The sequence below is a fragment of the Enterobacter roggenkampii genome, assembly GCF_001729805.1.
Taxonomy (GTDB): domain Bacteria; phylum Pseudomonadota; class Gammaproteobacteria; order Enterobacterales; family Enterobacteriaceae; genus Enterobacter; species Enterobacter roggenkampii.
This window is the reverse complement of sequence record NZ_CP017184.1, coordinates 2,859,142-3,089,827: the sequence shown is the minus strand read 5'-3', so window position 1 is coordinate 3,089,827 and position 230,686 is coordinate 2,859,142. Positions and strand designations below refer to the sequence as shown.

Here is a 230,686-nt window from a genome sequence, read left to right as displayed (position 1 = left end):
CGGGAGTTTCGCCCGCTGGTGGAGACGATTGCGGCCATCGGACAGACGTTTCCCCCGGTGGCGGTGCTGGCGATAGCGGTGCCGGTGATGGGCTTTGGCCAACAGCCTGCCATCATTGCGCTGATTCTGTACGGCGTATTGCCGGTGCTGCAGGGCACGCTGGCGGGCCTCGCGGCGGTACCTGCGTCCGTGCTGAGCGTGGCGGAAGGGATGGGGATGAGTCGCGGCCAGCGGCTGCGCAAGGTTGAACTGCCGCTAGCGGCACCGGTTATCATTGCCGGGATCCGCACGTCGGTCATCATTAACATCGGGACGGCGACCATTGCGTCGACGGTCGGCGCTAATACGCTGGGCACGCCGATCATTATCGGCTTAAGCGGGTTTAATACGGCGTATATTGTGCAGGGAGCGCTGCTGGTTGCGCTGGCGGCAATCGTCGTCGATCGCGCTTTTGAGCGGCTGGCGCTGTACCTCAGCCGACACCGCCGCGAACAATAAACGAGTACCCTGCCAGCATCACGCCGCCGATACCGCTTACGGCCATCAGGACAAAAAGGGTAATAATGGCCAGTTTGGTTGCCTTCATCATGTGCTCCTGTTGTTAACGGAACAATTATACGGTGAAGCGCAGCTGTTAATGAACCATTAAATGCCGTTATGGCTCATCCGGACCAAGGGAATAGACCGGGTAACCATTCTCACGCCATTCCGTCAGCAGCTGTTGCTGCGAGGCGGACGGCACTTCGCCACACCAGACCAGCAGGGTCTGGCCGTCGAAAAACTCAGGTCTGAGCTGCGCCAGCGAGTGCGCCAGAACATCCACGCGCCAGCCCTTCTGGGTGGCAATCCACGCTTCCAGCCACAGGCGGGTGGTATCGTGTACGTTCCAGCCGACAACCAGCGCATCTTTTCCGGCTTTGTTCTTCGCTGAGGCAAGGCAGACGGCAATGTAGTTGATCAGCACGCCGTCGAGCATGCTGAGCAGCGCCTGCAGGGTGGACTGCTGGCACTGCAGGCGTCGCCGGAGCGGAATGAAAAGATGGGAGATCAGCGTCTGCGCCGGGTAATCGCGACCCTGCTCTTTTATCCATCCACGCAGGCGCTGCAGGTTGCCCGCCTGCAGGAGCCGCAGCAGGGTTTCCTGTTGTTCGCGCCAGAGATGTTGCGTATCCGGGTCGTCGTGGCTCAGCAGGGACTTCACTTTCCCAACCTGCACGCCGTTGTCGATCCAGCTTTTGATTTCGCGAATGCGGTCGATATCGTCATCATTAAAAAGGCGATGCCCACCGTCGGTCCTCTGCGGTTTGAGTAATCCATACCGTCGCTGCCACGCCCGTAGGGTAACGGGATTGATATCACAAAGGAGTGCCACTTCACCGATCGTGTAAAGCGCCATATTCGCCCCCTGGCTTACGCGTCCCCAGCTTAACTGTAGACCCACTTTGCCGAACCAGGAAGAATTGATTGTTTTTTACGCAAAGAATGCGAAGCGTATGCGATATTCTGAAAAAGGTGTGATAACGGGCACGATTTTGCGCTTTTTTGGGATGCTTCAAAGAAAGTTGAGCCGCATCCGTGTATGTTACGCGTTTTTTAGCGTGTGCGGTTTTGAGTATGTACGAGTTTAACCTGGTGCTGCTGTTGCTTCAGCAGATGTGTGTGTTTCTGGTCATTGCCTGGCTGATGAGCAAAACGCGCCTGTTTATCCCGCTGATGCAGGTCACCGTCCGTCTGCCGCACAAATTCCTCTGCTACGTCGTATTTTCCATATTCTGCATTATGGGGACCTGGTTTGGTCTTCATATCGAAGACTCTATTGCCAATACGCGCGCTATCGGCGCGGTGATGGGCGGGCTGCTCGGCGGTCCCGTCGTCGGGGGGCTTGTCGGTTTAACCGGGGGGCTGCATCGCTATTCCATGGGCGGGATGACGGCGCTGAGCTGTATGATCTCCACGATCGTTGAAGGGCTTCTCGGCGGCCTGGTGCACAGCTATATGATTAAGCGCGGTCGCCCGGATAAAGTCTTCAGCCCGCTCACCGCCGGAGCCATTACCTTTGTGGCCGAAATGGCGCAGATGGCGATCATCCTGCTGATTGCCCGTCCGTTTGAGGATGCGCTGCACCTGGTCAGCAGCATTGCCGCTCCGATGATGGTGACCAATACCGTGGGCGCGGCGCTGTTTATGCGCATCCTGCTCGACAAGCGCGCCATGTTTGAGAAGTACACCTCGGCCTTTTCCGCCACGGCGCTGAAGGTTGCCGCCTCGACCGAAGGGATCCTGCGCCAGGGGTTTAACGAAGAGAACAGCATGAAGGTGGCTCAGGTGCTCTACAAGGAGCTGGATATCGGCGCGGTCGCGATAACCGATCGGGAAAAGCTGCTGGCCTTTACCGGTACGGGCGACGATCACCATCTGCCGGGCAAACCGATCTCCTCAGCCTATACGCTGCGCGCCATCGAAACCGGCGAGGTGGTGTATGCCGACGGTAACGAAGTGCCTTACCGCTGTTCGCTGCATCCCCAGTGCAAGCTGGGCTCCACGCTGGTGATTCCGCTTCGCGGCGAGAATCAGCGGGTGATGGGCACCATCAAGCTGTATGAGGCGAAAAACCGTCTGTTCAGCTCCATCAACCGCACGCTGGGGGAGGGGATCGCCCAGCTGCTGTCCGCGCAAATCCTCGCCGGGCAGTATGAGCGGCAGAAAGCCCTGCTGACGCAGTCGGAGATTAAGCTGCTGCATGCGCAGGTCAATCCGCATTTCCTGTTCAACGCCCTCAATACGCTCAAAGCGGTGATCCGCCGCGACAGCGATCAGGCCGCCCAACTGGTGCAGTTTCTGTCGACCTTTTTCCGCAAGAACCTGAAGCGGCCGTCGGAGATCGTGACCCTCGCCGATGAGATTGAGCACGTGAATGCCTATCTGCAGATTGAGCAGGCGCGTTTCCAGTCGCGTCTGCAGGTGTCGCTCTCCGTGCCGGACGAGCTGGCGTATCAGCATCTTCCGGCCTTTACCCTGCAGCCGATTGTGGAAAACGCCATTAAGCACGGTACATCACAGCTGCTGGGAAGGGGGGAGATAACCATTGCCGCCAGCCGATTCAACCATCACCTGGTGCTGGATATTGAAGATAATGCCGGGCTTTATCAGCCTTCCGCCTCCGGCGGTTTAGGGATGAGCCTGGTGGATAAACGCCTGCGCGCCCATTTTGGCGATGACTGTGGCATTACCGTCGCCTGCGAGCCCGACCGATTTACCCGTATTACCCTACGACTGCCGCTGGAGGAAAACGCATGTTAAAAGTGCTGATTGTGGATGACGAGCCGCTGGCACGGGAAAACCTGCGCGTTCTGCTGCAGGAGCAGCCGGATATTGAGATTGTGGGGGAGTGCGCGAACGCCATTGAGGCTATCGGCGCGGTGCACAAGCTGCGCCCGGACGTGCTGTTCCTCGATATTCAGATGCCCCGCATCAGCGGGCTGGAGATGGTCGGCATGCTTGACCCGGAACATCGCCCCTACATCGTGTTTCTGACGGCGTTCGACGAATATGCCGTTAAGGCCTTTGAGGAGCATGCGTTTGATTATTTACTCAAGCCGATTGAAGAGAAGCGTCTGGATAAAACGCTCACCCGTTTACGCCAGGAGCGCACCGTGCAGGACGTCACGCTGCTGGCGGAGAACCAGCAGCCGCTGAAGTTTATCCCCTGCACCGGGCACAGCCGGATCTATCTTCTGCAGATGGATGATGTGGCCTTTGTCAGCAGCCGCCTGAGCGGGGTATTTGTTACCAGCGCGGAAGGGAACGAAGGGTTTACCGAGCTGACCCTGCGCACGCTGGAGAGCCGCACGCCGCTGATTCGCTGTCACCGCCAGTACCTGGTGAATATGGCGCATCTGAAGGAGATCCGCCTGGAAGATAACGGCCAGGCCGAGCTGGTGCTGCGCGCCGGGCAAACCGTCCCGGTCAGCCGCCGCTACCTGAAGAGTTTGAAAGAGGCGATTGGGCTGTAAAGCTGGTACACTGCGCGCCATTGCATCATCGACATTCGAAGGCTCTATGCTAAGTAACGATATTCTTCGTAGCCTGCGCTACACCCTGAAAGCGAACAATAACGACATGGTGCGCATTCTTGCGCTGTCCGACATGGAATCCACGTCTGCGAGTTTTGACACGTGGATGACCAAAGAAGACGAAGAGGGGTTTGTCCGCTGTCCTGATATCATTCTGTCGGGCTTCCTGAACGGCCTGATTTACGATAAGCGTGGCAAGGATCCGGCCGCGCCAGAGCTGGCGCTGGAGCGTCGGGTGAACAACAACACGGTGCTGAAAAAGCTGCGTATCGCGTTCTCGCTGAAAACGGACGATATCGTGGCGATCATGACCGAGCAAAAATTCCGCGTATCCGTGCCGGAAGTGACCGCCATGATGCGCGCACCGGATCATAAAAACTACCGCGAGTGTGGCGACCAGTTCCTGCGTAATTTCCTGCGCGGGCTGACCCACCGGGTGCATCACCCGAAGGCGTGATGTTTAGCCGGGTGGCGGCTTCGCCTTACCCGGCCTACAAAACCCGTAGGCCCGTGCAGGCGTAGCGCCGCCGGGCAAAAAAAGCCGGAGATAATCTCCGGCTTTTTTGTTATTTCACCTGCTGACCCGGCTTCGCGCCTTCGTCAGGGCTTAACAGGAAGATATCTTTCCCGCCAGGGCCTGCGGCCATCACCATCCCCTCAGAGATGCCGAAGCGCATTTTACGCGGCGCCAGGTTCGCCACCATCACGGTCTGACGGCCGATCAGCACCTGCGGATCCGGATACGCAGAGCGGATCCCGGAGAAGACGTTGCGCTTCTCGCCGCCCAGATCCAGCGTCAGGCGCAGCAGCTTGTCAGAGCCGTCCACGAACTCCGCGTTCTCGATCAGCGCCACGCGCAGGTCGACTTTGGCGAAATCATCGAAGGTAATGGTTTCCTGAATCGGATCGTCCGCCAGCGGGCCGGTGACCGGTGCCGCAGCCGCCTTCACTTCTTCTTTGGATGCTTCTACCAGGGCTTCAACCTGCTTCATCTCGATGCGGTTGTACAGCGCCTTGAAGGTGTTCACCTTATGGCCGAGCAGCGGCTGCTGGATTGCATCCCAGGTCAGTTCGGTGTTCAGGAACGCTTCAGCGCGGGCTGCCAGCTGTGGCAGAACCGGCTTCAGCCAGGTCATCAGCACGCGGAACATGTTCAGACCCATGGTGCAGATCGCCTGCAGGTCGGCGTCACGGCCTTCCTGTTTCGCGACCACCCACGGGGCCTGCTCGTCCACATAGCGGTTGGCAACGTCGGCCAGCGCCATGATTTCACGAATCGCTTTACCGAATTCACGGCTTTCCCAGGCTTCGCCAACCGCAGCGGCGGCATCGGTGAAGGTTTTATACAGCACCGGATCGGCCAGTTCGGCAGAAAGCACGCCGTCAAAGCGCTTGGCAATAAAGCCCGCGTTACGGGACGCCAGGTTCACCACCTTGTTGACGATGTCCGCGTTCACGCGCTGCACGAAATCTTCCAGGTTCAGGTCGATATCGTCGATGCGGGAAGAGAGCTTCGCGGTGTAGTAGTAGCGCAGGCTGTCCGCGTCGAAGTGGTTCAGCCAGGTGCTGGCCTTGATGAACGTCCCGCGGGACTTGGACATCTTGGCGCCGTTCACCGTCACGTAGCCGTGAACAAACAGGTTGGTTGGCTTGCGGAAGTTGCTGCCTTCCAGCATGGCCGGCCAGAACAGGCTGTGGAAGTAAACGATGTCTTTGCCGATGAAGTGGTACAGCTCGGCGGTAGAGTCTTTCTTCCAGTATTCGTCGAAGCTGACGGTGTCGCCACGCTTGTCGCACAGGTTCTTGAAGGAGCCCATGTAGCCGATTGGCGCGTCCAGCCAGACGTAGAAGTATTTGCCCGGTGCGTTCGGGATTTCGAAGCCGAAATACGGCGCATCGCGGGAGATATCCCACTGCTGCAGGCCGGATTCGAACCACTCCTGCATCTTGTTCGCTACCTGCTCCTGCAGCGCGCCGCTGCGGGTCCACGCCTGCAGCATTTCGCTGAAGGACGGCAGGTCGAAGAAGAAGTGCTCGGAGTCACGCATCACAGGCGTGGCGCCGGAAACCACGGATTTCGGCTCGATAAGCTCGGTTGGGCTGTAGGTCGCGCCGCACACTTCGCAGTTATCGCCGTACTGGTCCGGGGATTTACATTTCGGACAGGTGCCTTTGACGAAGCGGTCCGGCAGGAACATGCCTTTTTCCGGATCGTACAGCTGAGAGATGGTGCGGTTTTTGATAAAACCGTTCTCTTTCAGACGGGTGTAGATCAGCTCCGACAGCTCGCGGTTTTCGTCGCTGTGCGTGGAGTGATAGTTGTCATAGCTGATGTCAAAGCCAGCAAAATCGGTCTGATGCTCCTGACTCATTTCGGCAATCATCTGCTCCGGGGAGATCCCCAGCTGCTGTGCTTTCAGCATGATCGGCGTGCCGTGGGCATCGTCCGCACAGATGAAGTTAACCTCGTGGCCGCGCATTCGCTGGTAACGGACCCAGACATCAGCCTGGATATGCTCCAGCATGTGGCCGAGGTGGATTGAGCCGTTGGCGTACGGCAGTGCGCACGTTACCAGAATTTTCTTCGCGACTTGAGTCATAGTAGGCATTACTTCTTTTAACTGTGAAAAGGGTTTTTGATATTACCAAAAGGGGCATTATTAAGTAAGCACAAACCACGGCCTTTCAGGTAAACTTGTTCATCTAAGGTCTTATTCACAAGAACAAAGGAGTCGGGATGAGTTCTCAATCCCAGGCCAAATCACCGGAAGCCTTACGAGCAATGGTCGCCGGGACGCTGGCTAACTTTCAGCATCCAACCCTGAAGCACAATCTCACTACGCTGAAAGCGTTACACCACGTTGCCTGGCTGGACGACACGCTGCACGTTGAGCTGCAGATGCCGTTCGTCTGGACCAGCGCCTTTGACGCGCTGAAAGAGCAGACCAGCGCCGAGCTGCTGCGCATTACTGGCGCGAAGGCGATCGACTGGAAGCTGAGCCACAGCATCGCCACGCTGAAGCGCGTGAAAAACCAGCCTGGCGTCAACGGCGTGAAAAACATCATTGCCGTCAGCTCGGGCAAGGGCGGGGTGGGGAAATCCTCTACCGCCGTAAACCTGGCGCTGGCGCTGGCAGCGGAAGGGGCAAAGGTCGGTATTCTGGATGCCGACATCTACGGCCCGTCTATTCCAAACATGCTGGGCGCGGAAAACCAGCGTCCAACCTCACCGGACGGCACCCACATGGCGCCGATCATGGCGCACGGTCTGGCGACCAATTCCATCGGTTACCTGGTGACTGACGATAACGCCATGGTCTGGCGCGGCCCGATGGCCAGCAAAGCGCTGCTGCAGATGCTGCAGGAGACGATGTGGCCGGATCTGGATTACCTGGTGCTGGACATGCCGCCGGGGACCGGTGACATCCAGCTCACGCTGGCGCAGAACATTCCGGTGACGGGTGCCGTTGTGGTGACGACTCCGCAGGATATCGCGCTGATCGACGCCAAAAAAGGCATCGTGATGTTCGAGAAGGTGGAAGTGCCGGTGCTCGGTATCGTTGAGAACATGAGCATGCACATCTGCAGCAACTGCGGTCACCATGAACCTATCTTCGGTACGGGCGGGGCAGAAAAACTGGCTGCGAAGTATCACACCCAACTGCTGGGACAGATGCCGCTGCACATTACCCTGCGTGAAGATCTGGACAGCGGCAAGCCGACGGTGGTCAGCCGTCCGGACAGCGAATTTGCAGAGATGTATCGTCAGCTGGCGGGACGCGTTGCGGCGCAGCTTTACTGGCAGGGCGAAGTCATCCCGGGCGAAATCGCGTTCCGCGCGGTGTAATACCTCTTCTTCGCTTAGTGCCGGGTGGCGGCTTCGCCTTACCCGGCCTACGAAATACGGTTTTGTAGGTCAGGTAAGCGAAGCGCCACCTGACTTTACCCAAGCCGATAGTGCATCAAATAATACTCTCCCTCCGGAGAATCCCCCGTCGCCTCAATGTGCCAGCCGTGCCGCTGGTAAAACGCGACAGCCCGCGCATTCTTCACCAGACACTTAAGCGAACCCGTACTGGTAAACGTCTTCTGCACCTGTTCCAGAAGCATTTTCCCGACGCCGTGGCTTTGATACTGCGGGTCAACAAAGAGGTTGTGCAGAAAATTATCGTTCGCCCAGACGGAGGCAAAGCCCAGGCGATGGCCGTTCTGTGTGGCAACCCAAATCACTTCGTCACGGGTGGCCGCGTCAAAGTCTTCAAGCTGCCAGTCTGAGCTGTCCAGCCATGGCCAGGCCTCACGCCGGGCGTGGAGAAAGAGCGTGCGCAGGAAAGGACGATCGCTTTCCTGCCAGGGGCGGATCAGAATGGTCTTAGCGGTGATAGAAAATATCTCCGTTATAGGCTTTGTAGATTTTGCCGTCCGCATCGCCGATCAGCACGTAGTTCTCGCCCATGTAGGTCCAGTGGGTTCCAGCATCCGGAGCCGGCAGGTTACGCAGCTGGTACTGTTTGATGGTGTACTCCGGCGTTTGATACTGCGCCGGCGCCGTGTCGCCAATCTTGAATTTCGTGAAGTCAGCGATGAACTCTTGTTCTTCATAGGCCTTGATGCCGGAGGGTGCAGCGGCCGTTTGCGGGGCAGAGAATGCGGATCCCGCCAGAGACAGTAATACACCCAGAAGCAGCAGTTTACGCTTAGCCATTTTTTCTCCAGTGATATCGTTACAGATACTTTTCGTCTGCGGGACGTCGAAAGCGAAGCAGACAATCCATTTTAAGTATCAACGCAGGGTATGTTTGAAAAAAAATGTAACAAAAGTGGACGGTTTTGTGTAGCCCAATTGCGTGATGTTTATCAGTATCGGGAATATTGTCGATGCATTATATTTTTAATATTTATCATTTCATTAATTAATTCTGAAAATAACTTTCCATATCAAAGTTAGAACGCGAGGCGAATGCTTTCTCTCTGAAGAGCATTTAATATTGCCTCCGGATGAAGCGTGCTGACATCCGTTTTTTTAACCAGGTCGAGTATAGGATCTGTTTTTTAAAACGCGGGTGAGGTGTGTTTTATAAGGACAGGAAGTTCATCTCTCATAAGCATAATTGATTACATTTCATGGGGTTGGATTGGGTCTTTTTACAGGCTTAACGATAAACGCAACGTTAAAAAGAAATATTTATATTAATGAAAAGTACAACTGCATTTTCGCTGTTATTTCTCAGTATTAGTCAGTTAACAGGGTGTGTTTTTTCACCTGGTCAGAACTTAAGTGTGTCAGGTAAGAAAGTTATTTCGGCGAAAGAGGCAAATTATCAGCTTGATAAGCGCGTGGAAATTTTTCCGCTGACGCCGGAGTGGATTGAAAAACTGCGCCCGCCCGTGTCGAAATCTCAGGCAAATCCTAATCTGGACAAGCAGATCAAAAACTGGGAATACCGTATTGGCGCAGGCGACATCCTGACGGTCACCGTCTGGGATCATCCTGAGTTAACAACGCCCGCAGGACAATATCGTAGCGCGAGCGATACAGGCAACTGGGTCAACGCTGACGGTACGCTCTTTTATCCCTATGTCGGTAAACTGCGGGTGGCAGGAAAAACGGTTTCACAGGTACGTGAAGAGATTACGGCTCGACTGGATAGCGTCATTGAGAGTCCGCAGGTGGACGTCAGCGTAGCCTCCTTCCGTTCACAAAAAGCCTACGTCACCGGAGAGGTGGAAAAATCGGGTCAACAGCCTATAACCAATATTCCGCTGACGGTGATGGATGCGATTAACGCCGCGGGTGGGCTCTCGGCGGATGCCGACTGGCGTAACGTCGTGCTCACACACAATGGACAGGACGCCCACCTCTCACTCTATGCCCTGATGCAGCATGGCGATTTGACCCAAAATAAGCTGCTTTATCCTGGCGATATCCTGTTTGTTCCCCGGAACGACGCGCTCAAAGTGTTCGTAATGGGCGAGGTGGTGAAACAGAGCACCCTTAAGATGGATCGTAGCGGCATGACGTTGGCCGAGGCCCTGGGCAATGCCGGGGGGCTTAACCAAAATATGGCCGATGCAACCGGCATTTTTGTTATTCGCCAGGTATCGAAAAAAGGTGACACCGACAAAATCGCCAATATCTATCAGCTGAATGCGGAAGATGCTTCAGCCATGGTGTTGGGTACGGAATTCCAGCTTGAGCCGTATGACATTGTCTACGTCACCACGGCACCGATATCGCGCTGGAATCGCGTGATCTCCCAACTGGTGCCCACCATCAGCGGCGTACATGACCTGACCGAAACCGTTCGTAACATCCGATCGTGGCCGTAGTCATGTTCCATTCAATCTTAGTGGTCTGCACCGGCAATATTTGCCGCTCACCCATTGGTGAGCGGCTATTGCGTCAGCAATTACCCGGCAGGCAGGTCACCTCTGCAGGTATTTTCGGACTAGAAGGACGCCCGGCGGATGCGAGTGCGCAGGCTGTGGCCTTGCGTCACGGCCTTTCGCTGGAGGGGCACGTTGCCCGCAGGGTGACGTGCAGTCTGTTGCAACAGTCCGACTTGATTCTGGTGATGGAGCCGGAACACCTTCGTTTTATTGCCACAATGGCCCCGGAGAACCGGGGAAAATCGCTGCTATTTGGACAATGGCTGGAAACCCAGGACATTCCCGACCCGTATCGCAAAAGCCGTGAAGCCTTTGAATATGTTTTCGGGCAATTGGGGAAAGCCAGTCAGGAATGGGCTCGTCGTTTGAGTTAACAAGGAATGAAGCCGTAATGTCGTCTTCTAAATCAGACAAATATAGTGCTGCGACACCGCAGAATAACGAAATGGATCTCATTCAGTTGCTTGCTGAGATGTTCGATCACCGGGTAATGATCGCGTGCGTTACGCTTCTGTTCACGGTATGTGCGGGGATCTACGCCTTCAGCGTCACGCCGGTTTATCAGGCTGATGCCCTGGTGCAGGTCGAAGCGAAGCAGGGCAACGCGCTGCTCAAGAACCTGACCTCGCTCAGATCCGATCTCTCACCCGATGTCGCTCCAGAACTTTTACTCCTTAAATCACGGATGGTCCTCGGACAGACCGTTGATCGGTTAGGGCTGACCTACGAGGTTAATAGGCGCTTGTTCCCCGTCATTGGGGCTTTCTGGGAGCACGTTCACGGGCGCAACCCCGCTGAAATCACGATTGGCTCGCTGAATATTCCGTCTGTGGAGGGGGATCCACAAACGCTTTTACTCACTGTTCTCGAGCAAGGGCGATATCGTCTTGAGGGACAAACGCTTGAGGCAGAGGGCGTTGTTGGAAAAGCGCTACTTAAAGAGGGCGTCTCTCTTCTGGTGACCTCCCTCAATGCGGCTCCGGGAACCCAGTTTACCCTCAACATCGTTACCAGGCTTGAGGCGATCAACGCCATTCAGAGCAGACTGACGGTTGTGGAGTCGTCGAAACAGAGTGGAATGATCGCCTTAACGTTAACGGGTGACGATCCCGGCAAGACCGCTACGGTACTTAATACGATTGCCGAAAATTTTCTCAGCCAGAACATTGCGCGCCAGGAAGCTAAAGATTCCCGTAGCCTCACGTTCTTACAGGATCAGTTACCTAAAATCAGTCGCGAACTGGATGAAGCCGAGGCACGACTGAATGCTTATCGAGAGCAAAGCGATTCGGTCGATTTATCTCTTGAGGCAAAGTCGGTTCTTGATCAGGTAGTTAACGTGGAAAATCAGCTTAACGAGCTGACGTTTCGCGAGGCAGAGGTATCCCAGCTGTTCAAAAAGGACCATCCCACCTACCGTGCTTTACTGGAGAAAAAACAAACGCTTGAGCGGGAACGCGCGCGCCTGTATAGCCGCGTCTCCTCCATGCCATCCACGCAGCAGGAAATATTACGCCTGAGTCGTGATGTTGAATCCGGGCGCGCCGTATACATGCAGTTGCTGACGCGTCAGCAAGAGCTGAGCATCTCGCGCTCCAGCGCTATCGGGAATGTGCGGATCATAGACCCGGCGGTGACGCAGCCTGCCCCAGTCAAACCGCGCAAAGCCCTCATCATTCTGTTTGGTATGATGATAGGGCTGCTCCTCTCTGCCGGAACGGTTTTAGTGCGTTCCGCCTTCAAGCGGGGCATTACCTCGTCAGAACAACTGGAAGAGTTCGGGATGCCGCTGCTGGTAACGCTTCCGCGCTCGGTATGGTTATGGAAAAAAACGCACCTGCGCAGGAGAAACCTGTTTACTTCCCACTGGAAGCACAGGATATCCAACGTGCCTTTCCTGCCCATTGACCGTCCGGCTGATACGTTTGTCGAGGCGATGCGTGGGCTGCGCACCAGTTTGCATTTTACCATGATGGATACCGCAAACCGGGTTGTCGTGGTGTCTGGCCCCACGCAGGACTGCGGAAAGACGCTGGTCAGTACTTCACTGGCGTCGATTGTGGCACAGGCCGGACAGCGGGTGCTGTTTATTGATGCGGATATGCGTAAAGGGTATGTCCACAATGTGTTCAGGCTGAACAATCATCGGGGGTTGTCCTGCGTGCTCGACGGAACCGTTGAGTGGCAGGAGGCGGTTCAACGCTTTGAGAAAGGCGGTTTTGATGTACTGACCTGCGGACCTCAACCTACGCATCCCGTTGACCTGCTCATGAGTGAACGCTTCCAGGTTGTGATGGCGCAGATTGAAAAGCGGTATGACATCGTGATTATCGACACTCCACCTGTGCTTGCCGTGACGGATGCTTTGCTGATCGCCAGAGCAGCAGCCACAACGCTGCTGGTCGCCCGCTTTGGTAAAACCAGCGTGAAAGAGATCGAGACCAGCCTTAAGCGTATGGAACGGATGAACGTAAAGGTAAATGGCGTGATCCTCAATGACATTGTGAAATCGGCGGCGCTCTATTACAACTCGGGGTATAGCGCTTACGACTATGGCTATACCCGGGAGTAACCCTGGCGCGACATTTCTTTACAGCGTGATGGTGTATTGCCCGTTAAGATGACCTTCGTTAAAACACGAGGTCACAATGGATAACCGCAAAATCAATCGACTGCGCCGCTGGGCGCGGGAAGGAGTCATACTCGTTCTGCTGACGCTGGCCGTGGCGTGGGGAGTTGATCAATACCGAAAACCGACACTCCCCGCCAGTTTTAGTGCAACGCCGATGACGAGCATCGACGGAAAAATGCATGATATTGCGGCGCTCAGCCAGGAGCGTCCGCTGCTGATCTACGTCTGGGCGACCTGGTGCAGCATTTGCCGTTACACCACGCCTGCGGTTAATCAGCTGGCAGAAGAGGGCGGGAACGTGGTGAGTATCGCCATGCGCTCTGGTGATAACGCAAAGCTTGCACGCTGGGTTGACAAGAAACAGCTTAAAATGCCGGTGATAAACGATGAAAACGGTGCGCTGTCGCAGGCGTGGCAGGTGAGCGTGACGCCGACGTTAGTCATTGTATCGAAGGGGAACGTGGTCAGTACCACAACGGGCTGGACGAGCTACTGGGGATTAAAAATCAGGATGTGGTGGGCGGGCTTATAAGAATAACCCCTCTCCCGGCGGGAGAGGGGTTTTATATTACTTAGCCAGAACTTCCTGCGCGGTGCGCTCAACCAGAGACAGCAGGATTTTGATATCTTCCAGCGTCACGGTTGGGTTCAGCAGCGTCAGCTTCAGGCAGGTCACGCCGTTATGCTCGGTCACACCGACGTTTGCACGGCCGGATTCCAGCAGTGCGTCACCAATTTTCTGGTTCAGCAGGGCGATGCCCGCGTCATCCGTCTGCACCTGTCCGCGGAAGCGGAACAGCACGCTTGCCAGCTGCGGCTGCATAACCAGTTCCAGCGCAGGCTGCGCTTTCACGTACGCCGCAACCTGCTGTGCCAGGGTCACGCCGTGATCGATGATCGCCGCGTATTGCTCCTGACCCAGCGCTTCCAGGCTCATCCACAGCTTCAGCGCGTCGAAACGACGGGTGGTCTGCAGAGATTTGGAGACCAGGTTCGGCACGCCGGCTTCTTCGTCGAACTCAGAGTTCAGGTAAGCCGCCTGATAGCGCATCAGCTCATAGTGGCGCGCTTCTTTCAGCAGGAAGGCGCCGCAGCTGATGGTCTGGAAGAACTGCTTGTGGAAGTCCAGGGTGACGGAATCCACCAGCTCAATGCCGTCCAGGTAGTGACGATACTGCTCAGACATCAGCAGCGCGCCGCCCCAGGCCGCATCAACGTGTACCCAGATGTTCTGCTTCGCCGCCAGTTCAGCAATGGCGCGCAGCGGATCGATAGCACCGGCATCGGTGGTACCTGCCGTTGCGACGATCGCCAGAATCTGCTCGCCGTTCGCATTGCACTGTTCGATTTTCGCCGCCAGATCGGTCAGATCCATGCGGGAGAATTCGTCCGTTTTCACCTGCACCACGGACTGGTAGCCCAGACCCATCAGCGCCATGTTTTTCTGCACGGAGAAGTGCGCGTTTTCAGAGCACAGTACGCGGATCTTACGCAGATCGCCCACCAGACCGTCCTGCTGAACGGAGTGACCCTGACGCGCAAAGAACGCATCGCGCGCCAGCATCAGGCCCATCAGGTTGCTCTGGGTTCCGCCGCTGGTGAAGACACCGGCGTCACCAGCCTGATAACCCACGCGGGTACGCAGCCACTCGATCAGTTTGATCTCGATGATGGTTGCGGACGGGCTTTGATCCCAGGAGTCCATACTCTGGTTAGTGGCGTTGATCAGCACTTCCGCCGCCTGGCTTACGACCAGGCTTGGGCAGTGCAGGTGCGCCACACACTGCGGGTGATGAACGGACAGGCTGTCTTTCAGGAAGAACTCCACGGCGCGTTCAATCGCCGCTTCGTTGCCCAGCCCTTTCGGGTTGAAATCCAGCTTAATACGGTCGCGCAGTTCCGCGACCGTTTTGCCCTGGTACATCTCAGGCTGTTTTAGCCACTGCATCACAGCCTGAGTGCTTTGTTCAATCGCCTGCTGGTAAGCTTCAATGCTCTGCGCAGAGGAGAACAAAATTGGGTTTGAATCAGACATCGTAATCAATAACTCCGGTTACGCCGGGCGAACGCCCGCAGCAAGCAGTGCCTGCTCAAATTTATCCAGGAAGATCTTCAGCTCTTCATCGCTGATCAGCAGAGAAGGCAGCAGACGCAGAACGATACCGTTACGACCACCGCGCTCCAGAATCAGACCGGCTTCGAAGCACTTCTTCTGAATCAGTGCAGACAGCTCGCCGTCGCCCGGGAAGCAGCCCATGTGGTCAGCGGCTTCGTGCGGCTTAACGATCTCAATACCGATCATCATGCCCAGACCGCGCACGTGGCCGATAACCGGATAACGTTTCGCCATCTCTTTCAGCTGGCCTTTCAGCCATTCGCCCTGTGCCGCCACTTTGCCTGCGATGTTCTGGTCTTTCAGGATTTTCAGCGTCGTCAGACCGGTTGCCATCGCCAGCTGGTTGCCGCGGAAGGTACCGGTGTGGTGACCTGGCGCCCATGCGTCGAACTGCTTTTTGATGCCGAGCACGGCCAGCGGCAGACCGCCACCGACTGCTTTAGACATCACGATGATGTCTGGCTCGATGCCCGCGTGTTCGAAGGCGAAGAATTTACCGGTACGGGCAAAGCCAGCCTGAACTTCGTCGAGGATCAGCAGAATGCCGTGTTCCTGAGTCACTTTACGGATGCGCTGCAGCCACTCAGCCGGAGCCGGGTTCACGCCGCCTTCGCCCTGAACCGCTTCCAGGATCACCGCAGCAGGTTTACGCACGCCGCTTTCAACGTCGTTGATCAGGTTATCGAAGTAGTAAGTCAGCGCTTTCACGCCCGCTTCACCACCGATACCCAGCGGGCAACGGTATTCGTGCGGGTAAGGCATGAACTGCACTTCTGGCATCATACCGTCTACCGCTTCTTTCGGTGACAGGTTGCCGGTCACGGACAGTGCGCCGTGGGTCATGCCGTGGTAACCACCAGAGAAGCTGATGATACCGCTACGGCCGGTCACTTTTTTCGCCAGCTTCAGCGCTGCTTCAACGGCGTCAGCACCGGATGGACCGGTGAACTGCAGGCAGTACTCTTTGCCCTGACCAGGCAGCAGAGAGAGCAGGTATTCGGAAAACGCGTCTTTCAGAGGCGTAGTCAGATCCAGAGTATGTAACGGCAAGCCGCTGGTAATGACATTTTGGATGCTTTTCAGCACATCAGGATGGTTATGGCCAAGCGCAAGGGTCCCTGCACCTGCTAAACAGTCAAGGTATTCTTTATTATCTGCATCGGTGATCCACACGCCTTCTGCTTTAGTGATGGCTAAAGGCAGTTTGCGCGGATAACTCCTGACGTTAGATTCAAACTCGGCCTGACGGGCCAGATAGGTTTCGTTGCTTTTGTGGGCATCTACGGTGTCAATACGGACTTTATCCGTCATCATATCACTCCTACAACCGCCGCTTCGTTATGAGCCACGATTGAATAAAAAGTTAAAAAACAGAAGGGGCCTGAAAAAAACGCCGCCAATATAGAGCCTTTTGCCACAGGGCTCAATGGTTAATTTGTTTACTGTTTTGTGACACGTGTGTATAGCGAGGAAATATCCCCTTTTTTAAAATGAAAATTGTATTTTATGCCAAATAAAAACAGGTAGTTACAGGCTATTTGCCCGGTGTGTAAAGCCGCAGAAAAGAGTGTGACAAATCGTGCCATTGAACGGCATAAAAGGAGGGAAGCTTTGCCTGTTTATCCCGCAGGTGCAGAAAACGGTGCTCACGTTGCCTGTGCAACGGAATCACGCAGTAAAAATGGACTTTCTACGCGCGTGGTTTCCTGATGTTCTTCACCGTTAATAATATGCAGGGCGCTCAGGCGACCAATTTCATAGTGCGGCAGTTGTACCGTCGTGAGAGGAGGAAGGAACAACTCCCCAATGCCAACCATATTGTCATAGCCGATCACCGCGACGTCGTCCGGTATACGAAGCCCTTGTCCCAGTAGCGTCTGGTACACCATAAACGCGATACGATCGTTACCGCAGATAACGGCGTCGAACCTGGGAATGCCATTCTGCATGTGCGCCAGCAACACGGCCGGAATGTCGCGATAGTGCTCATCGCCGAGTGCCATATAGCAGTGCTCCAGGCTGTCCGGATCGAGCCCCGCTTCACGGCATGCACGCTCCAGCCCCTGACGACGGCGGGTTGTGGCCAGATGCCCCTCAGGTAAATGCAGGCAGAGAGGGCGTCGATAACCCTCCGCGAGTAACGCCCGCACGGCGGTATATTGCCCTTGCTCATCATCGGGAATATAGCTGGCGACCTTTTCGCCGTCGCTTTCGCAGTTGGCCAGCACGCAGGGAAGGGTGAGGAGTTTGGCCGGGAGAGGAACCTGACGTAACCCCATGGTGGTGTAGATAATTCCGTCGGGCCGATGAGAGAGGAGAAGGTCGACAATGGCGTCCGGATTGTCATCGGTAAACATATTCATCACGAAGCTGTTCCAGCCGTGCATTCTGGCCGTCTCTTCAATAGACAGCGTGATCTCCACCGAGAACGGCGTCGTCACCGTATCGAGCGCCAGTACCCCTATGGTTTTAGGCGAGGCATGCGCGCCGCGTATTTTCTTGGCGGACAGATCGGGCACGTAGCTGGTCTGCTCAATAGCCAGCTGAACGCGCGCCAGCGTTTCCGGCTTAAGGCGCTCGGGGCTGTTCAGCGCGCGGGAGACCGTCATCAGCGATACGTTAGCCAGCTTTGCGACGTCCTTCAGGGAAGCCATTGTCTTACTCCGTTAATGCTCTGCGTGAAAGGGTATACAACTAAGTCGCTGATGTAAAAGAAAGGCTGATGCCCAGGCCGGGTCATGTTTACCTCAGTGATGAATATTTGATCGCGATCTCATTCTCTTGATGTTAACGTTAACTTTCGTGATTAACATCTTAAATTTCAACCAAACAGCATGAGAAAGCGTAAATGTTAACGTTACCATTGCGTCATTACTCCAACATGAGAATGTCATGATGAAAACGCATCACTCTCACAGCTACCCTTTATTAAGCGCATTACTGTTTTTCTTTTTTGTCACGTGGTCATCTTCCGGCTCGTTGCTCTCTATATGGCTTCACCAGGAGGTGGGGTTAAAGGCAGGGGATACGGGGGTCATCTATGCCGTGCTGTCTGTCTCCGCGCTGTGCGCGCAAATCTGCTACGGCTTCATTCAGGACAAACTCGGCCTGCGAAAAAACCTGCTCTGGTTTCTGACCAGCCTGCTCATTCTTTCCGGTCCGGCCTTCCTGCTGTTTGGTTATCTGCTGCAGATTAACGTGTTACTCGGCAGTATTTTCGGCGGGATTTATATCGGGCTGACGTTTAACGGCGGGATTGGTGTACTGGAATCCTATACCGAGCGCGTGGCCCGCCAGAGTCAGTTTGAGTTTGGCAAGGCGAGGATGTGGGGATCCCTTGGCTGGGCGGTGGCAACCTTTTTTGCCGGTCTGCTGTTCAACATCAATCCGAAGCTGAACTTCGCGGTGGCGAGCTGCGCCGGGCTGGTGTTTTTTGTGTTGCTGGCGCGCCTAAGAGTCTCTTCCGCGCCGCACGCCATGCAGGAGGCGGTATCCGGCGGTAAGGTCACGCTGGAGGATGCCTTACGTCTGTTGACGCTGCCGCGCTTCTGGGCGCTGGTGTTTTTCGTTATTGGCACCTGTATTTATGGCGTCTACGACCAGCAGTTCCCGGTCTATTTCTCCTCACAGTTCCCGACGCTGCAGGAAGGAAACGCCATGTACGGCTATCTCAACTCCTTCCAGGTTTTCCTGGAAGCGGCGGGCATGTTCTGCGCCCCGTGGCTGGTGAATCGCCTCGGTGCGAAAAACGGCCTGATTTTCGCCGGAATGGTGATGGCGATGCGTATGGTGGCATCGGGTCTGGTTGAGGGACCGGTATTGATCTCCATTACCAAGCTATTGCACGCGGTTGAACTACCCGTTTTGCTGGTCTCCATCTTTAAATACAACAGCCTGCATTTTGATAAGCGGCTCTCTTCCACCCTCTATCTGGTGGGCTTTGCCTGTACAAGCTCGGTGATTGCCTCGGTGCTGTCGCCGCTGGCAGGTTACAGCTATGAGAAATACGGCTTTGCCCAGTCCTATCTCATCATGGGGCTACTGGTCTTCAGCACCACGTTTATCTCCATCTTCCTGTTGCGCTCGGGTAAGTCCTCTTCTGACCCGCTCATGCCGCAACCTTCCACCATCTGATCGAAAGAGTAGAGAAATGATGTATTCCATTACGAAAGCAGAACAGGAACTGCAGTCCAGGCGCGAAGGGCTTAACCTGCGCTGGTACCCCCGTTACCACCTCGCCGCGCGTGCTGGCTGGATGAACGACCCGAACGGCCTGATCTGGTTTGACGGCTGGTATCACGCCTTTTATCAGCACCATCCGTATTCGACCCAGTGGGGGCCAATGCACTGGGGCCATGCGCGCAGCAAAGATTTAGTTCGCTGGGAGCACCTACCGGTTGCGCTGGCTCCGGAAGGGCCAGACGACAAGGACGGCTGTTTTTCCGGCTCAGCGGTGGTGGATGGCGACACGCTGGCGCTGATCTACACCGGCCACAAATTCCACGGCGATCCAGACGATGAGGCTAATCTCTACCAGGTGCAGTGCCTGGCAACCAGCCGTGACGGCATCCATTTTGTGCGGCACGGGACCGTCATTGATACACCGCCCGGGCTGCATCACTTCCGCGATCCGAAGGTATGGCGTGAAGGGGCGTGGTGGTACATGGTCGTTGGCGCGCGCGAGGGGGATACGGGCCAGGTGCGTGTGTACCGGTCTGCCGATCTGCGCGAGTGGCAGGACAGGGGCGTGCTCGCGGTGGCTGAAAAAGAGCTGGGTTATATGTGGGAATGCCCGGACTTTTTCACTCTCAATGGTAAACGCGTGCTAATGTTTTCGCCTCAGGGACTGGCGGCAGACGGATTTAAACATCGCAATCTCTTCCAGAGCGGCTATCTGGTAGGCGAATGGCAGCCTGGTCAGCCCTTTATGCGTGAAGGTGAATTTGTGGAGATGGACGACGGGCATGATTTCTATGCGCCGCAAAGCTTCCTGACGCCTGACGGCCGCCGCATCGTTATCGGCTGGCTGGACATGTGGGAATCCCCGCAGCCGGAACAGGAGGATGGCTGGGCAGGTATGCTCTCCTTACCTCGCGAGCTGACGCTGAGTGCCGATAACCATCTGCAAATGCAGCCAGCCAGAGAAGTTGAAAGCCTGCGCGGGGCGTGGTTCCCCTGGCCGATAAGTACGCTTAATAACCAGCAGATGACGCTGGTGGAACACTGCGATGCGATGGAGGTCATTCTGCAGTGGGATTGCGCCAACAGCAGTGCGGAGCAGTACGGCATTCGTCTTGGCGACGGGTTACGCCTTTATGTTGATGCGCAGATGCAGCGCCTGGTGCTGGAGCGAGACTATCCGCAGTATGGCCTGTGCGGGACCCGAAGCGTCGCGCTTAACCTTAGCAACGCGCTTAATCTTCGTTTGTTCTTTGATAGCTCTTCCGTGGAAGTGTTTGTAAACGAGGGTGAGGCGTGCCTCAGCAGCCGTATATATCCTGATGCCGACTGCCGCGAGCTGGCGTTATTTGCCTGGACGGGAGGGGCATCGCTTATTCATGGCGGGGCGTGGCTGCTGGAGTAAATCTATTAACGAGCTAAAACAAAGCCCCATAAACATGGGGCTACGTAAATCTTATCAGGTGGTAGCGTCCTGTAAAGATCACATTTTTGATAATTGTGCGTTTACAACTCTCTCTTTTTCGACAACCAGCTGCATAATATAGCTACCCTTGTGCCATGAACCTTTATTTGGCTTCCAGCCTTTCGAAAGCAGATATTCAGCAGCATCAGAGACAGGCTTATTCATAACGTGATCCGCATCACCTGATAACTTTTTTAAATCACCGCTTACTTTGGCTGGCTTGCTATCACAATGACCCGCAGCATCCATCACCTGAGTGCAGCCTTCAGGAAGGCGCCTGTGCGCTGACTGTGCAAGTTGAGCAGCATTCTCTAAAGCCTGTTTTTCAGCCGCAGCGTTAATGGCTGTGGTGCGGTTTTGCTCTGCAATATAACAAGCATCTTTACTCACTCCTTTGCTTTGACAATCAGCCATCCGTTGAGCTGGTGAGGAACACGCAGCAAGAGATAATATAGCCGCTACCATCATTAACTTTTTCATTATTGCCTCAGTAATTACAATTATAAATATAGGTGCCTAACATCAAGCCGATCCATATCCCTAATAAAATAAAAGTGAGATACAAAACAGCGGAAATAAAAATGTACTTTGTCATTTTTGTGCTAGCAGCAATGTATTGAGTTATAGCCAGCTAATTAAACTCAATGGTGAGTTTTTTGCTGGTTGGCGGTTTGCTGGCATTTTAATATAATATTGTTAAATCACCATCCGTAAGATGCGGACGCCGCAACAATTTCATCACCGTTGGATGTACCTGATGTAGAGAGGGTAGCGGCTATATTCTCAGCGAACTTATGACGGTAACCGACTGCGTAACCTTGCGCATCTTTGAAGTTGGCAGCACCGACGGCAACCGCGTTATCTGTATCAACGTAATGCAAACCAGCAAGAGAAGCAGCGCCAGCGATACCAGCACGATATTCCTTGCGATCCTCATTCTGCTGATTCTCCAGAGAAGAGAACTTAGCGTTATTTTGACTCTCTAACGCAGTAATACGTGATTCATGATTCGCTAATTGTGCGCTGTGATTCTGAATCGTCGTTTCTTGTGCTTGCTGGCGTGACTGAACGTTAGCAACAGCAGCTTTGTTAGCAGCGGCTACCGTTTGTGCATCAACCGCTAAAGATTGCGCATAAGCGCCCGTATTAAATGCCTGAGTCGCTTTGTCAGAGGCATCCTGAAGGGCGTGATCTTGTCTATCCTGATCGGCGTCGAAAATGCTTTTATCTACCTTACCTGCCAGCGCTTGAGTGTTAGCATCTGCTTTGTTGTTCGCATTGGTAGCGGTGAGTTCAGCTTTATCTACTCTTGTGTTTGTATCAATGATTGCTTGACCGTTAGTAATAACGCCTTGTAAAGCCGCATCTGCTTTATTATTAGTGTTATCAATCAATATATTCTGTTTGTTATCAGTGATTGTCTGACCTGCTTTGTTATCATCGACTTTCTGATTAAGGATAGCGTTAGCTTGAGTGTTAGCGTTTACGCCATCTTGAGCGGTATTAGCTGTATCTTGTGCTTTATTAATAGCTGTATTTGCTCTTTCAATATCGCCCTGAAGGTTATAGATTTGCCCGTCTTGCTTAATGTTACTCCCCTCGATGTTATCAAGGTTGTAGGCGGTTTTATCGGTACCCTGAATTTGAATGTGAGCACCTGGATTATTGACGTTATCGTCAAGGTTTACGTTTACTTCCGCTGCATTTGCAGTATTCATTGAACCAGCGAACACAAAACCAAAAACAGCGATAGCTGTTGTATTTAAATAGTTCATTTTAAAGCTCTCATCATCACTACAAGAAAAAATAAAGTAAGGGCGCTATCCTGGCGGGAAGATACAACGTCTTGTTATATCTGAATTAATTCACGATTAACGGTGGAAATTTTGGTTTGATAACTTATTTCGTAACGTGCAGTAACTATCTATGAATGTGTAATTTTGATTATTGATCTAAATCATAAATAGCAGGAATAGCTAAACGAGTCGATCCAGAAAGGCCTGGCCTAATAATCTTATAATACAATAAGATAGCCTTTCATAATGGATGAGAGTGAAATTAGATATAAAACACCAATACATTAATTGTATTTAAGTGTTTTGATTAAAATGGGTTAATAATACACATGACAGTTTATGTAAATTTATGGGTTTTTGCCGATTATTTATTATCGAACCTTTAGTAAGCTTCGAATGAAAATGAACTCAGCTCATTTTTGTTCCGGGATATACCAGGAAAAAATATTTATGTTGAAGATGCTAGCGAAAAGTGTCTAGGAAGATTCATAACGCGAACGCTGCCGTGATAAATCAAAACTCCTTGCGCCTGGCCTGTGGCCACGGTTACACTGATTGAGAACATTGATTTTAATAAATCATTGTTTTAAAAGTATTTTGACTCGGGGTGCCCTTCTTTGTGAAGGCTGAGAAATACCCGTATTACCTGATCTGGATAATGCCAGCGTAGGGAAGTCAGATGCCTTCCCGGTCATCGCTTCTTCACGCAAGGCAGGAGCGAACCCATGCAGCCTGACCTGCTCGATTTACACGTTTTACACCACTTCCGAACCCGTTCTCCGCTGACCCATTGTATGACCAATGACGTCGTACAGACCTTTACGGCCAACGTTTTGCTGGCGCTTGGCGCATCTCCGGCGATGGTGATCGAGGCCGAAGAGGCCGAGCAGTTTGCCGCGATAGCCGATGCGCTGCTGGTTAACGTTGGCACGCTGACCGCGCTGCGCGCCCAGTCGATGCGTCGTGCAATTGAAAGTGCGGTAGCGGCAGGCAAACCCTGGACGCTGGACCCGGTTGCCGTGGGCGCCCTGGCGTTCCGCACTCGGTTTTGCCATCAAATCCTTGCCCTGAAACCGGCCGCCATTCGCGGCAATGCTTCCGAAATCCTTGCCCTCGCGGGGATGAGCGCGGGCGGGCGCGGCGTCGATACGACCGATACCGCCGCCAGCGCGGTGCCTGCTGCCCAGGCGCTGGCCCGGCAGATCAATACGATTGTGGTGGTCACCGGCGAGGTGGACTACATCACGGACGGGCAACGTACCCGAACGGTAACCGGCGGTGACCCGCTGATGACGCGCGTGGTGGGCACCGGGTGCGCGCTCTCTGCCGTTGTGGCGGCGAGCTGCTCGCTGCCGGGTGACCGGCTGGATAACATCGCCGCCGCCTGCGGATGGATGAAGCGGGCCGGAACGGTGGCCGTTGCGCACTCGCGCGGCCCGGGCAGTTTTGCCAGCGCGTTCCTCGACGCGCTCTACACGCTGGAGGAGCAGGCATGAAACGGATTAACGCCCTGACCATTGCCGGCACCGATCCCAGCGGCGGCGCGGGTATCCAGGCAGACCTGAAAACCTTCTCGGCGCTGGGCGCGTACGGCTGCTCGGTCATCACCGCGCTGGTGGCGCAAAACACGTGCGGCGTGCAGTCGGTCTACCGCATCGAGCCAGATTTTGTTGCCGCGCAGCTGGATTCGGTGTTCAGCGATGTGCGTATTGATACCACCAAGATCGGCATGCTGGCCGAAACGGACATTGTGGAAGCGGTGGCCGAACGGCTTAAGCGCTATCAGGTGCAAAACGTGGTGCTGGATACCGTCATGCTGGCAAAAAGCGGCGATCCGCTGCTCTCCGCCTCCGCCGTCGAGACGCTGCGCAATAAGCTGCTGCCGCAGGCAGCGCTCATCACGCCCAATCTTCCGGAAGCCGCCGCGCTGCTGGGCGCGCCGCACGCGCAAACTGAACGGGAAATGAAAGAGCAGGGCAATGCGCTGCTGGCGATGGGCTGCGGGGCGGTGCTGATGAAGGGCGGGCATCTTGATGATCCGGAAAGTCCGGACTGGCTCTTCACCCGCGACGGCGAACTACGCTTTACCGCGCCGCGCGTGCAGACCAAAAATACCCACGGCACGGGTTGTACGCTCTCGGCCGCACTGGCGGCGCTGCGCCCACGTCATGAAAGCTGGGCCGATACGGTTAGCGAAGCAAAAGCCTGGCTCTCGGCGGCGCTGGCAAAAGCTGATACTCTGGAAGTCGGTCACGGTATTGGGCCGGTACACCATTTTCATGCATGGTGGTAAGCCAGTATACTGGCAGAATACATCACGCCTGAGAAAACAGAGATGGAACAAGCGCATACCCGGTTAATCGCTCAACTGAATGAACGGATCGCCGCGCCCGACAACACGCCGCTGTACCTGAAGTTTGCCGAAACGGTAAAAAATGCTGTGCGCAGCGGGGTGCTGGAGCACGGGAATATTTTGCCCGGCGAGCGCGATCTGAGCCAGTTGACCGGGGTGTCGCGCATTACCGTGCGTAAAGCGATGCAGGCGCTGGAAGAAGAGGGCGTGGTGACGCGCGCCCGTGGCTATGGCACGCAAATCAACAATATCTTCGAATATTCGCTGAAAGAGGCGCGCGGTTTTTCCCAGCAGGTGGTGCTGCGCGGCAAGAAGCCGAATACGCTCTGGGTCAACAAGCGGGTGGTGAAGTGTCCGGAAGAGGTGGCCAACCACCTGTCGATCTCCCCGGAGAGCGAGGTCTTTTTGCTCAAGCGCATTCGCTATGTCGATGACGATGCGGTGTCGATTGAAGAGTCCTGGGTCCCCGTCGGGTTAATTCCCGACCCGGATGCGATTGGCATTTCGCTCTATGACTACTTCCGCAGTCAGAATATCTTCCCGCAGCGCACCCGCTCAAGGGTGAGCGCCCGCATGCCCGACAGCGAGTTTCAGACGCACATTAAGATGGACGAAAAAATACCGGTGCTGGTGATCAAGCAGGTCGCGCTTGACCAGCAGCACCGACCGATTGAGTACAGCATCAGCTACTGTCGCAGCGATCTATACGTCTTTGTGTGCGAGGAGTAGTGCCTCGCGCGTCGGGGCGCAATCCCCGCCGCGGTGGCTGACCACCCATGACGCCACGGCATTCCCCAGCAGAACGGCATCTGCCAGTGACCATCCCGCAGCCAGCCCGGCCAGCGTGCCGCCCGCGTGGCTGTCGCCTGCACCAATGGTATCCACAACCGTCGCCGGAAACGCCGGAACAACGCCCGAGGCGTCACCGTCATACCACGTAGCACCGTCTTTATCATGGCGCACGATCAGCGCGGCGCCGAAGCGCTGCTGCCACTCCGCACCGAGGTTTTCAGCCTCCACACCCAGTCTTTCAGCCGCGAGCCCCGCTTCCTGACGATTGAGCGACACGATTGGCCTGCAGGCCATGATTCTCTCCATCAGCGCATCAGGAACATCCGCGATGCGTGGGCCGAAATCGATAAAGGCCGTCACGTCCTGTAATCCCTCCAGCCAGCCTGTCAGCAGCTCGCCGCACGGCGAGGCCAGCTGGTAGCCGGAGAGATAAACCAGGCTGTTTTGCGGAACGTGAAGCGCATCCAGCCAGCGCTGCTGCCACTGGTTTTCCACGCCGCTAAAGGACATAAAGGTGCGCTCGCCGTCTGGCTCCACCAGCGCCAGACACCAGCCGTTGTCGCCGGTTTCAGCCTCTACGGCGCTGTGCAGATCCTGCTTCGCCATGGCGTTGCGGATAATATCCGCCCAAACGCCATGGCCGACGGGAAGGGCATTTTGCGCGGCGATCCCGAGGCGTTTCAGGGCGATGGCAATGTTCAGCGCGCAGCCGCCAATATTCACGCCCTGCTGCTTAAGTTCGATATCGCACCCGCGCCAGGGCAGGGCGTAGGCGTCGGCGATGACGTCAATCACCGCGGCGCCCAGCACCGTCACCGGGCGCGTGGCGTGCAGATTTTCGAGACGTTGGGCAAATGCCTTCATACGCCCTCCCTTTGCTCCCTGAAGTGCAGCAGTTTCTCGCAATAATGGCCGAAGTTGAGCTGGTTGACGGCGTCGAGTTCGGCTTTGAGCGCCGGATCAATCGCCTGCACGCCGTGGAGCGCGCCGCAGATGGCCGTCGCCATGGCGCCAATAGTGTCCGTATCACCGCCAAGATTGGCGCATAAGATGGCGCAGCGGTTCGGGTCGGTTCCCGCCAGTTCCACCATCGCAATGGCCGCCGGAACGGACTCAATGGTGCTGGTTCCCGCGCCAATCAGCTGATAAACCTGCTCGCTGGCGGACTCAATACCGTTGGCTTCCCGTACGGTCTTTAGCGCCAGTTCAATACGCGCCGCCAGCGACGCGCTGAAGGTGGTGGTTTTCATCTCCTGCGCATAGCGGGCGATCCCCGGCAGGGCATCAACGATGTTCTGCCAGCTTTCGCCGTCGATGGCGCGGGAAACCGCCCAGGCCATCACCACCGCGCCGGCAATCGCGAGGTCCGATTTATGGGTCGGGCTGGAGGCCTGCGCCACCTGTTCAACAAAGTGTTCCAGCCGCGTCGCCGGAAGGAGACAGCCCAGCGGGGAGGCGCGCATCGCCGCCCCGTTGGTCACGCCGTTGTTTTCCAGCGCGCTGACCGGCTTCCCGTCACGAATCGCATTAAGCGCGATTTTGGAGGTCGGGCCGAGCACGTTCTTGTTGAACGCGTCGAAATCAAGCGCCCAGTTCAGGATATGCTTGCCGATAACGTCCGCATTAATTTCCCCGTCGCACTCGATAATCGCATCGGCCAGGCACAGCGCCATTGAGGTATCGTCGGTGAACTCTGCCTGCCTGAAATAGCAGGCCGCGTTATTTTCTGCCGGGCCGGGTAAAAAGCGGTCGATCCAGCCGAAGTGCGCCTTGACGCGCTTTCTCGGCCACAGCTCCGACGGCATGCCCATCGCATCCCCTAACGCCTGCCCGTAAAGGGCACCGAGAATACGTTCTTGTTTCATTTAACTTCCCCTTGTGTCAGCGCGGCATCGCCATCAACCACCGCAATTGCAGCGATCTCTTTGTCCGATTCGCGGAAAAACAGCATAAACAGCACGGCAATCACGGCAATCATGATTGCGCCAAATGTCCACATTCCGGCCCAGTTGAAGGTCAGCCCCTTCACCGGCTCTTTGTAGGCGAACATTTTTTCCATCATCACGCCGCCCAGGCGGTAACCCAGCAGGCTACCAAAGCCCTGACAGCAGAGCGTAATCAGGCCCTGCGCGGCGGTGCGCATATGCACCGGCGCTTTTTTATCCACGTAGATATACGCGGTGACGTAGTAGAAGTCGTAGCTCACGCCGTGCAGCAGAATGCCGAGGAACAGCAGGGCGTAGGTGAAGTATTGTTCCGCACCGCCGTAAACGAAGAACCCGTAGCGGATGGCGGCGGTAATCAGACCCAGCAGTAAGACCTTCTTAATACCAAAGCGTTTGGTAAAGAACGGCAGCGCCAGCATAAAGAAGATTTCCGAGAACTGGCCGAGCGTCATCCAGCCGGTGGCGTTTTTCATCCCCACTTCAGTGAGATAGCCGTTGGCGAAAATGTAGTAGAAGGCCAGCGGCATGGCGAACAGGAACGAGCAGAAGAAGAACACGAGGAAGTTTCTGTCGCGCAGCAGGATCAGCGCGTCCAGCCCCAGCATCACTTTAAAGTCCAGCTTGCCGGTACTTTTTGGCGGTGTGTTCGGCAGGAAGAGGGCAAACACGCCGAGCAGGGCGGAGCTGGCGGCGGTCATCAGCAGGGGAATATTGGTATCGGAAATATCGCTATAGCCCAGCATCTGCGGCAGGAAGCCGCACGCCAGACCGGAGGCTATCCAGCCGAGGGTGCCCATCACGCGGATACGCGGGAAGTCGGCCTCGACGTCGTCCACGTTCGCGAAGGCAATGCTGTTGGTCAGCGCGATGGTGGGCATGTAGGTCAGGGAGTAAACCAGCAGCAGCGGGAAGAAGGTGCTGAACTGGGTTTGCTGTGCCGCGAAGTACATCAGAATCGCGCCGGCAAACATCAGCACCGCCAGCACTTTCTGCGCGGCGAAGAAGCGGTCCGTCAGCGAGCCGACCAGAATTGGGGAGAGGATAGCGGCAATGGCGGTACAGGCATAAGACCAGCCGATTTCCCCGGCGGTAAAACCGCTTTTGCTCAGCCACAGCCACAGCGGCACAAACCACGCGCCCCAGATAAACCATTCAACAAACATCATGAATGACAGTTGGACTTTCGTTTTCATTTTTTAATCCTGCATGTCAGAGAGGGTACGCCTTTAACATACCATTCAATAATACCTTTTAAATACCTTTGTGGCGATTGTTTGATCAATGTAACAGTTTTGTTGTACACGAATCGAGCCAGCAGATTGTGCTGAAAAAAATTGCAAAGGGTGGAAAATCTGTTAAGTCGGTACCAGGCTTAGTCTGCCCATAAAAGATGGGACTGGATAAACGCACACCGACATGACGTCGAACTTACGGGAGTATCACATGACTGATATTGCGCAGTTGCTTGGCAAAGACGCCGACAGCCTTTTACAGCATCGTTGTATGACCATTCCAGCCGACCAGCTTTACCTGCCTGGTCATGACTACGTTGACCGCGTGATGGTCGATAACAACCGTCCGCCTGCCGTGCTAAGAAATATGCAGACGCTCTATAACACCGGGCGGCTCGGCGGCACCGGATATCTCTCTATTCTGCCGGTAGACCAGGGCGTTGAGCACTCGGCGGGCGCCTCCTTCGCGGCGAATCCGCTCTATTTCGATCCGAAGAACATTGTTGAGCTGGCGATTGAAGCGGGCTGTAACTGCGTGGCGTCCACCTACGGCGTGCTGGCCTCCGTCTCGCGTCGCTATGCCCACCGCATTCCGTTCCTCGTGAAGCTGAACCACAATGAAACCCTGAGCTACCCCACCGAATATGACCAGACGCTCTATGCCAGCGTCGAGCAGGCGTTCAATATGGGGGCGGTTGCCGTTGGGGCGACCATCTATTTCGGCTCAGAACAGTCTCGTCGTCAGATTGAAGAGATCTCTGCGGCGTTTGAGCGCGCGCACGAGCTGGGTATGGTGACCGTGCTGTGGGCGTACCTGCGCAACTCGGCCTTCAAAAAAGACGGCGTGGATTACCACGTGTCGGCTGACCTGACCGGCCAGGCGAACCATCTGGCGGCGACCATTGGCGCGGATATCGTGAAGCAGAAAATGGCCGAGAATAATGGCGGATATAAAGCAGTGAACTTTGGTTACACCGATGACCGCGTTTACAGCAAACTGACCAGCGATAACCCGATCGACCTGGTGCGCTACCAGCTGGCGAACTGCTACATGGGCCGCGCAGGGCTGATTAACTCCGGCGGCGCGGCGGGCGGCGATACTGACCTGTCAGACGCGGTACGTACGGCGGTTATCAACAAACGCGCGGGCGGCATGGGGCTGATCCTTGGCCGTAAGGCGTTTAAGAAATCGATGGCTGACGGCGTGAAGCTGATCAATGCAGTACAGGACGTTTATCTGGACAGCAAAGTCACGATTGCCTGACCTGAGGGCTAAGCGTAGGCCGGGTAAGGCGTAGCCGCCACCCGGCAATACCATCAGCGCAAAAGCACACAGTCCGGCGGCAACCGACACTGCAGCGCGCCGGGCAACACTTCAATGCGGAACTGCGTCCCGCTGAGCGGTTCCCCGTCGAGGTTAAAGGTCATCCCGTGCGGGGCATTTACCTCAAACCATGCGGATTTCCCGTCAATGATATTCGGACTCTCTTCCGGCTGCGTCAGCGTGGTAAACAGCGCGGGCAGCAGGCCGTCGCCCGTGAAAATCCGCAGCTGTAGCTGACCGTCATTGATCAGCGCCTCCGGGCACAGCTGCTGCCCGCCGCCGGCCTGACGACCATTACCGATGCCAATCACCAGCGCGTCGCCCTGCCACTGAAAATCCTCGCCGCGAATTTCGCAGCGGTCAGGCTTGAGGGTATCCATGCGCATCAGACCGTGGATCAGATACGACACGCCGCCCAGCGCCGCCTTCAGTTTTTCCGGCGTTTCGCTGGTGATGCGCGTGCCGAACCCGCCGGTGGCCATATTGATAAAGCAGGTTTTGTCATTCACCTGCGCAATATCTACCGCGGTCGCTTTACCGAGGATCGCCAGCTGAAGCGCTTTCTCTAACGCCTCGGGGATCCCGGCGCTGGTGGCAAAATCATTGGCGGTGCCGAGCGGTAAAACACCCATCACCGGGCGGTCTGCCGGGGGCAGGCCGATCAGCGCTGACGCGATCTCATTGATGGTGCCATCGCCGCCGCCGGAAATGATGGTCTCAACGCCAAGCCCGAGGGCTTCATTGATATAGCGTGCCGCGTCGCCTTTTTCCCATGTTACTCTGACGTGGATGCGCGCGCCGTCGTCACGCAAACCCTGAATGGCCTGACGCAGCAGATCGTTGCCTGCACTTTTGCCGTTGAGAATCAATAAACTGTCTGGATAGGTTGCCATCCGCGCTGCTCCCTTTTTTAGCGTTAGTAAGAGTGTATAGCAGAGAGGGAAAAAGCGGGTAAGAACAGGATGAAAGGAACAAAACAGGCACAAAAGCGCGTTACACTTCAGCGATGAGATTAATGTAATCACAGGAAAGTGATGATGAATAAAATTTTGGTAAGCGCTTGCCTGATGGGATTCAGGGTCCGTTATAACGGAAGTGAAAAAGCGCGAATGAATGAGCAACTCGCTCGCTGGCAACAGGAACAACGTCTGGTTATCCACTGCCCAGAGCTTGCAGCCGGGTTGCCTGTGCCTCGTCCACCGGCAGAGATTATGTCTGCTGATGGGAAAAACGTGATGCTCGGGCAAGCCAGAATTATGGAAAATACCGGGCAGGATGTGACCGCACATTATCAGCTTGCAGCCTGGCTCGCGCTACGCGCTGCTCAGGCGTCGGGGTGTAGCGCTGCATTGTTAACCGATGGCAGCCCAACGTGCGGCAGTGAGTTTATTTATGACGGATCGTTTCGCGGTATACAGAAAGCGGGGAGGGGGGTTGCTGCGTCGTTGCTCGCTGAGAATGGGATCGCCGTGTTCTCAGAGAAGCAAATCGACGAACTCATTGCCTGGATTGAGGAGAGAGAAGGCAAAAAATAAGCCCGCGTAAGGGAGATTACGCAGGCTAAGGAGGTGGTTCCTGGTACAGCTAGCATTTATGGGTTATGTTTTTCAGCGGGGGGATAATACCCGTATTGAACGAAGCGGTATGTGATCCGATTCTAAGAATTATCCCAGCGCGAAAAAATTTCCCTGATTGACTATTTGCCGTGTGGGTTTCGGGTGCTTTCACCGTTGAAGTTACGCATCAGCAGTGCGAACTTCAGCTCCACCTCTTCCGGAACCGGCAGCCAGACGGTGTGCCCGTCGCCCGGCGCGACCTCAATCGCTTCGCCTTTGCCGTTTTCCAGATGCTCCAGCGTGAAGTTCATGTTGCCCTGCGGGGTCATCAGCTCCAGGCTGTCGCCTTTGGTAAACTTGTTTTTTACCGCGACGGCCGCCAGCGCGCCTTTGCGCTCGCCGGTGAAGTCACCGACAAACTGCTGGCGCTCGGAAACGGAGTAGCCGTGCTCGTAGTTCTGGTAGTCGTCGTGGGTGTGACGGCGCAGGAAGCCTTCGGTATAGCCGCGATGCGCCAGACCTTCCAGCGTTTCCAGCAGGCTGGTATCGAACGGTTTACCGGCGGCCGCATCGTCGATGGCTTTACGATACACCTGCGCGGTACGCGCGCAGTAGTAATAGGATTTGGTGCGGCCTTCAATCTTCAGGGAGTGCACGCCCATCTGGGTCAGGCGCTCGACGTGGGCGATGGCGCGCAGATCTTTCGAGTTCATGATGTAGGTGCCGTGCTCGTCTTCAAAGGCGGTCATGTACTCGCCCGGACGCTTGGCTTCTTCAATCATAAACACGCTGTCGGTTGGCGCGCCGATGCCCAGCGTAGGCTCGACGTTAGTCACCGGGATCGGCTCATGCTTGTGGACGATGTTGCCGATGTCGTCCTCTTTGCCTTCCTGGACGTTATATTCCCAGCGGCAGGCGTTGGTGCAGGTGCCCTGGTTCGGGTCGCGCTTGTTGATATAGCCGGAGAGCAGGCAGCGGCCGGAGTAGGCCATGCACAGCGCGCCGTGGACAAAGATTTCGATTTCCATATCCGGCACCTGGGTGCGGATCTCTTCGATCTCTTCCAGCGAAAGCTCGCGGGACAGGATGACGCGGGTCAGCCCCATCTGCTTCCAGAATTTAACCGTTGCCCAGTTGACGGCGTTAGCCTGTACGGAGAGGTGAATATCCATCTCCGGGAAGTTCTCCCGAACCAGCATGATTAAACCCGGGTCCGACATGATCAGCGCGTCCGGCCCCATATCCACCACCGGCTTCAGGTCACGGATGAACGTTTTCAGCTTGGCGTTGTGCGGCGCGATGTTGACCACCACGTAGAATTTTTTACCCAGAGCGTGCGCCTCGTTGATGCCGAGCTGCAGGTTCTCGTGGTTGAATTCGTTGTTACGCACGCGCAGCGAGTAGCGCGGCTGGCCCGCATACACGGCGTCGGCGCCATAGGCGAAAGCGTAACGCATATTTTGCAGCGTTCCCGCCGGGGAAAGGAGTTCCGGTTTAAACATGTTTGTTCTCGTTCTGATGACAGGTCAGATCCGCGTGCACCTGGTGCAGCGGTAAGGGGAGATCCCCCACATTAAGGGCGGGCATTGTAGCGCTGCGGGGCAGGGAGGTAAAGTTATTGTGCCGGGTGGCGGTTTCGCCTTACCCGGCCTGGATTGACCAGCGGCTAACTAGGCAATCCTGCACGCATCCGCTTCCCAGCGATACCCCACGCCATACACCGCGCGGATAAACGACTGCTCGGCGTCCAGCGCCTCCAGCTTGCGGCGCAGGTTTTTGATGTGGCTGTCGATGGTGCGGTCGGTCACCACGCGGTAATCGTCATACAGATGGTTCAGCAGCTGTTCGCGGGAGAAGACTTTTCCCGGCTCGTGGGAGAGGGTTTTCAGCAGGCGGAACTCAGCAGGCGTCAGGTCCAGCAGCTTGCCGCGCCAGCTCGCCTGGAAGCGGCTTTCATCCACAATCAGCGGACTTTCGGCGTCCAGCACCTGAAGCTCGCGCTGCGGCCTGCAGCGGCGCAGAATGGTTTTCACGCGGGCGACCACCTCACGCGGGCTGTAGGGTTTGCAGATATAATCGTCAGCGCCGATTTCGAGCCCCAGCAGGCGGTCAATCTCTTCAATTTTGGCGGTCACCATGACGATCGGCACGTCGGAGAAGCGACGAATTTCCCGGCACAGGGTCAATCCATCAACCCCTGGCAGCATTAAATCCAGCAGGATCAGGTCCGGCGGGGTCTGGCGCACGTAGGGCAGCACCTGGTCGCCGTGGCCGATCAGTGACGGGGCATAGCTTGCCGCGCGTAAATAGTCGATCAGCAGCTGTCCCAGCTTGGGTTCGTCTTCGACGATCAAAATGCGCGGCGTGTTTTCGTCAATCGGTAACTCGGTCATACTTCTCTCGATAAATCCCGTTCCAGAGGTAACTCTACTGTAATGCTAACCCCGCCAAAAGGCGAATGGGCGGCGCGGATCGTGCCATTATGCGCCTCGACGATGTTAACGCAAATCGCCAGCCCCAGGCCGGAGCCGCCGCTGGCGCGGTTGCGGGAGCCTTCGGTACGGTAAAAGCGCTCGAACAGTTTTTCCAGCTGCGCGTCCTGCACGCCCGGTGCGGAATCCGCGAAGGTGAGGGCGAAGCGCCCGTATTCCTGTCTGCCGGAGATATGCAGCCCGCCGCCGCTGTCGGTGTAGCGCAGGCTGTTTTCCAGCAGGTTGTTGAACAGCTGCATCAGCCGATCTTTGTCGCCAAACACCACCGCGCTGTCCGGCAGGGAGAGGTCGATTTTCAGGTTGCGGCTGGCAAAGCGCTCGCGGAAGGCACCGCTCGCCACTTCCAGCACGTTAATGACGTCTACGGGCGCCTTCTGGTAGGCCAGCGCGCCTTCGTCGGACATGGAGAGCTGGTGGAGATCGTCCACCAGCTTGGTGAGCGTGCCCACCTCCGCCTGCAGGGAAGCCACCGATTCGGGCGTAAACTGGCGCACGCCGTCCTGAATGGCTTCGAGCTCGCCGCGCAGCACCGCCAGCGGCGTACGCAGCTCGTGTGAAATGTCGGCCATAAAGTCGCGGCGCATCTGCTGGTTCTTCTCCAGGGTGCTGGCGAGCTGGTTAAAGTCCTGCGCCAGCTTGCCCAGTTCGTCCTGGCTGCGGGTATCGACGCGGGTGGTGAAATCCCCGGCGGCCAGCTTGTGCGTGCCCTCCACCAGCCGTTTCACCGGGGCGAGCAGACCGCGCGCCAGCGGGAAGGTGGCGAGCGCGGCGAGCAGCGTGGAGAGGGCGACAATCAGCCAGCTGGTCCGGCGCTGCTGGCGGTCAAAGTTGATGTCGGTGTTGCGCGTCAGGCGCTCCACCGGCGAGGCGATCACCCAGCCTACGGTCGCGTTATTCACTTTAATCGCCCGACGGGTGCCGTCCGGCGGTATCGGCGCGCGCGGGCCAACCAGGGGGCGCATGTCCTGGTCGATCACCCAGAACTGGGTGCGCCAGCCGTGCGGCGGCATGCCCGGGCCCGGACGGTCGTCACCGGTATCGTGCTCCAGCGAGCGCAGAATCTGGAAAATAAAGCGGTCATTATTGCGCAGAAAACGCCAGTTGCCGTGCTGGGCGTACTGTTCACTCAGCGCATCGCTTAAGCCCTGCAAACGCTGCTCATTGCCATGCTTGATGTAATCAATAAAGCCGCGCTCAAAGCTGACCCGCACCGCCCAGTGCATGGTGATCAGCAAAACGATACAGGTGGCAAAAATCGCCAGAAAGAGCTTGCCGGTAATACCCGGACGCCAGAATTTCATGAGCCACTCCTTTTGCCGCGCCTAATCACGACGTTCTTGCTGGTATCATCCGGCACGCGGGCGAAGATGAACGCGGGCAGGGCGATGATGACCGCCATGCTGAGGTAGGTATACATAAAGACCTGATGCGCCACCGGCGTGTCGACGCTGAGATGGTGCTGGCCGTACATGCCGAGCAGCAACCCCGCGATCGTCACGCCCACGCTCATGGAGAGCTGCATAATCATCGACAGCAGGCTGTTGCCGCTGCTCGCCAGATCGTCCGGCAGGTCCTTCAGCGTCAGGGTATTCATCGACGAGAAGCGCATGGAGTTGATGACCCCCTGGCAGAACAGCACCAGCGGCAGGACGTAGTACCAGCCCATCAGCGCCACGGCCATAAACAGCAGGCTGACCAGCGCCAGCCCCAGCGTGGCGGCCACCAGCACGTGACGGTAGCCAAAGCGGTTCACCACCTGCACCACCATCCGCTTCATCCCCATGCTGCCGAGCACCATTGGGATCATCATCAGGCCCGCGTGGAATGGCGAAAAGCCCATGCCAATTTGCAGAAAAACGGGCGTCATAAACGGCAGCATGCCGCTGCCGACGCGTCCGGCAAAGCTGCCGAACAGCCCGAGACGGTAGGTAGGGTTTTTAAACAAGTTCAGGCTGAACAGCGCCTGGTCATTGCCGCGAGCATGCCACAAATACCCTGCAATGGTGGAAATGCCGATAACCACCAGCAACCCGAGCATCAGGGTCGAAATCCCCAGCCCCTTTTGCCCGTCGAGTGCCAGGGTAAGCGTGGCCATGCCCGCCGCCAGCAGAATAAAGCCGAAGAAATCAAAGCGCCGGGTCTGCATTTTGTAGTTCGGCATCAGCGTCAGGGTGGCGATGGCGCCGATGATGCCAACAGGAAGATTGATTAAGAAGATCCAGTGCCAGGAGGCGTACTCCACCAGCATACCGCCCAGCGCAGGCCCAAGCAGCGGCCCCACCTGACCGGGCAGGGTGACAAAGGTCATCGCCGCCATGTACTGCTCACGCGGCACAATCTTCATCACCGTTAGTCGCCCGACGGGCACCATCATCGCCCCGCCGATGCCCTGCAGCACGCGCGCCATGACCAGCTGGTCGAGGGTGTTGGCCTGCGCGCAAAATAGCGAGCCGGAGGTAAACAGCACGATGGCGGTAAAGAAGATATTCCGCACGCCGACCTTATCGGCCAGCCAGCCGCTGGCGGGCAGCATCACGGCAACCGTCAGCACGTAGGAGACAATCACCATGTGCATATGCAGCGGGCTCTCCCCGAGGCTTTTCGCCATGGAGGGGAGGGCGGTGTTGACGATGGTCGTATCCAGCGACTGCATAAAGAAGCCGAAGGCGACTATCCATAATTGCCAGCGAACGTTGCTGGGAAGCTCTGTCATTTACCCGTTTACCGTTTCTCTGTTTTTACGTGAAAAGCGCAGCCGCAGGCGGTCGAAGAACAGATAGACCACCGGCGTGGTGTACAGCGTCAGCAGCTGGCTCATCACCAGGCCGCCGACAATGGTGATCCCCAGCGGCTGGCGCAGTTCGGAACCGTCGCCGCCCGAGATCACCAGCGGCAGCGCGCCAAACAGCGCCGCCAGGGTGGTCATCATGATCGGACGGAAGCGCAGCAGGCAGGCCTGGAAGATGGCCTCTTCCGGCGAGAGGTTGCCGTTGCGCTGGGCGTCCAGCGCGAAGTCCACCATCATGATGGCGTTTTTCTTCACGATGCCGATCAGCAGCATGATCCCGATGAGTGCGATAAGGCTGAACGGCGCGCCGAACAGCTCCAGGGCCAGCAGTGCCCCCACGCCCGCCGACGGCAGCGTCGAGAGGATGGTCAGCGGGTGCACGTAGCTTTCATACAGCACGCCCAGCACAATATAGACCGTAGCGATGGCGGCCAGTATTAAAATCACCTGCGAGTTCATCGTCTCCTGGAATACTTGCGCGGTCCCGGCAAAGCTGCCGCGCACGGTGGACGGTACGCCAAGCTGCGTCATCGCGCGGTTGATTGCGTCGCTGGCCTCGGAAAGTGACGAACCGGCGGGCAGGTTAAAGGAGATGGTCGACGCCGCCGACAGCCCCTGGTGGTTCACCGACAGCGGCGCGTTGGCGGGCTGCCAGCTGGCAAAGTACGAGAGCGGAATCGCCTTGCCGTCGTTGTTAATCACAAACATTTTGTCCAGGGCGCTGATGTCCTGGGTGTAGCGCGGGTCAACCTCCATCACCACCTTGTACTGGTTCATCGGCTGGTAGATGGTGGAGATCTCGCGCTGGCCGAAGGCGTTGTTCAGCAGGCTGTTGGCGGCTTCAACGTTAATGCCCAGCCGCGACATGGTTTCACGGTCGTAGGTCAGGGCCATCTCGGCGCCGTTGTCCTGCTGATCGGAGTTTACGTCCGCCAGTTGGGGCAGGGCGGCCAGCGCCTTGCGGATCTTCGGCTCCCACTCGCGCAGGGCGGCTAAGTCGTCCGAGAGTAACGTGTACTGATAGCTGGCGTTCGCCTGTCGCCCGCCGACGCGGATATCCTGAACGGCCATCAAAAACAGGTTGGCTCCGGGCTCTTTGGCGAGCTTCACCCGCAGGCGGTCAATCACCTGCTGGGCGGTTTCGTTGCGCTCGCCGCGCGGTTTCAGGGTAATAAACATCATCCCGCTGTTGACGCGCGACCCGCCGGTAAAGCCGGTAACGTTATCCACGGCTTTGTCTTCACGAATGATCTTCATAAAGTCCTGCAGCTTGCCGCGCATCGCCTGGAAGGAAATGCTCTGGTCCGCCTGAATGCCGCCCATCAGCACGCCGGTATCCTGCTCCGGGAAGAAAGTTTTCGGGATGGTAATATACAGCCACACGTTGAGCACGATGGTGCCGATCAGCACCAGGCCGACCAGCCTTGTGTGGTTCAGCACCCACTTCAGCGATTTGCCGTAGCCCTCCTGCATCGCCATCAGCACGCGGCCAAAGCCTTTGCGGCGCGGCTGCGAGTGCGGCTTGCTGCGCTTGAGCATCCAGCCGCACATCATCGGCGTGAGCGTCAGCGAGATAATCAGCGAAATGCCGATGGCCACCGACAGGGTGACGGCAAACTCGCGCAGCAGCCTGCCCGGCAGCCCGCCCATCAGCAGCAGCGGCAGAAAGACCGCCACCAGCGACAGGCTCATGGAGAGCACCGTAAAGCCCACCTCGCGCGTGCCCTGCAGCGCGGCCTGCAGCGGCTTCACGCCCGCTTCCAGATGGCGGGAAATGTTTTCCAGCACCACGATGGCGTCATCCACCACGAAGCCGGTGGCAATCGTCAGGGCCATCAGCGACAGGTTGTTGAGGCTAAACCCGCACAGGTACATGGCGGCAAAGGTGCCGATCAGCGAGACCGGCACGGCCACCGCCGGGATCAGCGTCGCGCGGCCGGATCGCAGGAACAGGAACACCACCAGGATCACCAGCGCGACGGAAATCACCAGCGTTTGCTCCACCTCTTCCAGCGAGGCGCGAATGGTCGGGGAGCGATCCTGGGCAATTTGCAGATCGATTGCTGCCGGGATGGTCTCCTGCAGCTCCGGGAGACGGGCGCGAATGCTGTTCACCGTCTCGATAATGTTCGCTTCCGGCAGCTTGCGGATCATCAGCAGAATCGCCGGCTTGGCGTTGGTCATCCCGGCGTTGCGTACGTCCTGCACCGAGTCGGTGACGCTGGCCACGTCGCTTAAGCGCACCGCCGCGCCGTTGTTGTAGTGAATAATGAGCGGCTGATATTCCGCCGCGGTTTTCAGCTCGTCGTTGGTGTGGATCTGCCAGCGGTGGCTGTTGTCCTCAATCGCCCCCTGCGGTTTGCGTACGTTGGCGTTGCTGATGGCGGAGCGCACGTCGTCCAGCGACACGCCCTGGTTGAACAGCGCCTGCGGGTTTAACCCCACGCGCACCGCGGGCAGGGAACTCCCGCCGACGCTCACGTCCCCGACGCCGTTAATTTGTGAGATGGTCTGCGCCAGCTGGGTGGACGCAAAGTCGTACAGCTGCCCCTGCGAGTACGTATCCGAGGTCAGCGTCAGGATCATGATCGGCGCATCGGACGGGTTGGCCTTGCGGTAGGTCGGGCGGCTCGGCATCCCGCTCGGCAGCAGGCTCTGTGCAGCGTTAATGGCCGCCTGCACGTCGCGCGCCGCGCCGTTGATATCCCGGTCGAAGCTGAATTCCAGAATAATGCGCGTGCTGCCCAGCGAGCTGCTGGAGGTCATCTCGTTGACCCCCGCAATCCGCCCGAGCGAACGCTCCAGCGGCGTGGCAACGGACGAGGCCATGGTTTCCGGCGAGGCGCCCGGCAGCGAGGCGCTGACCATGATCACCGGGAAGTCCACCTGCGGCAGGGGGGCCACCGGCAGCAGCCGGAAGCCCAGCACGCCGCAGAGGGTAATGGCGAGCGAGATGAGAATCGTCGCCACCGGGCGATAAATGAAGAGGGCGAAAAACTTCACTTATGCCTCCTCTTCACGTTTCGGGAAGCGGCTTTTGGTCCACAGCGCCAGGCGGTCAAACAGCAGGTAGATCACCGGCGTGGTGAACAGCGTCAGCACCTGGCTCACCAGCAGACCGCCGACCATGCCGATACCCAGCGGACGGCGCAGCTCCGCGCCGACGCCCGTGCTGAGCATCAGCGGCAGCGCGCCCAGCAGGGCGGCCAGCGTGGTCATCAGGATGGGGCGAAAACGCAGCAGGCAGGCCTGGAAAATCGCATCGCGCGGCGACATGCCCTGCTCGCGCTCGGCGGCCAGGGCGAAGTCGATCATCATGATGGCGTTTTTCTTCACGATCCCGATGAGCAGGATGATGCCGATGATGGCAATCACGTCCAGCTCGCTGCCCGCCAGCATTAATGCCAGCAGTGCCCCCACGCCCGCCGTCGGCAGGGTAGAGAGGATGGTGATCGGGTGGATAAAGCTCTCGTACAGCACGCCGAGCACGATGTACATCGCCACGACCGCCGCCACGATCAGCCAGATGGTGTTACCCAGCGCGGCCTGGAACGCCAGGGTGCTGCCCTGGAACTGGGTCTGAATATCAGCCGGGAAGCTTACCGCTTTTTCCGCCGCCTGAATGGCCTCCACCGCTTCACCCAGAGAGTAATTGTCCGGCACGTTAAAGGAGATGGTGGTGGACGGGAACTGATCCAGATGGTTAATCGACAGCGGGGTATAGCGCTCCTCCACCGTGGCGATAGCGCTCAGCGGCACAATGCCACCGTCTTTGCTGGTCAGGCGCACCGAGTCCAGCCCCGCCAGGCCGGGCGTGTTGTCGGTGTTGTGCTCCAGCACCACGCGATACTGGTTCGCCTGAGTGTAGATGGTGGAGATCAGACGCTGACCGAAGGCGTTGTACAGGGCGTTATCCACGTCCGCCATGGTGATGCCCAGACGGCTGGCGGCGTCGCGGTTGACGTTCACATACGCGGCCAGCCCTTTGTCCTGCCAGTCGCTGCTGACGTCGGCGAGCTGCGGCAGGGTTTTGAGTTTATCCACCAGCTGCGGCACCCAGGTGCTGAGCGCGTCCAGCGAGGTGGCCTGCAGCGTGAACTGGTACTGCGTGCGGCTGACCTGGGTATCGATGGTCAAATCCTGAATCGGCTGCAGGTAAAGCTCAACGCCCGGCACGCGGGCCACGGCGCTTTGCAGCCGCTCAATGACGGCGTTGACGCGATCGTCGCGCTCATCCAGCGGCTTAAGGTTGATCTGCAGACGCGCGCTGTTCAGCGACGGGTTGGTGCCGTCCACGCCGACGTAAGCGGTCAGGCTCTCTACCGCCGGATCCTTCATGATGATGTCAGATACCTGCTGCTGGCGCTGCGCCATATTGGCAAAAGAGACCGACTGTGGGGCCTGAAGCGTGCCCTGAATAATGCCGTTGTCCTGGATCGGGAAGAAGCCTTTCGGAATGAAAATCCACAGCATCACGCTGAGCGCCAGGGTTCCCAGCGCCACGCCGAGCGTGGCCCACGGGTGGTTGAGGACTTTCGCCAGCACGCGACCGTAGGCGGCAATAATGCGCTCGAACATGCGCTCGGAGGCGCGCGAGAAGCGGTTTTGCTTGCGCAGGGACTCATGGCTCAGCATGCGGGCGCACATCATCGGCGTCAGGGTCAGCGACACCACGGCAGAGATCAGAATGGCAACCGCCAGCGTCACGGCAAACTCGCGGAACAGCCGCCCGACGATATCGCCCATAAACAGCAGCGGGATCAGCACCGCAATCAGCGAGAAGGTCAGCGAGATAATGGTAAAGCCGATTTCTCCTGCGCCCTTCAGCGCGGCCGCCAGCGGTTTCTCACCTTTCTCGATATAGCGCGAGATGTTCTCGATGACGACGATAGCGTCATCCACCACGAACCCGGTGGCGATGGTGAGCGCCATCAGCGTCAGGTTGTTGATCGAAAAATCGAGGAACACCATCACCGCAAAGGTGCCGACCAGCGAGAGCGGTACGGCGACGGCGGGAATAATGGTCGCCGGAACGTTGCGCAGGAACAGGTAAATGATCATCACCACCAGCGCAATCGCCAGCATCAGCTCGAACTGGGTGTCGGTGACCGACGCGCGAATGTTGGTGGTACGGTCGGAAAGCACCTTCACGCTGACCGACTTCGGCAGGCTTTCGATCAGCTGCGGCAGCATGGTGCGGATGCTGTCGGCGGTTTCGATGATGTTTGCGCCCGGCTGGCGCTGCACGTTCATCACGATCGCCTGCTGCCTGTTGGCCCAGGCCCCCAGCCAGCTGTTTTCCGCGCCTTGTTCTACGGTCGCCACGTCGCCCAGACGCACCGGCGCGCCGTTCTGGTAGGCGATAATCAGCTGACGATATTCGTCGGCGGACTGCATCTGGTCGTTCGCCGAGAGCGTGACGGCGCGGGTTGGGCCGTCCAGCGAGCCCTTCGCCGAGTTGACGTTGGCATTGCTGATGGCGCTGCGGATGGTTTCGCTGGTGAGCCCCAGCGCAGCGATGGCCTGCGCGTTAAGCTTGACGCGCACCGCCGGACGCTGTCCGCCCGCCAGGGTGACGAGGCCGACGCCGGAGACCTGAGAAATTTTCTGCGCCACGCGCGTTTCGACCATGTCTTCGACCTGGGTCATTGGCATGGCGGAGGAGGTGACGGCCAGCGTCATGATCGGCGGATCCGCCGGGTTCACCTTGCTGTAGACCGGCGGGTTAGGCAGGTCTGACGGCAGCAGGTTGGTGGCGGCGTTGATGGCGGCCTGCACCTCCTGCTCGGCGACGTCCAGCGACAGCGTCAGCTGGAACTGCAGCGTCACGACGGACGCCCCACCGGAACTCTGGGAGGACATCTGTTTTAGCCCCGACATCTGGCCGAACTGGCGCTCCAGCGGGGCGGTGATGGCGGACGTCACGACATCCGGGCTGGCGCCGGGATAGAGCGTCACCACCTGAATGGTGGGATAGTCCACCTCGGGCAGCGCCGAGACGGGCAGAAAGCGATAGCCGATAATCCCGGCGAGCAGGATCGCCACCATAAGCAGCGTGGTGGCGACAGGACGGAGGATAAACAGGCGTGACGGCCCACCTGTGGAGCCCGGCGGCAGCACCTGCATCAGGAGGTCGCTCCCTGTTTCGCCGGCTCAACCACTTCCACTTTGGCGCCTTCGGTCAGACGGTCAATGCCGTCGGTGACCACGCGGTCGCCTGCGGAAAGCCCGGCGCTGATGACCACCGTCTGGCTGTCCTGGATACCGGTTTTTACGAGGTGCTTGCTGACCTTATTGTCGCTGTTAAGCACCCAGACAAAGTTGCCTTCATTACCCATCTGCAGCGCTGCGGTGGGGATCACCACCGCGTTCTCTTCGGTAGCGACCAGCATGCGCGCATTGACGAACTGGTTCGGGAAGAGGGCATCGTCCTGGTTATTAAAGCGCGCCTTCAGCTTGATGGTGCCGGTGGTGGTGTCGATCTGGTTATCCAGACTGAGCAGAGACCCTTCACTCAGCTTCTGCGTGTTGGTGCGGTCCCAGGCTTCCACCACCAGGCCTTTACCGGCTTTTTGCGCCTGCATGACGGTCGCGATATCGCTTTCCGGCAGGGTAAAGACTAAATCAATCGGGTGGGTCTGGGTGATCACCACGATGCCCGTGGTGTCGCCGCTGGAGATTTGGTTGCCGATATCGACCTGCTTCAGGCCGACGCGTCCGTCAATCGGCGCGGTGATGCGGCTCCAGTCCAGCTGCAGCTGGGCGCTGGCCACCGCGGCTTCGTCCGCTTTGATCGTGCCCTGCGTTTCACTGACCAGCGACTGCTGGGTATCCAGCTCCTGACGGGACACCAGGTTTGTTTTCACCAGCTGCTGGTAGCGGGCTAAATCGCGCCGGGCGTTGGCGAGGGTCGCGTTGTCTTTCGCGAGCTGTCCCTGCGCCTGGGCAAGGGTGACCTTAAACTGGCTCGGGTCGATTTCCGCCAGCAGATCGCCCGCTTTGACCTGCTGACCTTCCTGGAAGTGGATCGCGATGAGCTGGCCGTCGACGCGGCTGCGCACCGTGGCGGTGTTGGCAGCGGTAATGGTCCCGAGACCGGTGAGATAGCGAGGAACGGCTCTATTCACCGCCGTCGCCGCCTGAACCGGCGCCAGCGCGCCACCGCGCATGCCGTGACGACCTCCACCCGTTGGGCGCTGGGTCTGGCTGGTGGCGCCGGCCGGTGCGGCGGTGTTCGCGGATTGACTGTGCCAGTACCAGGCGGCGGCAAGGGCCACCACAATGATGCCAGCGGCGATTGCCCAGCGGGATTTGTTACTGCCTTTCATCGTTATACGTTCTCATCCTGAATACTTCGGGGAATGATACTAGTTTAGTCAGGCAACACAGCGGAAAAATGGAGGAAATATGGAAGACTGTCGGGAATTGTCTGAGTATTGCCGGGTGACGCTTCGGTATGAACCGGAAACATGGGTAACACTTTAGACCGGATACATGGGTAACAGTTATAACTGGCATAGAAGAGGAGACTCGCTATGCCCTGGACTGAGACCCGACCTATGCAACGCCTTGATTTTATCCGTGCCTGCCATGCAGGTACGGACTCCTTCTCCGCTCTTTGCCGTCTTTTTGGTATCAGCCGCAAAACCGGCTACAAATGGCTTCAGCGTTTTGACCCTTCTGACCTGTCCTCTCTCTCTGACCGGTCGCGCGCACCATGCTCTCACTCCCGGACGGTTCCTGATGAGGTCGTCGGACACCTGACTGCCCTGCGTCAGAAACACCCTGACTGGGGCCCGAAAAAACTGCGGATGTGGCTCCTCAATCATCACGTCGATTTTACCGTTCCTGCTGCCAGCACTGTCGGCGATATCCTCAAGCGTGAAGGCCTGGTACCTGACAGAAAGAGAAAGCGCAGAACGCCGGGGAATCGCCGGCCCCTGACCAGCCTCAGTGAAAACAATCAGGTCTGGAGCGCTGATTTTAAAGGCAAGTTCAGGCTGCTGAGCAGAGAGTACTGTCATCCCTTTACCCTGACCGACAACCACAGCCGGTATCTGCTGAGCTGCCGTGGAACGGACCGTGAGAGCGAGCCCTTCGTCAGGCACTGTCTGACGGAGGCGTTCCTGGAGTACGGTCTGCCGGACGTTCTGAGAACCGATAATGGTCAGCCCTTCGCAGGGACGGGTATCGCCGGGTTAAGTCGCCTTGCCGTCTGGCTGATAAAGCTGGGCGTCAGACCGGAGCGTATCCGGCGGGGCCATCCCGAAGAGAACGGGCGGCACGAACGCATGCACCGTTCCCTGAAAAGTGCGCTGGCGCAGGGGAACACCTTCATGACGATGGAAGAACAACAGCGGTGGTTCAGTGACTACCGGGAAGAATTTAACTACGAAAGACCGCATGAAGCCCTGGCGGGTGCAACGCCCGGAACGGTGTGGCACCCCTCGAAGCGACAGTGGGATGGCCGTGTTCCTGACTATGCCTATCCGTCAGGAGGAACGGTCTACAGGGTGAAATCGAGGGGGACACTCTATATGGGGAAAAAGGGGACGGTGTTCCTGAGTGAAGCGCTGACTGATGAGTACATCATGCTGGAAGAACAGGATGATGGCCTGGAGGCCATCATCTTCAACGGAATAACGCTTGCGTACTACGACCGAAAAACCCAGAGTGTGGTGCGGATAGACTAAAAGTGTTACCTATGTTCCCGGTCTGATCTGTCACCTATGTATCCGGTCATACACTTCGCTTACCCGGCCTACAAGGTAAATGCGAACGGCAACGGATGTTGCCGTTTTTGGTGTTTTGTGGGAGAGGGCACCAGACCGCACTACAACAACACACGTTTTGTAGGCCGGGTAAGGCGAAGCCGCCACCCGGCACAACCGCACTAGCTAAACATCACCTGCGCCCAGCGCGCCAGCCCTGCGGTAACGGAGCCAAAGTCATCGCCACCCGCGATTGGTATTCCCGGCAGCTGTTCGGCCAGCGCTTTCTTGATCAGCGGTGAACGAGCGCTACCGCCGGTCAGGTAAATCACGTCCGGCTTCTCTTTGCCGTTCTCCAGCGCGAGCTGCACCTGTTCCAGAATGCGCTGCAGCGGCTGGGCAAGCGCCGTCTCCAGCCCGTCCTGCAAAATGGCAGTGGCCAGTTCGTCACTGATAAACGGCAGGGAGACCGCATGTTCAGCGCGGTCGGACAGGGCGATTTTGCTCTCTTCCGCCGTACGCACCACGCGGTAGCTCAGACGCTGACGCCACACTTTATAGAGCAGGGCGACCTTTTCGCCGTCCTGGGCATCGCGCACCAGATCGTTAAGGAAGCGGCCGTTGGCGGTGCTGTAAAAATCACTCTGCGCAGGCACGTCGTTGATGGCAATCGCGTTCCACCACGGCAGGATCGGCAGCGCGATGCCTTTTTCGGTTTGCCCCCCCATGCCGAGCAGCGGCATCAGGCTCTTGAAGGCCAGGGCGATATCCAGATCGTTACCGCCCACGCGGCAGCCGCTGTGCCCGAGCAGGCTGTTTTCACGATCGCGACGGCGATGCCACTGCGGCCCCATCAGCAGCAGCGAGCAGTCCGTCGTGCCCCCGCCGATATCCACGACCAGTACGCGCTTCTCTTCCGTCAGCGTGGCTTCGAAGTCCAGCCCTGCGGCAACCGGCTCATACTGGAATACCACGTCGCGGAAGCCTGCACGGTGCGCCGCGCGCTCCAGGATCCCCTGCGCCTGCTGGTTGGCCTCGTCGCCGCCCAGCCCCTGGAAGTTGATCGGGCGGCCAATCACCGCCTGGGTAATCGCATCGGAGACCTGCGTCTGCGCCTGCTGGCGAATATGCAGCATCATCGCGCACACCAGGTCTTCGAACAGCGCGACCTGCTGCGGCTTCAGGCCGCTGGCGCCGAGGAAGGATTTTGGCGACTTAACGAAATAGACCTCTTCGGGGTCTTCAATGTAGTGCCCGAGCGAGGCGAGGCCGAACTGCACGCTGGAGGGCGTAACGTCGATGTCCTCCTCGCGGTTAAAGCTGACCGCCCGGCGCAGCAGCGCCTGGGTCTCCGCCGCCGTGGCCGGAACCTGATGGTGGCGGAACAGCCACTCGCTCACCGCTTCACGCGTCGGTGCGCAGAGCATTGACGGCAGCAGCGTGCTCTCTTTTTCCATCTTCAGGAGCCGTGGCTGCCCGTCTTGCATAATCGCAACCGAGCAGTTTGCCGTACCGTAGTCAAATCCAATAAACACGATGAATCCCCATGCCGGTGAGAAGGGGCGAGACTTTAACGAAATGTCTGCATGGCGACAACAGGAATATGAAAGCAAGGCAAAACAGGGTCTTTACGTTTATGCTGATAACACTAAAAAAGGAGCAACGATGTATACCCTCACCTGGCTTCCCCCTTATGACTGGCAGTGGATGTTTGGTTTTCTTGGCGCGCGCGCGGTAACGGGCATTGAAACCGTCACCAACGATTACTATGAGCGCAGTTTTGCCTGCGAGGGGCATCAGGGGATTTTCCGCGTGACGCCGGATATTGCCAGCCATACGCTGAGCGTGACGCTCAGCCAGGGGTTAATTCCGGTTGCGCAGGCGTGTCTTGAACGCATCGAACGCCTGTTCGATCTCCGCTGTAACCCGCAGCAAATAGCAGAAACGCTGGGCGAACTCGGTGCTGCAAGGCCAGGCTTGCGTTTACCGGGGGCGATGGATGCGTACGAGCAGGGCGTCCGGGCGATCCTCGGGCAGCTGGTGAGCGTGGCGATGGCGGCGAAGCTGGCGTCACGCGTGGTGGCGCTCTGTGGCGAACCGGTGGCGGACTGTCCGGGCTATCTCTGCTTCCCCACGCCCCAGGCGCTGGCGGCAGCGGACCCGCTGGCGCTGAAGGCGTTGGGCATGCCGCTAAAGCGCGCGGAGTCGCTGATTCATCTGGCGCAGTCGGTTATCGACGGAACGTTTCCGCTTTCCCTGCCCGCGAATACAGAAGAGGGGATGAAGGCGTTACAGCAGCGGCCGGGGATAGGGCGCTGGACGGCAAATTATCTGGCCCTGCGCGGCTGGCAGGCGAAAGATGTGTTTCTGCCGGATGATTACCTGATTAAACAGCGCTTCGCCGGAATGACGCCCGCGCAAATTCGTCGTTATGCCGAACGCTGGAAGCCGTGGCGCTCCTACGCGCTGCTGCACATCTGGTATACCGACGGCTGGGCACCGTCAGTTGATGGCGAAATAGCTGGTGTTGAGCAGAAGATCTAATGGCTGCGGCTCGGCGATGGTGTCACCAAAGATAAAATCGATGCCGATGCCGGAGAGCGTATCCATCATGATGGGCTGGTTACAGGGGCCCGCGATAGTTTTCATTCCCACACGCTGGGCGTGGCCCTGAACAATGGTCACCATCATCTCATCCATCAGATTGCCATACACGTTGGTTACCACCTCTGCATCCAGCATCAGATAGTCGGCCATATTCGCGGTCAGGTGGGTAAAGACGTTCATGTCGCGTCCCACCTGGCTGAAGATCACGCGGCAGCCCGCCTGGCGAAGCTTTTGCAGACCCCTGTGCAGGTTTTTATCCGGGTTGCACACCACATCGGCAGAGATAACCAGATGCAGCAGACGGCCCGGCATCGGGCTTTTATCCAGCAGGTCGAGCAGTTCATCGACCAGCGTCACGCTGGCTAAACCGGCCTCCGAGAGCGGCAGCGCCACGCCCATGCCTTTACTGGCGATCTGGGTGGCATAGGTGCGGAAAAATTCGCTAAAGATCCGTCTGTCGAGGGCGTGCAGAAGCTCAGGCTCGGCCAGACCCGAGCGGAAGGCATGCTCTTCCTGAACTTCGCCCTGGCTGGTCCACAGGCGTAACGACAGCAGCCAGAAATTACTGCTCTCCGGGATGCGCGGGGAGGCGACGCTGCGGGCAATCATCATCAGATGATTGTCTTTAATCATGTGCCACTGTTCATCAAGCGACATCATGCTGCGCGTGTGGTGATCCCGCTCCTGCTGGGGTTCGTACACCGTCACCATGCCACGCCCGCTGTTTTTTGAGGCGTAACAGGCAATGTCCGCCTGCGACATGATCTCCGACGCCTGATGGTTATTTTCATCAATCAGCGTGATGCCGGCGCTGGCGCCGATCCGGTGCAGGCGGCCTTCCCACATAAAGTGATAGTCGTTGATGGCATGAATCAGGCGACCGGCGATATAGCGCGCGCTTTCCAGGTTGCAGTCCGGTAACAGTAACCCGAACTCGTCCCCGCCCAGACGCGCCAGCACGTCGCTGGAGCGGAGCATGGTCAACATCAGGGAAGCCAGTTCCCGCAGCAGGGCATCACCCGCGGCGTGGCCAGCCGTGTCGTTGACGGCTTTGAAGCGATCGAGGTCGATAAACACCAGGGCATGGCGCTGGCGAGTTTCGCGAACGGTCTGCAAGAGCCGTTTGAGATGGTTTTCGAAGCTGACCCGGTTTGCCAGATGGGTCAGGGCATCGTGGGAGGCGCTGTAGCTTAGCTGGCGCAGCATTTTGCGCGACTCGGTCACGTCCTGAATCACGATCACCGAGCCAATATTCTGTCCATCCAGCGTGCTGAGCGGCGTAATGCTGTAGTGGATATCATAATTGCCGCCGGTACGGCAGTTCAGCACCACATCCTGATCGATATCGGAACGGGACATATCGCCGCTGTGAATATTCTCCATCAGCGGCCCTTTTTCGCCGAAGGTAATGTGTAACACCTTCAGGATCGGCTGGCCGATAGCCTCGGTCTGGAGCCAGCCGCTCATTTTCTCCGCGACCGGGTTCATAAAGGTGACGTTCATGTTGATATCGGTGCACAGCACCGCTTCACCGATGGAGTCGAGGGTAATGTGCAGACGCTCTTTTTCCTGGAAGAGGGCCTCGTTAAGCTGCTTAACCTCGGTCATGTCCATGTTGATGCCGAGCAGCCGTTCAACTTCCCCCTGCTTATTGAGCACCCGGTTTGCCAGGGAGCGAATATGACGCACGCCTTCCTTCACGCGGATGCGGAATTCCAGCTTAAACGGCAGGCGGGAAATTAGGGAGTCCCGCAGCACCTGCTCAGCGTGGACGCGATCCTCCGGCAGCATCGTGTCGTGCCAGAGCTGCCAGGTGGGCTTGATGTGCGGCGGTATTTCATAGAGCTCAAACATCCGCTTATCCCAGCTGATAATGTCGGGTTCCAGATCCCACTCCCAGATGCCGATGCCCCCGGCTTCGTTAGCCAGCGTAATGCGCTCCATCAGGCGCTTATTGACCCATTCGGTCTGCTTCAGATCGTTAATGTCTTCAATCTGGGCGATAAAATAGAGCGGCGAGCCGTCGGCATGGCGCACCACGGAGACGGCAAGAAGCGCCCAGACCACTTCCCCGTCGCGGGTGTAATAGCGCTTTTCGAGGGAGTAGGTATTGATCTCGCCGTTGACCAGCTGTTCGAGCTGCTCAAGGTCGGTATTCAGATCTTCTGGCCAGGTGAGCTGCTGGAAGGTCAGCGACTGAAGCTCCGTCTGGCTGTAGCCGAGGAAATTGCACAGCGCCTTGTTAGCCTGAAGCCATTTGCCTTCAATGCTGACCAGCGCCATGCCGATGGCGGAATATTCCATCGCGTTACGAAAGCGCTCTTCGCTTTCGGTGATATGTTTGCGTTCGGCGCGGAAGGCGTACATCACCATGGTCATCACGTTAGCGGGCAGGAGCAGCATCAGGAACGGCAGCCAGGGGGCGTTCAGCATCGGCCCGGCGTGCTGGGTGGTCAGCGCCAGAGGATTGCGGGCAATCATCAGCGACACCACCATCACGGTGACCAGAAACACCATGAACGCTTCCATCCGCGGCAGGCGCACGGCGCTCCACATCAGCAGAACGATCACGCAGGTGAAGGGCCACGGCAGCCAGGTGATGGCTGCCCAACTGAGCGCTAACGTCACGGCCAGCGTGGTCAGCGTTTCCAGCAGCAATCGCGGGTCACGGTGGCGCAGCAGATAATGCGGCTTAAATAACAGCCCCAGTGGCACCAGTGCCAGGGCGCCAATGGCTTCTGACAACACCCAGACGAAGAAATTACGCAGGGGCTCAGAGCCGGGTGCCAGCAGAGACACCAGAATGCCGCCCATCAGTGGCGGCACCAGCGCGCTGCCGATGGCCACGCGGATCCAGTCATTCAGATTCTGCAGCGGGTTGTACCACGGGAGCCATTTACGCAGGAACAGCGCGCCGATAACGGCCTCAATGAAGTTGACCGCAGGGTAGATGAGGCTGACCGAACCCCAGGAGAACAGCATCCATGAGGCCAGAATATTGCCGAACGAACAGGCCAGGGCAATGCCCGGCCACATTTTTCCGGCATGGCGGTAAAACGCCACCATCATAATGGCGGTGGGAAACCAGAGCGGGGCCAGCAGGGTGCCGAAGCGGGTGAGCTCCAGCGAAAATAAGGTAAAGATAAAGGTGACCAGGCCCAGACAGACAAGTCGTAATAAAGGATGTGGGGTGGTCACCAAAACCCGCTGGTATTGTTTATTCATTACCGCTTTATCCAGAGACGCCATGCCGTCAGGGAAGAAGATGTCCGAACGCGTGAATTTGATAATTTGGTTTATGCTAGTACAAACAATTTACAATTCATATGGTGACCGCTCAGAATTTGACAACACAGACTTATTAAATACTTACTCCGTGAAAAAAATCGGGTAAGCGGCGAAAAAATGCGCATTTAAATTTCATTCAGGGAATAACTCGTCACTTTTCGGTCAGTCTCGCAGAACCTGAGTATTCGACTGGTATCACGCCCGCGAAATCCCTATAATTGCCGCGTTTGACGCTCCGGCGTCGTCCTTCCTTTACATCCAGGTTAATCAGGTCGCTAAATTTATGACTGATAAGTCTCATCAGTGCGTCATTATAGGCATCGCCGGCGCATCGGCTTCAGGTAAAAGTCTAATTGCCAGTACGCTTTATCGCGAACTGCGTGAACAAGTAGGTGATGAGCATATCGGCGTCATTCCCGAAGACAGCTATTACAAAGATCAATCCCATCTGTCGATGGAAGAGCGCGTTAAAACGAACTATGACCACCCAAATGCGATGGATCACAGCCTGCTGTTCCAGCATTTAGAAGCGCTTAAGAGCGGCCAGGCGATCGAACTGCCCGTTTACAGTTACGTAGAACATACCCGCACCCAGGAAACGATCCGCATCGAGCCGAAAAAGGTCATTATCCTTGAAGGCATCCTGCTGCTGACCGACGCCCGCCTGCGTGAATCCATGAACTTCTCGATTTTCGTCGATACCCCGCTGGATATTTGCCTGATGCGCCGCATCAAGCGTGACGTTAATGAACGTGGCCGCTCAATGGACTCCGTGATGGCGCAATATCAGAAAACGGTCCGCCCGATGTTCCTGCAGTTTATTGAGCCCTCCAAACAATACGCCGATATCATCGTGCCGCGCGGGGGTAAAAACCGCATCGCGATCGATATCTTAAAAGCGAAAATCAGCCAGTTTTTTGAATAAGCCGCGTGAATTGTGTACCGTTCAGAGATAACCTGGTTTTACCCTGAGCGCTTACCGGCTCAGGGTACGATGCATGAAAGGAGAAAAAGGCATGCGTCTTTGTGATCGCGATATTGAAGCCTGGCTGGATGAAGGCCGTTTGTCTATTACCCCACGTCCACCTGTTGAGCGTATCAATGGGGTGACCGTCGATGTCCGGTTGGGGAATAAATTCCGCACCTTTAGCGGCCATACCGCACCGTTCATTGACCTCAGCGGACCGAAGGACGAAGTCAGCGCCGCGCTCGATCGCGTGATGAGTGACGAAATCGTAATCGAAGATGGCGAAGCCTTTTATCTGCATCCGGGTGAACTGGCGCTGGCGGTAACGTTTGAATCCGTCACCCTGCCTGCGGACCTCGTCGGCTGGCTTGACGGCCGTTCTTCGCTGGCGCGACTGGGACTGATGGTACACGTGACCGCGCACCGTATCGATCCAGGCTGGTCGGGCCGTATTGTGCTGGAATTCTTCAATGCCGGTAAATTGCCGCTGGCGCTTCGTCCGGGGATGATGATCGGCGCGTTAAGTTTTGAACCGCTGTCAGGCCCGGCAGACAGGCCGTATAACCGCCGTCAGGACGCAAAATATCGCGACCAGCAGGGTGCGGTTGCCAGCCGTATTGATAAAGACTGATCGTTAGTCCATTGAGGATGCCATGAGAAGAGTTCTGACAACGCTGATGATTTTGCTGGTGGTGCTGGTGGCTGGCCTTTCGGCGTTGGTTCTGCTGGTTAACCCTAACGACTTCCGCGCGTACATGGTGCGGCAGGTTGAGGCACGCAGTGGTTATCAACTGAAGCTGGACGGGCCGCTGCGCTGGCACGTCTGGCCGCAGCTCAGCATTCTCTCTGGCCGCATGTCGCTCACGGCGCCGGGGGCGTCCCAGCCGCTGGTGTCCGCAGACAACATGCGCCTTGATGTGGCGCTGATCCCGCTCATTTCCCATCAGCTGCAGGTGAATCAGGTGATGCTGAAAGGCGCGGTGATTCAGCTCACCCCGCAAACTGAAGCTGTCCGTGATGCCAACGCGCCGGTGGCACCGCGTGAAAATACCCTGCCTGATGAACCGTCTGATACTGGCTGGTCCTTTGATATTGGCAAACTGAAAGTGGCCGATAGCGTGCTGGTTTTCCAGCATGAGCACGAAGAGCTGGTCACCGTTCGCAACATTAATCTGCAGATGGAACAGGATGAGCACCATCTTGCATCGGTGGAATTCAGCGGGCGCGTGAACCGCGATCAGCGGGATCTGACGCTGTCGTTGAATGCTAATGTAAATGCGTCAGACTATCCGCATCAGCTCACGGCGAACATCCAGCAGCTTAACTGGCAGCTGACGGGGGCCAATCTGCCCACCCAGGGGATCGCCGGTCAGGGGACGCTGCAGGCCGTGTGGCGTGAGGAACAAAAACAGCTGGAGCTGGATAATCTCAACCTGCAGGCAAATGACAGTAGCCTGAAGGGGCAGGCGAGCGTCACCTTTGAAGAGAAGCCGAAGTGGGTGCTGAATCTGCAATTTGACAAGCTCAACCTGGAAAACCTGATGCCACCTCTGCCAGCCAGCGCCACGGACAGCGAGGCGACGCAGACGGGGCAAAGCCAGGCACCGGTATCACGTCCGGTTATTTCGTCGAATCTCGATCAACCTGACTATAACGCTCTGCGCGGATTCACGGCGGATATTCTGCTGAAAGCCACCAGCCTGCGCTGGCGCGGCATGGACTTTACCGACGTGAGCAGCCAGATGTTTAACCATAACGGTTTGCTGGTGATCTCCGAACTGAGCGGCAAGATGGGCGCAGGACACCTCTCACTGCCCGGCACGCTGGATGTCCGTAAAGACGTTGCCAGCGCCGAATTCCAGCCGCGTCTCGATAACGTTGAGATAGGGACCATCCTGACCGCGTTTAACTACCCGATCTCTCTGACGGGGCAGTTGACGCTCGCGGGTGATTTCTCCGGCACGAAAATTGATGCCGATGCTTTCCGCCGCGAGTGGCAGGGGCAGGCGCATCTTGATCTGAAAAACTCCCGTATGGAAGGGCTTAACTTCCAGCAGCTGGTACAGCAGGCGGTTGAGCGCAGCAGCGATGTGAAGGCCCAGGAGAACTACGACAGTGCCACGCGCCTCGACAGCTTCACCACGGGCCTGACGCTGAACAACGGACAACTCTCTCTCGACGGAATGCAGGGTACCTCTTCACTCTTATCCTTAACGGGCGAGGGTAAGCTGGATCTGGTCAAAGAGACGGCGGACACGCGCTTTAACGTGCGGGTACTTTCCGGCTGGCAGGGCGAAAGCAAGCTCATTGACTTCCTGAAAGAGACGCCGGTCCCATTGAGCGTATACGGCAAATGGCAGGCCCTGAATTACAGTCTGCAGGTGGATCAGATCCTGCGTAAGCATCTGCAGGATGAAGCGAAACGTCGACTCAGCGGCTGGGCGGATCGTAATAAAGATTCACAGGACGGCAAGGATGTGAAGAAGCTGCTGGATAAGCTTTGATGCCTGTTGCGCCGGGGGGGGGCTTCGCCTTACCCGGCCTACAAAAACCGAATACCGCAGGCTGGGTGAGCGAAACGCCACCCGGCTTTTTTACACCTCAAAATCCAGTTCTTCCTCTTCCCGCAGCGGTATCAGCTGAACCTTCTGCACGCGATGGTTTTCAATCTGGAGCGTTTTAAGCCGATAGTCGCCGACCTGAACCTCTTCCCCCGGCTGTGGGATACGCTGCAAATACTCCATCAGCAGACCGGCAATGGTGTGGTATTCCCGTTTATCATCCAGCGGCAGCGGCACATACTGCACCAGGTCTTCCAGCGGCATATGGCCGTTAGCCGTCCACGAGCCGTCGGCGTTTTTCTGAATGTCGTGGCGGGCGTCAATCTCATCCACCTCGTTTGGCAGATTACCGGCAATGGTTTCCATCACGTCGCTGAGCGTGACCAGCCCTTCCACCGAACCAAACTCATCCACCACAAAGGCAAAGTGGGTGCGCGCGTTACGGAATTGCTCAAGGGCGGAAAGCAACGGCAGCCCCTCCGGGAAGACCAGCGGCTGGCGAACCAGGGCGCGGAGATTGAGCGGCTCACCGTGGAGCTGCTGCTGGAGCAGGTCAATGACGTGTACCACGCCCAATAGCTCCTCTTCCGCTTCCCCGCCGGTCACCACCACGCGGGTGTGCTGGTTTTTATCCAGCAGGGCGCGAATGTGCGCTTCCGGGGCCGTCAGGTCAATATGCTCAATGTCATGCCGCGACGTCATAATGCTGCTTACCGTACGCTGGTTCAGATTGAGCACTCGCTCAATCATCCGTCGTTCCTGCGGGTCAAAGATCTGCCCGTCGCTGTGGTCGGCCAGCATGGCGGAGGATTCGGCGTCCAGCTCCGCATCCTCTTTCTTGCCGCTTAACAGACGCATGACCGTGTCGGCTGTGCGCTGACGCAGAGTCTGATTGGCGGAAAGGAAGCGACGGCGGTTGAATATCGCCAGCTGGTTAAGCGCTTCAATCATGACGGAGAACCCGATGGCGGCATACAGGTAGCCTTTCGGAATATGGAAGCCAAAACCGTCGGCCACCAGGCTGAAGCCAATCATCAGCAGGAAGCTCAGGCAAAGGATAACGATGGTCGGGTGACTGTTCACGAAGCGGGTCAGTGCCTTGCTGGCCATGACCATCAGCGTGATGGCAATAATGACCGCGGCCATCATCACCGCAAGGTGGTCCACCATCCCGACGGCGGTGATCACCGAGTCCAGGGAGAAGACCGCATCCAGCACCACGATTTGCGCGACCACCGGCCAGAATTTTGCTCCGCGGCGCTGGGTCGGGTTCTCGCTGTCTTTGCCTTCCAGCCGCTCGTTGAGCTCCACGGTGGCTTTGAACAGCAGGAATAGCCCGCCAAAGAGCATGATCAGATCGCGGGCGCTAAAGCTCAGACCGTGAATGGAGAACAGAGGCTGAGTGAGCGTGACCAGCCAGGAAATAGAGGCCAGCAGCAGTAAGCGCATCACCATCGCCAGCAGCAGCCCCGTTACGCGCGCGCGATCGCGCTGGGAAGGGGGCAGTTTTTCAGCAAGGATGGCGATAAAAACCAGATTATCAATCCCGAGCACCAGCTCGATGACAACCAGCGTAACCAGCCCGGCCCAGATTGAGGGATCGGCAATCCATTCCATAGTAGTAGCAATACCTTCTGTAACATGACTAATGACACAATTCGATCATGGATAAAGCTGGGGGAAAATGCAATGTCAGTATGAGATTTCTCTCAATAATCATTAAATTAAAACTGGCGGGTATAATAGTTTTAATTTACCCAGGAAATCTGTATTTATCCGAAATAACAAAATTAAGAAATATCGCATTAAAAGATGTTCAATCATAACGCTGTCAACATAAAGAAATTCTTAAAAATAAAGTGCATTTCTAAATAAATTCTTAAAAGTTGACGTTCGGAACCCGTTTTCTTGCCTGTTTTGGGATTAACTGTTACAAGATTATTAGCCTAAAAAAGGATATCTCCCGTTAAGGATTGATGTTTTTTTTGGGCGATTAACGAAATAGTGCCTGCGTATTTTGAATGCTTCATTTATTTCACCAGCAAAAAATTTTTGCGGTTTTTTGCCTGTAATTCATTGTGTTATAGCGTATTGGTAGCTGGAAGCCAAGGGCGGTAGCGTGCCTGAATGTGTGTGGGTGGGCCATGATTACGTTGTCAACAGTGACTGGCCAAATAGCGTTTTTTTTAGGAATGATGCCACTTATATTTTTATTTAATTAGCTACATTCTTAATGCATTTTAGATTCACACGTATTTAAATTGCACAGGATAATTACTCTGCCAAAGTGATAAATAATCAATGATGAACTCCAAAATGAAATTGATGCCATTATTGGTGTCTGTGACCTTGATGAGCGGTTGCACGGTCTTTCCCGGAAGCAATATGTCTACAATGGGCAAGGATGTGATCAAGCAACAGGATGCCGATTTTGATCTCGACAAAATGGTGAATGTTTATCCACTTACGCCTCGTCTGGTCGAACAATTACGCCCACGTCCAAACGTTGCCCAGCCAAATATGTCACTGGACCAGGAAATTGCTTCCTACCAGTATCGCGTAGGGCCTGGAGACGTCATTAACGTGACCGTCTGGGATCACCCCGAACTGACCACGCCAGCGGGCCAGTACCGTAGCTCAAGCGACACCGGTAACTGGGTGCAGTCAGATGGCACCATGTTCTATCCCTACATTGGTAAAGTCCATGTAGCAGGGAAAACGCTTGCCGAGATCCGCAGTGTTATTACCGGCCGCTTAGCGCAGTACATCGCCGATCCGCAGGTGGACGTTAATATCGCCGCATTCCGCTCGCAAAAAGCCTATATCTCCGGCCAGGTGAACAAATCTGGTCAGCAGGCCATCACCAACGTTCCTCTGACCGTGCTGGATGCCATTAACGCCGCTGGCGGGTTAACCGACGGCGCCGACTGGCGCAACGTGGTACTGACCCACAACGGGAAAGAGCAGCGCATTTCGCTGCAGGCGCTGATGCAAAACGGCGATCTGACTCAGAACCGCCTGCTTTATCCGGGCGACATCCTCTATGTACCACGCAATGACGATCTCAAAGTCTTCGTGATGGGTGAAGTGAAGAAACAGAGCACCCTCAAGATGGACTTCAGCGGTATGACGCTGACCGAAGCGCTGGGCAATGCTGAGGGTATCGATCTGACGACCTCTAACGCGACCGGTATCTTCGTGATCCGTCCGCTGAAAGGTGAGGGCAGCGCGAAAGGCAAGATTGCCAACATCTACCAGCTGGATATGTCCGATGCGACCTCTCTGGTGATGGCGACGGAGTTCCGTCTCCAGCCATACGACGTGGTGTATGTCACTACCGCACCGGTTGCCCGCTGGAACCGTCTGATCAACCAGTTGCTGCCAACCATCAGTGGCGTTCGCTACATGACGGATACGGCGCGCGACATTCATACCTGGTAATCCGCGATGTTTAACAAAATTCTGGTGGTATGCGTGGGGAACATTTGCCGTTCCCCTACGGCTGAACGGTTGTTGAAACACTACCAGCCCGAACTGACCGTTGATTCGGCAGGGCTGGGTGCACTGGTCGGTAAAGGTGCCGATGAGCGCGCAATGAGCGTGGCGCGGGACCATCACCTCTCTCTCGACGGGCATGTTGCCCGCCAGGTCACTGGCCGCATGTGCCGTGAGTATGACCTGATTCTGGCGATGGAAAAACGCCATATTCAAGCGCTGTGCGATATCGCTCCGGAGATGCGCGGTAAGGTGATGCTGTTTGGACACTGGGACAATGAACGTGAAATCCCCGATCCATATCGCAAAAGCCATGAGGCTTTCGAGGCGGTTTACACCTTACTTGACCAGTCTGCCCAACAGTGGGCGCAGGCACTGAAAGCTCAGCAGGGATAACAATGACAGAAAAAACAAAACCTTCTGCCGCCCCGACTTCGGGCAGTGATGAAATTGATATTGGGCGCCTGGTTGGCACGGTTATCGAGGCAAAGTGGTGGGTGCTGGGCATTACCGCCGTGTTTGCCGCGGCGGCCGTCGTCTATACGCTGTTCGCCACCCCTATCTACAGCGCCGATGCGCTGGTGCAGATCGAGCAGAATACCGGTAACTCGCTGGTGCAGGACATTGGCTCCGCGCTGGCGAACAAGCCGCCGGCCTCTGACGCTGAAATCCAGCTCATCCAGTCACGTCTGGTGCTGGGTAAAACGGTTCACGACCTTGGGCTCGATATCTCCGTCACCAAAAATACCTTCCCAATCTTTGGTGCGGGCTGGGATCGGCTGATGGGCAGAAGCAACGACACGGTGAAGGTCACTGACTTCGTGCTGCCAAAAGGGGCAGCCGATCAGACCTTTACCCTCACGGTGCTTGGCCCGAAACAGTATCAGTTGACCAGCGACGCGGGCTTTAGCGCGCGCGGTGAAGTCGGACAGATGCTGAGCAAAGACGGCGTCAGCATGATGGTCAGTGCGATCAACGCCCAGGAGGGTGGGGAGTTTACCGTCACCAAATTCTCCACGCTGGGGATGATCAACAACCTGCAAAACAACCTGACCGTCACTGAAAACGGTAAGGACACCGGCGTGCTGAGCATGACCTTTACCGGGGAAGATAAGGATCAGATCCGCGACATCCTGAACAGCATTACCCGCAACTACCTTGAGCAGAACGTTGAGCGTAAGTCGGCTGAAGCGGCGAAAAGCCTGGCGTTCCTGTCGAAACAGCTCCCGGAAGTGCGCGCCCGCCTGGATGATGCCGAGAACAAGCTGAACGCCTACCGCCAGGATAAAGACTCTGTCGACCTGCCGCTGGAGGCGAAATCGGTCCTCGATTCGATGGTCAACATTGACGCTCAGCTCAACGAGCTGACCTTCAAAGAGGCGGAGATCTCCAAGCTTTACACCAAACGTCACCCGGCTTACCGCACGCTGCTGGAGAAACGCCGCACGCTGGAAGAGGAGAAGGCGAAGCTCAATGACCGCGTGACCGCGATGCCGAAAACCCAGCAGGAGATCGTGCGTCTGACCCGCGACGTGGAGTCAGGACAGCAGGTTTACATGCAGCTGCTGAACAAGCAGCAGGAGCTGAAAATCACCGAGGCAAGCACCGTGGGTGACGTGCGCATCGTCGACCCGGCGATTACCCAGCCTGGCGTGCTGAAGCCGAAGAAAGCGCTGATCATTCTCGGCAGCATTATTCTCGGCCTGATGCTCTCCATCGTTGGCGTGCTGCTGCGTTCGCTGTTCAACCGCGGTATCGAAAGCCCGCAGGTGCTGGAAGAGAACGGTATCAACGTCTATGCCAGCATTCCGCTGTCTGAGTGGCAAAAATCCCGTGACAGCGTGAAAACCATCAAAGGCGTTAAGCGTTACAAACAGAGCCAGCTGCTGGCGGTGGGTAACCCAACCGACCTGGCGATTGAAGCGATACGCAGCCTGCGCACCAGTCTGCACTTCGCCATGATGCAGGCTAAAAACAACGTCCTGATGTTAACCGGCGTCAGCCCGTCAATCGGTAAAACCTTCGTCTGCGCCAACCTGGCGGCGGTCGTTAGCCAGACCAACAAGCGCGTGCTGCTGATCGACTGCGATATGCGCAAGGGCTACACCCACGAGCTGCTGGGCACCAATAACGTCAACGGTCTGTCGGAGATCCTGCTTGGCAAAGGTGACATCAGCCAGAGCGCAAAACCGACTACCGTGCCGAAATTTGACCTGATCCCACGTGGGCAGGTGCCGCCTAACCCGTCCGAGCTGCTGATGAGCGAACGCTTTACCGAGCTGGTGGAGTGGGCGAGCAAAAACTACGACCTGGTGCTGATCGATACGCCGCCGATTCTGGCCGTGACCGACGCTGCCGTTGTGGGTCGCCATGCGGGTACGACGCTGATGGTGGCGCGTTACGCGGTGAACACCCTGAAAGAGGTGGAAACCAGCCTGAGCCGCTTCGAGCAGAACGGGATTGAGGTGAAAGGGGTGATCCTGAACTCCATCTTCCGCCGTGCGACCGGGTACCAGGATTACGGGTATTACGAGTACGAATATAAGTCTGACAGCAAATAACAATCCCCCTCACCCTAACCCTCTCCCGAGGGGGGAGGGGCGGGGTGAGGGATCAGGGGAAGATCATGACCACACAACGCCCTTTAGTTTCAATCTATATGCCGACATGGAATCGTCAGCAGCTGGCGATCCGCGCAATCAAGTCGGTGTTACGTCAGGATTACGATAACTGGGAGCTGATCATCGTTGATGACTGCTCTTCCTCGTATGAACAGCTGCAAAAATTCGTGACTGACCTCAACGACCCGCGGGTGGTCTATACCCACAACGAGATTAACTCCGGCGCCTGCGCTGTACGAAATCAGGCGATTATGCAGGCCAAAGGGCAGTATCTGACCGGCATCGACGACGATGACGAATGGACGCCGAACCGCCTGTCTATTTTCCTGTCGCATAAAGAGCAGCTGGTCACGCACGCGTTCCTGTATGCCAACGACTATGTCTGTCAGGGCGAGGTGTACTCGCAGCCTGCCAGCCTGCCGCTCTATCCGAAATCACCGTACTCTCGACGCCTGTTCTACAAGCGCAACATCATTGGTAACCAGGTCTTCACCTGGGCGTGGCGCTTCAAGGAGTGCCTGTTCGATACCGAACTGAAGGCCGCGCAGGATTACGACATCTTCCTGCGGATGGTGGTGGAGTATGGCGAGCCGTGGAAAGTGGAAGAGGCCACGCAGATCCTGCACATCAACCACGGGGAGATGCAGATCACCTCGTCGCCGAAGAAGTTCTCGGGCTACTTCCATTTTTACCGCAAGCACAAGGACAAGTTTGACCGTGCCAGCCGTAAATATCAGCTCTTTACCCTCTATCAGATCCGCAATAAGCGCATGAACTGGCGCACGCTGATGACGCTGTTGTCCATACGTAACGGCAAGCGCCTGGCTGATGGACTTCGGGGGAAATAATGTTTCTGGAAGATTGCCGCGCTAACAGCTGGAGCCTGCGTCCTTGCTGCATGGTTCTGGCGTACCGCATCGCGCATTTTTGCTCGGTGTGGCGTAAGAAAAATATCCTGAACAACATCTGGGCGGCCCCCGTGCTGGTGCTGTACCGCATCATTACCGAATGCTTTTTTGGCTATGAAATTCAGGCCGCTGCCACCATTGGCCGTCGCTTTACCATCCATCACGGCTATGCGGTGGTGATCAACAAGTTCGTGGTCGCCGGGGATGATTTCACCATCCGCCATGGGGTGACCATTGGCAACCGTGGGCCAGACAGCCTGGCCTGCCCGGTCATTGGCAATAACGTCGAGCTGGGCGCGAACGTGGTGATCATTGGCGACATTACGATTGGTAACAACGTCACGATTGGTGCGGGCAGCGTGGTGCTGGACACCATTCCGGATAACGCGCTGGTGGTGGGAGAAAAAGCCCGCGTGAAGGTGATTAAATGAATATTCTGCAATTTAACGTACGCCTCGCAGAAGGCGGAGCGGCAGGGGTGGCGCTGGATCTGCACCAGCGCGCGCTGCAAAAAGGACTTCAGTCTCGTTTTATTTATGGCTATGGCAAGGGCGGCAAGAAAAGCGTCAGTCACGATAACTTCCCGCAGGTGCATAAGCACACGCCGCGTCTGACCTCGATTGCCAATATCGCATTGTTCCGTTTGTTTAACCGCGATCTGTTTGGCAACCTGAATACGCTTTATCGCACGGTGACCCGCACTACCGGCCCGGTTGTGCTGCATTTTCACGTGCTCCACAGCTACTGGCTGAATCTGGAAGAGGTGGTGGCGTTTTGTCAGAAGGTGCAGGCCCACAAGCCCGACACCCGCTTCGTCTGGACGCTGCACGATCACTGGAGCGTAACCGGCCGTTGCGCGTTTACCGACGGCTGCGAAGGCTGGAAAAACAACTGCCAGAAATGCCCGACGCTGAGCAACTATCCGCCGGTGAAGGTGGATCGCGCGCACAAGCTGGTGGCCGGAAAGCGCCAGCTTTTCCGCGACATGCTCTCGCTCGGCTGTACGTTTATCTCCCCGAGCCAGCACGTGGCCGATGCCTTCAACAGTCTGTACGGGGCAGGGCGCTGCCAGATTATTAACAACGGTATCGACGTGGCGACGGAAGCCATTCTCGCCGACCTGACGCCGGTGGCGCAAACCACGGGCAAACCGAAAATCGCTATCGTTGCGCATGACCTGCGTTACGACGGGAAAACCAACCAGCAGCTGGTGCGCGACATGATGGCGCTGGGTGACAAAATTGAACTTCACACCTTCGGCAAATTTTCACCGTTTGAAGGGACTAACGTGGTGAACCACGGGTTTGAAACCGATAAGCGCAAGCTGATGAGCGCGCTGAATGAAATGGATGCGCTGGTGTTCAGCTCCCGCGTGGATAACTACCCGCTGATCCTCTGTGAAGCGCTCTCCATCGGCGTGCCGGTGATTGCCACCCACAGCGATGCGGCACGTGAGGTGCTGGAAAAATCCGGCGGGAAAACTTTTGCGGAGCCGGAGGTTCTGCCGCTGGTGCAATTGCCGAAGGCGCAGATCGCTCAGGCCGTTTTTGGCACCGACCTGGAATCGTTCCGCAACCGCAGCCGCAAGGCCTACAGTGGACAACAGATGCTGGAGGAGTATGTCTCGTTCTATCAGAATCTGTAGTTATCTGCTGCTGCCGCTGATTTACCTGCTGGTCAACGTTAAGATTGCCCAGCTCGGCGAAAGCTTCCCGATAACCATCGTCACCTTCTTGCCCGTTCTGCTTCTGCTGTATGTCGATAAAATCAACCTGAAGAAGCTGATGATTGCCTTAGGGTTGGGTACGGGCCTGACGCTGTTTAACTATATCTTCGGCCAGTCGCTGGATGCCAGTAAATACGTCACCTCGACCATGCTGTTTGTTTATATTGTCATTATTATCGGAATGGTCTGGAGTATTCGCTTTAAAACGATTTCTCCGCACAATTATCGGAAAATCCTCAGGTTCTTTTATATTGCCGTTGCGTTAATTGTTATGCTTGCTGCTATGGAGATGGCGCAAATTATTCTTACCGGCGGCAGCAGCCTGATGGAGATAATTTCGAAATATCTCATTTACAGCAACAGCTATGTATTGAACTTCATCAAGTTCGGCGGGAAGCGTACCACGGCCCTCTATTTTGAACCGGCGTTTTTCGCTTTGGCGTTAATCTCAATTTGGCTCAGCATCAAACAGTTTGGTATCAAAACGCCTAAGACCGATGCTATGATTCTTGCAGGAATCGTTCTGTCTGGATCGTTCTCAGGGGTAATGACATTTATCCTGTTTTACCTGCTGGAATGGGCGTTTCAGTACCTGAACAAAGATGCGATTAAGAAAAAACTGCCGCTGGCGATTATCTCCCTGACGGTATTTATGGTGGGCGTGATATTTGCTTTCCCCTACATCTCAGAACGTCTGGGTGATTTGGGAACGGAAGGGTCCTCGTCCTATTATCGCATCATTGGACCACTGGTGATGGTGGGTTATTCCTTAACCCATATTGATGGTGTAGTAAGATTCGGCTCACTTTACGAATATGTTGCATCATTCGGAATATTTAACGGTGCGGATGTCGGTAAAACCATAGACAATGGTCTGTATCTGTTAATTATTTATTTTTCGTGGTTCGCCGTACTGTTGACGCTGTGGTATCTGTTTAAAGTTTTCAAAATGATGATTAACGCGTTTGGTGATAACCAGAACTTTCGCGTGCAACTTTATCTGTTTACGCCGGTGTCGCTGTTTTTTACCGGGTCAATATTTAGCCCGGAATATGCTTTCTTGATTGTCTGTCCGTTTATTCTGCGCAAAGCGCTTAATATTACGCACGTATGACGAAATGAGGTGATTTATGTTTCTTAGCGTCATTACTGTCGCTTTTCGTAATTACGAAGGGGTGGTAAAAACCTGGCGCTCGCTGCGCAACCTGGCGCGCGATCCAAGCCTCACCTTTGAGTGGATTGTGGTCGACGGCGGCTCGAACGATGGCACGGCAGAGTTTCTGGAAAAACTCAACGGTGAGTTCAACTTACGCTACATCAGCGAGAAAGATAAAGGCATCTACGATGCAATGAACAAAGGCATTAACATGGCGCAAGGCCGTTATGCCATCTTCCTGAATTCGGGTGATATCTTCCATGACGACGTGGCGCTGTTTGCCCGCCAGCTGGCGCGCCAGAAAGAGGACGCCATGTATATTGGCGATGCGCTGCTTGATTTTGGCGACGGACATAAAGTGTGCCGCAGCGCGAAGCCGGGCTGGTATATCTACCACAGCTTACCGGCCAGCCATCAGGCCATTTTCTTCCCGGTAAAAGGTCTGAAAAAACAGCCTTACGATTTGCAGTATAAAGTGTCATCCGATTATGCACTGGCCGCCAGTCTGTATAAATCAGGTTACCCGTTCCGCCGAATTAAAGGGCTGGTATCTGAGTTTTCAATGGGTGGTGTGTCAACCTCGAATAATCTGGAGTTGTGCCAGGATGCCAAAAACGTGCAGCGTAAAATATTACGCGTGCCGGGATTCTGGGCGGAATTATCTTATTTTTTACGCGTGCGTACCACGAGTAAAACGAAAGCCTTATATAACAAAGCCTGAATATAAGGAAACGTAATGCAGGATCTGAACGGTTTCTCCGTACCGAAAGGTTTTCGGGGGGCGGGCGGTATTAAAGTGCAGCTTTGGTGGGCGGTTCAGGCCACCCTATTTGCCTGGTCACCGCAAATACTGTACCGCTGGCGAGCATTTTTATTGCGTCTGTTTGGCGCGAAAATAGGAAAAAACGTAGTCATTCGTCCTTCGGTGAAAATTACCTATCCCTGGAAATTAACGCTTGGGGATTACGCCTGGGTAGGGGATGACGCGGTGTTATATACCCTGGGCGAGATTACGATTGGCGCGAATTCGGTGGTTTCACAGAAATGTTATTTGTGCACCGGCAGCCACGACTTTATGAGTCAGCATTTTGATATTACCGCTTCGCCTATTGTGATCGGTGAAAAATGCTGGCTGGCAACGGATGTTTTTGTTGCACCGGGTGTTTCTGTTGGCGATGGCACGGTAGTCGGTGCCCGCAGCAGCGTTTTTAAATCGCTACCGGCAAATAAAATTTGTCGTGGCAACCCCGCAGTGGTGATACGCGAACGCGTTGAAACTGATTAAATTCATAAGTAGAGGAATATAAACATGTCTAAAGTCGCTCTCATCACCGGCGTTACCGGGCAGGATGGTTCTTACCTGGCAGAGTTACTGCTGGAAAAAGGTTATGAAGTACACGGTATTAAACGTCGTGCGTCTTCATTTAACACCGAACGTGTCGATCATATTTATCAGGATCCTCACGCGGCGAACCCGAAATTCCACCTGCACTACGGCGACCTGACCGATACCTCCAACCTGACCCGTATCCTGCAGGAAGTGCAGCCGGATGAAGTGTACAACCTGGGCGCGATGAGCCACGTTGCGGTCTCCTTCGAGTCTCCGGAATACACCGCTGACGTGGACGCCATGGGTACCCTGCGTCTGCTGGAAGCGATCCGCTTCCTGGGTCTTGAGAAGAAAACCCGTTTCTACCAGGCATCCACCTCTGAGCTGTACGGCCTGGTGCAGGAAATCCCACAGAAAGAGACCACGCCGTTCTACCCACGTTCTCCGTATGCGGTAGCGAAACTGTACGCCTACTGGATCACCGTGAACTACCGTGAATCCTACGGCATGTACGCCTGTAACGGCATTCTGTTCAACCACGAATCTCCACGTCGCGGCGAAACCTTCGTGACCCGTAAAATCACCCGCGCGATCGCCAACATTGCGCAGGGTCTGGAATCGTGCCTGCACCTTGGCAACATGGATTCCCTGCGTGACTGGGGCCATGCCAAAGACTACGTGAAAATGCAGTGGATGATGCTGCAGCAGGAACAGCCAGAAGACTTCGTGATTGCGACCGGCGTGCAGTACTCCGTTCGTCAGTTCGTTGAAATGGCTGCCGCTCAATTGGGCATCAAGCTGCGCTTCGAAGGCACCGGCGTGGAAGAGAAGGGCATCGTGGTTTCCGTGACCGGCCATGACGCACCGGGCGTGAAGCCAGGCGACGTGATTGTGCAGGTTGACCCACGCTACTTCCGTCCTGCTGAAGTGGAAACTCTGCTGGGTGACCCAACCAAAGCGCACGAGAAGCTGGGCTGGAAACCAGAAACCACTCTGCAGGAGATGGTTTCCGAGATGGTAGCCAAAGATCTTGAAGCAGCGAAAAAACACTCTCTGCTCAAATCTCATGGCTACGAGGTTGCCATCGCGCTGGAGTCCTGAGAATGACAAAACAACGTATTTTTGTCGCCGGTCATCGCGGAATGGTGGGTTCCGCGATTGTTCGCCAGCTCGAACAGCGCGGTGACGTCGAAGTGGTTGTCCGCACGCGCGACGAGCTGAACCTGCTCGACAGCCGTGCTGTACAGGACTTCTTTGCGAACGAACGTATTGACCAGGTGTATCTGGCGGCGGCGAAGGTGGGCGGCATTGTAGCCAACAACACCTACCCGGCGGATTTCATCTACGAAAACATGATGATTGAGAGCAACATCATTCACGCGGCGCATCTGCACAACGTGAACAAGCTGCTGTTCCTCGGCTCATCCTGTATTTACCCGAAAATGGCAAAACAGCCGATCGCTGAAAGCGAGCTGCTGCAGGGCACGCTTGAAGCCACCAACGAGCCGTACGCGATTGCCAAAATTGCCGGGATCAAGCTGTGCGAGTCCTACAACCGTCAGTACAACCGCGACTATCGCTCGGTGATGCCGACCAACCTGTACGGACCGCACGACAACTTCCACCCGAGCAATTCGCACGTGATCCCGGCGCTGCTGCGCCGCTTCCACGAGGCGACCGCGGAGAACGCGCCGGATGTGGTGGTGTGGGGCAGCGGTACGCCGATGCGCGAATTCCTGCACGTGGACGACATGGCTGCGGCCAGCATTCACGTGATGGAGCTGGATCGCGAGGTGTGGCAGGAGAACACCGAGCCGATGCTGTCGCACATCAACGTGGGCACCGGCGTGGACTGCACCATTCGCGAGCTGGCGCAGACCATCGCGCAGGTGGTGGGCTACAAAGGCCGCGTGGTGTTTGACGCCACGAAACCGGACGGCACGCCGCGCAAACTGCTGGACGTGACCCGTCTGCATCAGCTGGGCTGGTATCACGAGGTGTCACTGGAGCAGGGGCTGGCCAGCACCTATCAGTGGTTCCTGGAAAACCAGCACCGCTTCCGGGGGTAACGATGTTTTTAAGTCAGGAAGATTTTGCCACGGTAGTGCGTTCCACTCCGCTCATCTCAATTGATTTGATCGTGGAGAACGAACGCGGCGAGTTCTTGCTGGGGAAACGAACCAACCGTCCTGCACAGGGCTTCTGGTTCGTGCCCGGCGGGCGCGTGCAAAAGGATGAGACGCTGACCGATGCGTTTGAGCGTCTCACTCTGGCGGAACTGGGCCTGCAGTTGCCGATGGCAGCGGGCCGGTTTTACGGGGTCTGGCAGCACTTCTATGACGATAACTTTTCGGGTACCGGGTTCTCCACGCACTACATCGTGCTGGGGTTCCGCCTGAAGGTGAGTGAGGCAGACCTGCGTCTGCCTGATTCTCAGCATGACGACTACCGCTGGCAGACGCCAGAGGCGCTGCTGGCGAGCGACAATGTGCATGACAACAGCCGTGCCTATTTCCTCGCTGAACGTCAGTCCGGGGTGCCGGGCTTATGAAGATCCTCGTATACGGAATCAACTACTCGCCGGAATTAACCGGCATCGGAAAATACACCGGCGAGATGGTCGAGTGGATGGCGAGCCAGGGACATGACGTGCGGGTCATTACCGCGCCGCCGTACTACCCGGAGTGGAAAGTAGGGGAGCGCTACTCCAGCTGGCGCTACCGTCGCGAAGAGGGTGCAGCAACCGTCTGGCGCTGCCCGCTGTATGTGCCTAAGCAGCCCTCGACGCTGAAGCGCTTGATTCATCTCGGCAGCTTTGCCCTGAGCAGCTTCTTCCCGCTGATGGCGCAGCGTCGCTGGAAGCCGGATCGCATTATCGGCGTGGTGCCGACGCTGTTTTGCACGCCGGGCATGCGCCTGCTGGGCAAACTCTCCGGCGCGCGCACCCTGCTGCACATTCAGGATTATGAAGTGGACGCCATGCTGGGCCTGGGGATGGCAGGCAAAAGCAAAGGCGGCAAGGTGGCGAAGCTCGCCAGCGCGTTTGAGCGCAGTGGCTTACACAACGTGGACTACGTCTCAACGATCTCGCGCTCCATGATGAACAAAGCGCAGGAGAAAGGTGTCCCGGCGGAGAAGGTGATCTTCTTCCCGAACTGGTCCGAAGTGGCGCGTTTTCGCGACGTGACTGAGCAAGACGCTCAGGCGCTGCGCGGGCAGCTCGGTTTGCCTGAAGATCAAAAAATCATTCTTTACTCAGGCAATATCGGCGAAAAGCAGGGGCTGGAGAGCGTGATCGAGGCGGCTCAACTGCTGAACGAACATCCATGGATGTTTGTGATTGTCGGGCAGGGCGGTGGAAAAGCGCGGCTGGAAAAAATGGTAAGCGTTCGCGGCCTGACCAACGTGAAATTCTTCCCGCTTCAGTCTTACGAGGCATTGCCTGCGCTGCTGAAGATGGGCGACTGCCATCTGGTGGTGCAAAAGCGCGGTGCGGCGGACGCGGTGCTGCCGTCCAAGCTGACCAACATTCTGGCCGTGGGCGGTAACGCAGTGATTACGGCCGAAGCCGAAACTGAATTAGGCCAGCTGTGTGACAGCTATCCGGGGATTGCGGTGTGCGTAGAGCCGGAATCGGTTCCGGCGCTGGTCACCGGCATTGAACAGGCACTTGCCATGCCAAAAGTGAACACGGTGGCACGTGAATATGCCGAACGCACGCTCGAGAAAGAGAACGTGCTGAGCCAATTTATTGCAGATATACGGGGATAAATCATGAGTCAAACCACTTTGTATCCGGTTGTGATGGCTGGTGGCTCTGGTAGCCGGTTGTGGCCGCTGTCCCGCGTGCTCTATCCAAAACAGTTCCTCTGCCTGAAAGGGGATCTCACCATGCTGCAGACGACGGTAAACCGTCTCCACGGCGTGGAGTGTGAAAGCCCGGTGGTGATCTGTAACGAACAGCACCGCTTTATTGTTGCCGAGCAGCTGCGCCAGCTGAACAAACTCACAGAAAATATCATCCTGGAGCCTGCCGGACGCAATACCGCACCGGCTATCGCCCTGGCGGCGCTGGCGGCAAAACGCAGCAGCCCGGACTGTGACCCGCTGATGCTGGTCCTGGCGGCAGACCACGTGATCCAGCAGGAAGAGGCCTTCCGCGACGCGGTGCGTGCGGCCATTCCTTACGCTGAGAGCGGCAAGCTGGTGACCTTCGGCATCGTGCCGGATCTGCCGGAAACCGGCTACGGCTACATTCGTCGCGGCAACGTGACGCCGGGTGAAGGCGACAGCGTGGCGTTTGACGTGGCGCAGTTCGTTGAAAAACCGAATCTGGAAACCGCGCAGGCGTATGTCGCCAGCGGGGAATATTACTGGAACAGCGGGATGTTCCTGTTCCGCGCCGGACGCTATCTGGAAGAGCTGCGCAAATATCGGCCGGATATTCTGAGCGCCTGCGAGAAAGCGATGGCGGTGGTGGATCCGGATCTCGACTTCATCCGCGTGGATGAAGAGGCCTTCCTCGCCTGTCCGGAAGAGTCCATTGACTATGCGGTGATGGAACGCACGGCTGACGCCGTCGTGGTACCGATGGATGCGGGCTGGAGCGATGTTGGATCCTGGTCCTCCCTGTGGGAGATCAGCGCCCATACCCCGGAGGGTAACGTCCATCACGGCGATGTCATTAGCCACAAAACGGAAAACAGCTACGTCTACGCCGAGTCCGGCCTGGTCACCACGGTTGGGGTAAAAGATCTTGTTGTGGTCCAGACCAAAGACGCCGTGCTGATTGCCGACCGTAACGCCGTGCAGGACGTTAAAAAAGTGGTGGAGAAGATCAAGGCGGATGGCCGTCACGAGCACCATATTCATCGCGAAGTCTACCGTCCGTGGGGCAAATATGACTCCATTGACGCCGGTGACCGCTATCAGGTGAAACGCATCACCGTGAAGCCGGGCGAGGGGCTGTCGGTGCAGATGCACCATCACCGCGCCGAGCACTGGGTGGTGGTCGCGGGTACCGCCAAAGTCACCATCGACGGTGAAGTGAAACTGCTGGGCGAAAACGAGTCCATCTATATTCCGCTGGGGGCGACGCACTGTCTGGAGAACCCGGGGAAAATTCCTCTCGACTTAATTGAGGTGCGCTCCGGCTCGTATCTGGAAGAGGACGATATCGTGCGCTTCCAGGACCGCTACGGACGAGTGTAGCTCTCTGCATCATGCCCGGTGGCGCTGCGCTTACCGGGCCTACGAATGACAAAAAAATTAATTTGGCCATTTAGTGGTCAGGACCGACTGTTGCCTGAAAAAGGGGTCATCATGGATAAATTAACCTGTTTTAAAGCCTACGATATTCGCGGCAAGCTGGGCGAAGAGCTGAATGAAGACATTGCGTGGCGCATTGGCCGCGCGTACGGCGAATACTTAAAACCGCAGACCATCGTGCTGGGCGGCGACGTGCGTCTGACCAGTGAATCCCTCAAGCTGGCGCTGGCGAAAGGGCTGCAGGACGCGGGCGTAGACGTGCTGGACATCGGCCTGTCCGGAACCGAAGAGATTTACTTTGCCACCTTCCACCTGGGCGTGGACGGCGGTATTGAAGTGACGGCCAGCCACAATCCGATGGATTACAACGGCATGAAGCTGGTGCGCAAGGGCGCCCGTCCTATCAGCGGCGACACCGGCCTGCGCGACGTGCAGCGTCTGGCGGAAGCCAACGATTTCCCGCCGGTGAACGAGGCGAAGCGCGGTAGCTACAAAAAAATCAACCTGCAGAAAGAGTACATCGACCACCTGCTGGGCTACATCAACGTGGCAAACCTGAAGCCGTTGAAGCTGGTGATTAACTCCGGCAACGGCGCGGCTGGCCCGGTGGTCGATGCCCTTGAAGCGCGCTTTAAAGCACTGAACGTGCCGGTGACCTTCGTCAAAGTGCACAACACCCCGGACGGCAACTTCCCGAACGGCATTCCTAACCCGCTGCTGCCTGAGTGCCGTGACGACACCCGCAACGCGGTGATTGAACACGGCGCGGACATGGGTATCGCCTTTGACGGCGATTTTGACCGCTGCTTCCTGTTCGACGAGAAAGGGCAGTTCATCGAGGGCTACTACATTGTAGGCCTGCTGGCGGAAGCGTTCCTCGAGAAAAACCCTGGCGCGAAGATCATTCATGACCCGCGCCTCTCCTGGAACACCGTCGACGTGGTGTCTGCCGCAGGCGGCACGCCGGTGATGTCCAAAACCGGTCACGCCTTCATCAAAGAGCGCATGCGCGAAGAAGACGCCATCTACGGCGGCGAGATGAGCGCCCACCACTACTTCCGTGACTTTGCCTACTGCGACAGCGGGATGATCCCGTGGCTGCTGGTGACTGAACTGCTGTGCCTGAAGGGGAAAACCCTGGGCGAGCTGGTGCGCGACCGTATGGCGGCGTTCCCGGCGAGCGGAGAGATCAACAGCAAGCTGGCGCAGCCTGCCGAGGCGATTGCCCGCGTGGAGCAGCACTTTGCCATCCACGCGCTGGAAATTGACCGTACCGACGGCATCAGCATGGCGTTCCCGCAGTGGCGCTTTAACCTGCGCTCGTCCAATACCGAGCCGGTGGTGCGCCTGAACGTGGAGTCCCGCGCTGACACCGCGCTCATGGAAGCCCGAACGAAGGACATTCTGGCGCTGTTGAATCAGTAATAACTGCCCCTCCCGGTGGGAGGGGGAACCGAATACAGGAACAACGATGACGAATCTAAAAAAACGCGAACGAGCGAGAACGAATGCATCGTTAATCTCTATGGTGCAGCGTTTTTCTGATATCACCATCATGGTCGGTGGATTGTGGGCGGTGTGTCGGATCAGCGGGCTGCCGTTCTTATATATGCATCTGCTGATGGCCCTGATTGCGCTGGTCGTGTTTCAAATGATCGGCGGTATGACCGATTTCTACCGCTCGTGGCGCGGCGTCAAAATGACCACTGAACTGATGCTGCTGCTGCAGAACTGGACCCTGAGTCTGATCTTCAGCGCAGGCCTGGTGGCATTTAGCCATGATTTTGATAATCGCCTCGTGACCTATCTGAGCTGGTATCTGTTGACCAGCGTCGGCATGGTGGTGTGCCGTTCCCTGATCCGCTTTGGCGCGGGTTGGCTGCGCAACCGGGGCTATAACCGTCGCTTCGTGGCGGTGGCAGGCGATCTGCCGGTTGGGAAAGTGCTGCTCGACAGCTTCCGCAAAGAGCCGTGGTTAGGCTTTGAAGTGGTCGGGATTTATCACGACGCAAAGCCTGGCGGCGTGCCTGCCGACTGGGCGGGCAACTACGATCAGCTGATTGACGATGCCAAAGCCGGCAAAATTCACAACGTCTACATCGCCATGCAGATGAAAGACGAATCCCGCATTAAGCAGCTGATGCGCGAGCTGGCTGATACCACCTGTTCAGTGATCCTGATCCCGGATGTGTTTACCTTCAACATTCTTCACTCCCGTATTGAAGAGGTGAACGGGGTGCCGGTCGTACCGCTGTACGACACGCCTCTGTCCGGTATTAACCGCGTGCTGAAGCGTCTGGAAGATATCGTGCTCTCTTCGCTGATTTTGCTGCTCATCTCCCCGGTGCTGTGCTGCATTGCCCTCGCGGTGAAGCTGAGCTCGCCAGGACCGGTTATCTTCCGTCAGACCCGCTACGGCATGGACGGTAAGCCGATTATGGTGTGGAAATTCCGCTCCATGAAGGTGATGGAGAACGACAAGGTCGTGACCCAGGCCACGCAGAACGATCCGCGCGTCACCCGCGTGGGGAACTTCTTGCGCCGCACCTCGCTGGACGAGCTGCCGCAGTTTATCAACGTCTTTACCGGCGGGATGTCGATTGTTGGCCCGCGTCCGCACGCGGTGGCGCACAACGAGCAGTACCGCTCGCTGATTGAAGGCTACATGCTGCGCCATAAGGTGAAGCCGGGCATCACCGGCTGGGCGCAAATCAACGGCTGGCGCGGCGAAACCGACACGCTGGAAAAAATGGAAAAACGCATCGAGTTCGATCTGGAGTACATCCGCGAGTGGAGCCTCTGGTTCGATATCAAGATTGTTTTTCTGACCATCTTCAAAGGTTTCGTGAACAAAGCGGCGTACTAAGATGAGCTTACGTGAAAAAACCATCAGCGGCGCCAAGTGGTCAGCGATGGCGACCATCGTCATCATTGGCCTCGGCCTGGTGCAGATGACGGTGCTGGCGCGCATTATCGATAATCACCAGTTCGGCCTGCTGACCGTCTCGCTGGTGATCATTGCGCTGGCCGATACGCTGTCTGACTTTGGTATCGCCAACTCGATTATCCAGCGCAAAGAGATCAGCCATCTTGAGCTGACCACGCTCTACTGGCTGAACGTGGGGCTGGGGATTTTCGTGTTTGTGCTGGTGTTCCTGCTGAGCGATACCATCGCCAGCGTGCTGCACAACCCGGATCTCGCCCCGCTGATGCGTACGCTGTCGTTTGCGTTCGTGGTGATCCCCCACGGGCAGCAGTTCCGCGCGCTGATGCAGAAAGAGCTGGAGTTCAATAAGATCGGCATGATCGAGACCAGCGCCGTGCTGGCGGGCTTTACCTTTACCGTCGTGAGCGCCCATTTCTGGCCGCTGGCGATGACCGCCATCCTCGGTTACCTGGTGAACTCTGCCGTGCGCACGCTGCTGTTCGGCTACTTTGGGCGTAAAATTTACCGCCCGGGACTGCATTTCTCTCTTGCGTCCGTCTCGTCCAACCTGCGCTTTGGCGCGTGGCTGACGGCGGACAGCATTATCAACTACGTGAACACCAACCTTTCGACGCTGGTGCTGGCACGTATTCTCGGCGCGAGCGTGGCGGGGGGCTACAACCTGGCCTACAACGTCGCGGTGGTGCCGCCGATGAAGCTGAACCCAATAATCACCCGCGTGCTGTTCCCGGCGTTTGCCAAGATTCAGGACGACACCGAAAAGCTGCGCATTAACTTTTACAAGCTGCTTTCGGTAGTGGGGATCATCAACTTCCCGGTGCTGCTGGGGTTGATGGTGGTGTCCAGCAACTTCGTGCCGCTGGTGTTTGGCGATAAGTGGAACGGCATCATCCCGATCCTGCAGCTGCTGTGCGTGGTGGGGCTGCTGCGCTCCGTGGGAAACCCGATTGGGTCCCTGCTGATGGCAAAAGCGCGCGTGGACATTAGCTTTAAGTTCAACGTATTCAAAACCTTCCTGTTTATTCCGGCAATTATCGTCGGCGGGCACATGGCGGGCGCTATTGGCGTGACGCTGGGCTTCCTGCTGGTGCAGATCGTCAATACCGTCCTGAGCTACTTCATCATGATTAAACCGGTGCTGGGCTCCAGCTACCGTCAGTACATCCTGAGCCTGTGGCTGCCGTTCTATCTCTCATTGCCGACCCTGGCGGTGAGCTACGGCCTGGGCATTATCCTCAGCGGGCATCTGCCGCTGGCCGCGCTGCTGGCGGTGCAGGTTGCCGCGGGGGCGCTGGCATTTGGCGTGATGATTGTGCTGTCGCGCAATGCGCTGGTCGTTGAGATGAAGCGCCAGTTTTGCCGTAACGAAAAAATGAAAACGCTGCTTCGCGCAGGCTAGTTATTTAAGAGGCCATTATGAAATTATTAATTCTTGGCAACCATACCTGCGGCAACCGTGGCGACAGCGCCATCCTGCGCGGTTTACTGGATGCAATTAACACCCTTAAGCCTGAGACCGAAGTGGACGTGATGAGCCGTTATCCTGTCAGCTCATCCTGGTTACTGAACCGCCCGGTAATGGGCGATCCGCTCTACAGCCAGATGAAACAGCATAACAACGCCGCGGGCGTGATGGGCCGCGTGAAGAAAGTACTGCGTCGTCGCTACCAGCATCAGGTGCTGCTTTCCCGCGTGACCGATACCGGCAAGCTGCGCAACATCGCCATCGCGCAGGGCTTTACCGACTTTGTTCGTCTGCTGTCCGGCTATGACGCCATTATTCAGGTCGGCGGTTCGTTCTTCGTCGATCTCTACGGCGTGCCGCAGTTTGAGCATGCGCTTTGTACGTTCATGGCGAAAAAGCCGCTGTTTATGATCGGCCACAGCGTCGGGCCTTTCCAGGATCCGCAGTTTAACCAGCTGGCGAACTATGTGTTTGGCCACTGCGATGCCCTGATCCTGCGTGAGTCGGTCAGCCTTGACATGATGAAGCGCAGCGAGATTGACACGTCGAAAGTTGAGCACGGCGTGGATACCGCCTGGCTGGTGGATCACCAGGACGACAGCTTCCAGCCGAGCTACGCGGTGCAGCACTGGCTCGACGTTACGGCGAAACAGAAAACCGTCGCGATCACCCTGCGCGAGCTGGCGCCATTCGATAAACGTTTAGGCACGACGCAGGCGGCGTATGAGCAAGCGTTCGCCGACGTGGTGAACCGCGTGCTGGACAGCGGGTACCAGGTGCTGGCGCTGTCCACCTGTACCGGTATCGACAGCTACAACAAAGATGACCGCATGGTGGCGCTCAACCTGCGCAACCTGGTGAACGATCCGTCCCGCTATCACGTGGTGATGGACGAGCTGAACGACCTGGAGATGGGCAAGCTGCTCTCCGCCTGCGACCTGACGGTGGGCACGCGCCTGCACTCGGCCATTATCTCCATGAACTTTGGCACGCCGGCCATTGCCATTAACTACGAGCACAAGTCCGCGGGCATTATGCAGCAGCTCGGTATGCCGGAAATGGCGGTGGATATCCGTCATCTGCTGGACGGATCGCTCGGCGCCATGGTGGGCGACACGCTCGGCCAACTGCCTGCGATCAATGAACGTCTGGCGGTGGCGGTGAAAGCCGAGCGCGAGAAGGGCATTGGGATGGTGAAATCGGTACTTGACCGCGTGCGGGAGGGGAAATGAAGGTTGGTTTCTTCTTACTGAAATTTCCGCTGTCGTCTGAGACCTTTGTTCTGAACCAAATCACCGCGTTTATCGATATGGGATATGACGTGGAGATTATCGCCCTGCAAAAGGGCGATACCCAAAACACCCATGCGGCGTATACCCAGTATGGGCTGGAGGCAAAAACCCGCTGGCTGCAGGACGAGCCGTCCGGGAAGCTGAGTAAGCTGCGCCACCGCGCCAGCCGGACCTTACGTGGGATCCATCGCGCGTCGACGTGGCGTGCGCTGAATGTTTCCCGCTATGGGTCGGAATCACGCAATTTAATTCTCTCGGCCATCTGCGGGCAAACGGCGCAGCCGTATCGTGCTGACGTGTTTATCGCCCACTTTGGCCCGGCAGGCGTGACCGCCGCGAAGCTACGCGAACTGGGCGTGATTGACGGTAAAATTGCGACCATTTTCCACGGTATCGACATCTCCAGCCGTGAAGTGCTGAACCATTATACGCCGGAGTACCAGCAGCTTTTCCGCCGCGGCGACATGATGCTGCCCATCAGTGAACTGTGGGCCGGACGCCTGAAAAGCATGGGCTGCCCGGGAGAGAAAATTGCCGTTTCGCGCATGGGCGTGGATTTAACGCGCTTTACCCGCCGTCCGGTGAAGGTGCCGGGCAAGCGGCTGCAGATCATCTCCGTCGCGCGTCTGACCGAGAAGAAAGGTCTGCATGTGGCGATTGAAGCCTGCCGCCAGCTGAAAGCGCGCGGGGTGGATTTCCACTACCGCATTCTCGGGATTGGGCCGTGGGAGCGTCGTCTGCGCACGCTTATCGAACAGTATCAGCTGGAAGATGTTGTAGAGATGCCGGGCTTCAAGCCAAGCCACGAGGTCAAGGCCATGCTCGATGAGGCTGATGTATTTCTGCTGCCTTCCGTAACGGGTGCCGATGGCGATATGGAGGGCATTCCGGTGGCGCTGATGGAGGCGATGGCCGTCGGGATACCGGTGGTCTCGACCATTCACAGCGGGATCCCAGAGCTGATTAAGTCAGACCATTCCGGCTGGCTGGTGCCGGAGAATAACGCCATGGCGCTCGCCGATCGCTTAGCTGCCTTCAGCGATATCGACCAGCAGGCGCTGGAGCCCGTGCTCCATAATGCCCGACAAAAAGTTGAAACCGATTTTAACCAGCAGGTGATTAACCGTCAGTTAGCCAGCCTGCTGCAAACGTTGTAACGCCGAGGATGTATGCTGAAAAAGATTACCCGACGCACCTTTGTTTCGTCTCTGTCCGTTCTGGCGGCTACGCCGCTGCTGTCGTCCCGCATTGCGCGGGCGGCAAGCGGAAGAACGGTCTCTGTTAATCAGTACAATAACAACGACTGGATCGCGGCCTTTAAGCAGGCGTTTAATGACGGGGACACGGTCGTTGTCCCTGCCGGGCTGACCTGTGAAAACATCAACACGGGTATTTTCATTCCCGACGGTAAAACGCTGCTGATCCGCGGGGCGTTAACAGGCAATGGCCGCGGCCGCTTTGTTCTGCAGGAAGGCAGCAAAGTGATAGGGGAAGGCGAGGGACGGACAGAGAATATCACTCTCGATGTACGTGGCTCCGACTGCGTAATTAAAGGGCTGGCCATGAGCGGTTTTGGTCCTGTGACGCAAATCTACATCGGCGGTAAGAAACCGAGCGTGATGCGCAATCTGGTGATTGATAATATCAGCGTGAGTCAGGCCAACTACGCCATCCTGCGCCAGGGATTCCACAACCAGGTGGACGGCGCCCGCATCACCAACAGCAAATTTAGCCATCTGCAGGGCGATGCGATCGAATGGAACGTCGCCATCAACGATCGCAATATCCTGATTTCCGACCATGTCATCGACAACATCAACTGCACCAACGGCAAGATCAACTGGGGCATCGGCATTGGCCTTGCCGGGAGCACCTACGACAACGACTACCCGGAAAAGCAAACCGTTAAGAACTTCGTGGTGGCCAACATCACCGGCAGCAACTGTCGTCAGCTGGTGCACGTGGAAAACGGAAAACACTTTATTATCCGCAATATTAAGGCCAAAAATATCACCCCAGACTTCAGTAAAAAGGCGGGAATAGACAACGCCACGGTGGCGATTTATGGCTGTGATAATTTCATTATTGATAATGTCGACATGGTCAACAGTGCGGGAATGTTAATCGGCTATGGGGTCATAAAAGGCGATTATTTGTCCATCCCGCAGAACTTTAAGCTCAATAATATTCACCTCGATAACCGCCAGCTTGCGTATAAATTGCGCGGAATACAGATTTCATCCGGTAACGCGACCTCGTTTGTGGCGATTACCAACGTGGAAATGCAGCGTGCTACGCTGGAACTGCACAACAAGCCGCAGCATCTTTTTTTACGCAATATCAATGTCATGCAGGAAGCTGCCGTGGGGCCTGCCCTGAAGATAAACTTCGATCTGCGCAAGGATGTGCGAGGAAAATTCATGGCGAAAGACGAGACGCTGCTGTCGCTGGCGAACATAAAAGCCGTTAATGAGAAGGGGCAAAGCTCGGTGGATATTGACCGTGTCGACCAGCAGGTGGTGAATGTGGAAAGGCTGAACTTTGCGCTTCCGCACAGATAATCGACAATAATCTGTTTTGAGACTATTCCTGGCATAAAAGCGCGATCGAATCAGATTACAACTACAGAAATATGTGATGCTAAGGCGTAACATTGCTTAAGGGTTACGGCAAATCATGCTGGCGAAAACAGGTTTAAGAGCTATAATTCGTCAACCATTTTAAGGTGGAAGAAATAATGATTAATTTGAAAGCAGTCATTCCGGTAGCAGGCCTGGGCATGCATATGCTGCCAGCCACAAAAGCCATTCCTAAAGAGATGCTGCCGATCGTCGATAAGCCAATGATTCAGTACATTGTCGACGAGATTGTTGCTGCAGGGATCAAAGAAATCGTCCTGGTTACGCACTCGTCCAAGAATGCGGTAGAAAACCACTTCGACACCTCTTACGAACTCGAAGCGTTGCTAGAACAGCGCGTTAAGCGTCAGCTGCTGGCGGAAGTGCAGTCTATTTGTCCGCCGGGCGTGACCATCATGAACGTGCGTCAGGCGCAGCCGCTGGGTCTGGGACACTCTATTCTTTGTGCCCGTCCGGTGGTGGGTGATAACCCGTTCATCGTTGTGCTGCCGGATATCATTATTGATAACGCGTCCGCCGATCCGCTGCGATACAACCTGGCGGCAATGGTGGCACGTTTCAACGAAACGGGCCGTAGCCAGGTGCTGGCGAAGCGCATGAAAGGCGATCTCTCCGAGTACTCCGTAATTCAGACCAAAGAAGCGCTGGAGACGGAAGGGCAGGTGAGCCGCATCGTTGAGTTCATCGAAAAACCGGATCAGCCGCAGACGCTGGATTCTGACCTGATGGCGGTGGGTCGCTATGTTCTGAATGCCGATATCTGGGCGGAACTGGAAAAAACCGAGCCAGGCGCCTGGGATCGTATCCAGCTCACCGATGCGATTGCCGAGCTGGCGAAAAAACAGTCTGTTGACGCGATGCTGATGACCGGTGAGAGCTATGACTGCGGTAAGAAAATGGGCTATATGCAGGCGTTTGTGAACTATGGACTGCGCAACCTGAAGGAAGGGGCGAAGTTCCGTAAGAGAATTGAGAAATTACTGACAGAATAAGTCGCAAGATTGTTAAACATAAATGGGTAGCAATGAGCGTATTTGGGCTGTTTACAGCTTAAGCAATCGCTCTTGCTACCTTTTTTTTTGTAAGAATATCAATAGGTAAAATGAGGCTATCCGGAATGTTGCTTCCTGGTTTAGACAGAGATTTTTCCTTGTTTTCATGACTGTTTAAGGGGAGAATAGCGGATTAGCATTTTGTGCCTACATCGGTAAAATCAGGCCTCTGTTCTCACCTTGGGAACAGTTAACATTGTTATTGTTTTCAGTACACTGGTAGCTGGAGAGCCAGGGGCGGTAGCGTGTTCAGAATTCAGCATGCCTTTGCTGACTCCTCAGAAGTGAAGTTTGAAATTTAACATTGCGAAGCAATACGGAATAGTCTTGTGAAAATACTCGTCACTGGTGGTGCAGGTTTTATTGGATCTGCTGTTGTACGTCATATTATTAATAACACCAACGATTCAGTGGTTAACGTTGATAAATTAACCTACGCAGGTAATCTGGAATCGCTGGCAGAAATCGAAAATAATCCCCGTTATGCCTTTGAGCGAGCAGACATCTGTGACGGTAGCGCCATGGCGCGCATTTTCGCGCAACATCAGCCGGATGCGGTAATGCATCTTGCAGCTGAAAGCCATGTTGACCGTTCCATCACGGGGCCTGCGGCCTTTATCGAAACCAACATTATCGGCACCTATGTGCTGCTCGAAGCGGCGCGTCAGTACTGGTCGCAACTGGAAGACGCGCGCAAGTCGGCGTTTCGTTTCCATCATATTTCTACGGATGAAGTGTACGGCGATCTGCCGCATCCCGATGAACTGCCGGCCGGTAGCGATCTGCCGCTTTTCACCGAGACTACGCCATATTCCCCAAGCAGCCCCTACTCCTCTTCTAAAGCATCCAGCGATCATTTAGTGCGTGCGTGGCGTCGTACCTACGGCCTGCCGACGCTCGTGACCAACTGCTCAAATAACTATGGCCCGTATCATTTCCCGGAAAAACTAATCCCGCTCATTATCCTTAACGCTCTGGCAGGTAAACCACTTCCGGTGTATGGCAATGGCGAGCAAATTCGCGACTGGTTGTTCGTGGAAGATCATGCTCGCGCGCTTTACAAAGTGGTGACTGAAGGAACGATTGGCGAAACCTATAACATCGGTGGTCATAACGAGCGTAAAAACATCGACGTCGTGAAAACAATCTGCGCCATTCTGGACAAAATCATTGCCGATAAACCGGCAGGCATTACCCATTACGCCGATCTGATTACCTATGTAACCGACCGCCCGGGACATGACCTGCGCTACGCTATTGATGCCAGCAAAATTAAAAACGATCTGGGATGGGTGCCTCAGGAAACCTTTGAGTCAGGTATCCGTAAAACGGTTGAGTGGTATTTGAAAAACGAAAGCTGGTGGAAGCGTGTAATGGATGGCTCCTATGCGGGCGAACGTCTGGGACTGGCAGAATAAAAAGGAAATTATGATGAAAGGTATTGTGCTCGCTGGCGGTTCCGGAACCCGTCTCTATCCGATTACCCAGGGCGTGTCTAAGCAGTTATTGCCTGTTTATGATAAGCCAATGATTTTCTACCCCATTTCTGTGCTGATGCTGGCTGGCATCCGTGAGATTTTGGTGATTACCACTCCCGAGGATATGCCCGCGTTCAAACGTTTGCTGGGTGATGGCTCGCAGTTTGGCATTAGCTTATCTTACGCAGTACAGCCCTCTCCGGATGGTCTGGCACAGGCATTTATCATTGGAGAAGAGTTCATTAACAATGAGCCTTGCGCCCTGGTGCTGGGAGATAACATCTATTTCGGTCAGAGCTTCGGTAAGAAACTGGAAGCGGCATCGCAAATGACAAGCGGAGCGATGGTCTTTGGTTATCAGGTGCAGGATCCTGAACGCTTTGGCGTCGTGGAATTTGATGCGAACTATAAAGCGCTGTCTATCGAAGAGAAACCGTTAAAACCCAAATCAAACTGGGCGGTCACCGGGCTCTATTTCTATGATAAGCATGTCGTAGAGATGGCAAAACAGGTAAAACCCTCAGCACGCGGCGAGCTTGAAATTACCACGCTTAACCAGATGTATCTTGAGCAGGGGAATCTGCAGGTTGAACTATTAGGGCGCGGATTTGCCTGGCTGGATACCGGTACCCATGACAGCCTAGTGGAAGCGTCACAGTTTATTCATACCATTGAAAAGCGTCAGGGTATGAAGGTGGCATGCCTGGAAGAGATTGCGTTCCGCAAGGGATGGTTGAATGTAGAGCAGGTAACTGCCCAAGCTAAAATGTTAGCTAAAACCGATTATGGGCGCTATCTGCAAATGCTGATCGGCGAGAAAAAATAAGTTTAAGGCGCTGACGAGATAAAATGAAAATCTTATTAATTGGCAAAAATGGCCAAGTTGGTTGGGAATTGCAACGATCTCTTGTGACATTAGGGGATGTGGTTGCAGTTGATTATTTTGATAACACGCTATGCGGAGACTTATCAAATCCCCAAGGAATTGCACAAACTATTCAAACAGTAAAACCGGATGTAATCGTCAATGCAGCGGCACATACTGCTGTAGATAAAGCAGAGACAGAACAAGAACTATCTCGTTTATTGAATGCAGATAGTGTAGAAGTAATTGCTAAAGAGTCAGCAAAACTAGGGGCGTTACTGATTCACTACTCTACTGATTACGTATTCAATGGCGAAGGTACGCATTATCGTAACGAAGATGAACAGACTGGTCCGTTAAATGTTTATGGCGAAACTAAGCTTGCTGGGGAACTCGCGGTAGCTAAACATAATGCACGCCATTTTATTTTTCGAACTAGCTGGGTTTATGCAACGCGTGGTGCGAATTTCGCTAAGACCATGCTGCGTTTAGCAAAAGAGAAAGAAAAATTATCTATTATTAACGATCAATTTGGTGCTCCGACAGGAGCCGAACTTCTTGCTGACGCTACAGCAATTGCAATTCGCACGGCAGTGCACAATCAAAAACTCTTTGGAACTTATCATTTGGTCGCCAGCGGTGAAACGACCTGGTTTGATTATGCGCAATATGTTTTCTCCATAGCTAAAGAGTTGGGTGAAACACTTTCAATAAAAGAAGTAATAGGTGTTGATACATCCGCTTATCCAACGCCAGCAAAAAGACCTCACAATTCGCGTTTGTCAAATAAGAAATTCCAGACTGCATTTGAGGTACAATTACCAGACTGGAAAGTTGGTGTTAAACGTGTCGTTACTGAAATACTCGGTAAGTAATGTAGAGATGTGACAATGAATGTAATTAATACAGCAATTCCAGATGTGTTTATTTTTGAACCAAAAGTATTTGGTGATGCACGTGGATTTTTCTTTGAAAGTTTTAATCAGAAAATTTTCGAAGAGATAGTAGGTCGAAAAGTAGAATTTGTTCAGGATAACCACTCGCAATCCCAGAGAGGAGTGCTTCGTGGACTACATTACCAGTTGACTCCCCATTCTCAGGGAAAGTTGGTTCGTTGTGTTGAAGGTGCCGTATTTGATGTCGCTGTCGATATCCGTAAAAACTCAGCTACATTTGGCAAATGGGTTGGAGCAGTTTTAAGTGCTGAGAATAAGCATCAATTATGGATTCCAGAAGGTTTTGCACATGGTTTTCTGACACTTAGTGAGACTGCACAGTTTCTTTATAAAGCGACAAATTTTTATGCCCCACAATCAGAGCGTAGTATTATCTGGAACGATCCAGATATTGCAATTGAGTGGCCAACAGTCGAAGCTATAATTCTCTCTGCAAAAGATGAGCAGGGTTTGCCTTTATCTAAAGCAGAGTTGTATCTCTAACTGTATGATATCCGATAACAATATTGCCGTCTTAATATGTACGTTTAATGGCAGCAAATTCCTTCGTAAGCAACTTGATTCGATTATTTCTCAAACGTATACATCTTGGGAAATTTTTGCTTCAGATGATGGTTCTACTGATGACACTCTCGATATTCTTAAGGAATATCAGGCTCGTCTGGGAAAGAACAAATTGCATATCATTAAAGGGCCAGGCAAGGGATTTGCCTGGAATTTTCTCACGCTACTACAGAAATGTGGTGGGGCGTATGATTATTATGCTTTCAGCGATCAAGATGATGAATGGCTAAGTGATAAGCTGGAACGGAGTTTAGGAAAAATAAGCTCTTTAGAAATAGACAATACAAAGGTCCCAGCATTACATTGCGGCAGGACAATGCTTGTTAATGAAAAAGATGAATGCATCGGATACTCCCCATTATTTTGTAAAAAGCCTTCTTTCCGTAATGCGCTGATACAAAGTATAGCTGGCGGTAATACGATGTTATTTAATCAGGCTGCACGTAATATTATAAACTTAACTCCTCACGATTTTAAGATTGTTTCGCACGATTGGTGGGTTTATATTTTAATTTCGGGCTGCAATGGTATTATTCTTTATGATGAAGTACCAACAATAAAATATCGTCAACATACTAATAATATAATAGGCTCTAATCTCGGATGGCGTGCACGCTTGCGAAGAATCAATGGATTATTCGATGGCCATTTTCGTGACTGGATACAATGCAATTTAAATGCGTTAAATGCAATGCCGTTGCAATTATCAAAAGAAAGTCGTTGGATATTAGAAAATTTCATTGAAGCCAGATCATCACATCTCATTACTCGCATAATAAAATTCAGTAAAATTAAACTATATAGACAAACTTCTTTCGGTACAATTGCATTCTTAATAGCGGTTCTTTTCAAGAAGATTTGATTCTTCAGCAAAATTACTATGAGGTATAATAGTGCTGCAACATGAAAATCATAGTTCTTCACTATGGTCATTAATAAGTTGTCTTTACAGAAACAAAAATGTTATTTTTGAGATGAGTAAAAGGGATATTGTAAGTCGTTATAAAGGATCATTTATTGGTATATTCTGGTCTCTGATAAATCCTATATTTATGCTAACAGTCTATACATTTGTATTTTCTGTTGTTTTTAAGGCTCGATGGGGACATGGTGCGGCAGATGAACCTAAGACCCAATTCGCATTAATACTATTTGTTGGAATGATCATTCATGGCTTTCTGGCTGAGAATTTAATGCGTGCGCCTGGTCTAATTTTACAACATGCAAATTACGTTAAAAAAGTAATCTTTCCATTAGAAATATTGCCGGTCGTAACTTTATTGTCTGTACTTTTTCATACTTTCATTAGTTTCGCCGTATTGATTTTGGCTTTTACGATCTTTAACGGTATACCACATTGGACTGTATTACTGGCACCACTTATTTTCCTTCCTATGATTATCTTTACTGTTGCTGCTTCATGGTTCTTATCAGCACTTGGTGTTTATCTTCGCGATATAGGGCAAATTATTGGCATTATCACTACGTTATTGCTGTTCCTTGCTCCTGTGTTTTATCCGTTGTCTGCTTTACCACCGGTGTTCCAACATATTGTAATGATTAACCCACTAACTTTTATTATTGAGGAATCACGGAAGGTAATTATTTGGGGAGGGACGCCAGACTTTAAAGGTTTAGCTATTTATACTGTAGCATCAATAGTTTGCCTATGGTTAAGTTATATCTGGTTCCAGAAAACAAGAAAAGGATTCGCAGATGTCATCTGATAATTATGCGATTGAAGTCAAAAATATTAGCAAATGTTATCAGGTATACAATAAACCTGTGCAAAGATTAAAACAAATCCTCTTCGGGAAGCAAAAAGAACACACGGAACGTGTCCAACGCGTAAATTATGATGAGTTCTGGGCATTACAGGATATTAACTTTGTTTTACCAAGAGGAGAGACCCTGGGGGTAGTGGGAAAAAATGGCTCTGGCAAATCAACGCTATTACAGATAATTGCCGGGACACTTACGCCTACTTCAGGCTCTGTTACTATTAATGGTCGTGTAGCGGCACTACTAGAGCTCGGTGCAGGTTTTAATAATGAATTCACAGGACGAGAAAACGTTTATCTTAATGCCTCTCTATTAGGTTTAAGCAAGGAACAGGTTGATAATAAACTGGATGATATTTTAGCTTTCGCTGATATTGGCCATTTTATTGACTCCGCAGTTCGCTCATACTCCAGTGGGATGTTGGTTCGTCTCGCTTTTGCTATCCAGGCACAGCTAGATCCTGAAATATTAATTGTGGATGAGGCACTTGCCGTTGGGGATGCAAAATTTCAAGCAAAATGCTTTAATCGACTTAAAAAATTAAAAGAAAACGGAACTTCAATACTTTTTGTTTCACATGCGACAGAGCAGATTGTAACGCATTGCGATAGAGCTATTTTACTTAATGATGGCTTGCTGTTAGCACAGGATCGACCAAAAGTGGTAGTGAATCAGTATCTAGATCTACTATTTGGAAAAAATAGCAAAGCCAAGCAAGCAGAAAAAAATGTTGTAGAAAATAATAGCAATATTTCACTTTCAGATAACTCTCCCAATGTTAATTGGGAAGATAACCAAGGATATGAAAAACGCTTAAATTATAATCCTTCTGAATATCGTTGGGGGGATAAATGTGCCGAAATCTCAGATTTTATACTGGCGCAGGGTAAAGAAATATATCCAGTAATTCTTAATAACAAACAAAATATTAGTTTTAAATTTAGGATAAAATTTTTCCAGGAAATTGTACGTCCTATCTTTGGGTTTGCAGTAAAAACCAAAGATGGTGTAACTATTTATAATACTAACACTGAGTTGCAAAGTATTATCATTGCTGATATTACAAAGGCCGGGCAAGAACTTAATATAAATGTCTTGATGCCCCAACAACTCTATCAAGGTGATTATTTCATTTCTGTTGGAATAGCAAGCTGTGATGCCAATGGTGAGGTTATTCCGCACGATCGGCGCTACGATTCAATACATATTACTGTTGAACCGACAGAAGAATTCATCGGTCTGGTTGATTTAAGGGCTAAGATAAGCTGTGATGAAAAATAATTTAACGACGAAATTAAATGACTCTTCGTTTATCTTTAACGATGACATCAAAGTTTGGACGAAAGAGAAAGTAGCTCCCTTCATGTATAGTGATGGCGATGAAGCGGAAAATTATCTTATTTCTGTACTCGAACAGACCCAAGACCATAGTGTTTTTTCAGACGAACTAAAGCCATGGATTAAGGATTGGCCTTCATTATATCATTTATCTTCACGTCGTTCTAATCTCTTACAACCCTTTAAAAGTTGGTTCAATGGTAAACGAGTCTTGGAAATTGGTTGTGGCTGTGGAGCAATCACTCGTTTCCTTGCCGAAGCTGGTGCGACGGTAATTTCCGTAGAAGGTAGTATTCGTCGTGCACGGATTGCCAGCAAGCGATGCGCTGACTTAGAAAATGTCACTGTAATTTGTTGTCCTAGTGACCAGCTACCCGATTTAGGAGAGTTTGACGCTGTCATGCTTATTGGGGTGCTGGAATATGCATCGATGTTTCTCGGAACTGACGGTGATACAACGTTATTACAGAATTGCCGTGAACGACTAAATAACAACGGATGCTTATTTGTCGCTATCGAGAATAAAATTGGCGCAAAATATCTTGCTGGTGCAAATGAAGATCATCTCGCGGTACCAATGGTGGGGGTTAATGACGCATATAAAGATAAATCTGTCAGAACCTATGCGCGACAAGAATTGATTAACAAACTTACTGGTGCAGGATTCCCTCAGACGCAAGAGTTTGTACCTTTGCCTGATTATAAACTCCCTGTCACCGTTGTATCACCTATAGGTACGACAAAATATTCCCCACAACTTTCATCGCTCGCTGTAGAATCTGTTGCTGCAGATATGCAAGGCGTAGCAGATTATCATTTTTCTCTTGAACAATTTAATCATGTTGTTTGGCAAAATTCTTTGGCGCCAGAATTAAGCAACTCTTTTTTAATGGTTGCTGGAAACAATATTTCAGAAATTTTTAATCAGAGAATTTTAGCTTGGCACTACTCTGATGCCAGGTCGCAAGAAAATAACAAAGAAACCGTTTTTAAACTTGATGATAATGAACAAATAAATGTAATTAGCAAATCGCTATCTATTGAAAACGACGAAATATCTATTAATGAACCTTTTTATCAAGGTGAAAGTTTATGGCGTGAAGTTGTTCGTATTGTTAACCTGCGTGATTGGACAGTGTCTGAGTTGACAGATGTATTTATAAAATGGCTAAAAGTTATTGCTTCACCAAGTGATGATGTAATTCCATCCTTTGAGAATACAATCTCTAACGATTATTTTGATGCACTTCCATTTAATATTATTAACGACGGAAATGGTGGCTACACTATTTTTGATAGGGAATGGGACAACGGTAAAACTAGCAAGTTTGGTCTGATTGCCTGGCGTGGAGTATTCCACTCGCTCTTTCGAATTAAATCATACGAATCATCTTCATCAGTATTTGCCAAAACTTATTTTGATCTGGCTTCCCAGGTATTGCAGCATATTTGGCCTGACATTCCTTCTACCGCTTTTCTTGAATGGGCTGAAGAAGAAGCTCGTTTTTCTGTGGAAGTAACGGGGAGAGACAATTATCAATCACTCCTTGATGTAGCCTTAAACTCAACGATAAGCTATCGAGTTAATGTAACCACGCTGAAGCAGCAGATTACTATACAAGAAAATGAGCTTCTGGCGACAAAGGTTCATGTCGATAATTTAACAACACAACTTGAATCTCAGCATAACGAGTATGCTTCTTACCTGAACAATTATGAGTTGCTCTGTCATCAACTTGATTGGCAAGCCAATGAACTAGATAGATTGCAAAATGAATTATCACATCAGGCAAAATCTGCAACGGAATTAGCAGAGTCTTTGAAAAAAATTGAGGAAGAAAAAGCATTAATGTTTAATTCCTTAAGTTGGAAGTTAACTAAGCCGTTACGTTTTACAAAGCGGGTTGCTTTGGCGCTTTCTCGGCGTGGAACACCTAAAAATATGCATTTAAAAAGTAAACTATCACGTCTGAACCAGGTTCTTAACTTGAAAAAGAATCAGCTTGGAGGCTATACACAGTTAGCGCTTTGGTCATATCAACGTTATCGTTCGTATGGTTATACTGGTTTTATAAGCAAGCTCAAACGTGCAATGAATCCACTTCCTGTATCATCCAATGCGGTACCGATTTACGGATATGAACAATGGATCGAGAAGCATGAAAATATTGACAGCGTAAAGTTGACGGCCTTTTCCTCCCGGCTAGCTTCATTTGAGCATTTGCCAACGATAAGTATTGTTATGCCATGCTATAACGCACCTGTAAAATATTTATGCGAAGCTATAGAATCAGTTCGCAATCAAATTTATAGCCGCTGGGAACTGTGTATTGCCGACGATGCTTCAACTTCGGAAGAAACCGTATTAAAGCTGAAAGAATATGCGGCACTTGATCCTCGAATTAAAATTACTTTCCGCTCGAAAAATGGGCACATATCAAATGCAAGCAATTCTGCTATTGAATTAGTGACAGGTGAATATGTTGCTTTGATGGATCAGGATGATTTACTGCCTCGACACGCGCTTTATAAAGTGGTTGAAGCGATTAATAACCAACCTGATGTGCAGCTAATTTATTCAGATGAAGATAAAATTTCAGCCGATGGAGTACGTTGCGAACCCTATTTTAAGGCAGACTGGAATCGTGATCTTTTTCTGTCACAGAATATGTTCTCCCACTTAGGGGTATTCAGCAAATCCCTCATTGATAAAGTTGGTGGTTTCCGACCTGGTTTGGAAGGCAGCCAGGATTATGATCTTGTTTTACGTTGCCTCGATCACGTAACGGAAAATCAAATAGTTCATATTCCAGAGATTCTTTACCATTGGCGCATTATTCCTGGTAGTACAGCCTCAGGGGGCGAACAAAAACCATATGCTTTCCTGGCCGGTGTTCGTGCAGTTGAAGAATATCTTGAGCGGAATAATATTGCCGCTCAGGTAGAAGAGGCTAAACAAGGTATGTTGATGCTGCGGGTAAAATATAACTTACCTAAGCAACTGCCTTTGGTCAGTATAATTATTCCAACAAGAAATGCGAAAGCATTAGTTAAACAGTGTATAGACAGCATATTTGAAAAAACAACTTATTCGAACTTTGAGATCATTTTAGTTGATAATGGTAGTGATGACCCTTCTTCGTTAGATTATTTTGCTGAGTTAAATGAGCGGGATAATATCCGTGTTGTTCGTGATGATGGTAACTTTAACTTTTCGCGCTTGAATAATGAGGCAGTTAAAGTAGCGAAGGGTGAGTTGTTATGTCTCATGAATAATGATATAGAGGTTATTTCACCTGACTGGCTTGACGAAATGGTTAGTCAAGCAGTACGTCCTGAAATTGGTGCTGTTGGGGCTAAATTACTTTATCCCAATGACACTGTGCAACATGCAGGCGTCATATTAGGATTAGGGGGGATTGCCGGTCATGCGCATCTGGGGATACATCGTAACGACCCAGGCTACTTTGGAAGAGCTAATCTTGTCCAAAATTTTATAGCGGTTACTGCTGCATGTCTTGTAATACGTAAAGAAATTTATGAAAACGTCGGTGGGCTGAATGAAAAAGATTTTGCTGTAGCCTTCAATGATGTTGATTTCTGTATACGTGTTCATCAGGCCGGGTATCATAATCTTTGGACACCATTTGCCGAAATGTATCATCATGAATCAGCGACTCGAGGGAGCGATCTGGCACCAGAGAAAATTGAACGATTCAAGCAAGAAATTAAATCAATGGAATTGTTATATGGTAACATTCTCTTTAATGATCCTGCTTACAACCCTAATCTTTCATTAGATCTAAGTTTTGGTTCATTTGCTCTTAAACGATAATTAGAACGTAAACTGGATAACGGGTAATCTGTTATCCAGAATTTAATATTAAATTTATTGGTGTGCTGATGAAAACTTTAAATATAAATGATTCGCGATTGTATTTGCTGATTTGTTTATTATTTGGCGTTATTTACGTTACTAATGCCTGGTCACCTTCTTCTTATAGCTTGGCTTTAGACGGGATCGGCATTGATGCACACCCAGATTTTGGCAAAGCTAGAGCAATCCGTTCGGATGAATGGGTTGTACAAACCCCTCTTACTCAGGCTTTAGTAAATAATGGCTTTGAGCGTTTTAATCATACGTCAATTTATAAAGAAGATTTGCGAATTAATTATGGTTTGCCTATTTTTGACTGGGGTCTGATCTTTAAACCGGCGCAATGGGGTTATCTTATTCTGTCGCCTGCATATGCTTTTTCTCTTTATTATTTTGCATTGTTTGCTTTTTTTGTGATTGGTTTTCAGAAAATTATTAAAATCATGGGTGCAGATGAACTTTCTGCTTTCCTGCTTAGTGTTGCTTTCTATTTTACCGGAAGCGTACAGTTCTGGTGGACAGTAAATGCTTCAACATTTGCTTTTTTTCCTTGGGTGCTTTATTCCTTATATAATATAAAGTCTTCTTCGATTTACGCCATTCTTTTATTCTGGTTCTTGGCCTGCTGGCAAATCGGTAACCTTTATCCTCCTTTTACGTACGCTTTGTTATTAGTTGCTATAGTATGGATTTGGAATGTAGTTGATCTACGTACTGTGAAGTTGCGGGAGCTTATTCTGGCTATTGCCGCTGGTATTGCTGCTGTAGTAGTTGTTTATTTATACTTCCATGACTATATTGAACTCATGAAAAACACCGTTTATCCCGGTGTTAGGAGTGAGAACGGTGGTAGTATTATTTCCTGGGCGATGTTCCAATCGCTTTTCTTTCCATCGCTTTGGTTTGATAAAAACTACGAATTGCTGAAGTGGAAAGAAATAAGTAATATTTGTCAAATTTCAACTTGGGCTACACTTTTACCTGTTCTTATCTTGTTTTATACAAATTATAAAAAAGTACGATTAACACTTTCATTTAATCTGCTTGATAAATTCTTAATTCCAGCGCTGTGCGTTATGATTATGTTGTTATGGACGATGTTCCCAGTCCCAGCAGCGTTAGGGAAATACCTTTTCCTTGATAAAGTTCCTGCTGTGCGAATGATGCTAGGTCTTGGATTGGTTGTTAATATACTAGCTGTGATAGCGCTTATTCGTATTCCTTTAAATGTTACTGCGCGCCGGATTGGAATTTTTACAATCATTTATGCTGGATTGTTTATCATTTTTAAAGGTGGAATAAAACCTGCACAAGTAGAACTGATTGCTCTTTTGATAGGCGCGTTGGTTAGTTTAGTCCTCATTCGTTTCAAGAATAATGCCATGCTGGTTCTATCAAGCATAACTGTCATATATTCATTAGCTGTGTTCTTTGCTTTCAATCCATTGCAGGATTCAAGATTTATTTTCCATAAAAATTATCAAACACCAGCAATTGAAATATATAAACAGCAGGTTAATCAATATGGAGTTGCTTTGGCTGCAATGTCCGGTTCGATTATTAATGGTTTAGGATATCCTTCAGGAAATCATGTGCTCACAACTCCACAGTTAGCATTCTGGTATAAAAAATTCCCAAATCTTAATAAAGAGGAAATGAACAAAGTATTCAACCGTTATGCACATATTCATCTTGTCCCTGAAAGCAACGTAATTGAACTCAGTGCAACAGATGTCATTTCCGTTCCTCAGCGTTGTTTTATGTCCGGTATTGATACCCCATGTAAAAATGTTTCTATTAAGAAGTAATTAAATGAATAAGTTAATTTTGTTTTTTATATGTGGCGTAATTCAATTCGGACTTGATACGATAATTTTTACCTGCTTAACAAGTGTAGGTCTAAGTGTCGTTTTAGCAAATGTTTTTTCTCGAGGTTTGGCTGCATGCGTTGGTTATTACATTAACGGCAGATATACTTTTAGAAAAAAAGTGGACAGATATGTATTCCTAAAGTTTGTTGTCTATTGGTCAGGAATGACGCTGCTAAGTACACTGCTGATATATATGATTGAATATTTTTTATTAAGTACCTCATCAATAAAACTCATGGCGCTTACAAAAGTAGTCGTTGAGATTTTTTTATTCTTTATTAGTTTCTTAATCGCTAAAATTTGGGTTTATAAAAAATGACGACCATGGCGAATGATTTTAAAATTGCAGTCGTAATTCCCTGCTACAAAGTAAAGGAACATATCTTAAAAGTTATTGCTGATATTGGGGACGAAGTCTCATTTATTTACGCAGTGGATGATAAATGCCCAGAAAAATCTGGAGAATATATCCTTGAGAACTGTAAAGATAAACGTGTTCGCGTTTTATTCAATCAGGAAAACCAAGGTGTGGGCGGTGCGGTTATCCATGGTTATAAAGTTGGTCTCACTGAAGGCGCCGATGTTTTTGTTAAAGTAGATGGGGATGGGCAAATGGATCCAACCCTCATTAAGCTGTTTGTGCGTCCCATTCAGCATGGTGAAGCAGACTATACGAAAGGTAATCGGTTTCACGAAATTGAAGGGTTGAAGCCGATGCCGAAGATCCGTCTTTTCGGCAATGCTATTTTGTCGTTTATGACTAAATTTTCTTCTGGGTATTATAAAACTTTCGACCCTACCAATGGATATACTGCAATCTCAGCTATTGCTTTAAAAAAATTGCCTTTAGACAAAATTAGTAAACGATATTTTTTTGAATCTGATATTCTTTTTAGATTGAACGTCGTAAGCGCTAAAGTTTTAGATATCCCAATGGATGCTGTTTACGGTGATGAGGTATCAAACCTTAATATTAAGAAAATATTATTTCCTTTTTTGAAAGGTAATATTAAGAATCTTTGTAAGCGTATATTTTATAATTATTTCCTTCGTGGGTTTTCGATTGCCTCTATTGAATTAGTATTAGGAACATTACTCTTCATCTTCGGGATCATTTATGGTACTGGTGCCTGGTATCACTCTGTCGCAACGAATACTCCGGCAACAAGTGGTACAGTGATGCTCGCTGCGTTACCTATTATACTTGGCGTACAATTTTTATTGTCGTTTATTCAGGCAGATATAGAGAGTCAACCAACTGTTGCGCTGACACGCTTGTTAGGTCATGAGCGAGGCAATGAGCGTGGGCTATAGCGCATCAGTTGCTATATCTTTAGCTGAGTATTGAGTTAACATAATTATTACTTGCTTTTAAGCCCGCCAGGTCTTTATCTGGCTGGGTATCCACACCTGACAGGAGTATGTAATGTCTAAGCAACAAATCGGCGTTGTCGGTATGGCAGTGATGGGGCGCAACCTGGCGCTCAACATCGAAAGCCGTGGTTATACTGTCTCCGTTTTCAACCGCTCCCGTGATAAGACCGAAGAAGTGATTGCCGAGAACCCAGGCAAGAAACTGGTCCCTTTCTATACGGTGAAAGAATTCGTTGAATCTCTGGAAACCCCTCGTCGTATCCTGTTAATGGTGAAAGCGGGCGCGGGTACCGATGCTGCTATCGACTCCCTGAAGCCTTACCTCGAAAAAGGCGACATCATCATTGATGGCGGTAATACCTTCTTCCAGGACACCATTCGTCGTAATCGTGAACTGTCTGCTGAAGGCTTCAACTTCATCGGCACCGGTGTTTCCGGTGGTGAAGAGGGCGCGCTGAAAGGCCCATCCATCATGCCTGGCGGCCAGAAAGAAGCATACGAGCTGGTGGCGCCTATTCTGACAAAAATCGCAGCTGTTGCAGAAGATGGCGAGCCGTGTGTGACCTATATCGGTCCGGACGGTGCAGGGCACTATGTTAAAATGGTGCACAACGGCATTGAATACGGCGATATGCAGCTGATCGCGGAAGCATATTCCCTGCTGAAAGGCGGCCTGAACCTCTCCAATGAAGAGCTGGCGGAAACCTTCACCGAGTGGAACAAAGGCGAGCTGAACAGCTACCTGATCGACATCACCAAAGATATCTTCACGAAGAAAGATGAAGAGGGTAAATACCTGGTTGATGTGATTCTGGATGAAGCAGCGAACAAAGGCACCGGTAAATGGACCAGCCAGAGTTCTCTGGATCTGGGCGAACCGCTGTCTCTGATCACCGAATCTGTCTTCGCGCGTTACATCTCTTCCCTGAAAGAGCAGCGCGTGGCAGCATCTAAAGTGCTGTCTGGCCCGCAGGCTAAACCTGCGGGTGATAAAGCGGAGTTCGTTGAGAAAGTGCGTCGTGCACTGTACCTGGGGAAAATCGTTTCTTACGCGCAAGGCTTCTCTCAGCTGCGTGCGGCATCAGACGAGAACAACTGGGATCTGAACTATGGTGAAATCGCGAAGATCTTCCGCGCGGGCTGCATCATTCGTGCACAATTCCTGCAGAAAATCACCGATGCCTATGCTGAAAACGCCGGTATCGCCAACCTGCTGCTGGCACCGTACTTTAAGAAAATTGCGGACGAATACCAGCAGGCGCTGCGTGACGTGGTTGCCTACGCTGTGCAGAACGGTATCCCGGTTCCGACCTTCTCTGCTGCAGTAGCCTACTACGATAGCTATCGTGCTGCGGTACTGCCGGCTAACCTCATTCAGGCTCAGCGTGATTATTTCGGTGCGCATACTTATAAACGTACAGATAAAGAAGGTGTGTTCCACACGGAATGGCTGGACTAATCTGATTTAGCCTCAGGTTGTTATATAAACCCGGAGATATTCTCCGGGTTTTTTTTCACCAAAATCACAACCATATATTCGAAGTAGTCTGAATGTTGTACCTGGATGGGCTATTCTTGAGGCTTCGCCTTGACACTCCCACAAGGCAGGAGGTAAAAAGCCCTACAGTTATTGATTATCGTGATGGCCCTGCGGTCATCTCTACAGCTCACTTACAGAAGTTATTCGCGAATGAAAATAACAATTTCCGGTACAGGTTATGTAGGTCTCTCCAACGGTATTCTGATTGCTCAGAACCACGAAGTGGTTGCGCTGGATATCGTGCAGGCTAAAGTGGACATGCTTAACAAGAAGCAATCCCCGATTGTAGATAAAGAGATTGAAGAGTATCTGGCAACGAAGCCGCTAAACTTCCGCGCAACCACCGACAAGCAGGATGCTTACCGTGGGGCGGACTATGTGATTATCGCCACGCCGACCGACTATGATCCTAAAACCAACTACTTCAACACGTCGAGTGTTGAGTCGGTTATCCGCGATGTTACGGAAATCAACCCGAACGCGGTGATGATCATTAAATCCACCATCCCGGTTGGTTTTACCCAGTCCGTTAAAGAAAAATACGGCATTGATAATGTCATCTTCTCACCGGAGTTTCTCCGTGAAGGGCGTGCGCTGTACGATAACCTGAACCCATCACGTATCGTTATTGGTGAGCGTTCAGAGCGCGCCGAGCGGTTTGCCGCGCTGCTCCAGGAAGGGGCGACCAAAAAAGATATCCCGACGCTGTTTACCGATTCGACCGAAGCGGAAGCCATCAAGCTTTTTGCTAACACGTATCTTGCCATGCGTGTGGCATATTTTAACGAGCTGGACAGCTATGCAGAGAGCCTGGGGTTGAATAGCCGTCAAATTATCGAAGGCGTTTGTCTGGATCCACGTATCGGCAATCATTATAACAACCCGTCGTTTGGCTATGGCGGTTACTGCCTGCCGAAAGATACTAAGCAGCTGCTGGCTAACTATCAGTCTGTTCCTAACAACATCATCTCGGCGATTGTTGATGCCAACCGGACGCGCAAAGATTTTGTTGCTGATTCAATCCTTTCCCGTCAGCCGAAAGTGGTGGGCGTCTATCGCCTGATTATGAAAAGTGGTTCAGATAACTTCCGTGCCTCTTCCATTCAGGGCATCATGAAGCGCATTAAGGCCAAGGGTGTACAGGTCATTATTTATGAACCGGTAATGAAGGAAGATGAGTTCTTCCATTCCCGCGTGGTGCGCGATCTGGATGCATTCAAGAAAGAGGCGGACGTGATCATCTCTAACCGTATGGCGGAAGAGCTGGCGGACGTTGCGGATAAAGTGTATACCCGCGATTTGTTCGGTAGCGACTGAATAGTGTTCGTAACAAATAAAAAACCCGGCGCATTCGCCGGGTTTTGTTTTTTAGACCTTGTAGAAATTACGATACCAGTCCACAAAATTCTTCACGCCTTCCTTCACCGACGTCTGCGGCTTAAAGCCAATGACGTCATACAGCGCCGTGGTATCCGCGCTCGTTTCCAGCACGTCACCAGGTTGAACAGGCATCATATTTTTCTCTGCTTCTTTGCCTAACGCCTCTTCCAGCGCGGTGATGTAATCCATCAGCTCCACGGGCGCACTGTTGCCAATGTTGTAAACGCGATACGGGGCAGAGCTGGTCGCCGGGGACCCTGTTTCAACGGTCCAGTTCGCATCGGCTTGAGGGATAACGTCCTGCAGACGGATAATGGCTTCGGCAATATCATCGATATAGGTAAAATCGCGCTTCATCTTGCCGTAGTTGTAAACGTCGATGCTTTTACCTTCGATCATCGCCTTGGTAAATTTGAACAGTGCCATATCAGGTCGGCCCCATGGCCCATACACGGTGAAAAAGCGCAGGCCGGTTGTCGGCAGATTGTACAAATGAGAGTAGGTGTGCGACATCAGTTCGTTGGATTTTTTCGTCGCGGCATACAAGGAAACCGGGTGATCAACCGAGTCATCGGTGGAGAACGGCATCTTCCGGTTCAGGCCGTAAACAGAGCTGGAAGAAGCATACAGTAAATGCTGCACCTTATTGTGTCGGCAGCCTTCCAGTACGTTGAGATGGCCAATAAGGTTTGATTGCGCGTAAGCGTGCGGATTTTCAAGAGAGTAACGTACGCCAGCCTGCGCGGCGAGGTGGATCACGCGGTCAAATTTCTCAGTAGCAAACAGCGAGGCCATCCCTTCGCGATCCGCCAGATCCAGCTTATGGAAAGTGAAATTGTCGGACGTAAGCAGATCCAGTCGTGCTTGCTTCAGATTGACATCGTAATAGTCATTAAGGTTATCAATTCCTACAACCTGATGTCCTGCCTGCAACAGGCGCTCGCTGACGTGGAAACCGATAAAGCCGGCAGCGCCGGTGACCAGAAATTTCATCTTCAACCTCAATGTTAAATGAGTAACTCTTAACGCATAAAATCGTGCGTTACACTATCGGCTGATGATACCCGCTCGCGAAAGGAATGATAACTGCTTTATTACAGGAAAAGGGGAGGCGAGAGCTCCCCCGGTAGGGTGTTTATTTATGTCTTTTACGTAAATTCTCAATCACCGCCGTCAAATCCAGCGCCTGATCCTGCAGCAGCACCAGCAGGTGATACATCAAGTCAGACGCTTCGTTCGTCAGCTCCTCACGGTCATGCACGGTCGCGGCCAGCGCTGTCTCAACGCCTTCTTCACCCACCTTCTGTGCAATACGCTTGGTTCCGCTGGCGTACAGCTTCGCGGTATAAGAACTCTCCGGATCCGCCGTTTTACGCTCCGCCAGCAGCTGCTCCAGTTGGTACAGGAACAGCCACTGGTGACTCGCCTCTCCAAAGCAGCTGCTGGTGCCCTTATGGCAGGTCGGACCGATGGGGTTTGCCAGTACCAGCAGGGTATCGTTATCGCAGTCCGGCGTAATGCTTACTACATTCAGGAAATGGCCCGAGGTTTCGCCTTTGGTCCACAGGCGCTCTTTCGTGCGGGAGTAAAACGTCACTTTGCCGCTGTCGATCGTTTTCGCCAGCGCGTCCTGGTTCATATAGCCCAGCATCAGCACTTCGCCTGAGACGGCATGCTGGACAACCACCGGCAGTAATCCGTCCGTTTTTTTCCAGTCCAGCTGCGCCTGTTGTTGCTCTGTTAACATACCCTGATCTCCACGCCCTGGTCGGCCAGGTACGTTTTTAACTCACCAATATTAATAATCTGTTTGTGGAACACGGAAGCGGCCAGCGCGCCGTCCACGTTCGCATCGCGGAAGGCTTCGAGGAAATGTTCCATGGTGCCCGCGCCGCCGGAGGCAATCAGCGGAACGTGGCAGACCGCACGAACTTTTTTCAGCTGTTCGAGGTCATACCCGTTACGCACGCCGTCCTGGTTCATCATGTTGAGGACAATCTCGCCCGCGCCACGCTTCTGCACTTCCTGCACCCAGTCGAGCGTTTCCCACTGCGTCACGCGCGTGCGGCTTTCATCCCCCGTGTACTGGTTGACGTGATACTTGCCCGTTGCGGCGTCATACCAGGTGTCGATCCCAACCACAATACACTGCACGCCAAAACGATCGGCGAGGCGGGTAATGAGCTCCGGGTCGGCCAGGGCAGGGGAGTTGATGGAAATCTTGTCGGCACCAAACGAGAGAATTTTGGCGGCGTCGTCGGCGGATTTAATCCCGCCCGCCACGCAGAACGGAATATCGATCACTTCCGCCACGCGCGCGACCCAGCTTTTGTCGACCACGCGGCCATCGCTGGACGCGGTAATATCGTAGAACACCAGCTCGTCTGCGCCTTCATCGGCATAGCGTTTTGCCAGCGGAACGATGTCGCCAATGATCTCGTGGTTGCGGAACTGCACGCCTTTCACGACCTGGCCGTCACGCACGTCCAGGCAAGGGATTATCCGTTTTGCCAGCATTGAATCGCCTCCGTCACCGTAAATTTACCTTCCAGCAGGGCCCGGCCCACAATCACGCCCTGTACCCCCGTTCCGCGCAGCGCGGCAATATCGGCTAAGTCACCGATGCCGCCAGATGACTGGAACGCCACCTGCGGATAACGGGCGCAAACTTCTTCATATAAAGAAACGTTGGAACCCGCCAGCGTGCCGTCACGGGAGATATCCGTACACAGCACGTGCTTGAGGCCAACGGGCAGATAGGTATCAACTAGCGCCTCCAGCGTCACGCCGGAGTTTTCCTGCCAGCCGCTGACCGCCACCTGCTTATTACCCTGTTCGTCAATGCGCACGTCCAGCGCCAGCACCAGCGCGTCGGCGCCAAAGCGGCGGAACCAGCCCTTCACCGTCTCAGGATCTTTGACGGCGGTTGAACCGACCACCACGCGCGCCACGCCCGCATCCAGCAGCGCGGCAACGTCATCTTCCGTACGGACGCCGCCGCCGACCTGTACCGGCACATCAATACCGGCAACCAGATTTTTAAGCAGCGGGATCTGGCGTTTTGCCGGGTCTTTCGCGCCCGTTAAATCCACCAGATGCAGCACCTGTGCACCCTGAGCGGCATAATCCTGCAGGCGCGGCAGCGGGTCCTTTCCGTAGTCGCGCTGTTGACCGTAATCGCCCTGATGAAGACGGACAACCGTGCCGTCAATTAAATCTAACGCGGGAATAATCATCACATCTCCAGGAAGTTTTTCAGCAGCTGCGCGCCCGCGGCGCCAGAGCGCTCCGGGTGAAACTGCACGCCGAAGAAATTGTCTTTCTGTACGGCAGCCGTAAACGCCTCGCCGTAAGTGCACTGGGCGATCGTATTCACGTTCACCGGCATGGCGTAGCTGTGCACGAAGTAAAAGTACGCACCGTCTTCAATGCCGCGAAATAGCCGGTCGCCCGCTTTGGCGTACACGCGGTTCCAGCCCATATGCGGCAGAGGCAGGCCGTGATCGGTCATTTTCGGCACGTCTTCGTCGATAATGCCCAGCAGGTCAACGCCGTTGCTCTCTTCGCTGCGGCGGCCCAGGATCTGCATACCCAGGCAAATGCCCAGCACCGGTTGGGTACATGCTTTGATCAGATCGACCAGCTCGCGCTCGCGAATCTGATCCATCGCGGCCTGCGCAGTGCCCACGCCCGGCAGAAATAACTTGTCGGCACGCAGCACCACGTCAGGGTCACGGCTGACCACCGGTTCGTAGCCGTGGCGGGTGATGGCCGACTTTACGGAGTTGAGGTTGGCGCATCCGGTATCCAGAATCACCACGTTCATTACAGCACTCCTTTTGATGAGGGCAGGGCGTCACCTTCCACGCGAATTGCCTGGCGCAGCGTGCGGCCAAAGGCCTTGAAGAGACTCTCCACGCGGTGGTGGTCGTTCTTGCCTTTGGTCTTCAGGTGCAGCGTCAGGCCCATGGTGTAGGACAATGAACGGAAGAAGTGCTCCACCATTTCGGTGCTCAGATCGCCCACGCGCTGGTAATTGAAGTCTGCTTTATATTCCAGGTGCGGACGGCCGGAGATATCCATCGCGCACCGCGCCAGACACTCGTCCATTGGCAGGACAAAGCCAAAACGGTTGATACCGCGTTTATCACCGAGCGCCAGCTTCAGGGCTTCACCCAGCGCCAGGCCGGTATCTTCCACGGTGTGGTGATCGTCAATATAGAGGTCGCCTTTTACCGCGATCTCCATGCGGAAACCGCCGTGGGTGGCAATCTGGTCCAGCATGTGGTCGAAGAAACCCACGCCGGTGTGGATCTTGCTGCCGCCTTCGCGGTCCAGCCAGACCTTCACATCAATCTGCGTCTCTTTGGTGTTGCGTTCAACGTGCGAGTAGCGGTCGCGTTTTGTCAGCTGCTCGCCAATCATCGCCCAGTTAAGGTTGTTGCGGTCATAGCGCAGCCCCGCGATGCCCATGTTCTCCGCCAGCGTAATATCGGTGATGCGATCGCCGATGACATAGCTGTTGGTCTTATCCAGCACATCCTCCGCCAGATAGCGCTCGACCAGCTTCACCTTTGGCTTACGGCAGTCGCACTCGTCGGCTGGCATGTGCGGGCAAATCAGCACTTCATCAAACACCACGCCCTGAGAAGTCAGCACCTGCATCATCAGATTATGCGGGCCGTCAAAGTCTGCCTGCGGGAAGCTGTCGGTACCCAGACCGTCCTGGTTGGTGATCATCACCAGCTTGTACCCGGCTTTTTGCAGCTTGAGCAGCACCGGGATCACGTCAGGTTCAAACGCCAGCTTGTCGAATCGGTCGACCTGAAAATCAGCTGGTGGCTCCGAAATAAGGGTGCCGTCACGATCGATGAAAAGGATCTTCTGGGTCATACTTTCTCCGCTTTCAGGGCGTCAATCACGCGCTGGCTCTCTGCACGGGTGCCGACGGTAATGCGCAGGCAGCCACTCAGAGAAGGTTGTTTATTCTGGTCTCGTAAGATAATGCCCTGATCCCATAAAGATTTAAATACGGCGCTGGAAGCGGTAAAGCGCACCAGGATGTAGTTGGTTTCCGAGTCGAACACCTGCTCCACGCACGGGATATCCTTCAGGGCGGTCACCAGGTACTGACGTTCCTCCAGGATTTGCGCCACGCGCTCGCGCATCGCGTTAATCCCCTGAGGCGTCAGCGCCTGTGCCGCAATATCGGCAACCGGCGTTGAGAGCGGGTACGGGGCGATCACCTTCAGCAGCAGGTCAATGACCTCTTTATTCGCCAGGGTGAATCCGCAGCGCAGACCCGCGAGGGCGAAAGCCTTCGATAGCGTACGCAGCACCACCAGGTGCGGATACTCCTCCAGCCAGCCAGCCAGCGTCGCCTGCGGGCAGAACTCGATGTAGGCTTCGTCCGCGACCACCAGGGCTTTACCGCGCGTCATCTCCAGCAGGGTACGGATATCCTGCGGGTTAATAATCTGCCCGGTCGGGTTGTTTGGGCTACAGACAAACACCACTTTTACGCCGTCAAGATTGTCGGCAATCCCCTGCAGATCCAGCTGCCAGTTCTCCAGTGAGAGCACGTTGCGGCACGCCACCCCGAAGGTTTCCGCGCTGACGCTGTACATACCGTAGGTCGGCTGGCAGTACATTACCGCGTCTTTGCCCGGCTCGCAGAAGGCACGGATCAGCAGTTCAATGCCCTCATCCGCACCGCGACTGACCAGCACCTGCTCTGGCTTCACGCCAGCATACTGCGCGTAGTTCTCAATAACCGCCTTCGGCTGACACTCCGGATAGCGGTTAAGCGTTTGCTGCGACAGCTCAAACTGCACCGCCGTTGGATATTCGTTGGCGTTCAGCCAGACATCCCCTTTACCGCCCAGACGACGCGCAGACTGGTAAGGCGTCAGGCGACGGACATTTTCGCGGGCTAATTCTTCAATGTTCATGCTTGCTCCTTCAGGGCTGCAACGCGCAGCGTAACGGCGTTTTTGTGAGCGGTCAGGCGCTCGGCGGCGGCCAGGGTTTCAATAGTGGACGCCAGTGAGGCAAACCCTTCGCGGGAGAGTTCCTGCACGGTCATGCGTTTCTGGAAATCCGCCAGCCCCAGGCTGGAACAGGTTGAGGTATAGCCATACGTTGGCAGCACGTGGTTGGTGCCGGAGGCGTAATCGCCCGCGGATTCCGGTGACCAGTCGCCGAGGAACACCGAGCCCGCGCTGGTAATGCTGTCGACCAGATCGCGCGCATTGCGGGTCTGAATAATCAGGTGCTCCGGACCGTACTGGTTAGAAATGGCAATGCACTGCTCGAGATCGCGCGCCACAATCAGACGGCTGGCCGCTAACGCCTGGCGTGCCGTGTCGGCGCGGGGCAGGTCGGCAAGCTGACGCTCCACGGCTTCACCCACGCGTTTCGCCATATCGGCATCCGGCGTCAGCAGGATAACCTGCGAGTCCGGGCCGTGTTCCGCCTGGGAAAGCAGGTCAGACGCGACGAAATCTGGCGTTGCGCCGCTGTCGGCAATCACCAGCACTTCAGACGGGCCGGCAGGCATATCGATGGCCGCGCCGTCCAGACGCTGGCTGACCTGACGCTTAGCCTCGGTCACATACGCATTGCCCGGGCCAAAGATTTTGTCGACCTTGGGAATGGATTCCGTGCCGAATGCCAGGGCGGATATCGCCTGCGCGCCGCCCACTTTATAGACCGCCTGCACGCCGCACAGCTTCGCCGCGTAAAGGATCTCGTCGGCAATCGGGGGCGGTGAGCACAGCACCACTTTCTGACACCCGGCAATGCGTGCGGGAGTCGCCAGCATTAGCACGGTGGAGAAAAGCGGGGCAGAGCCGCCGGGAATATAGAGGCCGACGGACGCAACCGGGCGCGTCACCTGCTGGCAACGCACGCCGGGCAGGGTTTCGACATCCACGGTCTGCAGCTTTTGCGCGGTGTGGAAGGTATCAATGTTTTTCACCGCGACGGCCATCGCCTGCTTGATGTCATCACCCAGGCGATTGCTGGCATCAATGATTTCCTGCTCGGTAACCTCTAATGCGCCGACGTCCGTCTTATCAAACTTCGCGCTGTATTCACGCAACGCGTCATCGCCGCGGGCTTTGACGTTATCCAGGATCTCCGCCACGGTGCGCGAGATGCTTTCAGAGGCGGAAATCGCCGGGCGCATCAGCAGCTCGCGCTGCTGTGCGTCGCTACAGGTATTCCAGTCGATGATTGTGTTAAAGCTCATGGCTATTACTCCATCATCTTCTCAATCGGCAGCACCAGGATGGAGCTTGCGCCCAGCGCCTTCAGTTTTTCCATGGTTTCCCAGAACAGGGTTTCGCTGCTCACCATGTGCATCGCCACGCGCTGCTGATCGCCTGCCAGCGGCAGGATGGTTGGACGCTCGGCGCCCGGCAGCAGGGCAATCACTTCATCCAGACGCTCGGTTGGGGCGTGCATCATGATGTATTTGGATTCACGCGCCTGAATCACGCCCTGAATACGGGTCAGCAGTTTGTCGATCAGCTGCTGCTTAGCGTCGGCCATCTCGCCGTCACGCTGGATCAGGCACGCTTTGGAGCGGTAGATCACCTCCACTTCGCGCAGACCGTTCGCTTCCAGCGTCGCGCCGGTAGACACCAGGTCACAGATGGCGTCCGCCAGACCCGCACGCGGCGCCACTTCTACAGAACCGTTCAGCAGACAGGATTTAAACTGCACGCCTTTCTGATCCAGATAGCGCTTTAGCAGGTGAGGGTAGGAAGTGGCGATACGTTTGCCGTTCAGCGCGGCTGGGCCGTCCCACGCTTCATCAACCGGCGTCGCCAGCGACAGGCGGCAGCCGCCGAAGTCCAGACGACGCAGGGTGAAGTAACGCGGGTCTTCGCCCTGCGCGCGGCGGGTCAGCAGCTCTTCTTCCAGCACGTTTTCACCGATGATGCCAAGGTCAACGACGCCATCCATCACCAGGCCGGGAATATCGTCATCACGCACGCGCAGAATGTCGATGGGCATGTTTTCAGCCAGAGCAATCAGGCGCTGGGTGTGCAGGTTAATTTTAATCCCGCAGCGGGCCAGCAGTTCGCGTGAATCGTCACTTAAACGGCCTGATTTTTGAATAGCTATGCGTAAACGTGAGTTATCTAACATTCTTTATTCCTCGTTAACCTGTTTTAACCTGTCTGAATTCGGTCCAAAAAAAAGCCCCCGGAAGAAGATCTTCCGGGGGCTTTTTCATGCGTTCATGCACCACTGGAAGATCCAAACGTCTTCCAGCACACATCGCCTGAAAGACTAGTCAGGATGATGGTGATGATGGTGGTGTTTAAATTGAACGCGTGTCATATAAATTCTCGATGAATGCTTATTCATTTGATGTCTTTTAACCTAAACCAGTTGTGCGACATATTGCAAGGGCTTTTTTTGATCATTAATTCATTTCATATTGATGCTATGAATTGTGTGTTCTGCCGGGCTGGCGTAGCCTTATGAAAGACGAGTGAGAGTCAGGAGAATTCGCATGAAAAAGGTCGCGATTGTCGGTTTAGGATGGCTGGGAATGCCGCTGGCGATGTCATTAGCCGCGAAAGGCTGGCAGGTGACCGGGAGCAAGACCACCCGAGATGGGGTCGAAGCGGCGCGCATGTGCGGTATTGAGGGCGTTGAACTGCGTCTGGAGCCGGAACTGGTGTGTGATGCGGACGATCTGGACACGCTGATGAACGTCGATGCGCTGGTGATTACGCTACCCGCGCGGCGCAGCGGCCCGGGTGAATCATTTTATCTGCAGGCGATGCAGGAGATAGTCGACAGCGCGCTGGCGCATCACGTACCGCGCATTGTTTTTACCAGCTCGACGTCGGTCTATGGCGATGCTGAAGGCGTAGTGAAAGAGACTTCCGAGCGCCGTCCCGTTACCGCGAGCGGTCAGATCCTGAAAGAGCTCGAAGACTGGCTGCACAATCTTCCCGGCACGCAGGTCGATATCGTTCGTCTGGCGGGGCTGGTGGGCCCTGGCCGCCATCCGGGACGCTTCTTTGCCGGAAAGACTGCGCCAGACGGCCAGCATGGCGTGAATCTTGTCCATCTTGAGGATGTTATTGGCGCAATTGAGCTACTCTTACAGGCTCCGAAAGGCGGACACATCTATAATATATGTGCACCGACTCATCCGGCGCGCAGCACCTTTTACCCGCTGATGGCACGTCAGCTGGGCCTGGCTCCGCCGGTCTTTGGTGAGGCAAAAGATGGCAGTAAAGGCAAAATTGTTGATGGCAATCGCATTTGTCATGAGCTGGGGTTTGAGTATCAGTATCCCGATCCGCTGGTGATGCCCATGGAATAAGTTCCGCAGCGGAGACGATCGCACACCAGAAGGGGGCGAGCATGAAACCGCTGCTGGATGTTCTTATTATTCTGGATGCACTGGAAAAAGAGGGGAGCTTTGCCGCTGCGTCGGCAAAGCTCTACAAAACCCCTTCGGCCCTGAGCTATACCGTCCAAAAACTGGAAAGCGACCTCAATATCCAGATCCTCGATCGCTCCGGGCATCGCGCACGCTTTACCCGCACCGGACAGATGCTGCTGGAAAAAGGCCGTGAAGTCCTCCATACCGTTCGTGAACTCGAAAAACAGGCCGTCAAACTGCATCAGGGATGGGAAAACGAGCTGGTGATTGGGGTGGATGACACCTTTCCGTTTTCTCTCCTGACGCCGCTGATTGAAATGTTTTACCAACATCACAGCGTCACCCGGCTTATTTTCATCAACGGCGTGCTGGGCGGTTCCTGGGATGCCTTAACCCAGGGCAGGGCGGACATTTTTGTCGGTGCATTGCATGAGCCTCCCCAACTCAGTGAATTTGGTTTTGCCCGCCTTGGCGTGCTGGAGCAGGTATTTGCCGTGGCGCCTCATCATCCGCTGGCTCAGGAGCCCGAGCCGCTTAACCGCCGCGTGATTAAAGGCTACCGCGCGATTGTAGTGGGTGACAGCTCTCGCCCGGAATGTGCGGTCTCCTCGCAGCTGCTTGATGAGCAGGAAGCGATTACCGTTTTCGACTTTAAAACCAAGCTTGAGCTGCAAATTAGCGGTCTGGGCTGCGGCTATTTACCCCGCTATCTGGCGCAGCGCTTTATTGACAGCGGTGCGCTTGTTGAAAAACAGGTACTTGCTCAAAACAGCCATGAATCGGTGTGGGTGGGCTGGAATGAACAGACCGCCGGGCTGGCGAGTGCCTGGTGGCGGGACGAAATTTTAGCAAATAGTGCTATCGCTGCTGTATATGCTCAGGGCAGCGTCGAGAAATCAGCCAGTTAGCAAAAAGAAAATTACCCGGTGCGTTGCAAAGTATTGCCTTTTGTATCCGATGTGGGGCAAAATGCCGCCGCTGCAACCAAATGAATAATCGACGATATAAAAGGCGTCGGTTATTTTTTTTTGCATGTACGAAACGAAACTAAAAACCAAGAGGCCGGGCTTCGTACCGGATAGATATTTACTAAAATCCGACAGTTGTTGTCGCTGAGGAAGAAAGAAATGGGGCAATTTTTCGCTTACGTGGCGGTTATCACCGTAAAGGAGAATAACTATGTCGCATAACGCAACTCCAAACACCTCTCGCGTGGAATTACGTAAAACGCTTACGTTGATTCCGGTTGTTATGATGGGCCTGGCCTATATGCAACCGATGACGCTGTTTGATACATTCGGTATCGTATCAGGCCTCACAGACGGTCATGTGCCAACGGCATATGGCTTCGCGCTGATTGCGATCCTCTTTACCGCGCTGAGCTACGGTAAACTGGTGCGTCGCTATCCGTCTGCGGGTTCCGCTTACACCTATGCCCAGAAATCCATCAGCCCGACGGTTGGCTTTATGGTGGGCTGGTCTTCGCTGCTCGACTATCTGTTCGCGCCGATGATCAACATTCTGCTGGCAAAAATCTATTTTGAAGCGCTGGTGCCGTCGATTCCATCCTGGATGTTCGTTGTGGCGCTGGTGGCCTTTATGACGGCCTTTAACCTGCGCAGCATCAAGTCTGTCGCCAACTTTAACTCCGTTATCGTTGTGCTTCAGGTTGTGCTGATTGCGGTTATTCTTGGCATGGTGATTTACGGCGTATTCCACGGCGAAGGCGCGGGCACCCTGGCGAGCAGCAAGCCGTTCTGGTCTGGTGATGCGCACGTTATCCCGATGATTACCGGGGCAACCATTCTGTGCTTCTCCTTTACCGGTTTTGACGGGATCAGCAACCTGTCTGAAGAAACCAAAGATGCAGAGCGCGTAATTCCTCGTGCCATCTTCCTGACGGCGCTGATTGGCGGTCTGATCTTTATTTTCTCGACCTATTTCCTGCAGCTGTACTTCCCGGATATCTCTCGCTTCAAGGATCCGGATGCGTCTCAGCCGGAAATTATGCTGTACGTGGCGGGTAAAGCGTTCCAGGTCGGCGCGCTGATCTTCTCCACCATCACCGTACTGGCGTCCGGTATGGCCGCGCATGCAGGCGTTGCGCGTCTGATGTACGTAATGGGCCGCGATGGTGTATTCCCGAAAAGCTTCTTCGGCTACGTGCATCCAACCTGGCGTACCCCGGCGATGAACATTATCCTGGTCGGTGCGATCGCGCTTCTGGCGATTAACTTTGACCTGGTGATGGCAACGGCGCTGATTAACTTCGGTGCGCTGGTGGCGTTCACCTTTGTTAACCTGTCGGTTATCTCTCAGTTCTGGATCCGTGAAAAGCGTAACAAGACGCTGAAAGATCACTTCCAGTATCTGTTCCTGCCGATGTGCGGTGCCCTGACCGTGGGCGCGCTGTGGGTTAACCTGGAAGAGAGTTCGATGGTGCTTGGCCTGATTTGGGCGGGTATCGGTCTGGTTTACCTGGCCTGCGTCACGAAGAGCTTCCGTAACCCGGTTCCACAGTACGAAGACGTCGCGTAAGACTGTGTCGGGTGGCGGCTATGCCTTACCCGACCTCCATACCCCGTAGGCCCGCGTAAGCGCCGCCCCACCGGGCAAAAAAAAGCCGGAGACATCGCCTCCGGCTTTTTTATACCCATCGATCAAACTATCTCTTGCGCGTACTGGAACAGGGATTTCAGCAGCGCCTGTTTCTCAGCATTCCCTTCATTCTGGCCGTAAAGCATCTCCAGCTCCTGTGCATAGCTGTGCAGGTACTCTGGCGTAAATACGTTGCGACGATGCTGCAGCCAGCGTTCCTGCTCGGCTTCATCCAGCGTGCCGGGGTAATTACGCGCGCGGTAATTAAACATCAGCTTTTCGATGCGCTTATCGGCGAAGGTGATATCCAGCGCCGGTAAGTTACGCGGCTCTGTTTGCAGAACGATATTCATGGCCGCGCGATCGGCATCGCTGAAGAAACCGTTATAGAGTTGGGCGTCCACGTTTTCAGACGGCACGAACGGCTCGGCTTCGGCAAAAATGGTCACGACTTTCTCGCGCACCTGCGGATTTTCACGCAGCACTTTGAGATTATCGAGGCAGTGCTGGCGGTTAATGCCCAGCCTGTCAGCATCTTCCGGGCGCAGCGTATTCGCCTGCGCCAGGACCGGACATTTATTGATATGCACCAGTTTGACCGGCACCGCCGGCAGATCGCCGAGCTCGTTTTTCGGGGTATAAAGCCGTTCGCGCAGGGTATCGCTGTCGAGTTCGAGCAGCGGTGAAATATCGCCCGCCAGGTCCACCATGATGACCGCATTACGGTTGTCCGGATGCCAGGCCAGCGGCGCAACCCAGCTGGTATTGCCGCGCCAGGCGCCAAACATGCCGGAAATATGCACCAGGGGCTTCATCTGCGGTACGTCGATAAGGGTCATGAGCTTCTGCTTGCTTCGGTGGCTCAGCAGATATTCAAACAGCCGGGGCTGTGCGCTTTTCACCAGCTTTGCCATGGCAATGGTGGCATAGACGTCCGCCATCGCGTCGTGGGCATTGCTGTGCTCGATACCGTTGGCGCGCGTCAGGTGTTCCAGCCGGAAGCTTGTCAGACCTTCCTCATTTTCCGGCCAGTGAATGCCCTCAGGACGCAGGGCGTAGCAGGCGCGCATGATGTCGAGTAAATCCCAGCGTGAATTGCGGTTCTGCCAGCTCCAGGCGTAGGGATCGTAGAAGTTGCGATAGAAGATGTTGCGCGTCACTTCGTCATCGAAGCGGATGTTGTTGTAACCGACCACGCAGGTATTGGGAACGGTAAACAGGTCGTGGATGCGTCGGGCGAATTCTGCCTCGTTAACGCCTTTTTCCCGCGCTTCCTGCGGGGTGATCCCGGTGACCATGACCGCGCCGGGCTGCGGCAGGTAATCATCCGCCGGCTTGCAGTAAAAGACCTCAGGCTCGCCGATGATGTTGAATTCGTCGTCGGTACGGATGGCGGCAAACTGCGCCGGTCGGTCCAGCGCCGGATGCGTGCCAAAGGTTTCGTAGTCGTGGAACAAAAAAGTCGGGCGAGCGGCAGAGTCAGACACCAGTAATACCATCCTGTTAAAAAATGACGTCACTATGGTAAACGATCGTGCGGGTCAGACCGAATAAAAAGCACCGCCGCGTCGCAAATTTGCGCGCCAGCTTCAGAGAAAAATCTGCGTTCTGTCACATTTTTTTGCAATTAAGCCAGGTAACGACATCAGAACTCCCGTAAAAAGGTCATCGATTTTTAATGACCTGAGGATATACCGTTGAAACGCCGTCTGTTTATTGCTGTTTCTTTACTCGCTTCGAGTGTCTCATCTGCTTTTGCGGCCGAACCACTGGATTTTTCGCCGCAGCCTCCGGCCATTCAGGCTGGCTCCTGGGTGCTGATGGATTACACGACTGGTCAGATTTTAACGGCGGGCAACGAACATCAACAACGTAATCCGGCGAGCCTGACCAAGCTGATGACGGGTTATGTGGTGGATCGGGCCATTGATAGCCACCGCATTACCCCGGATGACATCGTCACCGTAGGGCGTGATGCCTGGGCAAAAGGGAACCCGGTGTTTGACGGTTCATCGCTGATGTTCCTGAAGGAGGGCGATCGCGTCACCGTGCGCGATCTGAGCCGCGGCCTGATTGTCGATTCCGGCAACGACGCCTGCGTGGCGCTCGCCGATCACGTGGCGGGCGGGCAGCCGCAGTTCGTGAAGATGATGAACGACTATGTGCAGAAGCTGAACCTGCGTGATACCCACTTCGAAACCGTCCACGGGCTGGACGCGCCGGGCCAGCATAGCTCGGCGTATGACCTGGCCGTTCTCTCCCGGGCCATTATCCACGGTGAGCCCGAGTTTTATCATATGTACAGCGAAAAGAGCCTGACATGGAACGGGATCACCCAGCAGAACCGTAACGGCCTGCTGTGGGATAAGACCATGAACGTAGACGGGCTGAAAACGGGGCATACCTCGGGGGCCGGCTTTAACCTGATTGCATCCGCTGTTGACGGTCAGCGTCGTTTGATTGCCGTTGTAATGGGAGCGGACAGCCCGAAAGGGCGTGAGGACCAGGCCCGAAAACTGCTGCACTGGGGGCAGCAGAATTTCGATACGGTGCAGATCCTGCATAACGGAAAAAAAGTGGGAACGGAGCGCATCTGGTACGGCGACAAGGAGCAGGTAAAACTGGGCACCGACCAGGACTTCTGGCTGGCCTTGCCGAAAGCGGAGGTGCCCAATATCAAAGCCAAATACGTGCTGGATAAAAAAGAGCTGGAAGCGCCGATTGCCGCGCATCAGCGTGTCGGGGAGATCCAGCTTTACGATCGCGACAAGGTGGTAGCCCACTGGCCGCTGGTAACGCTGGAAGCCGTTGATAAAGGCGGCCTGTTCTCTCGTCTGAGCGATTATCTGCATCACACGCTTTAACCGCCGATGAGCAGACTGGCAGGGTTGCGAGTCTGCTCACATAATAAACACTCCTTGTTTGCTGATAATGATAATCCAGTTTTATAGTGTATAAATATACAGTGATAAGCGGAGGTAGCATGGACTACAGCATTACGCAGCAACAGAAACGTAAGATTGCCGGTTTTCATTTGGTCGGTCCGTGGGAACACACGGTAAAACAGGGCTTTGAACAGCTGGTCATGTGGGTCGACGGGCGTCACATTGAGCCGCTGGAGTGGGTGGCGGTCTACTACGATAACCCCGATGAGGTCCCGGCCGAAAAACTGCGCTGCGATACGGCCGTTACCGTACCGGACGATTTTGTGATCCCGGAAAACAGCGAAGGCGTCATGATGACGGAAATCGCGGGAGGGGATTATGCCGTGGCGACGGCGCGTGTGGAAAACTATGACTTTGCCACGCCGTGGTATCAGTTCTTCAATTCCCTGCTGCAGGACAATAAGTATCAAATGGCGCTCAAACCCTGCTTCGAGCGCTACCTGAATGACGGCAACGCGGACGGCTACTGGGATATTGAAATGTATATCGCGGTTGAGCACAAACCGGTTTAGGCCTGCTGAATAAAGGGTTTTTCAGCCGGGACCGTTCCGCCCGGCTGAAAACACAGTACAATTGTGATTTGCCGTGTAGCTGGAGAGCGGGTGTGCGTCCCGACAAATCATTAACCCCTTTTGAAATTCGATTGTATAAACACTACCGCGTGGTGCACGGGTGTCGCATCGCGCTGGCGTTCGTGTTGACGTTTGTCCTGGTCCGCTTGCTGGATGTTCCGGAAGGGACGTGGCCGCTGATCACGCTGGTGGTGGTGATGGGGCCCATCTCGTTTTGGGGCAACGTTGTCCCGCGCGCCTTCGAGCGTATTGGCGGGACCGTGTTAGGTTCGGCCCTGGGGCTAATCGCCCTGAAGCTGGAACTTATCTCGTTTCCGGTCATGCTGATATGGTGCGGTGCCGCCATGTTCCTGTGCGGCTGGCTGGCGTTGGGTAAGCGTCCTTATCAGGCGCTGCTGATTGGTATCACGCTTGCGGTGGTGGTCGGCGCACCCGCCGGGGATATGACCACGGCGCTGTGGCGAAGCGGGGATGTCATTCTGGGTTCACTGCTCGCCATGCTGTTTACCGGCATCTGGCCGCAGCGGGCTTTTCTGCACTGGCGTATCCAGATGGCCAACTATGTCACCGCGTTTAACCGCGTCTATCAGGCCGGTTTTTCCCCTAATCTGGTTGAACGCCCCCGGCTGGAAAAGCATCTGCAAACCATCCTCAACGACGTGGTCAAAATGCGCGGCCTGATCACGCCCGCCAGCAAAGAGACCCATATTCAGAAAGCGATTTTCGAAGCCATCCAGACGGTAAGCCGCAACCTGGTGTGCATGCTTGAACTGCAAATCAACGCGCACTGGGCCTCTCGTCCGAGCCATCTGTTGATGCTTAACGCGCAGACCCTCAAAGAGACCCAGCAGATGACGCAGCAAACGCTGTTGACCATCGCTCATGCGCTCTACGAAGGTAACCCGCAGCCGATACTAGCAAACAGCGAGCGGCTGAATGAGATCGTTGCGGAGCTGAAGCAGTTAATCAATGAGCGGCAGGGCGATAACGTGGCGGAAACGCCCATTCATGGCTATGTCTGGCTGAGTATGGAACTGGCGCGACAGCTTGAGCTGCTATCGCATCTGATTTGTCGGGCGCTGCGCAAATAAAACGCGGATGTGACGCCTGCTGCTTCGATTCAGCAGCAATTGGGGTTATGATAGGTTTAAACGATATACTCATTGTCATTCGCAGCCGCTGTCAGTAAGGTTATTGTTACAACGGTTGCTTTAACGAATCCGAATCTCACATTATCAGGGGTGTAAAAATGGAAACTACCAAGCCTTCGTTCCAGGATGTTCTGGAATTCGTCCGCCTGTTCCGCCGCAAAAACAAGCTGCAGCGTGAAATCCAGGACGTTGAGAAGAAGATCCGTGACAACCAGAAACGTGTTCTGCTGCTCGACAACCTGAGCGACTACATCAAGCCAGGCATGAGTGTTGAAGCTATTCAGGGCATCATCGCCAGCATGAAGAGCGACTATGAAGACCGTGTTGATGATTACATCATCAAAAACGCTGAACTGTCCAAAGAGCGTCGCGACATCTCTAAGAAGCTGAAAGTGATGGGCGAAATCAAAAACGGCGAAGCAAAAAGCGAGTAATCGCAGCGAATCGTGAAAAAGGCTCTCTGGTGACAGAGGGCCTTTTTTTATGACTCAGAACGTGGCTGTAGCTGATAAATCCAGGCTTGAACCTGCTTGCCTTCAGTGGTGGTCACCGTGACCTCAACCCGGTCATAGCCGTCTTCAAACTCATCCAGCATTTGCCAGTGTGCGGAAAGGTTATCAGAGATAAACAGATAGCCTTCGACGCGCGGTCCATCGGAGTGGAGGACAATCCCGGGAAAGTCTGCCGCCGCACCCCAGCCGCGTTCGTAGAACGTACCGGAGACGAAACCGGCCAGCCATTCACCGCCGATGTTTTCAAGGATATGCGCATTAGAATGGCCCGGACGCAGCGTGCCGTAGACAAACAGAGCGTTCATTTTCCCTCATCCGCAAAGCAAAAAGCCTGCTTTAAAAGCAGGCTTTTTAAATTTGGCTCCTCTGACTGGACTCGAACCAGTGACATACGGATTAACAGTCCGCCGTTCTACCGACTGAACTACAGAGGAATCGTTGTGGAGGCTTATCTTAGCGGCGAAAAAACTTTTGTCAAACCTGATCTTAGGGAAAATCGACTGATTGCTGATTCTGTCGTCAGTTTGTTGTAATTCCACACATCTTTTTTCAGGAAAATACTTTGCAGGATTAGCATTTCTCCCCCATCATTTGAAATGGAGTTTCAACTTTTCTCGCTAAGGTCCATTTTGAACGTCACTGCCTCCTTACGCCAGGCGATCGCGCGCACGCCATGGTATGCAAAACGTAAAAGCTATCGGGTTCTCTTCTGGCGTGAAATCACCCCTCTTGCTGTGCCTATCTTCCTGGAAAATACCTGCGTTCTGCTGATGGGGGTACTGAGCACCTTCCTGGTGAGCTGGCTGGGGAAAGAGGCGATGGCGGGGGTCGGGCTGGCGGACAGCTTTAACATGGTGGTGATGTCTTTTTTTGCTGCCATCGATCTCGGGACGACGGTGGTGGTGGCTTTTAGCCTCGGCAAGCTCGATCCCAAACGTGCGCGCGAGGCAGCCCGCCAGTCGCTGATGATCATGACTGTCTTTTCGATTGTTCTGGCGGCGGTGATTCACTATTTCGGTAAAGAGATTATCGACTTTGTCGCCGGGGAAGCCACGAACGAGGTTAAAGACCTGGCGCTGACCTATCTGGAGATGACCGTCATCAGCTATCCGGCGGCGGCTATCGCGTTGATTGGCAGCGGCGCGCTGCGCGGGGCAGGTAACACCAAAATTCCGCTCCTGATCAACGGCGGAATGAATATCCTGAATATCATCATCAGCAGCGTGCTGATCTACGGCGTGTTCTCGTGGGACGGGCTGGGGTTCGTCGGCGCCGGACTGGGGCTAACCATTTCACGCTATATCGGTGCAGCAGCGATTATCGGCGTGCTGATGGCGGGGATCACCCCCTCGCTGCGCCTCACGCTGAAGAGCTATTTCCGCCCCTTTAACTTCGCCATTATCTGGGAAGTGATGGGGATCGGCATTCCCGCCAGTATTGAGTCGGTGCTGTTTAACGGCGGGAAGCTGCTGACGCAGATGTTTGTCGCCGGGATGGGCACCGACGTTATCGCCGGTAACTTCATCGCCTTTTCTATCGCCTCGCTGATTAACCTGCCGGGTAACGCGCTGGGTTCGGCCTCGACTATCATTACCGGGAAACGGCTCGGGAAAGGGCAGATCGGCCAGGCTGAGCGGCAGCTGCGCCACGTTTTCTGGCTGTCGACCATTGGACTGACCGTGATTGCCTGGGGAACCGCGCCGTTTGCCGGGCTGATGGCCTCGTTCTATACCCACGAAGAGGACGTTAAAGAGGTCGTTAAAATCCTCATCTGGCTCAATGCGGCCTTTATGCCCATCTGGGCGGCCTCATGGGTACTGCCAGCCGGGCTGAAGGGCGCGCGTGACGCCCGCTTTGCGATGTGGGTGTCGATGCTCGGCATGTGGGGATGTCGCGTTGTGGCGGGGTATACGCTCGGGGTGATGCTCGGATGGGGCGTAGTCGGCGTCTGGCTGGGTATGTTCCTGGACTGGGCCGTACGGGGCGCGCTGTTCTACTGGCGCATGGTCAGCGGGCGCTGGCTGTGGAAATACCCGCGGAAAAATGCCTGACAATTGCGCGAAGTGGAGAATAAATCGGCAAACGATCGGAAATATGCATTCTGCCTTTGACATCATGGGGGAGCATCGATAATATGCGCCCCGTTCACACGATTCCTCTGTAGTTCAGTCGGTAGAACGGCGGACTGTTAATCCGTATGTCACTGGTTCGAGTCCAGTCAGAGGAGCCAAATTTAAAAAGCCTGCTTTTAAAGCAGGCTTTTTGCTTTTCTGCGTCGGGTAAAAGCCGCACTATCCGTTCACACGAACCGGTGCCGTCGCCTCTTCCAGCCACGAACGCGCATCGCTGTTCACCCGTGGTGACAGCGCCTCACGCACCTGCTGGTGATACGCATCCAGCCACGCTTTTTCCTGTTCGCTCAACAGATCCAGCTCGACCTGGCTTAAATCAATCGGGATCAGCGTCAGCGAGGCAAATTTACAGAATCCCGGACGGCTCTCCACGATCTCCACCTGGTTTTCAATACGAATCCCGTGGCTATCGCCCAGATAGTAGCCAGGTTCAATCGTCATGATATTGCCCGCCACCAGCGGCCACGGGTTGACCTTTTTGGCAATGCGATGCGGGTTCTCATGGATCAGAAGCTGATGCCCCACGCCATGCCCTGTGCCGTGATCGTAATCCAGCCCCATCTCCCACAGCGGACGACGCGCGAAGGCATCCAGCTGATGCCCCTGAGTGCCAGAGGGGAACTGCAGGGTAATAAGCGACAGAAAGCCTCTCAGCACGGCGGTGTAGTGCAGGCGCTGTTGCGGGTCGACCTTACCCCATGCCAGCGTGCGCGTGGCGTCGGTGGTGCCATTAACGTACTGACCGCCGGAATCGTTCAGGTAAAAATGATCATGGCCGATGGGCTTGTTGCTGGCCTCGCTCGAATGATAGTGGCACATCGCCGCATTGCTCGAAGAGGCGGAGATGGTCGCAAAGCTTTGCTCGATAAACCCGGGCTGCTGTTTACGGAACGCGAGCTGCTGCGCCTGCACTTCCAGCTCGGTGAGCGGATTTCCTGCCGCCTCGCGCAGCGGCACTTCGCGGCTCAGCCAGGCCAGGAAGTTGACCCAGGCGGCACCGTCCTGGTGATGGCACGCGCGATACCCAGCCAGCTCGATCGGGTTTTTGGTGGCCTTCATCAGGGTGATGGGATCGGTTCGCCAGACAATCTCTCCCCGTGGTTCAATGGCAAAGCGCAGGGCGACCGGAGCGGAATCTGCATCAACCATCACCCGTTTGCCTGCAGCAATCTGCTGACAGCGTTCGATGAAGGCGTCCTGCGGCGCAATGGTAAACGCATTGCGCACCTCTTCAGGCAGGGCGCCGAGCTTGTTGTCGTTTACAAACCACTCAACGTGGCCGTCACGACTCAGCAGGGCAAATGAGAGCGGTACCGGACTGGTTGGGATATCTGAGCCCCTTACGTTGAGCAGCCATGCAATGTTATCCGGCAGCGTAACGGCCAGATAATCAGCATTGTTCGCGGCCAGCACGGCAGCGACGCGCTGACGTTTGTCCTGGCTGCTTTCACCGCTTACTTCAACCGGCATTTCACGAATAAGCCCCGCCGGTGCGGCAGGGCGATCGGTCCATAAGGCGTCAAACGGCGAAACCTTCAGCGGTACCAGCTTGCACGGCGTGGCGGACAGTTGCTCAAACTCCGTATTGGTCATCAGCAGTGCGTCAAAACCGATGCGCGTGCCTGCCTCCACGTTTTCTGTCAGCCATTCAGCCAGCGGCTCGTTGTGCAGGTGGTGAATTTCAATCTCGTCCAGATTCACCTGAACGCGGGCCTGCACCTGATAGCGCCCGTCGACGAACAGCAGCGCTTTATCCTTCAGTACCAGCGCGACGCCGGCAGAACCGTCAAAGCCCGTCAGCCAGGCCAGCTTTTCGTCACAGGGCGCGCAGTATTCGCTCTGCCACGCATCCGCACGCGGGACGATCATCCCGTCGAGATGGCTGGCCTCAAGCCAGTGGCGCAGGGCAGAGAGCGGAGATGTGCTGGACATGGTTATTCCTTATCGTTATTAGCGGAACGGCGGCTCGTTGAAGGTGCGCAGCTTGCGGGAATGCAGTCTGTCACCTTCCGCCCGAAGCAGGTCGATGGCGCGAATGCCAATTTGCAGATGCTCTGAGATAGCCCCTTCATAGAAACGGTTGGCCTGGCCCGGCAGCTTAATTTCGCCGTGCAGCGGCTTATCGGAGACGCACAGCAGCGTGCCGTACGGGACGCGGAAGCGATAGCCCTGTGCGGCGATGGTGGCGCTCTCCATATCAATGGCCACCGCGCGGCTCAGGTTGAACCGCAGCGCGGAGGCTGAGTAACGCAGCTCCCAGTTGCGGTCATCCGTCGTGACGACCGTACCGGTGCGCAGGCGCTGCTTAACTTCTTCGCCCGGCATGCCGCTGACCTCTTTGGTGGCGTCATACAGCGCACGCTGTACTTCGGCGATGCTCGGGATCGGGATATCCGGCGGCAGCACCGCATCAAGCACATGGTCATCGCGCAGATAGGCGTGGGCGAGCACGTAGTCGCCAATCAGCTGGCTTTCACGCAGGCCGCCGCAGTGACCAATCATCAGCCACACGTCAGGGCGCAGTACCGCCAGATGGTCGCAGATGGTTTTGGCGTTCGAGGGGCCGACGCCAATGTTAATCAACGTAATGCCCTGACCGTCGGCGGTGATCAGGTGCCAGGCCGGCATCTGATGCTTTTTCCATGCCAGATCGGAGATGGCCTGCTCGGGGGCTTCGGTCTCTGCGGTGATCCAGATCCCGCCCGCGCAGGAGAGGGCAATATACGGGCTTTCCGGGTCGAGGATCTGGCTGCAGCCCCAGCGGACAAACTCGTCGACGTAGCGGGTGTAGTTGGTAAAGAGCACGAACGGCTGAAAATGTTCAGCGGGCGTACCGGTGTAGTGGCGCAGTCGCGCCAGGGAGAAATCGACCCGGCGGGCGTCAAAGTGCGACAGAGGAGAAAATTCTGCCGGGTGATAAATCCCGTCGGCGGTCTCATCGCCAATCTGCGACAGTTCCGTCGTCGGGAAGTGGCGGGTCAGCCCCGCGCTCATGGAGCGGTCAAGGGTTAACGCCGAACCGTCAATTACGTACGGATAGGGGATCTCATGCTGCGAGGGCTCAACGGCAATGTGCGCGCCGTAATCCTGGTACAACAGCGTAAGTTGTTCTTCAAGATACGGGCGGAACAGGGCCGGGCGGGTGACGGTGGTGCTGTAGCAGCCGGAGTGGGTAAAACGGGCGTAGGCGCGGGTTTTTGGCGTCGTGCTGGCGCTGCCGTCCCAGGTCACAGAGAGCGATGGATAAACAAAAAGGCCCTCGTTTCTGGCCTTTTGGTCGGGAAGTTTCCCTGTTTCGATATATTCGCTGATGGCGCTGCGCAGCGCATTGACGGACTGTTCATACAGCGCGTCGAGTTTTTCCAGCGCCTGAGCCGGGGTCAGGCTGGAGCCCTTATTATTCATCTCTGTCTCCTTGTTCCACAGGTGTGCGACTCTACCCGATAGTATGTCACACGCCTGTGAAACAAAAGGGCGATCAGGTGTGGCGGGGCTCTTTCATCACCAGGGCCGTCGCAGCAGAGAGCAGGCAACCGGCCAGCAGATAAATCGCCACGCTGTGCCAGTTTCCGCCGGAGAAGGTCACCAGCGCGGCGGCAATAAATGGCGTAAACCCGCCGCCGACCACGCTTGCGACCTGGTAGCCCACGCCCGCGCCGCTGTAGCGGTAGCTGGCGCCGAACAGTTCGGTAAACATCGGCTGCTGGACGCAGACCACCATGTCGTGAGCGACGTTGGCGAGCATGATGGCGAAGAAGACAATCCAGAAGATCGACTGTGCCTCCAGCGCCATAAAGAATGGCCAGGCGCTGAGGGTTCCCACCAGCGCCCCGGTGATATAGACGCGACGGCGGCCAAAGCGGTCCGCCAGCCAGGCGAAGCAGGGGATGGTCAGGCAGCTGATCCCGCCAACCACCAGGCCGATATTCAGGAACAGTTCACGCGGCAGGCCGAGGTTCTGCGTCGAGTAGTTCAGGGCAAACGCGGTGACGATATACATCGTCAGCAGTTCACACAGGCGCAGGGCAATAATTTTCAGAAAAGCGCCAGGATGCCGGACGAGTGCCTCCATGACCGGCAGCCTTTTTTTGACGGCCGGTTTTTCCTGCTGTTTTTCGAACTCTGCCGACTCCTCCATGCCGTTACGGATCCACAGCGCGGCGATGACCAGCACGATGCTGAAGATGAACGGAATGCGCCAGCCCCAGCTCAGGAACTGCTCGTCGGTGGTGAGCTGGCTGATCAAGGAGACCAGCCCGGTAGAAAGGAGCAGACCCACGCCGTATCCGACCTGCACGCCGCTGCTGTAAAACGCTTTCTTATTTTTGGGCGCGCTCTCAACGGATAGCAGCGCCGCGCCGCCCCATTCACCGCCCACGGCGAAGCCCTGAATCGCCCGTAATGTCACCAGCAATACCGGTGCCCACCAGCCAATCGCGGAAAACGACGGGAGAATGCCAATCAGCGCCGTGGCGATCCCCATCATCCAGACGGTAAGCATCAGCATGCGCTTGCGGCCGAGGCGGTCGCCAAAGTGGCCGAAGATCACCCCGCCCAGCGGGCGAAACAGAAAACCGACGCCGAAGGTGGCAAACGCGGCGAGGGTGCCCATCGCGGGGCTGACCTGCGGAAAAAACTCGCGGTTAAACACCAGCGCGGCGGTAATGCCGTAGAGCAGAAAATCATACCAGTCGACGACGGCACCCGCGAAGCTGCCGAGTGCGGCGCGGCGGGCACGATCGAGCGAAGGTGTCTCCTCGTTGGGATGTGTGGAGGTGAGAGTGGAGTCCATAGTTGTCCTGTCTGCACTGATTTTTAATTATTGGTATAAGAAAAGGTCACTCACATAGCGGCCGTCATATAAACGGAACCTATGAGACTACCGCGACAGGGGGCCTGTGCAAACTGATTTTATTTCCTGATGGGTAATGCAAAACGGCTACGCTATGCTTACTAAAGAGCGAAGCGACTGAGGAAGGGAATATGTGTCGTAAAAAGGCGTTGGGCTGTCTTGCTGCGTTACTCATCAGCCAGAGCGTGCAGGCGGTGAGCTATCCTTTACCGCCGGCGGGCAGTCGCCTGGTGGGGAGCTCGCAGGTCATTACCGTGCCGGATCATAATACGTTACCGCTTGAGGCGTTTGCCGCGCAGTACGGGCAGGGGTTGAGCAATATGCTGGAAGCGAACCCGGGCGTGGATCCTTTTTTGCCCAAATCCGGCACCCGGCTGGTCATTCCCCAGCAGCTGATTTTGCCCGACACCGTTCGCGAGGGGATTGTCGTTAACGTGGCGGAAATGCGTCTCTACTATTACCCGCCGGGCAGCAATACCGTTGAAGTGCTGCCCATCGGCATCGGTCAGGCCGGGCGCGAAACCCCGCGTAACTGGGTAACGGCGGTTGAACGTAAGCAGGTGGGACCCACCTGGTCTCCGACGCCCAATACGCGCCGTGCCTATGCGGCAGAGGGAAAAACGCTGCCTGCCTTCGTGCCCGCCGGGCCGGATAACCCGATGGGGCTGTATGCAATCTATATCGGCAGGCTCTATGCCATACACGGCACAAACTCCAATTTCGGTATCGGGCTGCGGGTGAGCCAGGGCTGTATTCGTCTGCGCAATAACGACATCAAATACCTTTTCGATAATGTTTCCGTCGGCACCCGCGTACAGCTTATCGATCGGCCCGTTAAAGTCACCACGGAACCGGACGGCAGCCGCTGGGTGGAGGTTCACGAGCCGTTATCACGTAACCGCGCGGAATTTGAATCGACCCGGAAAGTGCCGCTGCCGATATCGGCCGCGCTGCGGACAGAGTTGATCAACGAGGGTGCAGGTGCTGAGCTGGAACGGCGGTCAGGGATGCCGGTGAAGCTCGGCAATTGAGGACATTTTCGCCGGGTGGCGGCGTTGCCTTACCCGGCCTACGATTCGAGGTTTTTGTCGGTCGGGTAAGGCGCAGCCGCCACCCGAAATTTAACCCAACCCAGAAAAGCAAAAAGCCTGCTTTAAAAGCAGGCTTTTCAAATTTGGCTCCTCTGACTGGACTCGAACCAGTGACATACGGATTAACAGTCCGCCGTTCTACCGACTGAACTACAGAGGAATCGTGTGAACGGGGCGCATATTATCGACCTGCGTTCACCTTGTCAAAGGGTGGATCGCCGCCTTTTGATCGTTTGCTGACAAAATCGGCAAAGTGCTGTTTTTGACAGCGGAATGCACCGCTTTGGTGCGGATATACCTCTAATGGGGCAGATCATAAACTGCTGTTTCGGTAATAAAACCCCCCTCCATGATTAGGTTTCCTTATTTTCAGGCGCTTAGCGCCCAATTCAGACCGCCTGGTAAAAGTGGCATTCATATTGCAAAACCTGTTCAACAACGACAGCCGGTTCCGGCACAGCATTTCGAACAGGGGGCAAAATGAACTTAAGACGACTGAAATACTTCGTAAAAATCGTCGATATCGGCAGCCTGACTCAAGCAGCAGAAGTGCTGCATATCGCGCAGCCTGCGCTGAGCCAGCAGGTGGCTACTCTGGAAGGCGAGATGGATCAGCAGCTGTTGATCCGCACCAAACGCGGCGTCACGCCAACGGAAGCCGGAAAAATTCTCTATACCCATGCACGCACGATTCTGCGCCAGTGCGAGCAGGCGCAGCTGGCGGTGAATAACGTGGGCCAGACCCTGAGCGGACACGTTTCTATTGGCCTGGCGCCGGGAACGGCCGCGTCCTCTATTACCATGCCGCTGCTGCAGGCCGTTCGCGCTGAGCTGCCTGAAGTGCTGGTGTACCTGCACGAAAACAGCGGGTCTGTACTGAATGACAAACTGCTCAACGGCCAGCTGGACATGGCGGTCCTTTACGATCGCTCTCCTGTCGCCGGGATCACCAGCCAGCCGCTGCTGAAAGAAGATCTCTACCTCGTGGGCACCCGCGACTGTCCGGGCCAGAGCGTAGACCTTACCGCCGTGGCAGAGATGAACCTCTATCTGCCGCGCGACTACAGCGCCGTGCGCGTGCGCGTGGACGAAGCGTTCTCCCTGCGCCGCCTGACGGCCAAAATCATCGGCGAAATTGACTCGATCTCCACGCTGACCGCAGCCATTGCCAGCGGCATGGGCGTCACCGTGCTGCCGGAATCCGCCGCGCGTTCGCTGTGCAGCGCGGCAAACGGCTGGATGGCGCGGATCACCACGCCTTCCATGAGCCTGCCGCTGTCGCTGAACATGTCCGCACGCGGTTCGCTGTCGCCGCAGGCGCAGGCGGTAAAAGAGATTTTGATGTCGCTGGTCAGCAAGCCATCGCTTGAGAACCGTGAACTCCAGCTCGTGAGCTGATATTCCATAAAAGCATAAGATGCTGGTTTTTATTATTTGTTCTGCAGCTCGGCTGACTCTAACAATAGAGCTATGTCAGATGCGCCGGAGTGAATCGTGAATTTCCAGCAGCTTAAAATTATCCGTGAGGCGGCCAGGCGGGACTACAACCTGACCGAGGTCGCCAATATGCTTTATACCTCCCAGTCCGGCGTCAGCCGCCATATCCGCGAGCTGGAGGAGGAGCTGGGCATAGAGATCTTTATCCGCCGCGGCAAGCGGCTGCTCGGCATGACGGAGCCGGGTAAAGCATTGCTCACCATCGCTGAGCGGATCCTCAACGAGGCCAGCAACGTGCGTCGCCTGGCGGATCTCTTCACCAATGACGCCTCGGGCGTGCTCACCATTGCCACCACCCACACCCAGGCGCGCTACAGCCTGCCTCCGGTGATTAAGGCGTTCCGCGAACTTTTTCCGGAGGTGCGTCTGGAGCTTATTCAGGGCACGCCGCAGGAAATTGAAGTGCTGTTGCAAAACGGTGGGGCGGATATCGGTATCGCCAGCGAACGCCTGAGCAACGACCCGCTGCTGGTGGCGTTCCCCTGGTTCCGCTGGTATCACAGCTTACTGCTCCCGGTCGATCATCCGCTGAATCAGGTCTCTCCCCTGACGCTGGAAGACGTTGCGAAATGGCCGCTCATTACTTATCGCCAGGGGATCACGGGACGTTCGCGCATAGACGAGGCCTTCAATCGTAAAGGGTTAACGCCCGACATCGTGCTGAGCGCGCAGGACTCTGACGTGATCAAAACCTACGTCGAGCTGGGTCTGGGTATTGGCCTGGTGGCGGAACAGTCCAGCGGAGAACGCGAGGACGGGAACCTGGTGCGTCTTGACACGCGTCATCTGTTTGACGCCAACACCGTATGGCTTGGCCTGAAGCGCGGGCAGCTGCAGCGTAACTATGTGTGGCGCTTTATAGAGCTCTGCAACGCCGGGCTGTCCGTCGATGAGATTAAACGCCAGGTGATGGAGCCGGAAGAAGTGGCGATTGATTATCAGATTTAGGTGCGGGTTTGCCCGGTGGTGCTGTGCTTACCGGGCTCTGCATTTAATTGAACGGATATTTTTTGAAGGCTGACTGCGATTCGAATGATTCGCCAAACGCCTGAATCGTTCTAAAATCCGCTGCGTTAACGATCTGCGGGATCATCGACTGAATAAAAGTCCAGACAACCGTGCTCGTGACGGCAACCTGATCGGGAACGGCGGTGGCGGGACGCCCCTCCAGTAAGGTATTCCATTCCCTGCAGGCCGCCAGCAGCTGGATTGTAATGCGTTCGACCCATGAAACGTGCTGCTTTTCCACCGGGCGCAGGTTGTGTTCATACACATTTTGCACCGCTTTTTCAGCGGCGGCGAGAATAAAGCCCAGCGTCTGAAGATCGTTTGCCTGCGCATCCGGCGCGACGGGCAGGAGTCTCCGCTCGGGGTCGGCCTGAGCCTCAAAATAATTCAGAATCAGCGAGGAATCCATCAGACGTATTCCGTTATCCAGAACCAGCGTCGGGGCTTTTACCGCGGGGTTGATCCGGGAGAATGCGTCGAAGGTGCTAAAGACTGACAGCGGCTGGCTTTCAAACTCAACCCCATAAAGCTCAAGGGAGATCGCCACGCGCCGTACATAAGGTGAATCCATCATGCCAACAAGCTTAATCATCTTTCCCGTTTTCCTGTCTGTGTGAAAGAACGCGTCATTGAAAAGGATGACCCGACATTACAATACAATTTGCATGGCGAATATCTTCAGTATCTTACCGTAAGGGTTAGTATTACTGACATATGGTCAGGTTGCCGCTGTATATCCAGCGCAGATAAGGAAGTACTTTCATGTCGGATTTTCCACCCATTGCCAGTTTGCGAAGCTTTGAAGCCGTCGCCCGTCTTGGCAGCGTGACGCTGGCGGCGAAAGAACTCCACGTTACCCATTCCGCTATCAGCCAGCAGATCAAAACGCTGGAGGAGATGGTGGGCGTAAAGCTGTTTATCCGTCAGGGGCGAGGAGTGCAGATCAACGAAGAAGGGCGGCTCTATGCCTTACAGGTACGCGAAGCGTTGAACCACATCGCGGATGCCACCCGGCTCGTGCAGGTGAAGCCGAGAAAGCAGGAGTTGACGCTGGCGATGGTGCCGTCATTTGGATGCCACTGGTTATTACCGCGTCTGGCTCGTTTTCGGGCGAAGTATCCGCTTATTACCCTGCGGATCCAGGCCAGTCTGACGGTCACCAGCCTGCAGCAGGAAGGGATAGATATCGCGATACGGATGGGGCAGGGAAACTGGGAAGGGTGTGAAAGCCATTACCTTTTTTCCGATGAGCTTATTGTGGTGGCCGCACCGGGCTATAACGGGGGCGTGCTGCCCGCTACGCCAGCGGAGATTGCAAAGAGTCATATTATTTTCTCCATGGAGTCGTGGAAAACGTGGTGCGTGAATGCGGGGCTGGAGAAAGAGATCGTGCCTGGCGGTTTATGTATTAACGACTCCAATATCATTATCGAAGCCGTTCGGCTCGGGAAAGGTATCGCGCTGGAGCGTCGCTCTCTGGTTCAGGATGCCATCACCCGAGGTGAACTGGTCCAGCTAACCTCCATCACTGCGCCATATCCCTGGCCTTACTGGCTGGTGACGGCGCAGCCAAAGGAGGAGAAGCCGGAGGTGGGTTTTTTTGAGGCGTGGCTGGATGAGGAGGTGGCGGCCTGGCGGCGAGCGGTGAGTGCTGTGGAAAGTAACCAACCCTAATGAGCGAATCAGGGGCTGGGAGGGAGTGACTTATTATTGGAATTAGGGACATGCTGCTGCATCAATTCAACGATCCAATCAATAAAAACGCGCAGTCTGGCGTTGACGTGGCGGTTAGGCGGAAATGCCAGGTACAGGGACATTGGCTTAATACGCCAATGTTCGAATAGCCGAATCAAGGAACCGCAAGCCTGATGCGCTTCTGCCATATAGACCGGCAGCGCAATCACGCCTAACCCGGCTAACCCAGCTTCAAGGTAAGCATTGCCATCATCCACGGCAAGGACATAGCTGCCCGTGATGTCAATTTGTTCACTCTCACTGCGCAGTACCAGAGGATCAATCTTACCGGTGCGCGAGGACAAGAACCCTACAATGCGATGGTCGGTGTTTTCCAGCTCTCGCGGGTGCGCAGGGGCGCCGAGGCGTTCCACATAGCTCGGTGCGACGTAAACGCCGATGTGCAAATCGCCGACGTGGCGTGCGATCAGGGACTGGTCGTTGATTTCGCCACCGCGGAGGACGCAATCCACGTTGTCGCCGATCAGATCCACCACCCGGTCGCTCACGCCCATATCGAACTGGATATCCGGGTAGCGTGCATGGAAAGCCGGTAGCGCCGGCACCAGGATGAGGCGGGCCAGCGGACTGGGCACATCAACCCGTAGCCGTCCCCTGGGCGTCATCGTCGCGCTGGACAGGCTGTTTTCAGCATCTTCCATGTCCGCCAGCAGGCGGATGACGCGTTCGTAGTAGACCGCGCCATCGGGGGTCACACCGAGCCTGCGGGTGGTGCGATGGAGCAATTTGACGCGCAGGCGCGCTTCCAGCTGCTGAATGAGCTGCGTCACCGTGGTTTTGCTCATATGAAGCGTTTGGGCAGCCTTTGTGAAACTACCTGCCTCCACCACGCGAGCAAAGGCGCGCATCGCGTCGAAACGATCCATTCCTTATCCTCTCTTTTCACCGATTGTTTGGATATTACAAACAATGATGGACAAAGTCGCTTGTTTATCGGCCCGAACCTGCACCTGTAAAGTGTCTTTATGTTCAACGGGCTGATTTTGCCCTATTGCAAAGGTACAAACATGACAGCACGCGAAGCAGTTTTCCCCTCCGGTCGGCAGGCGCTCTATGAGCGCAATCGCTATTCACCGGCCATCAAATCCAACGGTTTCTTGTTCGTTTCGGGGCAGGTGGGTAGTCGCGAGGATGGTTCGCCTGAACCCGGTCTGAAAGCGCAGGTCAGGCTGGCCTTCGATAATCTTAATGCTGTCCTCGCGGCTGCGGGCTGCACGTTCGCTGACGTGGTTGACGTGACCCTCTTTGTCGTCGATCCCGAGTCAAACCTCGACGCTATCTGGAGTATCCTGCCAGAATATTGGGGGGACGCGCCTTATCCTACCTTGACCGGGATCGGCGTGACGTGGCTGTACGGATTTAAGTTTGAGATTAAGGTGATTGCCAGGCTGGATGCGATTCAGAGTTAACTTCAGAGATGCAATCCCGTAGGTCGGGTAAGGCGAAGCCGCCACCCGACAATTTTACCCGACGCAGAAAAGCAAAAAGCCTGCTTCAAAAGCAGGCTTTTCAAATTTGGCTCCTCTGACTGGACTCGAACCAGTGACATACGGATTAACAGTCCGCCGTTCTACCGACTGAACTACAGAGGAATCGTGTGAACGAGGCGCATAGTAGCGACCTCAGTTCGCCTTGTCAAAGGGTGAAATCGCGCTTTTTGTTCGTTTGCCGACAATTTCAGCAAATCGCTGATTTTATAGCAAATTTGCTTCGAAATTACACAGCAAAATGCGCCACCCGCAGGCGGCGCTCGGGATTAGAACAGAACGGAGTAGTTCAGACCAAACGTCCGTCCACGGCCTTTATAGGTATACAGACCCGGTGCACCGTAGGTTGGGCTATACAGCCCCGGCGCGCGCTGGCCCCAGGCGGTGGTGTAGTCTTTGTCCAGCAGGTTCTCCACGCTGAAGCTGACTTTACCCACCGGCAGGGCGTAGCTGCCCAGGAAGTCGACCGTGTTGTAGCCATCGATCTTCTTGCCGTCGGCGTCAGAGACGTCAAAGGTCTGCGTGCTCTGCATGCGCAGGGTCCAGTCGCCCGGCGCCCAGTTGACCCATGCGCTGGCTTTCGACGGGCTGGCGCTGTCTACCGTCAGCTTCTCCCATTTCCCGTTTTCGCGAGTTTCCGACTTAATGGCGTTAAAGTTCGCGCCCGTGCTCCAGTCGCTGTCGGTGAAGAAATAGTCCACCTGACCTTCTACCCCGTAGATACGACGCTTGTCGTCTTCCAGGTTGATGGTCATGTCCGTCTTGTTGATGGTGATGGTTTTATCCGAGAGCGAGTAATACGCCGCAACCTGGGTGCGCAGGTTATCCCCGGTGTAGCGCCAGCCCAGCTCATAAGCGTTGACCTTGATACCGTCCAGCTTCGAGTCGTTGACGTTGACGCTGTTCAGCAGGCGATAGTGACCGTTGCTGAGCTGATAGGTCCCGGAGCCGTAGTACTTCGCCAGGTCCGGAATTTCGAAGCCCTGGGAAAAGTTAAACCACAGCTGCTGCTGTTCGGTCAGCCGACCGAGGATCCCGGCGTTAAACAGGAAGTTGTTGTAATCGGTTTTCCCGCCCGGCACCGCGTCGGCGGAGGTGGCTTTCCCGGTAGCGATGGCCTGCTGCTGGGTGTAACCGACAAAGTCGTCCACCTTGTTCTCGGTGTACTGGTAGCGCACGCCGCCGCTCAGGGTGATGGCGTCAATGTCATAGCTGGCCTGCAGGAACGGGGCGAGGTTGGTGATGCTATAACCCGGGTAGCGGCCCACGTTGTAGGCGTTATCCAGCTCCATGCCGCCGCTCGCCGCAGCTTTTTTCAGGTTGAAGAACTGCTGGTTGGCATCGAAGGTTTCGTGGTCGGCATCCATACCCCAGGTCAGCGTCAAATCGTCCACCGGCTTGCTGTTCAGCGTCAGCTTGCCGCCGTAGAAATCGGTTTTCTGCTGCGACGCGCCGATGCTGGTGACCACGCCTTTGGTCAGGGTTGGGAACGGATAGTAGGTCAGGCTCTCGTCGCGATAGTAAATCTGCGCGACCAGATCCTGGCCCCAGAAGTCGGTATTGGAGTACTGCAGGTTGATCAGATGGCGCTCGGTACCCGGCACGCGGTCAGAATCGAGGTTACCTTTGTTGTACGCGGTCGCATCCCCCGTGACCGCCGAGAAGTTCTTCCCGAGATACAGACCATGCTTGCCGTCGGACTCGCTCTTGTAGTACTGAGTGGTCAGCTGCAGCTGCTGATGATCGTCAATATTGAGGGTGCCTGTGCCCATCACGTCGATACGGTCAGAATACTGTAAGCCGGTCTGGGTGTTATCAATAATCACCTCGTCGCCGTTGCCGTCATACCAGCCGCCGTAGCGCTGATACGACACCGACAGACGACCGGAGGCGTTATCGTTGCCGCCGCTGACCGCTGCCGATACGTTCTCATCATGGTCGTTGTGGCTGTTGAACCCGCTTTTAGCACCCGTCTGGAACTCGACTTCGGTCTCAGGCTGGCCCTTTTTGGTAACGATGTTCACCAGACCGCCGGTGCTGCCGCCGCCGTAGAGTGACGTGGCGCCGGAGATGACTTCGATACGGTCAATGTTGAACGGATCGATAGAGTCGAGCTGGCGGCTGTCGCTGCGGGACGAGTTCAGGCGCACGCCGTCCACCATCACCATCATGGAGCGGCCGCGCAGGTTCATGCCGTAGTTGGTACGCCCCTGGCTGCTGACGTCCATGCCCGGAATCAGCTGCGCCAGCACTTCTTTAATCTCTTTCCCGCCCTGAACCTGCTGCTCAATTTCAGCCCGCTCAATGACCCAGGTGGTCTGCGCCATCTCCGCCACGCTACGGTGCGCGCGGCTGGCGGAGACAACGATATTTTCTTCCTTTTGTTCTTCCGCCCACGCAGAGGTAGAAAGCATTGCAAGCAGGCAAGGATTTAAAACCCAAAGATGAGAACGTTTCATTGTTATGTTGACCCTGATTGTGTGTGTCAGTACTCGGTGGTTTTTGCTAATGATTTAAAAACCTGGCTGTTCTCCGGGCTGGTGGTGCTTCGCCAGTGGATAACGCCGGGGGTGGTAGCCAGCTCAAACGGCTCGTCGGCGTGCGCGCGATTCAAAATTCGCGCCGCGCGCCAGGCCATCAGGCTGAGCTGGGGTTCGGCAATGCCGAGACGGTGCATCCCGGCATTCACGGCAAACAGGCGGTTACTCTGCGGGCCGTCCCATTCGAGGGTGAAATCGTTGTTGATGCAGAAGGCTTCGTCCGTATCCAGATGCAGGCGGTGAGACAGCGGCGCCAGGAACGCAGGCTGCACGGCGCGATAGCCGGTGGCGAAGATCACAACGTCACTCTCCAGCTGCTCACGGCCGCCGTCGAGATGGTGCTGTATGCTCAGACGCTGTCCGTTTTCCAGGCGCGTCAGGGACGTCACCGAGCGGGACGGCATCAGGTGCGCCCAGGGTTTTTCACGCAGCACTTCAAAGCGGTGGTACATGGCGCGGTAAATCGCCAGCAGGGACTCGGTGGTGATGCCGTCGGAGGTCATCTTCTGCTCGTGCAGCATCTGACGACGCGCCTCTTCACCGAGCGTGGAGAAGCTGTCCACGTACTCCGGCGTGAAATACTCGTTAGCAAAGGCGGCTTCATCCAGCGCGTTGTAGTTGTTGCGGCGCGAGACCCAGTTCAGGCTCAGCGGCTGGCCCCATTCGCCACGGAAAATATTCAGGAACAGGTCGGCACCGCTCTGGCCGCCGCCGACGATGGTAACGCGCTTGCCCGCGAGATCCGGCGTGCGCAGCATCATCTCGCTGGCGTGGAAGCAGCTATCGTCCTGCGTCGTGACGCAGTCCGGCAGGTTAATCTGCTTACCGATCCCCACGCAGACGTGGCGCGCCAGGAAGCGATCGCGCTGGGTCACTACCTCAAACAGGCCGCTTTTCTCATCAAAGCTCACCTGTTGTACCTGCTGGCTGAAGGCGAGGTTGGTGAGGTTGTCCGCCGCCCAGCACAGGTAATCGGCAAACTCCTCCCGTGAAACGGTGCGCTGCTCGGTGGTCAGGAAGCGGTAGAACTTTTTGCGCTGCACCAGGTAGTTCAGGAAGCTGTGGCGGTTGGTCGGCTCCACGGCGCTGACCAGATCCTTCAGGAAGCTGGTCTGCATGTGGCAGTCCGGCACCATCATCCCCGGGTGCCAGGAAAAGTGCGGTTTGCGCTCAAGAAACAGCGAGCTAAAGCCGTCCAGCCCTTCTGCGAGGGCGGCGATGCTAAGGTTAAACGGGCCGATACCAATGCCGATGAAATCATAGGTTTTCATTGCGCGGACTCCCGGGAGGCCAGAAAAAGAGGGTTATCAAGGTCGGTGACGTAGTTCGGCAGCATGCGGCTGCCGCCGTCGTGTTCGGAGAAGGTCAGTTTGACCGGGTTGAGGATCACGCGAATAATCTGCGGCTTAAACAGATCGAATTTCGCAAAGCGCTCGGCAAGCTCGGGGTGCGCGGCCATATAGCGGTGCAGAACGCCGGCGAGGATCTGATAGAAGCGGTTTTCGCTCACGCCGCTTTGCAGGGTCAGGCGCGAAATAAAGCGCAGCACCGTCACGAAGTTGCCGGTTTGCAGGTCGTGGATGATGTAATCCGCGCTCAGGCGCGCCGTCACCGCTTTTACCTGCTCCGGCAGGCTCTGCGCCTGCGGGAAATCCTCGTCCACCAGGCGCATATCGCCCTGGAAATCCTTCAGCAGGATGCGCTGCGGGATAGAGTCTTTCATCACCAGCGTCACGTTCTGGCCGTGGGCAATCAGCGCCACGCCGTAGCGGCAGAGCAGGTGATAGAACGGGATCACCGTTGCCTCAAACAGCTTTTCCAGCCACGCGTCGGCGCTTAGCCCGGAACGGCTGATCCACGCGTCAATCAGCGGGCGTCCGGCGTTGTCGGTTTCCATCAGCGCCGCCAGCAGCACCGCCTGTTCGCCCTCCTGCAGATAGCAGGACGGGTTTTCGCGCCAGATCACCCCCAGCATCTCCTGATAGCGGTAGGGCGCTTTCGGCAGCGCCGCGTAGCCCGGATGCGACAGGTATCCGGCGGCGGGTTCGCCAAGCACCTGTGCGCCAGAGCGGGCAAGCGTGGCGTCGGTGGCAAACTGCTGCTGCAGCCAGCGCGAGGCCAGCGGCCCGGCGGCAATGTATTTGCCCGGAATACCGCGATAGCAGGAGGTGTTGTAGATCGTCAGCGGAAGCTTAATGTCAAACGGCGCACGACGGCTGGCGTTGGTGAGCGTGCGCAGAGACTGCTGCGCCAGGTACTCATCGCCAAACTCGCCCAGCTCAACCATCTCACCGCGCGCCAGCTGCGGCAGGAAATGAATGGCGATCTTCTGCTGCCACTGCCACGGGTGCAGCGGCACCGGCAGCCAGCTCTCGTCGAGGCCCAGCGCCTGCCAGCGGGCGTCAAAGCGGGCGCGCTCGGCGTTGTCCATGGCGCTCGCCAGCAGGGCGCTGATATCGCAATCGGCGTCGCTGCTCCAGACCAGATGCTCTCGCTGAACGGCAACCCAGTGCAGACGAAAACGTCCGCGGTACTCCGGTGCGTACTGGCGCAGCGCGTCCAGCCCCCAGCCGCGGCGACCTTTGTTGAAAATAAACTTCGGGTGACCGCGCATCAGGCACTGTAATTCGTCCGGATCGAGGTGGATCAGCGCGTCCGCATCCAGCGCGTCACGCGCCTGCAGCAGCTGCATGTCGCCGCGCAGCGTGGCGTAGAGGTCCTCCATGTGCTCTGCCGTTTGCGCGTCGCTCATCTCCAGCACCGTCGCCAGCTGCAGCAGCGCGCTTTCCGCTTCGACGGCATCGCCGCTGGCGGTGGTCAGGCTGTCCGGGTCGATATGCAACCAGCCCCAGATCCCGCGCGTGGCGCAAAACTGCCAGGACTCGTTGCCCATGGTGATGCGCCAGGCGTCCGACGAAAGCGGCTCGGCACGCAGGGTGCGCTCGTATTCCAGCTCGGCGAGGATCTTCGCCACCATCTCGCGGTTCACTTTTTCCCAGAGCGCGTTCACAGGCCCACCTCGCTGAAGAACCGGTGACGCTGGCTCATAATGAGGCGCGAGCGTTTATGCGGGAAGTCGAACTCTTTCACCGTGTCAAAACCGGCAGAGGAAAGGTGACGGAACAGGCGCTGGTTGTCGAAGCGCGGCTCGGCCACGATGCGCGCGGTGCGCGGTTCATCGAGATACAGGTAGTGGCTCAGACCGCGCAGCCAGCTGCGGATGTACTGCGCGCCGCGCCAGTTCTCTTCCCCCACCAGCATGTGCAGCCCGCGGTCAAACGGCTGCCAGCGGTAGTGGCGGCCAATGCGGTCTTCCGGTGCCCAGTAGAGTTCAAAATAGCCAAACGGTTGATCGTCGAAGCAGCCAATAACCGGGTAGCAGTAGGTCGAGTCGAGCTGACGGCGCAGGTAGTTTTCCTGCTCGGCCTGCGGGCCCGCCATCTCCCAGAAGGCGTTCACGCGCGGGTTATTCATCCAGCGGGTAAAACGCTCGCCGTCCAGCGCCACGTCGGCCACGCGGAAGCTGAGGGTACGCTTAATTTGCGGATCGTAACGGCGATACACCTCACCCTGCGGGCGGCGAGGGCGCAGCGGGAAGTACAGTTGACGGCTCTCGTCAAACTGCATTCCGCCGCTCGCCTGCGGGCGTTCGCCCTTCAGCCACAGCGGCAGCTGCCAGAAGGCGTCGCGCGCCAGATAATCACCGTGGGCCAGGCCAAACAGCGCCTGCGCCTGGGGTTCATCCTGCCAGTCCGCCCACGGCAACGTAATGCCGGTCAGCGCGGGGGCGGCCACAAACAGCTGATCCAGGGCTTCCACCAGCCAGCCGTCCGGGATCCCCTTCAGACGCTCCAGCACCGCGCTGCCGTCGAGACCCAACGCCAGCGGCAGGGCGCGATCCGTTGCGGTGCAGTGAAAGCCGTAGCCGGAATGGACTATATTCGCGATAGCCATCACGCCTTCTCCTTGTAGAACGGGTTGCTAAAGTCGAAATAGATCACCGCCGGATCGGCGATGGTGTTTTCATTGCGATCGTGCAGGTAGCAGAGGAAGTTGCCTTTGCAGTTCCAGGTCGGGCTGTCGAGCACGTAGTCGAGGCAGCGGGTCTGCTTCGCCGTGCGGCGCAGTTCTGCCAGCGCGTCGCGCACCCGGGACATCAGGCTCTCTTCGCTGTCGAAACCGGCGGCGGCGAGGGCGGCGGTGACGGCAAGGGTAGAGTTCAGCAGCAGGTAGTAAGGGAAGTAGCGCAGCAGCTGGCTCTCGCCGAAGCGGTTTTCCACCTCAGTTTCGCCAGCTTCTTTCAGCCACGTGTCAGCGCTTTCGGTCCACGCGCTGCCCTGGCAGTCGCGGTAGATCAGCCCGACCGGGAAATCCTGCTGCATCTCAACGAGGATATTTTGCTGGTGCGCCAGCAGGACCAGACCGTAGTCCGCCTCGGCGCTGAACAGCGGAAGTAACACGCGGTCGCAGTAGGCGTCCAGCCAGCAGCGGGCGGCCTGGGCGAGCGGGAGATCCAGACGCTGGCTCAGACGGCGCACCGCCGCGGCGAGCAGGCTGTCACCGCCGTCCGGCGCGGCCTGCGTCAGGCTCACCAGCACGTTGGTCTGGGTGTCTGGCGTATCGAACAACAGATTGACGCGCAGGGCCATGAGGCTCTCTTCCTGAATAGTGCCGCTTTCGTCACGCAGTCCCGCCCAGCCGTCTTCCTGCATCACGCGCATGGTCGGGTAGCGTGCCTGTAGTTCCTGCCAGCGTTCCGTTTTTGCCAGACGCGCCAGGCGCATGCCGCGCTTTACCTCTTTCACCGACAGCGTGCGCACGGAGTTGGTCAGGCGCACGCTGAGGGAGAACTTAATCATGTCGCTGTTGGTCTCGCTGTACAGCGAGCGGGAGGAGCTGGTGGGCAGCCACTGTGCGCCCGCTTCACCCAGGTCCTGCAACGAACCGTTTTCCACCAGACGCTGGCACCAGTCCTGCTCCAGCAGATAGTCGGCCTGCCACGGGTGCATCGGCAGCAGCCAGCGGGTGTCGGTAAAGTGGCCGAGCAGTTCGGGCGCGCTCTGGGCCGCAAAGCGCAGCAGACGCTCACGCAGGGAGACGTTCAGGCTGTCGCCGGCAACGAGCGTGCTTTCAACGGCAAACCAGCGCAGCGGGAAGCGGGAGGCGAAATCGGGCAAATAGCGGCGCGCCTCGGCTTCGTTGAACGGCTCGTGGGACTTCGGTGCCGGGTGAAACGCATGGCCGACCAGCAGCGCCTGTTCCGCTTCGGAAAACGTCAGCGGCTTATCGCGCAGGGTTGCCCAACTGTGGCGTAAATCAATCGCCTGCCAGGTGTGGGCATGGCTTTCGAGAACGCGCTGCTTAAAACGCGCCAGCGTATCGGCATCCAGCGAGCCTTTTACGGACGGTTTTTCAAGAATTAAATCAACCAGTTGAGGGAAAGTGACGGCGTCACCCCTGTCGCTGTTGCTCTGAATCAGCGTTGCCGGGAAACGGTACTGATGATGCTGGGTGGGTGAGAAATAGCGTACCGGCACCCGAAGCGCCTGGGTTTGGGAAAGCGGGATATGGATCTCAGATAGCGCATCCGCATCGGTAGCGGGGAGATAGCGCCAGTCCTTCGTTTCACGCAACAGGGCGTTTAAAAAGCACTGGGCTGCAACGTCTGTACCGGCGGCGCGGAGCAGAGCACGCATAGATGTACCTCATTCCATGATTGATAATAATTCTCGTTATGATATTCATTCTGTTTACACTCGCAACCATTTTTGCAATATTTGTTTTCATAAACTTCATAATTTCCACACATTTATTGACACTATGTTCACATTCTTATGCGCGCTGACTCTGAAACCTTGACGGAAAACGTTACTTCAAAAGCTAACTGGCCCCTGGCGCTATCTGCGGGGTTACTGGGCATCGGGCAAAACGGCTTGCTGGTGATGCTCCCGCAGCTGGTCACCCTGACCGGGCTGTCACTCTCTATCTGGGCCGGGCTGTTGATGTTCGGATCGATGCTCTTTTTACCGGCCTCGCCCTGGTGGGGGCGTCAGAGCGAGCGAAAGGGGTGTAAGTCCGTCATGCTGGCCTCGCTAAGCGGCTATCTGGCGAGTTTCGTCGTGATGGCGCTGGTGGTCTGGGGGATGGCGGCCGGAAGGCTGGATACGGTCTGGGGGCTGGCGGGGCTTATTTTCTCGCGCCTGCTCTACGGACTGACGGTCTCGGGGCTGGTGCCTGCGGCCCAGACGTGGGCGATTCAGCGTGCGGGGCTGGAGAAAAGAATGGCGGCGCTGGCGACGATAAGCTCCGGCCTCAGCTGCGGGCGTTTGCTCGGCCCGCCGCTGGCGGCGCTGATGCTCAGCGTTAATCCGGTGGCGCCGCTCTGGCTGATGGCGGTTGCGCCGCTTATCGCTCTGCTGCTGGTGCTTCGCGAAGTCGCTGACCCGCCGCTGCCGCCGGTAGCCCACCAGACAACCCGCCTGCAGGCCTCTATGCTTCCTTTCCTGCTGCTGGCGCTGCTGCTGGCGGCGCTGGTGAGCCTGATGCAGATTGGCCTGTCACCGCATCTTAGCCCGTTGCTGGACGGTAACGCCCGGGAGATCAGCCATCATGTCGCGCTTCTGCTGAGCCTGGCCGCGCTGGCCACACTCGCGGCACAGTTTCTGGTGGTCCGCCCTCAGCATTTCAGCCCGGTGACATTGCTCTGCATCGCGGCGGTGCTGATGGTGGCCGGGCTTGGGCTGATGGCTGTCGCCGGTTTAGCGCTGTTCTACGTGGGGATTGTTATCACGTCACTCGGGGCGGCGATGGCCACGCCGGGCTACCAGCTGCTGCTGAACGATCGGCTAACCACGGGGAAAGGGGCGGGCGTCATCGCCACCAGCCACACGTTAGGCTACGGCGTCAGCGCGCTGATGGTGCCGGTCGTGACGCGCTTTTACGGGGAGCAGTCTTTAACGGTGGCCGCGTGGGGAATGGCATTGCTGTTTTTAGCCCTGAGCATAGGGGTATGGTCAACCGAGCGTACCCCTGCTGAAAAAGCTTAATGGACCTGGCGGGACGAATGCCCGCCGGTCGCCTCATTCTGCCGCAGGCGCTGTAGCGGATCCTGCTGATAAAACTGGCAGAAACGTTGCCAGAGGGCCGGGAAACGGGGCGCGAAGAGCTCGGGCGCGCTGAAGAAGTACTCGGAGAGCACCGCAAAGCACTCAGCCGGGTCGGTTGCCGCATAGGCGTCAATGCTGGCCGCGCTTTCGCCCACCAGGTCTATTTCATCCTGGATGTTATCCATCGCCGCGTGCAGGTCGTGCTCCCAGCCCGCCACTTCGCGAAGCGGGATCAGCGGTACTCCGCTGGCGCGATCGCCGTTGCGGGTGTCCAGCTTGTGTGCCACCTCATGGATAACCAGATTAAAACCGGAGGCGTCGAACGAGTCCTGAATATCGAGCCAGTTGAGGATAATCGGCCCTTGCTGCCAGCTTTGTCCGGACTGCACCACGCGCTGATTATGCACCAGCCCAATATCGTCCTGCCATTCGTCATCCACCACGAACGGCGCGGGATAGATAAGCACTTCGTGGAAACCGTCCAGCCACTCAATGCCGAGTTCAAGCACCGGCAGACAGAAAAGCAGCGCGATGCGGGCGTTTTTCAGGGGATCGAGTTCAAACCCCTGCAGCGGCACCAGGCGCTTTTGCTGTAAAAAACGATCCGCCAGCTGAACCAGTTTCGATTGTTCATCCGGGTTTAGATTAGCCAGAACAGGGATCGTCAGGGCGTCATCCCATGGCAGCGCCACATCCCGGCCAGCCTCATTCGTTTTCCAGGGCCACTTTATCATCGCTTTGCTCGCAAACTCGTCACTTGAACAAAAATGGGAAAGTCAGATTCGGTTAAGATGCCAGAATATCGCCTGCTGCGACAAATCCAGCCTGAATAAACTATCATTTCGTACGTAGCGGTGGGTAGCGGTTTGCGGGCATCACCTTCATTTTGTGAAGTCTGTCGTAGCCTTTATCCGCAGGTGGCGTGAATAAATCAGTACGGTATTGAAAAGATGAGCGATTTCAAAGGTAACAAGCAGGACCTGCCCAGTCGACTGTGCGTGCACTGCCAGCGGCCCATGACGTGGCGCAAGAAATGGGCGAAATGCTGGAATGAGGTTAAATACTGTTCTGAGCGCTGTCGCAGGAGCCACCGTTGACCGAGCTACGTCTGATCCTGGGCGATCAGCTTAATCCGCATCACAGCTGGTTTGATACCTGCAGTCCGAACATCATTTACGTGATGCTGGAACTCCGGGCAGAAACCGCCTATGTGCTTCATCACGCCCAGAAAGTTATCGCTATCTTCGCCGCCATGCGCGCGTTTGCCTCTGCATTAAAGGAGAAGGGGCATCGGGTGAGGTATGTCCGGCTCTCTGATGACTCAAACCGCGGCGCGCTGGAAGACAATCTCAACGCGCTTGTCGCGCATTACGGCGCGGGCAGGGTGATATGGCAGGAGCCCGACGAATGGCGTCTTGATGCGCAGCTGCAGGCGTGGGCGAAGACGGTCTCCGTTGAAACGGCCTGCGTCAGCAGCGAGCATTTCTTCACCACTCGGGAACAGGTCAGCGCGTTTTTTGCGTCGCGCAAAAGCTGGCGAATGGAATACTTTTACCGGGAAATGCGCCGTCGGCACGGCGTCCTGTTGACGTCAGCAGGCGAGCCGGAAGGGGGGAAATGGAATTTCGATGCTGAAAACCGCAAGCGCTGGTCCGGCGAGCCTCCCGCGCCGGGGGACGCGCGTCCTTGCCACTATCGTTCCGCCTTATGGGCGGAGATCCAACGCTGCGGCGTAAAGACCTTCGGCGAACCGCAGGCCGACAATTTTCGCTGGCCGCTCAACCGTTCTGAAGCCAAAGCCAGGCTGGATGAATTTATCACGCACGTGCTCCCGCAGTTTGGAAACTGGCAGGACGCGATGCACACGGAGGAACCTTTTCTTTTCCATTCGTTAATTTCATTTGCGCTGAACACAAAGATGCTTAATCCGCGGGAAGTGGTTGCTGCCGCCCAGCAGGCGTGGCGTTTGGGCCACGCGCCGCTGCCTGCCGTCGAAGGGTTTATCCGGCAAATTCTCGGCTGGCGGGAGTATGTGCGCGGGATCTACTGGTCGCAGATGCCCGGCTATCGGGAACTGAATGCCTTAGACCAGCACGCCCCGCTGCCGGACTGGTTCTGGACGGGCAAGACGCAGATGCGCTGCCTGGCGCATGCCGTTGGGCAGTCGCTCACCGAGGCTTACGCCCACCATATCCAGCGCCTGATGGTCATTGGAAACTTTAGCCTGCTCAGCGGCCTGTCGCCGCAGGCGGTTCATGAATGGTATCTGGGCGTCTATATTGACGCCTTTGAGTGGGTGGAGCTGCCCAATACCCTCGGCATGAGCCAGTTTGGCGATGGCGGGTTGCTGGCCAGTAAGCCCTACGTCTCAAGCGCGTCATATATTCATAAGATGAGTAATTACTGTCAGGGGTGCCGGTATCAGCACAACCAGCGTACCGGAGAGCAGGCCTGCCCCTTCAATGCCCTTTACTGGGACTTCTTTGCGCGCAATCAGGCGCGTCTCGGTAACAATCCCCGCCTGGGCATTGTCTTTAAACAGCTTGCGGACATGACGGAAGAGGAGCGGCAGGCCATTGCCGACCGCGCCGGGTACGTCCGCCTGCATCTCAACGACCTCTGATCGGCATTTCAACGCCTGGCCGGTTGCGGCAGGTCAATAAGACGCTATTATTTTTGACTTTGTTGCGTATTCCCTGACAGGACATCCAGACGCCATGCCCGTGAATTTTGACCTTAACGATCTTTATGCTTTCAGAGCGTTAGTGGAATACGGTAACTTCCGTGTCGCTGCTGAATCTATCTGCTTATCCCAGTCGGCGCTGAGCCGCAGGATTGAAAAGCTGGAAGCCGCGCTGGGAAACAGGCTGTTCGATCGCACCACCCGCCGCGTGGCGCTGACGCTCTACGGACAAAACTTTGCCGAGCGCTCCGCGCAGCTGCTCGACAGCGTGGAGTCAATGCTGGCGGATGTCGATAAGGCCAGCGAAGAGCGGACGGGGCTGATCGCGGTTGCCGCGGTCCCTTCCGCGGCCTGTTACTTTATGCCTGACGTGATCCGGCGTTTTCAGTCTCGCTATCCGCGCGTTCGCATCAAGCTCATCGACAGCAGCGCGGGGAATGTGATTGACGCCGTGGCCCGCAGCCAGGCGGATTTCGGCATCTGCTTCGCAGGAAACCTGCCGTCTGAAATCGAGTTTTTCCCGCTGGTGGAGGATGTCTACGTCGCTGCGTGCCGAAAGGATCACCCCGTGGCGCAGAAGAGTCACCTGACGTGGCAGGCGTTTTACCAGCAGGATTATATCTCCCTCGATAAAACGTCAGGTAACCGTAACCTGCTCGATCGGATGCTGGGGGATATAGTTCCCGGGCGCCCCAGCGTCTGCGAAACGCGTCACGTCACCACGATGCTCGGTATGGTAGAGGCGGGGATTGGCATCGCTGCCGTTCCCGCCATGTCAATGCCGACCTCTGAGCACACGCTGTTGACGCATCTGCCGCTGGTGGCGCCGGAAGTGAAACGCACCGTTGGGCTTATCCGGCGCCGGGGGCGCATCCAGTCTTACATTGCGGCTGAACTGGAAAAGCAGATCACCGAGCAGTATCGCCGGACGTAACGGGGATCATCCCCGTCTTCTCGATGACGGCGCGTGAGGGCGGTGAGGCGAGATAGGTCAACAGCGCTTTCCCCTCGTCAGGATGTTCAGCGTGACGAGTGACCGCACCCGCGAAGCGCGTGATGTATTGCACATTGTCAGGGATTTTCCCGACAAAGGTGACGCCCTGAACCGGCAACAGCTCGCTAACCTGCTGGAAACCGACGGCGTATTTTCCTTTTGCCACTTCTGAGGCGACCGGAATGCGCTCGACCATTGTCGCTTTATCGGCGACCTCCTTTTCAATGCCCAGCTTTTTGAACAGCCCCTGGCTGACGTACCTGCCGCTGGCGCTGTCAGAGTAGGCGATGGAGCTGGCCTGCAGCAGCGTTTCACGCAGTTTCGCGTCGCTGCTGATGTCCGGTATATCCGCTCCTTTTTTTACCACCATGCCAACGGGAGAGTCCGCAAGTTCCGTTCGCGAACCCGGCCGGGTCTGACTGGCCTTTTCGAGCTTCTCCAGCGCATCGCCCACCATAATCACCACGTCGGCCTTCTCGCCGCGCGCCAGTCGGTTTGGGATCGCCTGCGGCGTATTGCCCATTGAGGGACCGGGGATGATCACAATTTTATCCCCGGTCCGTTGTTCATATTCCGGGGCCAGCTTTTCAAGGGCGGCTTTAAAACCGCCTGAGATCATCACCTTCACGTCCTGGGCAAAGGCATTGACGCTCAGGAACGTCAGCACCAGCGCGCTGGTGGTATAGCGAGACGTGCGTTTCATGCGGCCCCCTGTGACTTGACGGTATTTTGCAGCGACATCGCACGACGGCGGTAGAGGTAGAGCGTTGCCAGCAGGGCACATACCGCAGCGAAGCTCATCCAGTAGCCCGGCGAGGCTTTGTCACCGGTGTATTCAATCAGCGCGGTGGACATCACCGGGGTAAAGCCACCGAACACCGCCGTTGCCAGGCTGTAAGCCAGAGAGAACCCTGCTACGCGGACTTCAGCAGGCATAATTTCCGTCAGCGCCGGGATCATCGCGCCGTTATAGAGGCCGTAGAGGAAGGAGAGCCACAGCAGCACGCTCAGCATCATCGAGAAGCTGGGCGCGTTCGCCAGCAGCGTCAGGGCCGGGTAGCTGGTCGCCAGCGCCAGCAGGGTCATGGCAATCAGCACCGGCTTGCGGCCAAAACGGTCCGACAGGGCACCGCCCACCGGCAGCCAGACGAAGTTAGAGATCGCCACCAGCAGCGTAACCAGCAGGCTGTCCGACGCGCTCAGCATCAGCACCTTTTTACCAAAGGTGGGCGCATAAACGGTGATCAGATAAAAGGCCGTGGTGGTCATCGCCACCATCAGCATGCCCGCGACCACTACCTGCCAGTTCGCGAGCAGCGTTTTAAAGACCTGGCGCATCTCCAGGTGCTGACGACGCGCGCTGAACTCTTCCGTCTCCTCCAGCTTGCGGCGCAGGAAAAAGATAAACGGCACGATTAAACAGCCGAACAGGAACGGGATGCGCCAGCCCCATTCGCGGATGGCGCTCTCTTCCAGCACCGCGTTCAGCGCAAAGCCCATTGCGGCGGCGACCATAATGGCGACCTGCTGGCTACCGGACTGCCAGCTGGTGTAAAAGCCCTTGCGGCCCGGCGTGGCGATTTCCGCGAGATAGACCGACACGCCCCCAAGCTCCGCGCCGGCGGAAAAGCCCTGCAGCAGACGGCCCGTCAGCACCAGCAGCGGCGCCCAAAGCCCAATACTTTGATAAGACGGGATCAGCACGATCAGGAAGGTGCCTGCCGCCATAATGGAAAGCGTCACTATTAGCCCTTTGCGGCGGCCAACCTTGTCAATATAAGCCCCCAGCACGATGGCGCCGATTGGACGCATCAAAAAGCCCGCGCCGAAGACGGCAAAGGTCATCATCAGCGACGCAAATTCACTGCTCGCCGGGAAGAACGTGTGGGCGATGTAGGTGGCATAGAAGCCGAACAGAAAGAAATCGAATTGCTCAAGAAAGTTGCCGGACGTGACGCGAAGTATCGCGCCCGCCTTCGAACGTACGGTTGCAGGTGAGGTTGAGGAAAACATGGTTATCTCCAGTTTATTGTTGACGTTTTACGCGTCTGTTTCTGAAAACTGGATCAGGATGAGGAATTAGATAAGCGCAAATGCCGCATCGACTGATGCATTTCTTGCATGAATATAATCCGGCGAATAAATACAATTAATGGCAACAATAACTTAACAAAATGTTGGCTTTTTATTCACCATCATTCTGTAAGTCTCTGATATTGCGATTTTGTGATGTAGCGCAGAGGCGCGTTTCAGAATGAGCCGGGTAACCGCGTCGTTACCCGGCGGAGGCCATTTAGCGCAGCGCCCTGGCAATCGCGCTAAACATCAGAGAGGCTTCCAGCGGCTGGGCGCTGAAGGACGGTTCCGCCTGCGGCCAGGTAGACCACTGGACGATGACCAGATTTTCCTTCGGGTTCACCATAATCATCTGCCCGAAAATGCCCAGCGCCCAGAGTGAACCTTTCAGCGAATCCTGGGCCGTCGGCTCTACGCCCGCGGCGTTGGCGGGCACTTCGTTGTTCCACCACTGATAGCCGTAAAGCCCTTCGGGATGGGCGTCAGAGACCGAGCCTTTGGCCTTCGTCCAGCCTGACGACTGCCGGATCCAGTTTTCCGGCAGGATGGTCTTACCGTTCGGCAGCGTACCGTTGTTCAGGATAAATTGCCCGAAGCGTCCCCAGTCCTCCAGCGTGGCGTTAAAGCCGTGCGCGCCGACGTCATGCTGGCCTTTGCTGTAGGCATGCCACACGCCGTCGCTCGCCATGCCGTAAGGCTGCCAGATGCTTTTCTCCAGATAGGCTGCGAGCGTCATGCCGGTGGCCCGCTCCAGCACGTCACCCAGCAGCCAGGCGCCGCCCGAAGAGTAAGACCAGTTCTCTCCGGCCGGGTGCGCCCTGCGCAGCCCCTTCACCAGCTTGCGCACGCAGTCATAGGTACCCGGCTTCGCCTCGCACTCGGTGAGCTGCGCAAAGTCGGATTTAGGGTTGGTGTAATCCTCGTTCCAGGCCACGCCGGAGGTATGGGTGATCAGCTGTCTGAGCGTCACGCCGTCCCACGCGGTGCCTTTCAGGTCGGGTTCATACCGCGTGACCAGGTCGTCGAGCGAGTGAATTTTTCCCTCTTTGAGGGCCACGCCCACCAGCGCCGATACCACCGATTTCCCAACCGAGCGCGAGGTCCAGAGCGTCGAGTCGGTATTGCCCTCTCCAAGATACTTCCAGGCGATTTTGCCGTCCTTCAGCACCAGCATGCCGCTGACGTTCTGCCGCTGGAGGTAGTCCTTAAGGCCGTAGCGCCTGCCGTTGACCTGATAGTGTGCGTCCGTGAGCGGCTTGTCCGACATTTCCAGCGGCACAGCGTTACCGTGGCGGAAAACATCCCCGGTGTAGTTGCGGTAGTCATTGCGAAAGCCCACCACGCGATCGGCCTGACTCCAGGTGAGCATCTTATGGGTGTCAGGCAGCGTGGTGTCGAAGGGGGCAGGGCAGGCGCTGAGGTCGGTGCCTTTACAGGCCGCCACTGCCGCAGGGGAGAGCAGGGTGCTGAAGACAAGGCCCGCCAGCAGGGCATGGTTTACTTTTCTGTTTTTCATATCCGTCTCTTACAGGTTAAGAACGGCTTCAGTTTAAAAACCCCGGGGCTATAATAAAAAACGCGTAGCGGGGGAAAATCCCCCCAAAAAACAGAAGGAGCGTAGCGTGGCGGGACTGATTTACTCTTTTGCACAGCTCGAGGCATTTACCGCCGTGGCCGAGAACGGGAGCCTGAGTAAAGCCGCGGTGGCGCTGAAGAAGGACCGAACGACGCTTCGCGATCTGGTTGATTTTCTTGAGGATGGGTTAGGCTACGCGCTGTTTATTCGCGACGGCCGCACCCTGCGGCTCACGCCCGAAGGGGAGCAGCTTCAGCGCCAGGCGCACCTGCTGATGCGGCAGGTAAAAGCCTTTGAGGCGTTTGCCAGAGAGGTGCCGCACGGTGCCACGCAGGACCTGACGCTGGTCTACGATCCTTTTACGCCCAGAGCCTTTCTGCACGGGGTGATTGCTGAAATGGCGGTGCGAAAAATCCGCCTGAGCCTTATCTGCGCCTCGCGGGATGAATCGGAACGGCTGCTGGCGAATAACGACGCGGATCTGGCCATCTGCCAGGCGCGCAACCGCAGCGTGGGCAACGACATGGAGTGGCGTGCCCTGGGGGCCATCGAGATGGATTTTTATGCCGCCAGCGGGCTGTTTGCTGACCGTTCTTGCCCTCTGTCGCTGCTCGATCTCTCCCTGGTGCCCCAGCTCGTCATGCACCCCGCTTCGGACGAGCCGGTGGCGCGCCGCCTGCAGATTTCCGGGCATACCCTCTTTACCAATGAACCGGAGATGCTGCGCGGTTTGCTTGAGCGCGGCTGCGGCTGGGGATTCTTACCGACGCATTTTCACGCCGGGCAGTGGCAAAACGTAAAAAGGCTGCACACCGAAGTGGGCAGCCAGGGGATTGGTCAGACGATGGTCACCATCTGGAAGCCGGGAAGCGACAAGCGCAGCACGATCGCTGAAACGCTGTCGCTCTTGCCGGACGTATGGAAGCACTCAGCGCTGTGAACAGCCTTTACACTGCTGGTTCTGGATCTGCTGGAAGAAATCGTTGCCTTTGTCATCCACCAGGATAAACGCCGGGAAGTTCTCGACCTCGATCTTCCAGATAGCTTCCATGCCCAGCTCAGGATACGCCACGCACTCCAGGCTCTTGATGCTGTTTTGCGCCAGCACCGCCGCCGGGCCGCCGATGCTGCCCAGGTAGAAGCCGCCGTGCTTATGGCAGGCGTCCGTCACCTGCTGGCTGCGGTTGCCTTTCGCCAGCATGATCATGCTCGCGCCGTGGGACTGCAGTAGGTCTACGTACGAATCCATGCGCCCTGCCGTGGTTGGGCCGAGGGAGCCAGACGCGTAGCCTTCCGGCGTTTTGGCCGGGCCCGCGTAGTAGATCGGGTGATCTTTGACGTACTGCGGCAGTTCCTCACCGTTGTCGATTAGCTCTTTCAGCTTCGCGTGGGCGATGTCGCGCGCCACGATGATGGTCCCGTTCAGCGACAGGCGGGTAGAGACCGGGTGCGCGGAAAGCTGCGCCAGGATCTCATTCATCGGCTTGTTCAGATCGATGCTGACCACGTCGCCTTCACCCTGCTGGCGCAGTGATTCAGGAATGTACTGGCCCGGGTTATGCTCCAGCTTCTCAATCCAGATCCCGTCGCGGTTGATTTTCGCTTTGATGTTGCGGTCCGCGGAGCAGGAGACCCCCATGCCGATAGGGCAGGAGGCGCCGTGGCGCGGCAGGCGGATCACGCGGATGTCGTGGGCGAAGTATTTACCGCCAAACTGCGCGCCGAGGCCGAGGTTCTGTGCTTCCTGGAGCAGCTCCTGTTCGAGCTGAACATCGCGGAACGCCTGGCCGTGTTCGTTGCCTTCCGTTGGCAGCGCGTCGTAGTAGCGCGTGGAAGCCAGCTTCACGGTTTTCAGCGTGGCTTCCGCCGAGGTTCCGCCGATAACAAAGGCAATGTGGTACGGCGGGCAGGCCGCGGTACCGAGAGTGCGCATCTTCTCAACCAGATAGTTTTTCAGCTTCGCCGGGGTGATCAGCGCTTTGGTTTCCTGGTAGAGATAGGTTTTGTTGGCAGAGCCGCCGCCTTTTGCCATGCACAGGAATTTGTACTCATCGCCGTCAACGCTGTAGAGGTCAATCTGCGCCGGCAGGTTGGTGCCGGTGTTCACCTCTTTATACATATCCAGCGCCGCGTTCTGGGAGTAGCGCAGGTTGTCTTCAATGTAGGTGTTGTACACCCCCTGACTCAGGGCCGCTTCGTCACCGCCGCCGGTCCAGACGTGCTGGCCTTTTTTACCCATGATGATCGCCGTGCCGGTATCCTGGCAGGTTGGCAGCACGCCTTTAGCGGCGATTTCGGAGTTGCGCAGGAACTGCAGGGCAACGTACTTATCGTTCTGGCTCGCTTCCGGGTCGTTAAGAATGGCGGCGACCTGCTTCTGATGGGAAGGACGCAGCATAAATGCGGCGTCGTGGAACGCCTGCTGTGCCAGCAGCGTCAGCGCTTCCGGCTCCACTTTCAGCACTTCCTGGCCTTCGAACTCGGCAACGGAAACGTGCTCTTTGGTCAGCAGATAGTATTCGGTGTCGTCGTGCGAAAGCGGGAAGGGGTTCTGGTAGATAAATGGTTTGTTTGACATAGCGTATTGCTCCAAAAAAATAAAACCGCCGGAGGAGAAGTCCGGCGGTCAGGAATCAGAACATCATGGACATCCACGGATAGCCAATCAGCAGCAGGGCCGCCAGGAAGATGGCACCGAAGATAGTGCCGAGGCGCCAGTAGTCTTTGGTTGGCAGGTAGCCGCTACCGTAGTAGATCGGGCTTGGGCCAGTGCCGTACGGGGTGATGATCCCCATCACGCCCAGCGAGGTCACCATCAGCAGAACGAACACTTCCATATTCATGCCCGGGATGGTGGAGGCGATGGTCAGCATCGCTGGCAGCAGCGCCGTGGTGTGCGCGGTGGTGCTGGCAAACAGGTAGTGCAGCAGGTAGAACGCCAGCAGCAGCACGATGGTCGCTACGCCCGGAGAGATACCGCTCATCAGCAGACCACCTTCTTTACCTAACCAGCTGATAAAGCCGGTAGAGGAGAGGCCATCTGCCAGCGCCACCAGGGTGGCGAACCAGACGAAGGTGTTCCACGCGGCTTTATTACCGGTGATGTCGTTCCACTCCAGCACGCCGGTCCACAGCATCAGGCCGACGATGAGCAGGGCAGCCATAGCCGGTTCAATCCACGCGGCGGCAAAGATCCACATCAGCAGCGCACAGCACACGAACACCAGCAGCAGGATTTCATTGCGGGACAGTTTGCCCAGTTTTTCCAGTTCACGGGTCGCCCACAGCGGCACTTCGTTGTTTACCTTCACTTCAGGCGGGTAGAACCAGTAGGCCAGCAGCGGCATGGCCAGAATCAGCAGGATACCCAGCGGCAGGAAGGCGAGGAACCAGGTCCCCCAGGAGATATCGATTCCAACCGTACTTTTCACCAGCGCCAGGGCCAGCAGGTTCGGCGCAAGTGCGGAGAGGAACATTGAGCTGGTGATACAGGCCGCGGTGATCGCCACCCACATCAGATACGAACCAATCTTACGCGCGCTTGGGTCGTTCGGTTTTGAACCGTACAGCGGCGGCAGGTTAGCGATGATCGGGTAGATGGTCCCGCCGCTGCGCGCGGTGTTGGACGGGGTGAACGGTGCCAGCAGCAGGTCAGCAAACGTAATCGCGTAACCGAGCGTCAGGCTGCGACGGCCGAGGTATTTCACCAGAATCAGCGCCAGACGGCGGCCGAAGCGGGTTTTGTCATAGCCTGCGGCGAACATAAAGGCACCGAAAATCAGCCAGACGGTAGAGTTACCAAACCCGCTCACCGCCCATTTAAAGGAGGCGCCCGCCAGCTTGAATTTCGGATCAGCCAGCTGTTCCGGGCTGAACAGCACCCACTGGCTGCACAGCGCAATGGCGACTACGCCGGTGAGACCGATCACCGCGCCCGGCAGCGGTTCGAAGATCAAACCGACGATCACGCCAACGAAGATAGCGAAATAGTGCCACGCGTAAGGAGGCAGGCCTTCCGGTACCGGAACAAACAGCAGCAGTACGGCGACGATGACGGGCAGTGCCATCATCAGCAGACGTTTTGCGTTTCCATTTGATGCCTGGTTCGCCACAGGGGGCGTTACAGCAGTTTTTGTATTCATAGTTTCACGTCTTAAGTTGTCAAAGATTCGGTCGTACTGAAAAACAAAATCACTTTCTTAAGTTTCTTTGCTTTTTTTAGTTATTAAAGGTGCGATTTTGTATTTTCAGTAATAGCAATTTAACGCTTTTGTGGAGGCGCTAAATTAAAAATTGATGATGTTTTTATATTGCGCTTTTGGATGCCATAACTATTGATCGCGATCAAAAAAATAGAATTGCAGCGTTATTTTTATGCTTTTATTAATAACCACTCTGGCGTATGTGGGTATTCCCTTTTTTATTGGTTTATTTTATCATTTTGGTAACATTTTTATTTTCTGTGATTTTATATGTCTTTGTTTTGTTTGGTGTTTTTGGTGTTTTGGAGAAGTGGTTTTACCAATCATTATTTAACGAATTTTAAATTATTGTGAATGGCTAAATGACATTCGCTAACACCAATGTGTTAATTGTGTTATTGCAGGGATTAAATAGTTTTTTAACTAACGTAATAGCTTTAGAAACTAAAAAAATCATTATATTAATATCATGACATCGGCAAATAACGACGAACTAAAAAATTAATCCGATAACGAATTCTTAATTTTAAAAAGTTTGGAGTTTCAATTATGAGCACTAACGAACGTATTCTTAGCCCCTTCACATTACCGAATGGCACTGAACTGAAAAACCGTTTGTTAATGGCCCCTATGACCACCTGCACCGGCTATTACGACGGCACCGTCACCAGCGAACTGGTGGAGTACTATCGTGCCCGTTCCGGAAGCATCGGCACCATTATTGTGGAGTGCTGCTTCGTCGACGATCTCGGTCTCGCCTTCCCGGGCGCGATCGGGATTGATAATGACGAGAAAATTGCCGGGCTGGCGAAAATCGCGGAGGCGATCAAATCCAAAGGATCTAAAGCCCTGCTGCAGATCTACCACGGCGGCCGCATGGTCGACCCGAAACTGATCGGTGGCCGTACGCCGGTTGGTCCAAGCGCTGTTGCCGCGCCGCGTGAGGGCGCAGCAACGCCAGTGGCACTGACTGGCGAAGAAGTCGAAGGCATGATCGGCAAGTTTGGTGAAGCGGTGCGCCGCGCCATCCAGGCCGGGTTCGACGGCGTGGAAATCCACGGGGCAAACACCTATCTGATTCAGCAGTTCTATTCGCCAAACTCTAACCAGCGCGATGACGAGTGGGGCGGCAGCCGCGACAACCGCGCGAAGTTCCCGCTGGCAGTACTGGATATCACCCACAAAATGGTGCGCCAGTACGCGGACGACGCCTTTATTATTGGCTACCGCTTCTCTCCTGAAGAGCTTGAAGTGCCGGGCATCCGCTTTGAAGACACCATGTACCTGCTGGAAAAACTGGCGGCTCGCGGCGTGGACTACCTCCACTTCTCCGTCGGCGCGACCCTGCGTCCTTCCATTGTTGACACCCAGGACCCGACGCCGCTGATCGAAAAATACTGCGCGATGCGTTCTGAAACGCTGGCTCAGGTACCGGTGATGGGCGTGGGCGGCGTGGTGAATGCCGCCGATGCCAATGAAGCGCTGGACCACGGTTACGACCTGATTGCCGTTGGCCGTGCCACCATCGCTTACCCGGACTGGACCGACCGCATCGCGGCCGGGGAAAACCTGGAGCTGTTTATGGACAGCACCCAGCGCGAGGCGCTGAACATTCCTGAGCCGCTGTGGCGCTTCTCGCTGGTGGAAGCGATGATCCGCGACATGAGCATGGGCGAATCGAAATTCAAACCGGGCATGTTTACTGAGAAGGTGCAGGACGACGCGAACGAGCTGGTGATTAACGTCAGTCTGGAAACTGACCGCATTGCAGACATCGAGCTGGCCTCTGGCCCGAGCGAAGACGTTGAGTTTGTCACCAGCTTTGAAGAGATCCGCACCCGCATTCTGGATGCCAACACCCCGCACGTGGATGCCATCACCGGCGCAACCAGCCAGAGCGAGGCGGTGAAGAAAGCGGTCTCTAAAGCGATGCTGAAATCCAGCAAAGCGCTGGCCGCGGAAGAGGGTGTTGACCCGAACGAAACCCGCAGCGTGGACGTGGTGGTAGTCGGCAGCGGCGGCGCCGGTCTGGCGGCGGCGATTCAGGCGCACGACGAAGGCGCGAGCGTGCTGATTGTTGAGAAAATGCCAACCATCGGTGGCAACACCATTAAAGCCTCTGCCGGGATGAACGCCGCAGAAACCCGCTTCCAGCGCGTGAAGGGCATTCAGGACAGCAAAGAGCTGTTCTACCAGGAAAGCCTGAAAGGTGGCGGCAACAAGAACAACCCGGAACTGCTGCACCGCTTCGTTGAGAACGCGCCGCAGGCCATTGAATGGCTGGCAACCCGCGGCATCATGCTGAACGACATCACCACCACCGGCGGGATGAGCATTGACCGTACCCACCGTCCAAAAGACGGCTCAGCGGTCGGCGGCTACCTGATCAGCGGCCTGGTGCGTAACGTCAATAAACGCAACATCGAGGTGATGCTGGATACCTCCGTCAGCGACATCCTCTTCGAAAACGGCGAAGTGACCGGCGTGCGCCTGACCACCGAAGAGAACGAAACCCTCACCGTGGCAGCGAAAAGCGTGATTGTGGCAACCGGCGGCTTCAGCGCTAACAGCCAGATGGTGGTGAAATACCGCCCTGACCTGGAAGGGTTCGTTACCACCAACCACAAAGGGGCGACCGGCGGCGGCATCGCGCTGCTGGAGCGTATCGGGGCAGGTACCGTGGATATGGGGGAAATTCAAATTCACCCAACCGTGGAACAGAAAACCTCGTACCTGATTTCCGAATCCATCCGCGGCGGCGGGGCGATTCTGGTCAATCAGAAAGGGGAACGCTTCTACAACGAAATGTCGACCCGCGATAAAGTCTCGGCGTCAATCATCGCGCTGCCGGAGAAATACGCGTACATCGTCTTTGACGAGCATGTTCGCGCCAAAAACAAAGCCGCGGATGAGTACATCGCTAAAGGCTTCGTGACCAGCGCCAGCTCGCCAAAAGCGCTGGCGGAAGCGCTCGGCATGGATTACCACGCTTTCCTGGCGACCCTGGAACGTTACAACGGTTTCGTTGAAAAACAGCACGATGACGACTTTGGACGTACCACCGCGCTGCGTGCGCCAATCAATGAAGGGCCATTCTACGCCATTCAGATTGCACCGGGCGTGCACCACACCATGGGCGGCGTGACCATCAACACCGAAACCTGCGTGCTGGACAGCAACCACAACGTGCTGCCAGGTGCGTTTGCGGCCGGTGAAGTGGTCGGCGGGATCCACGGCGGCAACCGTATCGGCGGTAACGCAGTGGCAGATATCATCATTTTTGGTACCCTTGCAGGACATCAGGCGGCTCTGCGTTCGAAAAAGATGTAAGGCACCTGCTTCCCAGGCCGGATACGCGCAGCGCTATCCGGCATTTTCCCCGGCGGCGCGGAGCTTGCCGGGGCTACTTCTGAGGACTCCTGCCATGCCTGATAGCCATCGCGTTTACAGCTACTCCGCCGTTCTGATGGGCTCGCCCATCCTCCTGAAACTCTTCTCCCATGACGAAGCCCTCGCGTCCCGCGTGTTTCGTCTGATCAAACAGTACGAAGATCTGCTCACCGTTAACCGCGCGCACTCGCAGGTGATGGACATTAACCATGCGGCGGGCCAGCATCCGGTCACCGTCAGTCGGCCGGTGTTTGATCTGATCCGCTGTGCAAAAGCGGCAAGCCTGCTCAAGGACAGCGCCTTTAATCTGGCGATCGGTCCGCTGGTGAAGCGCTGGAAAATTGGCTTTCAGGGGGACAGCGTTCCGCCTGCCGATGAAATCGCGTCGCTGCTGGCGATTACCCGACCCGAGGATGTTCTCCTTGACGAGGCCAGCAGCAGCGTGTTTCTGACCAGAGCGGGGATGGAGATCGATCTGGGGGCGATTGCCAAAGGCTATATCGCCGATCGGGTGCGGGATTACCTGCATAAAGAGGGCGCGGAGCTGGGGCTGATTAACCTCGGCGGCAACATTCAGACCTTAGGCTCGCCGGAAGGGGGCTGGAGCGTCGGGCTGAAAAAACCGTTCGCCGGAGATGCGCTGATCGGCACGATGATCGTTGAGAACGTGTCCGTCGTCACGTCGGGAACGTACGAGCGCTATTTTGAACAAGACGGCAAACGCTATCACCACATTCTTGATCCGCGCACCGGATATCCGCTGGACAACGAACTGGACAGCGTCACCATCATTTCGAAAGATTCCATCGACGGCGATATCTGGACCACGCTGATGTACGGCATGGGCGTGGAGAAGGGCTGTGCCGCGCTGCGTGCGCGCCCCGACATTGAGGCCATCTTTGTGACCAAAACAAAAGAAGTGGTGTTCTCTTCAGCACACCACTTCCGCTTTACCCTGCTGGATGATACTTACCGCGTTACTGACAGTATTGCTTGAGCAGGCCCGTTTGCTCCGGCTGGAGACGGTAGCGATACACCGGACGCCCGGTGGCGCCGTAGTGAATGCTGGTGAACAGAATATTGATTTGCGCCAGCCAGATCAGGTATTTGCGGCAGGACACGCGGGAAATATTGACCGCGTTTGCCAGATCGTCGGTGGAAAACTCCGTCTCCGGGTGAGCGTCAATCCACTGGCAAATCGTGCGCAGCGTTTGCGGCGTTAACCCTTTCGGCAGCTTTTTGCTGTCCGCCAGTTCCGGCGCCCCGCCGTGGATCAGGCGGTCGACGTCCGCCTGCTCGTAATACTGGTGCGACCCCATCAGGCTGTGCTTGGCCTTCCAGCCGTTCAGCGCCTCTTCAAAGCGCGGGAACTGGAACGGCTTTATCAGATAATCCACCACGCCGTAATGGATGGAGGTCTGGATCGTCGCGGCGTCGGCGGCCGAGGAGATCATGATCACGTCGATTGGGCGGCCGGATGCGCGAATCACGGGCAGCAGATCCAGCCCGTTATCCTGCTGCATATAGACATCCAGCAGCACCAGATCGACGGGCTGGCTGGGGTTATTAATGATGGCCTCGGCCTGGCTTAGCGTGGAGGCGACGCCGCAGCAGCTAAAGCCTTCAACACGGTTGACATACAGACGGTTGAGGTCGGCTACCATGGCGTCATCATCGACAATTAACACATTTATCACGCGATTTTCCTCTCGCTATCCCAGGGGATGTGAACAAAAAATTGGGTAAATACGCCGGGCTCAGACTCGACGGAGATATCGCCGCCAAGGTTCTGAATCTGCTGGCGAGCAAGGAACAGCCCAACGCCGCGGTTTTCACCTTTTGTTGAGAAGCCCTTTGTAAAAATAGACTCCAGCTGAGTGGGATCAATGCCGGGACCATCGTCGCTGACTTCACAGCTGAGCCAGCCATTCTGATAATGCAGCAGCAGGCCGATCTCGCCCTCCTGCTGTCCTTCCATCGCGTCGAGCGCGTTTTCAATGAGGTTGCCCAGCGCGGTGATCAGCACCGCGACCTGCTCTTCACTTGCGGTATCCGGTATCTGGCTTTCATCCGCCAGCGTCAGGGTGACGCCCGCTTCTTTCGCCCGGTTGATTTTACCCAGCAGGAACCCGGCAACCACCGGGGATTTTACCTTGCTCTGTATCGTACCGATATCCGTCTGGTAATGATGTGCCGTCTGGAGAATGTACTCTTCCAGCTTGTCGTAGCGCTTAATATTCAGCAGGCCGAGTATCACATGCAGTTTATTCATAAACTCGTGGGTGTGGGCGCGCAGGGCATCAACGTAGTTAACCATGCCGTCCAGACGCTGCATCAGCTGGCTGACTTCCGTTTTATCACGGAAGGTGGTGATGGCGCCGATCACCCGATCCTGACTTTTCACGGGGACCATGTTGCACAGCAATAGGCGACCGTTGCAGCTGATCTCCTGATCCTGGCGTGCGACGCCCGTCTTCGAAACGTCACGCAGGCTGGCCAGCAGGGGCGCGCTGGTGTTTTCGGTCTGCTTGCCGGCGGGGAGAAGCAATATTTCTCTGGCGGTCTGATTAATCATCGTCACGCGTCCGTGTATATCAACGGCCAGAACACCCTCGCGAAGCGACTGCAGCATCGCCTGGCGCTGTTCGAACAGGGCGGAGATTTCGTAGGGTTCGAGCCCGAACAGAATGCGCTTCAGAACCCGCACCAGACCCCAAATCGCCATAGAACTCATAAAAATACTGAACAAAATGGTCCAGACGGCGTTGAGCCGCCCGCGAGCGATCTGCTCTTCAACCTTATTCAGGGAGATTCCGACGACCACCACGCCAATCTGCTCGTGCTGCGCGTCGTAGACGGGCGTAAAAACGCGCAGCGCTTCGGCGAGCGCGCCCCGGTTAACCGAAACGTTCTCTTTGCCTTCCAGCGCGGGGGTTAAATCGTCACCGATAAAATGCAGCCCGAGCAGCGCCTCATTCGGATGAGAGTAGCGGATCCCGCGCATATCAGTGACCACGGTGAACAGCAGATCGTTTCGCTTCGTCACCGCCTGGGCGATGGGCTGAATAATGTTCTCCTGCGGTGCCTGCATCAGGCCGCGCTGGATCTCGGGGCTGTCGGCGAGGGTGCGGGCAATGCCGAGCGCGGTGTCTTTGACATCATCGCGCGTTGCGCGGGTGATCTGCACCGAATAGAGCGCAAAAACCACCAGCAGAACTGAACCGATTATCGCGCACACCATCAGCGTGACCAGCGTATTGAGTTTCATGGGGCGCTTGCGCGTCGGAAGGAAAGGCTGCAAATCGCTCATCAACACTCCGCGATGATTAAGTAAGAGGGTAATTATCGCCGATGACGCGCTTTTCTTAAAGCCATGTAAAAGCGTGGATTTGGTCCTCTTTTCGTGACCCTCCTCGCATGTCATCTATATAAAACACTTTATAGTGTGTGGGTACTCATAATAAGGAGGCTGTTTATGAGCATTATGCTTACCGGTTCGGTCAAGGAAAGACGGCACGCCAGCACGATGAATATCGATAGATTGTCCACGCTGGACATGCTGAAAGTCATTCACCAGGATGATGCACTCATTTCTGCTGCTATCACCCCTTGTTTACAGACGATTGCCCGTGCGGTGGATAACGCCGCCGCGACCCTCAATCACGGTGGTCGCCTGGTCATTGTCGGGGCGGGGCCGTCTGGCCGCGTCGCGCAACAGGTTGCCGATGACTATGCGCCGGGCAAAACCCCTGTGATGGCCGTAACGGCACAAGAGGGGGAAGGGAGCTACGAGCGCGGCGTTTCCGACCTGCAGGCCATTAAATTTGGTGAAGACGATATGATGCTGGCCGTGACCGTCAGCGGAAAAACGCCGTGGGTCTGGGGAGCGATGCGGCATGCATGGTCGCTGGGTTCGCCGGTCGCCGTGATTACCGGTGATGCGCAAAGTGAAGCCGCGCAGCTGGCGAGTATGGTTATAGCCCCCGAACTGGGTGCCGATGTGGTGGCCGGCTACCTCAACACCAAAGCGGGGATCGCGCAAAAAATGATCCTCTCGATGATCGCTACCGGGCTGGCCGTTCGAACCGGGCGCGTATACAGCAACCTGCGGGTGGATCTTGAGGCAAGCAACACCAAATGGGCCGAACGTCAAATCGCCATTGTAATGGAAGCGGGGGGATGCTCCCGGGCGGAGGCAAAAGCGGCGCTGGAGAGCTGTAACCATCACTGTAAAACAGCGGTATTGATGGTGCTGACAGGGCTGGATGCGTGGAAAGCTCATGAGCTGCTGGCGCAGAATAACGGGTTTATCCGCGTGGCGCTGCAGGAAGCGCCGTAATACGTACCGTTAAGAAATAAAAAAGGCCGCAGATGCGGCCTTTGGTATTTTTAGAGGTTAGAACTGGTAGGTCATGCCCACACCAACGATGTCGTCGGTGGAAATACCGTATGCGTCATATAGCGCTTCATCGTTGTCCAGCATGTTGATTTTGTAATCAACATAAGTGGAGAAGTTTTTGTTGAAGCTGTAGGTCATGCCCAGGTCGATGTAGTTAACCAGATCCTGATTGAATCCTTTACCGTCCAGATCTTTACCTTTTGAGTAAACCCATGCCAGGGAAGGACGCAGACCGAAGTCGAACTGGTACTGTGCAACCGCTTCAAAGTTCTGAGTCTGGTTGGCGATACCAACGTTGCCGATTGGCGTCATGTTGCGGGTCTCCGCATACATCATCGCCAGGTAAACGCTGTTTGCGTCGTATTTCGCGCCAACGGTCCAGGCTTCAGCTTTTTCGCCACCCGCAAAACCGATGCTTTCTGCGGCTTTGCCGTAGGCAACCTGATCGTTGGTACGGTCAGAAGAAGAGTACGCCGCACCCAGGCTCAGGCCGGACAGATCGCCAGAGAAGTCATAGGAGGTGGACATACCGAAGCCGTCGCCGTTCTGGAAGCGTACGTCTTTATGACCGTTTTTAGTGCCTTCCTGATCTTCGTTAGCGTTAGCACCTTCGTTAGCACCCTGATACTGCAGCGCAAAGTTCAGGCCATCAACCAGACCAAAGAAATCATTATTACGATAGGTCGCAACACCGTTGGTACGGCCAACCATAAAGTTATCAGTCCAGGTGTAGGAATCACCGCCAAATACAGGCAGCATATCGGTCCACGCTTCAACGTCGTACACGACGCCGTAATTACGGCCATAATCAAATGAACCGTATTCGCCAAATTTCAGGCCAGCGTATGCCAGACGGTTAAAGGATTTATCACCCGCGCCTTCGGTATCGTTAGCGTAGGTTTTATATTCCCACTGGCCGTAACCGGTCAGGTCGTTAGTGATCTGGGTTTCGCCTTTGAAACCAATCTGTACATAGGTTTCATCGCCATCGTCGCCAGGGTTGTCAGAGAAGGTATGACGCGCGTCGACCTTGCCGTACAGGTCAACTTTGTTGCCGTCTTTGTTGTACATTTCAGCCGCATTTGCTGCGCCTGCCATTAATAATGCGGGTACAAGAATTGCCAGAACTTTTCTTTTCATTATATATTCCCTTTAAAGATAATTTATATGAATATATGTAATTACCCTCCGTAATTACAGGGTTGATACTATTCCAGGAGATGTGATTTAGTTTCAAAAATAAATGTAATAAAATTCGATGAAATATTTCAAATTATTTCTATAAATCTCTTTATTTTTCTGATGAATTAATTAATTGAATTTATAAGGTGTAATTATTATTAAATATTTCGCATTTCTATTTTTTAATTTATTTAATTTGGCTATGTTATAATTCACCCTCTTTTTAACAACAGGACATGACGATGGAACTGGCCCGGTGGCAGCATGGCTTTGAGCGCTGGCTCAAGGAAAATCATCAGAACGACGATACCGCACATGATATTTCGCATTTTCGACGGGTCTGGATGACGGCGCAAAAAATCATGGTTCACCACGCGGTCGAGCCGCGGGTGATTCTGGCCGCATGCTATTTCCACGATATTGTCAGCCTGCCGAAAAATCATCCCGAACGCAGGCAGTCGTCAAGGCTCGCCGCGCGTAAGACGAGCGACATTCTGCGCCGCGACTTTCCGGACTTTCCGCCAGAGCACATTGCCGCCGTCGCGCACGCGATTGAGGCGCACAGCTTTAGCGCCGAAATCGCGCCGCAGAGTATGGAAGCCAAAATAGTGCAGGACGCTGACCGGCTGGAAGCGTTAGGTGCTATCGGCCTGGCGCGCGTTTTTGCCGTCTCGGGCGCGCTGGGCGTGCCGCTATTTGACGCGGACGATCCCTTTGCCGATGCGCGATCCCTCGACGATAGGGCATTTGCCCTCGACCATTTTCAGACCAAGCTGCTGCGTTTGCCTGATACAATGCAGACGGAAATGGGCCGCGAACTGGCACGTCACAATGCCGATTTCCTGATCCAGTTTATGGCGAAACTCAGCGCCGAATTACACGGCGACTGCCTCGGGCTGGATAGCGAGGTGCTGAGCCGCTTCCGTCGCAGTTTGCGCAACTGAACTGTGGTAATCTGTTCCCAGTCTTTACTCTCCGGTTAAAAGAATGCAGGAAAATCGAGCAGTGAAAGAGCCCGCGCCCGCGCAGGCTGAGAAATCAACGGCAACGGTGCAGGCCTTACTGCGCCAGCTGTTGGATATCTATGATGCTAAAACGCTGGCCAGTCTGCTGGTGGCGCACGGCGAAAGCCACTGGAGCCCGGCGATCCTTAAACGTCTGCTGACCAGCGAGCGAGCAGGGCGTCGCCTGAGTGAAGGCGAGTTTCGTTATCTGCAAAACCTGCTTCCGCGTCCTTCTGCCGCGCACCCGAACTATGCCTTCCGGTTTATCGATCTGTTTGCCGGTATCGGCGGTATTCGGCACGGTTTTGAAGCTATCGGCGGACAGTGCGTATTTACCAGCGAGTGGAACAAGCACGCCGTGCGGACCTATAAGGCCAACTGGTACTGCGACCCGCACGAGCATCATTTCAACGCCGATATTCGCGATGTCACCCTGAGCCATAAAAGCGGCGTGAGCGATGAGCAGGCCGCCGAGCATATTCGTCAGACGATCCCCGCGCATGACGTGCTGCTGGCCGGCTTCCCGTGCCAGCCTTTTTCGCTGGCCGGCGTCTCCAAGAAGAATGCCCTCGGACGCGCCCACGGTTTCGCCTGCGATACGCAGGGAACGCTGTTTTTTGACGTGGCGCGCATTATTGACGCCCGTCGTCCGGCCATTTTTGTACTGGAAAACGTCAAAAACTTAAAAAGCCACGACGGCGGGAAAACCTTCCGCATTATCATGCAAACGCTGGATGAGCTGGGTTATGACGTGGCCGATTCAGAGGACATGGGCGCGGACGATCCTAAAATCATTGATGGGAAACATTTCCTGCCCCAGCATCGCGAACGTATCGTGCTGGTGGGCTTCCGCCGCGATCTCAATCTGAAAGGGGATTTCACCCTGCGGGATATTCCTTCTCTGTATCCCGAGCGCCGTCCTACCGTGGCCGACCTGCTGGAACCGGTCGTCGACGCGAAATTTATCCTGACCCCGGTGCTGTGGAAATACCTCTACCGCTATGCCAAGAAGCATCAGGCGAAAGGCAACGGCTTCGGTTTTGGGATGGTCAACCCGAACGATCCGCACAGCGTCACCCGCACGCTGTCTGCTCGCTACTATAAAGACGGTGCGGAAATCCTGATCGACAGAGGCTGGGACAAAGCGCTGGGTGAAAAAGATTTCGACGATCCGCACAACCAGCGTCATCGCCCACGGCGCTTAACGCCGCGGGAATGCGCCCGGTTGATGGGCTTTGAAACGCCGCAAGGCTACGGTTTCCGCATTCCGGTTTCAGACACCCAGGCGTACCGCCAGTTTGGTAACTCGGTCGTCGTTCCCGCGTTTGCGGCTGTCGCAAAACTGCTGGCTCCGCGCATCAGACAAGCGGTGGCGCTACGCCAGAGTGAGGCCGTCAATGACGGACGTTCACGATAAGGCCACGCGCAGTAAAAACATGCGTGCCATCGGCACGCGTGACACCGCCATTGAAAAGCGCCTGGCCGGGCTGCTGACGCAGGCAGGGTTTGACTTTCGCGTGCAGGATCCCGCCCTGGCGGGTCGTCCCGATTTCGTCCTCGACGCCTGGCAGTGCATCATCTTTACTCACGGCTGCTTCTGGCACCATCACGACTGCTATCTGTTTAAAGTCCCCGCGACGCGCACCGATTTCTGGCTGGATAAGATTGGTAAAAACGTCGAGCGCGACAAACGGGATCTCTCAATGCTTATTGCGCAGGGCTGGCGGGTGCTGATCGTCTGGGAGTGTGCGCTGAGAGGCAGACTAAAGCTGAACGATACCGATCTGCGCGAACGGCTGGAAGAGTGGATCTGCGGCGGCGGTCAGACCGCGCAGATCGACACGCAGGGTATTCACCTGCTTACGGTTTCTCCACCTCACAAGGCGTGACCACCGGTTTTGCCGGCAGCAGATATTTGCCCAGCGTGACCAGCACGACGGCAAACACGATGATCCCTAAAGCAATCCATTCCACAGGCGAGAGCGTTTCTCCTCCCAGGCCTGTCCCGAGCAGCACGGCCACGACCGGGTTAACGTAGGCGTAGCTGGTGGCGACCGCAGGGGAGACGTTGCGGATCAGGAACATATAGGCGTTAATGGCGATGATAGAGCCAAACAGCGCCAGGTAGCCTACCGCGAGAAAGCCCGACAGGTCCGGCAGCGCGGTCAGCTTTTCTCCCGTCAGGGTGGAGGCCAGAAGCAGGACAATCCCCGCGGCGAGCATCTCAATCGCACCGGCCATCATGCCGGTCGGCAGTTCGATACGCGACCCGTAGACGGAGCCGAACGCCCAGCTCATCGAGCCGATCAGGATAATCACCGCGCCCCACGGATTCCCGCTCAGGTTGCCGCCGCTGTTGAGCAGAACAATGCCGGCCAGCCCAATCCCAATCCCCAGCCATTCCAGCTTGCGGGTGCGGATGCCGAAAAGACGGCTGAAGCAGAGGGTAAACAGCGGTACGGTGGCAACGACCACGGCGGCGATCCCGGACGGGACGTTCTGGTGCTCGGCAATCGTCACAAACCCGTTCCCCACTGCCAGCAGCAGCAGGCCGATCAGGGCGGCATTCAGCATCGGGCGCAGCGGGGGAAGCTTATGCCCGCGCAGCATCAGGAAGGCCAGCAGCAGGATACCCGCCGAAAGGAAGCGGATGCCCGCCATCATCAGCGGCGGCCAGCTTTCCACGCCGATGCGAATGACAAAGTAGGTTGAGCCCCAGATGATGTACAGCGAAAAGAGTGCCCCGATGAGCGGTAGTAATTGCCGGAAACGCATAATCCCTCACGACGAAATAAAAAGGTCGCTGATAGTAAACGCGAAAACTATCGCGCTGGCGAGCCCTTTAATTGTGTAGCTGATGTGAATTTTTTGTTGACGTAAGGTGCCTGTTTCCGGGTTTGCGCTTTTGCTCCATACTATTCACTTAATTACCAAAAAATGAAGGATTAAGATTTTGGCAGGAAGTAGCTTATTAACATTGCTGGATGATATAGCCACCCTACTGGACGACATTTCAGTGATGGGGAAACTGGCGGCGAAGAAAACCGCAGGCGTGCTGGGCGATGATTTATCGCTTAACGCTCAGCAGGTGAGTGGGGTGAGGGCAAACCGTGAACTGCCGGTGGTGTGGGGCGTGGCGAAAGGTTCCTTCCTGAATAAGGTGATCCTGGTGCCGCTGGCGCTGCTGATCAGCGCCTTTATCCCCTGGGCCATCACGCCGTTACTGATGATCGGTGGGGCATTTCTCTGCTTCGAGGGCGTGGAGAAGGTGCTGCACTCCTTTAGCGCGCGCAAGCAGAGCGATACGCCGGAGGTGCGCCAGCAGCGTCTTGAAGCGCTGGCCGCGCAGGATCCAAAAACCTTCGAGCGCGATAAGGTCAAAGGCGCTATTCGGACCGACTTTATCCTGTCTGCGGAAATCGTCGCGATTACGCTGGGCATTGTCTCTGACGCGCCGCTCCTGAATCAGGTCCTGATCCTCTCCGGCATCGCGATTCTGGTTACCGTGGGCGTGTACGGTCTGGTGGGACTGATCGTCAAGCTGGACGATATTGGCTACTGGCTGGAAGAAAAGTCGAGCGCGGTGGCAAGAGGCATCGGCAAAAGCCTGCTGGTGCTGGCGCCCTGGCTGATGAAGAGCTTGTCGGTGGTGGGAACGCTGGCGATGTTCCTCGTAGGCGGCGGAATTGTGGTTCACGGCATCGCGCCGCTGCACCATGCCATCGAACATTTCTCCTCCACGCAGGGGGCCGTTATCGCGGCGATTCTGCCCACGCTGCTGAACCTGGTGTTGGGCTTTATCATTGGCGCTATCGTCGTTGCGGCGGTGAAGCTGGTTGAGAAAATTCGCGGCACGTCGCACTAATTGTTACCGTCGGCAGGATGCAAAAAGACCATTCCTCGTCTAAATTGAAACAGTTTCACCCTGATACAGGAGGCAGGTATGGTCTTTTTGGTCAGTGATGAAGTTAAGCCTAAAAAGGGCGGCCCACGTATGATCGTCACCGGGTATTCCAGCGGAATGGTGGAATGCCGGTGGCACGATGGCTATAGCATCAAGCGGGAAGCATTCCGTGAAGATGAGCTTCAGCCGGGGGACGGGCAGCACAAACGGGACAAGGCTTAATCACATAACGCCCGGCTTTGCCGGGCGTTTTTATCTCAGGTTTCGGGTATAGAGCAGTAATCAGGGAGTGTGTGTGCAGCGCGATACCTTTGTTGTAAGACAAACTTTTTTGCAATGGCTGCATAAGCGTAGCAATCCGGGGCGGATTGTTAATCTCTGTTTTCTGATCGTTCTGGTGTTTTCCACGCTCCTGACCTGGCGTGAGGTGGTGGTGCTGGAAGAGGCGTACATCTCCAGCCAGCGCAACCATCTGGATACGGTGGCCAGTTCGCTGGACAGGCAGTTACAGAACAGCGTCGACAGGATGCTGTTATTTCGCCAGGGTATGCATGATGCAATCGAGACGCCGCTGGCCTTTGATGTCCTACAGGATGCGGTGTCACGCTTTAACACCGTCCGCATGCTCCCCACCTGGCAGCTCGCCGTTGATAAAAAGCGCACCCTTCCCATCAACGGGGTCTCGGATGCGTTCGTGGATAAAACCACGCTTCTGAATCGGGACGCTGAACGCATCAGTCATGAAATTTCTGCCGCGCTCGAAGTGGGGTATCTGCTCAGGCTGGCGTCATCGAGAGCGCAAACGGAAGCGCGGGTGATCTACGTCTCCCGCGCCGGATTTTTCCTTTCCACGGATACGCCGGATCGGGCGGGTGATATTACCGCCCGCTATTATAATCTGGTCACCCAGTCCTGGTTTACCCAGCAGTCAGAGCGTAACAACCGCGCCCGCGCCGTGCGCTGGTTTATCTCCACGCCTTCATCCTGGACCGGGGATGAACGCACGATCACCGCCAGCGTCCCCATCTATTTCGATCATTACTGGTACGGCGTCGTGGCGATGGATTTTACATTAGACACGATGCAGCGTCTGCTGACCGACGCGACGGAAGACCGGACGGAGGGGGAGTATCAGCTGTACGATACCCGGCTTAATATGATTGCTACCTCAGCCCACGCGGGAAGTCCGGTTAACCAGTTTGACGAACGCGAAACGGCGCAGATTGCCCAGGCGATTGAACATGATACCGGCGGCGGTATCCGCCTCGGGAGCCGGTTTATCACCTGGGAGCGGCTCGATCATTTCGATGGCGTCGTCCTGCGGATCCACACCCTGCACGAAGGGGTGCAGGACGACTTCGGCAGTATCAGCATTGTGCTGGCGCTGCTGTGGGCGCTCTTTACCGCCATGCTGTTGATCTCGTGGCTGGTGATCCGTCGGATGGTGAGTAACATGTATACGCTTCAGCACTCGCTCCAGTGGCAGGCCTGGCACGATCCGCTGACCCGATTGAATAATCGCGGCGCGCTGTTCGACCGCGCAAAATTGCTGGCGGAAACCTGTCGTCAGCAGTCGCTGCCGTTCTCGGTGATTCAGATCGATCTCGACTATTTTAAAAACATCAACGACCGTTTTGGCCATCAGGCCGGTGATAAGGTGCTTTCCCATACGGCAGGCGTGATTGCCAGCGCGTTACGCAAGAATGACGTGGCCGGACGCGTCGGTGGCGAAGAGTTTTGTGTTGTCCTTCCCGGTCTTGGTCTGGAGGAGGCGAGAGGCGTCGCCGAACGCATTCGTTGCCGAATCAACAGTAAGGAGATCCTGGTGAAGAAGAGCACAACCCTGCGCATCAGCGCGTCACTGGGCGTCAGCAGCGCGGATGAATCGGGCAATTACGATTTTGAACAGCTGCAGTCCGTGGCGGACGCCCGGCTGTATCAGGCCAAGCAGAGCGGGCGTAACCGGGTCGTGTGGCGGGATCAGGACAGGAAATGATCCAGCCCCTCCTGCCAGCCCGCAGGCCCGGGCTGTTGGGTGTGATAGACCCGCGCGGGGTTATCGTCCCGTAGCGTGATGCCCTGGCGGTTAATCCCCTTGATCACCACCGCGAAGTCCATGCTGTCGAGCAGCGGCGCATCGTTGGGACCGTCGCCGAGCCCTAGCGTGGTGGGTTCTATGTCTTCCTGCTCGCGATACCGTTCAATCAGCCAGTTAACCGCCACGTCTTTACCGCAGCGGGCGTCCAGAATATGCCAGAAGCGCGCCCCCTGCAGGCATTGCAGGCCGCTGTGCGCCAGTTCCTCTTCAAACTGAAGCAAGTTCTCGTCGGTATCGCGCCAGATCAGCGTGACGGAGGCTTCGTGCTTGCGGGCAAGCATCGAACGGTAGCGCGTCAGTCCGGTCCACTCGCTAATGACGTGCTCATCCACATCGTCAAAGGTGGTGAATTTAAAGCCCGTCTGCAGGCGAATCTGCTCGATCCGCGGACGAATATCCCGGTGCGTCATCCCTCTAATCTGACGCTGGATATTGTCCCAGCGCACGTCAGGCTGAATCACCGCGCCGTTCTCGGCAATAAACGGCAGGCCTTCCAGCCCCAGATCCTGCTGAATATCCAGCATCTCTGCCGCGGTTTTGCTGCTGCAGAGAATGATCGGAATCTGGTTATCCTGCAGCCTGTCCAGCCAGGGCATGGCGGGTTGCCAGTCATAGGTATGAATATCCAGCAACGAGCCATCCAGGTCGGAAAAAATCAGAAAGGTATCCCGCAGTGAAGGCATAGTGACTCCCGGTGACGGATGCGTTTCGCTCTAAGAAAATTCCTAAAAAATATCCGAATTGTTAACCGGAGAAATGAGAGTATTCCCTGGCAAACCCGCATTCGGCGTATGTTATTGCTCATAACCAAAAGCATTATGTTAAAAATATTATATTCATCCTAAGAATATATGCTTGTCAGACAAATTCGTTGGGGATAGTGTGGCATGTACATCAGATTTCCTGGTGTAACGAATTTTCAAGTGCTTCTTGCATAAGCAAGTTTTGATCCCGGTCATCCCCATGACCGGGATTTTTTTCGCCCTAACGATTGGCTTCCGACACGCTAAAGTCGTGAATATCGAGCTCGAAGGCCTCGGCCAGCTCGCGATAGGTGTGATAATCCCTTCCGTTGACAATGACGCGGTCCGAATTGTCGTCCGTGCGGCGGACTTCTGACTCGCTGATCTCATTGATGGCGGCCAGCAGGGCATCGACATCCACCTCGACTTCGCGCTTGATGGTATCGCTGTACTCTTTATCGGTCTTCATTGCGGGACTCCTCTTTCAACCTGCAAACGTGTCCAGGGTTAAGTATAGCCTGTGCATAAAAACGCCATTCACGCCGGGCGGCGATGTGCGTTTTTGCGTTTTGTTCTACACTGGCTCAAAACCAGAGGAGGAATGTATGAAGGTCAACGATCGGGTAACCGTTAAAACGGACGGTGGGCCGCGCCGCCCGGGTGTGGTGCTGGCAATTGAAGAGTTTAGCGAAGGTACAATGTACCTGGTATCACTGGAAGACTACCCGCTCGGCATTTGGTTTTTTAACGAACTGGGGCATCCGGACGGGATTTTTGTAGAGAAAGCAGACTAGCACGGCGTCGGGTAGCACATTGCGTGCCCGACACCCGCTGTAAAAGCAAAAATCTCTGGCCAGGCCAGAGATCAAAGGTAGGGTGCACAGGGTCTTTTCTTAAGCGACTAACGCATGTTGACGAAAATCCCGTTCGTCACATTATCGGTCAGGCGTACCACGTGGTAGATCACTTGCTTATTATGCGTTTTAATTTTCCGTTTAATATTTCCTTTGTGTGATGAAACGGTTTTCGCTTTAATATTCATCTGGTCGGAGATCTGAATAGTTCCTTGTCCCGCCATCCACATTCGCAGCATACTTGATTCAGTCCTGCTTAATGATAGGGTGGGTAAGTTAACCGCTCCTACATTTTTAACTTCTTTATTCAAATAATCACCCAAAATGTCATCCAGCGACTCGGGTTTAATCGATTTAGAACTGATCAATAAATTTTTACGGACCAACAAATACTCATCGAAATGGATATTCGCGATCGCCATAAAAACAATAAACAGGGTTTTTGGATGCTGATTAATGATTTGCTTAATGTGCTGACTGTTGGCTGGATCGTGAATGAAACAGTCCTCATTAATAAACACCACGCCTGGTTTTAGTTCGTCACAAGCGGCTGCGAGTTCGTCAACGGTGTGTGCATCGTTGATGTCTCTCTTTCTTACCCCTCTGCTTGCCAGGTACCCGGTTAACCCTAGCCGGGTGTAGCTGCATAAATCCATAATGATCGTTGACATGGCATACCCTCACTCAATGCGTAACGATAATTCACCATCTGCCTGAGAGCTCAAAACAGCCATACGGGATGGAAAAAAATAATAAACCTGTGAGCATGACAAAGACTTTCAGGCGGACTCACTATCCCGTAAAGTTACGTATAATTTGCCAGGAATCTTCTTAAAGTAAAGTAAATATTAAGTATTGTGAGGTGGTTAGAAACAATTAAACCGCGTCAGATATATCCTGGAAGATGTTTTTCGCGTTTTATTTTAGGAATATCCTCAGAAAGACAGTAACAACAGTGCGGGCTATTATTTACGTGGCAGTTCGCTGACAATATCCGCTAACAGGTTGAATATCTCGCCGAATAAATGTTCACAGAAGGGAGCGATAAGTGGCATCAGTAATGACATTAATAAAATTCCGACCGTCAGCGTCAGCGGAAAACCAATGACAAACACCGAAAGCTGCGGTGCCATTCGGTTGAGTAAACCTAACGCCAGGTTGACGGTCAGCAGCAGGGTGATGATCGGCAGCGCCAGCATCAGCCCGTTGAGGAAGATCAGCCCCGCCGCGCGGGTGAGCGCCAGAAACGCATTGCTGTTCACCGGATTTTCGCCAATCGGCAGCGTATGGAACGTGTCCACCAGCATGGAGATAAGCCACAGATGGCCGTTGAACGACAGGAACAGCAGCATGGCGAGCAGATCGATAATGCGCGCCAGCACGGGCATGTTGAGATGACTGCCAGGGTCAACAAACGTGGCGAACGATAGCCCCATCTGTAGGCCAATCAGTTCCCCCGCGGTACGCACCGCGGCAAAGGCAAGCTGCATGGTAAAGCCAACGGCGACGCCAATCATCACCTGCTGCAGGGCCACCCATACCGCATTCGCCGAGAAGATCGGAATATCCACCGGCGGAAGAGACGGGGCGACGATAATGGAGATGATGATGCCCAGCCCCACTTTGACACGCTTAGGGATCGATTTCTCGCTGAGAATGGGGGCGGTAGAGATCAGCGCCATGATGCGCAGCATCGGCCAAAAATAGACGCCGAGCCACTGAACCCACTGGTCGCTGGTGAAGTGCAGCATCGTCAGGTCAGCCGATGATGTACGGCAGGTTGGTAAACAGGTTGCGCATATAGTCCAGCAGCAGGTTCAGCATCCACGGCCCGGCCACGATAATCGCCACGAACACGGCGATGATTTTCGGGATGAATGAGAGCGTCATTTCGTTAATCTGCGTGGCGGCCTGGAGAATACTGATAATCAGACCGGTAACCAGCGCGACAAGCAGCAGCGGCGCGGCAACGGCAATCGCGATTTTCATCGCCTCCGTGCCCATCATCATGACCGATTCGGGTGTCATTGCCGTTCCTTAACTGTAGAAACTCTGCGCCAGCGAGCTGACCAGCAGTTGCCAGCCGTCGACCAGCACAAAGAGCATGATCTTAAAGGGCAGGGCGATGGTCGCGGGCGGCACCATCATCATCCCGAGCGCCATCAGGACGCTGGCGATCACCAGGTCGATAATCAGGAACGGAATAAAGATGGTAAAGCCAATCTGGAATGCGGTTTTCAGCTCGCTGGTCACATACGCGGGCAGCAGAATACGCATGGGCACCGCTTCCGGTCCCTGCAGCTCGCCGGTGTTGGACAGGCGGGCAAAGAGGGCCAGGTCGGCTTCACGCGTCTGACGCAGCATAAATTCCCGCAGCGGCTGCGCGCCTTTATCCAGCGCTTCCTGCATGGAGATTTTATCTTCGCTGAACGGCTGGTAGGCGTCGGTGTAAATCTTATCGATCACCGGCGACATAATGAAAAAGGTCAAAAACAGCGCCAGCCCGAGCAGAACCTGGTTTGGCGGAGCGGAAGGGGTGCCGAGCGCGTTTCGCAGCAGACCAAAAACGATGATGATGCGGGTGAAGCTGGTCATCATCAGCAGGATGGCCGGAATAAACGTCAGCGAGGTGATGAACACCAGCGTCTGAACCGGAAGCGACCAGCTTTGGCCGCCGCCCGCGAGCGGGGTAGAAACCAGACCGGGCAGTTGCGCATAGACCGCGGGAGCAAACAGGCCAACGCCCGCAAGCGTCAGGGATAACAAACGGCGCATCAGGATCTCCCGGAACGCTTAAGCAAACTCTTCATCACGGACTGGAAATCCGCAGGGGCCTCTGCACGCTCGTCCACCACAGCAGGGGCGGGCGGCAGTTTATGTAACACGCTGATGTTTGACGCCGTGACGCCCAGGACCAGGCGCGCATCGTCCACCTCGACAATGACCACGCGTTCACGCGGCCCCAGCGTGGTGCTGGCGCTGACCTTCAGCCCGCGGGCACCGGCGGTTTTCCCCGCCAGGCCAAAGCGCTTCGCCAGCCAGGCGGCGATAAGAATAAAGGCAATAATACCGAACAACGCCCCGCTCACCTGGAGCAGAGGCGAGCCGGGAACGGCAGAAGGTTGCGATACTGTTGCCTGGGTTTTCATGCTTAACGGCTCAGACGACGCATACGTTCAGACGGGGTAATGATGTCGGTGATGCGTACGCCGTATTTATCGGCCACCACCACCACTTCACCCTGAGCAATCAGATAGCCGTTGATCAGGATATCCAGCGGCTCGCCGGCCAGACCGTCTAGGGCTACTACAGAGCCCTGCGTCAGGCGCAGTAGCTCTTTAATGGTCATGCGGGTGCGTCCCAGCTCAACGGTCAGCTTAACCGGGATATCCATAATCAGGTCGATATCCTGCAGCGTGCCGCTGACATCACCGCCGCCGAGCTGCTGGAATACGGCATCCGCTGCGCTTTTGGCCGGGGTCGCTTTTTGCTCGTTTAACGCGTCAGCCCACAGATCGTCCAGTGCTCCGCTGTTTTCATCGGACGGATTGTTCATGTCACTCATTTGGGCTGTTCCTCATTCAGCGAATTCAAAATCGGGTTGATCAAGTGCTCAACGCGTAACGCATACTGACCGTTAATCGTGCCGTACTGGCTTGTCAGCACGGGTACGCCATCCACATGGGCAATAATGCGGTCGGGTTTTTCTATCGGCAAAACATCACCGGGTTGTAATTTCAGGATCTGAGATAACCGCAGCGGGATATCGGCGAAGCTCGCCACCAGCTCAAGCTGCGAATGCTGGACCTGGCGGACCAGATTTTCACGCCAGTTCTGGTCTTCGTTGCGGGAGTTCTCCAGCGGCGGGTTAACCAGCAGCTCGCGCAGCGGTTCGATCATGCTGAACGGCAGGCAGATGTTGAACTCGCCGGTCAGGTTACCGATCTCCACGTGGAACGGCGTGTTCACGACGATATCGTTCGGGGAGGTGGTGATATTGGTAAATTTCACCTGCATCTCAGAACGGACGTACTCCACTTCCAGCGGGTTAATCGCTTTCCACGCGTCGCTGTAGGACTCCAGCGCCAGCTTCAGCATGCGGTTAATGACGCGCTGTTCGGTGTGGGTGAATTCGCGACCTTCTACTTTGGTCGGGAAACGCCCGTCGCCGCCGAACAGGTTATCCACCGCGATGAACACCAGGCTTGGGGAAAACACCACCAGACCGGTGCCGCGCAGCGGCTTCAGATGAATCAGGTTAAGGTTGGTTGGCACCGGCAGGTTGCGGGCAAACTCGTGATACGGCTGAATGCGGATCGCACCCACCGTAATATCCGGGCTACGACGCAGCAGGTTAAACAGCCCCATACGGAACTGACGTGCAAAACGTTCGTTAATGATCTCCAGCGCCTGCAGACGTTCACGTACCACGCGACGCTGGGTATTCGGGTCATAGGGACGAATATCGCTATCGCCGCCAATACCCGGTTGCGGATCATCACTTTTATCGCTGTCGCCGTTGAGCAGCGCATCGATTTCTGCCTGAGAAAGAATACTGTCGCCCATGTCGTTACCGCAGAATGAAGGCTGTATACAGAACGTCAGTGACTTCCTGCTTAGGTTGGCCGTTTACCAGCGGAGTCGCCAGCGTTTGTTTAATGGCGTCGACCAGCTTTTGCTTACCCACATCGGTGGCCAGCGCCGAAGCGTCCTGACGAGAGAACAGCAGCAGAAGGCGGCTACGCACCTCCGGAAGATAATCATTCAGACGCGCGCGCGTGGCTTCATCCTTCAGGCGCAGCGTAATACCGACATACAGCACACGATCCGCGTCACCGAGGTTCACGGTGAAGGTGTCCAGAGGGAAAAATACCGGCGCCGGCGGTGGTGCAGGTTCGGCTTTGGCCGCAGCGGTCGAAGGTTCCTGCTGCATACGCCAGTAACTATAGCCCGCGGTAGCGCAGGCGGCGAGCGTGATCAACACCAGCAGCGGGATCCAGATGGAACGCTTACTTTTTTTGGTGATAGCGGAGTCAGTCATCTGATACGAGCTTCCTGTTTCGGTACAGCTTAATAAGGTGATTATCCCGTGTCCTGCTGTCGTCAAAGCGTGGAAAAGACGGGGATAATCACGCTACCTCTGGCGTTTAGGCGAAGATGTCTACGGCACTGTTACCGCGCGCGGCGGATTGCAGAGCGGCAGGGACAGGCAGTAACTCATCGCTCTCGTCATTAAAGCCGCCGGTGTTGCCAGAACGCGAAGCCTGGTGCTGCTGCTGGGATGAGGACTGCTGCTGCCCGGCAAAGCTCTCGCTGCTGACGCTGCTTTGCGCAAGCTGAATGCCGTTCTCCGCCAGTGAGGTTCGCAGGACCGGCAGCGCGGCTTCCAGCGCCGCACGGACATGGCTGTGCGCAGAAACCATCTGCAGCTGCGCCTGGTTATCATCCAGCTTAAGCGAAATTTGCACCTGACCCAGATCTTCCGGGTGCAGACGCAGCTCGGCTGTCTGCTGGCCCTGTTTAGTGAACAGGGTGATGTGCTGGCTCAGGGACTGCTGCCATTCATGCGTACCCAGAGGCTGGCTTAACACCGGCGCGGTGGCGACGGTGGCGGCCGTCTGACTGGTCGCATGGCTGGACATAATCGGTGCCAGGGTCGCCGTCGGTGAGGCTGAGGAGGAGGAACTGGCAAGCTCCTGCTTCTCTGCCGTTGCGGCCACGGCCGGCGTGGCCGGCGCGTTACCCGACAGGGCCGGGTCGCTGTTTTTCGCCTGGCTCTGATAAGGCGCAGCACTCTGGGGTTTATCATGGCTTCCCGGAAGCGCGTTCAGGGACGGCTGGCCCGCGCCGTTTTGCGTCAGCGCCGCTGAACTCAGCGTTGCGGTGGCGGACACACCGTCACTGCCTGCCGCTCGTGAGGTGCTGGACTGCTGGTGCGGCAGCATGGCCATCAGCGCGCTTAACCCGGCCAGCTCCTCTTCGCTCAGCTCGCTTTTGCCGTCATCTTTGCTGTTGACCGCATTAAGCGTTTTCAGGGCATCACCCTTTGACAGCGGCTCCAGCCCGGATACCAGCGTATCAAGCGACGTGACGGGCGACGTTTCATCGCCATTCAGCGCAGTTTGACGCGAGAGCAGGTCGGCAATTTTGGCCTGCAGGGTGGTATCCCCTTTGGCGTCCTGAGCAACGTGGGACAGCTTGCTGCCGGCGGCTTTCAGGTCAGCCAGCGTCAGGGGCGCATCGTTGCCCTTGCCCGTCGCGTCCGACAGGGCGCCCGCAAGCAGCGCGAGAAAGTCCTGTGCACCGTCGGTGCCTTTTCCTGTCTGCGTACCGCCTGACAGGTCGCTGTCGCTCATCAGCAGTTGTTGCAGTGTGATCATTCCGGTTTCCTCATTGATGCGCGCTGGGCAAACTCATCCATTTTTTTCTGATCCAGGCGGTTTTCCGCCAGGGTCGTTGCCGCAATCTGTCGGTCCTGTAAGGTCTGCCAGGCCTGCAGTCGCTGCTTCTTCTCGCGCCAGAAATTCAGCGCGGTATCGACTTTCTGGGTCCACTGGTGTAGCTGCTGGCGATGCTGATCTATCGCCTTCTCCAGCGTCTGGATAAACTGCTGATAGTTAATCCAGCGCTGGCTTCCAATGCCCTGTGTCATATCGGTATTGAGGTTGGTGCGATATTCATGCTGATAGTCGATTAACATCTTCAACTGTTCTTCAGCCTGCTGGCACCCGCGTCGCATTGCGCCAAGCTGCAATGCGGCATCATCAACTTCTTTTTCAGCCAGATCTTTCAGCGTTGATAACGCGCTGTTTTGCGCCATGACCTTCGCCCTCCACCTGTGTTACACCTGCGGGAAAATCAGCTCCAGAGCCTGAATTGAATCTTCCCAGTCGGCACGTTCAAAAATGCCTTGTTGCAAAAATGCCTCCAGCTGCGGCCACAGGGTAATCGCTTTGTCGAGCATCGGGTCGCTGCCTTTGGCATACGCCCCCACGCTGACCAGATCGCGGTTGCGCTGGAAGCTGGAGAGGAGTTGTTTAAAGTTACGCACGCGGGCGTAGTGTTTCTCGGTTATCAGCGCGGTCATCGCGCGGCTGATAGAGGCTTCAATATCTATCGCCGGATAGTGTCCGGCTTCGGCCAGACGACGAGACAGCACGATATGACCGTCAAGGATCGCGCGCGCGGAGTCGGCAATCGGATCCTGCTGGTCATCGCCTTCGGTCAGCACCGTATAGAACGCGGTGATGGAGCCGCCGCCGCTGATGCCGTTCCCCGCACGTTCCACCAGGGCAGGGAGTTTGGCGAAGACCGAAGGCGGGTAGCCTTTGGTCGCCGGTGGCTCACCAATAGCCAGCGCGATTTCACGCTGCGCCATCGCGTAGCGGGTCAGCGAATCCATGATCAGCAGCACGTGCTTGCCGCGGTCACGAAAATCTTCGGCGATGCGGGTGGCATAGGCTGCCCCCTGCATACGCAGTAACGGCGACACGTCCGCCGGTGCGGCAATGACCACCGAGCGGGCACGGCCTTCCGCACCCAGAATGTTTTCAATAAAGTCTTTTACTTCACGACCGCGCTCGCCGATCAGGCCCACGACGATAACGTCCGCCTGGGTGTAGCGCGCCATCATGCCGAGCAGGACGGATTTACCCACGCCTGACCCGGCGAAGAGGCCCATACGTTGCCCGCGTCCCACGGTCAGCAGGGCGTTGATCGGTCGCACGCCGGTGTCGAGCACATGCTCGATAGGGGTACGCTGCAGGGGGTTAAACGGCTGGGTAATTAATGCGCCGGTTTCGGTAGTGTCCGGGGAGGGCAGCCCGTCGAGCGGCTTCCCGCTGCCGTCCAGCACGCGACCCAGCAGGGCAGGACCAAGCGGCAGCTGTTTCCCGCTTTGCAGCCCATCGCCGGACGTGTTTTTGGCATACACGCGCGCGCCGGGCAGAATACCTTCCACCTCTTCAAGCGGCATCAGGAACAGGCGCTGGCCGTTGAACCCGACCACTTCGCTTTCTACTTCACGCGTTTCCAGACCGTCCTGACGCTCAATCACGCAGGTCGCGCCCAGCGGAAGCTGCAGGCCGGTGGCCTCCAGGACCAGACCGGTGGCGCGCGTCAGCCGCCCATAACGACGAACAGAGGGCAGTTGCGCCATCTTCGTCTCAAAGTTGTCGAGCGTGGTGAGCCAGCGGGTGAGGCGTGCGGTCATCAGACGACTCCCGGTGCCGCCAGGCGACACAGTTCCTGCCAGCGGGTGGCGACGCTGGCATCCAGATCGCCTTCATCGGCAGAAACTTTGCAACCGCCGTGATGTAACGACGGGTCGCCGCGCAGACGCCAGCCGTGCAGGTTTAGCGTCGCACCCAGGCTCTCTTCCACGCGCTGCAGGTCGTCCGGGTGGACGCGCAGCTGCGGCTTCCCGCTGAACAGCGGCTCCTGCTGCAGCAGACCCTGAATTTGTTTGATTAGCGCGGTGTTATCCACCACGGGCGTCTGGCCGATCACCTGACGCGCGGCTTCCAGCGCCATCTGCATCAGTCGCGAGGCAATCACGCTGTCCAGCGCGTCCAGCGTGTGCTGAAACTCGCTGACCAGCTGCTGCATGCGGGCATGGATCGGCGCCTGCTGCTGGCGCGCCTGATCGATACCGTGCTCTAACCCTTTCGCCAGGCCTTCCTGATACCCCAGCTCTTGGCCTTTCTGCCGACCTTCGTTCAGACCGGCATTGTAGCCCTGCTCGTGCGCCTGCATTTGCAGCTGAGCCAGCATTTGCGCCTGCTGCTCCTCTTCGCTCAGCTCGGGCTGCTCGACGTCCGGGTCAAGGGCCTCGGTCGGGATCGCGGCTGGCGTGAACTCGGAGAGGGGAGGGGCCAGATCGTCCGGCGTCCAGCGCTTCCACGGCAGCTCATTAGACATAGGTGTCGTCTCCACTGCCAATCACCATCTCGCCGGTTTCCGCCAGACGACGAACGATAAGCAGAATGGCTTTCTGTTCGTTTTCCACCTGAGACAGACGAACCGGACCACGGTTGGCAAGGTCGTCGCGCAGGATATCGGCCGCACGTTGAGACATGTTGCGCAGGAACTTCTCGCGCAGCGGCTGCTCGGCGCCTTTGAGGGCGATAAGCAGCGACTCGGAATCCACTTCCTGGAGCAGGCGCTGGATGCTGCGGTCGTCCACTTCGACGAGGTTTTCGAACAGGAACATCTCGTCGATGATTTTCTGTGCCAGCTCGCCGTCGAATTCGCGAACCGCCGTAATGACGGCCTCTTCCTGCTGCGTTTTCATCAGGTTGATGATTTCCGCCGCCGTTCTCACGCCGCCCATTTTGCTGCGCTTGAGGTTCTGGCCGTCGAGCAGGTTGTTCAGCACCTCGGTCAGCTCCGCCAGCGCGGCAGGCTGGACGCCGCCGAAGGTGGCGATACGCAGCATCACATCGTGACGCAGACGCTCTTCGAACAGCGCCAGAATATCGGCCGCCTGACCACGTTTGAGGTGGACAAGGATGGTGGCGATAATCTGCGGGTGCTCGTCGCGAATAAGGTCCGCGGCACTCTGCGGTTCCATAAAGTTAAGCGTTTCGATACCGCTGGCGGTATCGCGCGTTTCCAGAATGTCTTCCAGCAGGCTGGCGGCACGCTCTTCGCCCAGCGCCTTGACCAGCACGGAACGCAGGTAGTCGTTGGCGTTGACGTTCAGCGCGGCAAACTGTTCGGCTTCCTGCTCAAACTCCGACAGCACTTCGGTCAGCTGCTTGTTGGAGATTTGACGCACGTTGGCCATCGCCGCACTGAGAATTTGCACTTCCCGCTGGGAGAGGTGTTTAAACACCTCTGCCGCGCGATCTTCGCCAATGGTCATCAGCAGGATGACGCTTTTATCGGTGCCCGTAAGCGTATTACTCATGTTCGTTACCCATCCACTGACGGATGACCAGCGCCACGACGCGCGGATCGTTATCTGACATTTCGCGAATGCGCTGGCTCATCACCTCGGCACCCATGCGCTGGTTAGCGCGGCGCTGCTGCATCTGTTCATCTTTGCTGAGGCGCACTTCAACCGCTTCTTCCGTTTCCTGACGCGCATTCATCTGCTCGCGAGCCGCTTTTTCGGCTTCAGCACGGCGCTGGAGCTGAGGACGAACGCCCTTGCGCCACAGCAGCCACGCGACAATCAGCACCAGCAGCCAGCGTCCTGCGGACATCAGCTGGTCGATAAACGCCTGCTGTTGCCAGAACGGCAGTTCACCGCCGGTCTCTTCCACCGAGTTGAACGGTGAGTTCACCACGTTGAGGGTATCGCCGCGCTTCTCGGAGTAACCCATCGCTTCACGGGTCAGGTTTTCAATCTGCTTCATCTGCTCGGCGGTCAACGGCAACGGTTTGCCATCCGCCAGCGTTTTGTAGTTGACCACTACCGCAACGGAGAGACGCTGAATATCGCCCACGTTCAGTTTAGTGTGGCGAATCGTCCTATCCACTTCGTAGTTCGTGGTTTCGTTACGGCTGCTGTTTCGTGGACCGCTGTTCGTCGCCGTTGAGGTGGTCTGCTGGTTATTCTGCTGGCCGTTCTGCTGATTGGCCGGCGGCGTAGAGATCGGCGCCGCGTTAGCCGGGGCAGGCTGGTTAGACAGCGCGCCCGGCACGCCGCCCGGGTTTGCGCCGCCAATCTGCTCGCTGGTGTTGATCTGGCGCGAACGCATAACCGCCTGCGCCGCATCTCCGTTCGGGCTGTACTGCTCTTCGGTTTGTTCTTTATTCGAGAAGTCGATCTGCGCGGTCACCTGCGCGTGCACGTTGCTGTTGCCCACCACCGGACCCAGGATCGCTTCGATACGACGCTGGAGACGGCTTTCCACATCGGCGGCATATTTCAGTTGCGCGTCATTCAGATCGCGACCGGCGGTATTGGATTGCGTCAGCAGGTGACCGCTCTGGTCAACCAGCGTCACGTTACCCGGCGGCAGACCGGCCACGGCGCTGGAGACGAGATGCGTCACCGCGCTGATTTGCCCTTCGTCCAGCGCGCGGCCAGGCTCAAGGTTCACGGTCACGGAAGCCGAAGGCGATTTCTGTTCGCGGACAAATAAGGAAGGTTTAGGCATCGCCAGATGCACGCGGGCACTCTTCACCGGGCCTAATGTTTCAATGGTGCGGGCCAGCTCACCTTCCAGCGCACGCTGGTAGTTCACCTGCTCGCTGAACTGGCTGATACCGAATTTTTCCTGATCCAGCAGCTCAAAGCCTACCGCGCCGCCCTTCGGCAGCCCCTGCTGGGCCAGGCGCAGACGCAGTTCGTGCACCTTATCTGCCGGAACCTCCAGCGCACCGCCATTATCGGCAAAGCGATAAGGGATGTTCATCTGGGTCAGCTGGGTGACGATGGCGCCGCCATCCTGATCGGAAAGGTTACTGTAGAGCGTCCGGTAATCAGGGCTTTTCGCCCACAGGACCATCGCTACAAGGATCGCAATTGCGGCAGCGCCTGCCACGATCAACGGGATTTTAGGATTCGCGCGAAGGCGGTTCATCCACTCGAGTGATTTATTCTGCGGCGCTGTCGATGCTGTTGCACTCATTGCGCACCTCTTAAATCCTGGTGGTTTACGTTATTCGTGTAGAGAAACAAAACTGACTCCCGGGTCGGCAAACACGACAAATGTTCCATATTGATGGCCCTGCCATTATTTGATGATTCGCGATTTTCTATGCGTCAAATAACCTGGTTTTTTCATGCTATTTACCGCCATTATCTTATTGACAAGCTGTTAGTCTTGACCGCGTAAAAAACCATCCAGGGGAAAGTCATGGCTATACAGGGCATTGAAGGGGTAATCAGTCAGCTGCAGGCAACGGCGATGACGGCCCGTAATCAGAATGTGGCAGATCAGCAGCCGAGCATCAGCTTTGCAGGGCAACTGCATGCCGCTCTTGACCGTATCAGTGATACCCAGACCGCAGCGCGCACGCAGGCTGAGAAGTTCACCCTCGGCGAGCCGGGCGTGGCGCTGAATGATGTGATGACCGATTTGCAAAAAGCCTCGGTTTCCCTGCAGATGGGGATCCAGGTGCGTAACAAGCTGGTGTCGGCTTATCAAGAGGTCATGGGGATGCAGGTCTAAGACCTGTCGATCTTCGCTGGCAGCCGCAGCGCTTTAATGCCACAATATTTTTTTCTTCGAATGCAGGAAAGATGATGAAAAAAATAGCAATTGCTGGCGCGCTGCTGGCACTGACCGGGTGCGTTCAGGTCGATAATTATAAAGAGGTGATCAAGCATCCTGTCCCGGCGCATCTGGCGGGATACTGGCAGTCAAAAGGGCCGCAGAGCAAAATGGTCAGCCCTGAAGCGATTGCCACGCTGGTGGTGACGGAAGAGGGCGATACGCTGGACTGCCGTCAGTGGCAGCGCGTGATTGCCGTGCCGGGTAAAATCATGCTGCGTTCAGACAGTTATTACAACGTGACGCGCAAGCTGGATATTTATCCGCTGGAGCGCGATGGCTCGACGCTTGAGTACGACGGGCTGGAGCTGCAGAAGGTCGATCGCCCAACGGTTGAGTGTGCCGATTACCTGAGCAAGCATCCGCTGGAGAGTAAACTACCGTAGCCGTTTGTTGCCGGGTGGCGCTGACGCTTACCCGGCCTACAAAAGTGCCTTCCCGTAGGCCGGGTAAGGCGAAGCCGCCACCCGGCATTGTTTCTACAGCGCATCCTCAATTACCCACACGCTCACGCTTCCGCCTTTGCAGGTAAACGTCCCTTCGCCATCTGCCGCCGTGGTGACCGTTTCTTCGCGATTGCCGAGAAAATCACGCCACGTTTTGTTGCCGTAGTTTTCCCCCAGGCAAATTACCTTCTCGCCGTCGTCCCCGTTCGACATCACCACCACGCAGCCGGGATCGTCTTCCGTGCCGCTGCGGCTGAAGGCGATGCAGTTAGGATGGTCAAAAAAGAGCGTCTGCACGCCGTGGGCAAAACGCTGGCGCGCGAGGATCAGCTCGTGGAGCTGCTCAATGACCGGCATATCAATATGGTACGTCTCTCCATCTCCACCCGTATCGTCATAGCTGGCGCCAAAGAGGTCAGGGTAAAAGACGCTCGGCACGCCATTTTCCCGCAGCAGGATCAGCGCATACGCCAGCGGTTTAAACCAGGCTTCGACCGGGGCTTCCAGCGCCTGCAAAGGCTGGGTGTCATGGTTTGCGACGAGGGTGACCGCATGAAACGGATCGGCTTCCACCAGCGTGCCGGTAAAGATTTGGCTCATGTCGTAATCCCGGCCCTGACGTGACGCCTCGTGGAATTTCATCTGCAGGGGGGCATCAAACAGCATGGTTTTGCCTTCGACCTGGTCGATATAGGCCTGAAGTTTATCCACCTCGTGAGACCAGTATTCCGCCACGATAAACAGCGGCTGGTCGGCGACCTCCTGGACGTGCTCAATCCACTCTTTGTAGAACCAGGCGGGAATATGCTTGACGGCGTCCAGACGAAAACCGTCGCAGCGCGTCTGTTCCATGACCCAGCGGGCCCAGTATTTGATCTCCTCGGTGACGGCGTGATTGCGAAAGTCGATATTTTCACCCATCAGATAGTCGAAGTTACCCATCTCATCATCAACCTGATCGTTCCAGCCTTCGCCGGTGTAGTCGTTGACGATTTTAAAAATGCCGTCTTCATCGGGGTTTTCAATGTGGTCGACGCCGCTGAAGCATTTGTAGTCCCAGATAAACTGGGAATATTGCCCGGCGCGGGCAGGGAAGGTGTAGCGGGTCCAGGCTTCGCACTCGATGACCTCATCGTCGATCTGCGTGCGATCCTGCTCGTTCACGCGCTGAACGCGCACAGACTCTTTCTCATCTGCCCCCATTTTGTGGTTGACCACTACGTCCAGCAGCACGGCAATGTCGTTGCGCTTGAGGGCGTCGATGGCTTCCAGCAGCTGCGCTTTGTCACCGTATTTCGTGGCGATACTGCCTTTCTGGTCAAACTCGCCCAGATCGAACAGGTCATAGGAGTCATAGCCGACAGAATATCCGCCTGACGCGCCTTTATAGGCGGGCGGGAGCCAGATCATGTTAATGCCGATTTCGTTAAGATTGGGGGCTAACGCCGTGACCTCTCGCCACAATTCACCGCCAGCAGGGTAGTACCAGTGAAAACATTGTAACAGGGTGGGGTTTTTCATCATCCTTGCTCCAGAAGCCATTGGCAGACTTCTGGAGTATGGATGAAGAAATCATAGTTGTGTGTCGCGGGTAAAACTTTCTGGGTAAAGAATATTCCCTGACAGCTTTCCATAGGTAGACGTGATGGATTGCTGTTTGCCGGTTTGATCGATCAGATTGCGCAGTTCGTCCATTCGGACTTTCAGCAGCGCTTTTAGCGCATTCTCATTTTCAAGGATCATTTCCAGCAGCGCACGCGCTTGCTCAACCTGAGCCGGAGGGCATGACATAATGGGTGTTTGAGAAATCCTCTCCACCAGTTGTACATAATGCATTTCCTGCTCGATAAGCGCATCCCATTGACCAGAATGTGCGAGATTTAGCATAGCAATGCTCTGAGCATGTAACGCCTGCCAGTGGCTAAGCGCTGCGCTGGGATTATTCATCAAAATTATCCTGAAATAGAGGACGCATTGGGGCCGATTTGCTTCCACGCATCCGCAATGTTGTTTAATAAACCCTCGACTTCAACAATTGCGTCTACGTCATTACTGACATTCGCCAGTAACAAACGTCGAACCATATATTCGTACAAGGAGGCAAGGTTACCGGACAACTCGCTCTCAACCTCCATGTTCAGTCCTGCTTTTAAACCGTTGTCGATGATGTTGATGGCTTTGGATAACGCTTCGCCTTTTTCACGAATTTGTCCGGCTTCCAGGAACAAACGCGCGCGGACAAGGGCGCTATGCGCCCCGTCGAACAACATGACAATCAGCTGGTGTGGACTGGCATTCATCACTGCGCTTTCGACTCCTATCTGCTGATAGGATTGAACACCAGAGGTGTTATACATATCCACTCCTCAATGCGACGACTATTTCTGTGAGAACTGTTGGGTCAGGTAGTTGGCTGTATTGGTCATTTTGGTGACTAATACGTCCAGGCTGGTGAACTGGGTTTTGTAACGCGCCATGGTGGCTTCAATTTGGGCATCCATGGCATCGTAACGTTCACCCAGAGTTTTCAGCGTTTTGTTGATCCCGTCTTTCGCGTTCTGGATCACACCGGCGCTGCCGGTACTGGTGCTGAGCATGGAGGTCAGCGTGTTATTCATCTGGGTCGCCATGCCGGTTTTCTTCCCGTCACCGACAAAATACTGCTGTACGGCGTTCGGGTTTTCGGTCAGCGCTTTTTTCAGCTTGTCGGTATCGACCTTCAGGTTACCGACGGTACCGTCTGCGCCTTTTACCGGGTCCTGGGTAATCCCCAGTTGGGCCATGATTTGAACAGAGCCGGCCTGCACTTCGGTCAGCAGACCGCGCAGCTGAGACTGGATCCCACGCACGTTCGCATCACCGACCAGCGCGCCGTTGCTGGTAGACTGGCTGCCAGAGCCTGCATCGACCGGCACATATTTTGTGAGGCTGTTAATGGTGGACTGCAGCGAGTTGTACGCCGTGACCCAGTCCGTAATCGCCTTCTGGTTAGCATCCGTTGCGCGAGTCACCTCTAGTGTTTCATCTGCCTTGCTTTCTGCTTTCAGCGAGAAAGTCACGCCAGGCAGCGCATCGGTAATGGTATTCGACTGGCGCTCGATAGAGATGTTGTTCACCACCACAATCGCGTTCTGCGCGTCGGTGTTCACCGTCAGCGCGCCCGTTTTGGTGGTTGAATCGTAGCCAATTGCGCTTTGCAGCTTGGCGTCGCCGGTGACGCTGACGGTCATCGCACCATCGGTACCGGTGGTTTTTGATGACAGCATCAGGCGGTAATCACCGTCTTTCGCTTTAATAACGCTGGCGGTGACGTTGCCGTTCGCTTTGTTAATGGCGCTCGCGATCCCGGCCAGCGACGTATCACCATCGGCCAGTGTGACCTCTAAAGGCGTTTTCGTGCCCGGCTGGGTGATGGTGATTTTACGGGTCGTACCTGTCGTATCGCCTAACAAATCCGTGTTGTTTGCATAGGAGCCGGTTGTGAGCGCCTGTGCCTTTGCAACCTGGTTGACGTTAACCACAAAGGAACCCACGGAGGCGTCAGCCGTCGTCGTGGCGGTAAAGGCCGTGTTGGTGCTGCTCACGGACGTTGAGTTCCAGGTGGTGGCTTTACCCAGTGCAGCGGTGGCAGTCTGCAGCGATGTCATGGCGCTCTGCAGCTTGCCGTAAGCGCTTAACTGTGCGTTATACGTTGATTGCTGGGAAGTAATCGTCGTCAGCTTGGTTTTCTCTGCCGCTTCCAACTGATTATATAAATCCCCGAGTCCTGCAGAACCTATCCCGAGGTTACTGATAGTAGCCATGCATATTTTCCTTAAAATACGAAAGTAGTTCAGGACTCTTATCGGCCTCTTAACGCAAAAGTTTACGATGGTGAGAAAAAAATAATCCAAAGAATAGGCACGTCCTGGCGGGGTTAATGAAAGGATTGCACTTTAGGATCATTATCCACGCATTTAAAACATGAATAAGTGTGTGCCCTTTTGGTCATCTCTTTGCGCGTTAAAAAAGCGTAAATAATAACGCTTTGGCAAACCTTAATTGATTTTTTAAAAATAAATCTGTTAGTAATCAGTTGGTTGTAATTTTTTCAAAATTGATTCTAAAGTCTTTTGGGGACCCGTCGATAACCTTGTTGACGGTGAGAGACGCTGTGAGTGTTAGGCACCGGACCTAAAACCCAATTTTTGAAGGAAAGAAAATTATGGCAGTTATCAATACTAACCTGTTGTCCCTGACCACTCAGAACAACCTGAACAAATCTCAGTCTTCTCTGGGCACTGCTATTGAGCGTCTGTCTTCAGGTCTGCGTATCAACAGCGCGAAAGACGATGCCGCTGGCCAGGCGATTGCAAACCGCATGACCTCCCAGATCAAGGGGATGAATCAGGCAGCACGTAACGCCAACGACGGTATCTCCATGGCGCAGACTGCTGAAGGCTCCCTGAACGAAATCAACAACAACCTGCAGCGCGTTCGTGAACTGGCTGTTCAGGCAAGCAACGGCACCAACAGCACCTCTGACCTGGCTTCTCTGCAGGATGAAGTAACCGCTCGTCTGGCTGAAATCAACCGCGTTGCGGGCAAAACTGACTTCAACGGCATCAAACTGCTGGATGGTTCTGCTGGTGCAGCTGGCGTAGTTAAAATTCAGGTTGGCGTTAACGACGGCGACACCATCGATCTGGACCTGAGCGGTGCTAAAGCTGACACCACCACCCTGGGCGTGAACGCTATCGACCTGAAAAGCGTACAACCTACCGACCTGGCAACTATCGACGCAGCTATCGCTAAAGTTGATAAAGCACGTTCAGGCCTGGGTGCTGTGCAGAACCGCTTCACTTCTGCCATCAACAACCTGAACAACACCTCTAACAACCTGTCTGCTGCTCAGTCCCGTATCCAGGACGCTGACTACGCAACTGAAGTTTCCAACATGTCCCGCGCGCAGATCCTGCAGCAGGCTGGTACTTCTGTTCTGTCTCAGGCAAACCAGGTTCCACAGACCGTTCTGTCTCTGCTGCGTTAATTTTACGCGTGAAACCCCGCTTCGGCGGGGTTTTTTTATCTCTGCTATTTGAGAATCCGCCTGTGAAACAAATCAGTGTCACTCAACCAAAGCTGGTCGCAGATTTTTCATGTGTCGGTGGGGAATGCCGTGAACATTGTTGTCAGGGCTGGACCATCGCGTTTGATAAATCCTCCGTTAACCGCTATCTGAACAGTAAAAATGCCGCCATTCGTCAGACCGCAAAAACGGCGATAAAAGTCACCAAAAAAAACTATGACCACTGGGGTGAAGTGATTTTCCATACGGAAAGTAAAAACTGCCCGTTTATGGATACGGAAAAACTCTGTTCTGTTCATGGCGCCATGGGCGTCCAGGCCTTAAGCCCAACCTGTTCGACATTTCCACGGACAAGCCGGGTCTATAAAAATGAAATCGAAAAATCGCTGAACCTCTCGTGTCCGGAAGTGACCCGACTTCTGTTGAACGATCGGGAGTCTATGTCGATGATGGAATCGGTTATTGTCCAGCAGGACGTCAATAACGCGCCAATGATTGATTTGAAGGCCAAGGTCATCAATCTCTTCTGCCAGAATATATTCAGCGTTGAAGGTGTTAGCGTTGAAGAACAGGTTTACGCCGTGGTGAAATTCCTCATGGTGGCTGAAAAGCTCGATAATCTCGAAGAGAATATCGGCACGCTCGAAACGGTCTATTTCTCGCTGGTTAACGAGCTGGTGAGCGGTAAAATCAAGACGGAGCTTGGCGGGTTTAATCAGAACTACAGCCTGAAATTCGCGCTAATTTCGCTCATCCAGAGCTATTTTACGAAGAAAGCGACAGCCCGCGGCGGTGCGGTATTAAATCGTTATTTTACCCAGCTTTATCAACAGTTTGAGTCTACTGGTGACACCGTTCCGGCAGAGAAGGTCATGGAAAACATCGAGTCCGTCTGGCGCGATGTGGCAAGCGGTTACCTGGCGACCAATGACCATTTATTTAAGAACTTTTTTAAATACAAACTCTGGGAGCAGGCCTTTCCGCAGAACAATGGCCGCAGCATGTTGAATAACCTTTATTTAATCGTCGCGGAGTTCTATTTCCTTAAAACGTTACTTGCCGGTCAGGCACTCGTGGCGGGAAAAATTGAACAAGATAATATTATTGATGTTATTTACAGCTTCCACTCCCTTAGCCAGCATAATCAGGAAGCGGGAAAGCTCTTTCATCAACATATAGATAGCGTCAAACTCGGCGACGATCTTTCATTGTTACAACTGTTAATTTAGGCAGAAAAGTTGCCCCTGTTGTGGGCAACCTCAGAATAACCTCACTTTATCCCCCTTTTTCATCCAATTGAACGCCCTGCAGAATCGGATAATCATGCCGATAACTCAACTAACGCAGGGCTGTTTATCGTGAATTCACTCTATACCGCTGAAGGTGTAATGGATAAACACTCGCTGTGGCAGCGTTATGTCCCGCTGGTGCGTCACGAAGCATTGCGCCTCCAGGTGCGCTTGCCGGCGAGCGTGGAACTCGACGATCTGCTACAGGCGGGCGGTATCGGGTTATTGAATGCAGTTGACCGATACGACGCTCTGCAAGGAACGGCATTTACGACTTACGCAGTTCAGCGTATTCGTGGTGCGATGCTGGACGAGCTGCGCAGCCGTGACTGGGTACCGCGCAGTGTTCGCCGCAACGCACGCGAAGTGGCGCATGCGATGGGGCAGCTGGAACAGGAACTGGGACGCAACGCAACGGAAACCGAAGTGGCGGATCGTCTTGGCATTGCTGTTGAAGAGTATCGTCAGATGTTGCTCGATACCAATAATAGCCAACTCTTTTCTTATGACGAGTGGCGAGAAGAGCATGGCGATAGCATCGAGCTGGTGACGGATGAGCACCAGCAAGAAAACCCGTTACACCATTTAATGGAAGGGAATTTACGCCAGCGCGTCATGGAAGCTATTGAAGCTCTGCCTGAACGCGAACAGCTGGTATTGACCCTTTATTACCAGGAAGAGCTTAACCTCAAAGAGATTGGCGCTGTTCTGGAGGTGGGAGAGTCGCGGGTGAGCCAGCTGCACAGCCAGGCCATTAAACGCTTACGAACCAAGCTGGGTAAGTTATAGGTGATTGATTCACCTTAAAAATGCCGCACAACGTATTGACAACCAGGAGTTATCATGACGGTGCAGCAATCTAAAAGACGGCCTTTAAGCCGCTACCTGAAAGACTTTAAACACAGCCAGACGCATTGCGCCCACTGTAACAAGTTACTCGATCGTATCACGCTGGTTCGCCGCGGCGAAATCGTCAATAAGATCGCGATTTCGCGCCTCGACACGTTGATGGACGAAGCAGCATGGCTCGAAGAGCAAAAAGAGTGGGTGGCGCTTTGCCGTTTCTGTGGCGATCTCCACTGCAAAGAGCAAAGCGACTTCTTCGACATTATCGGCTTCAAGCAGTTCCTGTTTGAACAAACGGAGATGAGCCACGGCACCGTTCGCGAATACGTAGTTCGCCTGCGCCGCCTCGGGCAGCATCTGACCGTGAACAACATTTCCCGCGATCTGCTCAAAACCGGTTATCTCGACGAGAACCTGGAGCCGTGGCTGCCTGCGACCAGCACCAACAACTACCGGATTGCGCTGCGCAAGTACGCACAATATAAGGTACAAATGCCGGGTGCCATAAAGCAGAAAGCCCACGCCGGAACAACTTCTGATATATATTAAAAAAGAATAAGATGTAGCGCAGTCGCCTTTGACGTTGCAGGCGATTTCTCTACACTACGTAAAAATTCCACTATATCGGGGTATTTATGAAATTTGCACTTCTGGGTCGTCAGGCGCTGATGGGTGTTATGGCCGTTGCGCTGGTTGCGGGCATGAGCGTGAAAACGTTCGCCGCAGAAAACCTGCTGAATAAAGTAAAAGAGCGCGGTACGCTGCTGGTCGGGCTGGAAGGTACCTATCCTCCGTTCAGCTTCCAGGGCGATGACGGTAAGCTGACCGGTTTTGAAGTGGAGTTTGCTGAAGAGCTGGCGAAACACCTCGGCGTGAAAGCGTCCCTGAAACCGACCAAATGGGACGGTATGCTGGCGTCGCTGGATTCGAAACGCATTGACGTGGTCATCAACCAGGTCACCATCTCTGACGAGCGTAAGAAGAAGTATGACTTCTCCACCCCGTATACCGTGTCCGGTATTCAGGCGCTGGTGAAGAAAGGCAACGAAGGCACCATCAAAACGGCCGCGGACCTGAAAGGGAAGAAAGTCGGTGTCGGTCTGGGAACCAACTACGAAGAGTGGCTGCGCCAGAACGTTCAGGGCGTGGATATCCGCACCTATGATGATGACCCGACGAAATACCAGGATCTGCGCGTGGGCCGCACCGACGCCATTCTGGTTGACCGCCTGGCAGCACTGGATCTGGTGAAGAAAACCAACAACACCCTGGCGGTAGCGGGTGATGCGTTCTCTCGTCAGGAATCCGGCGTGGCCGTTCGTAAAGGTAACGAAGACCTGGTGAAAGCGATTGATTCCGCGATTGCTGACATGCAAAAAGACGGTAGCCTGAAGGCGCTTTCCGAGAAGTGGTTCGGGGCAGACGTCACGAAATAAGTTTCTGACGTAAAAAAAGGCGCTTTTAAAAGCGCCTTTTTTATTTCTTACGCGTCTGCGTGCATAATGAAAAATATCACATTTTGTCTGAGTTACCGGAGCATCCATGTCACTACAGAATTTAACGCGCTTTCCCCGCCTGGAGTTCATCGGCGCGCCGACGCCGCTGGAGTATCTCCCGCGATTTTCTGATTATTTAGGGCGCGATATTTTTATTAAGCGTGATGACGTGACGCCCATGGCGATGGGGGGCAACAAGCTGCGCAAGCTGGAGTTTCTGGCGGCGGACGCCCTGCGCGAAGGCGCGGATACGCTCATCACTGCCGGGGCCATCCAGTCCAACCACGTTCGCCAGACGGCGGCCGTGGCGGCAAAACTTGGGCTTCACTGCGTGGCATTGCTGGAAAACCCGATTGGCACGCGGGCTGAAAACTATCTCACCAACGGTAACCGCCTGCTGTTAGACCTGTTTAACGTGCAGGTTGAGATGGTTGACGCGCTGACCGACCCGACCGCCCAGCTCGATGAGCTGGCGACGCGTCTGGAAGCGCAGGGTTTTCGCCCCTACGTTATTCCCGTCGGCGGGTCGAATGCGCTGGGCGCGCTGGGGTACGTGGAAAGTGCGCTGGAAATCGCGCAGCAGTGCGAGGGGGCGGTGAGTCTCTCCTCCGTCGTGGTCGCGTCCGGCAGTGCGGGCACCCATGCCGGGCTGGCGGTGGGGCTGGAGCAACTGCTTCCGGAGGTCGAACTGATTGGCGTGACGGTGTCCCGCAGCGTGGCGGATCAGAAGCCGAAAGTGGTTACGCTACAGCAGGCGGTCGCAGAGCAGCTGGAGCTGAAGGCCACGGCCGATATTCTGCTCTGGGATGACTATTTTGCGCCGGGTTACGGCACGCCGAACGAAGAGGGAATGGAAGCGGTGAAACTGCTGGCGCGCCTCGAGGGCATACTGCTCGACCCGGTCTATACCGGCAAAGCGATGGCCGGACTGATCGACGGCATTGCGCAAAAACGCTTTAAGGATGAAGGGCCGATTTTATTTGTCCATACCGGCGGAGCGCCTGCGCTGTTTGCCTACCATCCTCATGTCTAAAAATCAGGTCGAAAAATAATAATGCAAGAAAGTATTCAACTGGTTATTGATTCTCTGCCGTATCTGCTGAAAGGTGCGGTATTTACGTTGCAGCTCAGTATCGGCGGGATGTTCTTTGGGCTGGTACTGGGATTTATACTGGCCTTAATGCGCTTGTCGCCTGTCCTGCCGGTGCGCTGGCTGGCGCGCTTTTATATCTCCGTGTTTCGCGGCACGCCGCTTATCGCCCAGCTCTTTATGATCTACTACGGCTTACCGCAGTTTGGTATCGAGCTGGATCCGATTCCGGCGGCGATGATTGGCCTGTCGCTCAATACCGCGGCGTACACCTCCGAAACCCTGCGTGCGGCCATCTCCTCCATTGACAAAGGGCAGTGGGAAGCGGCGGCCAGTATCGGGATGACGCCCTGGCAGACGCTGCGCCGGGCCATCCTGCCGCAGGCGGCACGCGTGGCGCTTCCGCCGCTCAGCAACAGCTTTATCAGCCTGGTGAAAGATACCTCCCTGGCGGCAACGATTCAGGTTCCGGAGCTTTTCCGTCAGGCACAGCTCATTACCTCCCGTACGCTTGAGGTCTTTACCATGTATCTGGCCGCCTCGCTGATTTACTGGGTGATGGCGACGGTGCTGTCTGCTCTGCAAAACTACTTCGAAAACCAGCTTAACCGCCAGGAGCGTGATCCAAAATGAGTGCAATTGACGTCAAAAACCTGGTGAAAAAATTCCACGGTCAAACGGTGCTCCACGGGATCGATCTGGAAGTCGAGCAGGGCGAAGTGGTGGCGATTATTGGACCGAGCGGTTCGGGTAAGACGACGCTGCTGCGCAGCATTAACCTGCTTGAACAGCCGGAAGGCGGTACCATCCGGGTCGGGGAGATCACGATTGATACCGGGAAATCCATCAGCCAACAGAAAGGGTTGATTCGCCGCCTGCGCCAGCATGTCGGCTTTGTTTTCCAGAACTTCAACCTTTTCCCGCATCGTACTGTGCTGGAGAACATCATCGAAGGGCCGGTGATCGTTAAAGGTGAGCCAAAAGAAGAAGCGACGGCGCGGGCTCGCGAACTGCTCGCCAAAGTAGGGCTGGCGGGGAAAGAGACCAGCTATCCGCGTCGCCTGTCGGGCGGGCAGCAGCAGCGCGTGGCGATTGCGCGCGCGCTGGCGATGCGCCCGGACGTGATCCTGTTTGATGAACCGACCTCTGCGCTCGATCCGGAACTGGTGGGCGAGGTGCTGAACACCATTCGCCAGCTGGCACAGGAGAAACGTACGATGGTGATCGTGACCCATGAAATGAGCTTTGCGCGCGATGTTGCTGACAGAGCCATCTTTATGGATCAGGGACGGATTGTGGAGCAGGGGCCAGCGAAAAGCCTGTTCGCTAACCCTCAACAGCCGCGAACCCGTCAATTCCTTGAAAAATTCCTTATGCAGTAGCATTTTTGCACGCATTTGCTCCAGAAATTGACTCTGGAGCAAATTATTCTCCCTCTGCGCGAGGGCTTCTGTTTTTTTATTCCATCCAGATCGGATAAACCTTATCGATAGTAAAGTTAATTGTGCTATTGCCGATATTTTGTGGTTAGAAAAAAGTTTTATGTGTTAGCTTATATTCACCATAATAATGATTATCTGTTCAGAGGCTTCATTTAGTAAGTATGAAGGATTTAGACTTTTTCACCTGGCGACGGGATTGCTCCCTCCGGTTTCAGGAATTGACCTGTGCCGCCGAGGTATATCAGGAGCTGGAGCGACAAACTCAGGCGCTGGAATTCGATTATTACGCGCTCTGCGTGCGCCACCCCGTGCCATTTACCCGCCCTAAGATCTCCCTGCAAACCACTTACCCAAAGTTATGGATGGCGCAATATCAATCCGCGAACTATTTCGCGATTGATCCGGTTTTAAAACCGGAGAATTTCATTCAGGGCCATCTCCCCTGGACAGATGCGTTATTCGCCGAGGCGCAGGAATTATGGCACAGCGCCCAGGATCACGGTTTACGCTCGGGAATAACGCAGTGCCTGATGCTGCCAAATCATGCGCTTGGTTTCCTGTCCGTGTCTCGTACGCGTGTACAGGAAGGGCCATTAGCCCATGAAGAAATAGAACTGCGGTTGCAAATGCTGGTGCAAATGGCCTTAACCTCGCTGATGCGTTTTGACGATGAGATGGTCATGCCGCCGGAAATGAAATTCAGCAAGCGCGAGCGTGAAATTCTGAAATGGACTGCGGAAGGGAAGACGTCAGCGGAAATAGCGATCATTCTCTCGATCTCAGAGAATACCGTTAACTTCCATCAGAAAAATATGCAGAAGAAATTCAACGCGCCCAACAAGACGCAGATCGCGTGCTATGCGGCGGCAACGGGACTGATTTGACGCAGTAAAACGTTCTGCGTGACAGACGAGCGAACGGCTGAATGCACTGCATCCAGCCGTTTTTTGTTACTGGCGGTACGCTTGCTTGATTTGCTTAACGGTGTTAGCAAATACCGCTGATTCAGCCTGGTCTTCCATCTCCGCGATTTGTTTTTCCATTTTAATGATCACACGACCGGCATCAGCCTGGCCCATCGCCTGCAGCATCAGCGTTAGCAGCGCTTTCAGGCAGTTTACTTCCTGTGCCAGTTCCTGGTTATTCTCCGCAGTGGCAAATTCAGGTGTGCTCATTTATTTTCCTCATTATTAAACGGCGCTAAAGCGCGACGACGAAAGTCAAGGCGGCGGAGTATACCACAAGCTGAAGCAAAAAATGCAGCGGTTGTTTTTCGTACTTTTACGCTGATGTTTAATTGCGTAAACAGATCGTACCGGTAAACTCAACCCGCTTAATGATTATTAATTGTTTACTTCGGGTTCGCTTGCCGTTAATTATTGTTACAAAAAGTTGAACCCTGTTTTTGCGCAGGTTAAGCCAGCCCGTTTTTTGTAACTTTTTGAATACAGATGGTTAAAAAAAGCTGCAAGAGCCCTGAATGCACGAGCTCTCTTTCCACCGCCTGTACAGCCTAATTTCCAAAAACGAGAGCAAAATCGAATAGCCGGTTTTTTAACGTTTTAATCTTGTCAGGAAAACCGTTAATATAAACCAAATTATCACACAGTAGCGTTATCCCTATTCTGGAGACATTTCCTTTGATCAACGTCCTTCTTGTTGATGACCACGAACTGGTGCGCGCAGGGATACGACGCATTCTTGAAGATATTAAAGGTATTAAAGTTGCCGGTGAGGCATGCTGTGGCGAAGATGCGGTAAAATGGTGCCGTACCCACTCCGCTGATGTGGTGCTGATGGATATGAACATGCCCGGTATCGGTGGTCTTGAAGCAACACGCAAAATCGCGCGTACCTTTGTAGACACTAAAGTCATCATGCTGACGGTGCATACCGAAAATCCACTGCCCGCGAAAGTGATGCAGGCGGGCGCGGCGGGTTACCTGAGTAAAGGTGCTGCACCGCAGGAGGTTGTCAATGCTATCCGTTCTGTGTATGCCGGACAGCGTTATATTGCGTCCGACATCGCTCAGCAGATGGCGCTGAGCCAGATCGAGCCCGAGAAAACCGAATCACCCTTTGCCAGTTTGTCCGAGCGTGAATTGCAGATTATGCTGATGATCACCAAAGGTCAGAAGGTGAATGAGATCTCGGAACAGCTGAATCTCAGCCCGAAAACGGTAAACAGCTATCGTTATCGGATGTTCAGTAAACTGAACATTCATGGTGACGTCGAACTGACGCATCTGGCCATCCGACATGGTTTGTGTAATGCGGAGACGTTGTTAAGTCAGTGAGTGATGTGTTCGATTCAAAAGCATTTCTGAAAACCGTAACCAGCCAGCCTGGCGTCTATCGCATGTATGACGCTGGCGGTACGGTTATCTATGTGGGGAAGGCTAAAGATCTTAAAAAACGTCTCTCCAGCTATTTTCGCAGCAATCTGGCCTCTCGTAAGACCGAAGCGCTGGTCTCACTCATCCAGAATATTGATGTCACCGTCACGCACACGGAGACAGAAGCGCTGCTGCTTGAGCACAACTATATTAAGCTCTACCAGCCGCGCTATAACGTCCTGCTGCGCGATGATAAATCCTACCCGTTTATCTTTCTGAGCGGCGACACCCATCCGCGCCTCGCTATGCACCGTGGTGCAAAACATGCGAAGGGTGAATATTTCGGGCCGTTCCCCAACGGCTATGCCGTGCGAGAAACGCTGGCGCTGCTGCAAAAAATCTTCCCGATCCGCCAGTGTGAAAACAGCGTTTACCGTAACCGTTCGCGGCCATGCCTGCAGTACCAGATTGGACGCTGCCTGGGACCGTGCGTGGCCGGGCTGGTGAGTGAAGAAGAGTATGCCCAGCAGGTGGAGTATGTGCGCCTGTTCTTAGCCGGCAAGGACGATCAGGTGTTAACGCAGCTGATCGCGCGGATGGAAAAAGCCAGCGCCGCACTCGAGTTCGAAGAGGCCGCGCGTATCCGCGACCAAATCCAGGCGGTGCGCAGAGTGACTGAGAAACAGTTTGTCTCAAATACCGGTGACGATCTCGACGTCATCGGCGTGGCCTTTGACGCCGGAATGGCCTGCGTGCACGTGCTGTTTATTCGCCAGGGCAAAGTGCTCGGCAGCCGCAGCTATTTCCCGAAAGTGCCTGGCGGTACCGAACTGGGTGAAGTGGTGGAAACCTTTGTCGGCCAGTTCTATCTGCAGGGCAGCCAGATGCGCACGCTGCCTTCTGAAATCCTGCTCGATTTTAATCTTGACGATAAAACCCTGCTGGCCGATTCGCTCTCTGAACTGGCGGGGCGCCGGGTCAATGTACAAACCAAACCGCGCGGCGATCGCGCGCGCTATCTGAAGCTGGCGCGGACCAACGCGGCAACGGCGCTGAGCACGAAGCTGTCGCAGCAGTCGACGGTGCACCAGCGTTTAACGGCCCTGGCGGCGCTGCTGAAGCTGCCGGAAGTGAAACGGATGGAGTGTTTCGACATCAGCCATACGATGGGTGAACAGACGGTCGCGTCCTGCGTGGTGTTTGATGCTAACGGTCCGCTGCGCGCCGAGTATCGCCGCTATAACATCACCGGCATCACGCCGGGCGATGACTATGCGGCGATGAATCAGGTGCTGCGTCGTCGCTATGGTAAAGCCATAGAAGAGAGCAAGATCCCGGATGTGATCCTGATTGACGGTGGGAAAGGGCAGCTCGGCCAGGCGAAAGCGGTATTTGAATCGCTTGATGTCAGCTGGGATAAAAACCATCCGCTGCTGCTGGGCGTCGCAAAAGGGGCCGATCGTAAGGCCGGTCTGGAGACACTGTTCTTCGAGCCGGAAGGTGAGGGCTTCAGCCTGCCGCCGGACTCTCCGGCGCTGCACGTCATCCAGCATATTCGCGATGAATCGCACGATCACGCTATCAGCGGTCACCGCAAAAAACGGGCGAAGGTGAAAAACACCAGCTCACTCGAGACGATCGAAGGCGTGGGGCCAAAACGTCGCCAGATGCTGCTGAAGTATATGGGCGGATTGCAAGGATTACTCAACGCCAGCATGGAGGAAATTGCAAAAGTGCCGGGTATTTCGCAAGGGCTGGCAGAAAAGATCTACTACTCGTTGAAACATTAAGGGCTCTGTAGCAACATAGAGCTAAATTTTACTGACAACAAATAGTTACCGTCACTATGCAATATAACATCCCTACGTTGCTCACTCTTTTTCGTGTCGTACTCATCCCGTTCTTTGTGCTGGCGTTTTACCTGCCGGTTGTCTGGGCACCCTTTGCCTGCGCATTGATCTTCCTTATTGCAGCGGTAACAGACTGGTTTGATGGCTACCTGGCGCGCCGCTGGAATCAAAGCACCCGTTTCGGTGCCTTCCTCGATCCGGTGGCGGATAAAGTGATGGTCGCGATTGCGATGGTGCTGGTGGCTGAGCACTATCACACCTGGTGGGTGACGCTGCCTGCGGCAACCATGATCGGCCGCGAGATTATTATCTCTGCGCTGCGCGAGTGGATGGCGGAACTGGGGAAACGCAGCAGCGTGGCGGTCTCGTGGATTGGTAAAGTGAAAACGACGGCGCAGATGGCGGCGCTGGTCTGGATGCTGTGGCGTCCGAACGCCTGGGTTGAGTGGGCGGGGATTGGCCTCCTGTGGGTGGCGGCAGTGCTGACGCTGTGGTCAATGCTGCAATATTTGAACGCTGCGCGCGGGGATTTGCTTGATCAGTGATCGTTTCGCCGTAATTTTCAGCAAACGATCCGGGGATGCAAAAAATAACGTTGACTCATAACGTCATATCAGTAGAATGCAACGCATCGAACGGCGGCACAGCAAGCCGGACGATAATGAAATCAAGTGGTTAGACATTTACTTGATGACATGCGGGAATAGCTCAGTTGGTAGAGCACGACCTTGCCAAGGTCGGGGTCGCGAGTTCGAGTCTCGTTTCCCGCTCCAGATTAAAGACATGCGCAACAGCGGGTGTCAGTTTGAAAAGTTTTACGGCGCGTTAGCAAAGCGGTTATGTAGCGGATTGCAAATCCGTCTAGTCCGGTTCGACTCCGGAACGCGCCTCCACTTTCTTCCCTGGCCGGATGGTGGAATCGGTAGACACAAGGGATTTAAAATCCCTCGGCGTTCGCGCTGTGTGGGTTCAAGTCCCACTCCGGCTACCATGGGAAACAAAGAATAATCAAAGCAATAAGCAGTGTCGTGAAACCACCGAAAGGTGGTTTTTTTGTGCCTCCAGTTTAGCGCGAAGTGAGCGTATCTCATCGTCATCACGATCGTGCTGTGCCCGGAAATTTGCTGCCATACCAGAACGTTAAGCCTAACTCTCTAATATCAAGCCCGGAAAGCAGGGCGATTTTCAGCTAACCTGCAACCAATCTTAAACAAACATTTCACTCGCCAGACACAGGTTGCCGCTGCTGATAAGCTGGTTGGTATCCACCCTGGAGAGCGGAAGGTTATTGTCATGCAATATGAAGAACAGCAGCTTATCAACGGCCTTTTCGAGCGTCTTAAACAGGCCGGACAACAAAACAGCCAACGGGATGCAGATGCAGAGCGTCAGATCGCTGAATTTGTCAGGCAGCAGCCTGCGGCCCCCTACTATATGGCGCAGTCGATTTTGATTCAGGAAGCGGCGCTGAAACGCCTGCAGGCCCGGGTTCAGGAGCTTGAAAGCGAATTAGCCGCGCAAAAAAGCAAACCCTCGACGGGCGGCAGCTTCCTCGGCGGCCTGTTTGGTGGCGGGAAAAGTAACCCGCAGCCTGACAACAGCTGGAATGCCCAGCCGCAACAGCCGCCGGCGCAGGATTACTCTCGGGCGCCAGCGCCTGCTACTCGCGGCGGCGGTTTTATGGCTGGCGCGCTCCAGACAGCCGCTGGCGTGGCCGGTGGCATCGCGCTTGCCGAGATGCTTACCAGCATGTTCCATCAGTCGCGGCCGGAAGAGATCGTGAACATCATCGAAGAGCCGACAATGCCCGTCGGTGGTGAACCGTTTGTCGGTAATCAATACGGCGACGTTAATAACGTCTCTGACACCCGTTTCCTCAACCAGAACGATCCGTTCGGCAGTAATAACGATGCTTGGCAGAACGACGATGTAGATGACGACTACAGCAATGACGACGACAGTTTTATTTAACGACGTTATCGTGCCACCATCGAAATGAAGTTAACCCTGAAAGTTGGGTATCCAACTTTCGGGGTTTTGCTTTTCCGGGTCAAAAAAGCCTTCGAGGCTAAGCCTGAAGGCTCATAAATCACATTCTTTTTACTGCTTTTCTTACTAACAAACCTGTAAGAATTGCCGGAAGCAATCCAAACAAAGAGGCGATATCGACTAACGTATCCTCCAGTTCTTCTATCCCGTATGTCCCGAAATGGTCCATCACGGCATAAGCCCATTCGACAGGTGTCAAATCACACCCCGCCCAAATACGCCTTTCTCACTTCCTGATTCCCCAGCAATTCCTCACCGCTGCCGCTCAGCCGGATCTGTCCGTTCACCATCACATACCCGCGGTCAGACAGCTTCAACGCATGGTGCGCATTCTGCTCCACCAGAAAAATGGTCATACCGCTGCGGGCCAGCTCGCGCAGCGTCTGGAAGATCTGCTTCACCACAATCGGGGCTAAGCCCAGGCTGGGCTCATCCAGCAGCAGCAGCTTCGGACGGCTCATCAGCGCCCGGGCGATCGCCAGCATCTGCTGTTCTCCGCCGGACATGGTCATCGCGCGCTGCTTGCGTCGCTCTTTAAGGCGAGGGAAAAGGTCGAACATGGTTTGCATATCTTCAGCCGCAAACTGATTGCCGATGGGAATGGTCCCCATCAGCAGGTTCTCTTCAACGGTCATATCCGGGAAGATACGTCTGCCTTCCGGTGCCTGCGCAATGCCGCCGGACGCAACGTAGTGGGTGGATTGATGGCTGATGTCTTCACCACAGAACAGGATCTGCCCGCTGCGTATACGGGGCTGGCCGAAGATGGACATCAGCAATGTCGATTTACCCGCGCCGTTTGCGCCAATCAGCGCCACGGTTTCCCCCTTATTCACCTCAAGAGAGACCTGCTTCAGCGCCTGAATGACGCCGTAAAACACGTCCACCTCGCGAAAAGCCAGCAGCGGTTCGCTCATAGGGAGACCTCGCTTTCATCCGTGCCCAGGTAGGCGGCAATGACCTTTTCATCATGCTGGATCTGCTCGGGTTTCCCCCTGGCAATAACATCGCCGTGGTCGAGCACGATAATGTCGTCCGAAATGTCCATCACCATCCCCATATCATGCTCAATCAGCAATACCGTGATGTCGTGATGATCCCGCAGAAAGCGAATAATGCCGCTCAGCTTGTGCGTTTCAACCGGGTTAAGCCCGGCGGCGGGTTCATCCAGACAGATCATTTCCGGCCCGGTACACATTGCCCGCGCGATTTCCAGTCGCCGCTGCTGGCCGTACGACATCTCTCCCGCCAGGCGATTGGCGCACTCCACCAGATCCACCACTTCCAGCCAGTAGAAGGCTCTGTCCAGGGCGTCGCTTTCCGCCCGCCGGTATGCCGGCGTATTTAAGATCCCGGCGAGCAGATTACGGTTAACGCGCATATGCTGCGCGACCAGCAGGTTTTCCACGACCGACATCTCGCGAAAAAGACGGATATTTTGAAACGTGCGCGCCAGCCCGGCACGGTTGACCAGGTGGGTTCCGCCGAACATTTTGTAGAAAAGACGCTGCCCGAACTGCGCGGGGTTAATCCAGTCGCCGGGCTGGAATTTTTGCCCGAGGACCTGAATCACGTTGGTCGTTTTATGGCGGGTATTAAACAAAATGTTGCCGCCGGAGGCTCTGTAGAAGCCCGTCAGGCAGTTAAACACGGTTGTTTTTCCCGCCCCGTTGGGGCCAATCAGGGCGGTAATGGAGCCGCGCTGCACGTCCAGGTTGACGTCGTTTAGCGCCTTAATCCCGCCAAAATGCATCATCAGATGCTCAACGCGTAATATCGTTTCGTTCATGGTGCGACGCCCTTACGCACGGCAAACCCGCTGCGGTTAATGCGGATCAAACCGCGTGGACGCCAGATCATCATCACCACCATCAGCATGCCAAACAGCAGGACGCGGTACTCGGCAAAACTGCGCAGCAGCTCCGGCGTTACCGTGAGCACAAAGGCGGCCAGCACTACACCCAGCGTCGAGCCCATCCCGCCCAGCACCACAATGGCGAGGATCAATGCCGATTCAAAGAAGGTAAAGGAGGTCGGATTCACGAACCCCTGATAGGTGGCGAAGAATACCCCGGCAATGCCTGCGGTGGACGCGCCCAGCGTAAAGGCGGAAAGCTTAACCAGAACATGATTTAACCCCATTGAGCGGCAGGCAATTTCGTCTTCGCGCAGGGCTTCCCACGCCCGACCAATCGGCATGCGCGTCAGGCGGTGCTTGATGTAAAGCACCAGCATCACCACCAGAAACAGCACCGCGTAGATAAAGATAAACTTCATGTTCGGGTTGTAGGTCAGGTGGAAAAACTCGTGGAAGGGCACGCCGCCTTCTTTTGCGCGTCGCCCAAACTCAAGACCGAAAAAGGTGGGGGGAGGGGCCGACACGCCGTTGGGGCCGCCGGTGAAGGTCAGCCAGTTGTTCAGTATCAGGCGAATAATCTCCCCGAAGCCGAGGGTGACGATGGCCAGATAGTCACCGTGCATGCGCAGTACCGGGAAGCCGAGCAGGGCACCTGCGGCAGCGGCCATGATTGCCGCGAGCGGCAGCATGCTCCAGAAGCCCAGGCCGAGATACTGGTATCCCAGCGCCAGGCCGTACGCACCAATCGCATAGAACGCGACATACCCCAGATCCAGCAGACCGGCCAGGCCCACGACGATGTTCAGCCCCAGACCGAGAAGCACGTAGATCAGCCCCAGAATGGCGACGGTCAGAACATACTTGGTGGCGACAAACGGAAAGCAAATCGCAAGGGTAATCACCAGAGGAATAATCCAGCGCATGCGGCTTTTGTAATCCGGTGGCCGGACATAAACGCCCGCGCTGTCGGCCTCGAAGCGCGCCTGGAAGCGGGCCCCGGCAGCGGTACCTAAAAAGGCGCTCAGCAGAAAACGCCCCGCCATGACAATGCTCACCATCCAGGCCAGGCGCTGCCCGGCGAAGGTAAAGCTGTACCCGTCCAGCACCACGCCTGCAATGGGGCCGAAGATAATCAGCGCAATCAGCCCGGAAAAAATTGCGTCCAGAATGCAGCGTTTAAGTGAAAAACCGTGTGACGTCATCATTGTCTCCCTCACACTTTGGCCACAATCGGGCGCCCGAGCAGCCCCTGAGGGCGGAAAATCAGGATCATCACCAGCAGGCCAAACGAGAAGACGTCTTTATAGTCCGAGTTCACCATGCCCGAGAACTGCGCTTCCGCCACGCCCAGGATAAGGCCACCGAGCATGGCGCCGGGGAGGGAGCCGATGCCGCCAAGTACCGCCGCCGTGAAAGCTTTAATGCCGATCACGAACCCGACGTAGAAATCAAAGGTGCCGTAGTTCATGGTGATCAGCACCCCCGCCAGGCCCGCCATCGCCGCGCCGATGACGAAGACCAGCGAAATAATCCGGTCGGTGTTAATCCCCAGAATGGAGGCCATTTTGCGATCCTGCTGCACCGCACGGCACATCCGCCCCAGCCGGGTACGGTTGATTATCCAGGTGAGCACCAGCATGCCGGCAAACGAGGCCACCAGAATAAACACTTTGGTGTAGGTTATCTGCACGAACCCTTCGCCCAGATGCAGGCGAATCACGCCGTCCAGCATGGTCGGTACCCCTTGCTGGCGCGGGCCCTGGCTCAGCTGCGCGTAGTTTTGCAGGATAAGCGATATCCCGATGGCGGAGATCAGCGGTGCCAGGCGCGTGGAGTTGCGCAGCGGCTTATAGGCGATACGCTCGATGGTCCAGCCGTACACCCCGGTGACCACAATGGTGAACACCAGCGTGCCGAGGATCAGCAGCGGGAAGGACTGCAGGCCGAAGAACGAGAGCAGCGCCAGGCCAATGGCGCAGAGATAGGCGGAAATCATATACACTTCGCCGTGGGCGAAATTAATCATGCCGATAATGCCGTACACCATGGTGTAGCCGATGGCGATCAGGCCGTAGACGGAACCCAGCGTTAAGCCATTGATTAACTGTTGCAGGAAGAATGTACTCATTTTAGCGCGCTCGTTTTATAGGCTGCGCGAGCCGCGCAGCCTGATGTTTATTACGCGCCGACGGGCGAGCCCATCGACGTTGAGCGTGACTCCGTCCCGTTACTCCACTTCCTTATATTTTCCTTTGTCGTCCCACTGGTAAACCACGTAGTCAGAGACTTTCAGATCGCCTTTGCTGTCCCAGGCTTTTTTGCCCATCACCGTGTCGACGGAATTGGCCTTCAGCCACTCGCTGGCTTTGGCAGAGTCCTTGCCGCCGGTGGCCTTGAAGGCCGCGGCAATCGCCTGTACCGAGGCGTAGGAGTAGAGGGTGTAACCTTCCGGCTCGAATTTACCGGCGCGGAATTTCTCGATTACCGCTTTGCCGTCCGGGATCAGGCGCGGATCTTTACCGAAGGTCATGTAAATGCCATTGGTATATTGCGGGCCGCCCGCCGCGGTCACCATCTCTTCGTTGACGATACAGTCCCCGGAGAAGAATTTCGCCTGCACGCCCTGCTCACGCATCTGGCGAACCAGCGGGCCGGCTTCCGGATGACAGCCACCGAAGAACACGACGTCCGGTTTTTGCGCGCCGATCTTAGTGACCAGCGCGTTAAAGTCTTTTTCACCGCGGGATAACCCCTCGTACATCACATCCTGAACCCCGCGCTTCGCCAGCGCCGCTTTGGTGGCGTCAGCCAGGCCCTGACCATAGGTGTCTTTATCGTGAATAATCACCACCCGTTTGGCTTTCAGCTTGTCGATGATGAAGTCGCTGGCCACCTGGCCCTGCTGGTCATCGCGGCCGCACATGCGGAACATGTCGCTCATGCCGCGTTCGGTAATCAGGGGGTTGGTTGAACCGGGGGTAATAGCGATGATCCCCGCATCGCTGTAAACCTCGGAGGCGGGCATGGTGGAAGAGGAGCAGAAATGACCGACCACGGCGTTGACTTTATCCTGGTCGACTAAGCGGTTGGCCACCGCCACCGCCTGCTTAGGCTCGCAGGCGTCATCCCCCTGAACCAGTTTGATCTTTTCGCCGTTAATGCCGCCGGCGGCGTTAATGTCTTCAGCGGCCTGCGTTGCGCCGTGCCAGTACTGATCGCCATAGGTGGCATTAGGACCCGTGAACGGCCCGGCCACGCCAATCACGATATCTGCCCTGGCGGAAAACGCCGTCACAAGGCAACCGGCCAACACGAGAGAAAGCGGAGTTCTGATAAATTTCAGCGACATTATTATGTTCCTTAGCAAAGAGGTTTTTGCACCACGGCGTAAACCCGAACGCCCGACGGCGCAGCCAATCCGAAACACGAGCAAGAACAAAATGCACTAAACGAACAAGATACAGACGGCATCCTGCATATACGGCGAGGTTTCCCTGCGCAGCGTCGCGCGAAGAACATTAAGCAAAAACGTTGCCAGAATGGTTAAGCCATTGACGGGCCTGTGACATGTTTGAGTATAGAGCGCCGCGTTATGCCGCCTTGCGGGAGGAGAAGAAATTACAGCGGAGATCACATATCGTTAACAATAAAGCCCATAAGTTGTGCAAAGGTCACGATTTGCACGTTTTTGCAGCAATAAAGACCTAAACTTCAGCCCGGAGAGGCGTGAGATATGTGTTAGGATCGTTTCCTTTTTATCAGGAGTGTCAGCGATGACTGAAGGCCCATTAAATGAAAGCGAAATGGCGTGGCTTGAAGAGACGTTAATGTCTTACGGTCATGACGATGCGTCCGTGCTTGACGTGTCTGAACTGGACGGCATGTTTACCGCAGTGCTTTCCGGTCCTGTTGTCGTTGAGCCAGATACCTGGCTGGTGGCGGTGTGGGGTGGCGAGAAATACATTCCGCGCTGGAAAAACGATCGCGAGATGAACCGTTTTATCGATCTTTGCTTTAAGCATATGAACGATATTGCCGAGCGCCTGAGCGAATATCCGGACCAGTTTGAACCGATGTTTGGCTATAACGACATTGACGGTGAGAGCTATACCGTGGTGGAAGAGTGGTGCTACGGCTACATGCGCGGCGTGGCGCTGACGGACTGGTCAGCCTTGCCGGACGAGCTGAAGGCCGATCTGGATGTGATTGCGCTGCACGGTAGCGAAGAGATCGGCGACCAGCTGGATGAATTGACCGAAGAAGAATATACCGCCAGCATTGAACGTATTCAGCCTGCGGCGCTGCGCTTGTATAACTACTGGGTGAACAATCCGCAGCAGCCGGAGGTGAAGAAGCCGATGGTGAACGGCACGAAGGTTGGGCGTAACGATCCGTGTCCTTGCGGCAGCGGGAAGAAGTTCAAGAGCTGCTGTTTGCACTGATAAAAAAGGGGCTGATGACAGCCCCTTTTTTCATTAACCCACTTCCGGCAGCATTCCCGCCGCAATCAGTACCTGCACCAGAATAATCACCACCCCACAGCCAAACACAATGCACAGCAGCGGTTTTCCGCCCGCCACGCGGTAACCCTGCTGCGGATGCTGCTGGCGGCTCTTCCACGCCAGCAGGGAAGGGAGGAGCAGGGCAAGGACCGAGAGCGCCACCCCCGCATACCCCAGCGCCATTACAAACCCGCGTGGATAAAACAGCGCAAAGGCCAGCGGCGGCAGGAAGGTGATGGCCCCGGTCTGTAATCGTCCTGCGGCGGTATTGCGGCGCTGGAACAGGTCGGCCAGATAGTCAAACAGGCCAAGCGCCACGCCCAGAAACGAGGTTGCCAGCGCCAGGTCGGCAAAGAGGTGTACCGCCAGCTCCACGTGCGGGGAGGTGACGACCTCGCGCAGCGCCAGCAGAAAACCGTTCAGGCCTGCGTGCTGTGCCATCAGGCCAATAAAGGTTGAAGCGTCGATGCTGCCCAGGGTCACCAGCTGCCAGAAAATGTAGGCAATCAGCGGGATCGCGCTGCCGATAACAAAGACGCGGCGCAGCTTGCGAATATCGCCGTTCATATAGCTGACGATGCTCGGCACGCTGCCGTGGAAGCCAAACGAGGTGAAAATGACCGGGATGGCGGAAAGCGCCAGCCCTTTTTCCAGCGGCAGCGTCAGCAGATTGACCTGATGAACATGCGGTGCCAGCAGGACCAGCATGACAATCAGGAACAGAATTTTGGCGCTGAACAGGAAACGGTTAAACAGATCCACCAGCGATGTGCCAACGCAGACCACGCCGCCGCCGATGAGCGCAAAGAAGATGGCGCCCGTCGCCGGGGTAATGTCAGAACCAAACCAGTCGTTAACGCTTGAGGCGATTAACTCCCCGGCCCCGCTGATGTAGGCGGCGGTCAGGGCGTACATCAGGAACATCATGCTGAAGCCGGTTATCCACTGGCCGTAGCGTCCCAGGTAGCGCGCCGCGAGAGAACCCAGACCGGTATCGGCGGGCACATGCTGGTAAACCTCAAGCAACAGCAGGGCGGTGTAGCACATCAGCGCCCAGAGCGTCCCCAGCAGCAGCAGGGTCATGCCAAATCCCACGCCCGCGGCTGCCAGAGGCATGGCCAGCATTCCTGCGCCAATCGTCGTTCCGGCGACGATAAAAATACTTCCCAGAGTTCTGTTTTTCACGCTTTCCTCTACAACGCTTCTTAACCGCGACAAAATCTGCGGCGCAGAGTAAGGGAAAAGCCGTAACTCGTCAAATCACCGTTACAAGCAGTGTAATGAATGCTTTACACATTATTGTTCCTCTGACCCTTTATAGGCTTCCGCCTACTACATGAGGGCAATGTTGCTGAGCAACATTTCGGCGTAACGTAAACAATAAATATAAATTATCAAATAAAGTGAGGGTTTTATGGCGGGGGAGAATCCTTTTACCGCGGCATGGAGCCGTGGAGGCAACCTGTTGTGCCATGGCCACTGGATAATCCACTGGCAGAACCAGCCCCTGATACTTCCGGAGTCCCGCCGCGAAAAAGATATGGGCACCTGGGGAATCTATTCGGTTATTGATCCTGAGGATGAGACCTTTGCACAAGGCTTACAGGAAGATGAGTGGATCATAGCGAATGTCGACTGGTTGACGGATATGTTTTTCGAGATGGGTATTGCGCTGGAGACGGCCAGCTACCGCTATTTTTACCAGGCCGTGAATCCTCACGACTGGCGCTGCACCAGCTGCGCTGGGTGTATGTAAATTAACGCGGTGCAGGGAACCCGCACCGCGCTGAAATTAATTCTGCGTATCCAGCGTGGAAAGTTCTTTATCAATAAAGTAAAGACCTTCGCCTGATTTCCCCACCAGAGATAATTTATCCAGCACGGATTTAAACAGCTTCTCTTCTTCATGCTGTTCGGCGACATACCACTGCAGGAAATTGAAGGTTGGATAATCCTGGCTGGTCATCGCGGCATGAACCAGTTCGTTAATTTTCTGGGTGATCAGCTGCTCGTGCTCGTAGGTGGCGCGGAACAGTTCATCGAGAGAATTATATTCAGCAAATGGAGATGCCACGGTTTCAATGCGCGGCAGGCTGCCGGTATCCGTCAGATAATCAAACAGACGCTGCATGTGGGTCATCTCTTCCTGCGCGTGACGACGCAGAAACGCGGCAGCGCCTTCAAAGCTGTGATAGCTGCACCAGGCGCTCATCTGCTGGTAGAGAAGGGATGAATACAGCTCAAGATTCATTTGTGCGTTGAGCTTGTCGATCATTTCAGTTTTCAGCATGGTGGCGCTCCGGGTTATTATTTCTGGTTCACAATGAGCGACACTATAATTTGTTATTTAATTATTTGCAAAACGTAAAATATTTATTTTATTTATTTAAAATACGAATGGGAATAAAACGCATTGGCGATTTTATCATTTATTAATGAGAATTGTTTTTGTTCGTAATGAAATAAACTGCCAGCCTGCGCTGGCAGTCTGGATTAATACCACGGATTGTTTGACTTAGGGTTCACGGCATAACCCATACATTTATACTGGATAGTCACGCTCTCGTTCAGACACAACGAGCCGCTAATGAGGGTGCAGGTTTTAATGGGCTGACCATAGGCTGAGGCCGTGGCATACCCCATGCTCTGACATGCTTTTGCCGCCGTACCGTTATTCACATACTCATCGGAATACGCATTTTGCAGCGCTGCCTGACCGTAGTTAAGGCGGACGATGCCGTTCGGCGCATCGAGGCTGCTGACTTCAGCCTGGCGGTTAATACTGCACCCCGCGAGCAGGAGGAGTGTGCCGGCTACAATGACTCTTTTCATGGTTCGCTCTGAGTGGATGGAAATACGTTATCGTACCCGCAGATGCCCGCCGCAATGGCTTGAATAGCCGGACAATCTGCCCTCACTCTTCGCAACGGGTTGATGGTGAACGCGATCAGACCCCACCCTGATTAAATTGTGATTTATATCACAAAAACATTGATTTTTGTGATGATGGTCATATTATAAGCGCATTGACGATAAAGTTGTATAACAAGTTGATGGAGCATCACTGTGAAACTGCGCAAAATCCTGAAAAGTATGTGGGCCAATTACTGCCGCACGTTCAAAGACGTGCCGCCGGGCGCCATGTTCTGATAAAAAACCTGCTTCGGCAGGTTTTTTTATACCTGCAGACGTTGAAGGGAAGATGTCAGGGGGCGTGTTTTGATACTATGGCGGCCTTTAAATAAGGAGAAACCCCATGTCACAAAACCTGAGCGCCGATCAGGAACTGGTCTCTGACGTTGTCGCCTGCCAGCTGGTTATCAAACAAATCCTGGATGTTCTGGACGTGATTGCGCCGGTTGAAGTGCGCGAGAAGATGTCTACCCAGCTGAAAAACATCGATTTTGCCAGCCATCCTGCAGCCGCTGACCCGGTAACGCTTCGTGCGATCCAGAAAGCCATCGCGCTGATCGAGCTGCGATTCACGCCGCAGGGTGAGTCCCACTGACGCAGGGAAATGGGCGACGGCATGCGTCGCCCTTTGGTGTTATCAGAAGAACGTCTGGACCAGCAGGTAGCTCGCGGCACACGCGCAGCTTACCCCAATCAGCCCTGGCAAAATAAAGCTGTGGTTGATGATAAATTTACCGATGCGGGTCGTGCCTGACCGGTCAAAGCCGATGCAGGCCAAATCGCTGGGATAGGTCGGCAGGACAAAATAGCCGTAGGACGCCGGGAAAAAGGCGATCAGCATTTTCGGGTCGATGCCCAACATCAACCCCATCGGCGCAACCGCCGTCAGCGCCGCCGCCTGGCTGTTCACCAGTTTTGACACCAGAAACAGCACAATCGCATATGTCCACGGGTGGCTTTTCACCACGCCTTCCAGGGCCAGCTTTAACTCGTCGAGATGCGCCTGGAAAAAGGTATCGCTCATCCACGCCACGCCGAATACCGAGAAGATCGCAACCATACCGGCCTTGAACACCGCGCCGTTTGAAATCGCGGAGGCATTGACCTTACAGGCCATCAGCATCACGGCACCCGCAATTAACATCATCATCTGGATGACAAGGTTCATCGACAGCGCCGTCATTTTGCCTTTCAGTTCAAAGGCGGGGCGCAGCTCAGGGAAGGCCCCCAGCAGAACGACCACGGCAATGCCGGCAAAGAAAATCCACGTGGACCAGTAGGCCTGTTTTGGGAAACGCTGATTCATTAACGTCTCTGTTCCGCCGTAGATAAACTCGCGCTGCTTAGGATCTTTTAGCTTTTCCTGAAACTCCATGTCGTCCGCCAAATCTTTCCCGCGGCGTAAACTCCACAGTGCAGCAATAGCCACGCCGAAAAGTGAAGCGGGAACCGACACGGCGAGAATTTCCAGAATTCCCCACGCGTGGCCGATCCCATGCTGGGCTGCCAGGATGGACACCAGCGACACGACGGCAACGGAAACGGGGGAGGCCGTGATCGCCATCTGCGACGCGACCGACGCCACGGCCATAGGGCGCTCCGGACGGATCCCTTTTTTCAGGGCGATATCCGCAATAATCGGGAACATGGTGTAGACCACATGGCCGGTGCCGCACAGAAAGGTCAGCATCCAGGTGGTAAACGGGGCGAGCAGGGTGATGTGCTGCGGGTGTTTGCGCAGCAGACGTTCCGCAAACTGCATCATGACGTTGAGACCGCCCGCCGTTTGCAGAGTAGCGGCACAGCCAATCACCGCGAGGATGGTCAGCATGACGTCAACCGGCGGTTTACCCGGCTGCAGACCAAAGACGAAACATAAAATAAAAAGACCAATACCGCTGATTAACCCAAGCCCCATACCGCCGAAACGCGTACCCGTCAGCAGGCAGAGGAGAATGACAACAAACTCAATGGTGATCATGATGCTCCCTCGTCAATGATTATGTAATTAAATAAATCATCACACGTTGTGTGGTTAATCATTGGGAGCCAGATCTGATTTGTTAAATTTGAGCAAAAGCAGAAGGTTGGAGAGGGGAAGGGGACCTGCTCCCCGGGACGGAAGCAGGCCAAAAACTCAGTGGTGCTGCACCGCCACAATGTCGAGCAGGTGACGGTCGGTTTGCTCAGGACATAAACCTGCCTGCTGCGCGTTATGCAGCTCATCCGCCAGCGTCTTCAGCAGCAGGCCATCCTGCTGCTGCTCTTTATCCATATCGCGTAAGAATCTCAGCGTCGTAATGTCCTGCTGCGCTTTGGCTTCATCGGCCAGTTTGTTGAGGGTGCTGCAGCGTTGTTCATACTCTTCAAGCGTTTTCTGAAACAGTTCTTCCAGACAAGAGTAGCTCTCGTTTATCCCATCAAGGGCTTTAACGACAGGGTTTGCCCCGGCAGCTTTCAGGAAGTTAAAAACGCGCATCATATGGGTGACGTTACTTTGTGCCTGAGAGCGAAAGAAGGTGGCAGAGCCCGTGAGGCTATTCTCAGCGCACCAGGCACTTAAGTGAAGGTGCAGGTTGGAGGCGTAGAACTCAAGGTTCATCTGCGCGTTAAGTTTTTGCATCATCGTTTGGGTAGCCATACTCATATCCTTATTGACGGTGGGACGTGATGTCCGTTGCTTAACCTGAGCACCAGGCAAGTACGAAGAAAAAGAGCAGAAATACGCTTTCTGCAGTAAACGAAGTCGACCGAAATTCACTTCCTGTGTTCGATATAAATAAGCATACCCTTGTCTTTGGTCTAAGAAAACTCTTAAATTGGCTGTGTTTACCATACATTACAAACTTTAATATAGTACAGAAATACAATTAGCTCGCCATAGATCGGTATTTAGATAATCCTCTGATAATCAACATTTTTTATCGAAGAGATATGCTGTTACTCTTTCGGGAATATTAAACCGGAATAATGCTCCGTAAAAAAATGAATCAGGGATTAATTATTCCGTATATCAGGTGCATTAATAAAATTGCGCTAAATCAAATTCTGTGGAGTAAATAATTTTCAGTGCGTGTGGCATTTTTGATGGAAAACATACTGCACTTTTCTGACGTCCGGCGTTCTCGGGCCCGATCCGGGGCATCAGGGATATCTTAGCTAATCTTATGGATAATCCTGCTTACCCTCATTTCATTTGTCTGACAAATACTGCCTTTTTTATGTCATTTTTCGCTGAATTTATGTACGCAATTACTGTAATTCTGCGGTGTGATGGGGCTCTCTTATGGATGATTAATTTCCCGCTAAAACTATCACCAGCAATAACGCTTATAACGAGGTAAGCGCTAATGCCTTGTTTTAAGTCCGATTAAATAAGAAGCACGCACATATTCCCTACAGAAAAGAAAGCTAAAGCTGGAGTTTACCATGCACAAATTTACTAAAGCGCTGGCGGCCATCGGTCTGGCTGCCGTTATGTCACAATCCGCTATTGCTGAGAATTTAAAACTCGGTTTTTTGGTAAAACAGCCCGAAGAGCCCTGGTTCCAGACGGAGTGGAAATTCGCCGATAAGGCCGGGAAAGATTTAGGTTTTGAAGTGATTAAAATCGCCGTGCCTGACGGTGAGAAAACCCTGAACGCCATCGACAGCCTGGCGGCCAGCGGTGCGAAAGGTTTCGTTATCTGTACGCCGGATCCAAAGCTGGGCTCGGCCATCGCGGCAAAAGCCCGCGGTTACGACATGAAGGTCATTGCCGTTGACGATCAGTTCGTGAACGCCAAAGGCAAGCCGATGGACAGCGTCCCGCTGGTCATGATGGCCGCGACAAAAATCGGCGAACGTCAGGGCCAGGAGCTCTATAAAGAGATGCAAAAACGCGGCTGGGACGTCAAAGAGACCGCAGTGATGGCTATTACAGCGGATGAGCTGGACACGGCGCGTCGTCGTACGACCGGGTCAATGGACGCGCTGAAGGCGGCCGGCTTCCCGGAAAAACAGATCTACAAAGTCCCCACCAAATCTAACGATATCCCGGGCGCTTTCGACGCAGCCAACTCCATGCTGGTTCAGCATCCGGAGGTCAAACACTGGCTGGTGGTCGGCATGAACGACAACACCGTGCTGGGCGGCGTGCGCGCGACGGAAGGTCAGGGCTTCAAGGCACCTGACGTGATCGGGATTGGTATCAACGGCGTTGACGCCGTCAGCGAGCTGTCCAAAGCGCAGGCCACCGGCTTCTACGGCTCACTGCTGCCAAGCCCGGACGTTCACGGCTATAAATCCAGCGAGATGCTCTACAACTGGGTCACCAAAGGGGCTGAACCGCCGAAATTTACCGAAGTGACCGACGTGGTGCTCATTACCCGCGACAACTTCAAAGAGGAGCTGGCGAAAAAAGGACTGGGCGGGAAGTAATACGCGGTGATTGTGCCCCTCATCCTGCATGAGGGGCCTGACGTACACACTACAGGAATCACGGAGACGTTATGCGACAGTCTGATCCGTATCTCTCTTTTCGCGGCATCGGGAAAACCTTCCCCGGTGTGAACGCGCTGACCGATATCAGCTTCGACTGCTATGCCGGCCAGGTTCACGCCCTGATGGGGGAAAACGGTGCGGGAAAATCCACGCTGTTGAAAATCCTCAGCGGCAACTACTCGCCAACAACCGGCACGCTGGCGATCCGCGGCGAAGAGGTCTCTTTTGCCGATACCACGGCGGCGCTCAATGCCGGGGTGGCCATTATCTATCAGGAGCTGCACCTCATCCCTGAGATGACCGTGGCGGAAAATATCTATTTAGGACAGCTCCCGCACAAAGGCGGCGTGGTGAATCGTTCGCTACTTAATTATGAAGCGGGGCTGCAGCTAAAACACCTGGGGCTGGACGTCGATCCCCAGACGCCGCTGAAATATCTCTCCATCGGCCAGTGGCAGATGGTTGAAATTGCCAAGGCACTGGCGCGTAACGCCAGAATAATTGCCTTCGATGAACCCACCAGTTCGCTCTCTAAGCGTGAAATCGAAAATCTGTTCCGCGTGATCCGCGAATTGCGTCAGGAAGGCCGGACGATTTTGTACGTTTCGCACCGCATGGAAGAGATTTTTGCTCTCAGCGATGCCATCACCGTGTTTAAAGATGGACGCTATGTGCGCACCTTTACCGACATGGCGCAGGTGAACCATGACCAGCTTGTTCAGGCGATGGTCGGACGCGATCTGGGTGATATCTATCACTGGCAGCCTCGCCAGTACGGCCCTGAGCGTCTGCGCCTCGATAGCGTAAAAGCGCCGGGCGTCAGAACGCCGATTTCGTTATCCGTACGCAGCGGTGAAATCGTCGGCCTGTTTGGTCTGGTAGGCGCGGGGCGTAGCGAATTGATGAAAGGGCTGTTCGGCGGTACCCGTATTACCGATGGGCAGGTCTCCATTGACGGCGAGCGGGTAGACATTCAGAAACCGGCCCACGCGATCGGGGCGGGAATGATGCTCTGTCCGGAAGACCGGAAAGCAGAGGGCATTATTCCGGTGCACTCGGTACGCGACAACATCAATATTTCCGCCCGCCGTAAGTTTATTCGCGCAGGTTGCCTGATAAACGATAGCTGGGAGTCGAGCAATGCCGACCACCATATTCGTTCACTAAATATCAAAACGCCGGGTCCGGAACAGCTGATCATGAATCTGTCAGGCGGAAACCAGCAGAAGGCCATTCTGGGCCGCTGGCTGTCGGAGGATATGAAGGTCATCTTGCTGGATGAGCCGACGCGCGGTATCGACGTGGGGGCAAAACACGAGATTTATAACGTGATCTATGAGCTGGCAAAACGCGGCGTGGCGGTGCTCTTCGCCTCGAGCGATCTGCCGGAGGTGCTGGGCGTGGCCGACCGCATTGTGGTGATGCGTGAAGGCGAAATTGCCGGCGAATTACTTCATGAACAGGCGAATGAACAACAGGCGTTGAACCTCGCCATGCCTAAAGTTAGCCAGGCCGTCGCCTGAGTAAGGAGTTAATGATGTCCTCTGTTACTACATCCGGAGTGCCGAAGTCGAAGTCGGCGTTGAGCGTTGGGCGTATCTGGGATCAGTACGGCATGCTGGTGGTGTTTGCCGCACTGTTCGTCGCCTGCGCGATCTTTGTCCCCAACTTTGCCACCTTCATTAATATGAAGGGGCTGGGTCTCGCCATCTCCATGTCCGGGATGGTGGCCTGCGGGATGCTGTTCTGTCTGGCCTCCGGCGATTTTGACCTGTCGGTGGCGTCGGTGATTGCCTGTGCAGGCGTTACGACGGCCGTGGTGATCAACATGACGGAGAGCCTGTGGATTGGCGTTTTTGCCGGTCTGTTACTCGGCGTCATCAGCGGCCTGGTGAACGGTTTTGTTATCGCGCGCCTGAAGATTAACGCCCTGATCACGACGCTTGCGACAATGCAAATTGTCCGCGGGCTGGCCTATATCATCTCCGACGGTAAAGCGGTGGGGATTGAAGACGAGCGTTTCTTTACGCTGGGTTACGCCAACTGGCTGGGTCTGCCTGCGCCTATCTGGCTGACCGTGGCCTGCCTGATCCTGTTCGGCTTCCTGCTTAACCGGACCACCTTTGGCCGTAATACGCTGGCGATTGGCGGTAACGAAGAGGCCGCCCGTCTGGCCGGGGTGCCGGTGGTGCGCACCAAAATTATTATCTTTGTGCTCTCGGGGCTCGTTTCTGCCGCGGCGGGGATTATTCTGGCGTCGCGTATGACCAGCGGCCAGCCAATGACCTCTATTGGTTATGAGCTGATCGTTATTTCGGCCTGCGTGTTAGGGGGCGTTTCCCTCAAGGGAGGCATCGGAAAAATCTCATATGTGGTGGCCGGTATCCTGATTTTGGGCACGGTAGAGAACGCCATGAACCTGCTGAATATTTCGCCGTTCTCGCAGTACGTGGTGCGTGGTCTGATCCTGCTGGCAGCGGTGATATTCGACCGTTACAAGCAAAAAGCGAAGCGTACCGTGTAACCGTTTTGCACCTCTTTTATTGCTCAACTTATAACCATAGTTGACCCCTTCACCGCCCCGCCAGTAAAACTGGCGGGGCGGTTGTCAAATGGCGAGCGACGTCACACTGTCTATACTTACATGGCTATGAAAGAGGTAAAGGCGTTTACCTCTCGTCAACCGTAAGGAGGAAAAGGGTGGCTGACTTGTTAACCGCACCGCCTGTACTGCCCGGACATTATGCTTTCTTTTTTGATCTCGACGGCACGCTCGCCGGGATAAAACCGCACCCCGATCAGGTGTCTATTCCGGAGGCGGTGTTGCAGGATTTGCATCAGCTCTCGCTCATGAATGAGGGAGCACTGGCATTGATATCAGGGCGCTCAATGGCCGAGCTGGATCTGCTCGCCAGTCCATACCACTTTCCGCTGGCCGGTGTACACGGAGCGGAGCGCCGCGACATCCATGATCAAACGCATATCGTTTCACTCCCCGACGCACTTACGCAAACGCTCCAGAAGCGGCTCTCTGCTGCGCTGGCCGACCTGCCTGGCACCGAGCTGGAAGCCAAAGGCATGGCCTTTGCCCTGCATTATCGCCAGGCACCGCAGCACGGAGATGCCGTGCTCGCGCTTGCTCAGACGGTAGCGGATGCGCATCCACAGCTGGCGCTGCAGCCGGGCAAATGCGTGGTGGAGTTAAAGCCGAAGGGGATTAATAAAGGCGCAGCCATCGCCGCCTTTATGGCGGAGGCACCTTTTAAGGGCCGGACGCCTGTTTTCTTTGGGGATGACCTGACCGACGAGGCCGGGTTCCGTGTGGTTAATCAGGCCGGAGGGATCGCCGTTAAGGTAGGGCCTGGTGACACTGTCGCCGAATGGCGGCTGGCGGATGTCGCCAGCGTCTGGCAGTGGGTATCTGATATCGCTAACCAGCAACAACAACAAATAGCGCAAAACAAAGGGGGAAACCATTATGGGTCGCTTAGTCGTCGTCTCTAACCGAATCGCACCGCCTGATGATAAAAAAGCCAGTGCGGGTGGCCTGGCGGTAGGGGTGTTAGGTGCCTTGAAAGCCGCTGGCGGGCTGTGGTTTGGCTGGAGCGGAGAAATCAGTGAAGAAGAGAAACCGCTCACAAAAGTGACGCGCGGTAACATCACGTGGGCGTCGTTTGCACTGAAAGAGAAAGACTATGACGAGTATTACTCGCAGTTCTCGAATGCCGTCCTGTGGCCGGCGTTTCACTATCGCCTTGACCTGGTCAAATTCCAGCGTGAATCCTTCGAAGGCTACGCGCGCGTGAATGCGCTGCTGGCGGATAAACTGCTGCCTTTAATAGAAGAAGACGATATTTTATGGATCCACGATTATCACCTGCTGCCGTTCGCCAGAGAGCTGCGAAAGAGGGGAGTGAATAACCGGATTGGCTTCTTCCTGCACATCCCGTTCCCGACGCCGGAAATTTTTACCGCGCTGCCGCCGCATGAAGAGCTGCTGGAAGCGCTGTGTGACTACGATTTGCTGGGCTTCCAGACGGAAAATGACCGCCTGGCATTCCTTGACTCCGTGTCAGGGAAAGCGCGTCTGGTGACCAAAGGCGGGAAAACCCATACGGCGTGGGGAAAAACGTTCCACACCGAAGTGTATCCAATAGGGATTGAACCTGACGAAATCGCGGAGCAGGCCTCTGGTCCGCTGCCGCCGAAGCTGGCGCAGCTTAAGAATGAACTCAAACACGTGAAAAATATCTTCTCGGTCGAGCGTCTTGATTATTCTAAAGGGCTGCCGGAACGCTTCCTGGCGTATGAGACGCTGCTGGATAAATATCCGGAGCATCACGGTAAAATTCGCTATACCCAGATTGCGCCGACGTCGCGCGGTGAGGTTCAGGCCTATCAGGACATTCGCCATCAGCTGGAGACAGAAGCCGGGCGCATTAATGGCCGCTACGGGCAGCTGGGCTGGACGCCGCTGTTTTATCTGAATCAGCACTTCGACCGCAAGATCCTGATGAAGGTCTTCCGCTATGCGGACGTTGGCCTGGTGACGCCGCTGCGCGACGGGATGAACCTGGTCGCGAAAGAATACGTGGCAGCGCAGGATCCCGCCGATCCGGGTGTTCTGGTGCTTTCCCAGTTTGCCGGGGCCGCGAATGAGCTCACGTCGGCGCTTATCGTGAACCCTTACGATCGCGATGACGTGGCGAATGCCCTGAACCGCGCGCTGACCATGCCGCTCACCGAACGTATTTCCCGCCATGCTGAAATGATGGAGACGATCCGGAAGAACGATATTAACCACTGGCAGGCGCGTTTTATTCAGGATCTCCGCGATATCGCCCCACAAAGCCATGAAGGCGATTTACAAAAAAAGATCGCAACTTTCCCTAAACTTGCCTGATATTTCCCTGGGGGGTTAACGCCCCCAAGCGGCACTAATAACACGTCAACCTGACTTGATGCGACAATGGATTTCGCCGCGCAGGCCGCGCGCGATAAAAAGCTGTGGTTATGATTCCCGCATATCACTAAATCAATATTCTGTTTACGACACATGTCGAGAATATGGGCATTAAGTTCTCCTGTCGCAATTACGGTTTCATAGACAGGATAGTGTGCCTTTTCGACCAGCTCGCGCAGAAATTGCTGCGTTTCCTCCTGAAGTACCTCACGAATATCCTCCAGCATGGGGCAGCCAGCTGATTATACATCTCGGGTTCGGCCGCAAGCGTGATGAGGCTGATGCGGGCATTGTGGGGTCTGGCAATGGAAACTGCCCGGGCGACGAGTTGATGGCTTTCTGGGGAAACGGCAACAGAAACAAGTAGATGGGAGTAACTCATGGCGCACTCCTTGGGTGTCTGACTGACAGCTTTTGATCACCTTTACCGCGATTTTCCGGGTTCTGCAAGGGCTGATTACGACATTAGTGTGAAGCTTATCATAATTATTCATTAATTATTCTTATAAGAAGAATAACTGAAAAATGCGCCTAAATGAAAAAAATTAACAACTTAACGTAAATCACACAATTTTATGCCTTGACTGTTGAATCGTTTTGATGCGTTACAAAATCATTTCGAATGATCACGCTCTGAAACATCTTTTTTGGGCTGCCTGCATAACTCTATGTTTTTTCACAGTAAGAAAAATGTTTCCCGGAGGGGTGAATGATGTAAATGTTTCCGCGCGACGTCCACCCGAGGAAAAGCACGTTGCATGCCAGTTCTGATCCCCCTTCTGCATGAGTATTCGTCAATTAAGAATACAAAACAGTGTCGATTGGTTAAAATTTGAACAAATTACAAGTCATACTGATGGATTTATGGGTCATATTCACTTAAATTGTGTGACGTAGATCACATTTTTTTTAAATTTGAGGATGGCTGGATTGTATGTGTCAAAACTGACGAGTAGAGTTTGCGTCGAATTAGGAAAAATCTTAGTTATTTGTAAGAAATGATAAAACATGTAAGAGACGCATTCGCGTTTCCTCTCTTACGCGTTTCGATGAATACAAACCTAAATTCAACTATGCATTTAGCCTTTTCTTTTTTATACCGGGTGATTTCCCGGCGACATCACGGGGTGCGGTCTTTCCGCATAAAAATAATAGTTGGTTATTCGGGATGGGAACAATGCATACATCCGAGTTGCTAAAACATATCTATGACATCAATTTGTCGTATTTACTGCTCGCGCAGCGTTTGATTAGTCAGGACAAGGCGTCCGCGATGTTTCGTCTGGGTATTAACGAAGAGATGGCAACCATGCTGGGCGGTTTAACCCTCCCGCAGATGGTTAAACTGGCTGAAACGAATCAACTGGTTTGCCAGTTCCGTTTCGATGACTCTCAGACAATAACGCGTCTGACGCAGGAGTCCCGTGTAGACGATCTTCAACAGATCCATACCGGTATTCTTCTTTCTACTCGCTTGCTTAACGAAATCAGCCAGCCTGATGACGTAGCCCGTAAGAAAAGGGCCTAGCAATGAGCGAGAAAAGCATTGTTCAGGAAGCGCGTGACATACAGTTGGCCATGGAGCTGATTACGCTGGGTGCTCGTTTACAAATGCTGGAAAGCGAGACGCAGTTGAGCCGTGGTCGTCTCATCAAACTGTACAAAGAGTTACGTGGTAGTCCCCCGCCGAAAGGCATGCTGCCGTTTTCTACCGACTGGTTTATGACGTGGGAGCAGAATATTCACGCTTCCATGTTCTGTAATGCCTGGCAGTATCTTCTCAAAACCGGTTTGTGTAGCGGCGTTGACGCCGTGATCAAAGCCTACAAACTTTACCTTGAACAATGCCCACAGCAGGAAGAAGGTCCTCTGCTGGCGCTGACCCGCGCATGGACGCTGGTGCGTTTTGTTGAGAGCGGAATGCTTGAGCTGTCGCGCTGCAACTGCTGCAACGGCAATTTCATTACCCATGCTCACCAACCTGCAGGCAGCTTCGCCTGTAGTTTATGTCAGCCTCCTTCCCGTGCAGTAAAAAGACGTAAACTTTCCCGGGATGCTGCCGATATTATTCCACAACTGCTGGATGAACAGATCGAACAAGCTGTTTAACCCGAACGTGTGGGAAAGATTCCAGCAGCGGTAAGCGATTACCGCTGCTTTTTTTTACCCCGCGAACGGTCAACGCTGCGAGCTGGACGTCCTTGCCATAGTCACTAGCGGAAGGATGATGTCGTGCTTATCTTATTAGGTTACCTGGTAGTTCTCGGTACAGTTTTCGGCGGTTACATGATGACCGGCGGGCACCTTGGAGCACTCTATCAACCGGCTGAACTTATTATCATCGGCGGCGCAGGGGTAGGGGCTTTTATCGTTGGCAACAACGGTAAATCGATCAAGGGCACGCTGAAAGCAATTCCGTTGCTGTTCCGTCGCTCAAAATACACCAAAAGCATGTATATGGATCTGCTGGCACTGCTCTATCGCCTGATGGCGAAGTCGCGTCAGCAGGGCATGTTCTCGCTTGAGCGGGATATTGAGAACCCGAAAGAGAGCGAAATTTTTGCCAGCTATCCGCGCATTCTTGCTGATGCCATGATGCTGGATTTCATCGTCGACTATCTGCGACTGATCATCAGCGGCAACATGAATACCTTCGAAATCGAAGCGCTGATGGATGAAGAGATTGAAACCCATGAAAGCGAATCGGAAGTGCCGGCCAACAGCCTGGCGCTGGTCGGCGACTCGCTTCCGGCATTTGGTATCGTTGCTGCGGTCATGGGGGTGGTGCACGCCCTGGCCTCGGCAGACCGTCCGGCAGCCGAGCTCGGCGCGCTGATTGCCCATGCGATGGTGGGTACCTTCCTCGGTATTTTGCTGGCGTATGGCTTTATCTCTCCGCTGGCCAGCGTGCTGCGCCAGAAGAGCGCGGAAACCACCAAAATGATGCAGTGCGTGAAGATCACGCTGCTCTCTAACCTCAACGGTTATGCGCCACCGATCGCGGTTGAGTTTGGCCGTAAAACGCTTTACTCCAGCGAGCGTCCGTCGTTTATCGAGCTTGAAGAACACGTGCGTGCGGTGAAAAACCCAAACCAACAGACGACAACTGAGGACGCATGAAAAACCAGTCCCATCCGATCGTCATCGTAAAAAAACGCAAGCACAAGGGCGGTGGGCATGGCGCGCACGGCTCGTGGAAAATCGCGTACGCCGATTTTATGACCGCAATGATGGCGTTCTTTCTGGTGATGTGGCTGATCTCCATCTCCAGCCCAAAAGAGCTGATCCAGATTGCCGAATATTTCCGCACGCCGCTGGCAACGGCGGTGGCCGGCGGGCCGCGTATCTCTAACAGCGAAAGCCCGATCCCGGGCGGCGGCGATGATTACACCCAGCAGAAGGGTGAGGTGAAAAAAGAGCCGAACATCGACGAGCTGAAACGAAAGATGGAACAGGCGCGCCTGAAAAAACTGCGTGGCGATCTCGATCAGCTGATTGAAGCGGATCCGAAGCTGCGCGCGCTGCGACCGCATCTGAAGATTGACCTGGTGCAGGAAGGGCTGCGTATCCAGATTATCGACAGCCAGAACCGCCCGATGTTTAAAACCGGGAGTGCGGAAGTCGAACCGTACATGCGCGATATTCTGCGTGCCATTGCACCGGTGCTGAACGGCATTCCTAACCGAATCAGCCTGTCAGGCCACACGGATGATTTCCCGTACGCCAGTGGGGAGAAGGGATACAGCAACTGGGAACTTTCTGCCGACCGTGCCAACGCCTCGCGCCGCGAGCTGGTGGCAGGTGGGCTTGATGATGGCAAGGTACTGCGCGTAGTCGGCATGGCCGCAACCATGCGCGTTTCCGACCGCGGGCCGGATGATGCCATCAACCGTCGTATCAGTCTTTTAGTGCTGAACCAGCAGGCGGAGCAGGCCATCCTGCATGAAAACGCCGAAAGTCAGAATGAGTCACTGGACGATTTAAAACAGCCTGGGGCCGTTCCTTCGGCTGCCGTTCCAACATCGCCACCAGCCAATCCGAGGTGATAGCGTGAGCATGGATATTAGCGATTTTTACCAGACATTCTTTGATGAAGCCGACGAATTGTTGGCCGATATGGAGCAACACTTGCTCGATTTGGTGCCCGAAGCACCGGATTCCGAGCAGCTCAATGCCATCTTCCGTGCGGCGCATTCCATTAAAGGCGGAGCCGGAACGTTTGGATTTACCATCCTGCAGGAAACGACCCATTTAATGGAAAACCTGCTTGATGAAGCACGACGCGGTGAGATGCAGCTCAATACCGACATTATCAACCTGTTTTTGGAAACCAAAGATATTATGCAGGAACAGCTCGACGCCTATAAAAGTTCGGCAGAGCCTGATGCCGCCAGCTTTGAATACATCTGCAATGCGCTGCGCCAGCTCGCGCTGGAAGCCAAAGGTGAGGTTGCCGCAGCCGTGGTTCCTGCCGCAAAACTGAGCGTTGTGGATACGGTTGCCGCGCAGGCGTCTGCCCCTGCCGACGCACCGGCGGGCAAACTGCGCGTGGTGCTGTCTCGCCTTAAAGAGAATGAAGTTAACCTGCTGGAAGAAGAGCTGGGTAACCTGGCGAAATTAAGCAACGTGGTTAAAGGCAAAGACAGCCTGGCCGCGACGCTTGATGACGGTATTGGCCAGGACGATATCGTGGCGGTGCTGTGCTTTGTGATTGAAGCCGATCAAATCGCCTTCGAAACCGAAACGGTCGCGGTTGATGCCCCTGCGGCTGTAGAAGAGGCGGCTGTTGTCGCTCAGGCTGCCGCACCGGCTGTGGTGCCTGCGGCTCCGGCGCTCAAGGCGGTGCCAAAAGAGGCTGCTGCACCGGGCCGTGGTGAAAAACCTGCCGCGCGCTCCAGCGAGTCGACCAGCATCCGCGTTGCCGTTGAGAAGGTTGATCAGCTGATTAACCTGGTGGGCGAACTGGTGATCACCCAGTCGATGCTGGCGCAACGTTCAAACGAACTCGACCCGGTCACCCACGGGGATTTGATTACCAGCATGGGCCAGCTGCAGCGTAACGCCCGCGATCTGCAGGAATCGGTCATGTCCATCCGTATGATGCCGATGGAATATGTCTTCAGCCGCTTCCCGCGTCTGGTTCGCGATCTCGCCAGCAAGCTGAACAAGCAGATTGAACTGACCCTGATGGGCAGCTCAACCGAACTGGATAAAAGCCTGATCGAGCGCATCATTGACCCGTTAACGCACCTGGTGCGTAACAGCCTCGACCACGGTATTGAACTGCCGGAAAACCGCATTGCCGCAGGGAAATCCCCGGTCGGGAATCTGATCCTGTCTGCGGAACATCAGGGCGGAAACATCTGCATTGAAGTGACCGATGACGGCGCAGGTCTGAACCGCGAGCGCATCCTGGCAAAAGCGATTTCGCAGGGAATGGCGGTCAATGAAAACATGACCGACGAAGAAGTGGGCATGCTGATCTTCGCACCGGGCTTCTCTACCGCAGAGCAGGTGACCGACGTCTCCGGGCGCGGCGTGGGCATGGACGTGGTGAAACGTAACATCCAGGAGATGGGCGGCCACGTTGAGATCCAGTCCAAACAGGGTTCCGGCACGACCATTCGCATCCTGCTGCCGCTGACGCTGGCGATCCTCGACGGCATGTCAGTCAAAGTGGCGGACGAAGTCTTTATCCTCCCGCTGAACGCCGTGATGGAATCCCTCCAGCCGCGTGAGGAAGATCTGCATCCGCTGGCGGGCGGGGAGCGCGTCCTCGAGGTTCGCGGTGAGTACCTGCCGCTGGTGGAACTGTGGAAAGTGTTCGAAGTGGACGGGGCGAAGACCGAGGCTACGCAGGGTATCGTGGTGATCCTGCAAAGCGCGGGCCGCCGCTATGCGCTGCTGGTCGATCAGCTGATTGGCCAGCACCAGGTGGTGGTCAAGAACCTCGAAAGCAACTACCGCAAAGTGCCGGGTATTTCTGCCGCCACCATTCTGGGTGATGGTAGCGTGGCGCTGATCGTCGACGTGTCGGCGCTTCAGGGATTAAATCGTGAACAACGTGTGGCGTACACAGCCGCCTGATTAAGTAGAAGGTAATAACATGACCGGTATGAGTAATGTAACGAAACTGGCGGGCGAGCCATCAGGACAGGAATTTCTGGTATTCACTTTAGGCGATGAAGAGTACGGCATCGATATCCTGAAAGTGCAGGAAATCCGTGGTTACGACCAGGTTACCCGCATCGCTAACACGCCTGCGTTTATTAAAGGTGTCACCAACCTGCGTGGCGTCATTGTGCCCATCGTGGATTTGCGCGTGAAGTTCAGCCAGGGCGACGTTGACTACAACGACAACACCGTGGTGATCGTCCTGAATCTGGGGCAGCGCGTGGTGGGGATCGTGGTGGATGGCGTGTCTGACGTGCTTTCCCTGACCTCTGATCAGATTCGTCCTGCGCCAGAGTTTGCGGTCACGCTGTCGACCGAATACCTGACCGGTCTGGGCGCGCTCGGCGAGCGTATGCTGATTCTGGTGAACATTGAGAAGCTGCTGAACAGCGATGAGATGGCGCTGCTGGATATTGCCGCGAGTCACGTAGCCTAAAACAAAGCCGGGTGGCGCTGACGCTTACCCGGCCTACGCGTTCGAGCCATTTGTAGGCCGGGTAAGGCGAAGCCGCCACCCGGCATTTTTACATCCTGCTCCACCAGCTTAGCTTCCGTGGCCACCCATACGTTAATGCTCGGGGGCCGTCTTCACTGCAGGATATCGCGGCGAGTCGCGTGGCATAAAAACAAAGCCGGGTGGCGCTGACGCTTACCCGGCCTACGTGTTCGAGTCATTTGTAGGCCGGTTAAGGCGAAGCCGCCACCCGGCTTTTTTACATCCTGCTCCACCTGCTCAGCTTTCGTGGCCACCCATACGTTAATGCTCGGGGGCCGTCTTCACTGCTGGATATCGCGGCGAGTCGCGTGGCATAAAACAAAGCCGGGTGGCGCTGACGCTTACCCGGCCTACGCGTTCGGGCCATTTGTAGGCCGGGTAAGGCGAAGCCGCCACCCGGCTTTTTCATGCCATTACGCTTCCTGCTTTACCAGTTCAGCTTCAGCTTCCGCGTCCCGCGCACCTTCATTCTGCGACAGCATGGCGGTCGCAATACCATTACCCAGAACGTTAATTGCGGAACGGCCCATATCCAGGAAGTGGTCGATCCCCATCAGCAGCAGAATACCGGCCACCGGAATGTTAAAGCTTGGGATCGTCGCGGCCAGCACCACCAGCGAGGAGCGCGGTACGCCCGCAATCCCTTTTGAGGCCAGCATCAGGGTCAGCATCAGCACGGTCACCTCAGAGAAGCTCAGATGAATGTTGTACGCCTGCGCGATAAACATCGAGGCGAAAGAGCAGTACACCATCGACCCCACCAGGTTGAAGGAGTAGCCAATCGGCAGTACGAAAGAGGCGATGTTGCGCGAGCAGCCAAAACGCTCCAGCTGCTCCAGCGTTTTAGGGTAGGCCGCTTCAGAACTGCTGGTGGTAAACGCCACCAGAACTGGATCTTTCAGCATGCTGACCAGGCGGAACACCTCTTTTTTCAGCACCATGTAACCCACGGCCAGCAGCACCATGCAGGTGAGAAGAATGGCAACGTAGTAGCCGCCAATAAAGGAGGCATAGTTCAACAGAATGCCCAGACCCTGCGTGGCGATAACGGATGAGATTGCCGCGAAAATGGCCAGCGGCGCAACGTACATCACGTAGCCTGTGACCTTCAGCATGATATGGGAAACCACGTCCAGCGCGGCCACCAGCGGGGCGTTGAACTTCTGCCCCAGCGACGCGCCGCCAATGCCAAAGAACATTGAGAACACCACAATCTGCAGGATCTCATTGTTCGACATCGCCCCCGCGATGCTGGTCGGAATGGTGTGAGACAGGAACGCTTTCAGCGTCATGCCCCCAACGGCCAGACCGGTATCCACCGCCTCGGTCGGGACGGTCAGGTTCAGTCCGCTGCCCGGATGCTCCAGCGTGACGATAAACAGGCCGACCAGAATTGAGAGCACGGATGAGCTGATAAACCATACCATCGCTTTGCCGCCCACGCGGCCAATGGTGGAGGTTTCGCCCAGCTTCATAATGCCGACGGTGAGCGTACTGAAGACCAGCGGTGCAATGACCATTTTGATCAGTCGCAGGAAAATATCGGTCAGAAGGGTAATATTATCCGACCAGGCTTTGATGGCATCCGCAGATGCATATTCATGAATTGCTGCCCCTGAAAGAATACCCGCCAGCATGAATATCACGATGAAGAGTGTGAGTTTGTTTGCACTTGCCACGAAAAAAGACCCTCTATGCGCTTCAGATGTAGCCCGCACCGATACATATAAATTTTTTATTACGACGCGGGAAATTATTCGGCACATAAATTGACGCAAAGCGTAGGGGGATACAACTCCTTTTTAAGTTTTATTAATTTTGTTGTTATTGCCCTGTCGATATATTGTGATCTGCATCACACTTTAATGGATATATTCTCTCCTGATAGCATGAAAATGCTGAAAAAAATAATTTAACTCTCTGTTATTTAAGGTAATAAGAAGTCAATAAGACAAAGTGCTTATGCGTTATGGGGCAGGTGGTCGAAGCGATATCCGTAAACTAAATTCTCAATAACCCCCCTCAGAGGAACATTAAGCGGGGCTAACATCTTGAACGACAAAAATAAAACGTGGCAAGGGAACGGAGACGTCTTCTGGAGGGTGGTAAATGAAAAGAAAACTCCTTTTGATCTGCGCAGGCACCTTACTGACTGCGACAACGGTCCATCAGGCGCTGGCCGTCACCAGTAGCGGCACCATCGGCGCGACGCTGACGCTCACGAACGGCTGTCTGATAAACGGATCGCCCACGCAAAACGGCATTAACTTCGGGACACTGGATTTCGGCACCCATCCCGCAACGTTTTCCACTCTGACCACGCAGCTCACCGGCGCCAGCGGCGGAAACACCTTCACTATTCAATGTACGACCGCCAGCTATACGGTGGCGATCACCGGCAACACCAACTCCACCGCACCCGGCACCGTTGTCGGCACCCCGGGAACCCCTGCGCGCTATCTGGTTAACACCGCCAACGCGGCACAGGGCGTGGCATACAGCCTGTACAGCGACAGCGGGTTTAACAGCGTGATTGCCAATAACACCGCGTTGCCGATCGCCTCTACGGCCGGAGGGGTGGACAGTTACACCCTGTATGGGCGTATTACCGGCGGCGGTAACAGCGTGACGGTCGTCCCGGGCACCTACACCGACACGATTAACGTCAGCGTCACCTATTAGTCCAGCACCGCCATGAAGGCAACTCTTACTGGTCTGCGCATATGCGCAGAGGGACACGTGCAGCCTTTTTTCGCGCTGATCGTCGGATTGCTGATGGCGCCCGCGGCGGATGCGGTGACGTCACAGTCCTTTAAGGTCAGCGCGACGATTGTTCCGGGATGCGCGGTGGCCACCGGCAGCGGAGGGGTTCTCGGGACGCTGGATTTTGGCACCCATAACGGCGTCGAGAGCGCGCCGGTAAGCACCAGCTTTGTGCCAAACGGGGCGTTGTCTATCGCCTGCACGCCGGGCGTGGCGCTGAGCATGAGCATTAATGGCGGACAGAATTATTCAACCGTTCGCCGCATGAAGCGCTCGAACGGCGCCGACGTCGTGGGATACCGGCTTTACAGCAGCAGCTCGCTGGCAGCGAACAGCGAAATTGGCGTCAACCAGGCGATACCGGTGACCTATAGCAACAGCAATAACATCGCGCTGCCGCTTTTTGGCGTGGCGCTACTGACCGGATTTAGCCCGGCAGGAACGTATTCCGATCAGCTCACCGTGACCTTGTCATGGTAATAAAGGGAGAGTGTTGATGAAGCCAGTTTTCAGACCTGTTTGTCTGGCGGGCGCGTTGGGAATGGCTGTGGCAACCGGTCAGGCGCAGGCGGCAGCCACCATTCTGCTCTGGCCTATCGACCCGTGGCTTGCGGCAGACGCCAACGCCACGGAGCTGTGGATCCAGAACCAGGGAAACAGCGCCACCACGATGCAGGTGCGTATTGTGCGCTGGAAGCAGGAGGACGGACACGAACGCTACACCGCGCAGCAGGATGTGGTCGCCAGCCCGCCCATCGTCACGATTGGCACAGGCAGCAAGCAGCTTATCCGTCTTATTAAGCAGGCCCCCGTTCCCGCAGGCGTCGAACAAGCCTACCGCATTATCGTGGATGAAATTCCTCAGCCTGATGCTAAAGCAGAACCCGCCATCGGCCTCAAGTTGCAGATGCGTTACTCCATTCCGCTGTTTGTGTATGGCCAGGGGATCCCGACAATAAAAGAGGGGGCGCATCACGCGCTGGTGGAGACCCGGAACCTGAGCTGGCGGGTGACGCGAGCGGATGGGCAGCCGGTACTGGAGGTTCGGAATCGGGGGGATGTCCATGTCAGGCTGAGCAAGGTGGCGCTGGAGCAGGGAGGGCAGAAACGCACGGTCGCGGAGGGATTGCTGGGTTACGTACTTCCCGGCAGCACCCGCAGCTGGCCGATACCCGCAGGCGTTCGTCAGCCAGAGCGGATGAGCGCGCAGATTAATGCCAGGGACGCACAATGGCAGTCGACGCCCGTCAACTGAAGCCGGCGATGATGATACTGCTTTGCGTCAGTTCCGCGACCTGGGCTGAGCCCGGCGATGACAGCCTTCCGCCGCCGCCCCAGGCACAGGCGATACATGATGAAGCGGTCTTCCAGCTTGCCCTCGTGCTCAACCACTACGATACCGGTCTGGTCGTGCCCGTGACGCAGCGCAAAGGCGCTTTCTTTATCTCCAGCGCCGACCTGCTGCGCGCGGGGCTGCCCCCGGAACATGTTCCTGCCGGAGAAGTGAATCTCTCATCGCTTTCTCAGGTTCGGGTGGAGTACGACAGCGCCGGGCAGCGTCTGCTGCTGACCGTTCCCCGGGACTGGGTCGCATCCCGCGTGACGCCGTTCGGCGCGCAAACGGCGCAGGCCAAACCGCACTTCGGGCGCGGCGCGCTGCTCAATTACGATCTCTACACCAACCACACGGAGCATATCGGCGGACAGGCGTCCCTCTGGCATGAATTCCGCTATTTCAATGAGAACGGCTCGTTTTCCTCCACCGGCTATGCCCGGGAAAATTTCACCGGTAACGACGGTCAGCAGGAAGGGTATGTCCGCTATGACACGACCCTGCTGTTCACGAATGAGGATGACGCAATGAGCTGGAGCGTCGGGGACGTGATCAGCGATGCCCTGAGCTGGAGCTCCAGCGTGCGGATGGGAGGGATCAGCGTCGGGCGAGATTTCTCCCTGCGCCCTGACCTGGTGACGTGGCCGCTGCCCGAATTCGCGGGGAAGCGGCGGTGCCCACCTCGGTGGATCTCTTTATCAACGGCTATCGGTCCGGCTCAACCCAGCTTCAGCCGGGCCCCTTCACCCTGACCAATCTGCCCTATATCAACGGCGCCGGGGATGCGGTACTGGTCACGACGGATGCATTAGGGCGCCAGGTCAGCACCACGCTGCCGTTTTACGTCTCCAGCGACCTGCTTAAAAAAGGGCTGAGCGACGGCGCCGTGACGCTGGGCAGCCTGCGGCGTAATTACGGTATCAAGAATTTTGACTACGGCCCGGCGGCAGGCAGCGGTTCGTATCGCTACGGGGTGACGGACTGGCTGACCCTGGAAGGGCATGCGGAAGGGGCGCAGGAACTGGCGCTGGGCGGGGCTGGGACGGTGATTAAACTCGGCCAGTTTGGCGTGGTGAATACCTCTTACTCGCAAAGCCGCATGCGCGGGGAGGCGGGCGGGCAAATCAACTGGGGTTACCAGTACAGCACCAGCGAGTTCAGCGTGGCCACCCAGCACACGCGTCGGGACCGCGGCTTTGGCAATCTGGCCCTGTACGACCAGCCTGCGGTGTATGACGATAACGATAAACCCATCGCCAGCTTCAGCCGCAATACGGACCAGTATTCTCTGACGTTCAACCTGGGACAGTACGGCAACATCGGCGCAGCCTGGATTGGCGTGGAGAGTTTTGACAGTCAAAAAACCGAGCTGCTTAATCTCTCATGGAGCCGTAATTTGTGGGGCGCGAGCAGTATTTACCTCGCCGGGAGCCGGGACCAGCAGCGGGGAGACTGGACGGTCGCGCTGTCGCTGCAGGTGCCGCTGGGGGCACGCGACAGCGCCGCGTTCACCGTCGAAAACACCCCGGATGCGGGCAACACCCAGCGCATTAACTACAACCATTCCATGCCGTCTGACGGCGGCTTTAGCTGGAACATGGCCTGGGCCAACCAGTCAAAATCCAGTGACTATCAGCAGGGCACGCTGGGCTGGCGTAATAACAATATTGAACTGCAGGGCGGCGGCTACGGCGAAAGGGACATGATGACCTGGTGGGGCGAGGCGATGGGCGCGATTGTTCTGATGGACGGCGAGCTGTTCGCGGCGAATAAGATCAACGATGCGTTTGTGGTCATCAGTACCGACGGTCATCCGGACGTGCCCGTCAGCTATGAGAACCAGCCCGTTGGCAAAACGAATAACAACGGTTACCTGCTGGTCAGCGGGGTGTCGGCGTATTACCCGGCAAGCTACCGCATTGATACCCTGAACCTGCCGGCGGACACCCGGCTGAAAGAGACCGAGCGGCGAATTGCGATTCGGCGTCACAGCGGCTATCTGGTCGATTTCCCGATGGAGCAGGAGAGGGTGGCAAGCGTCATCCTCCACGATGCGCGCGGCCAGGCGCTGCCGGTGGGAAGCCAGGTCCGGCGTGCCTCGCGCAGCAATGCGGTGGTGGGGTATGACGGTATTGCCTGGCTGGAAAACCTTAGCGATGTGAATCCGCTGGAGGTGATCGCGCCTGACGGAAAACGCTGCAAGGTTACCCTGACCGTGGGAGCCAACCCGGAGCACAAGCTGCAAACCTACGGTCCGCTGGTGTGTCGGGAGGCGCCATGAAGCGTCTGCTGTTTATGCTTCTGCTGCTGGTGGCCAGCGGCAGTTGGGCTGACTGTCGAGTCAGTACGGTCAACGCCGCGTTTGGGAGTGTAACCTCATTCGCGCTGAGTGGTTCTGGCGAAGTGGCAACCACCGGTACACTGGTCGTAGCCTGTGATGCGCTGGTGAACTTGCTGACCGGGGACACCATCACGCTGAATTTTGTCTCAGCTACCGTTTCGGCCAATGGTCGTGCGACCATGAAGCGCACCGACAACGCGGCCATCACCGATGTGATCCCGACGCGCCTGTGCGGGCAGTCGGGCTGCGCTAACAACAGCGAAGTGCAGACCAGTAAAACCTATACCTGGGACAGCAGTACCTTGTTAAATCTGATCGGCGGCAAACAATACAATATCCCTCTCTATTTCCGCACGGTACCGGGGCAAAATGTGACCGCGGGTCCTTATCAGGTGACGCTAAACTTCGATATCACCTATAGAGTCTGCTCGGTGGGCGTGCTCAACGCGTGTTTGTCGGGACTGCAAACCGGAACGAAAGGAACCAGCATCACGTTGGATATGACCGTCACCAACGACTGTAGCGCCATGACCACGCCGGACGTCAACTTCAACAGCGCGCCGCTGGTACAAAGTTTCCCCACCGTCTCACAGGCGATTGCCGTCACCTGTACCAAAGGCAGTACCTATACCATCGGCATTAACAACGGTGCTAACGCGCTGAATAACGTGCGCCGGATGGTAAGCGGCAGTAACTACCTCAGTTATGACATCTATAAAGAAGCCACGGGTAACCGCTGGGGCGGCAGCGGCAGCGAACGCTGG

205 protein-coding genes, 7 tRNA genes, 4 pseudogenes, 1 riboswitch and 1 other annotated feature (2 of these 218 running past the window's edge) are annotated in these 230,686 nt (G+C 55.2%); of the genes and pseudogenes, 123 read left to right on the top strand and 93 right to left on the bottom strand.

The genetic code is table 11. From position 1 onward, the window contains the following. A protein-coding gene (locus BFV67_RS14495; RefSeq protein WP_008500896.1) for an ABC transporter permease crosses the window boundary here: on the top strand, window positions 1-498 show its 3' portion. It extends 240 nt beyond the left edge of the window; the window shows 498 of its 738 coding nt (coding positions 241-738); its start codon lies beyond the left edge, outside the window; it ends in the stop codon at window positions 496-498. On the opposite strand, the gene BFV67_RS23875 is transcribed toward BFV67_RS14495, so the two are convergent. Then, window positions 473-586, bottom strand: coding sequence for a protein YohO (locus tag BFV67_RS23875; protein WP_008500895.1), 114 nt, complete (start codon window positions 584-586; stop codon window positions 473-475). The two genes, BFV67_RS14495 and BFV67_RS23875, sit on opposite strands and share 26 nt — an antisense overlap. A gap of 69 nt (window positions 587-655) precedes the next feature. Then, complete coding sequence (gene mlrA, locus BFV67_RS14490; RefSeq protein ID WP_008500894.1) at window positions 656-1,396, bottom strand: HTH-type transcriptional regulator MlrA; 741 nt, start codon at window positions 1,394-1,396, stop codon at window positions 656-658. Between the two features lie 218 nt (window positions 1,397-1,614). Between mlrA and BFV67_RS14485 the strand changes: the two genes are divergently transcribed. From BFV67_RS14485 to BFV67_RS14475, 3 genes are read left to right on the top strand one after another with little or no spacing between them, the layout of a single operon-like run. After that, window positions 1,615-3,300 carry a sensor histidine kinase gene (locus BFV67_RS14485; RefSeq protein WP_032622865.1) on the top strand — a complete coding sequence of 562 codons (1,686 nt, stop codon included), beginning with the start codon at window positions 1,615-1,617 and terminating at the stop codon, window positions 3,298-3,300. Continuing rightward, complete coding sequence (gene btsR, locus BFV67_RS14480; protein ID WP_069598546.1) at window positions 3,294-4,013, top strand: two-component system response regulator BtsR; 720 nt, start codon at window positions 3,294-3,296, stop codon at window positions 4,011-4,013. The genes BFV67_RS14485 and btsR overlap by 7 nt, the downstream gene beginning before the upstream one ends. A gap of 46 nt (window positions 4,014-4,059) precedes the next feature. Next, window positions 4,060-4,530 carry a YehS family protein gene (locus tag BFV67_RS14475; RefSeq protein ID WP_008500891.1) on the top strand — a complete coding sequence of 157 codons (471 nt, stop codon included), beginning with the start codon at window positions 4,060-4,062 and terminating at the stop codon, window positions 4,528-4,530. A gap of 109 nt (window positions 4,531-4,639) precedes the next feature. Here the strand turns inward: BFV67_RS14475 and metG are convergent, their stop codons facing one another. Next, a complete protein-coding gene (metG, locus tag BFV67_RS14470; RefSeq protein WP_039025047.1) occupies window positions 4,640-6,673 on the bottom strand; it encodes a methionine--tRNA ligase in 2,034 nt (677 codons plus the stop codon). 137 nt (window positions 6,674-6,810) lie between these two features. On the opposite strand from metG, the gene apbC reads away from it, so the two are divergent. Then, window positions 6,811-7,920 (top strand): iron-sulfur cluster carrier protein ApbC, encoded by a 1,110-nt coding sequence (gene apbC / locus BFV67_RS14465; protein WP_008500889.1) that lies wholly within the window; start codon window positions 6,811-6,813, stop codon window positions 7,918-7,920. A gap of 95 nt (window positions 7,921-8,015) precedes the next feature. Here the strand turns inward: apbC and BFV67_RS14460 are convergent, their stop codons facing one another. Both BFV67_RS14460 and BFV67_RS14455 read right to left on the bottom strand, forming a co-directional pair. Continuing rightward, window positions 8,016-8,501, bottom strand: coding sequence for a GNAT family N-acetyltransferase (locus BFV67_RS14460; protein WP_008500888.1), 486 nt, complete (start codon window positions 8,499-8,501; stop codon window positions 8,016-8,018). After that, window positions 8,446-8,778 (bottom strand): RcnB family protein, encoded by a 333-nt coding sequence (locus BFV67_RS14455; RefSeq protein ID WP_008500887.1) that lies wholly within the window; start codon window positions 8,776-8,778, stop codon window positions 8,446-8,448. The genes BFV67_RS14460 and BFV67_RS14455 overlap by 56 nt, the downstream gene beginning before the upstream one ends. Before the next feature lie 488 nt (window positions 8,779-9,266). Between BFV67_RS14455 and BFV67_RS14450 the strand changes: the two genes are divergently transcribed. The 4 genes from BFV67_RS14450 (at window position 9,267) to BFV67_RS14435 (ending at window position 13,627) form a co-directional block, all read left to right on the top strand. After that, on the top strand, window positions 9,267-10,403 hold the full coding sequence (locus BFV67_RS14450; RefSeq protein WP_069598545.1) for a polysaccharide export protein: 1,137 nt from the start codon (window positions 9,267-9,269) through the stop codon (window positions 10,401-10,403). 2 nt (window positions 10,404-10,405) lie between these two features. Continuing rightward, window positions 10,406-10,837 carry an arsenate reductase/protein-tyrosine-phosphatase family protein gene (locus BFV67_RS14445; RefSeq protein ID WP_021241484.1) on the top strand — a complete coding sequence of 144 codons (432 nt, stop codon included), beginning with the start codon at window positions 10,406-10,408 and terminating at the stop codon, window positions 10,835-10,837. Window positions 10,838-10,854: 17 nt separating this feature from the next. After that, window positions 10,855-13,035, top strand: coding sequence for a polysaccharide biosynthesis tyrosine autokinase (locus tag BFV67_RS14440; RefSeq protein ID WP_069598544.1), 2,181 nt, complete (start codon window positions 10,855-10,857; stop codon window positions 13,033-13,035). A gap of 76 nt (window positions 13,036-13,111) precedes the next feature. After that, complete coding sequence (locus tag BFV67_RS14435; RefSeq protein ID WP_023325651.1) at window positions 13,112-13,627, top strand: protein disulfide oxidoreductase; 516 nt, start codon at window positions 13,112-13,114, stop codon at window positions 13,625-13,627. 36 nt (window positions 13,628-13,663) lie between these two features. Here the strand turns inward: BFV67_RS14435 and BFV67_RS14430 are convergent, their stop codons facing one another. From BFV67_RS14430 to BFV67_RS14420, 3 genes are all read right to left on the bottom strand, one after another. Next, on the bottom strand, window positions 13,664-15,130 hold the full coding sequence (locus BFV67_RS14430) for a pyridoxal phosphate-dependent decarboxylase family protein (protein WP_069598543.1): 1,467 nt from the start codon (window positions 15,128-15,130) through the stop codon (window positions 13,664-13,666). An 18-nt stretch (window positions 15,131-15,148) separates the two neighbouring features. Next, on the bottom strand, window positions 15,149-16,525 hold the full coding sequence (locus BFV67_RS14425; RefSeq protein ID WP_014884533.1) for a diaminobutyrate--2-oxoglutarate transaminase: 1,377 nt from the start codon (window positions 16,523-16,525) through the stop codon (window positions 15,149-15,151). Window positions 16,526-16,857: 332 nt separating this feature from the next. Further along, on the bottom strand, window positions 16,858-17,865 hold the full coding sequence (locus BFV67_RS14420; RefSeq protein ID WP_021241480.1) for a LacI family DNA-binding transcriptional regulator: 1,008 nt from the start codon (window positions 17,863-17,865) through the stop codon (window positions 16,858-16,860). A 238-nt stretch (window positions 17,866-18,103) separates the two neighbouring features. On the opposite strand from BFV67_RS14420, the gene BFV67_RS14415 reads away from it, so the two are divergent. After that, window positions 18,104-19,345, top strand: a complete 1,242-nt coding sequence (locus tag BFV67_RS14415) for an MFS transporter (RefSeq protein WP_021241479.1) — start codon at window positions 18,104-18,106, stop codon at window positions 19,343-19,345. A gap of 16 nt (window positions 19,346-19,361) precedes the next feature. Then, a complete protein-coding gene (locus tag BFV67_RS14410) occupies window positions 19,362-20,795 on the top strand; it encodes a glycoside hydrolase family 32 protein (protein WP_069598542.1) in 1,434 nt (477 codons plus the stop codon). 78 nt (window positions 20,796-20,873) lie between these two features. Here BFV67_RS14410 and BFV67_RS14405 read toward each other — a convergent pair whose 3' ends face one another. Beyond that, on the bottom strand, window positions 20,874-21,335 hold the full coding sequence (locus tag BFV67_RS14405; protein WP_069598541.1) for a hypothetical protein: 462 nt from the start codon (window positions 21,333-21,335) through the stop codon (window positions 20,874-20,876). 221 nt (window positions 21,336-21,556) lie between these two features. Beyond that, the gene (locus BFV67_RS14400) at window positions 21,557-22,630 is read right to left on the bottom strand and encodes a YadA C-terminal domain-containing protein (protein ID WP_069598540.1); all 1,074 of its coding nucleotides are present in this window, start codon (window positions 22,628-22,630) and stop codon (window positions 21,557-21,559) included. 614 nt (window positions 22,631-23,244) lie between these two features. After that, window positions 23,245-23,341, top strand: a riboswitch (TPP riboswitch). 35 nt (window positions 23,342-23,376) lie between these two features. On the opposite strand from BFV67_RS14400, the gene thiM reads away from it, so the two are divergent. Genes thiM through BFV67_RS14385 form a run of 3 tightly spaced genes read left to right on the top strand, consistent with a single transcriptional unit; the run spans window position 23,377 to window position 25,733 of the window. After that, the gene (gene thiM, locus BFV67_RS14395) at window positions 23,377-24,147 is read left to right on the top strand and encodes a hydroxyethylthiazole kinase (RefSeq protein WP_021241475.1); all 771 of its coding nucleotides are present in this window, start codon (window positions 23,377-23,379) and stop codon (window positions 24,145-24,147) included. After that, window positions 24,144-24,944 (top strand): bifunctional hydroxymethylpyrimidine kinase/phosphomethylpyrimidine kinase, encoded by an 801-nt coding sequence (thiD, locus tag BFV67_RS14390; RefSeq protein WP_069598539.1) that lies wholly within the window; start codon window positions 24,144-24,146, stop codon window positions 24,942-24,944. The genes thiM and thiD overlap by 4 nt, the downstream gene beginning before the upstream one ends. A 42-nt stretch (window positions 24,945-24,986) precedes the next feature. Beyond that, complete coding sequence (locus BFV67_RS14385) at window positions 24,987-25,733, top strand: GntR family transcriptional regulator (RefSeq protein WP_069598538.1); 747 nt, start codon at window positions 24,987-24,989, stop codon at window positions 25,731-25,733. On the opposite strand, the gene BFV67_RS14380 is transcribed toward BFV67_RS14385, so the two are convergent. The 3 genes from BFV67_RS14380 to BFV67_RS14370 are packed head-to-tail and all read right to left on the bottom strand — an operon-like array spanning window position 25,707 to window position 28,935. Then, complete coding sequence (locus BFV67_RS14380) at window positions 25,707-26,660, bottom strand: PfkB family carbohydrate kinase (RefSeq protein ID WP_025913232.1); 954 nt, start codon at window positions 26,658-26,660, stop codon at window positions 25,707-25,709. The two genes, BFV67_RS14385 and BFV67_RS14380, sit on opposite strands and share 27 nt — an antisense overlap. After that, complete coding sequence (locus tag BFV67_RS14375; RefSeq protein ID WP_032675183.1) at window positions 26,657-27,661, bottom strand: ADP-ribosylglycohydrolase family protein; 1,005 nt, start codon at window positions 27,659-27,661, stop codon at window positions 26,657-26,659. Before BFV67_RS14375 ends, BFV67_RS14380 begins: the two co-directional genes overlap by 4 nt. Continuing rightward, window positions 27,658-28,935, bottom strand: coding sequence for a nucleoside permease (locus BFV67_RS14370; protein WP_063618628.1), 1,278 nt, complete (start codon window positions 28,933-28,935; stop codon window positions 27,658-27,660). The genes BFV67_RS14375 and BFV67_RS14370 overlap by 4 nt, the downstream gene beginning before the upstream one ends. Window positions 28,936-29,185: 250 nt before the next feature. Here BFV67_RS14370 and fbaB point away from each other — a divergent pair, with 250 nt between their 5' ends. Next, the gene (gene fbaB / locus BFV67_RS14365; RefSeq protein WP_008500869.1) at window positions 29,186-30,238 is read left to right on the top strand and encodes a class I fructose-bisphosphate aldolase; all 1,053 of its coding nucleotides are present in this window, start codon (window positions 29,186-29,188) and stop codon (window positions 30,236-30,238) included. A 53-nt stretch (window positions 30,239-30,291) separates the two neighbouring features. On the opposite strand, the gene yegS is transcribed toward fbaB, so the two are convergent. Then, window positions 30,292-31,191, bottom strand: a complete 900-nt coding sequence (gene yegS, locus BFV67_RS14360; protein WP_063435787.1) for a lipid kinase YegS — start codon at window positions 31,189-31,191, stop codon at window positions 30,292-30,294. Between the two features lie 141 nt (window positions 31,192-31,332). Here yegS and BFV67_RS14355 point away from each other — a divergent pair, with 141 nt between their 5' ends. After that, complete coding sequence (locus tag BFV67_RS14355; protein ID WP_069598537.1) at window positions 31,333-31,833, top strand: 2-thiouracil desulfurase family protein; 501 nt, start codon at window positions 31,333-31,335, stop codon at window positions 31,831-31,833. 161 nt (window positions 31,834-31,994) lie between these two features. Here BFV67_RS14355 and trhP read toward each other — a convergent pair whose 3' ends face one another. From trhP to BFV67_RS14320, 7 genes are all read right to left on the bottom strand, one after another. Next, window positions 31,995-33,356: a prephenate-dependent tRNA uridine(34) hydroxylase TrhP gene (gene trhP / locus BFV67_RS14350; RefSeq protein WP_008500866.1), complete on the bottom strand. Its 1,362-nt coding sequence runs from the start codon at window positions 33,354-33,356 to the stop codon at window positions 31,995-31,997. Window positions 33,357-33,524: 168 nt separating this feature from the next. After that, window positions 33,525-34,247, bottom strand: coding sequence for an envelope stress response regulator BaeR (gene baeR / locus BFV67_RS14345; protein ID WP_008500865.1), 723 nt, complete (start codon window positions 34,245-34,247; stop codon window positions 33,525-33,527). After that, window positions 34,244-35,647, bottom strand: coding sequence for an envelope stress sensor histidine kinase BaeS (gene baeS / locus BFV67_RS14340; RefSeq protein WP_069598536.1), 1,404 nt, complete (start codon window positions 35,645-35,647; stop codon window positions 34,244-34,246). Before baeS ends, baeR begins: the two co-directional genes overlap by 4 nt. Further along, a complete protein-coding gene (mdtD, locus tag BFV67_RS14335; protein ID WP_069598535.1) occupies window positions 35,644-37,059 on the bottom strand; it encodes an MFS transporter in 1,416 nt (471 codons plus the stop codon). The genes baeS and mdtD overlap by 4 nt, the downstream gene beginning before the upstream one ends. Then, complete coding sequence (gene mdtC, locus BFV67_RS14330; protein ID WP_069598534.1) at window positions 37,060-40,137, bottom strand: multidrug efflux RND transporter permease subunit MdtC; 3,078 nt, start codon at window positions 40,135-40,137, stop codon at window positions 37,060-37,062. Then, entirely contained in the window at window positions 40,138-43,260 is a 3,123-nt protein-coding gene (locus BFV67_RS14325; RefSeq protein WP_069598533.1) for an MdtB/MuxB family multidrug efflux RND transporter permease subunit, read from the bottom strand. After that, window positions 43,260-44,462 (bottom strand): MdtA/MuxA family multidrug efflux RND transporter periplasmic adaptor subunit, encoded by a 1,203-nt coding sequence (locus tag BFV67_RS14320; protein ID WP_069598532.1) that lies wholly within the window; start codon window positions 44,460-44,462, stop codon window positions 43,260-43,262. The genes BFV67_RS14325 and BFV67_RS14320 overlap by 1 nt, the downstream gene beginning before the upstream one ends. 231 nt (window positions 44,463-44,693) lie before the next feature. On the opposite strand from BFV67_RS14320, the gene BFV67_RS14315 reads away from it, so the two are divergent. Next, window positions 44,694-45,827, top strand: coding sequence for an integrase core domain-containing protein (locus tag BFV67_RS14315; protein ID WP_235610598.1), 1,134 nt, complete (start codon window positions 44,694-44,696; stop codon window positions 45,825-45,827). Window positions 45,828-46,027: 200 nt separating this feature from the next. On the opposite strand, the gene yegD is transcribed toward BFV67_RS14315, so the two are convergent. Then, a complete protein-coding gene (yegD, locus tag BFV67_RS14310; protein WP_069598530.1) occupies window positions 46,028-47,380 on the bottom strand; it encodes a molecular chaperone in 1,353 nt (450 codons plus the stop codon). Window positions 47,381-47,510: 130 nt separating this feature from the next. Here yegD and alkA point away from each other — a divergent pair, with 130 nt between their 5' ends. Continuing rightward, window positions 47,511-48,389: a DNA-3-methyladenine glycosylase 2 gene (gene alkA, locus BFV67_RS14305; RefSeq protein WP_069598529.1), complete on the top strand. Its 879-nt coding sequence runs from the start codon at window positions 47,511-47,513 to the stop codon at window positions 48,387-48,389. Here the strand turns inward: alkA and BFV67_RS14300 are convergent. Further along, the gene (locus BFV67_RS14300; protein WP_069598962.1) at window positions 48,348-51,677 is read right to left on the bottom strand and encodes a diguanylate cyclase; all 3,330 of its coding nucleotides are present in this window, start codon (window positions 51,675-51,677) and stop codon (window positions 48,348-48,350) included. The two genes, alkA and BFV67_RS14300, sit on opposite strands and share 42 nt — an antisense overlap. A gap of 346 nt (window positions 51,678-52,023) precedes the next feature. Here BFV67_RS14300 and udk point away from each other — a divergent pair, with 346 nt between their 5' ends. The 3 genes from udk to asmA all read left to right on the top strand — a co-directional run bounded on the left by udk (window position 52,024) and on the right by asmA (window position 55,211). Then, complete coding sequence (udk, locus tag BFV67_RS14295; RefSeq protein ID WP_008500855.1) at window positions 52,024-52,665, top strand: uridine kinase; 642 nt, start codon at window positions 52,024-52,026, stop codon at window positions 52,663-52,665. 91 nt (window positions 52,666-52,756) lie between these two features. After that, window positions 52,757-53,338, top strand: coding sequence for a dCTP deaminase (gene dcd, locus BFV67_RS14290; RefSeq protein ID WP_008500854.1), 582 nt, complete (start codon window positions 52,757-52,759; stop codon window positions 53,336-53,338). A gap of 22 nt (window positions 53,339-53,360) precedes the next feature. Next, window positions 53,361-55,211 (top strand): outer membrane assembly protein AsmA, encoded by a 1,851-nt coding sequence (gene asmA / locus BFV67_RS14285; RefSeq protein ID WP_069598528.1) that lies wholly within the window; start codon window positions 53,361-53,363, stop codon window positions 55,209-55,211. A gap of 90 nt (window positions 55,212-55,301) precedes the next feature. On the opposite strand, the gene BFV67_RS14280 is transcribed toward asmA, so the two are convergent. Next, window positions 55,302-56,885, bottom strand: a complete 1,584-nt coding sequence (locus BFV67_RS14280; RefSeq protein ID WP_008499412.1) for a TerC family protein — start codon at window positions 56,883-56,885, stop codon at window positions 55,302-55,304. 684 nt (window positions 56,886-57,569) lie between these two features. Here BFV67_RS14280 and BFV67_RS14275 point away from each other — a divergent pair. The 34 genes from BFV67_RS14275 (at window position 57,570) to ugd (ending at window position 98,129) form a co-directional block, all read left to right on the top strand. Then, a complete protein-coding gene (locus tag BFV67_RS14275; RefSeq protein ID WP_069598527.1) occupies window positions 57,570-58,709 on the top strand; it encodes a polysaccharide export protein in 1,140 nt (379 codons plus the stop codon). A gap of 6 nt (window positions 58,710-58,715) precedes the next feature. Continuing rightward, window positions 58,716-59,159 (top strand): low molecular weight protein-tyrosine-phosphatase Wzb, encoded by a 444-nt coding sequence (wzb, locus tag BFV67_RS14270; protein WP_021241460.1) that lies wholly within the window; start codon window positions 58,716-58,718, stop codon window positions 59,157-59,159. A gap of 2 nt (window positions 59,160-59,161) precedes the next feature. Continuing rightward, complete coding sequence (gene wzc, locus BFV67_RS14265; RefSeq protein ID WP_008499415.1) at window positions 59,162-61,324, top strand: tyrosine-protein kinase Wzc; 2,163 nt, start codon at window positions 59,162-59,164, stop codon at window positions 61,322-61,324. A 65-nt stretch (window positions 61,325-61,389) separates the two neighbouring features. Next, window positions 61,390-62,232, top strand: a complete 843-nt coding sequence (gene wcaA / locus BFV67_RS14260; RefSeq protein ID WP_069598526.1) for a colanic acid biosynthesis glycosyltransferase WcaA — start codon at window positions 61,390-61,392, stop codon at window positions 62,230-62,232. Beyond that, window positions 62,232-62,723, top strand: a complete 492-nt coding sequence (wcaB, locus tag BFV67_RS14255) for a colanic acid biosynthesis acetyltransferase WcaB (RefSeq protein ID WP_008499417.1) — start codon at window positions 62,232-62,234, stop codon at window positions 62,721-62,723. Before wcaA ends, wcaB begins: the two co-directional genes overlap by 1 nt. Further along, window positions 62,720-63,937, top strand: coding sequence for a colanic acid biosynthesis glycosyltransferase WcaC (gene wcaC / locus BFV67_RS14250; RefSeq protein WP_039025008.1), 1,218 nt, complete (start codon window positions 62,720-62,722; stop codon window positions 63,935-63,937). Before wcaB ends, wcaC begins: the two co-directional genes overlap by 4 nt. Continuing rightward, a complete protein-coding gene (wcaD, locus tag BFV67_RS14245; protein ID WP_008499419.1) occupies window positions 63,912-65,132 on the top strand; it encodes a colanic acid polymerase WcaD in 1,221 nt (406 codons plus the stop codon). Before wcaC ends, wcaD begins: the two co-directional genes overlap by 26 nt. Window positions 65,133-65,148: 16 nt before the next feature. Further along, complete coding sequence (wcaE, locus tag BFV67_RS14240) at window positions 65,149-65,895, top strand: colanic acid biosynthesis glycosyltransferase WcaE (RefSeq protein WP_008499420.1); 747 nt, start codon at window positions 65,149-65,151, stop codon at window positions 65,893-65,895. A gap of 15 nt (window positions 65,896-65,910) precedes the next feature. After that, window positions 65,911-66,459 carry a colanic acid biosynthesis acetyltransferase WcaF gene (gene wcaF, locus BFV67_RS14235; RefSeq protein ID WP_008499422.1) on the top strand — a complete coding sequence of 183 codons (549 nt, stop codon included), beginning with the start codon at window positions 65,911-65,913 and terminating at the stop codon, window positions 66,457-66,459. A gap of 24 nt (window positions 66,460-66,483) precedes the next feature. Then, on the top strand, window positions 66,484-67,605 hold the full coding sequence (gmd, locus tag BFV67_RS14230; RefSeq protein ID WP_003863514.1) for a GDP-mannose 4,6-dehydratase: 1,122 nt from the start codon (window positions 66,484-66,486) through the stop codon (window positions 67,603-67,605). Window positions 67,606-67,607: 2 nt separating this feature from the next. After that, window positions 67,608-68,573 (top strand): GDP-L-fucose synthase, encoded by a 966-nt coding sequence (fcl, locus tag BFV67_RS14225; RefSeq protein WP_013097874.1) that lies wholly within the window; start codon window positions 67,608-67,610, stop codon window positions 68,571-68,573. A 2-nt stretch (window positions 68,574-68,575) separates the two neighbouring features. After that, entirely contained in the window at window positions 68,576-69,055 is a 480-nt protein-coding gene (locus BFV67_RS14220; RefSeq protein WP_045337044.1) for a GDP-mannose mannosyl hydrolase, read from the top strand. Then, window positions 69,052-70,275, top strand: a complete 1,224-nt coding sequence (wcaI, locus tag BFV67_RS14215) for a colanic acid biosynthesis fucosyltransferase WcaI (protein ID WP_008499426.1) — start codon at window positions 69,052-69,054, stop codon at window positions 70,273-70,275. Before BFV67_RS14220 ends, wcaI begins: the two co-directional genes overlap by 4 nt. Window positions 70,276-70,278: 3 nt before the next feature. Next, complete coding sequence (gene cpsB, locus BFV67_RS14210; RefSeq protein ID WP_021241455.1) at window positions 70,279-71,715, top strand: mannose-1-phosphate guanyltransferase; 1,437 nt, start codon at window positions 70,279-70,281, stop codon at window positions 71,713-71,715. 111 nt (window positions 71,716-71,826) lie between these two features. Continuing rightward, a complete protein-coding gene (gene cpsG, locus BFV67_RS14205) occupies window positions 71,827-73,197 on the top strand; it encodes a colanic acid biosynthesis phosphomannomutase CpsG (protein ID WP_032622651.1) in 1,371 nt (456 codons plus the stop codon). Window positions 73,198-73,243: 46 nt separating this feature from the next. Continuing rightward, complete coding sequence (gene wcaJ / locus BFV67_RS14200) at window positions 73,244-74,638, top strand: undecaprenyl-phosphate glucose phosphotransferase (RefSeq protein ID WP_008499429.1); 1,395 nt, start codon at window positions 73,244-73,246, stop codon at window positions 74,636-74,638. Between the two features lies 1 nt (window position 74,639). Continuing rightward, a complete protein-coding gene (wzxC, locus tag BFV67_RS14195) occupies window positions 74,640-76,118 on the top strand; it encodes a colanic acid undecaprenyl disphosphate flippase WzxC (protein ID WP_069598525.1) in 1,479 nt (492 codons plus the stop codon). Between the two features lie 17 nt (window positions 76,119-76,135). After that, complete coding sequence (gene wcaK, locus BFV67_RS14190; RefSeq protein ID WP_021241452.1) at window positions 76,136-77,416, top strand: colanic acid biosynthesis pyruvyl transferase WcaK; 1,281 nt, start codon at window positions 76,136-76,138, stop codon at window positions 77,414-77,416. Then, entirely contained in the window at window positions 77,413-78,633 is a 1,221-nt protein-coding gene (gene wcaL, locus BFV67_RS14185; RefSeq protein ID WP_069598524.1) for a colanic acid biosynthesis glycosyltransferase WcaL, read from the top strand. Before wcaK ends, wcaL begins: the two co-directional genes overlap by 4 nt. A gap of 12 nt (window positions 78,634-78,645) precedes the next feature. After that, the gene (gene wcaM, locus BFV67_RS14180; RefSeq protein WP_069598523.1) at window positions 78,646-80,037 is read left to right on the top strand and encodes a colanic acid biosynthesis protein WcaM; all 1,392 of its coding nucleotides are present in this window, start codon (window positions 78,646-78,648) and stop codon (window positions 80,035-80,037) included. Between the two features lie 176 nt (window positions 80,038-80,213). Next, window positions 80,214-81,107, top strand: coding sequence for a GalU regulator GalF (galF, locus tag BFV67_RS14175; RefSeq protein WP_048223999.1), 894 nt, complete (start codon window positions 80,214-80,216; stop codon window positions 81,105-81,107). A gap of 389 nt (window positions 81,108-81,496) precedes the next feature. After that, the gene (rfbB, locus tag BFV67_RS14170) at window positions 81,497-82,585 is read left to right on the top strand and encodes a dTDP-glucose 4,6-dehydratase (protein ID WP_047649490.1); all 1,089 of its coding nucleotides are present in this window, start codon (window positions 81,497-81,499) and stop codon (window positions 82,583-82,585) included. A 13-nt stretch (window positions 82,586-82,598) separates the two neighbouring features. Then, a complete protein-coding gene (gene rfbA / locus BFV67_RS14165) occupies window positions 82,599-83,471 on the top strand; it encodes a glucose-1-phosphate thymidylyltransferase RfbA (protein ID WP_048224508.1) in 873 nt (290 codons plus the stop codon). A gap of 23 nt (window positions 83,472-83,494) precedes the next feature. Then, window positions 83,495-84,385, top strand: coding sequence for a dTDP-4-dehydrorhamnose reductase (gene rfbD, locus BFV67_RS14160; RefSeq protein WP_032663233.1), 891 nt, complete (start codon window positions 83,495-83,497; stop codon window positions 84,383-84,385). A gap of 15 nt (window positions 84,386-84,400) precedes the next feature. Continuing rightward, the gene (gene rfbC / locus BFV67_RS14155) at window positions 84,401-84,949 is read left to right on the top strand and encodes a dTDP-4-dehydrorhamnose 3,5-epimerase (RefSeq protein ID WP_048223992.1); all 549 of its coding nucleotides are present in this window, start codon (window positions 84,401-84,403) and stop codon (window positions 84,947-84,949) included. Window positions 84,950-84,953: 4 nt separating this feature from the next. Then, on the top strand, window positions 84,954-85,892 hold the full coding sequence (locus BFV67_RS14150) for a glycosyltransferase family 2 protein (protein WP_157888820.1): 939 nt from the start codon (window positions 84,954-84,956) through the stop codon (window positions 85,890-85,892). 31 nt (window positions 85,893-85,923) lie between these two features. After that, window positions 85,924-86,757 (top strand): ABC transporter permease, encoded by an 834-nt coding sequence (locus BFV67_RS14145; RefSeq protein ID WP_048223985.1) that lies wholly within the window; start codon window positions 85,924-85,926, stop codon window positions 86,755-86,757. Next, on the top strand, window positions 86,747-88,093 hold the full coding sequence (locus tag BFV67_RS14140; protein WP_069598522.1) for an ABC transporter ATP-binding protein: 1,347 nt from the start codon (window positions 86,747-86,749) through the stop codon (window positions 88,091-88,093). Before BFV67_RS14145 ends, BFV67_RS14140 begins: the two co-directional genes overlap by 11 nt. Continuing rightward, window positions 88,083-91,985: a glycosyltransferase gene (locus tag BFV67_RS23870; RefSeq protein ID WP_084833295.1), complete on the top strand. Its 3,903-nt coding sequence runs from the start codon at window positions 88,083-88,085 to the stop codon at window positions 91,983-91,985. Before BFV67_RS14140 ends, BFV67_RS23870 begins: the two co-directional genes overlap by 11 nt. Before the next feature lie 68 nt (window positions 91,986-92,053). Further along, on the top strand, window positions 92,054-93,835 hold the full coding sequence (locus BFV67_RS14130) for a DUF7657 domain-containing protein (protein WP_069598521.1): 1,782 nt from the start codon (window positions 92,054-92,056) through the stop codon (window positions 93,833-93,835). 4 nt (window positions 93,836-93,839) lie between these two features. Beyond that, the gene (locus tag BFV67_RS14125; RefSeq protein WP_069598520.1) at window positions 93,840-94,217 is read left to right on the top strand and encodes a GtrA family protein; all 378 of its coding nucleotides are present in this window, start codon (window positions 93,840-93,842) and stop codon (window positions 94,215-94,217) included. Next, window positions 94,214-95,212, top strand: coding sequence for a glycosyltransferase family 2 protein (locus tag BFV67_RS14120; RefSeq protein WP_032663239.1), 999 nt, complete (start codon window positions 94,214-94,216; stop codon window positions 95,210-95,212). Before BFV67_RS14125 ends, BFV67_RS14120 begins: the two co-directional genes overlap by 4 nt. A gap of 112 nt (window positions 95,213-95,324) precedes the next feature. Continuing rightward, entirely contained in the window at window positions 95,325-96,731 is a 1,407-nt protein-coding gene (gene gndA / locus BFV67_RS14115) for an NADP-dependent phosphogluconate dehydrogenase (RefSeq protein WP_023325612.1), read from the top strand. Window positions 96,732-96,962: 231 nt separating this feature from the next. Further along, window positions 96,963-98,129, top strand: coding sequence for a UDP-glucose 6-dehydrogenase (gene ugd, locus BFV67_RS14110; protein ID WP_021241437.1), 1,167 nt, complete (start codon window positions 96,963-96,965; stop codon window positions 98,127-98,129). A gap of 51 nt (window positions 98,130-98,180) precedes the next feature. On the opposite strand, the gene BFV67_RS14105 is transcribed toward ugd, so the two are convergent. The 10 genes from BFV67_RS14105 to hisL form a co-directional block, all read right to left on the bottom strand. Continuing rightward, a complete protein-coding gene (locus BFV67_RS14105) occupies window positions 98,181-99,185 on the bottom strand; it encodes an NAD-dependent epimerase (RefSeq protein ID WP_045354326.1) in 1,005 nt (334 codons plus the stop codon). Window positions 99,186-99,327: 142 nt separating this feature from the next. After that, a complete protein-coding gene (hisIE, locus tag BFV67_RS14100) occupies window positions 99,328-99,939 on the bottom strand; it encodes a bifunctional phosphoribosyl-AMP cyclohydrolase/phosphoribosyl-ATP diphosphatase HisIE (RefSeq protein ID WP_039266702.1) in 612 nt (203 codons plus the stop codon). Then, the gene (gene hisF, locus BFV67_RS14095; protein ID WP_023330862.1) at window positions 99,933-100,709 is read right to left on the bottom strand and encodes an imidazole glycerol phosphate synthase subunit HisF; all 777 of its coding nucleotides are present in this window, start codon (window positions 100,707-100,709) and stop codon (window positions 99,933-99,935) included. The genes hisIE and hisF overlap by 7 nt, the downstream gene beginning before the upstream one ends. After that, window positions 100,691-101,428 carry a 1-(5-phosphoribosyl)-5-[(5-phosphoribosylamino)methylideneamino]imidazole-4-carboxamide isomerase gene (gene hisA / locus BFV67_RS14090; RefSeq protein ID WP_069598519.1) on the bottom strand — a complete coding sequence of 246 codons (738 nt, stop codon included), beginning with the start codon at window positions 101,426-101,428 and terminating at the stop codon, window positions 100,691-100,693. Before hisA ends, hisF begins: the two co-directional genes overlap by 19 nt. Then, window positions 101,428-102,018: an imidazole glycerol phosphate synthase subunit HisH gene (hisH, locus tag BFV67_RS14085; protein WP_021241433.1), complete on the bottom strand. Its 591-nt coding sequence runs from the start codon at window positions 102,016-102,018 to the stop codon at window positions 101,428-101,430. Before hisH ends, hisA begins: the two co-directional genes overlap by 1 nt. After that, window positions 102,018-103,085, bottom strand: a complete 1,068-nt coding sequence (hisB, locus tag BFV67_RS14080; protein ID WP_023344483.1) for a bifunctional histidinol-phosphatase/imidazoleglycerol-phosphate dehydratase HisB — start codon at window positions 103,083-103,085, stop codon at window positions 102,018-102,020. The genes hisH and hisB overlap by 1 nt, the downstream gene beginning before the upstream one ends. After that, complete coding sequence (gene hisC, locus BFV67_RS14075; protein WP_021241431.1) at window positions 103,082-104,143, bottom strand: histidinol-phosphate transaminase; 1,062 nt, start codon at window positions 104,141-104,143, stop codon at window positions 103,082-103,084. Before hisC ends, hisB begins: the two co-directional genes overlap by 4 nt. After that, a complete protein-coding gene (gene hisD / locus BFV67_RS14070) occupies window positions 104,140-105,444 on the bottom strand; it encodes a histidinol dehydrogenase (RefSeq protein ID WP_023294782.1) in 1,305 nt (434 codons plus the stop codon). Before hisD ends, hisC begins: the two co-directional genes overlap by 4 nt. Window positions 105,445-105,449: 5 nt before the next feature. Beyond that, window positions 105,450-106,349 carry an ATP phosphoribosyltransferase gene (gene hisG, locus BFV67_RS14065; RefSeq protein ID WP_000886595.1) on the bottom strand — a complete coding sequence of 300 codons (900 nt, stop codon included), beginning with the start codon at window positions 106,347-106,349 and terminating at the stop codon, window positions 105,450-105,452. 45 nt (window positions 106,350-106,394) lie between these two features. Further along, window positions 106,395-106,518: a sequence feature (His leader region), on the bottom strand. Further along, window positions 106,494-106,544: a his operon leader peptide gene (hisL, locus tag BFV67_RS24225; protein WP_001364200.1), complete on the bottom strand. Its 51-nt coding sequence runs from the start codon at window positions 106,542-106,544 to the stop codon at window positions 106,494-106,496. It overlaps the preceding feature by 25 nt. Window positions 106,545-106,719: 175 nt before the next feature. On the opposite strand from hisL, the gene BFV67_RS14060 reads away from it, so the two are divergent. The 4 genes from BFV67_RS14060 to plaP all read left to right on the top strand — a co-directional run bounded on the left by BFV67_RS14060 (window position 106,720) and on the right by plaP (window position 110,145). Then, window positions 106,720-107,544, top strand: coding sequence for an SDR family oxidoreductase (locus BFV67_RS14060; RefSeq protein WP_069598518.1), 825 nt, complete (start codon window positions 106,720-106,722; stop codon window positions 107,542-107,544). Window positions 107,545-107,585: 41 nt separating this feature from the next. Beyond that, on the top strand, window positions 107,586-108,515 hold the full coding sequence (locus BFV67_RS14055; protein WP_021241428.1) for a LysR substrate-binding domain-containing protein: 930 nt from the start codon (window positions 107,586-107,588) through the stop codon (window positions 108,513-108,515). Window positions 108,516-108,734: 219 nt separating this feature from the next. Further along, window positions 108,735-108,797 carry a membrane protein YoeI gene (gene yoeI / locus BFV67_RS24220; protein ID WP_099458931.1) on the top strand — a complete coding sequence of 21 codons (63 nt, stop codon included), beginning with the start codon at window positions 108,735-108,737 and terminating at the stop codon, window positions 108,795-108,797. Next, window positions 108,787-110,145 (top strand): putrescine/proton symporter PlaP, encoded by a 1,359-nt coding sequence (gene plaP / locus BFV67_RS14050; protein ID WP_008499462.1) that lies wholly within the window; start codon window positions 108,787-108,789, stop codon window positions 110,143-110,145. The genes yoeI and plaP overlap by 11 nt, the downstream gene beginning before the upstream one ends. 122 nt (window positions 110,146-110,267) lie before the next feature. Here plaP and sbcB read toward each other — a convergent pair whose 3' ends face one another. Next, window positions 110,268-111,704, bottom strand: coding sequence for an exodeoxyribonuclease I (gene sbcB / locus BFV67_RS14045; RefSeq protein ID WP_404997214.1), 1,437 nt, complete (start codon window positions 111,702-111,704; stop codon window positions 110,268-110,270). Window positions 111,705-111,902: 198 nt separating this feature from the next. Here sbcB and dacD point away from each other — a divergent pair, with 198 nt between their 5' ends. The 4 genes from dacD (at window position 111,903) to BFV67_RS14025 (ending at window position 115,307) form a co-directional block, all read left to right on the top strand. Then, window positions 111,903-113,069, top strand: coding sequence for a serine-type D-Ala-D-Ala carboxypeptidase DacD (dacD, locus tag BFV67_RS14040; protein WP_008499464.1), 1,167 nt, complete (start codon window positions 111,903-111,905; stop codon window positions 113,067-113,069). A gap of 119 nt (window positions 113,070-113,188) precedes the next feature. Further along, window positions 113,189-113,662 carry a DNA gyrase inhibitor SbmC gene (gene sbmC / locus BFV67_RS14035; RefSeq protein ID WP_008499465.1) on the top strand — a complete coding sequence of 158 codons (474 nt, stop codon included), beginning with the start codon at window positions 113,189-113,191 and terminating at the stop codon, window positions 113,660-113,662. A gap of 92 nt (window positions 113,663-113,754) precedes the next feature. After that, a complete protein-coding gene (locus tag BFV67_RS14030) occupies window positions 113,755-114,813 on the top strand; it encodes an FUSC family protein (protein WP_045354318.1) in 1,059 nt (352 codons plus the stop codon). 158 nt (window positions 114,814-114,971) lie between these two features. Next, window positions 114,972-115,307: a DUF496 family protein gene (locus BFV67_RS14025; RefSeq protein ID WP_008499467.1), complete on the top strand. Its 336-nt coding sequence runs from the start codon at window positions 114,972-114,974 to the stop codon at window positions 115,305-115,307. Window positions 115,308-115,354: 47 nt separating this feature from the next. Here BFV67_RS14025 and BFV67_RS14020 read toward each other — a convergent pair whose 3' ends face one another. Together BFV67_RS14020 and BFV67_RS14015 are read right to left on the bottom strand one after the other, a co-directional pair. Beyond that, window positions 115,355-115,690 (bottom strand): gamma-glutamylcyclotransferase family protein, encoded by a 336-nt coding sequence (locus BFV67_RS14020; protein ID WP_025913311.1) that lies wholly within the window; start codon window positions 115,688-115,690, stop codon window positions 115,355-115,357. A gap of 53 nt (window positions 115,691-115,743) precedes the next feature. After that, a tRNA-Asn gene (locus tag BFV67_RS14015) sits at window positions 115,744-115,819 on the bottom strand. A 162-nt stretch (window positions 115,820-115,981) separates the two neighbouring features. On the opposite strand from BFV67_RS14015, the gene emmdR reads away from it, so the two are divergent. Together emmdR and BFV67_RS14005 are read left to right on the top strand one after the other, a co-directional pair. Beyond that, complete coding sequence (emmdR, locus tag BFV67_RS14010) at window positions 115,982-117,436, top strand: multidrug efflux MATE transporter EmmdR (RefSeq protein ID WP_021241423.1); 1,455 nt, start codon at window positions 115,982-115,984, stop codon at window positions 117,434-117,436. Between the two features lie 103 nt (window positions 117,437-117,539). Next, a tRNA-Asn gene (locus BFV67_RS14005) sits at window positions 117,540-117,615 on the top strand. Between the two features lie 61 nt (window positions 117,616-117,676). Here BFV67_RS14005 and BFV67_RS14000 read toward each other — a convergent pair. The 3 genes from BFV67_RS14000 to shiA form a co-directional block, all read right to left on the bottom strand. Further along, on the bottom strand, window positions 117,677-119,449 hold the full coding sequence (locus BFV67_RS14000) for an aminopeptidase P family protein (RefSeq protein ID WP_069598516.1): 1,773 nt from the start codon (window positions 119,447-119,449) through the stop codon (window positions 117,677-117,679). Window positions 119,450-119,467: 18 nt separating this feature from the next. Next, entirely contained in the window at window positions 119,468-120,922 is a 1,455-nt protein-coding gene (locus BFV67_RS13995) for an AMP nucleosidase (RefSeq protein ID WP_023617725.1), read from the bottom strand. Window positions 120,923-120,995: 73 nt separating this feature from the next. Then, window positions 120,996-122,309 carry a shikimate transporter gene (gene shiA, locus BFV67_RS13990; protein ID WP_069598515.1) on the bottom strand — a complete coding sequence of 438 codons (1,314 nt, stop codon included), beginning with the start codon at window positions 122,307-122,309 and terminating at the stop codon, window positions 120,996-120,998. A 191-nt stretch (window positions 122,310-122,500) separates the two neighbouring features. Between shiA and ldtA the strand changes: the two genes are divergently transcribed. After that, on the top strand, window positions 122,501-123,400 hold the full coding sequence (gene ldtA / locus BFV67_RS13985; RefSeq protein WP_021241419.1) for a L,D-transpeptidase: 900 nt from the start codon (window positions 122,501-122,503) through the stop codon (window positions 123,398-123,400). Window positions 123,401-123,544: 144 nt separating this feature from the next. Here ldtA and BFV67_RS13980 read toward each other — a convergent pair. Further along, window positions 123,545-123,620: transfer RNA gene (locus BFV67_RS13980), tRNA-Asn, on the bottom strand. A 320-nt stretch (window positions 123,621-123,940) separates the two neighbouring features. On the opposite strand from BFV67_RS13980, the gene nac reads away from it, so the two are divergent. Further along, window positions 123,941-124,858: a nitrogen assimilation transcriptional regulator NAC gene (gene nac / locus BFV67_RS13975; RefSeq protein ID WP_008499475.1), complete on the top strand. Its 918-nt coding sequence runs from the start codon at window positions 123,941-123,943 to the stop codon at window positions 124,856-124,858. Between the two features lie 96 nt (window positions 124,859-124,954). Then, window positions 124,955-125,905, top strand: coding sequence for an HTH-type transcriptional regulator Cbl (gene cbl / locus BFV67_RS13970; RefSeq protein WP_008499476.1), 951 nt, complete (start codon window positions 124,955-124,957; stop codon window positions 125,903-125,905). A 43-nt stretch (window positions 125,906-125,948) separates the two neighbouring features. Here cbl and BFV67_RS13965 read toward each other — a convergent pair whose 3' ends face one another. Beyond that, window positions 125,949-126,557, bottom strand: coding sequence for a glutathione S-transferase family protein (locus BFV67_RS13965; RefSeq protein WP_055322009.1), 609 nt, complete (start codon window positions 126,555-126,557; stop codon window positions 125,949-125,951). Window positions 126,558-126,727: 170 nt separating this feature from the next. Here BFV67_RS13965 and gcvA point away from each other — a divergent pair, with 170 nt between their 5' ends. Continuing rightward, complete coding sequence (gene gcvA / locus BFV67_RS13960; protein ID WP_069598514.1) at window positions 126,728-127,639, top strand: transcriptional regulator GcvA; 912 nt, start codon at window positions 126,728-126,730, stop codon at window positions 127,637-127,639. A gap of 8 nt (window positions 127,640-127,647) precedes the next feature. Here the strand turns inward: gcvA and BFV67_RS13955 are convergent, their stop codons facing one another. Then, window positions 127,648-128,586 carry a LysR family transcriptional regulator gene (locus tag BFV67_RS13955; RefSeq protein WP_069598513.1) on the bottom strand — a complete coding sequence of 313 codons (939 nt, stop codon included), beginning with the start codon at window positions 128,584-128,586 and terminating at the stop codon, window positions 127,648-127,650. A gap of 141 nt (window positions 128,587-128,727) precedes the next feature. Here BFV67_RS13955 and BFV67_RS13950 point away from each other — a divergent pair, with 141 nt between their 5' ends. Beyond that, entirely contained in the window at window positions 128,728-129,129 is a 402-nt protein-coding gene (locus BFV67_RS13950) for a RidA family protein (RefSeq protein WP_069598512.1), read from the top strand. Window positions 129,130-129,236: 107 nt separating this feature from the next. Here BFV67_RS13950 and BFV67_RS13945 read toward each other — a convergent pair. The 6 genes from BFV67_RS13945 to BFV67_RS13920 all read right to left on the bottom strand — a co-directional run bounded on the left by BFV67_RS13945 (window position 129,237) and on the right by BFV67_RS13920 (window position 137,443). Then, a tRNA-Asn gene (locus BFV67_RS13945) sits at window positions 129,237-129,312 on the bottom strand. A gap of 164 nt (window positions 129,313-129,476) precedes the next feature. Next, entirely contained in the window at window positions 129,477-131,666 is a 2,190-nt protein-coding gene (locus BFV67_RS13940) for a TonB-dependent siderophore receptor (RefSeq protein WP_069598511.1), read from the bottom strand. A 26-nt stretch (window positions 131,667-131,692) separates the two neighbouring features. Further along, complete coding sequence (locus BFV67_RS13935) at window positions 131,693-133,018, bottom strand: lysine N(6)-hydroxylase/L-ornithine N(5)-oxygenase family protein (protein ID WP_069598510.1); 1,326 nt, start codon at window positions 133,016-133,018, stop codon at window positions 131,693-131,695. Next, window positions 133,015-134,757 (bottom strand): IucA/IucC family protein, encoded by a 1,743-nt coding sequence (iucC, locus tag BFV67_RS13930; protein WP_069598509.1) that lies wholly within the window; start codon window positions 134,755-134,757, stop codon window positions 133,015-133,017. Before iucC ends, BFV67_RS13935 begins: the two co-directional genes overlap by 4 nt. Then, window positions 134,754-135,701: a GNAT family N-acetyltransferase gene (locus BFV67_RS13925; RefSeq protein ID WP_039266691.1), complete on the bottom strand. Its 948-nt coding sequence runs from the start codon at window positions 135,699-135,701 to the stop codon at window positions 134,754-134,756. Before BFV67_RS13925 ends, iucC begins: the two co-directional genes overlap by 4 nt. Further along, window positions 135,701-137,443 (bottom strand): IucA/IucC family protein, encoded by a 1,743-nt coding sequence (locus tag BFV67_RS13920; RefSeq protein ID WP_069598508.1) that lies wholly within the window; start codon window positions 137,441-137,443, stop codon window positions 135,701-135,703. The genes BFV67_RS13925 and BFV67_RS13920 overlap by 1 nt, the downstream gene beginning before the upstream one ends. A gap of 138 nt (window positions 137,444-137,581) precedes the next feature. Here BFV67_RS13920 and BFV67_RS13915 point away from each other — a divergent pair, with 138 nt between their 5' ends. Continuing rightward, entirely contained in the window at window positions 137,582-138,793 is a 1,212-nt protein-coding gene (locus tag BFV67_RS13915) for an MFS transporter (protein ID WP_069598507.1), read from the top strand. Here BFV67_RS13915 and mtfA read toward each other — a convergent pair. Continuing rightward, complete coding sequence (gene mtfA / locus BFV67_RS13910; RefSeq protein ID WP_069598506.1) at window positions 138,790-139,587, bottom strand: DgsA anti-repressor MtfA; 798 nt, start codon at window positions 139,585-139,587, stop codon at window positions 138,790-138,792. The genes BFV67_RS13915 and mtfA overlap by 4 nt on opposite strands. Window positions 139,588-139,803: 216 nt before the next feature. Here mtfA and BFV67_RS23400 point away from each other — a divergent pair, with 216 nt between their 5' ends. From BFV67_RS23400 to psrA, 3 genes are all read left to right on the top strand, one after another. Beyond that, window positions 139,804-139,950 carry a DUF2256 domain-containing protein gene (locus BFV67_RS23400; protein ID WP_071530926.1) on the top strand — a complete coding sequence of 49 codons (147 nt, stop codon included), beginning with the start codon at window positions 139,804-139,806 and terminating at the stop codon, window positions 139,948-139,950. Next, entirely contained in the window at window positions 139,947-141,476 is a 1,530-nt protein-coding gene (locus BFV67_RS13905) for a cryptochrome/photolyase family protein (RefSeq protein WP_157888819.1), read from the top strand. Before BFV67_RS23400 ends, BFV67_RS13905 begins: the two co-directional genes overlap by 4 nt. A 94-nt stretch (window positions 141,477-141,570) precedes the next feature. Beyond that, complete coding sequence (psrA, locus tag BFV67_RS13900) at window positions 141,571-142,470, top strand: L-proline-binding transcription factor PsrA (RefSeq protein WP_025913330.1); 900 nt, start codon at window positions 141,571-141,573, stop codon at window positions 142,468-142,470. On the opposite strand, the gene BFV67_RS13895 is transcribed toward psrA, so the two are convergent. From BFV67_RS13895 to BFV67_RS13885, 3 genes are all read right to left on the bottom strand, one after another. Then, a complete protein-coding gene (locus BFV67_RS13895) occupies window positions 142,445-143,233 on the bottom strand; it encodes a substrate-binding domain-containing protein (protein WP_032652594.1) in 789 nt (262 codons plus the stop codon). The two genes, psrA and BFV67_RS13895, sit on opposite strands and share 26 nt — an antisense overlap. Further along, on the bottom strand, window positions 143,230-144,543 hold the full coding sequence (gene tcuC / locus BFV67_RS13890) for an MFS transporter (RefSeq protein WP_069598504.1): 1,314 nt from the start codon (window positions 144,541-144,543) through the stop codon (window positions 143,230-143,232). The genes BFV67_RS13895 and tcuC overlap by 4 nt, the downstream gene beginning before the upstream one ends. 280 nt (window positions 144,544-144,823) lie before the next feature. Further along, the gene (locus BFV67_RS13885; protein WP_069598503.1) at window positions 144,824-146,122 is read right to left on the bottom strand and encodes a serine hydrolase domain-containing protein; all 1,299 of its coding nucleotides are present in this window, start codon (window positions 146,120-146,122) and stop codon (window positions 144,824-144,826) included. A 106-nt stretch (window positions 146,123-146,228) separates the two neighbouring features. Here BFV67_RS13885 and BFV67_RS13880 point away from each other — a divergent pair, with 106 nt between their 5' ends. Beyond that, a complete protein-coding gene (locus BFV67_RS13880; RefSeq protein ID WP_069598502.1) occupies window positions 146,229-147,122 on the top strand; it encodes a LysR family transcriptional regulator in 894 nt (297 codons plus the stop codon). On the opposite strand, the gene fumA is transcribed toward BFV67_RS13880, so the two are convergent. Together fumA and BFV67_RS13870 are read right to left on the bottom strand one after the other, a co-directional pair. Next, on the bottom strand, window positions 147,111-148,760 hold the full coding sequence (gene fumA / locus BFV67_RS13875; RefSeq protein ID WP_069598501.1) for a class I fumarate hydratase FumA: 1,650 nt from the start codon (window positions 148,758-148,760) through the stop codon (window positions 147,111-147,113). The genes BFV67_RS13880 and fumA overlap by 12 nt on opposite strands. Window positions 148,761-148,815: 55 nt before the next feature. Beyond that, window positions 148,816-150,324: an anion permease gene (locus BFV67_RS13870; protein WP_008500292.1), complete on the bottom strand. Its 1,509-nt coding sequence runs from the start codon at window positions 150,322-150,324 to the stop codon at window positions 148,816-148,818. 609 nt (window positions 150,325-150,933) lie between these two features. Here BFV67_RS13870 and BFV67_RS13865 point away from each other — a divergent pair. Both BFV67_RS13865 and BFV67_RS13860 read left to right on the top strand, forming a co-directional pair. Next, window positions 150,934-153,714: a flavocytochrome c gene (locus tag BFV67_RS13865; RefSeq protein WP_023325579.1), complete on the top strand. Its 2,781-nt coding sequence runs from the start codon at window positions 150,934-150,936 to the stop codon at window positions 153,712-153,714. Between the two features lie 94 nt (window positions 153,715-153,808). Beyond that, a complete protein-coding gene (locus BFV67_RS13860; protein ID WP_008500295.1) occupies window positions 153,809-154,771 on the top strand; it encodes an FAD:protein FMN transferase in 963 nt (320 codons plus the stop codon). Here BFV67_RS13860 and dcuR read toward each other — a convergent pair. Both dcuR and BFV67_RS13850 read right to left on the bottom strand, forming a co-directional pair. Continuing rightward, the gene (gene dcuR, locus BFV67_RS13855) at window positions 154,752-155,471 is read right to left on the bottom strand and encodes a two-component system response regulator DcuR (RefSeq protein ID WP_008500296.1); all 720 of its coding nucleotides are present in this window, start codon (window positions 155,469-155,471) and stop codon (window positions 154,752-154,754) included. The genes BFV67_RS13860 and dcuR overlap by 20 nt on opposite strands. Further along, window positions 155,468-157,084: a sensor histidine kinase gene (locus BFV67_RS13850; RefSeq protein ID WP_008500297.1), complete on the bottom strand. Its 1,617-nt coding sequence runs from the start codon at window positions 157,082-157,084 to the stop codon at window positions 155,468-155,470. The genes dcuR and BFV67_RS13850 overlap by 4 nt, the downstream gene beginning before the upstream one ends. Window positions 157,085-157,249: 165 nt before the next feature. Here BFV67_RS13850 and BFV67_RS13845 point away from each other — a divergent pair, with 165 nt between their 5' ends. Next, the gene (locus tag BFV67_RS13845) at window positions 157,250-158,113 is read left to right on the top strand and encodes an N-acetylmuramic acid 6-phosphate etherase (RefSeq protein WP_069598500.1); all 864 of its coding nucleotides are present in this window, start codon (window positions 157,250-157,252) and stop codon (window positions 158,111-158,113) included. A gap of 57 nt (window positions 158,114-158,170) precedes the next feature. Here the strand turns inward: BFV67_RS13845 and ompC are convergent, their stop codons facing one another. Further along, complete coding sequence (gene ompC, locus BFV67_RS13840) at window positions 158,171-159,313, bottom strand: porin OmpC (RefSeq protein WP_023325575.1); 1,143 nt, start codon at window positions 159,311-159,313, stop codon at window positions 158,171-158,173. A 284-nt stretch (window positions 159,314-159,597) separates the two neighbouring features. Here ompC and BFV67_RS13835 point away from each other — a divergent pair, with 284 nt between their 5' ends. The 3 genes from BFV67_RS13835 (at window position 159,598) to BFV67_RS13825 (ending at window position 162,248) form a co-directional block, all read left to right on the top strand. Next, window positions 159,598-160,299: a phosphohydrolase gene (locus BFV67_RS13835; RefSeq protein ID WP_069598499.1), complete on the top strand. Its 702-nt coding sequence runs from the start codon at window positions 159,598-159,600 to the stop codon at window positions 160,297-160,299. Window positions 160,300-160,360: 61 nt separating this feature from the next. After that, window positions 160,361-161,776 carry a DNA cytosine methyltransferase gene (locus BFV67_RS13830; RefSeq protein WP_023293871.1) on the top strand — a complete coding sequence of 472 codons (1,416 nt, stop codon included), beginning with the start codon at window positions 160,361-160,363 and terminating at the stop codon, window positions 161,774-161,776. Further along, window positions 161,757-162,248: a very short patch repair endonuclease gene (locus tag BFV67_RS13825; RefSeq protein WP_063453143.1), complete on the top strand. Its 492-nt coding sequence runs from the start codon at window positions 161,757-161,759 to the stop codon at window positions 162,246-162,248. Before BFV67_RS13830 ends, BFV67_RS13825 begins: the two co-directional genes overlap by 20 nt. On the opposite strand, the gene yedA is transcribed toward BFV67_RS13825, so the two are convergent. Then, a complete protein-coding gene (yedA, locus tag BFV67_RS13820; protein WP_021241392.1) occupies window positions 162,220-163,134 on the bottom strand; it encodes a drug/metabolite exporter YedA in 915 nt (304 codons plus the stop codon). The genes BFV67_RS13825 and yedA overlap by 29 nt on opposite strands. A 178-nt stretch (window positions 163,135-163,312) precedes the next feature. Between yedA and BFV67_RS13815 the strand changes: the two genes are divergently transcribed. The 3 genes from BFV67_RS13815 to dgcQ all read left to right on the top strand — a co-directional run bounded on the left by BFV67_RS13815 (window position 163,313) and on the right by dgcQ (window position 166,259). Then, window positions 163,313-164,224, top strand: a complete 912-nt coding sequence (locus BFV67_RS13815) for a DUF808 domain-containing protein (protein ID WP_008500306.1) — start codon at window positions 163,313-163,315, stop codon at window positions 164,222-164,224. A gap of 78 nt (window positions 164,225-164,302) precedes the next feature. Further along, window positions 164,303-164,485 carry a YodC family protein gene (locus BFV67_RS13810; protein WP_008500307.1) on the top strand — a complete coding sequence of 61 codons (183 nt, stop codon included), beginning with the start codon at window positions 164,303-164,305 and terminating at the stop codon, window positions 164,483-164,485. Window positions 164,486-164,558: 73 nt separating this feature from the next. After that, complete coding sequence (gene dgcQ, locus BFV67_RS13805) at window positions 164,559-166,259, top strand: cellulose biosynthesis regulator diguanylate cyclase DgcQ (protein WP_069598498.1); 1,701 nt, start codon at window positions 164,559-164,561, stop codon at window positions 166,257-166,259. Here dgcQ and BFV67_RS13800 read toward each other — a convergent pair. Both BFV67_RS13800 and yodD read right to left on the bottom strand, forming a co-directional pair. Further along, entirely contained in the window at window positions 166,244-167,044 is an 801-nt protein-coding gene (locus BFV67_RS13800) for a mannosyl-3-phosphoglycerate phosphatase-related protein (protein ID WP_069598497.1), read from the bottom strand. The two genes, dgcQ and BFV67_RS13800, sit on opposite strands and share 16 nt — an antisense overlap. Window positions 167,045-167,345: 301 nt before the next feature. After that, entirely contained in the window at window positions 167,346-167,573 is a 228-nt protein-coding gene (gene yodD / locus BFV67_RS13795) for a YodD family peroxide/acid resistance protein (protein WP_013097742.1), read from the bottom strand. Window positions 167,574-167,709: 136 nt separating this feature from the next. Between yodD and dsrB the strand changes: the two genes are divergently transcribed. After that, window positions 167,710-167,898: a protein DsrB gene (dsrB, locus tag BFV67_RS24515; protein WP_008500312.1), complete on the top strand. Its 189-nt coding sequence runs from the start codon at window positions 167,710-167,712 to the stop codon at window positions 167,896-167,898. Between the two features lie 107 nt (window positions 167,899-168,005). Here the strand turns inward: dsrB and rcsA are convergent, their stop codons facing one another. The 14 genes and pseudogenes from rcsA to fliF form a co-directional block, all read right to left on the bottom strand. Beyond that, window positions 168,006-168,629: a transcriptional regulator RcsA gene (rcsA, locus tag BFV67_RS13785; RefSeq protein ID WP_008500313.1), complete on the bottom strand. Its 624-nt coding sequence runs from the start codon at window positions 168,627-168,629 to the stop codon at window positions 168,006-168,008. A gap of 287 nt (window positions 168,630-168,916) precedes the next feature. Next, window positions 168,917-169,709 (bottom strand): annotated as a pseudogene (gene fliR / locus BFV67_RS13780) (flagellar biosynthetic protein FliR); the annotation flags it as partial. Window positions 169,710-169,716: 7 nt separating this feature from the next. Continuing rightward, window positions 169,717-169,986 (bottom strand): flagellar biosynthesis protein FliQ, encoded by a 270-nt coding sequence (gene fliQ / locus BFV67_RS13775; protein WP_008500315.1) that lies wholly within the window; start codon window positions 169,984-169,986, stop codon window positions 169,717-169,719. Window positions 169,987-169,995: 9 nt separating this feature from the next. Further along, window positions 169,996-170,733 carry a flagellar type III secretion system pore protein FliP gene (gene fliP, locus BFV67_RS13770; protein WP_008500316.1) on the bottom strand — a complete coding sequence of 246 codons (738 nt, stop codon included), beginning with the start codon at window positions 170,731-170,733 and terminating at the stop codon, window positions 169,996-169,998. Then, window positions 170,733-171,107, bottom strand: a complete 375-nt coding sequence (gene fliO / locus BFV67_RS13765) for a flagellar biosynthetic protein FliO (RefSeq protein ID WP_021241389.1) — start codon at window positions 171,105-171,107, stop codon at window positions 170,733-170,735. The genes fliP and fliO overlap by 1 nt, the downstream gene beginning before the upstream one ends. Before the next feature lie 2 nt (window positions 171,108-171,109). Further along, a complete protein-coding gene (fliN, locus tag BFV67_RS13760) occupies window positions 171,110-171,523 on the bottom strand; it encodes a flagellar motor switch protein FliN (protein WP_008500318.1) in 414 nt (137 codons plus the stop codon). Next, window positions 171,520-172,524, bottom strand: coding sequence for a flagellar motor switch protein FliM (fliM, locus tag BFV67_RS13755; RefSeq protein ID WP_008500320.1), 1,005 nt, complete (start codon window positions 172,522-172,524; stop codon window positions 171,520-171,522). Before fliM ends, fliN begins: the two co-directional genes overlap by 4 nt. A 4-nt stretch (window positions 172,525-172,528) precedes the next feature. Further along, entirely contained in the window at window positions 172,529-172,999 is a 471-nt protein-coding gene (fliL, locus tag BFV67_RS13750) for a flagellar basal body-associated protein FliL (RefSeq protein ID WP_021241388.1), read from the bottom strand. Window positions 173,000-173,105: 106 nt separating this feature from the next. After that, window positions 173,106-174,338, bottom strand: a complete 1,233-nt coding sequence (gene fliK, locus BFV67_RS13745; RefSeq protein WP_069598496.1) for a flagellar hook length control protein FliK — start codon at window positions 174,336-174,338, stop codon at window positions 173,106-173,108. Further along, a complete protein-coding gene (fliJ, locus tag BFV67_RS13740; RefSeq protein WP_021241386.1) occupies window positions 174,335-174,778 on the bottom strand; it encodes a flagellar export protein FliJ in 444 nt (147 codons plus the stop codon). The genes fliK and fliJ overlap by 4 nt, the downstream gene beginning before the upstream one ends. A 21-nt stretch (window positions 174,779-174,799) precedes the next feature. After that, the gene (fliI, locus tag BFV67_RS13735; protein WP_008500325.1) at window positions 174,800-176,170 is read right to left on the bottom strand and encodes a flagellar protein export ATPase FliI; all 1,371 of its coding nucleotides are present in this window, start codon (window positions 176,168-176,170) and stop codon (window positions 174,800-174,802) included. Beyond that, window positions 176,170-176,877: a flagellar assembly protein FliH gene (gene fliH, locus BFV67_RS13730; protein ID WP_069598495.1), complete on the bottom strand. Its 708-nt coding sequence runs from the start codon at window positions 176,875-176,877 to the stop codon at window positions 176,170-176,172. The genes fliI and fliH overlap by 1 nt, the downstream gene beginning before the upstream one ends. Continuing rightward, window positions 176,870-177,868, bottom strand: coding sequence for a flagellar motor switch protein FliG (gene fliG / locus BFV67_RS13725; RefSeq protein WP_008500327.1), 999 nt, complete (start codon window positions 177,866-177,868; stop codon window positions 176,870-176,872). Before fliG ends, fliH begins: the two co-directional genes overlap by 8 nt. Further along, window positions 177,861-179,540: a flagellar basal-body MS-ring/collar protein FliF gene (gene fliF / locus BFV67_RS13720; protein WP_021241384.1), complete on the bottom strand. Its 1,680-nt coding sequence runs from the start codon at window positions 179,538-179,540 to the stop codon at window positions 177,861-177,863. Before fliF ends, fliG begins: the two co-directional genes overlap by 8 nt. Window positions 179,541-179,768: 228 nt before the next feature. Here fliF and fliE point away from each other — a divergent pair, with 228 nt between their 5' ends. Continuing rightward, entirely contained in the window at window positions 179,769-180,083 is a 315-nt protein-coding gene (fliE, locus tag BFV67_RS13715) for a flagellar hook-basal body complex protein FliE (RefSeq protein ID WP_008500329.1), read from the top strand. Between the two features lie 74 nt (window positions 180,084-180,157). Then, window positions 180,158-180,571 carry a lipoprotein YedD gene (yedD, locus tag BFV67_RS13710; RefSeq protein ID WP_023293875.1) on the top strand — a complete coding sequence of 138 codons (414 nt, stop codon included), beginning with the start codon at window positions 180,158-180,160 and terminating at the stop codon, window positions 180,569-180,571. A 93-nt stretch (window positions 180,572-180,664) separates the two neighbouring features. Here the strand turns inward: yedD and amyA are convergent, their stop codons facing one another. The 4 genes from amyA to fliD are packed head-to-tail and all read right to left on the bottom strand — an operon-like array spanning window position 180,665 to window position 184,434. Next, window positions 180,665-182,152 carry an alpha-amylase gene (gene amyA / locus BFV67_RS13705; RefSeq protein WP_069598959.1) on the bottom strand — a complete coding sequence of 496 codons (1,488 nt, stop codon included), beginning with the start codon at window positions 182,150-182,152 and terminating at the stop codon, window positions 180,665-180,667. A 51-nt stretch (window positions 182,153-182,203) separates the two neighbouring features. Beyond that, complete coding sequence (fliT, locus tag BFV67_RS13700) at window positions 182,204-182,578, bottom strand: flagella biosynthesis regulatory protein FliT (protein WP_008500332.1); 375 nt, start codon at window positions 182,576-182,578, stop codon at window positions 182,204-182,206. Window positions 182,579-182,583: 5 nt separating this feature from the next. After that, the gene (fliS, locus tag BFV67_RS13695; protein WP_025912252.1) at window positions 182,584-182,988 is read right to left on the bottom strand and encodes a flagellar export chaperone FliS; all 405 of its coding nucleotides are present in this window, start codon (window positions 182,986-182,988) and stop codon (window positions 182,584-182,586) included. A 21-nt stretch (window positions 182,989-183,009) separates the two neighbouring features. After that, window positions 183,010-184,434 (bottom strand): flagellar filament capping protein FliD, encoded by a 1,425-nt coding sequence (gene fliD, locus BFV67_RS13690; protein WP_025912253.1) that lies wholly within the window; start codon window positions 184,432-184,434, stop codon window positions 183,010-183,012. 401 nt (window positions 184,435-184,835) lie between these two features. Here fliD and BFV67_RS13685 point away from each other — a divergent pair, with 401 nt between their 5' ends. The 9 genes from BFV67_RS13685 to sdiA all read left to right on the top strand — a co-directional run bounded on the left by BFV67_RS13685 (window position 184,836) and on the right by sdiA (window position 192,746). Next, window positions 184,836-185,660: a flagellin N-terminal helical domain-containing protein gene (locus tag BFV67_RS13685; RefSeq protein ID WP_045407404.1), complete on the top strand. Its 825-nt coding sequence runs from the start codon at window positions 184,836-184,838 to the stop codon at window positions 185,658-185,660. Between the two features lie 62 nt (window positions 185,661-185,722). Continuing rightward, a complete protein-coding gene (gene fliB / locus BFV67_RS13680; protein WP_065102284.1) occupies window positions 185,723-186,928 on the top strand; it encodes a flagellin lysine-N-methylase in 1,206 nt (401 codons plus the stop codon). A gap of 129 nt (window positions 186,929-187,057) precedes the next feature. Next, on the top strand, window positions 187,058-187,777 hold the full coding sequence (locus BFV67_RS13675) for an RNA polymerase sigma factor FliA (protein ID WP_008500338.1): 720 nt from the start codon (window positions 187,058-187,060) through the stop codon (window positions 187,775-187,777). 54 nt (window positions 187,778-187,831) lie between these two features. After that, window positions 187,832-188,383: a flagella biosynthesis regulatory protein FliZ gene (gene fliZ, locus BFV67_RS13670; RefSeq protein WP_008500339.1), complete on the top strand. Its 552-nt coding sequence runs from the start codon at window positions 187,832-187,834 to the stop codon at window positions 188,381-188,383. An 86-nt stretch (window positions 188,384-188,469) separates the two neighbouring features. Next, window positions 188,470-189,270 (top strand): cystine ABC transporter substrate-binding protein, encoded by an 801-nt coding sequence (gene tcyJ / locus BFV67_RS13665; protein ID WP_021240470.1) that lies wholly within the window; start codon window positions 188,470-188,472, stop codon window positions 189,268-189,270. Between the two features lie 106 nt (window positions 189,271-189,376). Further along, window positions 189,377-190,363, top strand: coding sequence for a D-cysteine desulfhydrase (gene dcyD / locus BFV67_RS13660; RefSeq protein ID WP_021240469.1), 987 nt, complete (start codon window positions 189,377-189,379; stop codon window positions 190,361-190,363). Window positions 190,364-190,384: 21 nt separating this feature from the next. Beyond that, window positions 190,385-191,053 (top strand): cystine ABC transporter permease, encoded by a 669-nt coding sequence (tcyL, locus tag BFV67_RS13655; protein WP_008500342.1) that lies wholly within the window; start codon window positions 190,385-190,387, stop codon window positions 191,051-191,053. Further along, window positions 191,050-191,802 carry an L-cystine ABC transporter ATP-binding protein TcyN gene (gene tcyN, locus BFV67_RS13650; protein ID WP_008500343.1) on the top strand — a complete coding sequence of 251 codons (753 nt, stop codon included), beginning with the start codon at window positions 191,050-191,052 and terminating at the stop codon, window positions 191,800-191,802. The genes tcyL and tcyN overlap by 4 nt, the downstream gene beginning before the upstream one ends. Window positions 191,803-192,023: 221 nt before the next feature. Continuing rightward, window positions 192,024-192,746, top strand: coding sequence for a transcriptional regulator SdiA (gene sdiA, locus BFV67_RS13645; protein WP_008500344.1), 723 nt, complete (start codon window positions 192,024-192,026; stop codon window positions 192,744-192,746). A 66-nt stretch (window positions 192,747-192,812) separates the two neighbouring features. Here the strand turns inward: sdiA and BFV67_RS13640 are convergent, their stop codons facing one another. Together BFV67_RS13640 and BFV67_RS24900 are read right to left on the bottom strand one after the other, a co-directional pair. Further along, on the bottom strand, window positions 192,813-193,037 hold the full coding sequence (locus tag BFV67_RS13640; protein WP_008500345.1) for a DUF2594 family protein: 225 nt from the start codon (window positions 193,035-193,037) through the stop codon (window positions 192,813-192,815). A 25-nt stretch (window positions 193,038-193,062) separates the two neighbouring features. Further along, a pseudogene (locus tag BFV67_RS24900) lies at window positions 193,063-193,131 on the bottom strand (hypothetical protein); the annotation flags it as partial. A 371-nt stretch (window positions 193,132-193,502) separates the two neighbouring features. Here BFV67_RS24900 and uvrY point away from each other — a divergent pair. The 7 genes from uvrY (at window position 193,503) to BFV67_RS13605 (ending at window position 198,019) form a co-directional block, all read left to right on the top strand. Then, on the top strand, window positions 193,503-194,159 hold the full coding sequence (uvrY, locus tag BFV67_RS13635) for a UvrY/SirA/GacA family response regulator transcription factor (protein ID WP_023293888.1): 657 nt from the start codon (window positions 193,503-193,505) through the stop codon (window positions 194,157-194,159). Then, complete coding sequence (gene uvrC, locus BFV67_RS13630; RefSeq protein WP_008500347.1) at window positions 194,156-195,988, top strand: excinuclease ABC subunit UvrC; 1,833 nt, start codon at window positions 194,156-194,158, stop codon at window positions 195,986-195,988. Before uvrY ends, uvrC begins: the two co-directional genes overlap by 4 nt. 56 nt (window positions 195,989-196,044) lie before the next feature. Beyond that, on the top strand, window positions 196,045-196,593 hold the full coding sequence (gene pgsA / locus BFV67_RS13625) for a CDP-diacylglycerol--glycerol-3-phosphate 3-phosphatidyltransferase (protein ID WP_008500348.1): 549 nt from the start codon (window positions 196,045-196,047) through the stop codon (window positions 196,591-196,593). A gap of 152 nt (window positions 196,594-196,745) precedes the next feature. After that, window positions 196,746-196,821 (top strand) — tRNA-Gly (locus tag BFV67_RS13620). Window positions 196,822-196,867: 46 nt separating this feature from the next. Further along, a tRNA-Cys gene (locus BFV67_RS13615) sits at window positions 196,868-196,941 on the top strand. Between the two features lie 11 nt (window positions 196,942-196,952). Beyond that, window positions 196,953-197,039 (top strand) — tRNA-Leu (locus BFV67_RS13610). Between the two features lie 302 nt (window positions 197,040-197,341). Next, a complete protein-coding gene (locus tag BFV67_RS13605) occupies window positions 197,342-198,019 on the top strand; it encodes a DUF2076 domain-containing protein (protein WP_045335076.1) in 678 nt (225 codons plus the stop codon). A gap of 278 nt (window positions 198,020-198,297) precedes the next feature. On the opposite strand, the gene BFV67_RS13600 is transcribed toward BFV67_RS13605, so the two are convergent. The 5 genes from BFV67_RS13600 to BFV67_RS13580 all read right to left on the bottom strand — a co-directional run bounded on the left by BFV67_RS13600 (window position 198,298) and on the right by BFV67_RS13580 (window position 203,304). Next, window positions 198,298-199,014, bottom strand: coding sequence for an ABC transporter ATP-binding protein (locus BFV67_RS13600; RefSeq protein WP_008500393.1), 717 nt, complete (start codon window positions 199,012-199,014; stop codon window positions 198,298-198,300). Further along, window positions 199,011-199,886 carry an ATP-binding cassette domain-containing protein gene (locus BFV67_RS13595; RefSeq protein WP_021240464.1) on the bottom strand — a complete coding sequence of 292 codons (876 nt, stop codon included), beginning with the start codon at window positions 199,884-199,886 and terminating at the stop codon, window positions 199,011-199,013. The genes BFV67_RS13600 and BFV67_RS13595 overlap by 4 nt, the downstream gene beginning before the upstream one ends. Continuing rightward, entirely contained in the window at window positions 199,883-201,157 is a 1,275-nt protein-coding gene (gene livM / locus BFV67_RS13590; protein WP_069598494.1) for a high-affinity branched-chain amino acid ABC transporter permease LivM, read from the bottom strand. The genes BFV67_RS13595 and livM overlap by 4 nt, the downstream gene beginning before the upstream one ends. Window positions 201,158-201,168: 11 nt before the next feature. Then, window positions 201,169-202,083 (bottom strand): ABC transporter permease subunit, encoded by a 915-nt coding sequence (locus tag BFV67_RS13585; RefSeq protein ID WP_008500397.1) that lies wholly within the window; start codon window positions 202,081-202,083, stop codon window positions 201,169-201,171. Between the two features lie 99 nt (window positions 202,084-202,182). Next, complete coding sequence (locus BFV67_RS13580) at window positions 202,183-203,304, bottom strand: branched-chain amino acid ABC transporter substrate-binding protein (RefSeq protein ID WP_008500398.1); 1,122 nt, start codon at window positions 203,302-203,304, stop codon at window positions 202,183-202,185. 424 nt (window positions 203,305-203,728) lie between these two features. Between BFV67_RS13580 and BFV67_RS13575 the strand changes: the two genes are divergently transcribed. Next, the gene (locus tag BFV67_RS13575; RefSeq protein WP_023293977.1) at window positions 203,729-204,397 is read left to right on the top strand and encodes a YecA/YgfB family protein; all 669 of its coding nucleotides are present in this window, start codon (window positions 203,729-203,731) and stop codon (window positions 204,395-204,397) included. Window positions 204,398-204,430: 33 nt separating this feature from the next. Here the strand turns inward: BFV67_RS13575 and tyrP are convergent, their stop codons facing one another. Further along, window positions 204,431-205,642: a tyrosine transporter TyrP gene (tyrP, locus tag BFV67_RS13570; RefSeq protein WP_045335063.1), complete on the bottom strand. Its 1,212-nt coding sequence runs from the start codon at window positions 205,640-205,642 to the stop codon at window positions 204,431-204,433. A 229-nt stretch (window positions 205,643-205,871) separates the two neighbouring features. Between tyrP and BFV67_RS13565 the strand changes: the two genes are divergently transcribed. Then, a complete protein-coding gene (locus BFV67_RS13565) occupies window positions 205,872-206,213 on the top strand; it encodes a hypothetical protein (protein ID WP_023293975.1) in 342 nt (113 codons plus the stop codon). A gap of 36 nt (window positions 206,214-206,249) precedes the next feature. Here BFV67_RS13565 and ftnA read toward each other — a convergent pair whose 3' ends face one another. Both ftnA and yecR read right to left on the bottom strand, forming a co-directional pair. Further along, entirely contained in the window at window positions 206,250-206,747 is a 498-nt protein-coding gene (ftnA, locus tag BFV67_RS13560; protein WP_008500403.1) for a non-heme ferritin, read from the bottom strand. Between the two features lie 203 nt (window positions 206,748-206,950). Then, window positions 206,951-207,289 (bottom strand): YecR family lipoprotein, encoded by a 339-nt coding sequence (yecR, locus tag BFV67_RS13555; protein WP_021240460.1) that lies wholly within the window; start codon window positions 207,287-207,289, stop codon window positions 206,951-206,953. 234 nt (window positions 207,290-207,523) lie between these two features. On the opposite strand from yecR, the gene azuC reads away from it, so the two are divergent. Continuing rightward, window positions 207,524-207,607 carry a stress response protein AzuC gene (azuC, locus tag BFV67_RS24215; protein ID WP_014884364.1) on the top strand — a complete coding sequence of 28 codons (84 nt, stop codon included), beginning with the start codon at window positions 207,524-207,526 and terminating at the stop codon, window positions 207,605-207,607. A gap of 106 nt (window positions 207,608-207,713) precedes the next feature. Then, a complete protein-coding gene (locus BFV67_RS13550; RefSeq protein ID WP_008500405.1) occupies window positions 207,714-207,965 on the top strand; it encodes a DUF2766 family protein in 252 nt (83 codons plus the stop codon). A gap of 42 nt (window positions 207,966-208,007) precedes the next feature. Here BFV67_RS13550 and BFV67_RS13545 read toward each other — a convergent pair whose 3' ends face one another. Together BFV67_RS13545 and BFV67_RS13540 are read right to left on the bottom strand one after the other, a co-directional pair. Next, entirely contained in the window at window positions 208,008-209,351 is a 1,344-nt protein-coding gene (locus tag BFV67_RS13545; RefSeq protein ID WP_008500406.1) for an anaerobic C4-dicarboxylate transporter, read from the bottom strand. Between the two features lie 156 nt (window positions 209,352-209,507). Next, complete coding sequence (locus BFV67_RS13540) at window positions 209,508-210,011, bottom strand: non-heme ferritin-like protein (protein ID WP_008500408.1); 504 nt, start codon at window positions 210,009-210,011, stop codon at window positions 209,508-209,510. Window positions 210,012-210,799: 788 nt separating this feature from the next. Between BFV67_RS13540 and araF the strand changes: the two genes are divergently transcribed. From araF to otsA, 5 genes are all read left to right on the top strand, one after another. After that, window positions 210,800-211,789, top strand: a complete 990-nt coding sequence (gene araF, locus BFV67_RS13535; protein ID WP_008500409.1) for an arabinose ABC transporter substrate-binding protein AraF — start codon at window positions 210,800-210,802, stop codon at window positions 211,787-211,789. Between the two features lie 71 nt (window positions 211,790-211,860). Next, window positions 211,861-213,375 (top strand): L-arabinose ABC transporter ATP-binding protein AraG, encoded by a 1,515-nt coding sequence (gene araG, locus BFV67_RS13530; RefSeq protein ID WP_008500410.1) that lies wholly within the window; start codon window positions 211,861-211,863, stop codon window positions 213,373-213,375. Window positions 213,376-213,386: 11 nt separating this feature from the next. After that, window positions 213,387-214,376: an L-arabinose ABC transporter permease AraH gene (gene araH, locus BFV67_RS13525; RefSeq protein WP_171843394.1), complete on the top strand. Its 990-nt coding sequence runs from the start codon at window positions 213,387-213,389 to the stop codon at window positions 214,374-214,376. A gap of 176 nt (window positions 214,377-214,552) precedes the next feature. Then, on the top strand, window positions 214,553-215,356 hold the full coding sequence (otsB, locus tag BFV67_RS13520; protein ID WP_046092757.1) for a trehalose-phosphatase: 804 nt from the start codon (window positions 214,553-214,555) through the stop codon (window positions 215,354-215,356). Beyond that, window positions 215,331-216,755 (top strand): alpha,alpha-trehalose-phosphate synthase, encoded by a 1,425-nt coding sequence (gene otsA, locus BFV67_RS13515; RefSeq protein WP_008500413.1) that lies wholly within the window; start codon window positions 215,331-215,333, stop codon window positions 216,753-216,755. The genes otsB and otsA overlap by 26 nt, the downstream gene beginning before the upstream one ends. A 20-nt stretch (window positions 216,756-216,775) precedes the next feature. On the opposite strand, the pseudogene uspC reads toward otsA, so the two are convergent. Further along, a pseudogene (gene uspC / locus BFV67_RS13510) lies at window positions 216,776-217,197 on the bottom strand (universal stress protein UspC); the annotation flags it as partial. 795 nt (window positions 217,198-217,992) lie between these two features. Between uspC and flhD the strand changes: the two are divergent. From flhD to cheW, 6 genes are all read left to right on the top strand, one after another. After that, complete coding sequence (flhD, locus tag BFV67_RS13505) at window positions 217,993-218,343, top strand: flagellar transcriptional regulator FlhD (RefSeq protein WP_008500415.1); 351 nt, start codon at window positions 217,993-217,995, stop codon at window positions 218,341-218,343. Window positions 218,344-218,345: 2 nt separating this feature from the next. Next, window positions 218,346-218,924, top strand: coding sequence for a flagellar transcriptional regulator FlhC (gene flhC / locus BFV67_RS13500; RefSeq protein WP_008500416.1), 579 nt, complete (start codon window positions 218,346-218,348; stop codon window positions 218,922-218,924). Between the two features lie 123 nt (window positions 218,925-219,047). Beyond that, window positions 219,048-219,935 (top strand): flagellar motor stator protein MotA, encoded by an 888-nt coding sequence (gene motA, locus BFV67_RS13495; protein ID WP_008500417.1) that lies wholly within the window; start codon window positions 219,048-219,050, stop codon window positions 219,933-219,935. Then, entirely contained in the window at window positions 219,932-220,861 is a 930-nt protein-coding gene (motB, locus tag BFV67_RS13490; protein WP_008500418.1) for a flagellar motor protein MotB, read from the top strand. The genes motA and motB overlap by 4 nt, the downstream gene beginning before the upstream one ends. A gap of 4 nt (window positions 220,862-220,865) precedes the next feature. Beyond that, a complete protein-coding gene (gene cheA / locus BFV67_RS13485) occupies window positions 220,866-222,902 on the top strand; it encodes a chemotaxis protein CheA (protein WP_069598493.1) in 2,037 nt (678 codons plus the stop codon). A 19-nt stretch (window positions 222,903-222,921) separates the two neighbouring features. Next, entirely contained in the window at window positions 222,922-223,425 is a 504-nt protein-coding gene (gene cheW, locus BFV67_RS13480) for a chemotaxis protein CheW (RefSeq protein WP_008500420.1), read from the top strand. A 473-nt stretch (window positions 223,426-223,898) separates the two neighbouring features. On the opposite strand, the gene BFV67_RS13475 is transcribed toward cheW, so the two are convergent. Continuing rightward, window positions 223,899-225,164 (bottom strand): dicarboxylate/amino acid:cation symporter, encoded by a 1,266-nt coding sequence (locus BFV67_RS13475; protein WP_008500421.1) that lies wholly within the window; start codon window positions 225,162-225,164, stop codon window positions 223,899-223,901. A 430-nt stretch (window positions 225,165-225,594) separates the two neighbouring features. On the opposite strand from BFV67_RS13475, the gene BFV67_RS13470 reads away from it, so the two are divergent. The 5 genes and pseudogenes from BFV67_RS13470 to BFV67_RS13450 form a co-directional block, all read left to right on the top strand. Further along, window positions 225,595-226,167 carry a Csu type fimbrial protein gene (locus BFV67_RS13470; RefSeq protein ID WP_008500422.1) on the top strand — a complete coding sequence of 191 codons (573 nt, stop codon included), beginning with the start codon at window positions 225,595-225,597 and terminating at the stop codon, window positions 226,165-226,167. 12 nt (window positions 226,168-226,179) lie between these two features. Next, window positions 226,180-226,728: a Csu type fimbrial protein gene (locus tag BFV67_RS13465; RefSeq protein WP_046092759.1), complete on the top strand. Its 549-nt coding sequence runs from the start codon at window positions 226,180-226,182 to the stop codon at window positions 226,726-226,728. 16 nt (window positions 226,729-226,744) lie between these two features. Continuing rightward, window positions 226,745-227,503 (top strand): fimbrial biogenesis chaperone, encoded by a 759-nt coding sequence (locus BFV67_RS13460; RefSeq protein ID WP_069598492.1) that lies wholly within the window; start codon window positions 226,745-226,747, stop codon window positions 227,501-227,503. Beyond that, window positions 227,479-229,862: pseudogene (locus BFV67_RS13455) on the top strand (fimbria/pilus outer membrane usher protein). Before BFV67_RS13460 ends, BFV67_RS13455 begins: the two are co-directional and overlap by 25 nt. After that, window positions 229,859-230,686, top strand: partial view of a Csu type fimbrial protein gene (locus BFV67_RS13450; RefSeq protein ID WP_069598491.1) — the 5' portion only. It continues 138 nt past the right edge of the window; 828 of the gene's 966 nt are visible here — the first part of the coding sequence; the start codon lies at window positions 229,859-229,861; the stop codon falls past the right edge of the window. Before BFV67_RS13455 ends, BFV67_RS13450 begins: the two are co-directional and overlap by 4 nt.

What these genes read in the sequence shown, in the direction of transcription:
- BFV67_RS23875 (WP_008500895.1), bottom strand. Translation starts at nt 586, where the DNA reads ATGAAGGCAACCAAACTGGCCATTATTACCCTTTTTGTCCTGATGGCC.
- mlrA (WP_008500894.1), bottom strand. Translation starts at nt 1,396, where the DNA reads ATGGCGCTTTACACGATCGGTGAAGTGGCACTCCTTTGTGATATCAAT.
- BFV67_RS14485 (WP_032622865.1), top strand. Translation starts at nt 1,615, where the DNA reads ATGTACGAGTTTAACCTGGTGCTGCTGTTGCTTCAGCAGATGTGTGTG.
- btsR (WP_069598546.1), top strand. Translation starts at nt 3,294, where the DNA reads ATGTTAAAAGTGCTGATTGTGGATGACGAGCCGCTGGCACGGGAAAAC.
- BFV67_RS14475 (WP_008500891.1), top strand. Translation starts at nt 4,060, where the DNA reads ATGCTAAGTAACGATATTCTTCGTAGCCTGCGCTACACCCTGAAAGCG.
- metG (WP_039025047.1), bottom strand. Translation starts at nt 6,673, where the DNA reads ATGACTCAAGTCGCGAAGAAAATTCTGGTAACGTGCGCACTGCCGTAC.
- apbC (WP_008500889.1), top strand. Translation starts at nt 6,811, where the DNA reads ATGAGTTCTCAATCCCAGGCCAAATCACCGGAAGCCTTACGAGCAATG.
- BFV67_RS14460 (WP_008500888.1), bottom strand. Translation starts at nt 8,501, where the DNA reads ATGCGGACGGCAAAATCTACAAAGCCTATAACGGAGATATTTTCTATC.
- BFV67_RS14455 (WP_008500887.1), bottom strand. Translation starts at nt 8,778, where the DNA reads ATGGCTAAGCGTAAACTGCTGCTTCTGGGTGTATTACTGTCTCTGGCG.
- BFV67_RS14450 (WP_069598545.1), top strand. Translation starts at nt 9,267, where the DNA reads ATGAAAAGTACAACTGCATTTTCGCTGTTATTTCTCAGTATTAGTCAG.
- BFV67_RS14445 (WP_021241484.1), top strand. Translation starts at nt 10,406, where the DNA reads ATGTTCCATTCAATCTTAGTGGTCTGCACCGGCAATATTTGCCGCTCA.
- BFV67_RS14440 (WP_069598544.1), top strand. Translation starts at nt 10,855, where the DNA reads ATGTCGTCTTCTAAATCAGACAAATATAGTGCTGCGACACCGCAGAAT.
- BFV67_RS14435 (WP_023325651.1), top strand. Translation starts at nt 13,112, where the DNA reads ATGGATAACCGCAAAATCAATCGACTGCGCCGCTGGGCGCGGGAAGGA.
- BFV67_RS14430 (WP_069598543.1), bottom strand. Translation starts at nt 15,130, where the DNA reads ATGTCTGATTCAAACCCAATTTTGTTCTCCTCTGCGCAGAGCATTGAA.
- BFV67_RS14425 (WP_014884533.1), bottom strand. Translation starts at nt 16,525, where the DNA reads ATGATGACGGATAAAGTCCGTATTGACACCGTAGATGCCCACAAAAGC.
- BFV67_RS14420 (WP_021241480.1), bottom strand. Translation starts at nt 17,865, where the DNA reads ATGGCTTCCCTGAAGGACGTCGCAAAGCTGGCTAACGTATCGCTGATG.
- BFV67_RS14415 (WP_021241479.1), top strand. Translation starts at nt 18,104, where the DNA reads ATGATGAAAACGCATCACTCTCACAGCTACCCTTTATTAAGCGCATTA.
- BFV67_RS14410 (WP_069598542.1), top strand. Translation starts at nt 19,362, where the DNA reads ATGATGTATTCCATTACGAAAGCAGAACAGGAACTGCAGTCCAGGCGC.
- BFV67_RS14405 (WP_069598541.1), bottom strand. Translation starts at nt 21,335, where the DNA reads ATGAAAAAGTTAATGATGGTAGCGGCTATATTATCTCTTGCTGCGTGT.
- BFV67_RS14400 (WP_069598540.1), bottom strand. Translation starts at nt 22,630, where the DNA reads ATGAACTATTTAAATACAACAGCTATCGCTGTTTTTGGTTTTGTGTTC.
- thiM (WP_021241475.1), top strand. Translation starts at nt 23,377, where the DNA reads ATGCAGCCTGACCTGCTCGATTTACACGTTTTACACCACTTCCGAACC.
- thiD (WP_069598539.1), top strand. Translation starts at nt 24,144, where the DNA reads ATGAAACGGATTAACGCCCTGACCATTGCCGGCACCGATCCCAGCGGC.
- BFV67_RS14385 (WP_069598538.1), top strand. Translation starts at nt 24,987, where the DNA reads ATGGAACAAGCGCATACCCGGTTAATCGCTCAACTGAATGAACGGATC.
- BFV67_RS14380 (WP_025913232.1), bottom strand. Translation starts at nt 26,660, where the DNA reads ATGAAGGCATTTGCCCAACGTCTCGAAAATCTGCACGCCACGCGCCCG.
- BFV67_RS14375 (WP_032675183.1), bottom strand. Translation starts at nt 27,661, where the DNA reads ATGAAACAAGAACGTATTCTCGGTGCCCTTTACGGGCAGGCGTTAGGG.
- BFV67_RS14370 (WP_063618628.1), bottom strand. Translation starts at nt 28,935, where the DNA reads ATGAAAACGAAAGTCCAACTGTCATTCATGATGTTTGTTGAATGGTTT.
- fbaB (WP_008500869.1), top strand. Translation starts at nt 29,186, where the DNA reads ATGACTGATATTGCGCAGTTGCTTGGCAAAGACGCCGACAGCCTTTTA.
- yegS (WP_063435787.1), bottom strand. Translation starts at nt 31,191, where the DNA reads ATGGCAACCTATCCAGACAGTTTATTGATTCTCAACGGCAAAAGTGCA.
- BFV67_RS14355 (WP_069598537.1), top strand. Translation starts at nt 31,333, where the DNA reads ATGATGAATAAAATTTTGGTAAGCGCTTGCCTGATGGGATTCAGGGTC.
- trhP (WP_008500866.1), bottom strand. Translation starts at nt 33,356, where the DNA reads ATGTTTAAACCGGAACTCCTTTCCCCGGCGGGAACGCTGCAAAATATG.
- baeR (WP_008500865.1), bottom strand. Translation starts at nt 34,247, where the DNA reads ATGACCGAGTTACCGATTGACGAAAACACGCCGCGCATTTTGATCGTC.
- baeS (WP_069598536.1), bottom strand. Translation starts at nt 35,647, where the DNA reads ATGAAATTCTGGCGTCCGGGTATTACCGGCAAGCTCTTTCTGGCGATT.
- mdtD (WP_069598535.1), bottom strand. Translation starts at nt 37,059, where the DNA reads ATGACAGAGCTTCCCAGCAACGTTCGCTGGCAATTATGGATAGTCGCC.
- BFV67_RS14325 (WP_069598533.1), bottom strand. Translation starts at nt 43,260, where the DNA reads ATGCAGGTGCTGCCGCCGGGCTCCACAGGTGGGCCGTCACGCCTGTTT.
- BFV67_RS14320 (WP_069598532.1), bottom strand. Translation starts at nt 44,462, where the DNA reads ATGAAAGGCAGTAACAAATCCCGCTGGGCAATCGCCGCTGGCATCATT.
- BFV67_RS14315 (WP_235610598.1), top strand. Translation starts at nt 44,694, where the DNA reads ATGCAACGCCTTGATTTTATCCGTGCCTGCCATGCAGGTACGGACTCC.
- alkA (WP_069598529.1), top strand. Translation starts at nt 47,511, where the DNA reads ATGTATACCCTCACCTGGCTTCCCCCTTATGACTGGCAGTGGATGTTT.
- BFV67_RS14300 (WP_069598962.1), bottom strand. Translation starts at nt 51,677, where the DNA reads ATGAATAAACAATACCAGCGGGTTTTGGTGACCACCCCACATCCTTTA.
- udk (WP_008500855.1), top strand. Translation starts at nt 52,024, where the DNA reads ATGACTGATAAGTCTCATCAGTGCGTCATTATAGGCATCGCCGGCGCA.
- dcd (WP_008500854.1), top strand. Translation starts at nt 52,757, where the DNA reads ATGCGTCTTTGTGATCGCGATATTGAAGCCTGGCTGGATGAAGGCCGT.
- asmA (WP_069598528.1), top strand. Translation starts at nt 53,361, where the DNA reads ATGAGAAGAGTTCTGACAACGCTGATGATTTTGCTGGTGGTGCTGGTG.
- BFV67_RS14280 (WP_008499412.1), bottom strand. Translation starts at nt 56,885, where the DNA reads ATGGAATGGATTGCCGATCCCTCAATCTGGGCCGGGCTGGTTACGCTG.
- BFV67_RS14275 (WP_069598527.1), top strand. Translation starts at nt 57,570, where the DNA reads ATGATGAACTCCAAAATGAAATTGATGCCATTATTGGTGTCTGTGACC.
- wzb (WP_021241460.1), top strand. Translation starts at nt 58,716, where the DNA reads ATGTTTAACAAAATTCTGGTGGTATGCGTGGGGAACATTTGCCGTTCC.
- wzc (WP_008499415.1), top strand. Translation starts at nt 59,162, where the DNA reads ATGACAGAAAAAACAAAACCTTCTGCCGCCCCGACTTCGGGCAGTGAT.
- wcaA (WP_069598526.1), top strand. Translation starts at nt 61,390, where the DNA reads ATGACCACACAACGCCCTTTAGTTTCAATCTATATGCCGACATGGAAT.
- wcaB (WP_008499417.1), top strand. Translation starts at nt 62,232, where the DNA reads ATGTTTCTGGAAGATTGCCGCGCTAACAGCTGGAGCCTGCGTCCTTGC.
- wcaC (WP_039025008.1), top strand. Translation starts at nt 62,720, where the DNA reads ATGAATATTCTGCAATTTAACGTACGCCTCGCAGAAGGCGGAGCGGCA.
- wcaD (WP_008499419.1), top strand. Translation starts at nt 63,912, where the DNA reads ATGTCTCGTTCTATCAGAATCTGTAGTTATCTGCTGCTGCCGCTGATT.
- wcaE (WP_008499420.1), top strand. Translation starts at nt 65,149, where the DNA reads ATGTTTCTTAGCGTCATTACTGTCGCTTTTCGTAATTACGAAGGGGTG.
- wcaF (WP_008499422.1), top strand. Translation starts at nt 65,911, where the DNA reads ATGCAGGATCTGAACGGTTTCTCCGTACCGAAAGGTTTTCGGGGGGCG.
- gmd (WP_003863514.1), top strand. Translation starts at nt 66,484, where the DNA reads ATGTCTAAAGTCGCTCTCATCACCGGCGTTACCGGGCAGGATGGTTCT.
- fcl (WP_013097874.1), top strand. Translation starts at nt 67,608, where the DNA reads ATGACAAAACAACGTATTTTTGTCGCCGGTCATCGCGGAATGGTGGGT.
- BFV67_RS14220 (WP_045337044.1), top strand. Translation starts at nt 68,576, where the DNA reads ATGTTTTTAAGTCAGGAAGATTTTGCCACGGTAGTGCGTTCCACTCCG.
- wcaI (WP_008499426.1), top strand. Translation starts at nt 69,052, where the DNA reads ATGAAGATCCTCGTATACGGAATCAACTACTCGCCGGAATTAACCGGC.
- cpsB (WP_021241455.1), top strand. Translation starts at nt 70,279, where the DNA reads ATGAGTCAAACCACTTTGTATCCGGTTGTGATGGCTGGTGGCTCTGGT.
- cpsG (WP_032622651.1), top strand. Translation starts at nt 71,827, where the DNA reads ATGGATAAATTAACCTGTTTTAAAGCCTACGATATTCGCGGCAAGCTG.
- wcaJ (WP_008499429.1), top strand. Translation starts at nt 73,244, where the DNA reads ATGACGAATCTAAAAAAACGCGAACGAGCGAGAACGAATGCATCGTTA.
- wzxC (WP_069598525.1), top strand. Translation starts at nt 74,640, where the DNA reads ATGAGCTTACGTGAAAAAACCATCAGCGGCGCCAAGTGGTCAGCGATG.
- wcaK (WP_021241452.1), top strand. Translation starts at nt 76,136, where the DNA reads ATGAAATTATTAATTCTTGGCAACCATACCTGCGGCAACCGTGGCGAC.
- wcaL (WP_069598524.1), top strand. Translation starts at nt 77,413, where the DNA reads ATGAAGGTTGGTTTCTTCTTACTGAAATTTCCGCTGTCGTCTGAGACC.
- wcaM (WP_069598523.1), top strand. Translation starts at nt 78,646, where the DNA reads ATGCTGAAAAAGATTACCCGACGCACCTTTGTTTCGTCTCTGTCCGTT.
- galF (WP_048223999.1), top strand. Translation starts at nt 80,214, where the DNA reads ATGATTAATTTGAAAGCAGTCATTCCGGTAGCAGGCCTGGGCATGCAT.
- rfbA (WP_048224508.1), top strand. Translation starts at nt 82,599, where the DNA reads ATGAAAGGTATTGTGCTCGCTGGCGGTTCCGGAACCCGTCTCTATCCG.
- rfbD (WP_032663233.1), top strand. Translation starts at nt 83,495, where the DNA reads ATGAAAATCTTATTAATTGGCAAAAATGGCCAAGTTGGTTGGGAATTG.
- rfbC (WP_048223992.1), top strand. Translation starts at nt 84,401, where the DNA reads ATGAATGTAATTAATACAGCAATTCCAGATGTGTTTATTTTTGAACCA.
- BFV67_RS14150 (WP_157888820.1), top strand. Translation starts at nt 84,954, where the DNA reads ATGATATCCGATAACAATATTGCCGTCTTAATATGTACGTTTAATGGC.
- BFV67_RS14140 (WP_069598522.1), top strand. Translation starts at nt 86,747, where the DNA reads ATGTCATCTGATAATTATGCGATTGAAGTCAAAAATATTAGCAAATGT.
- BFV67_RS23870 (WP_084833295.1), top strand. Translation starts at nt 88,083, where the DNA reads ATGAAAAATAATTTAACGACGAAATTAAATGACTCTTCGTTTATCTTT.
- BFV67_RS14130 (WP_069598521.1), top strand. Translation starts at nt 92,054, where the DNA reads ATGAAAACTTTAAATATAAATGATTCGCGATTGTATTTGCTGATTTGT.
- BFV67_RS14125 (WP_069598520.1), top strand. Translation starts at nt 93,840, where the DNA reads ATGAATAAGTTAATTTTGTTTTTTATATGTGGCGTAATTCAATTCGGA.
- BFV67_RS14120 (WP_032663239.1), top strand. Translation starts at nt 94,214, where the DNA reads ATGACGACCATGGCGAATGATTTTAAAATTGCAGTCGTAATTCCCTGC.
- gndA (WP_023325612.1), top strand. Translation starts at nt 95,325, where the DNA reads ATGTCTAAGCAACAAATCGGCGTTGTCGGTATGGCAGTGATGGGGCGC.
- ugd (WP_021241437.1), top strand. Translation starts at nt 96,963, where the DNA reads ATGAAAATAACAATTTCCGGTACAGGTTATGTAGGTCTCTCCAACGGT.
- BFV67_RS14105 (WP_045354326.1), bottom strand. Translation starts at nt 99,185, where the DNA reads ATGAAATTTCTGGTCACCGGCGCTGCCGGCTTTATCGGTTTCCACGTC.
- hisIE (WP_039266702.1), bottom strand. Translation starts at nt 99,939, where the DNA reads ATGTTAACAGAGCAACAACAGGCGCAGCTGGACTGGAAAAAAACGGAC.
- hisF (WP_023330862.1), bottom strand. Translation starts at nt 100,709, where the DNA reads ATGCTGGCAAAACGGATAATCCCTTGCCTGGACGTGCGTGACGGCCAG.
- hisA (WP_069598519.1), bottom strand. Translation starts at nt 101,428, where the DNA reads ATGATTATTCCCGCGTTAGATTTAATTGACGGCACGGTTGTCCGTCTT.
- hisH (WP_021241433.1), bottom strand. Translation starts at nt 102,018, where the DNA reads ATGAACGTGGTGATTCTGGATACCGGATGCGCCAACCTCAACTCCGTA.
- hisB (WP_023344483.1), bottom strand. Translation starts at nt 103,085, where the DNA reads ATGACCCAGAAGATCCTTTTCATCGATCGTGACGGCACCCTTATTTCG.
- hisC (WP_021241431.1), bottom strand. Translation starts at nt 104,143, where the DNA reads ATGAACATTGAAGAATTAGCCCGCGAAAATGTCCGTCGCCTGACGCCT.
- hisD (WP_023294782.1), bottom strand. Translation starts at nt 105,444, where the DNA reads ATGAGCTTTAACACAATCATCGACTGGAATACCTGTAGCGACGCACAG.
- hisG (WP_000886595.1), bottom strand. Translation starts at nt 106,349, where the DNA reads ATGTTAGATAACTCACGTTTACGCATAGCTATTCAAAAATCAGGCCGT.
- BFV67_RS14060 (WP_069598518.1), top strand. Translation starts at nt 106,720, where the DNA reads ATGAAAAAGGTCGCGATTGTCGGTTTAGGATGGCTGGGAATGCCGCTG.
- BFV67_RS14055 (WP_021241428.1), top strand. Translation starts at nt 107,586, where the DNA reads ATGAAACCGCTGCTGGATGTTCTTATTATTCTGGATGCACTGGAAAAA.
- plaP (WP_008499462.1), top strand. Translation starts at nt 108,787, where the DNA reads ATGTCGCATAACGCAACTCCAAACACCTCTCGCGTGGAATTACGTAAA.
- sbcB (WP_404997214.1), bottom strand. Translation starts at nt 111,704, where the DNA reads ATGGTATTACTGGTGTCTGACTCTGCCGCTCGCCCGACTTTTTTGTTC.
- sbmC (WP_008499465.1), top strand. Translation starts at nt 113,189, where the DNA reads ATGGACTACAGCATTACGCAGCAACAGAAACGTAAGATTGCCGGTTTT.
- BFV67_RS14025 (WP_008499467.1), top strand. Translation starts at nt 114,972, where the DNA reads ATGGAAACTACCAAGCCTTCGTTCCAGGATGTTCTGGAATTCGTCCGC.
- BFV67_RS14020 (WP_025913311.1), bottom strand. Translation starts at nt 115,690, where the DNA reads ATGAACGCTCTGTTTGTCTACGGCACGCTGCGTCCGGGCCATTCTAAT.
- emmdR (WP_021241423.1), top strand. Translation starts at nt 115,982, where the DNA reads ATGGAGTTTCAACTTTTCTCGCTAAGGTCCATTTTGAACGTCACTGCC.
- BFV67_RS14000 (WP_069598516.1), bottom strand. Translation starts at nt 119,449, where the DNA reads ATGTCCAGCACATCTCCGCTCTCTGCCCTGCGCCACTGGCTTGAGGCC.
- BFV67_RS13995 (WP_023617725.1), bottom strand. Translation starts at nt 120,922, where the DNA reads ATGAATAATAAGGGCTCCAGCCTGACCCCGGCTCAGGCGCTGGAAAAA.
- shiA (WP_069598515.1), bottom strand. Translation starts at nt 122,309, where the DNA reads ATGGACTCCACTCTCACCTCCACACATCCCAACGAGGAGACACCTTCG.
- ldtA (WP_021241419.1), top strand. Translation starts at nt 122,501, where the DNA reads ATGTGTCGTAAAAAGGCGTTGGGCTGTCTTGCTGCGTTACTCATCAGC.
- nac (WP_008499475.1), top strand. Translation starts at nt 123,941, where the DNA reads ATGAACTTAAGACGACTGAAATACTTCGTAAAAATCGTCGATATCGGC.
- BFV67_RS13965 (WP_055322009.1), bottom strand. Translation starts at nt 126,557, where the DNA reads ATGATTAAGCTTGTTGGCATGATGGATTCACCTTATGTACGGCGCGTG.
- gcvA (WP_069598514.1), top strand. Translation starts at nt 126,728, where the DNA reads ATGTCGGATTTTCCACCCATTGCCAGTTTGCGAAGCTTTGAAGCCGTC.
- BFV67_RS13955 (WP_069598513.1), bottom strand. Translation starts at nt 128,586, where the DNA reads ATGGATCGTTTCGACGCGATGCGCGCCTTTGCTCGCGTGGTGGAGGCA.
- BFV67_RS13950 (WP_069598512.1), top strand. Translation starts at nt 128,728, where the DNA reads ATGACAGCACGCGAAGCAGTTTTCCCCTCCGGTCGGCAGGCGCTCTAT.
- BFV67_RS13940 (WP_069598511.1), bottom strand. Translation starts at nt 131,666, where the DNA reads ATGAAACGTTCTCATCTTTGGGTTTTAAATCCTTGCCTGCTTGCAATG.
- BFV67_RS13935 (WP_069598510.1), bottom strand. Translation starts at nt 133,018, where the DNA reads ATGAAAACCTATGATTTCATCGGCATTGGTATCGGCCCGTTTAACCTT.
- BFV67_RS13925 (WP_039266691.1), bottom strand. Translation starts at nt 135,701, where the DNA reads ATGGCTATCGCGAATATAGTCCATTCCGGCTACGGCTTTCACTGCACC.
- BFV67_RS13920 (WP_069598508.1), bottom strand. Translation starts at nt 137,443, where the DNA reads ATGCGTGCTCTGCTCCGCGCCGCCGGTACAGACGTTGCAGCCCAGTGC.
- BFV67_RS13915 (WP_069598507.1), top strand. Translation starts at nt 137,582, where the DNA reads ATGCGCGCTGACTCTGAAACCTTGACGGAAAACGTTACTTCAAAAGCT.
- mtfA (WP_069598506.1), bottom strand. Translation starts at nt 139,587, where the DNA reads ATGATAAAGTGGCCCTGGAAAACGAATGAGGCTGGCCGGGATGTGGCG.
- BFV67_RS23400 (WP_071530926.1), top strand. Translation starts at nt 139,804, where the DNA reads ATGAGCGATTTCAAAGGTAACAAGCAGGACCTGCCCAGTCGACTGTGC.
- psrA (WP_025913330.1), top strand. Translation starts at nt 141,571, where the DNA reads ATGCCCGTGAATTTTGACCTTAACGATCTTTATGCTTTCAGAGCGTTA.
- BFV67_RS13895 (WP_032652594.1), bottom strand. Translation starts at nt 143,233, where the DNA reads ATGAAACGCACGTCTCGCTATACCACCAGCGCGCTGGTGCTGACGTTC.
- tcuC (WP_069598504.1), bottom strand. Translation starts at nt 144,543, where the DNA reads ATGTTTTCCTCAACCTCACCTGCAACCGTACGTTCGAAGGCGGGCGCG.
- BFV67_RS13885 (WP_069598503.1), bottom strand. Translation starts at nt 146,122, where the DNA reads ATGAAAAACAGAAAAGTAAACCATGCCCTGCTGGCGGGCCTTGTCTTC.
- fumA (WP_069598501.1), bottom strand. Translation starts at nt 148,760, where the DNA reads ATGTCAAACAAACCATTTATCTACCAGAACCCCTTCCCGCTTTCGCAC.
- BFV67_RS13870 (WP_008500292.1), bottom strand. Translation starts at nt 150,324, where the DNA reads ATGAATACAAAAACTGCTGTAACGCCCCCTGTGGCGAACCAGGCATCA.
- BFV67_RS13865 (WP_023325579.1), top strand. Translation starts at nt 150,934, where the DNA reads ATGAGCACTAACGAACGTATTCTTAGCCCCTTCACATTACCGAATGGC.
- BFV67_RS13860 (WP_008500295.1), top strand. Translation starts at nt 153,809, where the DNA reads ATGCCTGATAGCCATCGCGTTTACAGCTACTCCGCCGTTCTGATGGGC.
- BFV67_RS13850 (WP_008500297.1), bottom strand. Translation starts at nt 157,084, where the DNA reads ATGAGCGATTTGCAGCCTTTCCTTCCGACGCGCAAGCGCCCCATGAAA.
- BFV67_RS13845 (WP_069598500.1), top strand. Translation starts at nt 157,250, where the DNA reads ATGAGCATTATGCTTACCGGTTCGGTCAAGGAAAGACGGCACGCCAGC.
- ompC (WP_023325575.1), bottom strand. Translation starts at nt 159,313, where the DNA reads ATGAAAAGAAAAGTTCTGGCAATTCTTGTACCCGCATTATTAATGGCA.
- BFV67_RS13835 (WP_069598499.1), top strand. Translation starts at nt 159,598, where the DNA reads ATGGAACTGGCCCGGTGGCAGCATGGCTTTGAGCGCTGGCTCAAGGAA.
- BFV67_RS13825 (WP_063453143.1), top strand. Translation starts at nt 161,757, where the DNA reads ATGACGGACGTTCACGATAAGGCCACGCGCAGTAAAAACATGCGTGCC.
- yedA (WP_021241392.1), bottom strand. Translation starts at nt 163,134, where the DNA reads ATGCGTTTCCGGCAATTACTACCGCTCATCGGGGCACTCTTTTCGCTG.
- BFV67_RS13810 (WP_008500307.1), top strand. Translation starts at nt 164,303, where the DNA reads ATGGTCTTTTTGGTCAGTGATGAAGTTAAGCCTAAAAAGGGCGGCCCA.
- BFV67_RS13800 (WP_069598497.1), bottom strand. Translation starts at nt 167,044, where the DNA reads ATGCCTTCACTGCGGGATACCTTTCTGATTTTTTCCGACCTGGATGGC.
- yodD (WP_013097742.1), bottom strand. Translation starts at nt 167,573, where the DNA reads ATGAAGACCGATAAAGAGTACAGCGATACCATCAAGCGCGAAGTCGAG.
- dsrB (WP_008500312.1), top strand. Translation starts at nt 167,710, where the DNA reads ATGAAGGTCAACGATCGGGTAACCGTTAAAACGGACGGTGGGCCGCGC.
- rcsA (WP_008500313.1), bottom strand. Translation starts at nt 168,629, where the DNA reads ATGTCAACGATCATTATGGATTTATGCAGCTACACCCGGCTAGGGTTA.
- fliQ (WP_008500315.1), bottom strand. Translation starts at nt 169,986, where the DNA reads ATGACACCCGAATCGGTCATGATGATGGGCACGGAGGCGATGAAAATC.
- fliP (WP_008500316.1), bottom strand. Translation starts at nt 170,733, where the DNA reads ATGCGCCGTTTGTTATCCCTGACGCTTGCGGGCGTTGGCCTGTTTGCT.
- fliO (WP_021241389.1), bottom strand. Translation starts at nt 171,107, where the DNA reads ATGAAAACCCAGGCAACAGTATCGCAACCTTCTGCCGTTCCCGGCTCG.
- fliN (WP_008500318.1), bottom strand. Translation starts at nt 171,523, where the DNA reads ATGAGTGACATGAACAATCCGTCCGATGAAAACAGCGGAGCACTGGAC.
- fliM (WP_008500320.1), bottom strand. Translation starts at nt 172,524, where the DNA reads ATGGGCGACAGTATTCTTTCTCAGGCAGAAATCGATGCGCTGCTCAAC.
- fliL (WP_021241388.1), bottom strand. Translation starts at nt 172,999, where the DNA reads ATGACTGACTCCGCTATCACCAAAAAAAGTAAGCGTTCCATCTGGATC.
- fliK (WP_069598496.1), bottom strand. Translation starts at nt 174,338, where the DNA reads ATGATCACACTGCAACAACTGCTGATGAGCGACAGCGACCTGTCAGGC.
- fliJ (WP_021241386.1), bottom strand. Translation starts at nt 174,778, where the DNA reads ATGGCGCAAAACAGCGCGTTATCAACGCTGAAAGATCTGGCTGAAAAA.
- fliI (WP_008500325.1), bottom strand. Translation starts at nt 176,170, where the DNA reads ATGACCGCACGCCTCACCCGCTGGCTCACCACGCTCGACAACTTTGAG.
- fliH (WP_069598495.1), bottom strand. Translation starts at nt 176,877, where the DNA reads ATGTCTAATGAGCTGCCGTGGAAGCGCTGGACGCCGGACGATCTGGCC.
- fliG (WP_008500327.1), bottom strand. Translation starts at nt 177,868, where the DNA reads ATGAGTAATACGCTTACGGGCACCGATAAAAGCGTCATCCTGCTGATG.
- fliF (WP_021241384.1), bottom strand. Translation starts at nt 179,540, where the DNA reads ATGAGTGCAACAGCATCGACAGCGCCGCAGAATAAATCACTCGAGTGG.
- fliE (WP_008500329.1), top strand. Translation starts at nt 179,769, where the DNA reads ATGGCTATACAGGGCATTGAAGGGGTAATCAGTCAGCTGCAGGCAACG.
- yedD (WP_023293875.1), top strand. Translation starts at nt 180,158, where the DNA reads ATGAAAAAAATAGCAATTGCTGGCGCGCTGCTGGCACTGACCGGGTGC.
- amyA (WP_069598959.1), bottom strand. Translation starts at nt 182,152, where the DNA reads ATGAAAAACCCCACCCTGTTACAATGTTTTCACTGGTACTACCCTGCT.
- fliT (WP_008500332.1), bottom strand. Translation starts at nt 182,578, where the DNA reads ATGAATAATCCCAGCGCAGCGCTTAGCCACTGGCAGGCGTTACATGCT.
- fliS (WP_025912252.1), bottom strand. Translation starts at nt 182,988, where the DNA reads ATGTATAACACCTCTGGTGTTCAATCCTATCAGCAGATAGGAGTCGAA.
- fliD (WP_025912253.1), bottom strand. Translation starts at nt 184,434, where the DNA reads ATGGCTACTATCAGTAACCTCGGGATAGGTTCTGCAGGACTCGGGGAT.
- BFV67_RS13685 (WP_045407404.1), top strand. Translation starts at nt 184,836, where the DNA reads ATGGCAGTTATCAATACTAACCTGTTGTCCCTGACCACTCAGAACAAC.
- fliZ (WP_008500339.1), top strand. Translation starts at nt 187,832, where the DNA reads ATGACGGTGCAGCAATCTAAAAGACGGCCTTTAAGCCGCTACCTGAAA.
- tcyJ (WP_021240470.1), top strand. Translation starts at nt 188,470, where the DNA reads ATGAAATTTGCACTTCTGGGTCGTCAGGCGCTGATGGGTGTTATGGCC.
- dcyD (WP_021240469.1), top strand. Translation starts at nt 189,377, where the DNA reads ATGTCACTACAGAATTTAACGCGCTTTCCCCGCCTGGAGTTCATCGGC.
- tcyL (WP_008500342.1), top strand. Translation starts at nt 190,385, where the DNA reads ATGCAAGAAAGTATTCAACTGGTTATTGATTCTCTGCCGTATCTGCTG.
- tcyN (WP_008500343.1), top strand. Translation starts at nt 191,050, where the DNA reads ATGAGTGCAATTGACGTCAAAAACCTGGTGAAAAAATTCCACGGTCAA.
- sdiA (WP_008500344.1), top strand. Translation starts at nt 192,024, where the DNA reads ATGAAGGATTTAGACTTTTTCACCTGGCGACGGGATTGCTCCCTCCGG.
- BFV67_RS13640 (WP_008500345.1), bottom strand. Translation starts at nt 193,037, where the DNA reads ATGAGCACACCTGAATTTGCCACTGCGGAGAATAACCAGGAACTGGCA.
- pgsA (WP_008500348.1), top strand. Translation starts at nt 196,045, where the DNA reads ATGCAATATAACATCCCTACGTTGCTCACTCTTTTTCGTGTCGTACTC.
- BFV67_RS13605 (WP_045335076.1), top strand. Translation starts at nt 197,342, where the DNA reads ATGCAATATGAAGAACAGCAGCTTATCAACGGCCTTTTCGAGCGTCTT.
- BFV67_RS13600 (WP_008500393.1), bottom strand. Translation starts at nt 199,014, where the DNA reads ATGAGCGAACCGCTGCTGGCTTTTCGCGAGGTGGACGTGTTTTACGGC.
- BFV67_RS13595 (WP_021240464.1), bottom strand. Translation starts at nt 199,886, where the DNA reads ATGAACGAAACGATATTACGCGTTGAGCATCTGATGATGCATTTTGGC.
- livM (WP_069598494.1), bottom strand. Translation starts at nt 201,157, where the DNA reads ATGACGTCACACGGTTTTTCACTTAAACGCTGCATTCTGGACGCAATT.
- BFV67_RS13585 (WP_008500397.1), bottom strand. Translation starts at nt 202,083, where the DNA reads ATGAGTACATTCTTCCTGCAACAGTTAATCAATGGCTTAACGCTGGGT.
- BFV67_RS13580 (WP_008500398.1), bottom strand. Translation starts at nt 203,304, where the DNA reads ATGTCGCTGAAATTTATCAGAACTCCGCTTTCTCTCGTGTTGGCCGGT.
- BFV67_RS13575 (WP_023293977.1), top strand. Translation starts at nt 203,729, where the DNA reads ATGACTGAAGGCCCATTAAATGAAAGCGAAATGGCGTGGCTTGAAGAG.
- BFV67_RS13565 (WP_023293975.1), top strand. Translation starts at nt 205,872, where the DNA reads ATGGCGGGGGAGAATCCTTTTACCGCGGCATGGAGCCGTGGAGGCAAC.
- ftnA (WP_008500403.1), bottom strand. Translation starts at nt 206,747, where the DNA reads ATGCTGAAAACTGAAATGATCGACAAGCTCAACGCACAAATGAATCTT.
- yecR (WP_021240460.1), bottom strand. Translation starts at nt 207,289, where the DNA reads ATGAAAAGAGTCATTGTAGCCGGCACACTCCTCCTGCTCGCGGGGTGC.
- BFV67_RS13550 (WP_008500405.1), top strand. Translation starts at nt 207,714, where the DNA reads ATGTCACAAAACCTGAGCGCCGATCAGGAACTGGTCTCTGACGTTGTC.
- BFV67_RS13545 (WP_008500406.1), bottom strand. Translation starts at nt 209,351, where the DNA reads ATGATCACCATTGAGTTTGTTGTCATTCTCCTCTGCCTGCTGACGGGT.
- BFV67_RS13540 (WP_008500408.1), bottom strand. Translation starts at nt 210,011, where the DNA reads ATGGCTACCCAAACGATGATGCAAAAACTTAACGCGCAGATGAACCTT.
- araF (WP_008500409.1), top strand. Translation starts at nt 210,800, where the DNA reads ATGCACAAATTTACTAAAGCGCTGGCGGCCATCGGTCTGGCTGCCGTT.
- araG (WP_008500410.1), top strand. Translation starts at nt 211,861, where the DNA reads ATGCGACAGTCTGATCCGTATCTCTCTTTTCGCGGCATCGGGAAAACC.
- araH (WP_171843394.1), top strand. Translation starts at nt 213,387, where the DNA reads ATGATGTCCTCTGTTACTACATCCGGAGTGCCGAAGTCGAAGTCGGCG.
- otsA (WP_008500413.1), top strand. Translation starts at nt 215,331, where the DNA reads ATGGGTCGCTTAGTCGTCGTCTCTAACCGAATCGCACCGCCTGATGAT.
- flhD (WP_008500415.1), top strand. Translation starts at nt 217,993, where the DNA reads ATGCATACATCCGAGTTGCTAAAACATATCTATGACATCAATTTGTCG.
- flhC (WP_008500416.1), top strand. Translation starts at nt 218,346, where the DNA reads ATGAGCGAGAAAAGCATTGTTCAGGAAGCGCGTGACATACAGTTGGCC.
- motB (WP_008500418.1), top strand. Translation starts at nt 219,932, where the DNA reads ATGAAAAACCAGTCCCATCCGATCGTCATCGTAAAAAAACGCAAGCAC.
- cheW (WP_008500420.1), top strand. Translation starts at nt 222,922, where the DNA reads ATGACCGGTATGAGTAATGTAACGAAACTGGCGGGCGAGCCATCAGGA.
- BFV67_RS13470 (WP_008500422.1), top strand. Translation starts at nt 225,595, where the DNA reads ATGAAAAGAAAACTCCTTTTGATCTGCGCAGGCACCTTACTGACTGCG.
- BFV67_RS13465 (WP_046092759.1), top strand. Translation starts at nt 226,180, where the DNA reads ATGAAGGCAACTCTTACTGGTCTGCGCATATGCGCAGAGGGACACGTG.
- BFV67_RS13460 (WP_069598492.1), top strand. Translation starts at nt 226,745, where the DNA reads ATGAAGCCAGTTTTCAGACCTGTTTGTCTGGCGGGCGCGTTGGGAATG.